The sequence below is a fragment of the Mesorhizobium sp. LNJC391B00 genome, assembly GCF_000502535.1.
GTDB lineage: Bacteria > Pseudomonadota > Alphaproteobacteria > Rhizobiales > Rhizobiaceae > Mesorhizobium.
Genome location: NZ_AYWI01000009.1, coordinates 115,344 through 307,661, shown reverse-complemented (window position 1 = coordinate 307,661; position 192,318 = coordinate 115,344). Strand labels below are relative to the sequence as shown.

Here is a 192,318-nt window from a genome sequence, read left to right as displayed (position 1 = left end):
GGCCTGGATGTCGCTCTGCGAAAGCGTGTTGTTCAGCTGCAGCGCCCGGGAAGAGGTTTCCAGTGTATAGCGGACGGTCGACACGGCATTCATGGCCCAGCCGAAGGCGAAGATTCCGAACAAAAGCATCACCAGGAAAGGCGCGATCAAGGCGAATTCCAGCCCGGCTGCGCCGGAGCAGTCACGGCGCCACCTGGATCCGATCCTTTCAGCGGACACGGATAACCTGCTGATGACTGATCGCGCGCGGGTCCGGGAAGACACCGAAGTTAAACGGGGGCACCCAGGTGCCCGTCGCCGTTATCTGGACGAAGATTTTCTTTCCGCCGCAGATGGTGGTCTCATCCACGACCGTGGCGCCGCACAAATAGGAGCGGACCAGCACGACCGCGGCGTCCTCGGGCTTGTCGTTCCAGCTCGAAAGCGCGACCGCCTGCGTCCCGGTGTCATTGGACGCGCCGGCCATCACGAGATTGGCCGCGGTTTTGACGCCCGCGCGCATCTGCAGGTAACTCGTCACGTAGGACCAGCCATCGGCGATGCCGAGGCAGACCAAGCACAGGACGGGCAGCAACATGGCAAACTCCACGGCGGCTATCCCGGATTTGTCCCGGACAATGCGCAAGGTCCGCCCACCCATCCCGCTACTCGACAAGCTGAACGGACAGTGCCGCCGGAATGTCGTCCATCCCGAGGCCTTTGCAGTTCTGCTTGATCGTCGTACTGCCTGACCACTGGATAGTGTCGGCGACGACCTGAGTGCAGCCACCGTTCCCCGAGAAGTTGCCAAGGTAGTTGACCTGCTGCCTGGGAAAATAGATGGCGCCGGTCAAAAGCGAGTCCGCTGTGCCGTTGAAGGTGCTCTGTGCCGCAGTCCCGGTCCTGTCGCCGTAGAACAGCACGCCGGAATAGGCTCCGGAGGTAGGCGCGCTCAGCGTCACCTTGGCGTTGCCGTTCATGCTGACGGTGTTGCTGCCTGCCATGAAGATGGTTACCCCGCTGCCGGCGACGACCGCGTTGGCGTTGACCTTCATACCGCCCTGCACGACGTAGACGCCGGGCTGCAGGGTGACGTTGCCGCTGAGGCTCATGCCGCTACAGTAGGTGCCAGGCTGGAGTGTTTGCGACGTCTTGTTGCCGTTGACATTCTTGCAAGGGTTGCCGGCTGTCGGCGTCGCCAAGCCGGAGAAAGGATCGGCTGCCGGCAAGGCTCGGGTGATGTTGGACTTGCAGACTGTGGTCGCTGGATTGTTCAGCACCATGCCGCCGACCGTGATCAGGCAGTCGGCCTTGAGCACCGCCGAGCCCTGCGTCTTTATGGCGTCCGAGGCAATCGAGTCCGACATGACCGAACAGCCGGTGAGGTTGACGGTGGTGTTGCCGGAAAAGAGCGCAGCCTGNAGGCAATCGAGTCCGACATGACCGAACAGCCGGTGAGGTTGACGGTGGTGTTGCCGGAAAAGAGCGCAGCCTGGGAGGCCGACGGACTGAGCGCCAGCACGCAAGCTTTGGAGGCGTCATTGATCAGCGCCACCGCCCTTGCCTGTTCGGCAACGGGCGCCTGGTTGAAAATCGCCGTGAAGTAGCGATCGAGGTTCTGCTTGACGATGACCTCCACCGCCTTCTTTGCGGTGTTCGGGCCGGACAATGGCGGCGTGTTGACCTGGATCGTGCCCGGCGTGGCGAAATTGTTCGAAGTCGCGGACTGCGTGGCGGCGGCGATGATGGTCGGGTTGTCGGAACCCGCGACTTTCTCGAGCGCACCGGCATAGGCCGCGGCATCGGCAACGGCCTGCAGCTTAAGGCTGCTGTAATACCAGAAGGATGTCTCCATACCGAGGCCGGCGCCGCCAACCACGACCGGCAAGGTGAAGGCAACGATGACGGCAACGTTACCGTTCGTGGCGCGCCTTAGGCGGCTCAAAGCAAACCAAATCCGGGTGAACGCGTTGGATGCCATATGTATTAGAAACCACGAATAGATAAACGAATGTGTAAAAAACCCATTCCGATTCGATGGAAGTCCGACCTGCCAGACGAAACAGGTGTGCTGCAAATCCTCCTCGCCTCGCATGTGCTTCATGCGGCGTCATCACTACGGCCAATGGAGGCGCATTGCCGACCGGCAGCTTTGGGTCGCAATCTGACCGTCCGTGATTGGGAGCCACATGGCTGCGCGGCTGTTCCGCTATTGAGCCTCGACAGGAGTCCTAGATCCGCACACACGCGTATCTTGGGTCGATCGCGCTTCGCTCATGCGCCAAATTGCCAAGTCGTGAGTTCGGACAGCGGAAGCATTCTCCTCATGGGTGTGGCTTGTCGAGCAGAAGATTTCACGATCACCACCGTAAGCAAGTTTCGGGATGACAGCTTCGTGTTGATCCCGCTGCTCGGCAGCGTCTGCGGTGAAGTCTCCGTTTAGCGGCTTACCCGGATATGACGGCAATGCAGGAGATCGGCAATCTCCTGTTCAAGCACATCCATGGGCCATCACCGTCGCGGCCCTGAGGTTACCCAGCCGCAGGAGGGTCCTAAAGCCGCACAACCTTGTCGAGATGTAGCCGTATCCGCTGGCCTTCAGCGAAGGACAGCGCAAACGATTCCAGGCCGAATGAGCGTGTAATTTCCTGGTCGGTCTCTATGATGCGCACGACCCATTCGCCACTGGCTCCGACCACTTCCACGCGAGGCAACGCCTTGCGGATTGGCACCACGTTGCTCATCACATCCTCCCTACGAAAAGCAATGGCAAGTCGATTTAAGACCCTGGTAGTCGGCAGTTCAATAACAAATGGATTTTCGGATCGGACGAACCACCCTGGATGGGCAGTACGAAGCCGGGCGAATCACACCTCAGTCAGGCGAACCCTCCCGGGAACCTTCCGTGAGATAGCCTCTGCTTTAGGTCGTTGGCATTCAGGATGGCCGCCAGTTCTTCGGCATACTCGATGTCGGGAAGGTCGACAGATGGGTGGCCCGCTACAATAGCCGGCAGCCCGGTGAACACGTCGAATACCGTCCACGTCCCATCCGGTTCCCGCCTTACGCCGTACCGCAGAGTTGCCATGAGAGGATGCTAATGGAAGCCGCGAATATATGGTACAAAAAATGCGAGCGGGCGATCGGGCAACAGGCACGCCTTTCCGGAACTTTTGCCGCTGCGACGGGTTCGGTCGGGCATGACCAGAATAGCCGACCTCGGACCGCCCATGCCCGGCAAGCCACATGACCTGACTGGGAAGAGCATTTCTATGCGCGCCCCATTTGCGCGCAAAAGGTAGACCGTCGCGATTCCCGCCGAGTGATGTGGCACGAGCAACCGGTCCACCAGCCGCTGGAATTCGACGCCTAAGAGCGCAGCACAACCCAACTGATCATCGCTATCGAAGCAGCGTTTGTGGGGCGGCCGCTTGTAGGCGCATGGTGGCTAGATGACCCGAATACGGGTGGGATCGGATGGCGCCACGATTTATAGCGAAACCACTGTCCTTGGCCGACCGGAATCGGCGGCTGGCTGGTCCGGGCCGGAATGAACCGGGGCAATGCTCGGCTCAAGCTACGCTCTCGATGAATTGCAACTGGTCCTGGAAGATCGCGCCGTGGAGGTCGGTTTCGGCGGCGCAGTTTTACTGCCGCAACTTCTCCGTGAGGCAGCATTCGTTTGCGGTGTTGATCGCTCGCAGGATGTCGTGAACGCTGCCTCCCACCGGTTCGCCGATGCAGTGCGCGCCGGACGAGCCGAGTTCCGAACCGGGCTAGTCGAGGACTTGCCCTTGCCGGATAGCACATTCGACAAGGCTCTCAGCGTCCACACAGTGTACTTCTGGCAAAGCCTTAGAGCTGGATCCGCAGAGCTCGCTCGCGTCCTCAAACCAGGCGGTCGCGTCGTGCTTGGCTTCCTCCCGAAGGCGCATATGGACCGGATGAACATGCCGGCCGACATTTTTACACCTCGCGAGCCGGATGAGGTGATTGCTGCCTTGCGAGATGTAGGGTTCAGCGACCCTGAGTTGCGGAGACCGAGCACGGAAACCGCCTGGCTCGTTGTGACAGGCATACGAAGATAAGTTTCGGCACCTAGACGCGGAAAAGCCCACCGCCGAAGTAAGTGAGCTTTGTTGCAGGGCCGTAGTTTGCCTAAGTTGCTCTGGGTTCAACACTGGGTGCCGATTGCGCTGTCACTGCGCTGAGACGCCCACGTTTGGCCAGTACTGGCTTGCTGTATTCTTTCTTCACGGCAGTCCCTCTCTAGCGAATTCGGCAAAGCGCCGGTCTAAATGTTGTCACTCATCGGTGCAGGTTGATGGCGTGCACACAGCCGTTACGGCCGAGAGCTTCTCGCGCTTCTTTAATTCAGGCTTCTGATAAGGCTTCTTCATGCAGGGTCCCCACGTTTGTCCCTCAACGCGAAAAATGCAGTGAGGCCGCCACGATTGTCAACCAGAAACACTGAAGTAGCGGCCGACCGACGCCAGGGGACCGGCACGCGCGGTCAGGGCGGCGTGCGCAGCGTGGATGCTGCAATTGCCTGGCCGGTTGCCATTGCCTGCTAACGAGCGCACACTGCTGCGGTCGCCTCGAAAAATCAAAAACAAACAGGCACGAGGCGCTTGGGAGCGATCATCAGGCTTTCGCCCGACTACTTGGGAGAAGGCCCATGCCCACACCGGCACAGAGCCGGCTCATGTATTTTATGGGCCAACTCGTTCACAACGAGAGCATCGTTTCCAAGCAGGATATTATCGTCGGCTTACTGGATCACGAAGGCAGTCCGACGGCCGACGCCGACGAATTGCTGGCGAACTTGCATCGATCACTGCAACAGGCCCGACAGAGCTTGCACGAGGCGCAAGAGATCTATGGAGTCAGAAATGCGGAGTAGCGAAAAAACAAAACTCGCATACACAGCCGCAGAGTTCGCCGAAAAACACGGTTTGACCGTGAAGGCAGCCGAAATCATCCTGTCCGTGAACGGCTCCTCACGTGTCGCTTGCGATGCAGCAGCACGCGCATTCAAAGAAGCGGTTGCGCACCGAGAACACAGCAATGACGGCGAATGAGGCCCGCGCCTGCTTCCGAGGCTGCGCGGGCCGACCATGACGAGTGGAGAGGACATCTTGGTCACCGGCAGGAATCGCTGAAGAACGAGCCGGGTGTGACCGAACAGCCTCAGAGCGAGGTTGTTCCCGACTGACGCAAAAAAGCCCGCCAGCGTGAGCCGGCGGGCCAAGTAATGCGTCGCTGTCCAAATGAACGCGTTAGGTGTCTTCAGATGGATTTTGGTCGAGAAGCCGCCGCGCGTCAGGCGCAACAATCGGGCGCCGATTGAACGCCCTGCGGACGCAGGAACGCCTTCGTCTCGCGGGCGCTCCGCGTAAGCAAATCTTCGCCGCCGAGAAGCTCAATCGTCTCGGCCCAACCGTCGTCTGCAAGCAATTCATGTGTCATCCCAGTTAGAATCCCACCGGATTCCGCAGGGCAATACCTATCTTATCGCCTATGCCCTTTTGCCCCTACCGTGGGCGAGATAGCCTGGAAGAAAGCTGATGCCCAATCCCATCGCCACGAGCGCCCTCACCGTTAGCAGATCATCGCAGGCGAGGCCCCCTGTCAGGTCAACACCGATCTTCCGGTCGCCCGCCAGCATCGGCAGCGGTCGCGCCCATGCCTTGCTGAGGGCGATGAGATCGTGATGTTCGAGTTGCTCCAGTGAGACGTGCCCCGGCGGTCGAGGTAGGCCTGGGAAGCAAGCAGTCCTGAAGGACCCGTCACGAAAGCGCGTGAGATCAGGCTGGAATCGCGCAACGGGCCGACGCGCACGGCGAGGTCGATGCCGTCGGCGACGAGATCGGCAACGCGGTCGGTGACGACGAGATCAAAGGCAACCGCCGGATAAGCCTTACGGAACGCTGCAATAACAGGCGGTAGAAGCGTCTGCGCGATATCCACTGACGCCGTCAGCCGAACATATCTCGTCGATGCGCATTCCCGGATTATGCAGAAAACGGGATGCTCATTCCAGTCATCTCATATTTTCCGGGCAATGCATTTGCGCGATGATTTCGCTTGTGGAAATCGCCAGCAGGGGAGCGGAGGCCATGAACGATCAATCGATCAATCCCAATGACGCCGCCAGCGTCGTCGAAAAATATGCCATCAACCCGCGCGTTCGGGTCGGTCACGTCCATCTCAACGTGGCCGACATCGAGCGATCGCTAGCCTTTTATTGCGGTGCCCTCGGGTTCGGCGTCACCATGTCGCTAAGCGAGGAGGCTGCCTTTCTCGCGGCGGGCGGATATCACCATCATCTGGCGCTCACTAACTGGAAAAGCCGCGGCGGCGCCGCGCCCCCGATTGGCACGACGGGCCTACACCATGTCGCCTTTCTCTATCCGACACGGGCGGCGTTGGCGGCTGCGCTGCGCCGCCTGCGAGCAGCAGGGGTGACGCTCACCGGCGCGAATGACCATGGCGGCTCGGAGGCGATCTATGTGCGCGATCCCCGGCAACGGGTAGAACTCTATTGGGATCGCCCGGAAGCGGAATGGCCGCGCAACCCGGACGGCGCGCTGAAACTGGTCAGCAATCCGCTCGACGTGGACAATCTCGCCCGCGAGGGGGCATCAGACTGCTAAGCCGGCCACCGCCATGGCGGGCTGCGTTCGGAGGACTGCTGCGACAGTGCTAGCCATTCACCGAGCCACGGAGCCGGTTGGCTGCGAGCGGAGGGCAACCGTTCGGCTGGCGGGCTTCGTCACCCCAGGTATCAAAGTGTACGCTTCGAGAAGACCGTCGGCAAACTCAAGCGCTTAAAATGCATCGCAATACCCTGCGGGAAGAGAAGCGAAGCTTCGCATCCGAGCTTATAGGACTTGACCGGCGGCTAGCCAGACGGCTCCCGCGCGGCTGAGACGGCCCTGTCCCGTTCCTTTGGATGAACTGCGCCTTGTGGCCGGTGATGTTCTCGATCGCCTTCAAAAGGGGTCGATGGACCTCACAGAGCTTGGCATGCTCGCTGTGGTACGCACAGCGACCCGAATATGCTCTTGTGCAGCGCTTCGGCTGCCGCCAGGAAGCGCTCGATTTCAGCCCGGGAAAGCTGTTCGGAAGGTNATGCTCTTGTGCAGCGCTTCGGCTGCCGCCAGGAAGCGCTCGATTTCAGCCCGGGAAAGCTGTTCGGAAGGTTTGGTTCTGGCCATTGGTGCTTGCGCAATTACTAATTTAGTGAAATCTTACGTTCTTCTGGGGAGTAGACGTGAGACCGGTCGGTCCAGCTATGGGGCGGCATTGAACATGATGTTTTTTCCGGGATTGCTGATTGGGATGTTTGCCACGTCGACCGTGGTAGCGACCTGGATTTACCTAGCAACCGATTCGTTCTGGAAGTCCCTTGCATGGACCTTGCTGATTTTTATCATCTTTCAGGTTGCATATTTCCTATTTTCACTCGCGCTTTTCGACAAGCTTTGGTTGAAAAGAACCGAAGAAATACCGAACCCTGCCGAGCCTACCTGTCGAGACGGCGGTGTCTCATCTGAAGGGCGCTCGATGACGCTTTGAGGGAGACCGCCAGACACGAGAGCATGCGATCATGCTAATCTTTGCGAACCATGCGAAAGAAGGAAAGCCGTGGCAGCGCCAACAATCATCGAAAAGCGCGCTGGCGCTGGATGTCGCCACGGAGATCGTCGTTAGGGTGCGGACCGACGACGCCGAAGCCGAGGAGGGCGAGCTAGGTCTAAGGAGGAAACACAGATGGCTGCCTATCTGATAGCGGATGTAGACGTAAAAGACGCTGCCTTGTTCGAGGAATATCGGCGGGACGTTCCCGCTACCGAAGAGCGGTACGGTGGGCGGTACCTGGGCCGCGGTGGCGCCACCAAGGTTTTGGAAGGTGATTGGGATCCACACCGACTGGTCATTGTCGAATTCCCCGACATGGCGTCATTGATGGGCTGGTATAATTCGCCGGAATACGCCCGGCTGATCGAGATCCGCAAACGTTCCGCTAACACCAGGATCATCGCTTTAGAAGGGATTGCAACGCCTGCGGCGTGACCCATAAGCGCGGCCAGCGGACCCGACGACAGTTGGCGTCCTCAGCGTCATTTCTTCCTCACGGCGAGATGCCGTCGGCAGGGATCAGGCAGCGTTTGGACATGAAGGCGTCGCGGAACGCGGGTGCTGTATTGATGCCCTCCATCCTCGCGTTGTCTTCGCACAGGCCGTCAAGGACGCCCTCAGCCAGAGCCATAAAGTCCCGCGCGCTTCCGTACCACGGCGAACGGCCGTCCAGGACATCTCTGGCAATTCTGCGGTGCAGACGAGCGAATTGATCAAACCGCCCGCCTCCTTATAGCCATTCATGAAATGCGCAAAGCGCGCTGACTGACGCCAACGGAAGGGACGCGGCATTTGCGAGAAGTCGCCTTCCAGGGAGCGTCGCTCCCATTCCTTCAACTCGTCAGGTGTCTCGTGACCGCCGTGTTATCCCGATCATGCGAAGACGTTCGCTCCGGTGCGGGACGACTTCAAGTCCTTTTCAAGGGTGTTGGGAGGTTGGCCCACGGCTGAAGGGCTGCACAACCAAGGGGCACGATCAGCTTCTGCACCTTCAGACACATCGTGATAACCTGTCGGCCATGAAATCGGAGGCTTGAGAGAAACGTGGGCGGGCCCCAGGAGACTAATTTCTGCCCATGGGAAGGCGATGTCCGCGCTAGCCGGAATGTCAGCTACCGAAGATCCGCCGCGTGAAGGCTGCCAGTCCGCTAACGGCCGCCCCAAAGCTGCCGGTCAAGACAAGGTCGCGTTGGAACCGATCCTTCGCATCCCCCGTTATCGAATGGAAGGGACATTACTTGCCATTAGGAGATGAAGAATGAAACGGCTTCTTTTTGCCACTGCCATGATGGCTCTTTCCAGCGGGCTTGCGTTGGCGGGGACGACAGGGACAACAGGGACGACGTCGAGTGGCTCCTCCACTACCACAACGATGCCGACGACAGATAACAACACGGATTCGACCACAACGAAGTCGATCAATTCGAACTCAGCGAAGGACTGTGCGCCGGGCCAGCAGAGTGGCAGTGCCAAGCAGGCCGCTCCTGGTCAACAGGATGACACCAGTGCCAAGTCCGCAGCCCCTGGACAGATGAAAACGACTGCCGAAGGTTGCTAATTGTGGCGGGAGGGGCCGGTTTGCACCGGCCGGAATGGATGCCTCCCGCTGCCGACCGGCGGCAACGGACCGGCCCGCGCCCTTCGATCAGCGCGGGCCCTTTTTCTGAAAGCACCTCCCTTAATCGTCCAAGGAGCCTGCAGCCTTTTCTTGGGCAAGCCGGAATGCATAGTTGGTTGCGGATGTGATTGTTGAATAGCGGCCCTTGGTGAAGGCAGATTTGAACGCGACAAACGCCTGAAGCGGCACGTCCAGGAAATCGTATTGCTTCCCCCCTCGCTCAAAACCAGACCGAGAGAACCCTGGTCCGGGTCAATAGTCGAACTCATCGAGGTCGACGGCATGGTGCGTTTCAAGAAACCAGCGTGAGCCGCGGCCAGCCGGGTATGGACCGCCCTACAGGCTGAGCTGTATTCGAAGATGTGGCCGGGCGTAGAATGACGTCGCCTTCCGCCGCTTCGCGCGCCGCCCTGATCGGAGTTTTCGCGTTGACGGTGTGGGTGGCCGTCACGGCATCGGCTGCGATCTCCTCAACACGGTATTTCGGCACTTTTGTTCCTCCGCGTCGGTAGCGACTCCGCTTGTTTAGGGTCGCCCTCAAAGAGGAGAATAAGGTGGCAAGCTCGTCGTCGCCCTGCCGCCGGGGGTGTGACCCGGCGGCTTGGACGTTCGGCTACGATCGCTCGGCTGTGACCGCCTTACGGCGTTGCCCCGGGAGTCTGCTTGGCAGCCATCTCGTCGATCTTCTCGGCAAGCACGCCGTTGGCCCATTCGGTGACCTTGGCGTCGACCGGCTTGTTGGCCATATCGGCGAGCGCGTCATCCAGCGATGGGACGGCGGCAGCAGCATCGGCCGCCGCTATATTGGCGGCATCGAGCGCCGCCTGCGCTGCATCGATCTGCTCCTGGGTCGGGACTTGGTCGGCCGGAGTATTCGGGTCGTTCAATTTGGCGTTCAACGCGTCGACTTCGGCTTGGGCGGCATCCACCGCGGCTTGGGCGCCCTTGGCGGCCGCCGACGCTGTCACATAAGCCTGAATGCCGGCGAATTTCTTGCTCTTGGAGTTCATATATGCGTTGATGTTGCGCTGCAGCGAGTTCAGCCGGCCAAGCTTGGCGTGAATGTTCTTGTCCTTAGGCGTCGCGGCGACCTCAATGTCGTCGACGGCGACCTGGTCTTCGCCCGAGGCCTTCTTTCCGGCGTGAGCCGATGCCGACTTGCCGTGCGAAGCGCTGTTGCCGGACTTGCCGCCACCGTTGCCCTGACCACCGCCATTACCGTGACCACCGCCATTGCCGTGACCACCGCCATTGCCGTGACCACCACCGTTTCCACCCGCGCCAGCGAAAGCAGGAGCGGTCACTAGCGCAAGCGCGGCAAGCGCTGCCAAAAGGGTTTTTCGGGATGTCATGGTACCTCCTCAGGCGAATAGCCACCTCGCCGATTCGTTATAGAGCGGCTTATAAAAGTTTCCTAATTCGACTGAATGAACTTTAGATAAATGCTTGTTGCAATGAGCGACTGACGACTGCGAAGCGCTTTGTAACCCTCTGAAATCTAGCAAAAAATTCGGAGTCGCAGACCGTATCGGCCTTTTGCGCGACTGAAGTCCCATACCGATCGGACCTTGGTCCGGCGATGCACAACCGCGGAATGCTTGCGGCATTTCGGAGTATGGCGTCACCGTGTGGCTGTGACTGCGCATTGGTAGACAACTCGCCGGGCGAAGACCCCAACTACCTCGAGCCCGGCGAGCCTTACACCTGATCAGAGTACGCGATCACGACCGGGGATCAGCCGGCGAAAGATGTGGGTGCAATATGGGTGCCAAACTATTCGTCCCAAATTGGGACCATGCTGCGGCCTGCAAGCTGCGCTTAGGTCTCATAAAAGGCTTAGGCGTTCGCATCGGAAATGGCGATAGCTGGTTAGATCGCTTCCTTCCTCCGTTTGTACGATTTGTTGGCATTGGCAGTCCTGCGCATATTGTTTGCCGGACGGCGCTGAGTCTCACCGGTCGAGCCCAGCGGCCCGCCAGCGGCAAAGTGTCCCCCCGCGACAAGGTCTGCTGGGCCGTCCTAGCGCCGATCTGCTCCGGCAATGGCCGCGTGAATGCCCGCTCGGCTCCAGCAACAGCTTCATCCTTGGTTGCGACGGTTCCGCGCGCGCCGCCGTCATCGAGCGTATCTTACTCGCCTAACCCGGATCGTGCCGCGTCCGCTTTCCGGGACGCACGGATCTATGCTCAATAGCTAATGTCAGGAGCGTACCTGAATTGGTCCTCGAGCCGAGATAGCGCGTTACGACACACGACATTGCGATGTCCAGAAATCGACCGTTTTCGGACAGCTTGTGGCGGCCGTAGCACAGCGGGTTGTTTCGCAGGTGCTGTGTCCGGAAACTCTGTCCGGATTTCTATTGTTCGGCATACGCGATTTGCGCCGCCACCCGGCTATGTTCCCGACTGCATATTATGAGACATTTGGCGCCGTGGCCCAATTCGCTCACCTAGGGGAAATGGACTCGACAATTCGAGTTGACTGTCGTTCCCGATCGAGCGCAAGTCCACCTCACAAGTCTGGTGAACGTCTGCCAATATAATCGAAATATCTTCGACGACGATTTCTAGGTGGCATATTGGAGAAGGTGACCTTCGAATGAGTGCCTTGTTATTTTCTGGCTTCAGTTCAACAGTTCCCGAGCCCCTGGGCCGTCGCTCGCTGATGCCAAACCAAACGCCTGCCCGAGGGCGAGTGCCAGTTTCGAATGCTTTTTCGCAGCATGCTTATGACGAGCATTGGCTACAAGATTTGCTGTTTCGGCATCCCGAGTTGATCGTGGCCGACCGCCTTGAAGGCAGCTTTGGCGATGTCGTGCCTTTATGCCGGGAACTCGCCATTCCTCGAGCGGGCGGGACAGTGTTCGCGGATATTCTGGGCGTCGCAAGGACCGGCCGACTGGTCATTATTGAGTGCAAGCTTTGGCGCAACCCACAGGCGCGACGGGAGGTGTTGGCGCAAATCCTGGAATATGCCGCGCTGCTGCGACGCTGGAGCTTCGGTGATCTGACCGCACGGATTAAACGCAAGCTGCCATCCCATGAGCCGAACCCAATCTTTGCCGCGGCGAAGCTCCGGTGGCCAGATCTTGAAGAGGCTTCATTCGTGGATGCGGTAACGCGGTCGCTAAAGCTGGGTGACTTTCAGCTCATCATTGCCGGAGATGGCATTCGCTCGGACACGCACGCGATTGCCGAACATCTTAATTCGCAAGGTGCGGGCCTAGCTCAGCTGACACTGCTTGAGATCCAATTGTGGCAGGCGGCTTCGGGTACCATTGTCGTGTTACCAATAGTGCCCTTGCGGACTAAAGTCCTTCAGCAAAGAGTTTTGGTCGACGGCGGCGGCGTGCCGCTCCAGCTGGAGACGCAGGAAATCGGCGCCTCAGAAGCCAGCGAAACGATCGAGAGCGTTGTTGATCCGGAAAGCGGCAGTCGGCGAAGCGTCAATCGTGCGTTCTGGCAACGGTTCATAGACCACGTTCAATTCGATCATTCCGACCAGTTGCCAGCGCGTCACAGTGGCGACAACTGGGTCAGGATACCGCTCTCAAAGCCCCTAGGCTGGATTACAGGTTTTCGCTCCACTGGCGCAAAGGCTGAAGTGGGTTTGTTTCTGACCTTCAGGGACGAGGATGGGTAAGTTCTTTTCAATGAGTTCGACGCCCACATTGCAGAGCTACGCAGCGAAAGCGGCCTCGATTTGGCAGCAAGGTTGAAATCCGCCGCACCGTTCTATACCGAACTCGGCGTATTCAGACCGCGGTCGACCTTCGCTGACGAGGAACAGCAACTCGACTGGCTCTGTGATGCTGCAAATCGATTTGTCTCTCTGATCCGGCCTCGGCTTAGCGTGCTGGCGGAAGCCGCCGAATGACACGGCTTCTCAAGTGGGAACGACTGGCCTTGAAGGGCGACTTCTCGGCGATGCCCGGGCCCTTCGAGTGGGATCAGTCAGGGCGCTTCGCCCATTTCCTGAACGGGTACGACGTCGCCGGAGGAATGGACCCTCTTGCCGGCCTTGCCATCGGAATGTCGGAGCAAGCTCGCAAGATTGGCAAATGGGACGGCAGCGCGCTCGACCTTTGGCTCTGTCTGTTCTTCCAGCATCGAGCGCATCGTCATATGGGCTCCGAAGATAGCGACCCGATACTCGACGAACTTTGCGAGGCGCTGCGAGTGAGGCTCAGTCGGCTGTCTCCAGCCGAGGCGAAAGCATTGGCTTCGCGTCTCAACCAGAACGCCGCTTAGGCAATGAGCTCTTGCCCTTCCGACGCTCGATTCCGCATCTGCCTGATCAATGTACTCTTGCACATCGGCGGTTCGCGGCTCGACCGTCAGTATATCGTCGCAAACGCAATCCATTCGCGGAGCGGTGTCCAAGGCGACGGGGGATCAACGAAGCCTTTGAACATTCGGCTGCCTCTATCCGTGCCGGTCAACCTGTCGCGACGGCGTCAGAAAACTCTCCTACGCTATCTAGTTGTATAGATCGAGAACCGCTATTTTTGGCGTGTGCCCCAGACAAGCCAGGGCAAACCGCCTCGCGCCTCAAGCAGAGCGCCATCAAGGCCGCTTTCCGCAGTTGTTCGCATATCGAAATAGTTGATAGCTAGTTCCGAAAGGGGGAGCAAAACAGTTTGTCGGCAATCGCTGTATCGCAAGGAGCCGACAAAATTTTTTGTTGCCCCATACTTACACAAAATCGGTGATTTGTGAATCCTAGCTCGAACGCTGCCGAAACACTCTGTGAATTCCGGGTATGGCTAATTTAGATGGTTTTTTCGAATCGTCGATTCTGCGACCTCACAGGCGCGTTACCATGCGGCGCGCACGAATTTCAGAGGATCAAATGGCCACCAAAATCACCACAGTTTCGATGGACGCACTCACCCCCTACCGCAACAATGCTCGCACCCACTCCAAGAAACAAATCCGACAAATTGCCGACTCCATCGAAAAATTCGGTTTCACCAATCCAGTCTTGGTCGACGAGAAGAACAACGTCCTTGCCGGCCATGGCCGGCTCTCAGCGGCGCGCCTGTTGGGATGGAAGGAAGTTCCAACCCTCTCAATCACCCATCTCAATCAGGCGCAGAAGCGCGCCTACATAGTTGCCGACAATCGGATCGCCGAGAAGGCCGGCTGGGACAAGCAGATCCTGGCCATCGAGTTGCAGGCGCTGGTCGACCTCGACTTCGATGTGAGCCTCACCGGCTTCGACATCCCAGAGGTCGATCTGATCATCAGCGAGTTCTCGCCGAACAATCAGGATGATGAATCGGAAGAGGATGAAACGGGCCTTCCGGAGCAATCAGCAGGACCAGCAATAACGCTGCCCGGCAATCTGTTTCTGCTCGGCGAACATCGATTGCTTTGCGGCAACGCGCTTTCGAAAGAGAGTTTCGAGACGCTGATGCAGGGGGAGAAGGCGTCCGTCTGTTTCACAGACCCGCCCTACAACGTTCCGATCGGCGGACACGTCAGCGGGCTTGGCAAGACGAGCCACCGGGAATTTGCAATGGCATCCGGCGAGATGTCCGACGACGAGTTCGTAGGGTTTCTGGAGCAGTCGTTCTCACTGATTGCCGGATCGAGCAAGCCGGGCGCTATCGCCTTCGTGTGCATGGATTGGCGTCATATCGCAGAGACCACATTGGCGGGTAAACAGACGTTCGGCGATCTGCTCAATCTGTGCGTCTGGAACAAGACTAATGCCGGCATGGGGAGCCTCTACCGCTCTCAGCACGAACTGGTGCTGGTGTTCAGGAATGGCAAGGAGCCGCATCGCAATAACGTCGAACTCGGCAAACATGGACGTCACCGCAGCAATGTCTGGACCTATCGCGGCGCCAACAGCTTTGGCACCACGCGAATGGAAGAGCTCGAAGCGCATCCGACCGTCAAACCTGTCGCTCTGGTTGCCGACGCTCTGCTCGACGTCAGCCGCCGAGGCGACGTCGTGCTGGACCCTTTTGGCGGCTCGGGCACCACACTACTCGCATCGCACAAGACCGGGCGCCACGCACGCCTTATCGAGATCGATCCTCACTATTGCGATCTGATTATCCGCCGCTTCGAAAGGCATACGGGCAAGCAGGCAACGCTCGCCACCACAGGCGAGACTTTCGAGGAACTGTTTGAGCAGCGTGGAAGCGTCAAATCTTCCGGCGCACTCGCGAAAACCGCGTCCGCAACCCCGGCTCCTGAAACTGTGGGAGGCGTGCTGTGACCACCCGGAGAAAGAAATCTGCCGACTACTCGATAGGCTACGGCAAGCCTCCGGCTGAAACCCGGTTCCAGAAAGGAATGTCAGGCAATCCGAAAGGCCGGCCGAAAGGCAAAAAGAACATGAACACGATTGTACGCGAGACGCTCTTTGGGCCGATCCAAATCCAGCAGAATGGCAGGACGACGACGGTGACGGCGCTGGAGGCCATCCTTCTCAAAATGCGCAACAACGCGCTTTCAGGCGATTTCCGGTCGGCGGCCCATGCTCTTCAGCTCGCATCCCGTTGTGCCGAACTTGAGGAAAGCCGGCAACCCGATGCGGAGGTTGACGTGTTCGATCCACAAACGATGGTCGAGATGATGCGGGATTATCTCGACCACAAGGACTCGTCAGAGAACGATACCGAGACCCCTTCCAAGACCGGCGATCAAGGAGATGAGGAATGAACGCCCCCCTCTCCCTACCGGGCCGACCATCCTCCTCGCCCGTTGCACCGACTGCCCTTCAGCTGCTGTTGGGCGCGGCCCGCGTTGACCTGGCGACCTTCGTGGCCCTGGCTTTCTCCGCTGTCGATCCAGGCGCCAAGTATTTGCCCAACTGGCACATCCGCGCCATTGCGCATCAGCTCGAGCGCGTATCCGCGGGCAATTGCAAGCGCCTGATCATTACGATGCCACCGAGATCGTTGAAGTCGGTCACCACCTCGGTCGCGTTCCCGGCATGGATTCTTGGCCGCGATCCGTCGAAGAAAATGATCTGCGTCTCTTATGCTCAACCTCTTGCGGTCAAGCACGCCAACGACTTTCGAACGGTCGTCAACACCGCCTGGTACCGGTCGATGTTCCCGACCTTCAACGTTAGCCCGCGCAAGAACACTGAAAATGAACTGCAGACCACGCTCGGCGGTGGACGCCTGGCGACCTCGACCGGTGGTCAGCTAACTGGCCGGGGTGGCGACATCATCATTATCGATGACCCCTTGAAGGCAGATGAAGCGCATTCGGAATCGGCTCGCAATAGGTGCGCCGACTGGGTTCGCACGACTTTGATGTCGCGCTTCGACAATCCGGCTGCCGGTGCCGTCGTCCTTGTCATGCAAAGATTGCATGTCGACGACCTAGCAGGCGTGCTTCTGGAGACTGGCGGCTGGGAGCATTTGAACCTGTCGGCGATTGCCGAGCAGGACGAACGCGTCCAGACAAGTGTAAATCGCTGGCACGATCGCAAGCTTGGCGACTTGCTGCACCCCGCGCGTCTGGGACACGCCGAACTGGACGGTCTAAAGCGCCTATTAGGATCGCTCAATTTTTCCGCGCAGTACCAACAATCCCCTGCCCCACCGGACGGCAACATGGTCAAGAGGGTGTGGTTTCGCGACTACGATCCGCATCAGTTCGACCGTCGTTCTATGACCATCGTTCAAAGCTGGGACACCGCCCTCAAGGGCGACCCCTCCAGCGATTACTCCGTCGGAACGACATGGGCCAAAGACGACAACCACTATTATCTCCTCGATCTCGTCCGCGTCCGGGCAGCTTACCCAGACCTCATCAAGGCGGTAAAAAACTCCCTTCTGGAGCACTCCCCCGACATCATCCTCATTGAGGATGCGGGTTCCGGCTCAAGTCTCATCGCCGACTTGGAAAGCCAGGACATCAGCACCACGCCGGTAAAAGCCAGAACCGACAAGGAAAGCCGGCTGTCACGTGTTGCCGCAATGATCGAAAACGGCAACGTCAATCTTCCGAAAGACGCGCATTGGAGAGATGACTTCCTGCTTGAGGTGCTCGCATTTCCGCACGGAAAGCACGACGACCAGGTCGACTCCATGACCCAGGCGCTGATTTGGATGAAGGACGACAAGCCGACGGGGAGGTTCTATTTCGGCAAATTTTGAAGTCCTGCTCCAAAGTCTGGGCCAAATGTCAGCTATGCGCCTCATCTCGGCCGTTGCAGCCACCTTTGATACCTTCTGAAAGCAGACGTTGACGGCGACCACGCTGGAGGTCGCGGTTGCGCACTGTGCGTCACGACTATGTAAGAGGTGGCCGGCCTAACCGCGCGGTCGAGTGGTCGAGCCGCGGACCAAGAGTTCGACCGGTATTATCACCTGGCTTGGGGCGCCGTTTGCAAACACCATCCTGGCGGCAAGTCTCCCCTTCCCGACGATGTCTTGGGCCACTGTCGTGAGCGGAGGCGTGGTGCGCGAAGACTCTGCGGTGCCATCGAAGCCGACGACCGACATGTGCTCGGGTATCTTGATATTGCGCCGACGCGCTTCGTCCAGGACGGTGATTGCCTGCCAGTCCGACATGGTCAAGATCGCCGTTGCTTGCGGAACCTGGTCGAACACGACCGCTCCTGCCGAAGGCTCACCTGGAGTCGTCTCGATGATCGGGACATTGTCGAGTGACAGACCGAGCTCAGCCAAACCCTGCGCGAAGCCGAAGAGTCTCTCGTGATCGAGTTGAAAACCGGCAGAGATAGCGCGCGGGGCATTGCCCGGCAAATGGACGATGGGTGACCCCGATGTGCGCCGAATGGACAGGATTGCAAAACGCCGATGTCCAAGCGCAGCCAGATGCCTGATGGCCGCCAGCGCCCCGCTCCTGCCGTCTATCCTGATAGAATTGACGTCCGGACCGGCATCGCTCTCGAGGATGACGAAGGGCAGCCGCCGGCGGCGTAAAGACGCGATCAACTCGATGTCCGCACTGTGGCCCAGAATGAAGCCGTCAACCAAGGCCTCTCGAATGGTGGAGGTGCGCGTTTCGTCCGTACCATTGACCAAACTCAGTGTCGCTCCAACCTCGTCACAAGCAAGCGAAACGCCAAGCACCAGCTCGCGCAGATATGGGCTCCTGATCATGTCGGCAATGGCGTATGCACCCGGGGGGATCAGGCCGATGGCGTTGAACTTGCCGTCGCGCAGCACGCGTCCTCTCGGGTCGGGGCCATCATAACCAAGCTGACGCGCCGCGGCCTCGACGCGCTGGCGCAGATCGGATCGCACCAGATCCGGATGGTTGAATACGTTGGAGACGGTGCCGCGGGAGACTCCAGCGACCCGGCCGACATCGGCGAGCGTAGGCGTTTTGGAAGCGTTCATTTCCCTCAGTTAGACAATTTTTTGGAGCGCTCCAAGTTTTTTCTTGACGGCAAGCCCCAATTGTTGGAAATTGAACTTGGAGCGCTCCAAAGATTGAAAATTGCAGAGTTTCGGCATCTGTGCCGAGCGTCGGCCAAGCGTGCCTGATTTCGAAAATCATCAAGGAGGATTAGGATGGCTACGACCAATGGTGCTCCGACCTCGCTCGTCGGAAAGACTTTTGATTGCTTGTTCGGACAGTTTGTACCGAGGTTGACGGTCCTGTCGCCGACCGAACTGCGGGTGCAGGCGACGATCGGCGCTACAAAGATCGACGAGGTGGTTCAGAGCAGTCTGACCGGCGTTCGACCCGGACTTGTCATCATGAGTTGGACCGAGCAAGGCGGCAACTTCGTCGTGCAGGTTCAAGATCACGAGAACCAGATCGTTCATAACTATGCGCGACTGGCGGACGGGCAGCAGTTCTGCGCGCAAGGCACAATTCAACCAGTGACGACGGCGTGAGGGCCGCCTGTCTATCTGAGAGGAGAATTACGCCATGACCACCAAGGTGATCGACCAGACCGACCCTACGCAGTGGGATCCAAAGCTTGACGCCGTTATCGCGGCTCCCGGAAACCATAAGGTGTTGTTTGAGAATGACCGGCTACGTGTGCTTGAGGTAATCCTCAAGCCCGACGAGGAAGAGCCGACACATCACCACCGCTGGCCTTCAGTATTCGTGTTCGATCAGGTAGAAGGCCCTATCCACGACTTCGCGCCGGATGGAACCATGATGCCGCCCAATCGAGATGTCATCCAGGCGGTTCAGGCATGGGACGGTCAAGGCTGTCTCGTGGTGCATATGGCCCCCCAACCAGCGGGTCGCGTGCTCAACGCTTCGAGCAAGACCCTGCATGGTATCCGTGTCGAGATGAAGTCATAAAGCAGACGTGATCCTGGCCACCGGAACTCGCGCACGCTGAACGTCCACTTCTGACGGATTTAAAAGCTGCCAGTTGGCTTGCGGTCCCCAAGGTTGCCCGACAGCTTTGCGCTTCATCTCAGCCGTTGCGGACAGATTTGCCACTGATTGAAAGCGGGCATCGCGGCGACCAGGCTGGGCGCGATCAAAGCCACCACGGCCGAAACAAGAGTCGCCACCGTACACCCGATTTGGATTGTGCGTCAGTGCATTGGTAGGATGTTCTGGTTAAGGCGGAACAGATTGTCCGGATCGTATTTGTGCTTGATCTTGGCGAGCTTCGCGTAGGCGTCGGCTCCCAAGGCGTCGCGCACGAGATCCGCTCCTTCACCATGGCCGGGGAAATTCAGATAGAGGCGGCCAGTCGAGTAGCGCTGCATGTCCTGCCAGAAGCTGCGAACCCAGCCGATGTTCGCATCGTCCTCGTTAGCGCCTGGCCAGATGGCGTCGAGGCTGAGCATGAAGGGCATGGAGCGGTCGCCGAAGGCAGTTGCATCGGCTGCAACGCGCTGGACGAAACCGCCGAACTTCCAGATCGAGGCGAAGGTCATTTCGGAGGGGCGCTTCGCCATCCAAGCGGTGGTCTCCTCGATGACCTCGTCGTCGAGGCGCGAGAGGTAGGTGGATTTCCAGTAGCAGCGGTCGCGGCCTTTCGGGAACAGCCCGTCATAGAGCGACTGGACGGTGCGATATGGCATGCGGCCGCTGAAATCGACGAGCGGTTCCCCAAAACTGCGCAACGGCGCCACGACCCGTTCGCCCTCGTCGGCCGGTCCGTCATAGACATGCGCGAGCGCCAGGACGCGCCGGCCCCTTGCATGCTCGGGAATCGAGGGGTCGTCGGGCAAGGTGGAGAACTCGGCCAGGCCGCTCAGGCGGTCGGGTGCGGTCTGCATGAAGTCGCGCCAGAGCGGAATGATCTCGTTGGCGCGCTCCTCGGGATAGGCCGGACCGCATAACATCAGTTCCGGTTCGATCGGGTGCAGCTTGAACTCGAAGCTCGTCACCACGCCGAAATTGCCGCCGCCCCCGCGTAGCGCCCAGAAGAGATCCGGGTTCTGCGTCGCGTCGGCATGGATGAGCCGGCCATCGGCGGTCAGCAGATTATCGACGCTGAGGCCGTGGCTGCCGCGCAGCCAGCCGATGCCACCGGAGAGCGTCAGGCCGGCAACGCCCGTCGCAGAGATGAGACCGCCCGGCGTGGCGCGGCCAAGCGGGGTGGTGGCCGCATCGACATCGGCCCAGGTCGCGCCGCCCTCGACGAGGGCACGGTCGAGGCCGGACGCGACCCGCACGCCCTTCATCAGCGACATGTCGATCATCAGGCCGCCTTCGCAGACGGCGTAGCCTGCAACATTGTGGCCACCCGAGCGGATCGCGATCGCTAACCGATGCTCGCGCCCGAAATTCACCGACGCCACTACATCGGCAGCACTCCGGCAGCGCGCGATGAGAGCGGGACGGCGGTCGATCATGCCGTTCCAAACGACCCGCGTCGCGTCATAGGACAGGTTCGACGGCTCCAGCACCTCGCCGCACAAGATGGAACGGAAGCTATCGATGCTCGATTGTGCAAGGGTAGCGGTGGCGGCCATGTGGCGGTCTCCTCGTTTCATGCACGCTAGCGCGGCGCGGGCACGGCCGCTAAAGTCGAAAATGCTGGAAGGCGGTCATTTCTGCCATGGTTGAACAGGCGAGACCATTGAATGTGGCGATCCTTGCCGCTCCGGAGGCTACCGCCTCCACGATCTACGGCATGTTCGACTTGTTTTCCTCGCCCGGCAGGGATTTCCTGTTCATCACCAGCGGAGCCGCGGGCACGCCACGCATGCGGCCCTATGTGGTTGCCGGGGACGGCAGCCCGTTTCGCGCGGCAAACGGCATCTGGGTGCGCCCAGATCACAGCCTTGCCGATTGCCCGCCACCCGACATCGTCTGTATTCCAGATTTCTTCGTCAATCCGGGCGAAAGCGTTGCCGGGCAGTATGACGCCGAAGCCGCGTGGCTGAAGCGAGCGTATGACGACGGCGCCATGCTGGCCAGCGCATGTTCGGGCGCGGTGCTGCTCGGTGAGGCCGGGCTGCTCGATAATCGCGAGGCCACCATTCACTGGGGCTATGTCGAGACTCTCACGAACAACTATCCCGGCGTGAAGGTGAAGCCGGGCCAGTCGCTCGTGCTGAGCGGCGAGGCCCAGCGCATCGTCATGGCCGGGGGCGGCTCAAGCTGGCAGGATCTCGCCCTCTATCTGATCGCGCGCTTCGTCAGCCTCAGGGAGGCGATGGAGGTCGCCAAGGTCTACATGCTGCAGTGGCACGACATGGGCCAGCAGCCCTTCGCCGCGCTGATGGGCTTTCGCCAGACCGACGACGCGGTGATCAACCGCTGCCAGAAATGGGCCGAACGCAACTACCGGACGCCCTCGCCCGTCGCCGCCATGACCAAGCTGTCAGGCCTGTCCGAGCGCTCCTTCGTGCGCCGCTTCGCCAGGGCTACGGACATGAAGGCGATCGACTACATCCACGCGCTCAGGCTCGAGCAGGCCAAGCAGATGCTGGAGACGGGCGATCTCCCGGTCGAAGCGGTGGCGAATGAAGTTGGCTACGAGGATGCGAGTTTTTTCGGGCGTCTCTTCCGCCGCAAGGTCGGGCTGACGCCGGCGCAATATCGCATTCGTTTCAGTGCTCTCCGGCGAGTTCTGAGCTGCGGTTGAATCTCGGCCGCCGCGGCGCGATACCCATATTCCGCTTCGCGCTTCAATTCGGCCATTGGGCCGAGCTCTGCCGCCGATTGAAGCGGACTCTGGTGGCTGGTGCGCGTAGGCAGGGGTGCCACGTTACAGCAAACCCACGTGTAGCGCCGGAGGGGATCGTGGCGCGCCCAGAACGAAAGCTTGTGGCGGTTTTGGCAGCAGAAATGACGGAAGCGCCGTAAGATTGCGGCAATCCTAGTGGCGGGTTCAGCCGTCTGGGGCGAACGACCAGGATTGTAGGCTCCTTCTCGCGGAAAGCCTGGCCATCCGCATCTCGGAATTCACCTATCGAACGTCGCCTTCGAAAACGGGATTCTGTAATCTGTGCTATGCCACTTAGTCGACAGGAGTGGGCAAAGTGAGCCAGACGCGGAAACTTGCGGCGATCCTGGTCGCCGACGTGGTCGGATATAGCCGGTTGGCGGGGTCGGACGAAGATCGAACGCTCGCGCGGCTACGGGCGCTCCGGAGCGATCTCATCAATCCGGCCATCGCTGTCCACAATGGGCGCGTTGTGAAGCTTATGGGTGACGGCACCCTCGTAGAGTTCCGGAGCGTTGTTGACGCCGTACGCTGTGCAATCGAAATGCAGAACGGCATGGTTGAGCGCAACGCTGGCTTACCGCCCGGGCGACGCATTGAATTTCGCGTCGGCATTCATCTCTGCGATGTTGTCGAGGAGAGCGACGGCGATCTGATGGGAGATGGTGTCAATATTGCCGCCCGTCTAGAAAGCATCGCTGAGCCGAACGGCATCTGTTTATCGGCCGCCGCTTACGAACAGGTGCGCGACAAACTGAAGGAAGAATTTGTCGATCTGGGCGAGAAAGAGCTCAAAAATATCGCACGCCCGGTGCGGACCTATTGTCTATGTATGCGCGACACAGTCCCAAAAACCGATCTGGCTGCGACTGCCGGGTCCTCCGAACAGCTGGCGCTGCCCGACAACCCTTCGATTGCTGTCCTGCCATTTCAGAACATGGGCGGCGACCCCGAACAGGAATACTTCGCCGACGGCCTTGCCGAAGACATTATTACTCGGCTGTCGCGTCTTCGTTGGCTCTTCGTGTCCGCCCGCAACTCTTTGTTTACCTACAAGGGAAAAGCGGTCGACTTAAAACAAGTCGGTCGAGAGCTTGGTGTGCGGTATGTGCTGGACGGAAGTGTAAGGCGCTCAGGTCATCGCCTCCGGATAAGCGCGCAAGTCAGTGACACATCGACCGGGGTCCAAGTGTGGGCTGAACGATACGATGTGGAATTGTCGGAATTCTTCGCGCTTCAGGATCAGATTGCCGAAAGTGTCATCGCTACGATCGAGCCGCGGCTCTACACGGCGGAACAGCAACGCTTTCAGAGCAGGTCCCCCACCAATCTTGACGCTTGGGGATTCGTCATGAAGGCGATGCCATATGTCTGGACCTGGAGTTCGGCTACGGAAATCGAGATTGCACAGGGATTTCTGAAGCAGGCTACGGACCTCGATCCTGACTATCCCCGCGCCAACAGCCTGTTGGCGTGGGCTCACGCGGCCCGCGTTTTGTCAGGATGGGCCAACGCAGCAGACATTCTGCCCACCTCTCGCGCCCTCGCGCAGCGGGCAATCCAAGGCGACCCCGAGGACCCGTGGACGCATTTAGCGGCAGGGTTTGTGCACATGATTTCGCGCGGCTTCGACTCTGCTGTGAGAGAACTAAATGAAGCGATCGAGCTAAACCCGAGCTTCGCCTTTGCGCATTCGATCCTGGGCTCAACTTACGGATATGGGGGCATGCCCGCCGAGGGGCTCGACCATCTTGAAATCGCGGGTAGGCTAAGTCCTCGCGATCACACATATGCTGCGAATTTCTCCATCCTTGGCTTATGTCATTTCATGGCTGGACGATATGCAGACGCGGTCGAATGCGAATGTCGAGCGGTTGAACTCCGGCCCCATTTTGGGTCTGCATGGCGGACGTACGCGGCGGCCGCTGGGATGGCCGGTGAAATGGACATCGCGGTTCATGCGCTTTCGCAGGCCAAGCGCCTTCAACCGTCCCTATCCCTTCAATGGGTAGACAAGTTTCATCCGATCGTTCACGACAAGCACCGGGCTCTCTATGTAGAGGGGCTGCGCATTGCCGGGCTTCGATAGTTGCGGATCGTGCCGTGCTCGTAACTCGCTATCGGACCTACTATACCGCACGAGTGTGCGCTCAGCGCCTCAACTCGGTTGTTAAAGCTTGGGTGGGTTTCTTCCAACAGCAGACGTTCCTCACGATGAAGCCGAAGAGCCGGCCGACTACTTGGAAGTATGCATCCGAATCGCTTCGGCGCGCTAGATCTCTGAAACCAAGGCGCTACTGGGATGGCCCTGAGTTCGGCTGATCGATTGCCCCGTCAAAACGGCTTCCGCTCCCGGGGCTCTCCCTTCTCACCAATTTCCCGTGCGGTTCTGCGCTGCACTCTGGAGCGCGCGAGAGGCGGACCTATCGAAGCTGTCGGCGCAGGCCGCTTCGACGTCCGCTTCGGTCAAGCCAACGTCCCGCAGAAGGAAGTTGGACAGGTGACCGAGCCCGCGCTCTATGTTGCGGCGGGTCCTCCACTCACGGACAAGGGCCAGCAGGCGTTCGAGCGGAGGGTCAAGAAAAGTGCCCGGCAAGCGCCGTGCGGTCTGGCCTATTGTCGTTTGCGTCATGTTACGCCAAGTCATGGTGAACCTCCGTTGATCGGGGATGCGAATGACGATCACGTGACGGCAGAAGGCGAGAAGGCACCAGGGCAGCTTCGGAAGCGTTCCGCTTCAGATTGTGAACTGGCCTCAGACCTCCGCAAGGCCTAACCTGCGGCAAAGGAGCGGTCAGCCATGACGCGACGGCCTTACGGACTGGTCTGCCCGATCTCGCACGCCTGCGAGTTCCTGGAGCCACGCTGGACAATCCAAATCCTGACCGAGCTCTGGAACGGCTCGACCCGCTTTAATGACATTCGCAAGGGGGTGGGCAACGTCTCGTCCGCCCTCTTGTCGAGGCGGCTCAAGGAAATGGAAGCGTTGGGCCTGGTCGAGCGCGTCGAGGACGAGGCGACGGGCACCATCAGCTATTTCCGTACCGAAAAGTCGATAAGGCTCGAGCCGGCGATGAACGCGCTGGCGGAATGGGCGCAATGCAACATCGAGGCGGAGATCGCGCTCGCCGACGTGGATGTTTCGACCCTCATGTGGGCCGTGCGGCGAAAGATTGACCTCGCTGAACTGCCGCGGCGGCGCGCCGTCATCCGCTTCCATTTCCGCGACGATCCCCCACCGAAGTGTCCCCATTACTGGTTTGTGGTCGAGCCAGGCTCAGACTTGCCCGAGCTATGCTCGCTCGACCCCCGCCGGGACGTCGATCTTTACGTTGAGACCGGCGTTGTTTCACTGGGAGCCATCCTGGAGGGCCGCTCCAGCATCGAGCGTGAGAAAGAGAGGGGCGGCCTTTTCCTCATCGGCGACCCCGGCCTCGCGCGAAGCATGGACCGTTGGCTGCGAATCTCGGTCTACGCGGCGCTTGAGGGAATCGTCCAGCTTCCTTGAAAGCCATGTTTGGAGTGCAGCCTTATGCAACCCGCCCAGGACGACAAAGCCATTTGGCTGGCCTCAAAAGCTATGGTGCAATCGTCCGTGTTGATTGCTGCTCACTGAAAGCCGCCAGTCCGCATTCGACCCAGAGTCGCCAGTCTGCAATGCGCCTCATTTCGGCCAGAAGGTCGACATTTGCCGCGTCCAAAAGCGTACATCGTGATGATCGGCGTGACGGTCTGTCTGCGCCAAGCGACCGTCAGAACGCTGCTTGAGAAGAGGTACGGAATCACATCAAATATCCGTGCCTTCAGTCCGATCTCCCGGCTCTGCTGGATCAGCAAATGCCCTGCAGATCGCTCTCCCGCGCTTTGGCTCCAGACAGGCCGCCGGAGGTAATGATCCTCGGCCCCGCGCTTTTGGCTAGTATTTGATAACGAAAAACCCGCTTCGGCGGCTTTTTTACTCAATATCGTTTTTTTAGTCCAGCGCGCTTCGGTGTACTCAGCAAATTTCACTGTTTCGTTTCGGGTGGCGTCTTAGCTGGTCTAAATGAGCGGTAAATCGCGCCGAAAATAATCCCCACTGCTATCCCAACAAAAATTATTAGCAACGCTCCACCAGTGGTGTTTGGCGCAATGATCGTCATCGCAATGAGCCCAAGCACCAATCCCACCACTCCGGACACACCGAACCCGGCTATGAAATCTAGGAAGGGCGTCACTTCACACCGACGACTGAAAAGATCAGGGACCCGTAGTGATCCGCCCACTCGCGAGCTGTTGCGATCAAGCTTCTATCGAACGTTCCCGATCTCCAAAGCTCGGGCCTGTTTTCAATTTCCACTACCCACCGGTGCATGATGTCACTTGCCATCTTGTATTCGGTCACTGTTGAAAGGTCGGCTTTAAGAACCACAGCACCAGGCTTTCCGATTTGCGTCGGCGGTGCCCACGCAATCAGAAAAGGCCCGTCGCCGTCGACAGCAACGCCGCTTGCAACTGCATCGCGGACTGCCTTTTGCGAAACAGCTAGTCCATAATCCTGAAGGGCTTCGTCGCAGGTCCTGGTTATGTTCGCCTTGGTTGCGGCCTTTGCATGCTCGGCGCTGTCCATCGGCCATACCGTTACCATTTGGGCCGCTGTAGGGACGACGAGCGACGACGACGGCAGGACGGCATTCACAAACGCCTCGCACAGCATCTTTTGCCGTTCCTGGTCGTAGGTGGTAACTTTCGATTTGAATGCCAGAATCCCATAAGCCGCGAAATTAGTGGGTGGATATTCGTTCGGTCCGGCAAAGATCCTAGAGGCGTGAATTTCGTGAGAGGTGTCTGGAGCGCCGGGCGAAAGTACTTTGTCGACCGCGTAGACCAAGCCGTTCGTCTGTTTCACGTCGCTGGCAACGAGACTGGCGATGTCGCCAAATTGGTCCGTTACAGAAATATTGCTTCCTGCCGCCCGAAAAGTGAGAGAGCATCCCCCGATTGTGTCGACCGAGTAGGCTCCGTTGTTCGCGGCTATCTCAGCGAGGATCGCGTCGGTACTCAGATCTCCGGAAATCACATGACACTTTAGGATTTTGGAGAGTTCGTTTTTAGCTTCGGGCGCAAGAAGAACCTGCACTGCACCTTGCTGCAATCTTGCAAATGCAGCGTCTGTCGGCGCGAGAACAGTGAACGGGCCTTTACCCTCCAACGTCTCAACCAGCCCGGCCGCTTTCACAGCTGCTACAAGGGTGGTGTAGTCCTTGGAAAGAGCGGCATTCTGGATGATATTGTTGTCGGAAGTCGTCTGGGCGCGTGCTACCGCCGTCTCAACCGTCTGGGCGTTTCCGACCGCCACCTGACTTATCAGGATGCACACTGCAAAAATCAGTCGACGCTTCATGCCAAACTCCGCCCAGCGAGAGCGAATTTATCATAACCATCAGTTTTGATAAGTGACCTTGGCTATTTGCCCAAGGCGCAGTTCTTTGGACGTTTGGCCTTACGATTGCGTCACCAATGAAACTGCGGGAGGCGGTGACATCACTGCTGCAATGCGCGCCAAGGAGTTTCGACGCGAGTTTAGGGGCCGCGAACGGCCCCGTCTGAGGATCATCATACCGCAAGCTGCCTGTTCGCTCTCTGCCAGACAGGACGTTCGGCACGCCGACTCTTGATCTCGGCTTCGAGGCGCATTTCAGACATTCAGTCAGGATGTCGGTTTAGGGGCCGTCAGCGGAAGGGCAGCTTTTCGCGTCCGAAGAACGATAGCGGACGTTCAGCCGGTGGGACCAAGACGTTTGGCTTAGTAAGTTTTGCGCTCGCAACCTACGCAAATTGGGCGTACCGTAGGCATATCGTCGGCTGCTAATACATGAGCCGGCGTTTCCTCGAGGAGCTCAAACGCGAGTTGAAGGCCTGAGACCTTAGCAGACGCAGCTCTCGCCTTGGCGCTGATCATAGCGCGGGCGAGCAGGATGGGCGCCCGTGTCGTTGTGCCATTTTCGCGGCAACTAACGGCGGACGTCGGCACCAACCAGCCTCCAGATATTACACCGGCCTCGCCTTCGCAAGGGCGACGGCGACCGCAGCGACTTTAGATTTGCGCCCTATGCCGCCAACAACGCCATGGCCACCTGGAGCGCAAAATCGTGCGCAGCGTTCCGTATTCCACCTCTATCGGCCTATCGATCATTTCTGCGTCCGCACCGCTGCTGCAAACTGGCAATGCCCAGGGCGAAACGGGATCGCACTCAATCCCGTCCCCACACAGCTTTCAAAGTTGCTCGGCCGTCAACTGACCTGAATACGGCGGGTCACCTGTCCGTTGCTCTCCCAATAGGTATGTTTTTTAGCAATCCATGGATCGGTCATTGCCGGCTGAATGTTGCCGCTCTTATCGATCGCGCGCGAGGTGACGGTGTGCTCCCCGGCGGACGGATTGGGCCAGTCCAAAGACCACATCTTCCAAGCGAACTCAGCCTCTTCGGTGGCGTCAAGGGTCGCCGGCATCCACGGGCCTTCGTCGATCTTCACCTCGACCCGATCGATCGGTGCACCCCAGGCAGCTCCAACGATCCGGTAATCGCTGCCGATATGGGTCACCCGGGCCGGCGCCGATTTGAGGCGCGCGCGTCCGACGGAGGTTTCCACCCACACGATCTCACCGTTATGGTCCTCCTCGCGGAGCGTGACGTAGTCGCGTCCCATGAACCGGTTCTCAAAGCGCTGGTCGCGCACCTCGATGCGTTTGAGCCATTTCGCGTTTGCGACCCCGTACCAGCCGGGCGCTATCAGCCGCACCGGGAAGCCGTTGTCGGGCGGCAGGGTGGTTCCGTTCATCTCGTAGCAAAGGATGTTTTTTGCATCCATGGCGTCTGCGAGCGACATGCTGCGCGCGAAGTTCTGTTTGAACGTGACGTCCTCGGCCTTCTTGATCTCGCCTTCGTCGGCGGCCCAGAAGACAACCTCGATGCCGCTGTCGAGAACGCCGGCCTCCTCTAGGATCGGTGCAAGCGGCGTGCCCGCCCAGCGGGCATTGCCGATCCCGCCGTTGAAAAACGGGAGGCCCGTATTGCCCGAACATTCGACCGTGAACGTGACTTCCTGGCGCGGCCGGGCCTTGATGTCGGCGAGCGTCAGGGCCAACGGCTTTTTGACTAGGCCGCCGATTTCGAGCTTCCACGTGGCTGCGTCGATGACCGGCCTGTTGAAATGCGCGATTGAAAAGAACTTGTCGTTGGGCGTCACCCATGAATCGAGGTCCTCCCAGACGATCTGATTCTTGATGACCTCCGGCACGGGGTTCGGCGGCAGCTGATCGGTCCATTTGACGACTTCCTCGCCGGGCCGTGCAGGAAAACCGTAAGCCCGCGAGGCATGGAGAGCGGCGATTGCGGCAAGAGCCGCGCTTCCTTGAATAAGTTCTCTGCGTTGAAGATGAGGCATTCTGTTTCCTCCCAGTTGATCCGGATCGGGCTGCAGCTTGCCTTGTGGGCCGTAGCCTGATCACGGACAGGCGCACAATGAATGACTGCCCCACCCGGATGTCCGGACAGGTCAGGCAATCAGCGACGCATCTCAAGCATTTGGAGCATTGGACGAAACTCTGCTTGGGTTTCGTCTTTGAAGAATGCGCCTTTGAAATTGAAGTGTCCACAACTTGGACGGGATAGTGACCTTGCGGTGTTCCTGCTGATTCCCGGTCTTGCCAAAAATCGGAGCCCCTCGGATCGCGATCGAGGGCGACGGCAACTACCAGGCCAATCGAAGGCTCAATTTCTGGTTGACCAATTCAGGCCCATGACCCCACGCCACCTTTCCACGCGATCACAATAGAGATCCCCACCGGCTGAAAAGCTGCAGTTCGTTCCGTTCGTCGTGACGAGCGCGCTGCGCCGACCGATCCCGAAGACTGGCGCAACCGTGACTCTAGCTTGGCGGTGGCGAAGCGGACCGCAGACTGAGGCGCATTACAGCTCAGTAGCCTTGGGCCGGTAGCTGACCGGCAGCTTCGGTCTGCGAATCTTCAAGGCCGGACATTCAGGGTTGGCGTGGGCGCGTCGTGAAGGGGAAGCTTAGCGCACCCGACGAAGGGTTCCAGCTTTCAAGTGGTCGGCCTAGTCAGGATCCGATCATCGCCAGAATGGCTTTGCAAGTTCAGACTCCACTTCGTCCTTCGTCAATCCAATGTCGTCGATCATGTGCGGCGCTACCCCCGATAGTCTCGCTAGGTCACGGCGGTAGAAATGCCGTTGCCGCCATCTTGAGACATAGCGAGCTATTCTGATTGCTCGAACCTCATGGAACAAGTCCTGAAAAGTCGATGCAAGAAGATTGTTGCTCACCGTCAGGCCTCCGTGCCAACCTCGCGCTTGCAGATGACAGCGTAGGCAGACAGCGTACCGGCTACAAACCAGTCTTTCTCTGGGGTAGGCTCAGAATTCCTGAGGTAGTGACAGTCGATGCGTCTCCCTTCACTCAATGCGCTTCGGGCTTTCGAAGCAGCCGCGCGCCACGAAAGCTTTGCGCGCGCGGCTGAGGAGCTATGCGTGACCGAAGGAGCGATCAGCAGGCACGTCAAGCTGTTGGAAACAGCATTGCAAGTGGAATTGTTTCGACGATTGCCTCGTCGGTTGGTCTTGACCGATGCGGGGCGCAATTTTCAACCCATCCTGGCGGCCGCGTTCGAAAGCATTGCCGCGGGAGCTCAAGACCTGCAACGCCAGCCTCGGCATCTGAAGGTTATCTGCCCGCCCACCTTCTCCATTCGGTGGCTGCTACCGCGACTTGACCGTTTCAAGCAGCAATGGCCTGCAATCGGTATTCGGGTAACGACCGCTCCTTTTGACTGGGAAATTTTCTTCGGAGGTGAGTTCGATCTCGCCTTTGACTGCGGTTATCCAAATCGGCCGAAAGATATCGAGGCGGTGTTGGTGTTGCAATCGTTCGGCACCCCAGTTTGCTCTCCAAAGCTACTGGAAAGGGGCGTGCCAATAACGTCTCCTGCCGACCTGGTTCACCATAACCTGTTGCATGAAACGCCTGATCGACACGATTGGAAAGTTTGGGCTGGGCGATTTGCGCCGAACCTTCTTGACGTGAACTCGGGTGAGGTCTTTCCCAGTGCCGATATGGCCTATCGTGCCGCCGCCATGGGTCAGGGCGTCGCGATTGGAGACCTCTCTGTGCTCTACCAAGAGATCACCAAGGGAGAATTGGTCCTGCCGTTCAAGGATATGCAGATCTCTGACGACACGGAGGCCTATCATTTGTGTTGCAGAAAAGATTGCTGGACTGACCCTCGTATCGCCGCGTTCCATAAGTGGGTTTCGGACGAGGCCACGTGGTCCTGAAGGCCGGACGGTCAGGCGCGCCCCAAACCGCCCGGCCGCTGCCGCCTCGGTGCGGTCGTTAGCCCTTCCCTCCGGCAAGGAAAGCTCCTGTCCCGAAGCTACCGCTCGAAAGGAACATCAAGGCCGCATCGGGGCCTGCGATCCTGACTACATTCAGGATGGCCAAAGCGGCTTCACCCGCTCAATCCGATATCTCTTCTCGAACTCACGGAGCACATTTCGAGCGTTGCCTCAAAAGCACTCTGATCGAACATCATCGATTTCTATGCCTCGTGAAGGTAGCGCCAGTCGGTGAAGGCATCTTGGTGTTGATACAGAATGTGACGAATGCTGTATTGCCGTCGCCTTGTCGATCATTGATGCCTTCGTGCGCCAGAGTGTGTCCCATACTCCTCTGGACGCACTCCGACTGCGGTCACCCACTCGTCAACCAGACGCGAGTACTGTTCTTGCGTAGCTGGTGTCGCGTACTGGACTGGACGACCTTCGTCGGTCATCCACATTTCGCTCAATGCGTAGGCCACGCCCAACATTCCGGTCATTAGAGCGGCGAAGAATACCCAACCTCTCAAGGCGGCTCGCACATCTTCAAAGGCTCGGCGCCTTTCTGGTCGTCGTAATCGTCCATAGTCAGATCCTGGTTCGTTGGCCTCACTTAGTGCAGGCAAGGGCTGACGGAACGCCTGTCTATCCGCCTCCACAGCCTTCGGGATAGTCGAGCTTTCAGGCGGCTGACGGACCCGGGTCGTCGAACCCGGTGTCTAAAGCCGCCATGACATGGTTTGCCACTTTGTCTTGCGTCTCATCGGAACGATGGACGATGCGCAGAACCGGCCCGTCCGGTCGCCACGAGCCCGGCGCTGCTCCCCCCGCCAGCTTCAGTCTCTCGCGCCTTGCGGCTTCTGGCTGATAGACCACTTCATGCACAGACAGCGTTTCAAGGCCACCGTCCGCTGTCGGAATGGACATGGACTGACCTTCGGCCAGACCAAGCAGCGCCAGGCCGCGCGAATTGGTGATCGGCAAAAGCATGCCAACCAGACCACGTATCTCGTCATGGGCGACGATGCGGGTTTCGGCAGGGCCGTCGTTCACCCGATAAGCCACTCGGCTACTGAGTGTCACGACAGTGGCCGGGATGTCTTCCCGAAACACTACAACTGCGCTCGATATCTTCTGTTGAAGGATAGCCGAGAAGGCATCGCCGCGGGCAAGTCGGCGCTCCTGCATCACTTCAAGAATCGTGTAGTCCTTGGTGGTCAGTTTGCAGCTATCGATAGTGGGCATGGTGCGTCTCCAACCGGCCCTGTGGAAGGGATCCGGCGTCAAGCAATTGATCGGGTGTGGAAAGCTACCCCTGTGCGGGCCAGGACAGGCCGGCGCAGGGGTCACACTCCCGCGATGAGGCTGCCCGCGTGATTGAGGAGACGGATGGAAACGCCCATGTCTAGACGCCCGCAGCAATTGTCGAAGACGCTGGGGCGCGCCGATCGGCTACACCGCCTTCCGGAGCGGGCTGGCTCACGTCAAGCACCAACAATTCGTGCCGACGCCCGTCCCGGGCGGTCCACATGATCGACTGCCCAGCCGAGAGGCCGATCAGGGCTGTGCCAATCGGCGTGAGGATCGAAACCTTGCCTTCCGAGATGTCCGCATCGCCAGGGAAAACCAGCGTCACGGTTTTCCGATCGCCGGTGTCGGGCTTGAACGTCACAATCGAGCCCATCCGGACGGTGCCGGTGGAGACCCAGCCATCGGCGACGATGCGCGCGCGCTCGAGTTCGGCGAGCAGCTCATCTGCCGCCTCCGGATTTCGTGCGGCCACTGTGCTTGCAAGGACCGATAAACGTGCATGGTCCGACTGCGAGATGCGGATGTTTGGCTTACGCCCGGTTTTCGTGTTGTTCTGCATTTGGATACTCATATTCTAGTTGGGCCAGCCGTCATCAAAGGTGGCGGGAACTGGCCAATTCGGGAAAATCTTCGTCGATGCACCAAAGCCCAGAGCCGGTGCACCCTACGGATCACATGTTGACTTAGGAGTGTTGCCCCTCGGCTCGGGGCGCATGGCAGCCGAGCCGGGGGTTATGATCCCGCGATGGGGCAAACCCGGAAAACAAAATCGCGAAGGATTTTGGCGGCGGTGCTCATAAGCTATAGTTGGTGACGTAATCCGCGAAGTCAAGGCGACCCACGCCAGCCAGAACGCTGATGCCGGCGGATCGACCACGTCCGGAGGGATCCGAAAACGTCCTGATTGGGGCAGCAGCGCTTGCGACATGAGGGAGCAGCCGCCTAGGATGGCACGCAGGATAGGCGCGAGTTCGTCAACTCAGATCACCAACTGTCCTGAAATCTGCCGGTGTCGAGACACCCGACGGCCGGTGCGTCGCGTCGAGATCGCCGGGCTCAAGGCAGTAGACTGATGTCGGCTTATGGCGGAAGATCCGCCTAAGTGCACAATGACGGGAACGTCCGGTTTCAGGCTCGGGTGACGGGATGCCTAGCGGCCGATATAGGCGCAAAGCCGCCGTTCGGCTTCCACTATGCCCAGAGCGCATGCCGTCACGTTCCGACGCTCAGTCAAAGCGAACCAGATCTAATCCTGAAGAATCAGCCGGCCGGGATTACCGGCGCAGCCGGATCGTGAGGTCCGGGAACATGGCCGGCAGGAACCACTGCCGCCGCGCCTAAAACGTGCTTCTCTTGATCATCAAAGAAAATGTGGGCCCCGAGCGCCTTCAGGATGGGTGCTTTCTCACGGCTGCCTACGAAGTGCGCCTCGTCAGCCGGTGTTCCCCACGCTCTCAGCGTCCGAATTACGCGCTCATGCGCAGGGGCATTCCGGGCAGTGACAAGTGCGATGCGGACCTTACTCACGTTGCCCTCATTAAGGAAAACTCGGCGCAATGCCGATAACTTGTGAAGAAAATTGCCAAACGGGCCGCGCGCCATCGGATTGCTCGCGTTCGCGGTCTCATGCGCAAGGAAAGCCTCCAGGCCCTTTTCTTTGTAGATTGCGTCGGACTCGGGGCCAAACACTACAGCATCGCCGTCGAACGCGACCCGGACCTCGCCCTGGGGTGTTTCGGCACGATCCTTGGGCGCCAAGCCAAGCCGAGCAGCGGCTGCTCCGCCGTCCACCGCTCCTTTTACATCCGTGTCCGCGTTTGAGAGAAATAGGTCAATGCCCCAAGCAGGAACAAAAGGAGCGAGTGACCGCCCGCTAGTAAAACTGCCTGTCTTGACGACAAGCCCATAATGATCGATCGACTTGAACGCTCGGAGAGAGAGGTCGGGCGAGTTCTGGGACAGAAGGATCACTTCAACATACGGAGCAGCCTCAGGATCGTTCAGCGCGAGTAACCGCTCGACTACCTCAAAGCCAGCACCCCTGCGGAGGATCACGTCCTCGCGTTCGAGCTGCATGGCCGCATACGACTTGACGCCGTAGTTCTCGAATACGCGATGTTCCTCCTCCAGATCAAAAAGAGCGCGCGTAGAGATTCCGATGCGGAGAGGGCTGGCCCTTAGCGTAGACCCTGGATCGCCTTTCCCCTTGTCATCTTCGGCTGTAAGAGAGGCTTCCGCGATTTCCATTTGCCCTTCCTCCGATATTAAGACAGCCTAGGCAATGCCCTTTCTATATTTGACTTATTTCCGAAGAATTGAAGATCTGCGGTTCATTGCAGATCGCTGTCATTTCATCGCGATTTCCTAACTTTTCAAATGCCGGATGGAATTGGGTGCATCGACACAGCATGGAAAAAGGCCTATGGCTGCCCGCCGCCCAAAGGGGTCAAACGTGGGTTGCTCGAACGGTCGGCCGCCTGGCATCTCCAGGCCAAGCGATTGGGTGGTTTACCTTCGACCGTCAAGAAAACACTCGGAGCAGGCAACGCGCGCCGGTCCAACGTAAAGGCTGTCCAACCGAGCAATACTGGACCGGATCGCGAGGACGGTGTTCCGTCGGTCCGAGCAGCGTCATCGGATAAGGCACTAACGTCCCCGCCACGATCCCTTCCGCCAAGAATCGGCTCCCGTCTGGTGCGGGAATGGAATGGCCGGATGCACGTTATCGAAGTGGTCTATGACGGCTTCGTGCTCGATGGCAAGACGTACGGATCGCTGTCGGCTGTCGCCCGCCGCATTACCGGCGCCCATTGGTCTGGCCCGAGGTTCTTTGGCCTATGACAGCAATCCCTCGCCTCAACTGCGCGATCTACACTCGCAAATCGACCGAAGAGGGATTGGAGCAGGAATTCAATTCGCTCGATGCCCAGCGCGAAGCGTGCGCGGCCTTCATCGCATCGCAGGTCGGTCTTGGCTGGAAGTTGATGCCAAGCCACTACGATGACGGCGGGATTTCGGGCGGCACGATGGAGCGCCCTGCCCTGCAGCGTCTCCTACAGGACATCCGGGACAAAGAGGTCGATGTGGTGGTCGTCTACAAGATCGACCGCCTCACCCGTTCGCTGATGGATTTTTCCAAGATCGTCGAGATCTTCGATGCCAGCTCCGTCTCGTTTGTCTCGGTCACGCAGCAGTTCAACACCACAACCTCAATGGGCAGGCTCACGCTCAACGTGCTCTTGTCCTTCGCCCAGTTCGAGCGAGAGGTTACAGCAGAGCGTATCCGCGACAAGATCGCGGCCTCGAAGAAGAAAGGCATGTGGATGGGTGGCGTGGTGCCCCTGGGCTATCGTGTCGAGTACCGCAAGCTGGTGATTGACGAAACCGAGGCACAAACAGTCAGATACCTGTTCGCCCGCTATCTCACCCTGAGGTCAGTGCGCGACCTTGTCGATGAGGCTGCGAGCGACGGGGTTTCCACACGATCGCGACACCTCAAAGACGGATCAGTTGCAGTTACCATGCCGTTTGGTCGCGGCAACCTCTACCACCTGCTTTCGAACCCGGTCTACGTCGGCAAGATCAGGCACAAGGATCAGGTCTACGATGGAGAGCACAAGCAGATTGTCACGTCTGCCACGTTCGACGAGGCCCAGGCACTACTTGCCTCTCAGGCGCCGCGGCGGCGAAGCGAGTCCAATGTCACGCAAGCCCATTTGCTCACCGGTCTGCTCTTTGATGAAGCGGGCGAGAAATTGCGATCGGTTCATGCCAACAAGCAAGGTGTTCGCTACCGATACTATGTCTCAAAGCAGTTCGTCGATGAGCGCAGGAAAGGTTCCGAGGGCTGGCGTCTTCCGGCACCCGCACTTGAATCAGTTGTTGAGCATCGCCTCAATCTGATTCTCAGTGATCAAGCCCAACTGTCTGATTGGATTCGGCAATGGGCAGACTCTGGCGAAATCCAGGCAGCGATGCGGCGAGTTGACGAGACGCGGTCGTGTTGGGCTTCAGGCACTACGGATGCGAAGCGATCTCTGCTCCAAAAGATCGTTCACAGGATCACCGTCAAGCTTGGGTTATTGACCATCGAACTGGATCGCCGCTTGCTATCGGAATTGCTTCTCGACCGAAAGCTGCAACCCAACGATAGCGCCCAAGTAACTTCCATCGAATGTCCAATCGGAATGAAGCGTCGCGGCGTCGAAACGCGGATCGTGCTTACCAACGGATCCAACATCAACCGGGCACCCGATGCCGCCTTGATCAACCTTCTGCGCCGCGCCCAGCTATATCTCAGCCAACTTACAGACGGAGTCGGTCGCAGCCTTACCGACGTTGCCATGCTCAACGGCACCGATACATCCGAGGTCAGCCGCCTATTGCCCTTCGCTTTCCTCGCTCCAAAAATTGCGGCCAACATCGTTGCAGGTGATCAACCTGTTGAACTAACGGCGCACCGGCTGTCCCGATGGTCGGACCTCCCCCTTGCCTGGGCCGACCAGGCTTCACTCCTCGGCTTCTAATCATCCGGCGAGCATCTCGCCGATCAGTCGCCCATCACTTTGGCAAACACTTGGCTACGGAATTCGCCCGACAGAGACGGACGACCACAAGTCAGGTGTTTCAGGCGCTCACTGCGTCGTCTCGGCCAAGTGTTGCCCACTACCGGGTGCTAACCCACGGAAAGGTCGGAGCTATTCTGAGACGGATGGAAACCCAAAAAATGAGGGGATGTGGATGGTGGGCCCGGAGGGACTCGAACCCCCAACCAAGCGGTTATGAGCCGCCGGCTCTAACCATTGAGCTACAGGCCCCACGCGCGCTGGATTAGTGTTTTTCCTTGCGCGGCACAAGGCTTTCCGGACGGGCTGGCCGAGATCGCCCAAATCAGCCCATATTCGCGCCCTAGTCGACAGGCGCGACTGGATCGCACACCGAGGAGATTTTTCATGACCAGACATATTTTGCCGCTCGCACTTGCCGCCGCGATCGCTTTTCCGGCGATGGCAAGCGCTGCCGATTCGCTGCCCCCGCCCCGCATCATCGTGTCGGGCGAAGGCCAGTCGACCGTGGCGCCTGACCTGGCGCTGCTGACGCTCAGCGTCATGCGCGAGGCCAAGACCGCACGCGCGGCACTCGACGCCAACAACGACGCCATGGCCGCCGTGATCGCGGCAATGAAATCGGCAGGGATCAAGGACCGCGACCTGCAGACCGCCGGCATCCAGATTAACCCGCGTTACAACTACACCAACAAGCCCGACGGCAGCCAGGAAGCCGAGCTTGTCGCCTACCAGGTGACCAACACACTCTCGGTGCGCATCCGTGACATCGACAAAACAGGTGAGATTCTCGACAAGGCTGTGTCGCTCGGCGTTAACCAGGGCGGCGGCATTTCGTTCTCCAACGAGGATCCGAAAGCTGCCGTCACCGAAGCCCGCAAGAAGGCGGTCGCCGATGCCATGGCCAAGGCCAAGACGCTGGCCGAAGCCGCCGGCGTCAGCATAGGCCGGGTGCTGGAAATCACCGACCAGAACGTTGCGCCGGCGCCGATGCCGATCAATGCCAAGGCCTTCGATGCGGCAGGCGCCGCGGTTCCCGTGCAGGCCGGCGAGAATGCCTACGCCGTGCAGGTAACAGTGACATTCGAGCTTAAGTAGCAGGCCGCCGGGCCGGGCGCGGTTCTGCTGAACCCGTCGGCCGGAACCGCAGATTTCCGACATGAAAAACCCCGGAGGACTGGCCTCCGGGGTTTTTTCGAGCCGCACCTTTCCGCGGAGGGAAAGGGGCTCCTGGCTGACCCTAGAAGGGTCATGCCGCTACTCCAGGCTGATCCTCGCGGAGGATCATGCCTCCGGATCGACCTTCGCAGAAGATCAGTCTGGTTCTCTTAGCGATAGATAACCGGGCAGCCGCGCTCATTGGCGAACACGACCACCACGCGATCGCCATACTGGCGGCCGGCGACCTTCACCACGCGGCGATTGACATCGACGATGCGGACGCGGTGCAGGCCCATGCGCTCGGCCTTGTCGAGAGCGCGGTCCGGCGAGCAGCGGCGCCAATTGCGGTCACGGCGAAAGCCGTCCTCATCGTCGCCGGTGTAGACGCCGACGCGGCGGTCGTGGTTGTTGCCGAAGCCGAGATAGATCGAGTCCGCCTGAGCGGGCACTGCGGCAAGGGTGCCGAGAGCTACGAGACCCGAAAGGGCTGCCGTCTTGAATGAGTTGAACATTGTCTTCTCTCCTTGTTGAGGGCTTGCGCCCGTCTTGGTCGAACTGATGGGGGGAGAATGCTCCTTGCAATCTGAACTCTTCGCGAACCGGCCGTTCATTTTCGGTTAATCTACCCGACAGGTTGAAAGCAACCGCCCCTTCCACCGCTGCAAACGATCCTGACCGTCAAAAACGTCCAATGGCGCAGAACGCCCTATGGCAACGTCCGTTTGCTCAGGGCTCGTCGTCGAGCATATAGTCGAAATAATCGTCCGGCTCGGCCAGATCGGTCTCACTGGCGCGGACGCGGCCGCGCATGGAGATGCCGGCATCATGAACGGTCTCGGCACTTCCCGACACCAGCCTGTGCCACCAGTAGAGGTCGTGCCCCTCGGCAACCAGCCGGTAGGCGCAGGTTTTCGGCAGCCAGGTGATGGTGCGCACATTCTGCGGCGTCAGCCCGACACAGTCGGGCACGCGCGCCAGCCGGTTGGCATAGTCCGAACAGCGGCAGCTTTGCCCATCGAACAGCCGGCAGCCGACTGATGTCCAGTAGATCTCGCCGGTATCCTCGTCCTCGAGTTTAGACAGGCAGCATTTGCCGCAGCCGTCGCACAGCGATTCCCACTCGGTGGGCGTCATCGCTTCCAGCGTCTTGGTCTTCCAGAACGGCGTTTCCATTACGGGCTGAGATGTGGCCTCCGCATGCGGCAAGGTCAAGCTGTTGTGTGACTTCAAATTCCGGCCGCACCATACGAAAAACATGAAGTTGCCTTCAAAACGCCGGTCAATCGTCCTTGGGTGCGGGTAATGCCTGCAAACCGGAACCAATCCGGTCAAGGACAGTTTGGGCAGGGATGGGACCCCACAAGGAGAATTTAAGATGAAACGCCAACCACGGGTACTGGCAGGTACGGCACTTGGCCTGCTTATGGCATCCGCGCCGTTGGGCGCATCCCCGTTGCACGGCAACGCCGTTTTCGGCCCCTTGCAGCACACGGCCGCGCCACTGATCCTGGTCCAGGACGACCCTGCTGCAGATGGTCAGCAGCCCGACCAGGAACTGCCGCGCAAAAAGAAACGCCAGCAGGCCGAACAGGCAGCGCCGGCCGCCGAGCAGCCTGCACCGGCTGCAGAGCAACCCGCCCCTGCCGCCGAGGAACAACAGCCGCGCAGGAAGAAGCGGGATCAGCAGCAGACCGAGCAGGCCCCGGCCGAACAGGCCGCACCTGCCGCCGAGGAACAGCAGCCGCGCAAAAAGAAGCGCAATCAACAGCAGCAGATCGAGGCGGCGCCTACGGATGAGGGCGGCGCCCAGGCAGCGCCGGCGACCGATGAGCAGCCGCTCAAGCCACGCAAGAAGAAGCGTGACCAGCAGCAGATCGAGGCAGCACCGGCTGAACAACCGGCCGAACAGGTAGCTCCAGCAAATGAAGAACAGCCGCTAAAGCCACGCAAGAAGAAGCGCGACCAACAGCAGATCGAAGCGGCGCCCGCTGAACAGCCGGCCCAGCAGCCTGCCGAGCAAGCAGCGCCCACCGAACAGGTGGCGCCGGCAAACGAAAACAAGTCGGGCAAGAAAAAGCGCAAGCAGGATCAGCAGATTGAGGCCGCGCCTGCCGACAAAGCGCCAGACGTCAAAGTTGCGCCTGCCGGAGAGCCCGCGCCGCAGGCCGAGCCGATTCAGCCCCCGGCCGATCAGCAAGCCGCTCCCGCCGAAGGTGAACAGCCGAAGGATCAGGCGAAAAAGCACGGCAAAAAAACTGTCGGCGAACAGCCAGTGACGGGTGAACAGCAGCCTGCGACCAGTGAACAACAGCCTGCGGAGCAACCGGCCAATGCCGAGCAGCCCGCGCAAGGTGAGACGCCGGCGCAGGGCGAAGCCACGGCCAACCCCGACGAAGCACCCATTCTGGACAGCCAGAAGGATGCCAGGCGCAAGCACCGCAAGGACCAGGGCGGCAACAGCCAGAATGGCGACGGCCAAAATGGGAATAGCCAAAATGCTGGCGGCCAGACGGGCGAGCAGCCCGCGCAGGGCGGCACCGAAGCGCAAGCCCCAAAGCCGGCTCCGGTCGACCAGGGACCGCCGCCCACCGACGACAAGTCGGCTCAGCAGGCAATTCAGCCAGAAAAGATCGCCCCGGTGACGGAGGAAAAAGGCAAACGCGTCGAGCGTGCACCCGATGAGAACATCCGCGACCGCCGGCGTCCGAAAGGCGTCGACGTCGTCCGGGAACTCGGCGACCGCGTCATCCTGCAGTTCAACAACCAGACGATCGTGCAAAGCAATGACGCCCCGCGCATGCACCGCGGCGCCAGGAATGTTTACTACGAGGATCTGTCGGGCAACCGCACCCGCGAAATCGTCGAGCGCGACAATGGCATCCAGATCGTCACCATCCGCAACCGCAATGGCGACGTCATCAGGCGATCGCGCATCACGCCGGATGGGCACGAATATGTGCTGAGCTATGTCGACGAGCGCAGCTATGATGACGACAATGACTGGCGCGATCCCGGTGACGACCTGCCGCCGATGCGGCTCACCATCCCGCGCCGCGAGTACATCCTCGATTCGGAAGATGTCGAAAGCCCGGACGATTATTACGAGTTCCTCGAACAACCGCCGGTGGAGAAGGTCCAGCGCCTCTATTCCATCGACGAAGTGAAGCGTTCGGCGCGCGTGCGCGACATTGCCCGTCGCGTCGACCTCGATACATTGAACTTCGAGTTCGGCTCGGCCTCGATATCCGATACCGAAGTGCAGAAACTGGAAGGCGTCGCCACGGCCATGGAGAAACTGTTGAAGAAGAACCCGGCCGAAACCTTCCTGATCGAAGGCCACACCGATGCGGTTGGCACGCCGGAAGCAAACCTTGCTCTGTCCGACCGGCGCGCTGAGTCTGTCGCCGAAGCGCTGACCAATGCCTTCGGGATCCCGCCGGAAAACCTGACCACTCAGGGCTATGGCGAGGAATACCTGAAGGTCAACACCACGGCGCCCAACCGCGAGAACCGCCGTGTCGGCATCCGTCGCATCACCTCGCTGGTGGCACCGGTGGCGAGTAACAATTGATCTGCTTTCCAATGGCTTGAGCAGCTTTCTGGAATCAGATCGACAACAAGGACCCATCCCGGCAGATCGGGATGGGTCGAGCTGCGGACAGCAATCCCGGTTCAGCAAGAATTGTACTGGTATTAGAACCGGCTCATTGAATAGAGCGGCCGCCCTCCCCAGATTCAAGCCTGGGCGTTCCCTGCCCCGTCCCGACTCCAGCGGGATGCATTGAACCCCGCCGGCCCTCCCGGCGGGGTTTTTTTGCGTCGCAATTTGCCTTGCAAACTGCGGCAAGCTGATCGAAATACCCCAGTCGACCTCAGAAAGCTGACCGGAACCGCTGCATGAAACGTCTCGAACTCGCCATCGAATCGATCATCCTCGCCTCACGCTGGCTGCTGGTGGTTTTCTACATCGGGCTGGCCCTGGCGCTCGCCGTCTATGCGCTGTCCTTCGGCAAAAAACTCTACGAGTTCGTCATGGTCGCCTTCACACTCGACGACACCGACACCATCCTGAAGATGCTCGGCCTCATCGACGCCGCACTTGTCGCCTCGCTGGTGGTGATGGTGATCATCTCCGGCTACGAGAATTTCGTCAGCCGCTTCGACGACCAGGATGGCGGTGTGCACTGGCTGGGTACGATCGATGTCGGTTCGCTGAAGGTCAAGGTCGCCTCGACCATCGTCGCTATTTCCTCGATCCACCTGTTGCAGGTGTTCCTGAATTCGTCTTCCTATACGATCGACCAGCTGATGTGGCTGACCATCATCCACCTCGCTTTCGTCGTCTCGGCGCTGATGCTGGCCTATATCGACCGGCTGATGGGACTGAGCAAAGGCAAGAAGGGCGAGGAGTGATGAGCCCCTTTCTCCCCGTTCATGGGGAGGTGAGGCTGGTCCGCACAGCGGGCGAAAAGCCAATTGCTTGGTTTTTCGAAAAACGCCGGCAGGTGGATGAGGAAGCAGCGCCGTCGGCCCGTGATTTCCGTCAGTAGATGCTTTTGACGTTCGTCGGCGAATTGGCAAATACCGCGTCCGGCACGAAAAAGTCTCCGGCCAGCGGCCCGGTCGCGCCCGGCGCATAGACCGCGAAATCGGTCACGCCCTCGGCCCGCAGCACCTCTTCATCGATGTAGAAATTGCCTGATGTCTCGCGCGATGAGCGCAGGAAGATGGCGTGTGCGGCATCGGCCATGATGTCGGGTAAGCGGCTCATCGCCGCCACCGTCGCGCCGCCGAGCAGATTGCGCACCGCAGCCGTGTCGATGGTCGAGATCGGCCACAGCGAATTGACCGCGATGCCGTCCTTGGCAAACTCGGCGCTCATCCCCAGCGTGCACATCGACATGCCGAACTTGGCCATGGTGTAGGCGACATGGTTCTTGAACCATTTGGCCTTCATGTCGAGCGGCGGCGCCAGATTCAAGATGTGAGGATTGCTTGCCAACTTCAGGTGCGGAATGCACATTTTCGACACCAGGAAGGTGCCGCGCGTGTTGATCTGGTGCATCAGATCGTAGCGCTTCATGTCCGTCTCCAGCGTGCCGGTGAGCTGGATGGCGCTGGCATTGTTGACGCAGATATCGATGCCGCCGAACTTTTCGACGGTCTTGGCAACCGCCTCAGCCACCTGCGCCTCCTCGCGGATGTCGCACAAAACAGGCAGCGCCTTGCCGCCGGCCTGCTCGATCTCCTCAGCTGCCGAGTAGATCGTGCCCGGCAGCTTCGGATGCGGCTCGGCGGTCTTGGCCGCGATCGTCACATTGGCGCCGTCGCGCGCAGCTCGCAGCGCGATCGAAAGACCGATGCCGCGCGACCCGCCGGAGATGAACAGCGTCTTTCCCTTGAGCGACATGTCTTGGCACCTCCCTTGCTACATCACTGACGCGAACCATTGCGCGGCGGCAATGCACCGCGCAAGGCCTCGGCAGCCTGCAACGGGTTACGCAACGTAGGCTCAAATGGATAAGGGGGTTAGACCAGCACTAGGCCCTGCCGCATCGCGATCGCGATGGCATCCGTGCGGTTCGCAGCACCCAGCTTGATCAGGATCGCGGCGACGTGGAACTTTGCCGTGTGCACGGAGATGTTCAGCCGCCGCGCGATCACCTTGTTGGGCGCGCCTTCGGCCAGCAGCGCCAGCACTTCGGCCTCGCGCGGCGACAGCGCCGGACGGGCGGTAGCGCCATCGTCCAACGGCTCCTCGCCGAACAGCCCGCTATGGCTTCCGCCGTTGGCGGCGCCATCGAAATCGTCGTGGCGAGCGGGCGTCGAACGCCCATCCCTGGACACCCGGTAGCCGGCCGCCGCCAGTCTGACGGCAGCCGCGATCAGATTCGCATCCGACGCCAAAGGCAGCACGGCAAGCACCCGGTTTTCCGGCCGGCCAGCGCTCGCGGATAGCAGCACCCGTGGGATTGCGCTGTTGCCACCATCGGGCCGATCGAGCCAGGCCGCACTGTTCGCAACAGCGTCATCGACGACAGCGACGTCGGCAATCCCGCTGCCGGCCACGACCGGAAGCAGATCGTCCGCCATGGCAAGCGAAGCTGACAGGCGCTCGGCACGCGCGGCATCGTGCAGCGCGATCAGCACCACGAGCTGGCGTCCGCCGCCCGCCACCTCCGGCCCACCCACCTCCGGCCCACCCGCCTCCGGCCTTGTCAGCGTGTCGCTTTCCATCGGCCCTCTCAGCTCAGCGGTTTTTCACCGACGGTCAGCGCGACGTCGCGCTGCTCGCCGCCGCGCACCACGCCGAGCGTCACCGCGGCGCCCGCGCTATCCGGCCCAAGCTTTCGGATCAGTTCGCGCGGGCCGTGCACGGCCTCGCCATTCCACGCCACGATGATGTCGCCCAGCGCAAGGCCGGCGGCCTTGGCCGGACCATTGTCGTCGAGGCTCATGACCATGGCGCCGCGCGCCGCGCCGTCACGGATCGGGTGCAGGCCGGCGCCGAGATAGCCGCGCGCGACATGGCCCTTTTCACGCAGCGTCGCCACGGCCCGCTCGATCGTCTCATAAGGCATGACCAGCGCACGACCACGTGGCCCAAACAGCAGCATGCCGATCAGCGCGCCCTTGGCGTCAAGCACCGGCCCGCCCTCGAAACGGCCGCCGGCATTGACGGCGAGATTGATGCGCCGATCGATGGTGCCGCCGCGCATCGAGCGCCAGGCGGGGCCGACCTCGCCGACCGAGCCCGAGACAGCCAGCGCCGAGCCCTGACTGCTGCCGACAGCGATGGCGACGTTGCCCGGCCGCACCCCATCCGCCTTGGCGAGCGCAGACGCCGCGGCCGCGCCGGCCGGCTTCAGAAGCGCTACGCCGGTCGACGGATCGCGACCGACCAGTTCGGCCTTCACCGCTTCGCCCGAAGCCAATGTCAATTCGATCTCCTCACCGGCCTCGACAGCTTCCTCGGCGGTGACGAAATAGCCGTCACGCCAGTGGAAGGCGCTGGCGGTGCGATGGTGATGGGTGGCGAAACTTGCGGTTGCCGGCGCAGCCTTGGCGGCGAGATCGGCGATGGCCTCGGAAAATGCATTAAGGTTGAAGTCACTCATGATGATCTCCTGGGTTTTCTCATGCCCCAGATATCGCTCGGCAGTGCGCCCGGAGGTACTCGTCTGACGGCTAGTTACTGGTTTGACTGGCCATCTGGTCAGGTCGCGGCAGTTCGAGCCGCTCCGCACATATAGTCATCATCGCGCCTGAAAACACGGAGCCCCGCCAATGGCCCTCGCCGCCCACAAATTCGAAACCGACGACACACTGCTCGACGCCTATTCGACGACAGTCGCCGACGCCGTCGACCGCATCGGCCCAGCCGTCTGCCGCATCGAGCGCGTCGGTGGCCAAGGTGGCCATGGCTCCGGCTTCGTCATCGCGCCGGACGGGCTGGTCGTTACCAATTTCCATGTCGTTGGCGATGCCAAAACGGTGCGCGTCTCTATGCCCGACGGCGCCTCCAGCGAAGGCCGCGTGCTAGGCCGCGACCCTGACACCGACATCGCGCTGGTGCGCGCCGATGGCAGCTTCACCGAAGTCGCGCCGCTCGGCGATTCCAAGCGGCTGCGGCGCGGCCAGATCGCCATTGCCATCGGCAATCCGCTCGGCTTCGAATGGACCGTAACGTCAGGCGTGGTCTCCGCACTTGGCCGTTCGATGCGCGCCTCGACCGGGCGGCTGATCGACGATGTCATCCAGACCGATGCCGCGCTCAATCCCGGCAATTCCGGCGGACCGCTGGTGTCGTCGGCAGGCGAGGTCATCGGCGTCAACACTGCCATGATCCACGGCGCGCAAGGCATCGCCTTCGCGGTCGCCTCCAACACCGCCAATTTCGTCATTTCGGAGATCATCCGCTTCGGCCGCGTGCGGCGCGCCTTCATCGGCATCTCGGCCGACACCACCAACCTGCCGCGCCGCGCAGCGCTCCTGTCGCAGGTGACTACCAGTACGGCGGTGCGGTTGCGCAGCGTCGAGAAGGATGGCCCGGCGGCGAAGGCCGGCCTCCGGGAAGGTGACATCATCGCGGCAATAGACGGTCGCCCGGTCACCGGCGTCGACGACCTCGTGCGCATGCTCGACGCCGAACGCATCGGCCGCGAGACGCTGTGCACAGTGGTGCGCCGCACCGGCGTCAGCCAGGTGACGGTGACGCCGGTAGCAAGGGCGAGCTGAGCCTTATTGAGGCTTGAGCACCCGCCCGAGCAGCGACACCAGCAGTCGAGCAAGGTCACCGGTCGGGTCGAGGTCGGGATCGTAGATCGTCATGTCCAAGCCGGTGCAGCGCTGGTCCGCTGCCAGCGCCGACAGAATGGCAACGAGTTCATCGGGATCGATGCCGGGGCTGCCGGGCGAATCCACCGCCGGCATCACCGTCTGGTCGAGCACATCGACATCGAGATGCAGCCAGTAGGGACAGCCGGCGCGCGCCAGCGTCGCTCTTGTCTTTTGCAACACTCCAGCCGCGCCGAGTTCCTGCGCGGCAAAGACGTCGATGCGCGTGACGGCGGTCGCATTGATGTCGGGCCAGGCAAAATCGGCATCGCGGCTCTCGCGTTCGCCGATCTGAACCACCGCCTCGTCGGCGACGAGCGGACCGACAACACCTGGCCATTGCGCCAGCAAAGCCTCGCCGCGTCCGGTGGCAAGTGCCAGATCCATGCCGGCAACCGAGCCGAGTGAGGCATTGACATCGTAGTTGCCGGGATGGCGGAAATCGCTGTGGCCATCGACATGGATCAGGGCGACCGCGCCCGAGCGCCGCGCGGCGACCAGTGCGCCAAGCAGGATCGAGCAGTCGCCGCCGATGATCAGCGGGAACTCGCCTTGCCCAAGCGCACCGGTGACGATCTCGGCAAGATCGAGGTTGAAGCGGCGGATCGCCGGACCATTACGCAGCCTAGTGCCCGGTTGCGGTTCGGTACTGTAGGCGGGTCTGTCGAGATCGACCACCCGCCCCGGCGCCAGCGACTCGATCAAACCAGCTTGGCTCAGCGCCTGCGGCGCACGCCAGGTGCCGGGCACATGGCCCGGCTCCAAGGGCCGAAGGCCGAGATTGGATGGCGCCCGAACAAGGCAGATGTCACGCATGCGGCAGGCCCAGCTTCAACGTCACCAACATAGACCGCATGGTGCGGGTCCGGCCACAGCGGCCGGAGCCGCTGCCGACATTTGCTGCCATCGTTCAGGCGCCCGCCGCGCCCGCCGCGAATTGCGCCTGAAATTCCGGGCCGAGCGGGATCGGCTTGATGACGTCGATCAGCACGCCATTGGGATCCCTGGTGATGAAATGGCGCTGGCCGAAGGGTTCGTCGCGCAGCGGGCACAGGATCGGCAGGCCGGCCGCAACGATCCGTTCATAGACAGCATCAGGATCCCTCACCTCGAAATTGATCAGCAGCCCCGATGTGCGGCCGCGCCCCCCCTCGGGGATCGTCTCGTGGTCGCCCTGGACGATACCGAGATTGACCCGGCGATCCTCGGCAGACTGCAGATGCACATACCAGTCGCTCGCAAACAGCGGCTTGAAGCGGAAGTGATTGATATAGAAGGCTTTCGTGCCGGCTACGTCGCCCGTCATCAGCACCGGATAATAGCTCGTCGTCTTCATCTTTCTTTCTCCCGTCAGCCAACATACAGTTTGCATGTAATTCGAAATAACATACAGGCTGCATGTATGCAACGAGAAACCCCGCGCCGCTCCAACCGCGACCGCACCGAAGCGACGCGCGCCGACCTGATCGCTGCGGCGCGCAAACTGTTCATCGAAAAGTCCTATGCCGAGACCGGCACGCCGGAGATCGTTGCGGCCGCCGGCGTCACCCGCGGCGCGCTCTATCACCACTTTGCCGACAAGCAGGCGCTGTTTGCCGCCGTGGTCGAGCAGGAGGCGGCGGCGGTGGCGCAAGAGATCGAGCGCGCCTCGCCGCCTTCTTTGTTTGCCCGCAATGCGCTGATTGCCGGCTCGGACGCCTATCTCGCCGCCATGCGCGCGCCCGGCCGCACGCGGCTTTTGCTGCTCGACGGGCCGGCCGTGCTTGGCCGCGCCGCCATGGATGCGATCGACAATCACCACGGCAACCGGTCGCTGCGCGAAGGCCTGGTTGCGGCGATGCGCGAACAGTCGATGACCAGACTGCCTGCCGATGCGCTGACCGCTTTGCTCGCCGCCGCCTTCGACCGCGCAGCACTTGCCGTCGAGGCCGGCGCCTCGGCCGAAGACTATCGCGCCGTGCTCATGGCTCTGATCGATGGGCTGTCTCCGGCTCGCCCTCAGGCAGGTCGTCCGGGTCGAACTCGTTGAAGCAGCCGAGCTGGCGTTTGAACTGGTCGATCAGCCAGGCCGCCGCCGGTTTCGGGCTGCGGTCGGCGCGGTGCATGGCGTAGAGCGATGAGCGCACCTCGCTAAAAGGTTCAAGGTCGAGTTCGACCAGCCTGCCGCTGGCCAAATCGTCCGCGATCAGCCAGCGCGGCAACCCGCCCCAGCCCAGCCCCTCGCGCATCAACGTATGCTTGATACGCACATCTGTCAGCCGCCATGTACGATAGGCAAAGACGCCGAAGTCGCGTCCCTTGGTGCGTTCCGACTGGTCGCTGACAACCAGCTGGGTGTGCTCTCGCGTATCCTCGAGCGCCACCGGTTTCGGCAGCAGTGCCAGAGGGTGGGTGGGGGCGGCAGCCAGCACGATCGACATGAAGCCGATGCGCACGAGATGCACGTCGACCTCGCCCAGCAAGCCACCGATGCCAAGATCCGACTGTCCGCTGACGACATGGTCGGGGATCAGACCGAGCGTGCCGATATGCAGTCGCATCATCACGGTCGGGAACTGCGCCTCGAACGCCTTCAGCACCCGCACCAGCACCGGCGAGGGCAGCGCCGCGTCAACCGATAGCGCAACTTCAGCCTCCAGCCCCTGATGGTGACCGTCGGCACGCGAACGGATGCGCTGCAGCACGCCGACCATGCGCCGGGCGTCCTCCAGCATCGCCCGGCCGATTTCGGTCAGCTGCGGCTCGCGCGTGCCCTCGCGCTCGAACAGTTTCAGGCCAAGCTGCGCTTCAAGATTGGCGATGCCGTAGCTGATGACGGACTGCGCGCGGTTAAGCTTGCGGCCGGCGGCTGAGAAGCTGCCGGTGTCGGCGACCGCAACCAGGATCTGCAATTGGTCGAGCGTCGGATTGGGCTGCACGGCATACCTACTTTATGGATGGATCATATAGAAAATATACCAGTTTTTTGAATGGGTCGGTAGGCCCATATCAGGCGGGAGAAATCAATTCCCACTGGAGAGAACCGCTATGTCTATCCTGCTTGTAACCTCGAGCCCGCGCGGCGCTGCCTCGCACTCGACCCGTATCGCTACCGAATTCGCTGAAAAGCTCGTCGCCGCCGACCCGTCGAATACGCTCGTCGTACGCGACCTCGTGGCCAACCCGCTGCCGCATATCGACACCGATTATGCGACCGGCATCTACACCCCCGTTGAAGCCCGCACGCCGCGCCAGGCCGAAGTCGTCGGCGTCTCCGACATCGTGCTTGACGAACTGTTCGCAGCCGACACCGTGATCCTGGCCACCGGCTTCATCAACTTCAACATCTCCTCGACCCTGAAGTCCTGGGTCGATCACATCTCCCGCTCCGGCAAGAGCTTCTCTTATGGCGAGGGTGGTCCCAAGGGCCTCGTCACCGGCAAGAAGGTCTATATCGTACTCGCCTCGGGCGGCATCTATTCCGAAGGTGCGGCCGTGCAGTTCGATCACGCCATCCCCTATCTGCGCGGCGTGCTCGGCTTTCTCGGCATGACCGATGTCGACGTCATCCGCATCGAAGGCGTCGGCATGGGCCCTGATGCCGTCACCGCCGCGCTCGCCAATGCGACGGCCAAGGTCGATGCCGTGGTGGCCAAGACCGCGAGCGCGCAAATCGCCGCGTAAGCACACCCCGTCATTCGCATTGAAAAGGCAGGCGCTTCGGCGCCTGCCTTTTTCCTTGTCAGGCGGCGCGATAGGTTGCGTGTCGAAAACGGATCTATCGCGTTACTAGATTGCCGCGCAACGCCATTGGTTATTCGGCCTGTCTGCGTTATCGGTCGCTGATGTTCCTTTCCGTCGCGACAACCCATCATCCAGCCACAGATCTCGGCTTCTTGCTGCACAAGCATCCCGAACGTCTGCACGAGACTGACCTATCCTTCGGCAAGGCCTGGCTGTTCTATCCGGAGGCGACCGATGAGCGTTGTGAGGCTGTGCTTCTGCTCGATGTCGATCCGATAGGGCTCGTTCGGGGCAAAGGCCAGGCAGAGGGCTTGCTGGATCAATATGTAAACGACCGACCTTATACGGCATCGTCATTTCTGTCTGTGGCTTTGAACAAGGTACTGCGGACAGCGATGACCGGCATCTCGAAGGAGCGCCAGCAACTGGCCGATAGCGACCTCCCGCTCGAAGCTGTGGTGACCCCGCTGCCGATGCGTGGCGGCGAGGCCCTGGTTCGAGATCTATTCGAACCGCTGGGATGGACCGTCAACCTGGCGCCGGTCGAAACTGTCGGATCTGGCGCGGGTGGACCACGATACGGTCATCTGAGGCTGACTGGCACCGGCCGCCTAAGCAGCCTGCTCAACCACCTTTATGTCCTGATCCCGGTGATGGACGACACCAAGCACTACTGGGTGGGCGAGGCCGAGATTGACAAGCTGCTGTCCAAGGGCGAGGGCTGGCTGGAAAACCACCCAGCCAAAGACCTGATCGTGCGCCGTTATCTGCGCAACCGAGGTGCGTTGGCCCGCATCGCCCTGGAGCGGCTGGCTCCGGAGACGGCCAATGAGGTCCTACCCCCCGAGGCCTGGGCTGCACCTGAGCAAGCGCTGGAGGCGCCCATCCGGCTGAACGACCTGCGCATGGACGCCGTGGTGCAAGCCATTCGGGCGACCGGAGGGACCAGTGTTGCAGATTTGGGGTGTGGCGAAGGCAAGCTGCTCTATCGGCTCGTGCGCGAAAAATGGGTCCACAAGCTGTTCGGGCTCGACCCCGCTATTCGTGAACTGGAATGGGCCGCCAAGCGTCTCAAACTGAACGAGTTCGGGGGACCGCCTGAAGACCGGGTCACGCTGCTGCACGGATCGCTGACATATCGCGACAGCCGATGGGCGGAAGCCGACGTCGCGGTGCTGGTCGAGGTCATCGAACATCTCGACGAAGACCGGCTGCCAATGATCGAGCGTATTATCTTCGGCGAGACAGCGCCAAAATTCGTGATCGTGACTACGCCGAACGCTGACTACAACCCCTTGTTCCCCAGTCTGGCCGCCGGCGCTTTTCGCCATCCGGATCACCGTTTCGAATGGGGCCGGGTTCGGTTTGAAGCCTGGGCGGCCAGGATCGGCGAGATCTATGGCTATAGCGCCGCCTTAAGTGGCATCGGAGCCGTGGACCCCGTGCTCGGCGCGCCGACGCAGATGGCGGTGTTCACCCGATGAGAGAGCCAGACAAGACCGACCTCACCATCCCTGACTTCGCCCTCGTCGTGCTGATCGGCTCGACGGGATCGGGCAAGTCGACCTTCGCCGCCAGGCACTTCCTGCCGACCGAAATCATCTCGTCGGATCGCTGCCGCGCGTTCGTCAGCGACAACGAGACTGATCAGGATGTCTCGGCCGACGCTTTTGATTTGGTGCGCGAAATCGCCGGCAAACGGCTCAAGCATCGAAAGCTGGCCGTCATCGACGCGACCAATGTGCGACCCGCTGATCGCAAGGCGTGGGTCGAGCTGGCGCGCAAATGGCACGCTTTGCCGGTCGCCGTGGTCATCGATCCGGGTGTTGATGTTTGCGTCGCCCGCAACGCGCTACGAGCCGATCGTCCCTTCGGCGCCGGCGTTGCCCAGCGCATGACGAACGAAATTCGCAAGGGCCTCGGCGGCCTGCAACGCGAAGGTTTCCGTCAGGTCTGGAAGCTCACCGGCGAGGCCAGTATCGACGCGGCCAAGGTCTCGCGTCAGCCATTATGGACCGACAAGCGCGACGATTGCGGTCCTTTCGACGTCATAGGTGATGTCCATGGTTGCGCCGACGAACTTCAGACCTTGTTCTGTCAGCTCGGTTACAGCATCGCCTGGTCCGACGGCCATGGTGATCGGACCGTCACTGTAACGCCGCCAGAAGGCCGCAAGATCGTCTTTGTCGGCGACCTCGTCGATCGTGGTCCCAACGTGCCCGACGTCTTGCGCATCGCCATGAGCATGGTCGCGGCGGGAACCGCCTACTGTGTCCAGGGCAATCACGAACGCAAACTCAGCCGCTGGCTGGAAGGCCGCAAGGTCACGATCGCCCACGGCCTGCAGCAAACCATCGACCAGTTGGACGCTCAGGATCGCGGCCTGCGAGAGGCTTTGCCGGCCTTCCTCGACAGCCTGCGCAGCCACGTCTGGCTGGACGGCGGACGCCTCGCCGTGGCACATGCCGGACTCAAGGAAGAGATGATCGGGCGCGGTTCCGGCGCGGTGCGCGAGTTCGCCCTCTATGGCGAAACCACGGGCGAAATCGACGAATTTGGCCTGCCCGTCCGTGCCGACTGGGCAGCCGCCTATCGGGGCAAAACCAGCGTAGTATACGGGCACACGCCGGTGCTGTTGGCGGAGTGGGTCAACAACACGCTTTGCATCGACACCGGCTGCGTGTTCGGCGGCAAGCTGACTGCCTTGCGCTGGCCGGAACGCGAACTGGTCGACGTGCCGGCAGTCGAGACCTGGTCCGAACCCGTGCGTCCCCTCGGTGGACCGGGCCTTGGCAAATCGGCACAGGCCGATGCCGACGGCGTGCTCGACTATCAGGATGTCTCTGGGCGACGCTGGATCGAGACCGAACTGAAAGGCAGGGTTGTCGTGGCCGAGGAGAACGCGTCGGCGGCACTTGAGGTGATGAGCCGCTTCGCGCTGTCGCCGCAGTGGCTGGTATATCTGCCGCCGACAATGTCGCCATCCGAGACCAGCAGCCAAGCCGGCTGGCTGGAACGCCCCGAGGAAGCTCTCAGTCATTTCCGCGAGCGTGGCGTCACCCAAATCCTGTGCGAAGAGAAGCACATGGGTTCGCGGGCAGTCATCGCTCTGTGCCGAAACGCGCAGACGGCGCGCGACCGGTTCGGGGTATCTGGCGACGAGACAGGCGCGATCTGGACCCGGACCGGACGCTCCTTTTTCAGCGACAGCGGCATGACGGAGCGCCTGCTCAATCGCCTGCGCGCCAGCGTCGACGCTGCGGATCTATGGCAGGAATTGAACAGCGACTGGTTGCTGCTGGACACCGAGATCATGCCATGGTCGGCCAAGGCAAGCAGCCTGATTGAAAGCCAGTACGCCCCAGTGGCAACGTCTGCGGCCGCTGGGCTCCAGGCCAGCCGCGAAGCGCTGGCCCGTGCGATGGCACGCGGCGTGGATACGGCCGCGCTCAAGGCTCGCATTGAGGACCGCGCCGCGCGTGCCGCCAGATACGCCACTGCCTGGGCGCCTTACGTGTGGCCGGTCTCGGGCGTCGACGACCTGAAGGTCGCGCCGTTCCACCTGCTGGCAAGTGAGGGATGCGTCTGGTACGACCAGAACCACGTTTGGCACATGACGCTTGCGGACCGTCTGGCTGCCGGGGGCGGCGTGGTAACGCGAACGCAATGGCGGATGGTTGACCTGGCCGATGCCGGTTCTTGTGCGGAGGCCGTCGCCTGGTGGGAGACGCTGACCGACTCAGGCGGCGAAGGGATGGTAGTGAAGCCGCACGACTTCGTCAGCCGAAACAAGAAGGGGCTCATGCAACCGGCGCTGAAAGTGCGCGGCCAGGAGTATCTTCGCATTATCTATGGCCCCGAATACGATGCGCCGGACAATCTCGTGCGCCTGCGCGAACGAGGCTTGGGTGGCAAGCGCAGCCTGGCGCTCAGAGAGTTCGCGCTCGGTCACGAGGCACTGAAGCGGTTTGTCGCCAAGGAACCGCTGCGACGTGTTCACGAGTGTGTTTTCGGCGTCCTGGCGCTGGAGAGCGAGCCAATCGATCCGAGGCTGTAGGCTACCCGAACATCCTCTCGCCTTGCTCGTCGACCAGTTGCATGCCCTTCTTGATCGAGATGTCGACGGCGTCGCCCAGTCCGGCAAAGCGATCGGCGCGGATGAATTTGTGTTCCTTCATCACGCCGTCGACTTCCTTCGAAACCACGCCGCAGGTCTGGTATTGGCCCCCCTCCGCCTTGTAGGGCGTGGCACTGATCAAAAATCCCTTGTGCTCAACCTGCTTTGCCGGTGCTGCGCTCTTGGGCTCGCCCCCCTCACCGCCACCACCGAAAAGACGCTTCAGAAAAGACATGGGGCTTCCTCCAACGGCAATCATCCTGCACCACGTCTCGCGGTGCAGGATGATTTTCAGTACCGTTCCTCAGTCGAACGGGCAAGCGTTCTCGCCAGGGGTCAACCGCGCGATAGCGCTTCCAGGGCTTCAGCGGCGGCTTCCAGGACTGCAATCGCCTCGGCCTGCTTTTCAGCCGACGCGTCGACGAGATCGCCGAGCGCGGCACGCAGCCGGTGACGCACGGCGCGGAACTCCTCGCGGGCTTCCGAGCGACCCCGTCCACCACGCCGTCCGCCTTCCTCGCCGTCGTCGTTCCAGCCGAACCAGTCCCGCGCTTTCGCCATCTTGCGGCCGAAGCGCTCGAGATGCTCCAGCACGCCGTCGATCATCTCGCGGTTCTCGGCGAGATGCGCCTGGCCCGCCTCGGTGATCGAAAACACCTTCTTGTTGCCGTCGGCGGCTGAAGCCGCATAGCCGGCCTCTTCCAGGAAGGTCAGCGTCGGATAGACGACGCCCGGGCTCGGGCTGTAGATGCCGCTGGTGCGCTCTTCCAGCGCCTTGATGATGTCGTAGCCGTGGCGAGGCGCCTCGGCCAGCAGCGACAGCGTGATCAGCTTGAGATCGCCGTCGGCCAGCATGCGCCCGGCGCGAAACATGTCGCCCGGGCCGCCGCGTCCACCGCCACGTCCGCCATGGCCGAACGGACCAAAGCCGCTGCCCCCTCTTCCACCAAATTTGCCTGCCATGTGCAGGAATGCGCGCTCGGCGCGCTCGCCAAAGGGATGATGTCTATGCATGAATTGCTCCTTGAGTTATATCTTACGATACATCTTAATTAGGCTTGCCCCGCCGACGAGTCAAGATATATCTTACGATGTATCTAAAGGCGGCGCCAGAAGGTTGATTTCGCCGCCGCCGGCAGCTAGAAAGCGCGTGAGGGCCAAAACCTCTCCGTAAGCGTCTGACGTCAAGCAACGCATCCACCCCGGTCTTTCCGGGCAGTTCCGCCGGAAACCCGGCGCAATGGATGCCAAATGCGACGGACCGGATGTTTCAGGAAAATCCAAAAATGACCACGACCCGTAAGCGCGGCAAGCTGCCGGCGCGCTATGCCGCGATCGTCAGTCCGCTGGTGCTGTCGCTGCTGATGACCTTCATCGTCTCGTTCATATCGACGCTGAAAAGCCTTGGACTGCAACCTGATTTGCCGGCTGTCTGGCTCACTGCCTGGGGCCTGTCCTGGCTGGTAGCGTTCCCAACGTTGCTCATGGTGCTGCCGGCGGTGCGCCGCATTGTCGGCTGGCTTTGCGAGCCGGCGTCCCGGTAACGCCCATGACGGTAAGGCCCGCAGATATCTTCGGGCCTTGCCTCGCTACCAGCGGCCCTTGCGCCGGTTCCAGGCATAGAGAAGATCGGCGAAACGATCATAGGCCAAGCGCGTCAGCGGCAGCGCGACCGGATTGCCGAAGAGCGTCGCCAGCCAGCCCTCGCCCGGCGTCGCCCGCCAGACGGCAACCGCGACATCGGCGCCGACCAGCAGCCTGCCTTCGGCATCGGTGGCATGCAGCCGGCGGCGTATGTCCTCCAGCGAGGCGCTGTAGCCAGAGAGCGCCGCCGGTTCGAGGTTGATGTCGCGGAATTCGATCCGCCCGGCCTTGATCGCCTCGATCAGCCGCCGTTTCTGCCGGGTGATGCCGCCATCGCAAACCGGGCAGCGTGTGTTGTACCAGACGGTCAGCGCAGGCTTGGACATGGCGCGACTATCACCCTGACGGCACGGCCCCGCAATAAGACGCCGAGCCGCACGGACCCGCGCCCAGCGCTATCCAAGCGAAGTGACGATCTCGCGATAGGCAAATTCCGGGAAAGCCTTGAGCGTTCGCGTCTTGACGCTGCCACCCGTTGCCAGCATCAGGGCGAAACGAGCAAGCACAGCATCGTCGGGCGCCTCGATAATCGCCACCATGTCATATTCGCCCATAGTCAGGTAAAACGCCTTGAACGAGCCGCCCATGTCGGCCAGTTGCTTCTTGGCGGCATCGAGCCGCTTCGGCGACTCTCGGATGTTTCTGGCGCCCTGTTCCGTCCAGTTCATCAGCAGGATGTAGGTTGTCATCACACACCTCCCTCCGGCGCCACGGAGCACGGCTGAGGACATCAGCCGGGGCGGACATCCGGTTTTTTCGCCCAGAACATGCATCCGACCAGGCAAGTATCCTCCCGACGGAGATGGGCGACAAGAGCCTTCACCCGGCAACAAAAAGGGCGCCATCGGCGCCCTTTTCGAATGCTGGTCTGTTGCCGCTATCAGCTGTCGAGGAAGCTCCTCAGCTTGCGGCTCCGGCTCGGGTGCTTGAGCTTGCGCAGCGCCTTGGCCTCGATCTGGCGGATACGTTCGCGCGTCACCGAGAACTGCTGGCCGACTTCTTCCAGCGTGTGGTCGGTGTTCATGCCGATGCCGAAGCGCATGCGCAGCACCCGCTCCTCGCGCGGCGTCAGCGAGGCGAGCACCCGCGTGGTGGTCTCGCGCAGATTGGCTTGGATCGCCGCATCGATCGGCAGGATCGCCATCTTGTCCTCGATGAAATCGCCCAGATGCGAATCCTCTTCGTCACCCACAGGGGTTTCGAGCGAGATCGGCTCCTTGGCGATCTTCAAGACCTTGCGCACTTTTTCGAGCGGCATTGCGAGCTTTTCTGCCAGTTCCTCCGGCGTCGGCTCGCGGCCGATTTCATGCAGCATCTGGCGCGACGTGCGCACGATCTTGTTGATCGTTTCGATCATGTGCACCGGGATGCGGATGGTGCGCGCCTGGTCGGCAATCGAACGCGTGATCGCCTGCCGGATCCACCATGTCGCATAGGTCGAGAACTTGTAGCCGCGGCGGTATTCGAATTTGTCGACCGCCTTCATCAAGCCGATATTGCCTTCCTGGATCAGGTCAAGGAACTGCAGGCCGCGATTGGTGTATTTCTTGGCGATGGAAATGACGAGGCGCAGGTTGGCCTCGACCATTTCCTTCTTGGCGATAGCGGCTTCGCGCTCGCCCTTCTGCACCTGGTTGACGATCTTGCGGAATTCCAGGATCGAGATCGCCGTCTCGGTGGCGAGGTTCTGGATTTCCGAACGCAGATCCTTGATCGCGTCCTTCTCGTTCTTGGTGAATTCCTTCCAGCCGCGCGAGGTCAGGTTGCCGATCGAGCGCGTCCAGTTCGGGTCGAGCTCGGAGCCCTGATATTCCTTCAGGAACTCCTCGCGGCGCACGCCATAGCTTTCGGCTAGGCGCAGCAGCTTGCCTTCGTTCTGCACCAGGCGCTTGTTGATGTCGTAAAGCTGCTCGACCAGCGCCTCGATGCGCGCCGTGTTGAGCGACAGCGACTTCACCGCCTTGATCAGCTGGTCCTTCAGCTCCTTCAGGCGGCGGTCCTGGCTGGGCGACAGCGTGCCGGTCGCGGCCAGACGGTTCTCGACCTGCTGGTCCTGCAGCTTGCGCAGCTTCTTGTAGGTGTCGGCGATGACGTCGAGCGTCTCCATCACCTGCGGGCGCAGTTCCGCTTCCATCGCGGCCAGCGACAGGCTCGCCTCGTCCTCGTCTTCCTCGTCGTCGTCGACCAGGCCGCGCGTGTCGGCGCCGACATTGGTGATGTCGTCTTCCTCGTCGCGTCCACGCCTCGGCTTGTCCTCGGCCTTGGGCGCCTCCTCGATGCGCTCGACCACCGGCGCCTGCTTGGCTTCGGGGCCGGCATAGGTGGCTTCGAGGTCGATGATCTCGCGCAGCAGGATCTTGGATTCGTTGAGCTCGTCACGCCAGATGATGATGGCCTGGAAGGTCAGCGGGCTTTCGCAGAGGCCCGCGATCATCGTCTCGCGGCCGGCCTCGATGCGCTTGGCGATCGCGATTTCGCCCTCGCGCGACAGGAGCTCGACCGAGCCCATCTCGCGCAGATACATGCGCACCGGGTCATCGGTGCGGTCGGTCGGCTCTTTCTTGGTGGTCGTGGCGGCGACGGCGGTGCCGGTCTGCTCGGCCAGTTCGTTGGCGTCTTCCTCGGCGTCGGCATTGCTGTCGGCGGCCTCGGGCTCCTCGCTCTGATCGTCGTCCTCGACCACGTTGATGCCCATGTCGGACAGCATCGCATTGATGTCTTCGATGCGATCCGGATCGGTCTCTTCCGACGGCAGCACCGCGTTCAGTTCGTCGAGAGTCACATAGCCGCGCTTCTTGGCGGCCTTGATCATCTTCTTGACAGCATCATCGGAAAGGTCGAGCAGAGGCCCATCGGTGGCGCCTTCACGTTCGGTCTCGACCTCTTCCTTTTCCTTTGTCGCCATAGTCTTTATCTTCTCCTAGCGGCCGAGCATCGAAGCCGCGTAGCTGCCGCACCGGTCAAACTACATGCGCTGGTGGCGCTTAACCGGGCCGGTAACCGAATCAACTCTTTTGTTTGTTCATATCGTGCCCCCAAAACCGGTTTTCACTTTTGGGCGATATGCATTAAGTCCAGATTAACCCTGATATCTGTGGCAGGCTGACAGCCTGTCCAGTGATCAGCACCTCGCGTCAGTGCATTTCCATCGACGCCGGCGCGGGTTAAGGTTTCGAATCGTCCTGATTCCGTCATTCTGCCAGAAGGTCAAGCGCCTCTCGCATGATTCGCATCAAAAAAGCGAATCAATTACCCGACTTAGAGGCGTCGATTCGACGCGCAGCACGTACAACATTCATTCTTGCGCAGGTTTCGACCTAGACGCGCCCACCCCTGCCCGAGGATACACCGAAGCCTTCGATCAGCGCTTCCGTTGCTTGTACATCACGGAATTGCGCCTGAATCTCGATGAGGTGCCGGTAGTTTTCGTCAGTGGGATCGCTGGCGAGCGCTGCTTCCGCCTGTTTCAGCTCCTTATGTAAGGTGCGCGCGCTGCGCTGCAAGTGCAGCGCCTGGTTGAAGGCGTCGCGGGCATCGTCAAGCGCTGCGGTTTCCAGCGCGGGCCATTGCCTGGCCCGTTGGATGAGCGCCACGGCGCGCCCCCAGATATCGCTGCAGCCGGCACGTTCGATGGTGGCGATCACCGCGCTACGGTCATTGGCCATGTCGTGCGCCATCGCATCGAGGATGGCGGCGTGCAGCCGCTGCAGATCGGTGTTGGCGAGATCGAGGAACTCGACATGGGCGAAGTTCTCGTCGATCAGCGCCGGATGGTTGACGAGGGCTACGATGATCGTCGCCTCGCGCACCGACATCATCTCGCCACCGCGTTTGACCATGGCGGAGCGGCCGAGGCTTTCGGTGATCGCGGCGCGCGCGCCTGCCCCGCTGCCTTTGGCGAACTGTCCGCCGGGTGCGGGCGTTTTGCCCTGCCCCGGTTTCCAGTCCTGGCGACCTTGCCGCACTTCGCGCTGGGCGCTGAAGAAGGTCAGCTCCCGCTCGCGCATCCACTGCTGGTAGTGGTAGCGCTGGCTCTCATCGCGGATGCGGCTGGTCAGTTCGCGCAGCGTCTTTGTCAGCCCCGCCCGCCGCTCCGGCGTGTCGAAGACGCCACCGGATGTCTCACGCATCCACAACAAATCAGCGAGAGGCCGCGCTTCCGCCAGCACGGCACGAAACGCGTCCGGCCCTTCTGCCTTGACCAGATCGTCGGGATCCTTGCCCTCCGGCAACAGCGCAAAGCGCACCGACCGCCCGGCCTGCACCGACGGCAGCGCGAGATCCGCGGCGCGCCACGCCGCCTTCAGCCCGGCCTGGTCGCCGTCGAAGCACAGCATCGGCTCAGGCGCCATGCGCCACAGAAGTTCGAGTTGGTTTTCGGTGAGCGCGGTGCCGAGCGGCGCCACGGCATTCTCGAAGCCGGCCTGCGCCAGCGCAATCACGTCCATATAGCCTTCGACGGCAATCACCGTGCCGCCTTTCGCCAGCGCTTTGCGGGCGCGGGCGAAATTGTAGAGCACGTTGCCCTTGTGGAAGAGCTCCGTGTCGGGCGAATTCATGTATTTGGCCAGCGCATCGGGCGCCAGTGCGCGGCCGCCAAAGGCGATGATCTTGCCGCGCGAATCCGGGATCGGGAACATGATGCGATCGCGGAACCAGTCATAGGAGACCGGGATGTCGTCGCCATGACGCACCAGCCCGCAGGCCTCGATGTCGGCCTTGGGCACACCCTTGGCGGCAAGATGTTCCTTCAGCGCATTGCGGCTGTCGGGCGCAAAGCCCAGCCGGAACGATTGCTGCGTCGCCGGCGTCAGCCCGCGATCCCTGAGATAGGCGCGGGCTTTTGCACCCTCCGGTCCTTGCAGCCGCTCCTGGAAGAAGGCAGTCGCCATCTCCATGACATCGGTCAGACTGGCGCGTTCCTTCTCACGCTGTTCTTCCCGCTCGTCGCGCACCGGCATCGGCACGCCGGCCATGTCGGCGATCTTCTCGACCGCTTCGGGAAAGCTTAATCCGTCGAGCTCGGTCAGGAACTTGAAATGATCGCCCGACACCGAACAGCCGAAACAGTGATAGCGGCCCTTCTTGTCCTCGCAGTGGAAGGAGGGGCTCTTTTCGCCATGGAACGGACAACAGGCCCAATAGTCGCCGCGCGAGGCGTTGGTCTTCTTCCTGTCCCATGCGACGCGCTGGCCGATGACCGATGAAATCGGCACACGGTCGCGTATCTCATCGAGAAAGGCGGGCGGAAAGCGCATTGGGGAACTCGTTTGTCCCTCATATAATCATGCTCGCGGAATCCGACGACCCTTATTGCGGACCATACCCGGTTTCCACAGCCAAAAAGCCCGGTTTCTACAGCCAAAAGAAAGGCGGCCGTTTCGGGCCGCCTCCTTTCAAGTCTCTGCATTGCGCCGGCGAGGCCGGGCTTAATGCGCGGCAATGGCGCCGAAGATGATGCCGGACAGGACGCTGACCAGCACATAGTCGTTGCCGACGCGGATCCATTCCTGGCCGCGGCCGGGGCGATGCAGGCCATAGCGGCCATAATCGCGGATCGGCTGGTGCCGCTTCCAGCTGGAATATTTCTGGCCATTGCGCCAATGGCTGCGCTTGACGACCACCGTCTTCTTCACGACGCGCTTCCTGACATCGACATGCTTGCCGGGCCTCTGCCAGTCGACCCGCGTGTAATTCGACTGCGGTGCGACCGGTGCGTTCACCGGTGCGGCCTGGCCGGTAAGCGAAGTGGCGGCCAGCATCGAGAAAGCGAGGGCGGAAAGAACAACACGTTTCATAGCGGGGCTCCTTGGTTGTCGATGCCTAGGGAATAGCGCCCGAAGGATGAACCGAAACTGAACACTAGCATTACATTTACGTAATGAAATCCGGTACTTATCCTGGATATTTGAACATCATCGCAAAGGCGATTGCCGGGAGTCCGGCAAACCGGGACGATCCGCTGCCATCACCAGGGATCCGCCATGCAACCATTTGCGCATCCGTCCATTTTCCGACACGCCCTGTCGCGCCGCGACGGCTCTTGAAATCGACAAGATTTTATTACCCGGCTAAAATATTCCGGATATTGTTCAAGACTGTCATGACCATGATTCGCAGCCCCGTTTTCCTCCCTGCACTGCGCGCCCTCCGCGTCGCGGTAGCTGTCTGCGTGCGGGTTTCGAAATGAGCGGCTCCGTCGTCCTGCTGCATCTGGCGGGCGCGGTGGCGCTGATGCTGTTTGCCACCCGCATGGTCAAGACAGGCGTCGAGCGCGCCTATGGCGACGTGCTGCGTCACCGGCTGCGCTCCACCATGCGCAATCCGATCATGGCGGTGCTGGCCGGCTGCGGCCTGTCCATCGCGCTGCAGAGCTCGACCGCCGTCACGCTTCTCGTCGGCTCCTTCGCCGGCGCCGGCATCGTCTCGGGCATGTCGGGCCAATTGGCTGTGCGCGGCGCCGAGATCGGCTCGGCGCTGGTGGTCAAGCTCTTGACCTTCGATCTGACGCTGCTGGTGCCGATCTGCCTCGTCGCCGGCACGGTCATGTTCATGGCCACCGAGCGGCGCGATTGGCGCCAGTTCGGCCGTATCCTGGTCGGCATCGGCCTTCTGGTACTGTCGCTGGAAATGATCGGCCAGGCGTCGGAGCCGCTGCGGCAGAGCACGCTGATGCCGCTCATCATCGAATATTTCTCCAGCGACTACGTCACCGCCTATCTGCTCGCCGCGCTCGTTACCTGGCTCTTCCACTCCTCGATCGCCGCCGTGCTTTTGATGGTGACGCTGGCCGGCCGCGGCTTCATCCCGCCCGAACTCGGCATCGTGCTGGTGCTCGGCGTCAATCTCGGCTCGTCGATCATCGCGCCGCTGCTCACCCGAAGTGCCGAACCTGGCGTGCGCGTCGTGCCGATCGGCAATCTGTTGATGCGCGGCATGGGCTCGCTGATGATGCTGATCCTGTTCATGACGCTGAAGCCGCCGGTCGCCTTCCTCGGCGCCACCGTGCCCGACCAGATCGTCAACGCCCACATCCTGTTCAATGTGCTGATCCTGCTCGCCGGCCTGCCGCTTGCCAGCCTGATCTATCGTGCCTCTGAGAAGATCGTCGCAATGGGCACCAAGCCAGCGCCGGCTACAGAGCTCGATGTGGTCGAACTCTCCGCCCTCAACGACGGCGCGCTCGACGTTCCGAGCCAGGCGCTGGCCAACGCCACCCGCGAGGTGGTGCGCGTCTGCGAGACGGTCGAGATCATGCTCAAGCGCATCATCGAGCTGTATGAAAGCGCCGACGGCGACAAGATCAAGGCGCTGGCCGCCCTTGACGACCGCGTCGACAGGAAGCACGCGGCGATCAAGCTCTATCTGGCCAAATTGACCAGGAACTCGCTCACAGAGGACGAGGCGCTGCGCTGCCAGGAGCTGATAGGCGCCTGCGTCAAGCTCGAGCAGGTCGGCGACATCATCGTGCGCAACATGCTGGTGCATGTGAAGAAGAAGTTCGAGCGCGGGCTGGAGTTCACGCCCGAGGGCTGGAGCGAGCTGCTCGCCTTTCACACCTCGGTGCTGGCCAATGCCAGGCTTGCTTTCAACGTGCTGGTGTCGCGCGACCCTGAGACCGCCCGCCAGCTGGTGCTGGAAAAGGACCGGCTGCGCGACCGCGAAAAGGAAACCAGCGCCAGCCATTTCGTGCGCCTGCGCGACGGCACCGCCAAGAGCGTCGAAACAAGTTCCATCCACCTCGACACCATCCGCGACCTGAAGCAGATCAACTCGCTGCTGGCGTCGATGGCCTACCCGGTGCTGGAAGAGCGCGGGTTGCTGGGTGGGTCGCGGTTGAAGGCAAGCTGATCAAGAAAACCTAAAGCGGCGTCGATAATTTCTGCATTGCCCACGAACCCCATCCATGGTTTGAGGCGACCTTATCCGAGGATCGCTTCCGCCATGCTCCCGCTCATTGCCCTGTTCATTGCCGCCTTTGCTTTCGGCACCACCGAATTCGTCATCGCCGGTGTATTGCCGCAAGTGGCCGACGGCCTTGGCGTTTCGATCCCGACTTCCGGCTATCTCGTCTCCGGCTACGCCGGCGGCATCGCCGTTGGTGGGCCATTGCTGGCGCTCGCCACCAAGGGCATTTCCCGCAAGACGCTGCTGCTTTGCCTGACCGTCGCCTTCACCATCGGCCAGGCCGCTTGCGCGCTGGCGCCCGATTTTACCTCGATGCTGCTCTTGCGCATTGCGGTCGCCGTCGCACACGGCGCCTATTTCGGCGTCGCCATGGTAGTGGCTGTCGGCCTCGTGCCCGAGGACAAGCGCGGCATGGCCGTGGCTGTGATCCTCTCCGGCCTCACCGTATCCAATGTCATCGGCGTGCCGGCCGGCACCGCAATCGGCAATCTCTGGGGCTGGCGCGCCACCTTCTGGGTGATGTGCGCGCTGGGCGTGGTAGCCTTTGCCGCCATGGCTGCGCTTTTGCCGCGCACGACAGGCGCATCAAGGCCATCCGCCAGTCTTGGCAGCGAGGTTCGCGTGCTGGCGCGCCAGCAAGTCTGGACCTCGCTGATCCTGATGCTGACGTTGATGATCGGCCAGTTCGGCCTGTTCACCTACATCACCCCGACACTGCTTGAGGTGACCCATCTCGACGAGAGCCTGATCCCCTGGGTGCTGCTGCTCAACGGCGTCGGCGCCACCGTCGGTGTGTTTCTCGGCGGCAAGCTTTCCGATTGGAAGCTGATGCCGTCGCTGATCACCATGCTTGCGCTGCAGGCGGTGATGTTGGGCGTGATCTATGCCGTCAGCCCCTACCCCGTGCCGATGGTCATCGCCATCGTTATCTGGGGTGGCCTCAACTTCGCCATAGGCACGCCGATCCAGACCCGCATCCTGGCCTGGACGGCGGACGCCTCCAACCTCGCCTCCTCGCTCATCCCCTCCGGCTTCAATGTCGGCATCGCGCTCGCCGCGTCGCTGGGCGCTGCCATGCTCAATGCCGGCTACGGCTATCGCAGCCTGCCGGTTGTGGGCGCTGCCGCCATGCTGGTGGCGGTGGTGGTGGCACTTGCCTCCTACATCTGGGAGGGGCGCAGCCGGGCAGCGCCGCCGCTGCCGGCACCGGCCGAATAGCGTCGGACTACAAATCGATCCGGAACAACAAACTCTCGGCGCCGCCATACGCGGCGTCCTTGATGAACGGACCGACCACACGGCCGCCATTGGCCAGCACCACCTTCTGCGAGGCCGGATTGTCGAGGTCGGTGGTGAGCTCGACATATGGCAAACCAACAGCCCTCGCCTCGTCCAGCATCAGCCGCAGCGCCTCGGTCGCATAGCCTCGTCCGCGCTTCCACGGCACCACGGCATAGCCGATATGGCCGAGCACATGCGACGGCAGTGCGGCCGTACCGGGCTGCCAGCGAAAGCCGATCGAGCCGGCGGCCTCGCCGTCCCAGATCCAGCGCCGGAAGCCCGGCAGCCGCGGCACTGTCGTGCCGTCCGGCAAGGTAATCGGGCCTCCTTTGGCCTCGGGATCGTCGAGGCTGGCAAGGAACGCCGCGGGATCCTCGTCGATCGCCGCAAGTTGCTCGCGCGTCGCTTCCATCAGCCGGACATTGTCCGGCGACCAGCCGCGCTCGAGCGCCGCCTTGTAGGAGGGCAGATGTTCGAGCGTGGGTTTGACGATTTCGATTATGGTGGGTCTCTCCGGCAGGTCAAGGCTTGGCTCGCTTAAGCCGGTGCGGACCGTTTCTTGCCCAGAGGTAATGCCCCTGCTCTCCTTCGCCATTGAAGTGGTGTCGGCTCCTACTGCAGCAGGCCTTTGACGATGCCGCTGGCCTTGCCGAAATCCATCTGGCCGGCATATTTCTGCTTCAGCACAGCGATCACCTTGCCCATGTCCTTTTGGCTGGCGGCACCGGTAGCAGTGATCGCCTCGCGCGCCGCAGCTGTTACGGCGGCGTCGTCCAGCTGCGTCGGCAGGAAGCCGCGGATGATCTCCATCTCGCCACGCTCCTGCGTGGCCAGATCCGGGCGCTTGCCGTCCTCGAACGCCTTGGCCGATTCCTCGCGCTGCTTCACCATCTTGGCCAGGATCTGCAGGATCTCCTCGTCGCTGGCGGGGTCCTTGGTCGAGCCGCGATTGGCGATGTCGCGGTCGTGGATGGCGGCCTGGATCAGCCTGAGCGTCGGCAGCCGGTGCTTGTCCTGCGCCTTCATCGCGCTTTTCAGGGATTCGGCGATTTTTGCGCGCATGATGCTTTCTCCTTCGAACGGCGCGGACAATAACCGCGGCCCATCCGCAAAGCAAACGCGCCAAAGCCCTGATATCGTTCGACGAAACAAATGCTCGCCGTTTTTGGCACGGGCATCATTGACCGCTCTGGCGCCTTCCCCTATGTACTCGGCCTTGCACAAGACAAAGAATTGATGCGCGCAGGCTCGAGAGATCGGCCGCGCCGTTTGCTGCGCAGATGGCCCGCCATCGAAGCGCGCAGCGTGACAGGAGCGTCGCCATGGCCGAGATGACCCCCGAACTGACCCCGCCTTGGGCAACCGAAAAGCCGACCGCCGTCCTGGTGCTGGCCGACGGCACCGTCATCGAGGGTCGCGGCCTCGGCGCCACCGGTTCCGCCGTTGCCGAAGTCTGCTTCAACACCGCGCTCACCGGCTACCAGGAAATTCTCACCGACCCGTCCTATGCCGGCCAGATCGTCACCTTCACCTTCCCGCATATCGGCAACATCGGCACCAATGACGAAGACATCGAGGACTTGAACCCGGTCGCCCGTGCCGGCGCCGTTGGCGCGGTGTTCAAGGCCGATGTCACCAACCCGTCCAACTACCGCGCCGACACCGGGCTGGACCAGTGGCTGAAGAAGCGCGGCATCGTCGCGCTGTCGGGCATCGACACCCGGGCGCTGACCGCGCTGATCCGCGAAAAGGGCATGCCCAATGCCGTCATTGCGCACGCGCCCGACGGCATCTTCGACCTCGACGATTTGAAGCGGCGGGCCGCCGCCTGGTCGGGCCTGATCGGGCTTGACCTCGCCAAGGAAGTCACCTCGGGCCAGTCCTCGGTCTGGAGTGAAACGCCCTGGGTGTGGAACGAAGGCTTTGGCGAACAGGCCGAGCCGTCGATGCACGTCGTCGCCATCGACTACGGCGTCAAGCGTAACATCCTTCGCCTGCTTTCCGGCCTCGGCGCCAAGGTCACCGTGGTTCCGGCCGGCACCGGCTCGGAAGAGATCCTGGCCATGCAGCCCGACGGCATCTTCCTCTCCAACGGGCCCGGCGACCCGGAAGCCACCGGCGACTACGCCGTGCCGGTCATCCAGAACCTGCTGAAGACCGGCATCCCGGTATTCGGCATCTGCCTCGGCCACCAGATGCTGGCCCTGGCGCTCGGCGGCAAGACCGCCAAGATGCACCAGGGCCATCACGGCGCCAACCACCCGGTCAAGGATCACACCACCGGCAAGGTCGAGATCGTCTCGATGAACCACGGCTTTGCCGTCGATGCCGACTCGCTGCCAGATGGCGTCGAGGAAACCCATGTCTCGCTGTTCGATGGCTCGAACTGCGGCATCGCGCTGACCGGCCGTCCGGTGTTCTCGGTCCAGCATCACCCCGAGGCTTCGCCCGGTCCGCAGGACTCGCATTATCTGTTCCGCCGTTTCGTCAATCTGATCCGCGAAAAGCGCGGCGAGGAACTGCTGGCCGAACGGGCCTGAGCCCTCTATGTACCAGTGATAATATCGCTTAACCTCGAGCGATAAATCTGCGATATTGCGCGAGTGAAGACGATCATCCTCTCGGTGTCGGCAGCTCGCGATCTCGACAACCTGCCGGCCGATGTCCGCGAGCAGGTCTCTGAAGGTTTGAACACTTATGCCATCAGCGGGCGTGGCGATGTAAAACGTCTTGCCGGCCGAGACGGTTACAGACTTCGGATCGGTCGCTACCGCGTTATATTTGATGAAGATCGCACGACAATCCTAGCGATCTACATCGGCAAGCGCGAAACGACGACCTACAGCCGGCCATAGGACAGCACATCATGAACGCTCCGCAAATCATAAGGACTTCAACCGGGGAAGAACTGGTCGTCATCCCGAAGGCTGACTACGAGGCATTGCTGCATGCCGCCGAAGAAGCCAGAGAAGACGCTGCGGATGTGGCGATCTACGATGAGCGGAAGGCCGAGTTCAAAACTGAAAAGCCCCTGCCCGCCGAGGTGACCATGGATATTTTGCGAGGTTCCAGCCGGCTCAAGGCGCTGCGCAACTGGCGCAAGCTGACGCAGGCCGAGTTGGCTGATGCCATCGGAGTCAGCCAGGGCTTCCTGTCGGACCTTGAATCCAATCGCCGCAAGCCATCGGCGCAAACCAGCACCATGCTGTCGAAGGCATTGGACGTGCCCAGCGAATGGATCGAAGCCTAGTATCTGACCTTACGCCACCGGCCGGCCTTCGCTGGCCTCCAGTATGGCGAACCATTGCTGGCGGTCGAGGCTGATCTCCAGCGCCTTGACCATGGCGGCCAGCCGCTCGGGCTTCATCGTGCCCAGCACCGGCGCCAGCCGCGCCGGATGACGCAGCAGCCAGGCGATGGCGACGGCGGCGAGGTCGCCGGCGCCGATCTCGGCAGCCACCGCCGCGATTGCCGCCCTGACCCGCGCCTCGCGCCCTTCCTTGCCGGTGAACAGCAAGCCGCCGCCGAGCGGTGACCAGACCATCGGCGCATAACCATGCCTATGCGCGTGATCGAGGCTGCCATCGGTCAGCGCATTGGTTTTCAGCACCGACATCTCGATCTGGTTGGTGGCCAAGGCAAACGGCAGCCGTGAAGCCAGAAGGTCGAACTGCGACGGCGTGAAGTTGGAGACCCCGACCGCCCTCACCTTGCCTGACTTGACCAGCCCGGCAAGGGCCGCCGCCGTCTCGTCGGCATCCATCAGCGGATCCGGCCGGTGCAGCAGCAACAGGTCGAGATAGTCAGTGCCGAGATTGGCGAGCGAACGGTCGACCGAGGCCGCAATATGGGCCGCACTGGTGTCGTAATGCTTCAGCCGGTTCTGAGGCCGGTTGGCCGATGCCAGAATGATGTCGCATTTCGAGATCAGCTCGATGCTGTCGCGCTTGCCCTTCCAGCGCGACAAGCCGGCGCCAAAGGCAGCTTCCACCTGGTAATGCCCGTAAATATCGGCATGGTCGAAGCTGGTAAGGCCGAGATCGACCGCAGTGCCGATCAGCCGCGCGACCTGATCGGCGTCCGGGCGCGCGGCGCTGTCGAGCAGGCGCCAGCGCCGAACACCAGCCGCGACAGCGACAAACCGTCGTTGGTCAGCTTTATGCGGCTGTCATGGCTCATATCTGGGCTCCATCTTCCGCAGCGCCGGTGGCAACGCTTTTCACCGCCGTCGGCCTCGCAACTTTCGTTACAAAGACAATGACGGCAAGCGTCAGGAAGCACGCGCCAACCAGATAGGGCGCGCCGCCGAACACCACGGGCGCATTCGGCCCGGTGAACCAGGAAAAGATCGCGGTGTACAGCAGCGGCGTGATGATCGAGGTGATCGAGAAGATCGACGTCATCGCGCCCTGCAATTCGCCTTGCGCCGATGGCGGCACCTTGGCGGCGGCGAGGCTTCTCAGCGGCGGATCGGCCAGTGCTTCCAGGCAGCCGACGACGATCACCGCATAGATCATCCAGCCTTGCGAGGCGAAGGCATAGCCGAAGGCGCTGGCCGCCGTGAAGGTCAGGCCGATCACCGCCGTCTTCCACTCGCCAAGTTTGGGGATCACGCGCGGCAGCACCGTCGCCATGACGATCGCCCCACACAGGCCGAAGGCGCCGAGCGAGAAGCCGATCTGCTGCTCGCTCCAGCCATAGCGGTAGTTGGACACGAACGACCACACCGCCGGATACATCATGTGGCCGAGCGTCATCAGGAAGAAGGCGAGCCCGATCCAGCCGATGCCCTGATATTGGCGCATCTGCAGCAGCGTGCCGACCGGGTTGGCGCGTTTCCACTCGAAGCGGCGGCGGTGCTTTTCATCGAGCGTTTCAGGCAGGAAGAACATGGCGATGAGGAAGTTCACGAAGGCAAGCCCGGCGGCAAAGTAAAACGGCACCCGCGGCCCGAACGTGCCGAGCAGCCCGCCCAGCACCGGCCCAATGACGAAGCCGACGCCGAAGGCGATGCCGAGCAGACCGAAATTCTTCGCCCGATTGTCGTCGTTCGAGATGTCGGCAATGAAGGCCGACGTCGTCGAATAGCTGGCGCCCGAAATGCCGGCCAGCACGCGGCCGATGAACAGCATCGGATAGGACCAGGCGATGGCGCAGATCAGATTGTCGATCGAGAATGTTAGCACCGAGGCAAGCAGGATCGGCCGCCGCCCGAAGCGGTCGCTCAACCCGCCCATGATCGGCGCGAAGAAGAACTGCATCGCGGCATAGACGAAGAACAGCCAGCCGCCCTCGATCGCCGCTTCGCTGATGCCGACGACAGAAAGCTCCCTGAGAAAGGCCGGCAGCACCGGCATGATCATGCCGAAGCCGATAATGTCGAGCAGCAGCGTGGTGAAGACGAGCGCAAGGCCCCGCCTGGCGGTTTTGGGGTCGATCATGATGGCGTCTGCTCCCTGGGACCGCCCTTGGGCGGGCGCCCGTTATAGGCGAGGCGTCACTTTGGAACAATAGGAGAACGCCTCAGGCGTTCTCCTCCTGACATCTGTTGCCGGTGGTGAATCGGCCCGCCGACGGATGCGCTTTGAACCGCGGTCGGCTGGAACTTGCGAGCGCCTCAAACCGGACCGGTCAGCGTGTTGCAATCCGACAGCTTGCCGCTCTTGTAGCCGCGCGCCAGCCAGGTCTGCCTTTGCTGCGACGTCCCGTGGTTGAAGCTTTCCGGAACGACATAGCCCTGCATCTTCTTCTGCAGCGTATCGTCGCCGATCTGCTTGGCGGCGTTGAGCGCCTCTTCGATGTCGCCCTGTTCCAGAATGCCCTTCTGCGCGGTGAAATGCGCCCAAACGCCGGCGAAGCAGTCGGCCTGCAGCTCGATGCGCACCGACATCTGGTTGGCTTCCGCCTCACCCATCGACTGCCGCATCTGGTTGAACTTGGGCAGGATGCCGGTGAGGTTCTGCACATGGTGACCGACTTCATGCGCGATCACATAGGCCTGGGCGAAATCGCCCGAGGCGCCGAACTGCTGGTCGAGCTGCTGGAAGAAGGTGGTGTCGAGGTAGACCTTGTGGTCGCCGGGACAATAGAACGGTCCGGCTGCCGTCGAGGCGGAGCCGCAGGCCGAGCGGATCTGGCCGCTGAACAGCACAAGCTTCGGGTCCTCGTATTTCAGGCCCTGCGACTGGAAGATGCCGGTCCAGGTCTCTTCGGTCTCGGCCAGCACGGTCGCCACGAACTGCTTCATCTCGTCGGAAGCAGGCGTGCCAGCGCCGTCGTCCTGGCCGCCGCTGTTGTCGGTGATCTGGCCACCGCCACCCGGCAGCACGCCGCCGCCCTCGCCAGTGCCCAGGATCTGCGACGGATCGAAGCCGAAATACCATCCGGCCAGCACCACGAGGACGACCAGCAGGATGCTGCCGCCGCCGCCGGTGCGGCCGCCGATCGGGATGCGGAACTGGCCAGGGCTGCCGCCGCCGAAACCACCACCGCCGCCGCTGTCGCTGCGCTCGTCCTCGACATTGTCACTCTGACGGCGGCCCTTCCAGAGCATGGCAACTCCCCGTATGCAAATTTTCGGCTGGCCTGGCCGATGTCGTGGCCCAGTCCGACCCAACAGACAATTATCGCAATGGTTGCGCCAAGTCACAGTATTTTTCGTGGCAGCGGCATCGCGTTCGCACTCTGGTCCAGGCGGCATGCGTGCTGTAGCATCCGGTTCGAACGGGGGTGTCGGGGACTTGCGGACGATCGGTCGATTTCTGCTGCTGGCGGTGGTGCTATGCCTCGGCCCGTCGCCGGCGCGCGCCGTGACGCTCGATTCCAGCGTCGCCGTAACCGATTCCGAGACATTGCAGGCGCTTGAGCGTGGCGGCCTCTCGATCAGCCGCCTGCTCGGCCCGGCGCTGGGTCTCACGCGCGAGGTCGACAATCGCGGCCTGTTTTCGGTGCGCGCGCTGACCCCTGTCCGCAACGCCGTCAAGCAGGAGATCGCCGACGAGCCTGCCAATAGCCCCGATCCTTACGTCGCGGCCATGGCCAAGTCGAAGGACACCAGCCAGAAATTCAACCCGAAATACATCGACGATGACGGCTCGACGCTCGACCTGACCGGCATCGTCAACCGCATGGACCGCGGCTATCTCGGCCACACCGAATGCGGCGAGATCAGGCTGATCTACCGCTTCCACTATTCGGTGGCGGAGAAGCCCACGAAGGGAAAGACAGCGCAACGCATCTCGTCGCGGCTGCCGCTGACCATGAGTCTGGTCTTCAACGCCAGGCCCGGCGAGGCTCGCCCCCGCGCTTCGAGAGACCGTCCAAGCGCCACCGCCATTTCCTGTGCCGAAATCGCCAAGCGCTGGCTCGCCGCCGGCCAGAAGAACCTTGCGCCCGAGCAACTGGCAGCCTGGCTGCGCTCCGACGAAGGGCCGCTCTCCAACGCCATGCTGAATTCGTCGCAGATCATGCGGCTTGAGCTGAACATGCAGGTTCTCCGGCTGTCGGCCTCGAGCCGCCGCGACTTCGGCGGCCACGCCGAATATCTCCTCAAGATTTTCAAATGGGACCCAACGACGTCCACCTTCCAGGAATCGAAGATGGAGAACCAGATCGACCGGAAAGTGGTTCTGGCCGACCGGCCGGCCTTCGCCAAATGGCTGCTGACCGACCGCAACCTCTACGACCTCGATCGCGGCCGGCTGGTCATCGACGACAAGTTCCTGGCGACAAGCGCCGTCTCGGTCGCACCCGGCGGCATGGCCAGATCGCAAAACAACATCGCCTATGGGCTGCTCGATGACAGCGATATCGACGAGGCGCTGAAGAATTATGTCGCCAGGGGCAACACGCTGCGCAGCGTGAAATCGGTGGCCGGCTTCAATCTGCGTCTCAACGAAATGACCTGCACCGGCTGCCACCAGACGCACGGCATTGCCGGCTTCCATTACACCGGCGCCGATCCGGCCAGCGAGCCGCGCCGCAACGCCGTCTTCGTCCCCGGCTCGGCGGTGTTCTTCGCCGACCTGCCGCGCCGCCGCGCGATCGTCGAGGACTTCGCCACAGGCGGCCATCCGGATTTCTCCCGCGGCTTCGCCGCCCGTCCGGACGCCAAACTCGCCGAAGCGCTGAAAGGCACCGATCTCTACAATGGCTGGGGCTCGATCTGCTACAGCGGCGAGGATGCCAGCTTCAAGGACTGGAGCTGCGGCGAAAGCCTGCGCTGCGCCGGCGTCCATGAAAGCGACATCCATCCGGGCTTCGGCACCTGCGTCAGCGAGGCGGCCACCGCAGTCGGCGACCCCGTCGAGTTCGGCGAGATCAAGATGTCGAGCTGGGGCAGCGACAAATATTGCCGCCTGTCGCCGGCCACCGCAAAAGCCTGCGCCATCGATCCGGCGCGCGACAAGAAACCGGTAATCAAGCTCGCTGGCTATGGCGCGGCGCGCCAACGCTACGACAACCCCGAGCAGAAGACCGGTGGCTTTCCCGGGGGCATGCTGCGCAAGGCAAGCTGCGACAAGCTTCCCGACGAGGCGACTTGCGGCCGCCTCGCCAAGACCGGTTTCAACGACTGCATCGCGTCGGGCAAGGACCACAAATTCTGCACCAAGGAATTCACCAAGACCGCCGGCCTGCGCGCCTGCGGCAAGGCGCATCCCTGCCGCGAGGACTATATCTGCACCGCCGGCTACGACGATTTGGCCGCAGCCAAGCCTGGCAAGGGCTCCTGCATTCCGCCCTATTTCATATTCCAGTTCCGCGTCGACGGCCATCCGCGCAGTTGGGTGCAGGACACCGAGGAATGAGCGGCAGGTTGCCGCTTGCGAACAGAACTCAGATCTTCTGCTTGGTGCCGGCGCTTTTGCCGTCCGAGCTTTTGGAGCGTTCCTCGAAACGCGCGGCGCCCTTCTTCATCGGCTGGCCGGCTTCGGCCTCGGTCTTGCGTTCGTCCTTTGCCGCTGTCTGCCTCAAACCCTCGGCCGCCTGCTTGCCCTTCGCGGTCGGTGCCTGTTCGACGCCCATGTTTTCCTCCTTGGCGCGCAGCAATCACGCGCAACGTCAGGAGCAACGAGCCTGACGTGCGGAGGTTCCAGTGGTGCGGCGCCGGCGCGACTCAGCGCGGCGCTATCATCGCCTTGCGAAAGGCTTCCAGCGTCTCGGCGCTGACATGGTGCTCGATGCCCTCGGCATCGATGCGCGCCGTCTCGGCGCTGACGCCGAGCGAACGCAAAAACGCTTCGACCGTCTGGTGGCGAATGCGGCTTTCTTCCGCAACCTTGCGGCCGGCATCGGTCAGGAAAACGCCGCGATACGGTTTTCTGGAGACCAGCCCATCGGCGCACAGCCTGGTCAGCATCTTGGCCACGGTCGGCTGGGCGACGCCGAGCCGCGCCGCGATATCCACCTGGCGCGCCTCGTTGCCGTCCTCGATCAGGTCGGCGATCAGCTCGACATAGTCCTCGACCAGCGCGCTGCGGCGCGCTTGGCGCTGCTGCCTGAAGCCTTCGGAATGGACATCGGCATCCGGAAGCGGCTCTTCGCGTCGAACCGGTTTATGCTTCAGTGCCAATACGTGTTCCCTCATACCTTTTGGCAAGAATTGGCTTTCGACAAATCAATCGCCCTTTGCCATTCATAGCACGGGCTTAACTGTTCCAGCCGTTTATTTGCATTCCATAGCAGGCGCAACCGGCGTTTGCGATCACCCCCTTTCTGGGCCCTTGGCTGCCTCATGAGAAGCACATACAATGAAATATAGCCTATTGCATAATGTTGAGCCCTGGCGTAGATAGGATGAGAGACATCAATCCATCCAATGGAAAGCCCTCCATGTCCGAAGCCGACGCAACCTTGGGATCATCCTGGCGATTTGACAGGCCGGAGGACAATCCTCCCAGCCTGCGCGAGGTGAACTCCACGATTGCGGTGCCGCAGTCCGGCGTCTGGTTCCGCCGCCTGTTCGCCTTCATGGGACCGGGCTACATGGTCTCGGTCGGCTATATGGATCCGGGCAACTGGGCCACCGACCTCGCCGGCGGCGCCCAGTTCGGCTACACGCTATTGTTCATCATCATGCTGTCCAACCTGATGGCGATCCTGCTGCAGGCGCTTGCCGCCCGGCTTGGCATCGCCACCGGCCGCGACCTCGCCCAGGCCTGCCGCGCCTATTATCCGCGTCCCGTCAGTTTCGTGCTGTGGATCGCCTGCGAACTCGCCATCATCGCCTGCGACCTCGCCGAGGTGATCGGCACGGCGATCGCGCTGCAGCTTCTGTTCGGCATTCCGCTGATCGGCGGCGCGTTGCTGACGGCGCTCGACGCCTTCATCGTGCTGCTCTTGATGAACAAGGGTTTCCGCTATCTCGAAGCCTTCGTCATCGCGCTTCTGATCATCATCTTCGGCTGTTTCGCCATCCAGATCTTTGCCGCTGCCCCTCCGGTCGGCTCGATCCTGCATTCGATGTTCGTGCCGTCGACGGAGATCGTCACCAATCCGGCGATGCTCTACATCGCCATCGGCATCATCGGCGCCACGGTGATGCCGCACAATCTCTACCTGCACTCCTCGATCGTACAGACACGCGCCTATGAACGGACCGAAAAAGGCAAGCGCGACGCCATTAAATGGGCGACGACGGACTCGACCATCGCGCTCGTCCTGGCGCTGTTCGTCAACTCCTCGATCCTGATCGTCTCGGCGGTGGCCTTCCATGGCACCGGCCATCAGGATGTCGCCGAGATCGGCCAGGCCTTCGAGCTCTTGTCGCCACTGCTCGGCCTCGGCATCGCCTCCATCCTGTTTGCGGTGGCGCTACTGGCCTCCGGCCTCAACTCGACGGTTACGGCAACGCTTGCCGGCCAGATCGTCATGGAAGGCTTTTTGCGCCTGCGCATTCCGCAATGGGCGCGCCGGCTGCTGACGCGCGGCATCGCCATCGTCCCGGTGGTGGTCGTCACCGCGCTCTATGGCGAAAAGGGCACCGGCCAGTTGCTGGTCTTCAGCCAGGTGGTACTGTCGATGCAGTTGCCCTTCGCAGTCATCCCGCTGGTGCAGTTCGTCTCCGACAAGAAGAAGATGGGCAACCTTGCCATTCCCCGCGGCGTGGCGGCCCTCGCCTGGGTGGTCGCGGCGGTCATCCTGGTGCTCAACTTCAAGCTGCTCTACGACACCGTCTTCGGCGTCGGCTGATTCTCATTCCCGACCGCGACAAACCGGCGGCTTGCGCTATCTTGCTCGCCATCATGACAAGTGTCGAAGACGCCAGGAAATTTTACGCGCAGCTGATGGCGGCCAATGCCGGCTCGGCCGACCCGCGCCTCGAAGAGGCGTTCGCCACCGTTCCGCGCGAGGCCTTTCTCGGTCCCGGACCCTGGGCGGTAGTCGCCGGCAGGGCGCTCACCACCGGCAACGGCAAGATCATGACGCCGAGCGCCGATCCTGTTCACATCTATCAGGACGTGCTGGTGGCGCTCGATGCCGACAAGGGCATCAACAATGGCGAACCCTCCCTGCACGCCATGTGGATCGGCAGGATCGCCCCCAGACCGGACGAGGCCGTCAGCCATATCGGCGCCGGCACCGGCTACTACACCGCCTTGCTGGCCCGGCTGGTTGCGCCCGGCCCGGTGACCGCCTTCGAACTGGAGGCCGATCTTGCTGCCAGAGCGACAAAGAATCTCGAGACCTACGGCAATGTAAGCGTCATCCACGGCGATGCCGTCACCGGCGATCTGCCGCCGTCCGACATCATCTATGTCAATGCCGGTGTCGTCGCACCGCCGGCTGCCTGGCTGCGGGCGCTGAAAGCGGGCGGCCGCATGATCTTTCCCTGGCGCCCGTCCCAGGGCGTCGGCCTGGCCGTAATGGTGACCCGCACCAAACAAGGTTTTGCCTGCGACCCCTTCATGCGCTCGTGGTTCATCCCCTGCGTCGGCGCCTCGGTCGCCGGTTCGGCGGCCAAAATCCCCGACCTCCAGAAGGCCGCGCGCAGCCGTTCGATCTGGCTGACATCAGACAGGGCGCCGGACCGGACCGCCACCGCCATCATCGGCGATGTCTGGTTTTCGTCGCAGGCGCTTGGCGGCGGGCGACGGCGGTAGGTACTCTTGTCGGCCGCAGCGTTTTTTTGCCAACGCCTGTCGGGCGGCCGCCGGCCTGTCCGTCCTTAGATCGAAATCCGGCCCTGACGGCGCGGATCCTGGAAAAGGAAAATCCAATGCGAAAGATCATCGCCGCTACCTTCGTCAGCCTCGACGGCGTCATGCAGGCGCCGGGCGGCCCGGAAGAAGACCCGGTTGGCGGCTTCGAGTTCGGCGGCTGGACGTTCCACTACTTCGACGAGGTGGCGGGCGTGGCCATGGAGGAATTGTTCTCTAAGCCCTTCGCCCTGCTGCTCGGCCGCAGAACCTACGACATCTTCGCCGCTTACTGGCCGTATCAGAAAGATGCCATCGGAGACGTCTTCAACCCTGCCACTAAATATGTGGCGACGCATCGGCCGGATTCGCTCACCTGGGAAAATACGCAATGGCTTGGAGAAGATATCGTCGCGGCGTTGCGCCGCCTCAAGAAGGAAGATGGGCCTGACCTGCTCATCCAGGGTTCGAGCGAGCTGATCCAGACTTTGCTCGCCAACGGGCTGATCGACGAGATCCGGTTGATGATCTTCCCGCTGCTGCTGGGCAAGGGCAAGCGGCTGTTTGGCGACGGCGCGATGCCGGCCGCCTTCAAGCTGGTGAAGTCGCAGGCTACCACCACCGGCGTCATGATGGCGACCTACGAACGCGGGGGTGAGGTCAAGGTCGGGTCGTTCGCCACGCAAGAGCCGTCAGAGGCAGAGCTCGAGCGACGCAAGAACTGGAAGTAACAGAGGCGGGCACCTTTCCTCTCCCTCCGGAGGGGGGAGAGGTGGCGCTGCGAAGCAGCGNGAACTGGAAGTAACAGAGGCGGGCACCTTTCCTCTCCCTCCGGAGGGGGGAGAGGTGGCGCTGCGAAGCAGCGACGGAGTGGGGGAACCACCTGGCAACGGTCGCCAACGGACATTGAACAGGGACAAGGCGCAAGAATCCTGCCGTACCGCGCTAAGGGTCGACCCCCACTCCGTCGAGCTTCGCTCGACACCTCTCCCCCGATCGACGGGGGAGAGGAAATCCAAGTTCTGTCAAGCCGCCACAGCCCGCCGTTCCAGCCCATCCCGGATATACCGCGCGAACTCCTGCGCGGCAGGCGCCGCGCCAAACCTCGGCAAATGCAGATTGATGGAAAAATTCGGCAGCGGCGGCAGCCCGGCATCGAAAGGCAGGATGTCGAGGTCGGCGGGCACGGTGGAGGCCAGCCAGGCGGTGACGGCAAGGTCGGAGCGCACCGTCGCGGTCGTGGCGTCGATGTTGCCGTTCTCGAACACGGTGCGCCATTCCAGCCCGTGCTCGTTCAGCGCCGACAGCACCACCGGGCGGAAGGCGCAGGTGTCGGCGACGATCGACACCGGCAGCGGCCGCTTGGCGCGGGCGACGCCGCCCTTGGCCCCCACCCAGACCAGCCGGTCAATGGCCAGGCACTCACCGGCGGACGGGCCGACCGGTTCCTCGATGACGGCAAGGTCGATAGTGCCGGCCGCAAGGGCCGCGGCAAGATCCGGCGAGGCGGCGCAGAGTAGGGATATCTCAACCTGCGGATAGGTCTCGGCATAGGCCTTCAGCACCGGCGCCAGCAAGGTGCCGACAAGGTCATAGGGAACACCGAGCCGCACCTGGCCGGCGGCCTCGGTGCCCGCCATCTCGGCCCAGATCTCGTCATTGAGGCCAAGCAACCGTTTGCCCTTGCCGAACAGCCGCTCGCCGGGCCGCGTCAGCCGCAAGCCACGCCGGTCGCGCTCGAAGAGGCTGCAGCCCAGCGCCTCCTCCAGCCTTTTGATCTGCTGGCTGACGGCGCCTTGCGTCAGATGCAGCGCGTTCGCCGCCGCCGTCATGCTGGCCTTGTCGGCGACAGTGACGAAGGTGCGGATCAGCGCTGTGTCGAGGTTGCGGATCATGGTTGGCATTATATCTGCTAATGCCAACCATCGCAAACATTGCATTTACTGAAGTATGCAGAAGTCTACCGTAGGGCCTTCGATGGAGGACGCCTCATGTTGCAGCCCATCTTTCCGCTCATCCTGTTTGCCTTCGTGGCCACCGTCACGCCCGGCATCGCCACCACCCTGTCGACCGCTTCAGGCGCGCAGTTCGGTTTTCGCCGTTCCGTTCCCCTATTGGTCGGCAGCGCCGCCGGCCTCGCCACCGTGACCGGTGTTGCCGCCGCCGGGCTCGCCGGTCTGCTGCTGGCCATGCCGTCGCTGCAACTGGCGATGAAAATCATCGGCTCGCTCTATCTCATCTGGCTGGCAATCAAGATCGGCCGCGCCGGGCCGCCTGATCTCGATGTGGCGATGGCAAAACCCAACAGCTTCTTGGGCGGCGCCGGCATTCAATGGATGAACCCGAAGGGCTGGGCGATGGGACTGGGTGCGGCGGCCTCGTTCGCAGCCCTTGCCGACGGTCCGGGACAACTCGCGCTGCTGCTCGGCTCGACCTTCGGCTTCACCGCAGCCATCTCGCTGTCGATCTGGTGCGTGGCGGGCATGGTGCTGGCACGGCTGCTCAAGACCGAATGGCAATGGCGCGCGCTCAACATCGTGCTGGCCCTGGTGCTGGCTGCGTCGATCATTCCGATGTGGCGGGGAGCGTAAACGCAGAGGTCGGCGCCAGTACCGCACCCGGACCTGCAGTCCGACCTCCCCGCAAGGGGAAGGTAAGGGAGCGCGCCTTCTACCCTCCCCCTTGTGGGGTCCGAAGGACAGGCGAGACCCGTGGCTCGCCCCGGTAAGTCGACCCGCATAGCGGGTCGGGGNCCCCCTTGTGGGGTCCGAAGGACAGGCGAGACCCGTGGCTCGCCCCGGTAAGTCGACCCGCATAGCGGGTCGGGGTGGGGGTCCTGGTTCGCGAAGCGAACCAGCTACTCTCAGGCCGCGTAGCGGGCCGCGGGCTTGTCGGCGTGCAGGCTGCCATAGAAGGCCTGCCGGGCGCCGAGGAACGTGTCGAGCTTCCCCGCATCGGCCAGTGCCGGCACGGTGACGGCTTCGCCCCTGGATAGGCCCACAAGCGCGGCATCGACCATATCGTCGGCGGTCATGATGATCTCCTTCGGCAAATTGTCGATGTCGCCACCGGCGAGCTCCCAGAAATCGGTGCGGGTCGCGCCCGGCAGCACCGCCTGCACCTTCACATTGGTGCCGGCGGCTTCGCGGTGCAGGGCCTCGGTGAAGTTGACGACATAGGCCTTGGTGCCGCTGTAGATGCCGCCGAACGAGGTATCATAGGCGAGCACAGAGGCGATGTTGACGATGGCGCCGCGGTTGCGCGCAAGAAGCCCCGGCAGAACGGCGCGGGTCAGGCGGGTCAAGGCGATGACGTTGACCTTGATCATGCGCTCGGCCTCGTCGGCGTCGGCCGTTGCCACCACCTGCTGGCCGCCCATACCGGCATTGTTGACCAGCAGCGTGACGCTATCGTCGGCTGCGATCGCTTGCTCGACGCGGCGCACATCATTGTCGTCGGCGAGGTCGGCGGCAATCACGCTGACCTTGCGCTTGTAGGCATATCGCAGCTTTTCAGCCAGTTCCTCCAGCCGGTCGGCGCGCCGCGCCACCAGCACCAGATCGTAGCCCTGCCCGGCCAGCCGGTCGGCATAGACCGCGCCGATGCCGGCCGATGCGCCGGTGACGACTGCGGTACCCTTGTTGTCCTGTCCACTCATTGTCCTGTTCCTTTTTTCTGCCCGGCGAGACAGGTCGATGAACCCTCGTCCCGCCCTGATCTCCAATTAGTGGCATATACCACTTTCCGGGAAGTAGGCATATACCACCATCTTGTCAACGGAGGCGGCAGAAACTATTTCTGCGACAGGCCGGCAGCGGTTTTGCCGGCAAGGAGTCGTGATGAGCAAGACCGCGCTGCCGGGATTCAGCCTTTGCAACAACGCCACGCTGCGGCGCGCCGCGCGCAAGCTCGGCCGCTTCTATGACGATGTAATCTCGCCTTCGGGTCTGAAGGGCACGCAGTACGGCCTGCTCTACCAGATCCATGTCAGCAACGAGCCGGCGATGGGCACGATAGCCGAAGCGATGGTCATGGATCTCTCGGCGCTCGGCCACACGCTGAAGCCGCTGATCCGCGACGGCTATGTCGACACCTTCGCTGACAAGGACGATCGCCGCGTCAAGCGGGTGCGGCTGACCGACCAAGGCCTGGCCAAGCTCGAGGAGACGACGAAATTGTGGACCATTGCCCAGCAGCGCTTCGAGGCGCTGGTCGGCCAGCAGCGAGCGGCAGATCTGCGCGCTATGCTGGATGAAGTCGCGGCGCTGGACTACGACGTGCCCGCAGCCGCCCCTTCAAGCTGAAAGAGCGGCCGCCGGTCCTTTGCAAAGATCTATTCGGCCGGCATGGCGACCGGCCGGGCCGCCCAGCGGCCGGCCAGCACCACCCCAAGCCCGATCAGCGGGAAGATGGCGGCGACCAGGCCGAGGTCGGCCGGCACGCCGTAGCGCAGCACGGCGCCGCCGACCACAGCACCCAGCGCCACGCCGAGATAGAGCGCCGAAGCGTTGAGCGACAGCACGATCGGGGCGGCGTCGGGCGCCAGCTTGATGATACGGCTGGCCTGCGCCGGCGGAAATGCCCAGCCGACCATGCCCCACGGCACCATCATGGCCATCAATGCCGGCCCGGCGAGATGCTGCGGCAGGAAGGTCGGGATGACCGAGAGCATCACCAGCATGACGGCGCTCAGCGCCAGCGACCAGCCGACGGTGCGCGTCGCACCAAAACGGTCGGCCGCCTGGCCGCCGGCTATGTTGCCGATGACGGCGCCGACACCGAAGGCGAGCAGCATGCCGGGCAGCGCAATCGGGCTGAGGCCGCCGCTCTGGATGGCCAGCGGCGCGATATAGGAAAACACCGAGAAGGCGCCGATCAGGGCAAGAGCGGTGGTCAGCAGGATCGGCATGACGCCGGGGCGCAGCGCCGCAGCCAGCCGCCGCCTGAGCGGCAGCTTGGTACCGACAATGCCGCGCGGCAGCCGGTACCACAGGATGGCGCCGACCAGCGCGCCGAGCCCGGCAATGGCAAAGAAGGTCCCGCGCCAGCCGGCTATCGTGGCAACCAGCGCGCCGAGCGGTGCACCGAGCGCAACCGCCACCGTGGTTCCGCCGACGACGACGGCAATGGCCCGCGCCCGGTGGTGGTCATCGACCAGCGCCACCGCCGTGCCTTGAGCGGTAGCGGCAAACAGGCCTGACGACAGCGCCATGATGATGCGGGCAATGAGCAGCAGCTCGAAGGACGAGCTCAGCGCCGCCACCACATTGCCGATGACGAAGAACGCCAGCGTCCACAAGATGACGCGGCGCCGGTCCCATTCGCCGGTCAGCGTTGCCAGGATCGGCGTGCCGATGGCGTAAGCCAGCGCGAAGGCGGTGATCAGCGTGCCGGCGAGCGGAATGGAAATGCGGGCGTCGGTGGCGATGTCAGGCAGCAGGCTGGAGATGACGAAGCCTTCGGTCGAGATCGTGAACGATCCGAGCGCAAGCCAAAAGAGGCGCTTGTCCATAGGGCGTGTCCTTAGTTCAAAAGTTATTGAACAATTGGACATAACAGGGCGTGATGTCAATGAAGCCAGACGAAAATAGCTGAAGCCTGCTGACAGCCCTGTGTCAGGACAGCCATTGGCCAATCGCGAAGCGGACTGTGCATGCCCGCGAAACATGGACGCGTTGAAATCGCCACCGACTGTGCTTAGTTTCGGGCCATGACTTTGCCGCACCCCAATACAGACCAGATCAGCCTGCCGGTTGTGCTCGGCGTGCTTGGCGACCCGACCCGGCTCGCCATCGTGCGCTATCTCGCCAGCAAGGAAGGCGTGCCGCTGAACTGCAGCCGGTTCCTCGACCTCGGCTCCAAGACCAATCTCAGCTATCACCTGGCCAAACTGCGCGAGGCCGGCGTCACCCGCGCCGAAGTGGCTGGCACCAACCGGATGATCACGCTGCGCCGCGCCGACCTCGACGCCCGCTTCCCCGGCCTGCTCGACAGCGTGATTGCGGCGGCCGGAGATGATCCGGCTCTGCCCATCGTCGGTGGCCACGACATCGAAATGCCGGCCTAACCGGTTTAGAAGTCAAGGTCCTAGCGCTGCCAGAAACCGATATGCGGGGCGAGGAGCTCCTCGTCCATCTCGGGGAAGGGTCCGTGGACCTCGACCGGCTTCTGCCCGGAGCCGAGGACTGTGCGCGACGAGAGGTTCATCGTCGGATTCTCGGCGTGGTTGCCAGTCAGCGCGAGAAGCTTGGTCTCCTCGAAGCCGTAGACCAGCCGGCCGATATTGGCCCAGTACAGCGTTCCCGTGCACATCGCACAGGGCTCGCCGGTTGTGACCAGCGTGCAGGACCAGAGGAATTCCGGCGGATAGGCGTCCGCGGCACGCCGGGAGAGCTCCGTTTCGGCGTGGCGCACGGTGTTGATGTTTCCTTGCCGCATCAGGATGCGATCGTCGGGGCCGACGAGCACGCAGCCGAAAGGATGGTGCCCATGCGCGGCAGTCTCACGCGCGACGTCATTGGCGGCGCGGAGGTGGGCAACCATCTGGTCGCGGGTCATCGCCTGTCCTCCCCCGGATGAACTCTGGAACGTCATGGACGCTAGCAGATGGAGTGCTTCTGCGATAGCCAGCTCCCGGCTGTCTCGAACGGCCTCAAGGGCTTGATAATGAAGGCAGCGGCTTGATAGGAAGCCGGGCCGCAAGCCTCAACGGGCTGCATCAAGGGAGCCCTCGCATGCGCATTGCCGTTCTCGCCGACATCCATGGCAATGTGCTGGCGCTGGATGCCGTGCTCGCCGATCTGGCGCGGCGCGGCGGCGCCGATCTAACCGTCAACCTGGGCGACTGCGTCTCCGGTCCGCTTTGGCCGCGCGAGACGTTCGAGCGGCTCGAAGCGCTCGACCTGCCGACTGTGCGCGGCAACCATGACCGCCGCGTCGCCGTCGATCCGGCCGACGATACGATGTGGGCTTCTGACCGGTACGCCCAGGAGCGGCTGACGGAGACGCAGCGCGAGGCGCTGTTCGCCCTGCCTTTCACGCTGGAGATTGTTCCCGGCGTGGTCGCTTTCCATGCGCGGCCCGACCATGACGAGAAATACCTGCTCGACGCGATCGTCGATGGCCAACTGGTGCGCGCGCCGCTTGCCGCTATTCAGCGGCGGTTGCAGGCGCTGGACCCGGCCTGCCGCATCGTGCTGTGCGGCCACAGCCACCGCGCGGAACTGGTCCGTATCCCCGGCGGCCCCTTGCTCTTCAATCCCGGCAGCGTCGGCGCCCCCGCCTATGAAGATGACACGCCCCCGGCGCATGTTTCGGAGCAAGGCAGCCCGCATGCGCGCTACGGCATCCTCACCTTGGATGGCGATGGTCCAGACCGTTTCGAGACCATCGCCGTCGACTACGACCACGAAGCGGCGGCGAGACAGGCCGCACAGGCGGGCCGACCGGAATGGGCGCATGCGCTGAGGACCGGCTTCATGCCGAAACCCTCTTGGCAAGGCTCCGCTTGACCGCATGGCTGCGCCCTGCTTCCGCCTCGCGGCACCAAACATCGGACGCATTTTCAGACTTACATGGCCGCGTATCGTCCCTTATAAAACCGCCTTGGCATACGGCAGGACTGCTGCCGCAAGGGTAATCGGCGCACGGCCAAATGATGAGGCGCACAATCCGAACCATTTTGCATCGACTGACTGGCGCTCCGCTCCTGCGGGCAGCCCGGTTGTTGGCGGGTCCGTTGGTGGTGGGCCCGTTGTTGGTGAGCTTGCCGGCCAATGCCGAGGACGCGCCTGCTGACATCGTTTCCATAGTGACCGAGCTCGGCCCAGGCGATCTCCTCAACATCCGCGCCACGCCGTCGCCGGTCGGCAGAACCCAGGCGCGTCTGCCGATCGGCTCGAGCGTCAGGAATTTCGGCTGCAACGAAGTGGACGGCCACCGCTGGTGCAAGGTCGAGGAGATCGACAATCCACTGGTCAAAGGCTGGGCGCCCGCGCGATATCTTATCCCCGACAATCCGACCGTGGTCGAAGTTGACGCCGCGCCGCCCCAGGTGACCGCCAGCGCTGAAGCCGGCGGCCCGGCGGTCGCGCCCGACATGCCGACGCAGCAGGCCGACGTGGCCGCAACACCCCCAGCAACTGCACCTGCCGCCTCTGCCGCTCCGCCTGTACCCACTCGGGGTGCACCCACCCCGGCTGCACCCGCGCCGGCCCCACTCGACCTGACGGAGCGCCTTGGCGGCACGGATCCAGGCGCACCGAAATCCGCCGCCGAGATCGGCAGGACCGCCATGCAGGATGCTTACGGCCTTGCCTTCGCAGCCAATGAAAGCCCGCCGATGGACGAAATCCCCGCCACAGAGGCTCCGGCAACGGAGGCCACAGGGACGCCGGAACTCGCCGCCGCCGCGTCTGCGGGAGCAGCGCCGGATACGGCGTCCGCGCCGGGGGTACCATCCCCGACGCCACGGCCAGACCAGGCCAAAGCTGCGACCGCTACGCAAACCGTTGCACGGCTGGAACCCCCGCCCGCCCTCGGCGCTACCACGGATATCCCCTGCGCCCGTTATGTCGGCCAGCCGATGACCCGCTGCGCCGTCAACATCGTCCACAAGGGCGCTGACAAGGCCGACATCATCGTGACCTGGCCCGATGGCGGCACGCGCGTCATCTCCTTCTCTGCCGGCATGCCGGCCAACTCGGATTCGCCCAGCGAGTTCCGCTTCACAAGGGAAGGCAGCCTCAACATGATCCGGATCGGCGCTGCCGAGCGGTTTGAGATTACGGATCAGCTCGCGCTGGGGGATTAGGTGTTAAGCAGTAGGGATAGGCAATAGACGGCTTAACCTCGCTCCTGCCTAATCCCTGCTGCCTGAGCCCTACTGCCTGATCCCTACTGCATAGCCTCATTTTCGGGGTTACATCTCCCAAAACTCTTCCCTATAAGGCCCTCCTAGCCTGATACCAGAATCGCAAGCACAACCGGCCGGGTCTTCCCGTCCCGGTTTTTCGTGCAAGCCGCTCGCCGAACGGAACTCACAACGATGCCAAGACGCACCGACATCAAGTCGATCCTGATCATCGGGGCCGGCCCCATCGTCATCGGCCAGGCCTGTGAGTTCGATTATTCCGGCACACAGGCCTGCAAGGCGCTGAAGGAAGAGGGCTTTCGCGTCATCCTGGTCAATTCCAACCCGGCCACCATAATGACCGACCCGGAACTGGCCGACGCCACCTATATCGAGCCGATCACGCCTGAAGTCGTCGCCAAGATCATCGCCAAGGAGCGGCCCGACGCGCTGCTGCCGACCATGGGCGGCCAGACCGCGCTCAATACCGCTCTGTCGCTGCGCCGCATGGGCGTGCTCGAGCGCTACAATGTCGAGATGATCGGCGCCGACGCCACGGCGATCGACAAGGCTGAGGACCGGGCGCTGTTTCGCGAGGCGATGAAGAAGATCGGCCTGGAAACGCCGAAGTCGATGCTGGCCAATGCCACCGACGTCAAGAACGCCGACCGCAAGACCCATGAGGCCGAGCGCGCCGCCGTCAAGGCCGAGGCGCCTGCCGACCTCGATGCCGCGCTCGACGCGCTGGAAACCCGCTGGAACCTCGGCGAAGGCGACCGCAAGCAGCGCTACATCAGCCATGGCATGGCGATTGCCGCCCAGGCGCTCGACCATGTCGGCCTGCCCGCCATCATCCGCCCGTCCTTCACCATGGGCGGCACCGGCGGCGGCATCGCCTACAACCGCGCCGAATTCTACGACATCGTCCAGTCCGGGCTCGACGCCTCGCCGACCACCGAAGTGCTGATCGAGGAAAGCGTGCTCGGCTGGAAGGAGTATGAGATGGAGGTCGTCCGCGACAAGGCGGACAATTGCATCATCGTCTGCTCGATCGAGAACATCGACCCGATGGGCGTGCATACGGGTGACAGCATCACCGTCGCCCCCGCGCTGACCTTGACCGACAAGGAATACCAGATGATGCGCAACGCCTCGCTCGCGGTGCTGCGCGAGATCGGCGTCGAGACCGGCGGCTCCAACGTGCAGTTCGCCGTCAACCCGGCCGACGGCCGGTTGGTGGTGATCGAGATGAACCCGCGCGTCTCGCGCAGTTCCGCTTTGGCTTCGAAGGCGACCGGCTTCCCGATCGCCAAGATCGCGGCCAAGCTCGCCGTCGGCTACACGCTGGACGAGCTGGAGAACGACATCACCGGCGGCGCCACGCCCGCCTCCTTCGAGCCAAGCATCGATTACGTCGTCACAAAAATCCCGCGCTTTGCCTTCGAGAAATTCCCCGGCGCGGAGCCGGTGCTGACCACCGCCATGAAGTCGGTCGGTGAAGTCATGGCCATCGGCCGCACGTTCCAGGAGTCCTTGCAAAAGGCGCTGCGTGGGCTGGAAACCGGCCTGACTGGTCTCGACGAAATCGAGATCCCCGGCCTCGGCCACGGCGCCGTAGCTGCCAACCACGCCGACGACCGCAACGCCATTCGCGCCGCACTCGGCACGCCGACACCCGACCGGCTGCGCATGGTGGCGCAGGCGATCCGCATGGGCACCTCGCTGGAAGACGTGCACGCAATGTGCAAGATCGACCCGTGGTTCCTCGAACAGATCGCCGGCATCGTATCCATGGAAGCCCGCATCCGCGAGCACGGCATCCCGCAGGACGCCGTCAATCTGCGCATGCTGAAGGCGATGGGCTTCTCCGATGCCCGCCTCGCCTCGCTGACGAAGACCGACGCCGAAGTGATTGCGAAGATTCGTGAAAAGCTCGACGTTCATCCGGTTTATAAGCGCATCGACACGTGCGCCGCCGAGTTCGCCTCGCCCACCGCCTACATGTACTCGACCTATGAAGTGCCCTTCGCCGGCGCGCTGGCCAATGAAGCGCAAGTGTCGTCGCGAAAAAAAGTCGTCATCCTCGGCGGCGGTCCCAATCGCATCGGCCAGGGCATCGAGTTCGACTATTGCTGCTGCCATGCCGCCTTCGCTCTGCAAGACGCCGGCTATGAAGCGATCATGATCAACTGCAATCCCGAGACAGTGTCGACCGACTACGACACGTCGGACCGGCTCTACTTCGAGCCGTTGACGGCCGAGGACGTGCTGGAGATCCTGCGCGCCGAACAGGCCTCGGGCGAACTGGTCGGCGTCATCGTCCAGTTCGGCGGCCAGACGCCGCTGAAGCTGGCCGACGCGCTGGAGAAGGCCGGCATCCCGATCCTCGGCACGTCGCCCGACATGATCGATCTCGCCGAAGACCGCGACCGCTTCCAGAAGCTGCTTCACAAGCTCAACCTCAGCCAGCCGAAGAACGGCATCGCCTATTCTGTCGAGCAGGCCCGCCTTGTAGCCGGCGAACTCGGCTTCCCGCTGGTGGTGCGCCCCTCCTATGTGCTCGGCGGCCGCGCCATGCAGATCATCCATGACGAGGGTATGCTGCAGAGCTACCTGCTCGACACCGTGCCCGGCCTGGTGCCGGAGGACATCAAGCAGAAATACCCCAACGACAAGACCGGCCAGATCAACACGCTGCTGGGCAAGAACCCGCTGCTGTTCGACACCTATCTCTCGGGCGCCATCGAGGTCGATGTCGACTGCCTGTGCGACGGCACGTCGACCTTCGTCTCAGGCATTCTGGAGCACATCGAGGAGGCCGGCATCCATTCGGGCGACAGTGCCTGCTCGCTCCCCGTTCACTCGCTGCCTTCCGAACTGGTCGACGAGCTGGAGCGCCAGACGGCGGCGCTTGCCCGCGCGCTCAACGTCGGCGGCCTGATGAACGTGCAGTATGCGATCAAGGACGGCACGGTCTATGTGCTGGAGGTCAACCCCCGGGCGTCACGCACCGTGCCCTTCGTTGCCAAGACCATCGGCCGTCCGATCGCCAAGATCGCCGCCCGCATCATGGCCGGCGAAAAACTGGAAGACGCCTTCGCCCATTACGGCGCCATGCCCGACCCGCGCAACCCCGGCCACATCGCGGTCAAGGAAGCCGTCTTCCCCTTCGCCCGCTTCCCCGGCGTCGACATATTGCTCGGCCCGGAAATGCGCTCGACCGGCGAGGTCATGGGCCTCGACCGCGACTTTGCGCTCGCCTTCGCCAAGAGCCAGTTAGGGGCCGGCGTCGACCTGCCACGCTCCGGCACGCTGTTCGTCTCCGTGCGCGACGAGGATAAGAAAGGCATATTGCCGGCGGTCAAGCGCCTCGCCGGCCAGGGGTTCAAGGTGCTCGCCACATCCGGCACCGCCCGCTTCCTCGCCGAGAACGGCGTCGACGCGCAGAAGATCAACAAGGTGCTCGAGGGCCGCCCCCACATCGAAGACGCCATCCGCAACCGCCAGGTCCAGATCGTCTTCAACACGACGGACGGCCAGAAGGCGGTGTCGGACTCGAAGTCGCTCCGCCGCGCCACGCTGATGCAGAAGGTGCCGTATTACACGACGCTGTCGGGGGCGGCGGCGGTGGCCGAGGCGATTGCGGCGCTGAAGGCAGGGAGCCTGGAGGTCAGGCCGCTGCAGGAGTATTTTGCCTAGTGAATTTTGTTCGCAGATTGCAGCCGTCAAAATGATAAGCTATCCTATCCTAGCCAGTACTTGTACGGGCAAGGAGGGCCGCTGGACATCGGTTTTGGACACCGAGCCAGCGGCTCCCGTGGTCTCAGCTGGGCTGAGCTAGTCTCCCATTTGGACTGGGAAACTATTCGGTCGACGCCATCGCGCGAATCACATTCGCAATCTTACTGGCTTCCGCTGCTGTCAAATCATAAGGCAATCCCTGTATCTGAACGACGAGATCGGGCCTTATTGGTATAGGCAAGACGGATACAGATGCTGGGGGAGGGCCCGAAACACTCGCCACCGGTCGGAACACAGGCGGGTCGGGCGGACCTACCTCGCCCTGACCGATGGTTTTCGGTCTCTCCGCTGCCTTGCGCCCGTTAAATTGGACCGAAGGTCGGAACGTCATTGGATTGTTCTGATAGCTCTTAAAGTCTACGATCGCCGCCTTCAAACGACCTTTGTAAACATTCAAACTCTCAGGCTTATATTTAGAGCCTTGGAGATTAGCGAATCGGACAAAAAGCTGATCGATATCAACCACAGTGACGTCGTCAGCCTCATTTTCATCCAAAATACTTAGAACATTATTAGCTGCAGCCTTGCGGGCATTAGCTGTTGCCTTGTTCATCAACCCCTTTTTTGCAAGGTAGTCGAGGAAATCAAGTAGTGATTTGCGAGACTTTTTTCCGTCCATCGGGCCATCCTCTGGATAAGCAATAACACGATTCGGACGAGATGCAACACAATTCTTGTCTGGTTAGACATTGTCTTTGTCTTAGACAAGAAAGCCACTGACGACGCTGTGGGAGCCCATGTTGGCGCGTGGATGCGCACCACCGAGGTGCGGCGTGCCGGAGACGAACACAAGCGCGTCCCTTGGTCACCAGCGAAAGGGCACGCCCAGCGCGCACGGCGGCCGACAGCGCTGGTATATCGACGATTATTTGGTGATTATGATTTCCCTTGGTTGAGGTTGGCGCAGCCCCCCTCACCCAGCCTCCGCTTCGCTCGGCTGACCTCTCCCCGAGGAGAGAGGAGGCTTGAAGCGCCGCACCAACCTCTTCGCCCCAACGGGGAGAAGGTGGACGCGTAGCGGCCGGATGAGGGGGCCAGCACCGACTCCGCGATTCTTAATACCCTGTCACCTAGCGGATGCTCGCGGATGCATCGTTCATCCCCTCCGGCTACGGCGTCCCCCCTGTGCAGTAAGCGCCATCCGAACCGGGCCCATCATGTCGATGTCAGAGCAGGTGATGACATCGTCAGGATTGCGCGAGCCACGGTAACACCCTGTCTTCGACGAGCGGTTGATCAAGTGGTGGCCGTTGCTGCGGGCAAGGCGGCGCAGTCGCCTAGCTTGGGCAGCGTCTCGCCGCCGCCTTCGACCAACTCTACAGGGAAGCTTACGCCACTGCCACACACTCGATCTCGATGTCGAACTCCATCGGCCATGACGCCACCGGCACGAAACTCCGCGCCGGCGGGTTGACGCTGAAATACCTGGCATAGACCCGGTTGATGGCGTTGTAGAAGCCGGAATTGACGGCGTAGATGCGCACCATCACCACATTGTCCAGCGAGGTGCCGGCGGCCTCCAGGCAGTGTTTCAGCGCCTTCAGCGACGCCTCGGTCTGCACCTCGATGTCGCCGCGCACCATCTCGCCGGTAACCATGTCCACCGGCGGCGTCGCCGATATGAACACGAAGCCGTTGGCCCTTACCGCCGTCGAGCAAGGCAGCCCGAGCGCCCGCACTTTGGCCGACATCACGGGCACTTCGATGACTTCTTTTTTCACGGTGATGCTCCCTTTGTTTGCCAAGCTGGCGCCAAGGCCCCCTCACCCAGCCTCCGCTTCGCTCGGCTGACCGTTCCGGGGCGAGCCACGTGTCTCGCCCGTCCTTCAGACCCCCGAGGGGAGAGGAGACTGCGAGCGCCAGCGCTTCCCTCTTCTCCCCAGCGGGGAGAAGGTGGCCGCGAAGCGGTCGGATGAGGGGGCCGGCGCCACCTTTAATCGTGAGGAACTTATCCTGTCGCCCAGCGAACACCAGCGCCGAAGCATGGTCCAGCGCTCACCCCTGCCCCGGATAGGGCATGCCGTCCTTGTGCAGGAACCTGCCATCCGAACTCGGGCTCATCATGGCGATGTCGGAGCAAGTGATGAGATCATCCGGATTGCGCGAGCCGACTTCGAGATAGCGCGCCGTTGTGGACGAGCGGTTGATCATGTGGTGGCCGTTGCCGCTGTTCTTGGCAAAGGTCGCGCAGTCGCCGGCCTTGAGCAGCGTCTCGCCGCCATCCTCGACCAGCACCAGTTCGCCTTCCAGCACATAGACGAGCTCGTCCTCATGGCTGTGCCAGTGGCGCTGGCTGGACCAGCCGCCTGATGGCAATGTCATCAGGTTGACGCCGAAATCGGTGAGGCCGCCGGCATCGCCGAGGCGGTGGCGTGTGCGCTCGGCGCAAGGGGCGTCGAAGGGCGCGGGGTAGCCGGAGCCCTTGCGGACAGGCACGGTGGACAGGTCGATCTTGGGCATGGGAGCTCCATTGAATTGGTGGCGGCAGTGTATGTCACTGCCGGCGCAGCCACAGAGCCACTTTGCCGCAATGCCTTGCCAACGGCAGGCATCGGCCGTCGCACTCTACGGCGCCCCCTCTGTCCTGCCGGAGATCTCCCCCACAAGAAGGGAGATTGGCTGTCGCCTCAGCCTTCGCCAATTTTCACCGTCGCAAGAAAAGCACGGCGCCGACGCTGCTGATCTCCCCACTCGTGGGGGAGATGTCCGGCAGGACAGAGGGGGCGCCGTAGAATGCTATTGCTGGCCAGTCACCAACCCTCAACCCTGATGCGCGGCCGCGAGTTCCTTCACGTGCTTCTCGTGCATCTGCAGCGTCGGCAGCGTCTTCTTGGCGAATTCCTTCATCGCCGGGTCGTCGCCCGAGTTGGCATAGCTGCTGAACAGGGCAACGGCCTCCTTGTGCGCGTCCGTCTGCATCTGGATGTACTTGGCGTCAAAATCCTTGCCGCTTGCGCTCTTCAACTCGTCGAGCATTGCCTGCTCCTTCGGCTGCAGGGCCGGTCCCGCGGCTTTGGTCGAACCGGTGGTCTGGCCCTGGCTCAGCGCCGCCTTGAACTCCTTGCCGGCTTTGGTGTGGTCCTTGACCATCTGCTTGGCGAATTTCTTCACGTCAGCCGCCTTGGATTTCTCCTCCGCGAGCTTGCTCGACTGGATTTCGAATTCGTTGGAGCTAGGCACGGTCTTGACGAAGGTTGGGGTATCGACCTTGCTGGCGGCCAAGGCAGGCGCGACCGCAGTCGAGTTGGCCGCAAAGGCGGCAGGGGCACCGGCGAACAAGGCGACGGCGGCAATGGTGAGAAGCGTTTTCATCTGAGGTCTCCGATTTGAAAATTTCCCTCGGCTAATCAAACGCGGCATTGGCGGCAGGGTTGCGTCCGGAGAACTATTCGTCAGCGACCATCTGCCGAAGAGCCGTCCCGAGCCCCTGGCGGACAAACCTCAGGACAGCACGCCTCGCCATATTGCAGCTGTTCGGTCCAGTTCGGCCGACCTCAGGCGTGACATCCATAAGGTTCCACAGGATCTCGCACGCGCCGATGGCGCGCGGATCCTGGTCCTGATGGACGGCGCGGCATTGGGAACCGGTTGCTTTTCCCGCATTGGGTCCGCAGGCTAGGCTTCCGGAGCTGGGGAGACACATGCAAGAGGATGAAGAGATCGATCTGCGCTGCCCGCAAGTGGTGGCCGACAATGCCGCCAAGGGGTTGAGGCTGCGCAAGCAGTTCGGCCGTGGCGGCACCGAGATCGGCGTCGCGCGGGGGACGGAACTCAAGAACCGCGAAAAGCTGGCGCCATCCACCATCCGCCGCATGGTCAGCTACTTCGCCCGCCACGAGGTCGACAAGCGCGGCAAGAATTACGGCAATGAAGACAATCCTTCGGCCGGCCATATCGCCTGGCTGTTGTGGGGCGGCGACGAGGGCCGCGCCTGGGCGATTGAGCTCAAAAAGAAGATCGGCAATGCGCCCGATATCTGAGGGCGACCGTAAAACGACTGGCGGGCCCCAAACCCCCGCCTGGGACCCGCCAAGGAGCGGCTGAACACATGCCGGTGCAGCCCCTCCACATCTGCCAGTCGTCGATCCGCCATCGGTCGAAAGGCATGGATGGTGAGGTAGCATCCGGTTGCGGCGGCCAATGTGAAGCAGTTCACAATCCGGAGGTTTTCAACAGCGCTCGAGCAATTCCAGGAAAGGTGGGAACCGGTTTTCCCGGGAAAAGCGCGTAGCGTTTTCCCCAGGGAATTGCGGCAAGAAAAAAGCCCTTACCCTTCCCAGGCGACAGGCATCATTCCCAGCCGCTCGTAGAGCCGGAGCGCGGCGGCGTTCTCGACCGTGTTGGTCTTGAGGTCGACATGGGCCGCGCCTCGATCGCGAAAGGCGTTGAAGGCCTGCCACATCAGCGCTTCGCCAATTCCTTTGCCGCGCGCTCCGGGATGGACCGCGAGGTCCTTGACGAAGGCCCTCGTCCAGCACAGCGCTGCCGCCGCCAGCCGTCCCTTGGCGTCGATGACCAGGAAACACAGCGCCGGGTCGAATTCGGCATCGCTGGATATGCGCGGCCACCATTCGTCGAACGGGCCGTCGGTGCCGTCGTCGAACACCTCGGTCAAAAGCGCGTGCAGGGGCTGCGCGTCACCATGTTCGAAGCAGCGCATGGCAAAGCCGTCCGGCCAGTGCGGCGCAACGAGCGTCTCGTCGAGGATCTTGCGCAGCCGGATGTCGTTTGGAGCCGGCGGGCGCGGTTCAGGCATCGCGCTCAGGCGTCGGGCTGCAGCCGGCGGCGCTTGCGGTCGACACCGAGGCCGGTGGCCTCGAGCAGGCCTTTGCGCTTGGCGTCGAAATAATAGCCGGTCTGGTAGAGCCAATCGGCCTTCTTGGCGTTGCCACCCGCCACCAGCCAGGCGCCACGCAGATATTTGACCGCGTATTTCAGATTGGTTTCGGCGTCGAACAAGCCCTTGGCCGGCCCGTCATAGCCCATGCCGCGCGCCGTCGCGTGCTTGATCTGCATCAGGCCCCAATGGCCGTTATTGTAAGCCTTCGGATTGTAGGTGCTTTCGCGGTTGACGACGTGGCGCACCAGATCGACCGGCACCTCGTAGAGAGCGGCGTATTTCTGGATCAGCCGGTCGACGTCGCCGCGCATGCCGGTCGCATGCTCTTCTTCCGGGAGACCGAGCGGCGCGGCGGGGAACAGGCCCAAGGAAGCCGGGTTCTGCGGCACGACATAGGCTACCTGCTGCACGCCGGGCATGGCGTTCTGGCCGCCCTTGGCGGTCGCCGGCATGACAAGGCTGGCGGTCGTATATTGCGCCGCGACCGGCTGTCCGGCGTTGGCGGGCGCAGGCGCCTGCCAAGCATTGGCGGCCATCACCGCAGGCACGGCCGGGGCCGTGGGCGTCGCGCCGGCAAAGGCCGCGGTCGCGGCAACCGGCTGCGCAGCGGCATCGAGCGCTGGCGTGGCCGGCGCCGCTTCGGCCGCCTGGACGGGTGTTATGCCCGAGGATTGCGGCAGCACCGAAACCGTATCGGGCAGCGGCACGGTAAAGCCGGCATCGCTGCCGGCAGCGGTCGCGGTTTCGGTCAGCGCAGGCGTGGCCTTCATCTGCGAGGTCGATTGGCAGCCGCTGAGGGCAGCTGCGCCGACGATCACAGAGATCGCGAAAAGGTTGAATTTTGCTGGCAAGCCGCGCGGGTCCGATTTGTCGGTTGTTAAGAAGTCCTTACACCAGCGATTCCTGGTGGGCAATCGGGACCATCTGGTGGTTTTCGGGTGGCGAGAGCCGGGATCAGATGCCATATTGTTCTGCATATGTACCGGTTGGCATCCCGGTTTTCGCCGCTTTGCGGAAAGGAGCGCATCATGGAAACGGCATCTTCGATCACAGCCGGCCACGCAGTGTTAGAAACAGTGATCGGCTTCATGGGCATCGCCTGGAGCGAAAAGGGCCTGATCCGGCTCTGCCTGCCCGAAAGGAGCCGCGAAGCGGTGGAGCGCCGGCTGATGCGGCATGCCGGTGTTGCCGCCAATACCACTGCGAACATTGGGCAGCCGCAATGGGTGGTCGAGCTGATCGCCTCGATCAAGGCGTATGCGTCAGGCGAGGACGTCGATTTCTCCGGCGTGCCGGTCGATCTCGACGGCGTCGACGACTTCCGTCTCGCCATCTACGACGCGGCGCGGAAACTGCATTACGGCGAAACCACCACGTATGGCGAACTGGCCAAGCGCGCTGGCCAAGCCGGCCTGCCGCGCGAAACCGGGGCAGCGCTGGGCGCCAACCCGGTGCCGCTGGTCATCCCCTGCCATCGGATTCTAGCCGCGGGCGGCAAGATCGGCGGCTTCTCGGCGCCCGGCGGCTCGGCCACCAAGGAAAAGATGCTGGCCATGGAAGGCGTGCGCGTCGGCCCGCCGCCGGCGGCGCAGGTCTCGTTCGGGTTCTAAGAGCTTGAATGGTATGCCGGCTGGGTATGTTGAGATTCAGGTCAGGCCGCACCGAGAACTATGGTCTTCGAGAACCGGAGCGGAGCGTACTTAATGTACGTGGGCGCCGGAAGCGCAGAAGACCATCGTTCGCAGGCCGGCCTCACCCGAATATCAATATGCCCTAATGACGGCGCAGGAAGCGGCGGTGAAAATGGTCGTTCTCGATCCGCTTGCAGAGATAGACCGGGCAGGATTCGGTATCGGCGCTCGGTACATAGGCGCGCTTCCTGACCTCGCCGACATTGCAGAATTGCTGGCTCTGCACATAGCGGTCGAAGAGCGGCAGCCCCGGCACGCGCCTGGACTGATAGCGCAGGATGACCGCGCCCTGGCGGGCGATCGTGCCTTGCACCGTGTCGCAGCTCATACGAGTGGGGTCGTAGCGCGAAATTGCCTGCGCCTCGGCGGCCGCCAGCGTCAGGCAGGCGGCAAGCAGAATGGTTTTCACAACCGTTTTCATGACAGTCTCCCAAAACCGGACTAACGCCGTCGGGCGTCCCGGTCTTCCCGATTGCTCGACGCTTTCATGCGATTGGGGCGGCCTTTGGGCGGCGCCACCGCAACGCCATTTTTCGAGCCATCTTGTTTTTGGTGCGAAACCCGCCTATATCAGCTCCATTGATATTTCGGCCGATCGATCCGGGCCTCGCGATCTTCGCGTTTGCTGACGTCTATCTCCAAAATCTCGATACAAACCGGCTGAACCTCGGTTCGGTCAAACCAAAGCAAATGCGAGGACTATTCATATGGCAACTGGTACGGTCAAGTGGTTCAATGCCACCAAGGGCTTCGGCTTCATTCAGCCTGATTCGGGCGGTGCGGACGTTTTCGTTCACATCTCCGCTGTCGAGCGCGCTGGACTGTCGACCCTGGTCGAAGGCCAGAAAATCAACTTCGAGATCGAGCAGGACCGCCGCACAGGCAAGTCGTCCGCTGGTTCTCTGAGCAAGGCAGCCTGATTTTGCGATAGCGCGCGCCGGACGAGAGTTCGGGGCGCGCGGCAAGTCACGGATGTACTGACGGTCGCGCGAGAAGCGCGCTGGAGCGGAAAGACCCGACAAGCTGGATCAGCAGATAGCTGCCGGCCCGGACTTAAAGCTCCGATCAGGCTACCGAAAATGGGAAGGCGGGATTTATCCCGCCTTTTTGTTTGTCTGGAATTGGACGATGGCCATGCTATTAGTTTCGCCCCATGACCAAGCTCGAACAGATTGAAAGATCCATCGCAGCCCTGAACACCACAGAACTAAAGGCCTTTGCCAAATGGTTCGCAGCGTATCAGGCAGAGGTGTGGGATATGCAGATCGAGGCGGACGCCAAGGCTGGCCGGCTGGATAAGTTTGCCGAGCAGGCTTTGGCTGAACTTCACGCGGGCCGAGTTCGCCCTCTTTGAATGCGCGCTACGGCCGAAGGCCGCAAGCCCAACCGGGCATCGCGCCCGTTGGCGTCCCGTCCGGAACGAGCCGCGAAGCGGCGGCAAGCGTGAGGACAAAATCAGCGCCGCAGATGCAGCGGCACCACCTTGTTGTCGGCGCCAAGCAGCGCCTCGATCGACAGCGGCTCCCGGTTGAAGATCGTGCCGGCCAGCGCCGGGCGGCCGAGATGGAACCCCTGTAGCAGGTCGACGCCGCCATCCAGCGCGACGCGCAGATGCACGGATTGCTCGATGCCTTCCACCAGCACCTTGGCGCCGCGATCGTGCAGCGACGAGACGAGCGGCCGGAAGAAGCGCTCGGCGGCAGCGTGGCGGCAGAATTCGGCGAACCAGCCGCCGTCGATCTTCACAATATCCGGTTGAAGCAGGCTCATCCGCTCCGCGGTCGAGTGGCCGGTGCCGAAATCGTCGATGGCGATGCGGATGCCGTGGCGCCGCATCTCGCGCACCAGCGGGGCCAGCACATTATCGTCGGCCGCCTGTTCGGTGATCTCGCAGACCAGCATGGCGGCATGCAGGTCGAGATCGCCGAGATGCCGCGTCATCAGCCGGATCTCGGCCAGCGCCCGCCCGAGATGATCGTTGATCATCGGGTTGTAATTGAAGAACAGGCCGAGCCCGTCGACGCCGATGTTGCGGAAGTTTTTCAGATGCAGCATCCGGCACATCGTCTCGACAAACAGGCGGTCGCCCGGCGCAACACTGTCGAAGAACATGGCGGGTGCAACCGGCATGGAAGCGCGCTGCGGTTCGATCAGCGCCTCGACTGCAACCGCGGCCAACGCGCCGCCGCGTGGCGCAAAGATCGGCTGGTAGGCGCTCTTCAGCCGGAACGTGCCGTAGACGCCGTATTCGATGCCGACCTCGTCGGCAAAGATCGCTTCGCCGATATCGCGACGCCTCTCGCGCTGCCCGGTCATGGCCCGGTCCTGCGCCCGAACACCCTGCCCGGCCGCGCCGGAGGCGCTGCAGTCGGGCCGGCAGGCGTCTTGCCAGGCTCGGCCGCCGCGACAGACGGCTGCCCATCCTTGCCGAAAGCGCGAAAGCTGGTCGGCGCCAGTTCCGGCTTCGCCAGCACGAAGCCCTGCACCATCGATGCGCCGGATTTCTCGGCCAATTCAAGCTGCCAGCCTTCCTCGATGCCTTCGAACACCGTCCGGATGCCCTGTAGTTCGAAGTTCGTCACCATGGCAGTCAGCAGGGCAAAGCCGGCGCCGGATTCCATGAGCTGCGTGATCCAGTGCGCATCGAATTTGACGATGTCGGGCTTGAGCTCCTTGATGCGGTTGATGTCGGATTCATCGGCGCCGTAATCGTCGACGGCAATGCGAAAGCCATTGGCCCGCAGCGCCTCGACAAAGCTGTAGAGCGTTTCCTGCGACGCCGACTTCTGCTCGGTCACCTCGCACACGATGCGGCGCGGATCGATCCCGGCTTCGTGCAGCACCAGCCGCATGTCGCGCAGCGCGTTATCGGCGATGGAGCGCTCGGTAAACACCGACGGATCGAAATTGACGAAGATCGAAGCTTCTTGCGGCAGGCAGGCGCCGGCGTTGAGCAAATGCAGCGTGCGCGTCAGCGCCTCGATGTGCAGGCGGTCGCCGGCCGGACAGGTGCGGAAGAAGTTCATTGGCGATTGCGGCTCGCCGTCACGAAACGGCCGGATCAGCCCCTCGAACGCTGCGATCGAGAGCTTGCTCTCCTTGAAGGCGAAGATCGGCTGAAAGGCGCTCTGCAGCGTGTAGGGACCCCAGACACCTGAAACGGTGCCGTCATCGTGACGGATGATGTGGGCAAGCCCGGTGCTGCGCGACAAGGGTCCCTCGCTCCGCGAGACAGGCGAAATGGCTGGCGATCCTGCCGTCAAAGGTTTTAGCGGCCGTTGATGAATTTAGTCTTGCTGGGGATAGGCGTCGATTGCAGAGCCCGCAACGCAGAGTGAAACCGTCATGCACGCGCTCCAAAAAGGCATCTTCACAGGTCCTTGAGCCCTGGCTCATCCGACAATGCTTGCACTTGCCGGGTCGATGCGACATGAGAAGCGCCGCAGCTGTTTGCGGTTGCGCCGACCCCTCTGGAGATATCTGGTCATGGCCTTTCTTGCCGACGCCCTTGCCCGCGTAAAGCCTTCCGCCACCATCGCGGTGACGCAGAAAGCCCGCGAGCTGAAAAATGCCGGCCGCGACATTATCGGCCTCGGCGCTGGCGAACCGGATTTCGACACGCCCGACAACATCAAGAATGCGGCGATCGAGGCGATCCGCCGCGGCGAGACCAAATACCCGCCGGTTTCGGGCATCGCGCCGCTGCGCGAGGCGATCGCGAAAAAATTCAAGCGCGAGAACAATCTCGACTACAAGCCCGAGCAGACCATTGTCGGCACCGGCGGCAAGCAGATCCTGTTCAACGCCTTCATGGCGACGCTGAACCCAGGCGACGAGGTCATCATCCCCCGCCCCTATTGGGTCAGCTATCCCGAAATGGTGGCGATCTGCGGCGGCACCTCGGTGTTCGCCGATACTTCGATCGACAATGGTTTCAAGCTCACTCCCGCCGTGCTGGAAAAGGCGATCACGCCGAAGACCAAATGGCTGTTGATGAACTCGCCGTCGAACCCGTCCGGCGCCGCATACACGGAAGCCGAGCTGCGCGCGCTGGCCGACGTGCTCTTGAAGCATCCGCATGTCTGGACACTGACCGACGACATGTACGAGCACCTGACCTATGGCGACTTCGTCTTCAGGACGATCGCCGAGGTCGAGCCGAAACTCTACGAGCGCACGCTGACCATGAACGGCGTCTCGAAAGCCTACGCCATGACCGGCTGGCGCATCGGCTATGCCGCGGGTCCCGTCCAGCTGATCAAGGCGATGGACATGATCCAGGGCCAGCAGACCTCGGGCGCCTGCACCATCGCGCAATGGGCCTCGGTCGAGGCGCTCAACGGCCCGCAGGATTTCGTCGCCAGGAACAAGGCGATCTTTCAGGGCCGTCGCGACCTCGTCGTGTCGATGCTCAACCAGGCGCGCGGCATAACCTGCCCGTCGCCGGAAGGCGCCTTCTATGTCTACCCGTCCTGTGCCCAGCTGATTGGCAAGAAGACCAAAGCCGGCAAGATAATCGACACCGACGAGACTTTCTGCTCCGAATTGCTCGAAGGCGAGGGTGTCGCAGTGGTGTTCGGCTCGGCCTTCGGCCTCGGCCCCAACTTCCGGATCTCCTACGCCACGTCGGAGACGCTGCTGGAGGAAGCCTGCACCCGCATCCAGCGGTTCACGGCATCGCTGACCTGAACTGGCGGCACCGAGACATGAAACCCGGCTTCGAGCCGGGTTTTTGTCAGGAGCAGACCTCAGCCGCCATACTGCTCGCTGGTGACCGCTTCCATCCAATCGGCATGGACGCCGTCCAGCGCTTCCTGCATGGCGACGTGGGTCATTGTCGTCTTTGGACCCGCGCCGTGCCAGTGCTTCTCGCCGGGCTCGAACGAGATCACGTCGCCCGCCTTGATCTGCTGGATCGGCCCGCCCCATGTCTGCGCAAGGCCGGCCCCCGCAGTGACATAAAGCGTCTGCCCCAGCGGATGCGTGTGCCAGTGGGTGCGCGCACCGGGCTCGAAGCTGACCAGCGTGGCTCTGAGCCGGGCCGGCGCTTCCTTCTCGATGATGGGCGTCTGCAACACGCGGCCGGTGAAATACTTCTCCGGTGCGATGATGGTCGGCACGCTGCCGCAGGCAATGATCTTCATCTCTGGTGATCCCTAAGTTTGGCAGAAGCTACCCTGCTCCGGTGCCGGCTACCACCCCAGCCGGGGCCAGAACAGGCCGGCACGTACGCGATAGTCCGCGTAGGCTCCGGCCAGCGGCGTGCGCGAAAATTTCTTCTCTTCGTCCAGTGCCGCAAACACATAGAGGATAGCGATCCCGGCGACCGGCGCCACCGCCCAGATCGACCAGGTCGCGATCCCCCAGCCGATCCAGAAGACGATGTAGGACGTATAGAAGGGGTGGCGGACATGGCCGTAGGGGCCGTGGGTCAGCAGGCTGTGCGGATCGTCGGGTGCGAAGACGAAGCGCAGCCGCACCTTGCGCGACGTCACGATCGCCCACCAGAACAGGGCAGAGCTCGCCAGTTCGACGGCAAGTCCGGTGATCTTTGCCGAACCCGGCTGCGATTGGATCCAAAGGATGGCGAGAAAGAACAGCGCCGTGGCGATGACCGCCGCCGAAATCACCATGGCGCCTGGCGACATCGCCTGCGATTGGAAATGCGCCCGCATCGACCAGACATATTGGCCAAGCATCGCGATGCTGCAGATCGAGACAAGAAGATCGAGGACTGATTCCATTGTCGGGATTCCGCGCGTGATTGCCATGGAGCCAGCGATCGTGCCGGCTATCTCTTTAGAAATCCTTTCTTAACCACATGTTTAAAGAACATATAGAGCCAGCGATGCGATGTTGGCGGTCAGGCAAATCTCAAGGTCTAATCCAGCATGAGCATCACTCACCGCACCATCCGCACGCCGCAGGCCGACTTGCGCCTCAGCCAGTCGTCTGGGTCCGGCATGCCCATCGTCATGATCCATGGCTCGGGCAGTTCGCGCGCCGTGTTTGCCCGTCAGTTCGATAGCCCGCTTGCCGACGCCCATCGGCTGATCGCCTTCGACCTTCCCGGCCACGGCGAGTCCTCCGATGCCCGCGACCCGGCGACCGCCTATACGATTACCGGCCTTGCCCAGACCACAGCCCGGCTTCTCGACGCTTTGGGCATCGGCCACGCCATCATCTTCGGCTGGTCGCTCGGCGGCCATGTGGCGGTCGAACTTGCCAGCTTCCACCATGCGGTGAACGGCCTGGTGCTGACCGGAGCGCCGCCGGTGTCGAGGGGGCCGTTCGGTATGCTGCGCGGCTTTCACGCAAACTGGGACATGCTGCTGGCCTCCAAGAAGGTCTACTCCGAACGCGACATCGAGCGCTTCGAGGCGCTTTGCTTCGGCGATACCGCCAGTCCGTCTTTCCGCGAAGCCATAAGGCGCACCGACGGCAGGCTTCGCGCCGGCGTGGCGCGCAGCATGTTTGCCGGCAAGGGCGCCGACCAGAAACAGGTGGTCGAGCACGCCCCGTTCCCGGTTGCGGTGATCAATGGCGAGCATGATCCGCTGGTGCGGCTGAGTTACTTCGAGACGGTGGCCTATGGCTCGCTGTGGGAACAATGCCATGTCATATCAGGCGCCGGCCATGCACCGTTCTGGGAACGCCCAGACCTGTTTAACCCGCTGTTGTCGCGCTACGCCGAGACGGTGGTGAAGCAAAGCGCAGCCAGGCCGGCGCGCCGCACCCAGGCCCGCTGAAATCTACCGGCGGTTCTGACCCCGGCTCTCGCTCCGTCCGTCTGGCGGCGGCGCGATTTCTATTTTCCTTGCCCTGCCGGCTAACCCGTGGGACGATGGGTTGGGCAGGTGGCTAAATGAAAACAACCCCGCCCGCGACGGTCGAACAGGCCGGCCGCCGCTCACGACAGGGTGCGATCGGCGCAAAACCGTTTCCACTTTTGCTGATCGCACTCCAAGGGCAACGCCTGAGTGGAGGTCAGCCATGGGTACTCGCGCCGGAGGACGACGCACGGGACCGAAATGCACTGCCATAGTCGGTCCCTTTGCAAGCGGTAAGACGACACTTCTCGAAGCCATCCTCGCCCGTACGGGCGCCATCCCCCGCCAAAATCCCGTTTCATCGGGAAGCACCGTTTCCGATCATTCGCCCGAAGCGCGGGCGCACGCCATGAGCGTCGAGGCGACCTTTGCCACCACCGAATTCATGGGGGAGCAGATTACCTTCGTCGACTGTCCCGGATCGATCGAATTCTCCTTCGAGGCCGAGCCGGTGCTGGCAGCCTGCGATCTCGCGGTGGTCGTCGCCGAGGCCGACGAGAAGAAGATCCCAGCCTTGCAGCTCATCATGCGCAAGCTCGACGATCTCGGCGTGCCGCGCATCCTGTTCCTCAACAAGGTCGACAAGGCAATCGCCGGCGTACGCGATACGCTGAAGATGCTGCAGCCGACGAGCGCGGCGCCGCTGTTGCTGCGCCAGATTCCGCTGCGCAAGGACAATGTGGTGATCGGTTCGATCGACCTGGCGCTGGAGCGCGCCTACATCTACCGCGAATATGCCGAAAGCCAGGTTGCCGAAATTCCAACTGACGACAAGGCGCGCGAACTGGAGGCTCGCTTCTCCATGCTGGAGACGCTTGCCGACCATGACGACCAGTTGATGGAGCAGTTGCTGGAGGAGATCGAGCCGCCGAAAGACGCGGTCTTCGACGATCTGTCCGCCGACCTGCGCGCCGGCGCCATAACGCCGGTGCTGATCGGCACCGCCGAAAAAGGCAACGGCGTGCTGCGCCTTTTGAAGGCGATCCGCCATGACGCACCGGATGTCGAGGCGACGCGCAAACGGCTCGGCGTCCCCGACGGCAATCACACCGTGGTCCAGGTGATGAAGACCATCCACACCGCGCATGGCGGCAAGCTGTCCGTGTCGCGCGTACTCTCCGGCCAGATCGCCGATGCAGCCGAACTCTATTTGTCGAATGGCGAGACGGCGAAGGTCTCCGGCATCTACAAGATGCTCGGCAAGGACCAATCCAAGCTCACCGCTGCCAAGGCCGGCGACACGGTGGCGTTGGGCAAGCTGGACGAGGTCAAGACCGGCCAGACGTTGAGCTCCACGAAGGGCGGTATCAAGCCGCTGGTCACGCTGACGCCGCCGCAGCCGGTCTTTGCCTTTGCCCTGCGGCCGAAGGAGCGCAAGGACGAGGTCAAAATGTCGGCGGCCATCCAGCGCCTGGCCGAGGAAGATCCCTCGCTCACCTTGCGCCACAACCAGGACTCGGCCGAGACCGTGCTGTCCGGCCATGGCGAGATGCATCTGCGGGTCGTGCGCGAGCGGCTGGAAGGCAAGAATCAGATTCCGGTCGAAGGCCATGCGCCTGCCGTCCCCTATCGCGAGACGATCCGAAAGACGGTCCAGCAGCGCGGCCGCCACAAGAAGCAGTCCGGCGGCCATGGCCAGTTCGGCGATGTGGTGATCGAGATCAAGCCGCTGCCGCGCGGCTCCGGCTTTCAGTTCTCGGACACCATCACCGGCGGCGTCGTGCCCAAGACCTACATCCAGTCGGTCGAAACCGGCGTGCGCGATTATCTGAAATCCGGCCCGCTCGGCTTCCCTGTCGTCGATGTCGCCGTCAACCTCTCCGACGGCTCCTACCACGCCGTCGATTCCTCCGACATGGCTTTCCAGATGGCGGCCAAGCTGGCCATGAAGGAAGGCATGGCGGCCTGCTCGCCGGTGCTGCTCGAGCCGGTCATGAAGGTCGAGATCGTCACGCCGTCCGAAGCCACTTCGAAGATCATTGCGCTGATCCCGCAACGGCGCGGTCAGATCCTTGGCTACGACGCGCGGCCTGACTGGCCGGGATGGGATGTCGTGGAGGCGACCATGCCGCAGGCCGAGATCGGCGACCTGATCGTCGAACTGCGCTCGGCGACCTCCGGCGTCGCCAGCTATCGTTGCGCCTTCGATCACATGGCCGAGCTGACCGGACGGTTGGCCGACGAGGCGATGAACGCCAACGGCAAGGCTGCCTGACAGGCCGAAGGATGATCCGCACAAAAAACGGCGCCCGGATGATCCGGACGCCGCTCTTATTGCGGACCGTCTTCTTGGGAGGAAAACGGCAGGTCCGCCGCACGTATCCGCCGCGCCATACGGCACTGGCAGACGAATAGGTTCGGACGCGGTAGCCGCCTGAGCCCGGATCTTCCGAGTGATGCCCCCATCTCCCGGTCGAACCACACCGCGTCCTATGATCTGCTTAAACGATGAATCGCGCCTGCGGCATGTTACCTGAGGTTACATGTCACTGTTACGCGGCGATTTTGCTCGATTTTTCGCTGGCTACGGCAGGCCCGGAAACAAAAAAGCCGGATCAATGAAGATCCGGCTGAGTTTGATTGGAAGTGCCTGTTAAGGCTAACCTCCAGAGGGGAACACTCGAGGGCGCTAATGGGAGGAGAACGCGCCCAGGAGATGATCTATATATGTGCTGTTCATGCCCAAGAAACAAGCATCTATTTTGCAACACACGCATGCAAAAAGGTACAGGCTGTGGTCTAACCCGTGTCTAGGGGCCATAGGACCACGAAAAGTTGCCAAATGAATAGCGCGACCGTGCTGTTGCCTTCGCAGAACCGCAAGTCGGGCTGATTCTCGCGCTCGCGGGCAAAAAGCCGAATGACGTTGAATCGGGCAGCAGGCGTTTATTTTTGCGGCAGCGGGATGGGAAGGGTCGGCCGGAAGAAGGGAGACCTGACATGCGGACACCTCAGGCGATCGCCGGCAGCGCGGTCTTCTTCATCGCCGCACCTTGTGTCGTCGCCCGGCTGGTGCCCTGGCTGCTGACGGACCGCTACCGTCTGCCGCTGTCGACGGTGCCCGGCTTCTTGCCGGCTGGCTCCCTCCTGATCGTCGCGGCCATCGCCCTGCTCGTCCATTCCTTTGCCCGCTTCGCGCTCGAAGGCCTGGGCACGCCGGCGCCTGTAGCACCCACCGAGAGACTGGTGATCGGCGGCGTCTACCGCCATGTCCGCAACCCGATGTACGTCGCCGTGCTGTCGATCATCCTCGGCCAGGCGTTGCTGTTTTCAAGCTGGAGCGTCGCTGCCTATGCCGCCATCGGCGCGATCGTCATGGGCTCTTTCGTCAGGTTCTATGAGGAGCCGACTCTCGCCCGCCGCTACGGTGGCGAATACGAGACCTACCGCCGCAATGTTCCCGGCTGGCTGCCACGGCTGACGCCTTGGCGGAGGTGACCAGCACCTCCCAAGGCCATGTTTAAAATGACCAGCTGCGCGCTTTGGCGATGATGAAGTCGCGGAAGACGTGCAGCTTGGCCTGGTTCTTCATTGCATCGGGATAGGCGAAATAGGTGTCGAAGGACGGCACCTCGGTCTCCGGCAAAAGCTGCACCAGATCCGATTCCTTGGAGATCACGTAGTCGGGCAGCATGGCGATGCCGGCGCCGCCCTGCACGGCGCGCTTGATCGACAAGATGTCGTTGATCTGCAGCGTCGGCACCCTTTGCCCACCGTCGAAATCGCCGATCGTTTCCAGCCAGTTCAGCTCCGACAGATGCGACGGCACCGGCACACCGAAAGTGACAATGCGATGGTTCTTCAGATCGGCGACCGAGGTCGGCTTGCCGTGCTTGCCGACATAGGACGGCGAGGCATAGAGGTGGAAATGCACGGTGAACAGGCGGCGCTGGATAAGGTCGGGCTGCTGCGGCTGGCGCAGCCGTATCGCGCAGTCGGCCTGACGCATGGTGAGGTCGAGTTCCTCATTGGCCAGGATCAGCTGCAGGCTGATTTCCGGATAGAGCTCGATGAATTCCTGCACCCGCTCGGTCAGCCAGCCGGCGCCGAGCCCGACGGTGGTCGTTACCCTCAGCACGCCGGAGGGCCGGTCCTTTGCCTCGGTCAGCTTCGACTTGATGGTCTCCAGCTTCATCAGCACGTCATGCGCCGTGCGGAACAGCATTTCGCCCTGCTCGGTCAGCACCAGGCCGCGGGCATGGCGATTGAAAAGCGGCACCCCGACGTCATGCTCGAGCGCGCTGACCTGGCGTGAAATCGCCGATTGCGACAGGTGCAAAGTCTCGGCGGCATGGGTAAACGACCCAGCCTCCGCCGCTGCGTGAAACACGCGAAGCTTGTCCCAGTCCAACGCCATTGAATTCCCCTCGTTCTGTTCTTGGCGTCTGAATGAAAAATCAGGCTTTTGAACGGCTTGCGACGCCGTCTTGATAGATATTATTCCGCCGCTTCGCGGTGCACCTCGATGCCGGCCAGGTATTTTTCCGCCTCGAGCGCGGCCATGCAGCCGAGCCCGGCGGCGGTCACCGCCTGACGGTAGATATCGTCGGTCACGTCACCGGCGGCGAACACGCCGGGAACGTCCGTGCGGGTCGAATTCGGCGCCGTCCACAGATAGCCGTTCGGCTTCTGCTTCAGCTTGCCGACAAACAATTCCACCGCCGGCGCATGGCCGATCGCCACGAAGACGCCGTCCACCTGGAGGTGGGTGACCTCACCGGTCACCGCATTTCTGAGCTTCAGCCCTTCGACCGAAGGCGGCAGCGGCGTCTTGCCGGGCCGGCCGGTGATCTCGTCGACGATCGTGTCCCAGATGACTCGGACATTGTCCTTTTTCAACAGCCGCTCACGCAGGATGCGCTCGGCGCGGAAATCGTTGCGCCGGTGGATGACGGTCACGCTCTTCGCCAGATTGGAGAGATAGAGCGCCTCCTCCACCGCCGAATTGCCGCCGCCGATGACAGCGACATCCTTGCCGCGATAGAAAAAACCATCGCAGGTGGCGCAGGCCGACACGCCGAAGCCCATGAAGGTCTGTTCGGTGGGGATGCCCAGCCATTTCGCCTGCGCGCCGGTGGCAATGATCAGCGCGTCGGCCGTGTAGGTGGTGCCGGAATCGCCCGTGGCGCGGAACGGCCGCACATTGAGGTCAACCTCGGTGATGATGTCGTTGATGATATCGGTGCCGACATGCTCGGCCTGCTTCAGCATCTGCTCCATCAGCCACGGGCCCTGGATCGGATCGGCGAAGCCCGGATAGTTTTCGACATCGGTGGTGATCATCAGCTGCCCGCCCTGCTGCAAGCCTGCTACGAGCATCGGCTTGAGCATGGCGCGCGCGGCGTATACTGCGGCGGTATAGCCGGCCGGGCCGGAACCGATGATAAGGACAGGCGCGTGCTTGGTGGTCATCTAAAGCCTCTGCGGGGCAGACAATCGAGTGTGCCTTGGAAAACGACGTGAAATGTTGCTGGTAATGTAAGGGTTGCCAACCACACCAGCAAGACGATCAGGCAGTCGTCCCCGGAAAGCTTCGGCCTACAGGCATATTCGCGCAATGGCCGCTTTCGTTACGGTTGCGAAATCGCCCGACCAAAGGGCTGGCATCGACACAAAAGTCGTTTAAGGACGAGAGCGCGAAAGATTCTTGCGCTAAGCCGAGACCGCCATGCCCCTGAAAGCCGACCTCGACGCCATCGACTGGAAGATTCTGCGCGAGCTTCAGGCCGACGGGCGCATGACCAATGTCGAACTGTCGAGCCGTGTCGGCATTTCCGCCCCGCCCTGCCTGCGCCGTGTCCGGCGGCTGGAGGAAAGCGGCATCATCAGAGGCTATCGCGCCTTGCTCAACGCGCCGGCGCTCGGCATGGATGTCGTCGCCTTCTGCCTGATCGGCCTGCATCACCAGGCCGACGCGGAACTCAAAACCTTCGCCGAGCGCACTCGCGGCTGGCCGATCGTGCGCGACGCCTGGATGGTCTCGGGCGAATCCGACTTCCTGCTGCATTGCGTGGCGAGTGATCTCGGCACCTTCCAGACCTTCGTCATCGAAGAACTGGCTTCGGCGCCGAATGTCGACACGGTGCGCACCGCGCTGACCATCCGCCGCGTCAAGGACGAAGGGCTGGTGGCGTTCAGCGCCCCATGATCGTCCTAGATTCGGGCGAGCGACTCGATAGCCCCCAAAAGCCATACCAGATCATCGGGGTTGCGCAGCGGCAGAACCTCGAAGCCCGGCTCATTACTTCCCTCGCCATCCACCAGCCAGCCGCGCGGCAGGCCGGCACGTTGTCCGGCCTGCATATCCGCGGGATTGTCGCCGACGATCAGCGAGCGTTTGAGATCGAGGCCGAGGCGCTGCCGGGCCTGTAGCAGCATGCCCGGATTGGGCTTGCGCATTGGATGGTCGGCGACCGCCAGTGGCCCGCTGCCCGCCTCGTGGTAGGCGCAGGCCAGAACCATGTCGACGAAGGCATCGCCGGCGGCAAGCAGCTTGAGAACCCGGCCGTTGACCGCGGCAAATTCCTTCCAGCCGAAATAGCCGCGCGCGATGCCGGACTGGTTGGTGACGATGACCACCGGGATGTTGCCCCGGTTGGCCGCCGCGATGACCGGCACGATGCCGTCGCGCAGCGCCATTTTGGCGGGATCGTCGGGATAACCCGTATCGACATTGATGGTGCCGTCGCGGTCGAGGAACAGCGCCGGCGCGTTGGCTGGAAACACCCGCGAACCGACTCGCTCGACCCACAGGCCGGGCGCAGCCAGCGGGTATGGACCGTAGGCCCCGGTGTCAGCCATTCGACAGACGGTCTTCCACCACCTCGCAGAGATAGTGGTAGAGGCAGAGATGTCCCTGCTGGATGATCGGCGTCGAGGTCGAGGGCACGTTGAGCAGTATGTCGGTGAGCGGCTTGAGTTTGCCACCGCTGTCGCCGGTGAGGCTGACCACCGTCATGCCCATCATCCGAGCCTGTTCGGCGGCAGCCAGAATGCTCGGCGAATTGCCGCTGGTCGAGATGGCAAGCAGCACGCCGCCGGGCGCGCCATGCGCCTCGACCTGGCGCGAAAACACCGTGTCGAAGCCGTAGTCGTTGCCCCAGGCGGTCAGCATCCCGGCGTTGGCCGGCAGCGCAATGACATTGTAGGCCTTGCGCTCCTTAAGAAAGCGGCCGACCAGTTCGGTGGCGATATGGATGGCGTCGCTGGCCGAGCCGCCATTGCCGCAGACCAGCAGCGCCTTGCCCGACGAGAGCGCCGATACCACAGCGCTCACGGCGCGTTCCATCTCGCTGGTCAGGTCGCGCTCAACCGTGGCGGTGATGGCGGCCGCCGAGCGGACAAGGTAATCGTTCAGTCCCGACATGAATTCCTCAGTTTGTAGTACCGGCGCGCAATTTGCCGATCGTGCCGGTGGTGCTCTTGCCGGCGACAAGGTCGACCAGGACGACGCGCCCGCCCGCCTTCTGCACCACATCGGCGCCGACAACGGTTTCGACCGTGTAGTCGGCGCCCTTGACCAGAATGTCGGGCAGAAGCGCCTCGATCAGCGCCAGCGGCGTATCCTCTTCGAACACCACGACCGCATCGACCGAGGCCAGGGCGGCGAGCACGCAGGCACGATCATGCTGATCGTTGACCGGGCGCCCGGCGCCTTTCAGCCGACGCACCGAGGCATCGCTGTTGAGGCCGAGCACCAGCCGGTCGCACTGGCTGCGCGCCGCGTGGAGAAGACTGACATGGCCGGCATGCAATATATCGAAGCAGCCATTGGTGAAGCCGACGCTCAGGCCCTCGTCCTTCCAAGCCGCCACCATGCGCGCGGCCGATGCGGCATCGAGGATGGCGTCCTTGTGGGCGGTGGGGCCGTGCGAGCGGAACAGCGCGCCGGTGAGTTCCTCCACGGTCAGCCGCGCGGTGCCGCGTTTGCCCACCACCACACCGCCGGCGGCATTGGCGATGGAGGCGGCCATGATGCGATCGGCGCCCGCGGCCAGAGCCAGCGCGAAGCTCGCGATGACCGTATCGCCGGCGCCCGAAACGTCGAACACTTCGCGCGCCTGGGTGGCGATGTGGCGCGCCTCATCCGCGCCGACGACGCTCATGCCCTTTTCGCTGCGGGTGGCGACGACGAAGTCGAAGCCATGTGCCGAAATCAGCTGGCGTGCCGCCGCGACGATCTCGTCGTCGGCGAAAACCGGGCGACCGACAGCTTCGCCAAGCTCCTTGCGGTTGGGCGTGATGGCGGTCGCGCCGGCATAGCGCGCATAGTCGCGGCCCTTGGGATCGACCAGCACCGGTTTTCCCGCCTCGCGGCAGATGGCGATCAGGTCGGCGGCGACGCCGTCGAGCAAGATGCCCTTGCCATAGTCGGACAAAATGACGATGTCGGCGCGCGTGAGTGCGGCGCGAAAATGCCGGACCAGGTCCGCCCGTTCCTTGTCGTCGAGCGGCTTGATCTCTTCCTCATCGAAGCGCAGCACCTGCTGATTGAGCGCGCTGAAGCGGCTCTTCGACGACGTCATGCGACCGCGCTCCTGCGCCATATCAGCCGTATCGGCGCCGAGTTCGCGCAGCATGCGCACCAGATTGTCGCCGGCCACATCGGTGCCGATCACCGATATGGGAATAGCGCTGGCACCCAGCGAGACGATGTTGGCGACAACGTTGCCTGCGCCGCCCATCGTCGAGGTCTCGCCGCGCCCGTGCAGCACCGGGATCGGCGCTTCCGGCGAGATGCGCTCGATGACGCCGTTGACGAAACGGTCGAGGATGAAGTCGCCGACCACCAGCACGGCAACGTCGCCAAAGCGGGCAATGGCGCGGTGCAAAGGTTCGGGCGAAGGCGGATTGTGCTTGATCATGTCACTGGCAATGCGAGGGAAAGGCCGACCTCAATCACGCTGAAAATTGTCAATTTACGGGCCGGATCGTTCATGGCGAAGCCGATATACCGCAAATCCGCGCAGCGCAACGTCAGGGCGGCCGTCAGCTCTTCTGCAACGCGACGTGGACGCCCAGTCCGACCAGCACCGCCCCGCCCGCCCTCTGCATGATGCGCTGCGCACGGCTGGAGCGCTTCAGCCGGGCGATCACCATGCCTGCCAGCAACACGCAGACAATATCTGCCGAAGAGAACATTAAATTGACGATGGTGCCCAGCACGACGAATTGCAGCCACACCGGGAAACCCGCCGAGGCATCGATGAACTGTGGCAGGAACGCCATGAAGAAGATCGCCGTCTTCGGATTGAGCACTTCGACGGTGATGCTCTCGAAAAATGCCCGGCGCGCCGATTTGCGCTCGATCGCCGGCAGCGCCGTGTCACCGTCCCCGCGCTTGCGGAACAAGGACACGCCAAGCCAGATCAGATAGAGCGCGCCGATGAGCTTGACCGCCATGTAGAGCGGCGGCACCGCATGGAAGAGCACCGACAGCCCGGCGGCAGCCGCAAAGACATGGAAATAACCGCCAAGATGGATGCCAAGTGCCGCCGTCAGCCCCGACCAGCGCCCGCGCGCCATGGTCTGCGCGGCGGCATAGAGCATCGCCGGTCCTGGAATATAGGCAAAGATCGCCGTGGTGGCGAAAAACGCAATGAGCAGTTCGGTCGACGGCATTTTTTGTCCCCTAGCTTGCGGGCCTCGAATAAAGCGGGCCGCTTCGCGGTCTCGCTGTGGCGTCGTGGTGCTTCATCGACAGTACGCTTGGCCTCCCTTATAAGGACCGGAATCGCAAGCAACCAGAGGCCTTCATGATCATCGTCACGGGCGGGGCCGGCATGATCGGCTCCAACATCGTCGCCGCACTCAATGCCGAAGGCCATGATGACATCCTCGTCGTCGACGACCTCACCGACGGCCACAAGATCGCCAACCTGGCCGATTTGCAGATAGCCGACTATCGCGACAAGGACGAATTCTTGGCCACCTTGGAAGCCGGCGACCTAGGCCGCGTCGAGGCCGTCTTCCACCAGGGCGCCTGCTCGACCACCACGGAATGGAACGGCAAGTTCATGATGGACGTGAACTACGCCTTCTCAAAGCGCTTGCTGCATGGCTGTCTTTCGCTGCGCATACCGTTCCTCTATGCCTCCTCGGCTTCCGTCTACGGCGGCGGTTCGGAGTTTCGCGAGGATCCCGCACTTGAGCGGCCGCTCAACGTCTACGCCTATTCGAAGAAACTATTCGACGACTATGTCAGGCGCACCGTGTTCGACACCGATCATTCGCAGGTCGCGGGCCTGCGCTACTTCAACGTCTATGGCCCGCGCGAGGCGCACAAGGGCGCCATGGCCTCGGTCGCCTTCCATCTGTTCAATCAGGTCGGGCGCGGCGAAAACCCAAAGCTGTTCGGCGCCCATGACGGCTTCGGCCCCGGCGAACAAAGCCGCGACTTCATTCACGTCGGCGATGTCGCCGACGTCAATCTGTGGCTGTGGAAGCGCGGCTCGAGCGGCATCTTCAACTGCGGCACCGGCCGCGCCCAGCCGTTCCGCGCCATTGCCGAGACCGTGATCGATACGCTGGGCCAGGGCGAGATCGAGTTCATCGAATTCCCCGATCACCTCAAGGGCAGCTACCAGAGTTTTACCCAGGCTGATATGTCCCGCTTGCGCGCAGCCGGCTATAATGGGCAATTCCGCAGCGTGGAAACCGGCGTCAGAGACTATGTCGAATGGCTGAAAGCCCAACGATCCTCGTGATCGGCCCACGCTGGGTGGGCGATATGGTCATGGCGCAGTGCCTGTTTTCAGCGCTGAAGGACGTCCATCCCAACGCCGCCATCGACGTGCTGGCCCCGGCCTGGGCGGCCCCGCTGGTCAAGCGCATGCCCGAGATTCGCCAGCAGATCGATTTCCCGCTGCAACCGGGCGCGCTCGAATTCACCATTCGCCGCCGCTTCGGCCGCCTGCTGCGCGGCCGCTACGACATGGCCTACGTCCTGCCGGGCAGCTGGAAATCGGCGCTGATCCCGTTCTTTGCCCGCATCCCCCGCCGCTTCGGCAATCTCCGGGAAATGCGCTACGGCCTGCTGACCGACATCGTGCCGCTGCCCGATGCCGTCAAACGGCGCACCGCGCAGGCCTATTTTGGCCTCGCCCAAGGCGGACATTTCCGGCCGCCGCGGCTCACCGTCGACGCCGGCAATCAGAAAGATCTGCTCGCTCGCTTCGCAGTGCAGCCGGGAAAATTCGTCGCCATGATGCCCGGCGCCGAATTCGGTCCGGCCAAACGCTGGCCTAGCGAAAGCTATGCCGGCCTCGCCGGAGAGATGATGGCGAAAGGATTCAAGGTCGCGTTGTTCGGCTCGAAGAACGATCGCGACGTCACCGCCGAGATCGCAGCACTCGCGCCCGGTGTCGTCGATCTGGCAGGAAAGACACGGCTGGAGGACGCCATCGACCTGATCGCCGCGGCCAGGCTGGCGGTGTCCAACGACAGCGGGCTGATGCATGTCGCGGCCGCCGTCGGCACGCCGGTCGTTGCCGTCTACGGTTCGACCTCGCCGGAAAACACGCCGCCGTTGGCTGAACAGCGCGAACTGATCTGGTTGCATCTGTCCTGTTCGCCCTGCCACCGGAAGGTCTGTCCGCTCGGCCACCTCAACTGCCTGAAGACGCTGGACGTTGCCCGAGTGGCAGCGGCGGCGGACAGGTTGCTGGAACTCCCGGCCGCCGCATGAAGGTGTTGATCGTCAAGACCTCCTCGATGGGCGACGTCATCCACACCTTCCCCGCCGTCGAAGATGCACGCCGCAAGCGCCCCGATATCGCCTTCGACTGGTGCGTCGAAGAGGCCTTTGCCGGCATCGTCGCGCTGCATCCGGCGATAGCAAAGATCCATACCGTCGCCATCCGGCGCTGGCGCAAGCATCTGTTCAACGCCGGCACATGGCGGGAGGCGACAAGCTTGCGCCGCGCTCTGCAAGCAGGCGAGTACGACCTCGTCATCGATGCGCAGGGGCTGCTGAAATCGGCCCTGGTTGCGAAACAGGCAGCGGCACCAATCGCAGGTTTCGACCGCGCAAGCGCGCGGGAGCCCTCGGCAACGTTGTTTTACCAGCGCAAATACGCCGTGCCGCGCAACCTGCACGCCATCGAACGCACGCGCCGGCTGTTCGGGCTGGCGCTCGGCTACGAGCCCGATCTTTCGGCGCTCGCATCCGGGATTGTGCCGCCTCCCGGCGGCCTGGCCGGCATTGACGGCAAGACGGCCTTCCTGCTGCACGGCACCAGCCGCGAGGACAAGAAATGGCCCGCCGAAGACTGGATCGAAACGGCTCGCCTGCTGGTTGGTAGCGGAATGACGCCGGTCACCACCTGGTCGAACGAGCGTGAGAAGGCGGTGGCCAAGGCGATCTCGAAAGCCGTGCCGTCAACGATCGTGGTGCCGAGATCGCCGCTGGCAGACATTGCCGCGATCCTTGGCCGCTCGACGCTGGTTATCGGCGCCGACACCGGTCTGACCCACCTCGCCAGCGCCTTCGGCCTGCCGACGGTCGCGGTGTTCCTGGCGACCGAGCCGGGTTTGACCGGCCCGCGCGGGCAATATGCCTCAACGTTGCTGGCCGCAGCGGGGGAGCGCCTCATGCCGGCACAGGTGGTGCCGGAAGCAGAAAAGCTATTAGCCCTTAAGCTCCAAGCTTCGGCATAGGACCTTCCAGCAATTCTGAGGTGCTAGATAAATTGCACCTGGACGATCTCATAACCCCTGGCGCCGCCGGGGGCGTTGACCTCGATGGCGTCGCCGACTTCCTTGCCGATCAGCGCGCGCGCGATCGGCGAGGAGATCGAAATACGGCCCGATTTCACATCCGCTTCCTGGTCGCCGACAATCTGGTAGGTCTTCTTTTCCTCGGTGTCCTCGTCGACCAGCACCACCGTGGCGCCGAACTTGACCTTGTCGCCGCTAAGCTTGGTGACGTCGATCACCTCGGCCCGAGCAATATAGTCTTCCAGTTCGTTGACACGGCCCTCATTGAGGCTCTGCGCCTCTTTGGCGGCATGATATTCGGCATTTTCGGACAGGTCGCCATGCGAGCGCGCTTCGGAGATCGCCTCGATGATACGCGGCCGCTCTTGCTGCTGGCGCCAGCGCAGTTCTTCCTTCAATGACGCGAACCCCTCGCCTGTCATCGGGACCTTGTTCATGATGCCTGACCTTTCCTGCCGCCACCCCCGCATTTCGGGGAAAGCCTTGTCGATGGGTATAAAAAGAAAACGGGTCCGGCAGCCTCGGGCTAACGGAACCGTTTCACCGCAATTTTCCCCAATATAGCGATCCTCGCGCGTTTTTCACGCTGAAAAAGCAGGCTTTTTGAAAAATCATGAGCCGACTTGCGCAATTGCCGTCACGGCATGTGCAGCGTGTTGCAGTTGCGACAACAAAAACCGGCTGCGATTGCTCGCAGCCGGCCCAGAGAAGCCGTTGGGGTGGGGTCAGCTTCTCATGAAATGGTAGATCTGTTCGGCCAGCATGCCGTATTCGCGCGAATCTTTGCCCGTCCGCTTCTCGATCTCGGCCAGCTGCGCCTGGGCGCCGACCAGATCGCCGATCTGCAGATGGGCCTCGCCGAGATATTCGCGCACCAGCGTGTAATCCGGGTTGATGCGGAGCGCTTCCTCGTAATAGCCGAGGCCGACGGTGACACGGCCGGAATGGCGATGCGAATAGCCGAGATAGTTGAGGATGCGCGGATCCTGCTTGTTGGCGGCAAGGCTGAGTACGGCGATTGCCTCATCATAACGCCCGGCCATGGCCAGGTCGTGACCAGCATCGTAGATGTTGTCGTCGTCCAGCATGCCGTACTTCGGCGCGACGCATTTCTGCTTTTTCTTGTCCCAGACCTGCCCCTTCTTGCACTGGGTGGTGGTCTCGGTACCACCGCCACCGCCGCCGGCCGCAAACACCGGAACCGCAAAGAACTGCAGCGCGACAACCGCCGCAGCCGCCTGGATCAACACTCTTTTATGCATCGAAGCCTCCTTGAGGGATAATGACGATCTTGAGGGAAAATGACGATAATGAAAAGCTAACGCCGGGATGCAGACTTTTCATCCCGGAAACCCGCAGCCGCCGAAACTATTTGTGCGGCCGTGCCTAACCTGAATTCCGTCAAGGCGGGAGCCAGGGATCAGAACATGACGTGACGCGCGCTGCAAATCAGCTATCATTCGGGAAGATCAGCGGGGGTACCCCGAGAGTGCAACAGCGCCGTGAGCGGGAATGGGAGCTATCTATCGGCCCGGACACCGTGCGCCTGTTCATTCTCAAGGCAAAGGGACTGAGTGCTGCCGTCAACGAAGACTATGCCGACGGTGCCGAGCATGAGGTCGAGCTCGATGGTGAATCACATGCCAATCACCACCATGACGGTCTGGCGGAGGAAAGCGCGGAAGACCTCACCGAGGAAGAGCTGCGCGAGCTGATCAACGACCTCAACGTCGACGAAGCGGCCGAGTTGATCGCGCTGGCCTGGGTCGGCCGCGGCGACTATGACGCAGCGGAATGGTCCGATGCGGTTGCCGCCGCGCGCGACCGCGCCAACAAGCGCACGGCGAAATACCTGCTCGGCATGCCGCTTTTGGCCGACTGGCTGGAAGAAGGGCTGGAAGCGATTGGCGCGTAACGACGTCGTTACCGTTCGTGATGGGCCGCAGGCAACCTCCGGGCGTTCGCGCCGTTGAGGACGATGGGGTCTGTTGTACTTTCCCGAACATGCAGGGTTGCACTAGTCATGGTCGTCACGGCTCTGCTGCTGACGCAAGCCGACGCCAAACAGCGCAAGAAGCATTACACGCCGCTGTCACAGCGGTTGGAGCAGTTGTTTTCACCGCGGGTCGACTCGCATCCTAAGCCGCGCAGCAAACACCGCCAGAAGCCCAGGCCACAGCGGCACATCACGCCAAAGCAGGTGGAACAAAAGACCCCGGATAAAGAGCCCTCGCCCGCCGATGTTCCGGTGCAGCCCTCGCGCGTTGTCCCGCTGCCCGAGGCGCGTCCTTCAGAGGCGCCGAAGACCGGCGCGGCACCGATCGAAAAGCAAAAGGCCGAAGGTCCGAACCCCCTTGGCGCGCCCAACCGGTCCAATGACGATCGATTCAACGAAGAAAAGTCCCGTTTTAAAAAGCAGGCGCGGCCCGGACCGTCAGCCCCGAAGCCGTCGACCGATAAGCAAAGCGAGCCCGAGCCGCCGGCCGCGGTGCCGATTCCGACACAAAAGCCAGACACTTCGGAACCTGAAGCTCAGCCGCTGGCCGTTGCTCCGCAACCACCTGAAAAACCCGATGCCGGCGACAAGAAGATGCTGCCCGATGCGCGCTCGGCCGATGTGCCCGATGCAAAAATGCCGGCGGCGGAAGTCGCCTGTCGCGAGCGGCTGACGGCCCTTGGTGTCGAATTCGAGGAGCATAAGGCGGAAAGCAATCCCGACATCGGCTGCTCGATCCCCTATCCCCTGGTGCTGAAGTCGCTCGGAAAATCCATCGCCATCGGCCCCGCGACCGAACTCAACTGCCCGATGGCCGAGGCGGCAGCCCGCTTTGCCGCCGAAATCATCCAGCCTGCGGCGAAAGCCGAATTCGGCGCCGACCTGAAATCGATCAACCAGGCATCGGCCTTTGTCTGCCGGCCGCGCAACGGCACGCGCCATCTGTCGGAACATGCCTTCGGCAACGCGCTCGATATTGCCAGCTTCACGTTGTCGGATGGCAGAAAGGTCGAAGTCGGTCCAACGCCGCCCGAGAAGGACGGCAAATTCCTCAATGCGGTGCGCAAGGCCGCCTGCGGACCGTTCAAGACCGTGCTTGGACCGGGCGCGGACCCGGACCATTCCCTGCATTTCCATCTCGATCTCGAACCGCGCCGGAATGGTGGCACTTTCTGCCAGTGATGGCCCTCCAGTGATCGTCATGCCGGTGATGGTCTGGCTGCCGCATTTCGGCCGCAGGCATGAACGCGGACGCTGAGTTTTCCTTTACCCTTGATCGTTAAAATCCCACCGATCAAGGACAGGATTCCGCCCATGGCCGCAATATTTCGCGCCGCCGCGAAGGCAAAAAGCGCAGCGATACTGGCCGCCGGTCTTGCGCTGGCCGCCGTTTCAGCTTGCAACACGGGCAGCGTGCTGTCGCTGCAGCCGGCCGTCGATGTTGGCTCGCAGACCGCGGCCGTGCCGCAATATGAAGGCATGCAGAAGCTCGTCCCGTCCAATCCCTATATGACTGCCGCCTATCCGCGCATCGACGAGCCGATGTCGGAGTCGGAGCCGCAGCAGATGCCGGCCAGCGAAACCGATTGCCGTGGCGAGCTGAAGCGCCTTCGCGTCGTCTACACCGATGTCCAGCCGATCCACGAGGGACAGTGCGGCATAGACTGGCCGGTCAAGGTCTCCGCCATCGGCGGCATCCAGATGAAGCCCGCCGCAACATTGACCTGCGACATGGCCGCAAGTTTCGCCGCCTGGACCAGCAACGAACTGGTTCCCTCCGCCCGCTGGCGCTATTTCTCGGGCGTCAAGACCATCCACCAGGGCTCGAGCTATTCCTGCCGCAACATCGCCGGCGAAGGTGTCCTGTCCGAGCACGGCAAGGGCAACGCCCTCGACGTCATGAGCATCGAGCTCAACAACGGCGACGACATCGACGTGCGCAAGCCCGGCCTGTTTGCCTTCCGCACCCGCAGCTTCCTCAACAATGTGCGTGCCGACGGCTGCCAGTATTTCACCACCGTGCTCGGTCCCGGCTACAATTACGATCACCGCAACCATTTCCATTTCGACATCAAGAACCGCAAAAGCGGCTACCGCGCCTGCCGCTAAAGCGTTTCACCGTTCAGAAATCAGTCGGGATTGGCGTTCCTGGTGGAAGCGATGATTTGCTGGGCCACCAGATCCTGGATGCGCCAAAGGTTCCTGTCGCGGATACCGCTCTCTTCCAACTTGCTGACGGTTCGGAACAGGTATTGAGCCGACGAGCCCCAATGCCCGGCAGCCCGCGCCAGCGTGTCGGCAACCTGCTCCAATGGCAGCCGGCCGGCATAGGCCCTGCCGTCTGGCGCGGCGACGAAAGCCAAGGCCCGCAACGGCCCATCCTTGGTCTTGACCTTGATCCAGCATGGCACGTTAGTCGGCGGGTTGGCATCGATCTCGCGGCGCATCAACTGGCCAAGTTGCCCGACATGGTCTTCCGCGGGCAGCCGATAGACGATGCCGTTGCAGCTGCCGCCTCGATCGAGCGCCAGCATCAGCGCCGGCAAATCACGGGTTCCGCGCCAACGGGTCAGCGTCAGGCAAAACGAGCGGTGCCATCCTGGCGCCGTGGCCGGGCGCTGCTCGACATGGGCAAATTCGGGGTTCCAGATCAGCGACCCGTAGGCAAAGACCCATAGCGCTTCAGGCCGATGCTCCGACAGAAGTTGCTCGACAAGACTATCGAACTCCGCGTCTGTATGCTCGGTTGTTCCGGGCTCGGGACCCGGATCCGGTTCGACACGCTCGACCCTTGCGACAAGGTCCGCGGTCAATGCCATCGAGCTGCGACCCACCGGCTTCTTATCCATTGCTGCTCACCCCCCGCAAAAACGATGGCCGACGATAGAACGGCTGCTCGCCGCTGGCCATTGATTTCCAGGGTCCGTCAGGCACAGATACCGCACGGATCGAGCCGCTTTCATGAGCCGACGAAGCCTGCAACGACGCGCATTGACCTGGCTCGCCGCTCTTCTGGCGGTCTGGCTGGCCCTCGCCTATGTCGCTGCGCCGGAATTCTGGACGGTTCGCGACCGCGGCTTTCGCACGCAGACTTTCGAGATGGTGACACACACGCCGCAAGGCATTCCGGGCGACCCGATCAATATCGGCCTTGTCGGTACCGAAAAAGAGATGATCCATGCCTTCGCCATGGCCGGATGGGATACGGCCGATGGCGTGACGCTAAAGACCGCGATCGAAATCGGTGAGAGCGTGCTGTTCGATCATCCCTATCCTGACGCCCCGGTCAGCCGGCTGCTGTTCGAAGGCCGCGCCCAGGATCTCGCCTTCGAAAAGCCGGTCGGCGGCAGCGCCGACCGGCGCCATCATGTCCGCTTCTGGCGCAGCGATGCGACCGGCGACGACGGCCGAACGCTCTGGATGGGCTCGGCCAGCTTCGACCGCGGCGTTGGTCTCAGCCACGATACCGGCGCCATCACCCACCATATCGCCCCTGACATCGACGCCGAGCGCGATCTCGTGATCCACGACCTGTCGGCGGCCGGCATGGTGATCTCNTGATCTCGGTGAGCGACATCCCGGGCATCGGCGCCACCAGGACCGGACGCAACGGCGGCGGCGATCCCTATTTCACCGACGGCAAGGCTGTTGTCGGGGTGCTCAGGCAATTCCCCTGAACCACTGTCATTTTCCAAAAATCATCGCGGACTATTTTCCTGCGGCCCGCCGCAATGCTATTGAGCCCTGATGCTATACGTCGAAATCGCCACCGTGGTCGTCCTCATCTGTGTGAACGGCCTTCTGTCGATGTCCGAGCTCGCCATCGTGTCGTCGCGCCCGGCGCGGCTCAAGGCGATGATCGACCGCGGCGTCAATGGCGCCGGGCGTGCGCTGACGCTCGGCTCCAATCCCGGCAAATTCCTGTCGTCGGTGCAGATCGGCATCACTCTGGTCGGCGTGCTGTCGGGCGCCTTCTCCGGCGCCACGCTGGGCGACAGGCTTTCGGTGTACCTGGCCTCGACCGGCATGCGCGAAAACATCGCCGACCCGCTCGGCGTCGGGATCGTCGTCGCCATCATCACCTATTTCTCGCTGATCGTCGGCGAGCTGGTGCCCAAGCAGATCGCGCTGCGCGATCCCGAGCGCGTTGCCGCCCGCGCGGCGCCTGCGATGACCATCCTAGCCACCGTCTCCGCGCCGCTGGTGTTCCTGCTCGACATTTCCGGCCGCGCCATATTGTGGCTGCTTGGCCAGCGCGGCGAGAGCGAGGAGAAGGTCACCGACGAAGAGATCAAGATGCTGGTCGCCGAGGCCGAGCATCACGGCACCATCGAATCCGACGAGCGGCGCATGATCGCCGGCGTCATGCGGCTCGGCGATCGCGCCGTGCGCGCCGTGATGACGCCGCGCACCGAGGTCGACTGGATCAATTTGCAGTCCGATGAGGGCGCCATCCGCAAGCTCTTGATGGAGACCCAGCATTCGCGCCTCCCGGCCGGCGATGGCGGCGTCGACGTCATGGTTGGCGTTGTTCAGACGCGCGACGTGCTGGCCGCCCTGCTCGCCGGCCGCGCACTCGATCCGCGCAAGCATGTGCGCGCCGCCCCCATCGTCTACGACCAGGCCGACGCGCTGGATGTGCTGCAGAAGCTGAAGGAATCCGACGTGCCGATGGCGCTGGTGCATGACGAATACGGCCATTTCGAAGGGATCGTCACGCCTGCCGACATTCTCGAGGCCATCACCGGCGTCTTCCGCGCCGACCTTGATGCCGGCGACGAGGAAAACGCCGTCAAGCGCGAGGACGGCTCATGGCTGCTCGCGGGATACATGCAAGCCGACGAGATGGCTGACGTTCTCGGTATCGACCTGCCGGAAAATCGCGATTACGAGACCGTCGCCGGTTATGTGCTGTCGCACATGCACCATCTGCCGGCGACCGGCGAATGCGTCGACGCGCAAGGCTGGCGTTTCGAGGTCGTCGACCTCGACGGCCGCCGCATCGACAAGCTGATCGCCACCCGGCTGCCCAGCGGCCATCGCGAAGTGGTGCGTTGACGCTCTGCCGTCAAAGCGAATAGCGCGCTCAGACCGCGGCTTCGATCGGTTCGGCAAGCTTCGGATTGGAGCGCGAGGCGATCAGGCAACTGGCCACGATCAGGGCCGCTCCAGCCAGCGTGGTCCAGGTCGCCGCCTCGTCGAAGAACAGCCAGCCAAACACGATCGCCCAGAGGAAGGCAGAATACTCCGTCGGGATCAGATATTGCGCTTCGGCCCGCGCGTAGGACCAGCTCATCAGGAACTGGCCGGAGAGCGACAGCGCCGTTACCCCGGCCAGCGGAAGCCAGAGATTGCCCGGCAGGGCAACCGCGAGCCAGGGAGCGGCGGGGAGAAGGACGGCGGCAACGCACAGGTTCTGGAACAGCATGATCTCGACTGGCTTGGCCACCAGCGCCTGCCGCCGCGAGAGGATCAGATTGTAGGCGTAGAACACCGTCGATGCGAGCACCGCCACCGTGCCAAGCAGGGCATCCCCGGTATAATTCCCTTGCCCGAACTGTCCGGCCATGATGATGACGACGCCGGCGATGCCCGCCAGCGACGCCCAGATCGCCTGGCGCTGTATGCGTTCGCCCAAAAGCAGCGCCGCCAGCAGGAGAGCGAACAGCGGCGCGACGAAACTAAGCCCGATCCCATCCGCTAGCGGCAATCTGGCAAGGCCCCAGAAGAACGACAGCAGAACGATGCCCACGATCACGGCGCGCAGCGCGTGTAGCCGCAGCACGGAAGGCGTGGGAAGGGAACGCGGCCCCGCCGCCCAGGCCGTGCCCGCGACCACGCTCGCAAGCATGCTTCGCCACAGCACCGTGTTGTAGACACCGACGGCGATGACCAGGATTTTCATCGCCGCATCCATGGCGGACAGAAGGAAGATCGCAAGTGCACAGACCAGCACCGGGGTCATGGGGGAAACGACGCCTGACAGGCTGGGTGACTTCACGGGGCATGCTCATGTGATGGATCGCAGCCGGATATATCAGGGGAGGACGGCCAGGCCAGATGGCAGGGCCGTGCATATGGCGGTCCAACCGATCTTCGCAGCCCCTCGATTTGAATTCGGTGCGTCGGCAGCGCCTTTCGCTATCGGCCCCAGCCTGCCCTCACCCATGATTGATCCGCTGGAAGAATGGCAAAAGCAGCCAAAGCCTCTATATCGATTGTCATGGATGCATCGAACGAACACGCGCTAAACGACGAGCTTCTCCAAGATATCCAGCGCCTGTCCTTCGAGTATTTTCTCAACGAGGCCAACCCTGCCAACGGCCTGGTCGCCGACCGCAACACGCAGGCGTCGCCTGCCAGCATAGCCGCCGTCGGGCTCGCTTTGTCGTCCTATCCCGTCGGTGTCGAGCGCGGTTTCATGACGCGCGATGCCGCAATCGAGCGGACGCTCGCCACGCTTCGCTTCTTCTGGAACTCCCCGCACGGGCCGGAGCCCGATGCCACCGGCTACAGGGGTTTCTACTATCATTTCCTCGACATGAAGACCGGCCGCCGCGTCTGGAATTGCGAACTGTCCACGATCGATACCGCCCTTTTGCTTGCCGGTGTTCTGGCCGCCGGCGCTTATTTCGACGAGGACGATGAGCTCGAACTGGAAATCCGCCAGCTTGCCGATGCGCTCTACCGCCGTGCCGACTGGCGATGGGCGCAGAACGGCGGCGCCACCGTCACCCATGGCTGGCGGCCTGGAAAAGGCTTTCTCCGCTACCGCTGGGAAGGATTTGACGAGGCGCTGATCCTGTACGTTCTGGGTCTCGGTTCGCCGACCCATTCGCTGCCGCCCGAGAGCTACGCAGCCTGGCTGTCCACCTACAAGTGGAAGACAATCTACGGCCGCGAGATGGTCTATGCCGGCCCGCTTTTCATCCACCAATTCTCGCATATCTGGATCGATTTTCGCGCCATCCGCGATACCTTCATGCAGGGTCACGACATCGACTATTTCGAAAACAGCCGCCAGGCGACGTATCTGCAGCGCGATTACGCAATCCGCAATCCGAGAGGATTCGCGGGCTATGGCGAGAATTGCTGGGGCGTCACCGCCAGCGACGGCCCAGGTCCGATCGCGCGGCGAGCCGATGGACGCCGCTTCTTCGGTTATCTCGCCCGCGGCGCACCGTTTGGCCCCGATGACGGCACGCTGTCACCCTGGGCGGCAATCGCCTCCTTGCCCTTTGCGCCGGAAATCGTGCTGCCGGCGCTGCGCCATTTCCACGAGATGGACCTGCGCGACGGCAACCCTTACGGCTTCACCGCGAGCTTCAACCCGACGATCGCTGCCGACGACGGCCGCGCCTGCGGTTGGGTATCGCCGGACCATGTCGGCATCAACCAGGGGCCGATCGCCCTGATGATCGAGAACTACCGGTCCGACTTCCTGTGGCGATTGATGCGCCGCGTGCCGGCCATCACCACAGGACTGCGCCGGGCCGGGTTTTCCGGCGGTTGGCTGTGACAGGCGGCGATCCTTCGCGCGGGATCGTCAAGGCATCAGCGCGACCTTGCCGGTCCGACTCCACCATCCGGCCAAGGGAGCCGAGAGCGCCTCTTCACGTGAATGAAAAAGGGCGGCGCAAACGCCGCCCTTTGGAAAAATCATCGGTCCTTGGGAGGATAAGGCTCAGGCCGCCTGGGCTTCGCCGGCAATCGCGTCGGCCTGACGCGCTGCCTTGAGCACGCGGGCCCACCAGGCAACGTCGTTGACCAGCGCCGTGGCAGCCTGGTTCAGATGCTCGATCTCCTCGAGCTTCTTCTCGCCCTGGCGCACCGCCAGGAAATCGCTCCAGGCAATGTGAACGGCGGATTTGACCGGCGCCATCTGCAATTCGACCGCGGCAAGACGCAAATGTTCGACAGCGCGCGAGCCGCCGACGCTGCCATAGCCGACGAAACCGGCCGGCTTCTTGTTCCATTCATTGGCGGCGTAATCGATGGCGTTCTTCAGCACGGCCGTCGGGCCATGATTGTATTCGGCGGCGGTGAAGATGAAGCCGTCGAATTCGGCGACCTTCTTTTGCCAGCGCTGGGCAACTTCGTTCTGCGACGGCGCCCAGGCGGACGAGGCGACCTCGTCGAAGAAGGGCAGCGGCCAGTCGCGCAGGTCGACGGTCTCGACGTCGATGTCGGCATGAGATTTCGCGATCTTGGCGATCCACTGGGCGGGCACATCGGCGAAACGCGCGGCGCGTGTCGAACCGACGACGATGGCGATTTTGGGCTTGGACATGGGGCTCTCCATATATGCAAAAGCTGGTATCGTTTGGATACCGGCGCTATATGAGATACTGACAAATGGCAGCGCAAGGAGGCACCGTTATGTTACTGAGGCACCCGCACAACACCGAAGACTGCCGCGCCGTCTCGGAAATCCTGCAGCGCGTCGGCGACAAATGGACCGTTCTGGTCGTCGGCAAGCTGGGCGGCGGACCGCTGCGTTTCAATGAGTTGCGCGCCGCTGTCGGCGGCATTTCGCAGAAGATGCTGACCACCACCTTGCGCGGTCTTGAGCGCGACGGCTTCGTCACCCGAACCGTGTTCCCGACCATCCCGCCACGCGTCGACTATGAGCTGACGGAGCTCGGCCATGAGCTGCTGGTGCCGGTCGGCGCGCTCGGCGAATGGGCGCGGAAGAACACCTCGCGGGTCCAGGCGGCGCGTGAAAGATTCGATGGCGTGCACGCCTGAAAACCGTTGCCCAGCAATAGTTTACGGATTTTGCCGTCGACGACGCGTACCCGGGTTTAACTGGATCCGCCCTGGCATCGTTGGTCGCGCCATCGCGACATAGCTGCAGCGTTTCGTTCGCCGGCGCATCATCATTTTGAGGCTGACGAGGTCTTCCGCTGACGGGCCCTCAGGCCTTTGACGCAGGGTTGCTGCAACACACTGCGCCGCACGTCTCTACCCTTGCAGACCGCTGGGCAGTCCGCTCGTTGCCAACGGTCCGGTCGTGCGTGCAGGCAACGCTTGGAAGCTCTTTCCTGATCTCGGTATAAGCGGTCGTGCCAAGCAGGCAGATCACCGCGACGAGGGCCGCCACGAGCCAGCCGTTCAGCATGTGTTGACGCATTGTCTTCCCTCCGCCGCCCGCAGAATCGGATGTGAAGGCAACCATTGGATGTCGCGCAGCGCATCGCCCGCGCGGGGGATGTTACATAAGCGCAAGCTTGGCAGAATCGACGATGTCAACTTTCGGTTGGAATCGGCTTCGGCTTGCCGTCGCTATCCAGCGCCACCATGACGAAATCGGCGTGGGTGACCTTCTCCATCAGGTCGGAGAGGTAGCGTTGCGCCCAGGCCTCGACCTTGAGCGTCATGGAGGTGCGGCCGACGCGCTCGACATGGGTGTAGATGCACAGCGTGTCGCCGATCTTCATCGCCTTGGCGAAGGACATTTCCTTGACCGCCGCCGTCACCACGCGGCCCTTGGCCCGCTCGGCCGCACGGATGCCGCAGGCAAGATCCATCTGCGCCATCACCCAGCCGCCAAAGATGTCGCCGGCCGCATTTGCATCGGCCGGCATGGCGAGCGTACGCAAGGTCAGATCGCCGATCGGCCGTCCGTCCGCGTAATGCACCATCCGAGATTCCCCTAAAGCGATAGCCCTTGATCCCGTAGCGTCACGGGCCCAAGAGGTCAACGCGACGGGCGAGGCTCCCGGCGCAATGTCGGTTCCATGGTGGCTTTTCCGACCAGGCGTCTCACGGTCGCTTTTTTCACAAGCCATGCCGGAAGCCGCAGGGGCGCGGCCAAGCCGTCGCGGATAGGCTGCGCTCAGTTTTGCGGAGCCGCCAACACCAATCATGCAGACTTATGACTTCATCATCGTCGGCTCCGGCTCGGCCGGCTCGGTTCTGGCCGACAGGCTGTCGATTTCGGGCCGCTTCTCCGTGCTGGTGCTGGAGGCCGGCGGCAGCGACCGCCGCTTTTATGTCCAGATGCCGCTCGGCTACGGCAAGACCTTCTTCGATCCGGCGGTCAACTGGAACTACAAGCCCGAGCCGGACCCCGGCCTTGCCGGCAATGTCGACCATTGGCCGCGCGGCAAGCTGCTTGGCGGCTCCAGCTCGATCAACGCCATGGTCTGGATCCGTGGCGCGCGCGAGGACTTTGACGACTGGCGCGATGCCGGAAATCCCGGCTGGGGCTATGACGATCTGTTGCCGGGCTTCAAGGCGCTCGAGGACAATGAGGCCGGTGCCGATAGATGGCGCGGCACGGGCGGGCCGCTGCATATCACCGACACGACGAACGCCGTCCATCCGCTGACCAGGCGCTACCTCGCAGCCGGCCAGCAAGCCGGGCTGCCGCTCAACCCCGACTTCAACGGTGCCGCCCAGGAAGGCGTCGGCACCTACCAGATCTCCACCAAAAACGGCCGCCGCATGTCGGCCGTGCGCGCCTTCCTGCGCCCCGCGATGAAGCGCAAAAACGTCCGCGTCGAGACGAATGCGCTGGCGAGCAGGATCCTGTTCGAGGGCAAGCAAGCCGTCGGCATCGAATATTTGCAGAACGGCGAGACCAAGACGGCGCGGGCCGGCCGCGAAGTCATCCTGTCCGCCGGCTCGATCAACTCGCCGCAGCTCTTGCAACTGTCCGGCGTCGGCCCCTCGGCACTGCTCAAGGGGCTTGGCATCCCGGTCGTCCACGCCAACGAAAATGTCGGCGCGCATCTGCAGGACCATGTCGGCATCAACTATACCTTCAAGGGAAACGTGCCGACGCTCAACCAAATCCTGCGGCCCTGGTGGGGCAAGCTGCTGGTCGGCATGCAGTACATCCTCACCCGCTCCGGCCCGCTGTCGCTGTCGATGAACCATGGCGGCGGCTTCTTCCGAACCGACCCGGCGTTTTCGCGCCCCAACATGCAGCTTTATTTCCAGGCTTTCTCGACCGTCATTCCGAAGAGCGGCGAGCGGCCGATCCTGACGCCGGATCCGTGGCCGGGCTTTTCCATCGGCCTCTCCAACTGCCGCCCGTCCAGCCGCGGCGAGATCATGATCCGCTCCAGCAATCCGCTGGACTATCCCAGGATCGTCGCCAACGCCTATTCCACCAACGCCGATGTCGACGAGATGCTGGCGGCGGTGAAATTCGTGCGCAAGATAGCCTCGATGCCCGCCATGGCCGAGATCATCACTGAGGAGGTTTTGCCGGGCCCATCGATCCAGTCGGATGCTGACCTGATCCAGGATTTCAGGAAGCGCTCAGGCACCGTCTATCACCCGGTCTCGACCTGCCGCATGGGGCCGGACGCCGGGGCCGCCGTCGTCGACCCGCGCCTGAAAGTGCACGGGCTCGAAGGTCTGCGCGTCATAGACGCCTCGATATTTCCCGCCAACATCACCGGCAACACCAACGCCGCCTCGGTCATGACCGGATGGAAGGGCGCCGAACTGGTTCTGGAGGACCAAAAATGAAGATCACCGACGTCAAGACCTGGGTAGTCGGCAATCCGCCGCCGGGCATCGGCGGCAAGTATTTCATCTTCGTCAAGCTGACCACCGATGGCGGCGTCGTCGGTTACGGCGAGGCCTACAACGCCACCTTCTCGGCTCACATAACAGCGAAGCTGGTCGAGGACATGGCCGAGCGTTACCTGATCGGCCACGATCCGCATGACATCGAGACCTTCTTCCGCCGCGCCTATTCCTCAGGATTTACCCAGCGCCCCGACGTTACCGGCATGGGCTGTTTCTCGGCGCTGGAAATGGCCTGCTGGGACATTGTCGGCAAGGAAGCCGACAAGCCGGTCTACAAACTGCTCGGCGGCCAGGTGCACGAGACGCTGCGCTCCTACACCTATCTCTATCCGCACACCGGCAGCGTCCATTCGGAGGACGCGCCGGACGGCCGGAACGTCTACAATGACCCCGAATTGGCGGCCGCCTGCGCGCTCGAATATGTCGAGCAGGGGTTCAACGCCGTCAAGCTCGACCCGGCAGGCCCCTACACCGCCTTCGACGGCCACCAGCCGCGCCTGATCGACATCGATGTCTCCACCCGCATGGTCAAGGCGATCCGCGAAGCCGTCGGCACCCGCGCCGATATTCTGTTCGGCACGCATGGCCAGTTCACCGCGTCGGGTGCGCTGCGCATGGCACGCACCATCGAGCCCTACGATCCCTTGTGGTTCGAAGAGCCGGTGCCGCCGGACATGCCCGAAGTGATGGCTCAGGTGGCGCGAGGCACGTCGATCCCGATCGCCACCGGCGAGCGGTTGACGACCAAGTTCGAATTCGCCCGAATCATCGAGAACCGCGCCGCCACCATCCTGCAACCGGACCTTGGCCGTTCCGGCGGCATTCTCGAAACCAAGAAGATCGCCGCCATGGCCGAGGCATACCACATCCAGATCGCGCCGCACTGCTATTGTGGGCCGATCGTTGGCGCCGCCAACATCCAGCTGGCGGTGACGCTGCCCAATTTCCTCATCCTGGAATCGCTGAAGCAGTGGGACGGCTTCCACGCGACACTGCTCAAGAAGAAGATCGAATGGCAGGACGGCAATGTCATTCCATCGAAGGAGCCGGGCCTCGGCGTCGAGCTGGACGAAGCGGTCTGCGACGCGCATCCCTACACCGGCAAGGACCTGCATTTGCAGATGATGCAAACGCCGCTGATGCCGTGAGCGAACGCTACGCCTTCATCGGCCTTGGCCATCTCGGCGGCAACCTTGCCGCCAGCCTGTTGCGCAACGGTTTTGTCGTCATCGTCTTCGACCGCGACCCCGCCGCCGTCGAGCGCCTCGTGGCGCTCGGCGCCACGGCCGCGACCAGCCCGGCCGAAGCGGCGGCACAGGCCGGCAATGCCATTACTTGCCTGCCCTCGCCCAAGGTCAGCGAAGCGGTGCTGGCGAATGCCGGCGGCCTGCTCGAGGGTCTGCCCAGGGGCGGCTCCTGGATCGAGATGTCGACCAACGGCCGCGACGAGATCCTGCGCCTCGCCGCCCTCGCCGCGGCCAAAGGCATCGAGACGCTGGAGTGCCCGGTCACCGGCGGCGTGCATCTGGCCGCGGTCGGAAAGATCACCGCGCTTGTCGGCGGCGATGCTGCGCTTTACGAGCGCCATCGTCCGGCCATCGAAGCGATGTGCGCAAAGTCGTTCCTGATGGGTCCGGTCGGCTCGGCGGCGGTGATCAAGGTGATCACCAACATGCTGGCCTTCATCCATCTCGTCGCCGCCGGCGAGGCGCTGATGTTGGCCAAGCAAGGCGGCCTCGACCTCGCGCAATCCTACCACGCCATCGTCGCCTCCTCCGGCAACAGCTTCGTCCATGAGACCGAAAGCCAGCTCATCCTCAACGGCTCCTACGACATTGGCTTCACCATGGACCTGGCACTGAAGGACCTCGGCTTTGCGCTTGCGATGGGCAGGGAGTTCAGACTGCCACTCCAACTGGCGCCGCTTGTGAGTGAGATTTTCCTGATGGGCAAACAGGAATATGGCGGCGGCGCCTGGTCGACCCAGATCGTCAAACTGCTCGAGGATGCCGTCGACATGGATCTGCGCGCGCCCGGTTTCCCAGCCAAGCTGGAAAGCTAAGCCGGGTAAATATGTCCTGCGATTTCAGGCCCCTGGCCGGTTGGCCGGAATCGCCGCTCAAACCACCTGAATCAATCCCTCAACGCCTTGATTCAATATCTCAGCGTCAGCGCTCCGGGCAGGATCTCAAACGTCGCGGGTATACGCCCCGGCGACTCGCCATCTATGTCGACCAGCGCGCCGTTCTTCTCGACATCGCCGATAGGTTCGACCACCACTTTCCGGCCACGCAATATGGTGATGGCCGGATGGTTGCGGTGCCGGCCGCCATAGAGCAGCCGAATATCCCAGATCAGCTTCAGCTTGCCGGCCGCGCGCAGGATGACGATGTCGAACTGGCCGTCGGCGAGTTCGGCGTCCGGGGCGATCATCATGCCGCCGCCGAAGAACTTTCCGTTGGCGACCGCCACCAGCGCCATGCGCGCCTCGACCGGGGTGCCATCGTCGACGGTGATCCTGACGTCCTGGAAGCGGTAGCGGATGAACTCGACCACGGTGCGCCAGAAAAACAGCGCCTTGGCCGACATCCTGCCCTTGCGCTTGTCGGCATTGACCGCACGGTCCGTGGCGCCGGACAGGCCGAGGCTGGCGATATTGATGAAGTGCCGGCTGGCCAGCGCGCCATGGTCGTCGATGTAGCAGATGCGCCCGGCATCGACCTTGCGCGCCTTGGCTTCGGCGATCCGCTTCAACGCCGCATCCACCTCTTTCGGCAGGCCAAGTCCGCGCGCGAAATCGATGCCGGTGCCGCAAGGCAGCAAGGCAAGTTCGGTTGTCCGGCCGCTCTCATCGAATGCCTGCAGCAATCCGTCGGCCACCTCGCTGGCGGTGCCGTCGCCGCCGGCCGCGATCACCAGCCCGAAGCCGCTTGCCGCGAGGTCGAGCGCCAGCCTTTCGGCGTCGCCCTCGGCCTGCGTCTCGCGCAGCTCGAATTCGCCGAAATGCTTTTTCAGCGATGCGGCGACCTCCGGCCAATGCCGTTTCAGCCGGCCGCCGCCGGCAATCGGATTGAGCACCACCCCGACTTTCAATGCGCACCCTCCCCGCACCGAGCCGATAGGCTCGATGCTTGCCGGCATTGAAGCCCGCGCCAGCCGGCGGAGCAAGGGGCACAGCCGATCAGGCGCCAAAAAGCGGGCGGGCTGTCTAATGCAGCTGGAGTCGAAATTCCGAGCTTTGTGGCAAACGATCCCCGATAATCCCGTTATCCACAGGCTCACGCCCATTCCCCAAAACCCTTACCCGGCGTAAGTTTAACCATCTCAGGCGGCTACCGATCGCCACGCCGAAAGGCAAAGCGAAAAGGCGGATTTCCTGAGGCCCGTACGGCCCGAAGCGAGAGCAGGCTTGCTTGTTCGAGGGACGGATGCCGAGACCTACGGGGCCGCGGAAAGCGTGCGAACGCCAACGGCGGACCGATGCTGCCATGAAGGACGGCGAAAACCTTCGATGGCGCGCCGAACGAAGCTCGCAAGGGTGGAGAACGGCGTGGTCTGGAACGGGCACTGCCCTCGGGCGGTGACTGGCAGGACCGTCAAAATCAAGGCCGGCATGGCGCGACGACTTTGCGGAAGTTGCTGCCGCGACCGTGTCCTGATCTGACAGGGAGGCGCTGGGAGAAATCCCGGCGCCGACTGTCTTTTGGGCCAAGGTCCGGTCGGCGAAGCGACGCGTGAAGAAGCCGATACTTTGCTGGAACGCGATTTCGGCGCTGACGGAACCATCTTCATCACCATGCGCGATCAGCAATTCACCGACATGATCCCGCGCCTGATCGACAGAGGCGTGTCCTTCGTCGAGATCGGTGGCAATGACGCGATCATGCTCACCGTGCTTTCGGCGGCAGACTTCGCTCCGCCCGAAGGCGCCCGGGCGCTGTTCAGCCAACCGTTCCGATCGATCCGGCCACCCGTCGCACCGGGCTGATCGTCGCCGTGCGCAAGCTGCACATCGTGCTGCCGGCGCTGTTCGAAGCAGGCGCGAGGCTGGAACACCTCTACGACTGAAGACGCGCCCTGCACCGCGGCCTGCCCGGCGGGCCAAGCTACTTCTTCGGGCCGATGCCCGGGATCAAATTGAGGCCAGCGTTTATATATTCCGGCCGTATGGCGCCGCTGATGAGCGTGAAGGTGGCGAGCATGATGCTGGCCAGCGCACCGTCATGCCATGGCCTGAGGGCCAGCGCGTTGACGGCATAGGCCCAGAATGGGAAGGCGAGCATCGACATGACGATGTTGGCTCCCGGAGCCTCCGCATTGTCGGCTGAATCGCTGACCGATTTCAGATACACCGGCGTCATCGCCAGCGCGACGATCAACATGATCCATGAAATGGTCCAGACGCTGATACCGGCCATTTCAATCTTATAGATGGCTGCCTGCACCTTACCCGGAATGTCCCTCGGATTGCCTTTGGTCTCTTCCGCCACCGCATCGGTCAACGCCTTGGCAACCGGCTGCTCAGTGGCATTGACCAGGATGGAGTTGACGAAGATGAAAAATGCCACGACTTCGGCAGGCACGTACTTCGCAACCCGGTCGAGATAGCCGTCGCCGCCTTTCGATCCTTGATCTTCTTGCTTGTCATCGTCGACGCCGAGCGGAGCATCGCCTGGAATGCCCTCGAGCGTTGAATCCCTTTTCGGCACAGGCTCAGCGGACCGGACAATTCTTCCCATGACAAACCCCTCCTATATTGTTGTATCGCCCCATGAGTATCGTAGTAGAAAACCGGGCCAAGAAACAGTTGTCGCGGCCATAGCCGACAAGATTTATTCAGGCTTCTTCCTGCAAATGCATCACGCTCCCGCCCTATCTGCTACCGGGTGTCTCGAAATCAACCTATAGTGAGCCGTACCCGAAAAACGCATCCCCCGGCTCATCGCGTGATCGCGGCCAAAATCCCGCCTTGTTCGCGCGCGATGGAAGGACTGGCTGCCGGGGGGCAATCCGAAGGACAAGACCGTGATCAAGACCGCCCTTGTCGCCATGACCATTGTCGGCTGCGACTGCGACGCCAAGCTTTGCGAATATATCGGCGAGACGCCGGCGAAGTGGGCGACTATCGCCGACTGCGAAGCGGCGATGAAAAGCCAGATGCTGCACCAGAAGAACTTCGACTATCCGCTGGTCTCTGGCATCTGCCGCAGCAAGGGGTCGGCGTCTTCTTCGCAACTGGCGGCGGCCGCATCCCGCCCGGAACTGAAGCCGGCCAGCCGGAATGTCCAAACCCCGTTGCCGCCGGAACTGAGCCATCGGCCGAGCGTTCCCGTCGGCTCCCCGACGACGGCCATGGAGGCAGCAGCGGTACGGCCCGTCGCCTACGAGCAAGTGGTCGATGGCGGAACAGGCGTGCTCTACCGCACCAGGAACGGCTACGCCGTGGTCAAGACAGATCTCGGCCGCGTCGCGTCGGCAACGGTCGGCATTGCCAAGCGGTCCGCGAACTGGCTGGCAGGGCTGGTGCCGAGCGGGTTGTGAGCGGCCTGCCGTTCGGACCATACCACGCTGTCGCACTGCCGTTGAAAACTCCAGATAGATGCATGATGGTGTCAGGCATCGACACGCAGGAGCGCCATTTCATGAAGCATGCAGTTCGAACCGTGCTGTCCCTGGTGCTGGCGTTGGCGCCGGTTCCGGCCGGTGCGCAGGATTCCGGCCAGGGCGGCGACAAGGTTGTAGGCGTCGCCAGGGACGATCCGGACATGGCGGCGGCCATTGCGCAGGCGCGCGCCAGCCTCGATGAATTCCTGTCCTTGTCGGATGCGCCGCCAGCCGGGACAACCAGCTACAAGTTGAAAGTCGAGGTCAGGGACGGAGACGCCTCGGAGCATTTCTGGATCATCCCCTTCCACAAGACCGCGACCGGATTTGCAGGAACATTGGCCAATGAGCCGCAAGCGGTGCACAATGTCGTGGCCGGCCAGGAACTCGAATTCAAGCGGGACGATATTTCCGACTGGGGCTACACCAGAAACGGTCGCCAGGTCGGGAGCTTCACCGTCTGCGTGATGTTCAAGACGATGGCGCAAGAAGACGTCGAATATTACCGCCAGAACTACGGCTTCGCCTGCTGACGCGCGGCAGCCTGGCTAATGCATGCGCCTAAACAGGACCTCCGTTTTGGGGCAACGATATGCATCAAAACAAGACCTGAAGCGCGTCGCATGAATTCGTTTCGACGCGCGGCGCTTTAGGCCTCGCCATCCGTCGCGCCGGTCTTGCGCACCAGCGCCGCCGTCGCCAAGATCGCGCCCATATCGGCGATCATCGGCGCGATGTGCTTGGTGTAATCGAGTGGCACGGAAATGGCGGGCAGTTCGAAGAAATTCTTCGGCTGCGGCAAGAGCAGGAAACCATCGCTGCCATTAAGCGCCACCCGCGCCGGATCATCGCGCCATGTCTCGTGCAGCCATTTCAGCGCCTGCGCCAGCCGGCCGCTCACCAACGGCTGGGCGGCGGCGACATTGTCGGTGCGAAATTCGTAGTCGCCGTCGAGCAGCGGATCGCCGCTGGACAGTTCCTCCATCTTGCCGGCGAAGATGCCGCGGAAGAAACCGACCACCGCGTTGCTGCGGCGTGTCGCGACCAATATGCCGGGGAACGGCGCAATGGTCTCGAAGGCGACGACGACGCCCTTGAAGACCGTCGACGAGCCTTTGCCCGACCCTTGGCGCAACTCCGCCTCGTAAAGCTCGAAGGGAAAATCCTCGTAGCGGCCTGACACGATGTCGTCGAAGCTCTGCCGGTTGAAGGCGCCGACCACGGCGCGCGGCAGCCGGTCGAAGGAATTCGGCGTCACGCTGTGCTGATAGCGCACATCCCTGATGAAGCCGAAGATGATCGGCAGCAGCGTGTCACGGAACGATTGCTGCAGCCGCGTCGCCGGCCTGATCGCCAGGAAGTACAGCAGCAGCGCCGCGAAGAAACCGCCGACATAGAGGAACACATGCGGCGTCGAGAACCATTGCTCGTTCAAGTCGGCGACCTTGTTGAACAGCCAGGCCACCAGCACGACAAAAACCAGCAGCAGCCCCAGAAACACCGGCACCCGCCAGCGCACCTGGCGGCAGGCCGAAGCCCGTCCAGCCTCATAGATCTCGATATTCTTCCTGATGCCGGCGACCACCGCTTCATCAGGCATGAACTCAGCTGCTTCCATCGCCCCCTCGCAAAGTCCTATTATACCTATGATAACGGGAAAGTTGTCAGTCGCCAAAGATCGCCTTCAGCCTGGCCTGGACCTTGCCCTTCACCCGGCCAGTCAGCGCCTCGACCGGAACCAGCCGCTCATGCCCGCCTGCGCGCAGCCGCATGAAGGGATGCATCCGGTACCCGGCGATCGCACCGCGCATGCCGAGATCGGCGCTGACATCGACGACGAAAATGCCGGCGATGCGGCCGGGCCAGGGCTGCCGCGCCAGCGCCGTGCCGAGGAAGTCGCCAAGCCCGTAAGCCACGAGCGTCTTGCCGACCCATTGCACCGGCTGCACGACATGGGCGTGGTGCCCGGCAATCAGCCCGACGCCGTGACCGGCCAGCACCCTCGCCAGCGTTTGCGTTTGCGGCTGCGGAAAATGCCGGAACTCCCAGTCCCAGTGCGGCACCGCACAGGTGAGGTCGATGTTCTTGTCGGCCGCGCCGCTCGGCCATGCCGCCGGATCGCTTTGCATCGACACACGCTCATTGAAAACTGCGGCGTCGGCATTGCGCCACAGTGTGAAAGCGGCAAAGCCGATCGTCAGTGGCCCGGCCTTGACCTGTTCGACCGGCCCTTTTTTCGCGGTGCCGATGGGGCGGATGCCAAGCCGCTTCAGCGCCGCAACCGTCTCGTCGAAACCGGCGACGCCCTGGTCGAGCACATGGTTGTTGGCCAGCGACAGCACGAGCCTTTCGCGCGCGATGCCTACGGCGGCAAGCGCCGCGGCAAGAAACCGCTCGCTCATCGCATGGTGAGTGCCAAGCCGCGTGCCAAACGCCACGCTCGGCCGCTCGACGACCGGACTTTCGCAATTGCCGATCACCAGATCGGCTGAGCCCAAGAGCTTTGCGATCTCCGGATCGCACTCCGGCGCACTATGGTTGGCCACCGCCGAAATATCGCCGACAAAGGCCAGCCGCACCTTGCGCCCTGGCGGTGGATCGATGAGTGTCGTTGCCGCGATCGGCGCAAAATCCCTGACATCGCCGCCGAGAGACGGTTTCAGGAAGCGCGGCAGCCATGACAGTTTGTAGGAAAGCGGATAATTCGACACGCAACGCCCAATCGTTTGCCCAATCGGTTAGCTTGTGTAGACGGTCTGCCCGGGAAGTGTCGACCGTCAGTCCTTGAAACACTGCCGCCGGCAGACACGGCGCCAAATGCGTGTAATGTCTGCGCATCGCATAGTGGAGGGATGAGATGACACGTTTTGCAGGCCTGCTGGCGTCCGCCCTCCTCCTGTTGCTGCCTTTATCTTCGGCCCGCGCCGCCGCGCCCGAAGCGGCAACCGCTTTGTTCGAGGCCAAAACGGTGACCGAGCGCAACGCCGCGCTTACCACGCTCGAGGCTGCAGCCCAGGGCGATCCGGCGTCAGCCTATGCCGCCGGCGCCGGCGAATTCTTCACCGCGCTGGAAATCCTCGCCGGCGGTCTGCACCGCCACGGGTTCGAAAGCCCGCAATCCTTCATGCTGCCGCTGATGCGGCTGCCGATTCCGGACAATCCCAATCCCGAACCGCTGACCTATGAGCAGTTCCGCGCCATTCTGGTCGCCTTCCGCGACCGGCTGGAGACATCCGCGGCCACTCTGGGCTCGGTACCCGCCGATGCCGATATCGGCATGGTCGTCGACCTCACCCATGCCGGCATCGATCTCAACGAAGACCGTGCCATCGCGCCGGATGAAAGCATAGCCGCGATCATGGCCTCGCTGTCGCGCGGCGGTATCTCGTCGGACGGCGCCGCTCCCTCGCTCACATTCCGCTTCGACCGGGCCGACGGTTTCTGGCTGCAGGGCTATGCCGAATTCCTGATGGCGCAGGCCGATTTCTGGCTGGCGCATGATTTCAGGACCATGTTCGACGGCTCGTTCCACATGCTGTTCCCGCACGCCAAACTGCCGCTGCAGGACGTTCTGGTGCCTCCCGCCGGGGACATGGGCAGCAGCATCTTCTCATCGGAATGGCGCATCGCGGATTTCATCTCCATGGTTCACCTCGTCAACTGGCCGGTGGTCGAGCCCGAGCGACGTCAAGCGGCGCGCCGCCATCTGCTCGAAATGATCCGGCTGTCGCGCCAGGACTGGAAGGCGATCCGCGCCGAGACCGACAATGACCGCGAATGGCTGCCGGGACCGCAGCAGAAGGGCGAGAACCCGCTCACGGGACTCGAAGTCGGCGAGGAGCAGGTCGAGGCCTGGCTCGCCACTCTGACCATGGCCGAAGACCTTTTGGAAGGCCGCAAGCTGCTGCCGCATTTCCGCATCACGGCCAGCACCGGCCAGGGCATCAACATGAAGCGTTTCTTCGAAGAACCGAAGCCTTTCGACCTGGTGCTGTCGATTACCGGCCCGGCCATCGCGCCCTACCTCGAGAGTGGTGAGATCGTGACCAGCGGCGAGTTCGACCAGATCCAGCGTCAGTTCGGTGGCGGTGGGTTTTTGACCTTCGCGCTGTGGTTCAATTGAGCAGGTGGCCCGGCTTTGCGTGACACAGCTCCTGACACCCTTGTGTCAGGAGCTTCGACCCGCTTAGTGTCCCTTGCCACTGCACTCTTTCCATTTTGGCGGACTCTGCCCATATTTGGGGCATGGCCAAACTTCCCGAGAAAAAGACACCGTCTCCGGCGGGTGACAACAGCGCTTCGCCGCCCAAGCGGCGCAGCCCGTTGACCGATTTCCTCGATGCTTCGGAGCCCTTGCACAAGGGTGGCTTCGCCGAGGCGCCGCAGGCTGACTTCACCGGCACGCCGCTGAGCGGCTCCATTGCCGACTGGGCAGAGCAGATAGAGCAGGAGGCCGAGAAGGAAGGCCGTCTCACCGGTAAGGGCGATGGCAAATCACCAAGGTCCGCGAAGAAGATCCCGGAGCGGTCCGCTGCGCCCGGCCGCAGTTCGCGCGGGACCTCGATGGGTGGCGCGGCAACGGCGCGCGAGCGCACCGCCGCCGGCCTCAACCCGGTCGCCGGTCTCGACATCTCGCTGGAAGACGCCGAGACGATGGCCTCGGGCAGCGTCACCGCGACGGTCGCGGCGCTGTCGGCGCTGATCGAATCCGGCAACCCGCTGCACAAGGACGGCGTGCTGTGGACGCCGCACCGCCCTGCCCGCCCGGAAAAATCCGAAGGCGGCATCGCTATCAAGATGGTGTCGGATTTCGAGCCGGCCGGCGACCAGCCGACCGCCATCAAGGATCTTGTCGAGGGCGTCGATAACAATGACCGCACCCAGGTACTGCTCGGCGTCACCGGCTCCGGCAAAACCTTCACCATGGCCAAGGTGATCGAGCAGACGCAGCGCCCTGCCTTGATCCTGGCGCCCAACAAAACGCTGGCCGCGCAGCTCTATTCCGAGTTCAAGAAATTCTTCCCAGACAATGCGGTGGAGTATTTCGTCTCCTATTACGACTACTACCAACCGGAAGCCTACGTTCCGCGCACCGACACTTTCATCGAGAAGGAATCCTCGATCAACGAGCAGATCGACCGCATGCGCCATTCGGCGACGCGTTCGCTGCTCGAGCGCGACGACGTCATCATCGTCGCCTCGGTGTCCTGCATCTACGGTATCGGCTCGGTCGAGACCTACACGGCGATGACCTTCCAGATGCAGATCGGCGATCGGCTCGACCAGCGGGCGCTGCTCGCCGACCTCGTCGCCCAGCAGTACAAGCGCCAGGACATCAATTTCGTGCGCGGCTCGTTCCGCGTGCGCGGCGACACGATCGAAATCTTCCCGGCGCACCTTGAGGACCGCGCCTGGCGCATCTCGATGTTCGGCGACGAGATCGAGGCGATCACCGAATTCGATCCGCTCACCGGCCAGAAGACCGGCGAGCTGAAGAGCGTCAAGATCTACGCCAACTCGCACTATGTGACGCCGCGTCCAACGCTCAACCAGGCGATCAAGTCGATCAAGGAGGAGCTCAAGCACCGGCTGGTCGAGCTCGAGCGCGCCGGCCGCCTGCTGGAGGCACAGCGGCTCGAACAGCGCTGCCGCTTCGATCTGGAGATGCTGGAAGCCACCGGCTCCTGCGCCGGCATCGAGAACTATTCGCGCTATCTCACGGGACGCCAGCCGGGCGATCCGCCGCCGACTTTGTTCGAATATATCCCTGACAATGCGCTGGTCTTCATCGACGAAAGCCACGTCACCGTGCCGCAGATCGGCGGCATGTATCGTGGCGACTTTCGCCGCAAGGCGACGCTGGCGGAGTATGGTTTTCGCCTGCCCTCCTGCATGGATAACCGTCCGCTGCGCTTCGAGGAGTGGGATGCGATGCGTCCGCTCTCCGTCGCGGTTTCTGCGACACCCGGCGCTTGGGAGATGGAACAGGCCGGCGGCGTGTTCGCCGAGCAGGTCATCCGCCCGACCGGCCTGATCGATCCACCGGTCGAAGTCCGCCCGGCGAAAAGCCAGGTCGACGATGTCGTCGGCGAAATCCGCGACACCACGGCCGCCGGCTACCGCACGCTGGTCACCGTTTTGACCAAGCGCATGGCCGAAGACCTGACCGAATATTTGCATGAGCAAGGCGTGCGCGTTCGCTACATGCACTCCGACATCGACACGCTGGAGCGCATCGAGATTCTGCGCGATCTCCGCCTCGGCGCTTTCGACGTGCTGGTCGGCATCAACCTGCTGCGCGAAGGCCTCGACATTCCTGAATGCGGTTTCGTCGCCATCCTCGACGCCGACAAGGAGGGCTTCCTGCGCTCCGAGACGTCGCTGATCCAGACCATCGGTCGCGCCGCCCGCAACGTCGACGGCAAGGTCATCCTCTATGCCGACCAGGTCACCGGCTCGATGGAGCGGGCGATGGCCGAGACCAACCGCCGCCGCGAAAAGCAGATGGAATGGAACGCGGCCAACGGCATCACCCCGGAATCGGTGAAGTCGCGCATCTCCGACATTCTGGACTCGGTCTACGAGAAGGACCATGTCCGCGCCGATATCTCGCAGTTCACCGACGGCGCCGGTGCGATGATGGGCAACAATCTCAAGGCTCATCTCGACGCCATGGAAAAGCAGATGCGCGACGCCGCCGCCAATCTCGACTTCGAGAAGGCCGCCCGCATCCGTGACGAGATCAAGCGGCTGCGCGAGATGGAACTGTCCATCTCGGAAGACCCGCTGGCCAAATACGCCGACATGGAAAGCCCGGTCTCCGGCCGCGAGAAGGGCAAGCACAACAAGGGCGTGGCCAAGCACCGTACGGCTGAGGAACAGGAGCGTTTCCGCAAGTTCGACGACGCACGCGCGGCTGAAGAGGCGGCCAGGGCTGCCCGGTCCAACCTCTTCCGCAAGCCGGCGCTCGACGAAATGGGTGCCGAGGGCGCCGTGCCGGTGAAGAAGCCGCTATTTGCCAAGCCGTCGATCGACGATATGGGGCCTGGTACCGACATGCCGACGCCGTCAGGCGCGGTGTCGCGCTCGCTGTTCAAGAAACAGTCGGCGCAGGAAGCGCACGGCTCCGACTTCGGCATTCCGGGCGGCGCCACCAAGCCACTGTTCAAGAAGAATTCGCTCGACGAGATGACCGTGCGGCGCACGGAAAAGCCGGTCGAAGGGAAAGTGCCGGCCAAGCCCCAGCCAATCTCCCCCCGAGTGGGGGAGATGCCCGGCAGGGCAGAGGGGGGCGCGAAGGAACGCGACGATTCCCCAAAACCATTCGTTCGCCAGCGCGCCGGCATCGGCTCCTACGAAGACCCAGGCGACGCCCGCCGCGAAAAGCGCCGGCCGGGAAAGACGGGACGGCCGGGGAAGTAGCACCTCTTTCCTTCTCCACTTGTGGGAGAAGGAAAGAGCGCTCCACCACCGCCGCATCCGTCGCCCACTTGCCTCCACCCCCGCCTTTGGTGTAATCGCTCCACACACTCAAAGTTTTGTCTTGAAAGGAGGGCTGCGTGTCTATCGATCACCATCATCAGCGTGGCCCGATTTCTGCCTTGCGAGTTCGCTTGCAGGGTTGACCAGGGACATTACGGGTTTTTTCCCGTTTCGATTTTTTGGTCTGCCTTTCGTGGTGCGCAAAGCTGAGCCTGATGGCCGGCAAGCACACCGTCAAAGTGCATCCGGAGTTGTCTCCGGCGAGACCAGAGAAATCACAATGGCCCTGATCAGCCTCAAATCCCTCGGTGTCACCATGAGTGCGCCGCTGTTTTCCAACCTCGATCTCACCATCGGCACCGGCGACCGGCTCGGCATCATTGCCGCCAATGGCCGCGGCAAGTCGACCTTGCTCAAATGCCTGACCGGCGCGCTGGAGCCGACCTCGGGCGACATTTCTCGCACGCGCGGCCTGCGTGTCGGCCATGTCGGGCAGTCGGTTCCGCCTGCCCTTCTTAGCCGCACCTTCCATCAGGTGGTGGCCGATGCCTTGCCGGCCGAGCAGGCCGACAGCGAGATGTGGCGCGTCGATGTGGTGCTGGATTCGCTCGACGTGCCCGAGCCGATGCGCGAACGGCCGATGCAGGCGCTGAGCGGCGGATGGCAGCGGCTGGCGCTGATCGCCCGCGTCTGGGTCACCGATCCGGATGTGCTTTTGCTCGATGAGCCGACCAATCATCTCGACCTCGCCAAGATCAGCCAGCTGGAAAGCTGGCTGATCGCGCTGCCCCGCGAGGTGCCGGTGGTCATCGCCAGTCACGACCGCGCCTTTCTCGACGCCGTCACCAACCGCACGCTGTTCTTGCGCCCGGAGGACTCGCCGGTGTTTGCACTGCCCTATTCCAAGGCCAGGCAAGCGCTCGACGACCTGGACGCTTCGACGGCGCGCCGGTTCGAGCGCGACATGAAGGTGGCGCAGCAGTTGCGCAAGCAGGCCGCCAAGCTCAACAACATCGGCATCAATTCCGGAAGCGACCTTTTGACGGTGAAGACCAAGCAACTCAGGGAACGGGCGGAGAAGCTGGAAGACGCCGCGGTATCGGCGCATCGCGAGAAATCGGCCGGCGCGATCCGACTGGCCAACCGCGGCACCCATGCCAAGGTGCTGATTACGCTGGACGACGCCGCGGTGGAAACGCCGGACGGCATGCTGCTGTTCAAGACCGGCAAGCGCCACATTTGCCAGGGCGATCGCATTGTGCTGCTCGGCCGCAACGGCGTCGGCAAGTCGCGTTTCGTCGATCTGATCCGCAACGCCATCGCCGAGCCGGACACGGTGCCGAACGTCAATGTGACGCCATCGACGGTGCTCGGTTACAGCGACCAGGCGCTGGCCGGCATCAGTGGCGACGAGACCCCGCTGGCCCTGGTCTCGCGCCGCTACGATGTCGGCGAGCAACGCGCCCGCTCGCTGCTTGCCGGCGCTGGCGTGGTCATTGAGATGCAGGAGAAAAAGATCGGTGTGCTGTCCGGCGGTCAGAAGGCGCGGCTGATGATGCTGGCGCTCAGGCTCACCCACCCCAACTTCTACCTGCTGGACGAGCCGACCAACCATCTCGACATCGACGGCCAGGAAGCGCTGGAGGAGGAACTGCTCAAGCACCAGGCGAGCTGTGTGCTCGCCTCGCATGACCGCTCCTTCATCCGCGCCATCGGCAACCGCTTCTGGCTGATCGACAAGCGGAAGCTGACCGAAGTCGAAGACCCCGAGGACTTCTTCCGTTCGGTCGCTGAAACGGCGGGCTGAGGAACTACCACCATGGGCCGCACCGTGTTGCGGCCCATGCTTTCGCATCTCCCGCAAATATTTTCAGCGTTCTGTCGGATCGGCTGAACCTGCTGCGTCCTTGGGATGCCGACACGATGATGCCGGCTTCATCTGAGGAGAACGCATCATGTCCATTTTGTCATCCATAGGCCGCGTCGCCGCCCGTTACGCACAGAACCGCGCCCGCTATCGCAGCGAGCGCGAGCTTCTGGCCCTGCCGATCGAACTGCGCAAGGATATCGGCTGGCCGGAAATCCTCATCGACGCGCAAAACGGCCCGCGGATCTGCAGGGCGCCCTGACCATGCGGTCGGGAAAGATCGATGCAGGCCGCCGCGGGGCGACCGTTGCTCAGTCATGCGTATCGCCCGACAGCGGCGTCGCCTGCATCGATCGACGCTTTTCGAACGCCTCGAACCAGCGCGTCAGCCGCGCCCGCGCGCGAAAGGACGGCAGCTGGCGGAACGCCATCCAGGACAGCGTGGTGGCAAGCGCTATATGGCCGACATGGAGCGGTGTCTCGTCGTCCAGCGCGCTGTCGATCCAGTCATAGCTGGCCTCGATTTTTTCCCGGTAGCCTTCGGCAAGCGCCGCATAGCGCAACTGTTCGGGCCGCCTTTCCGTCTCCCAGCGCAAGCCTATGCCCGTCTGCGCCAGGCCTTGGGCGACCGCCTGCAGCCGCAACGCCTGCCAGCGCGCCTCGCCATCTGGCGGCAGCAATTTGCGGCCGTCATGCAGCGTATCGAGATAGGCGCAGATGACATCGGAATCGAAGAGCGGCGGCGCATCCGGCCGCAGCAGCACCGGCACCTTGCCGAGCGGGTTTTCGGCGTAGACACGGGCATTGCGCAAGGTCGGGCTGGTCTCGTGATGAATGACCTCGAGCCGGTCGGCAAGCCCGACCTCATGGGCGAAGACGAGCGCTTTGCGCGCAAAGGGCGAATGGGTCTGGTAATAGAGGATCATTGTCGTCTCAGCGGGGTTGAAGGAGCAGTCCCCTTTTCTAGCCTGCTCATACCGAGGATTGCGCTCTGATTGGGCGCCGCCGACGCAAGTTCATTTCACCCCAAAATGCATCGGCCCAGAAAATCGCATCAGACATGTAGGATCGCCGCCGGCTCGTTCGTCCTAGGGTTCGCAAGGCCAAACCAAATGCCCAGACCAAACCCAAAGAGGAACAAGACATGACCGACCAGACCCCCATTCAGCCGGCCGCGAAAGTTCTCGGTGGATTGACCCCCTATCTGCAGCTGGACGGCGCCTTCAAGGCCGCCGAATTCTACAAGAAGGCTTTCGGCGCCGAACAGGTGTTCTTCTATCCGCCCGATGAGCAGGGCCGCACGATGCACATTCATCTCCACATCAACGGCTCGACGCTGATGATTTCCGATTTCTACCCCGAAAACGGCATGCCTGCCGTCAAGCCGCAGGGCTATACCATGCAGCTCCATCTCGGCGCCGACGAGATCGATGGCTGGTGGAAGCGCGCGGTCGATGCCGGCTGCGAAGTCGCAGTGCCGCTGCAGCTGATGTTCTGGGGCGACCAGTGGGGCAACATGCGCGACCCCTTCGGGGTCGAATGGGCGATGAACGCGCCGGCGAAGAAAGACTGACCACCGCTGACAAAGCTCCTCACCGGCTGACGCCGGTAAGGAGCTTTGTGAGATACTCCAAGGAAAACCTCATGTCCTATGTCGATGGTTTCGTGCTCGCCGTGCCGAAGGCAAATATCGATGACTACAAGAAGCTGGCCAACCTCGCAGGCCCGATATGGAAGGAACACGGAGCGCTCGCCTACGTCGAATGTACCGCCGACGACGTGCCCTATGGCGAGTTGACCTCGTTTCCGCGTGCCGTTCAGGCAAAAGACGACGAGATCGTCGTCTTCGCCTGGGCCGTCTATTCGTCCAGGCAAAGCCGCGACGCGGTAATGGCCAATGTTATGGCCGATCCGCGTTTGACGCCCGATTCGGGGCCCATGCCCTTCGATATGAAGCGCATGATCTTCGGCGGCTTCCAGCCCTTCATCGAGCTTTAGCCGCTGCTCAGGCCAGCTTGTCCAGCAGCGGCTTCAACCTGTCGCCATAGCGCTTCCAGAGATCGACCGAGCCCTGATACATCGGCTGGCGCACCTGCGCGGCCGAGGCCGTGCGCACCGGGCGGTCGGTCTCGTGGAACGACAGCGCCTTGTCATCCCAGGACAGGCCGAGATGCGCGATCAGCGCCCGCGTCTGTCCCTCTTGGTCGGCCACGAAATCCTCGTAACGCACGTCATGGACGACGCCCGGCAGAACATCGTGCCAATGCGCCATGATGTCGGTGTAGATATTGTGGAAATCGGCGAGCTCGCCCAGATCATAGCCGTAGCGGTGGTTGTCGCCGCGGAAATGCACCTTGTAGATCGAAAGGCAGGTCGCCGCCGCATCGCGCGCGCAATGGATGATCTTGGCTTTCGGCAGCATCATATGGATGAAGCCGATGAGCAGGAAGTTGCCGGGCATCTTGTCGGTGACATGCCTGAAGTTGGGATGGCGCTCCTGCAGCATGTCGAGATAGGCTTGGCCCGCTTCGGCAAACTCCGCGTCGGATACATCGACCAGTCCCCAGGGGAAACCTCCGGGCATGGTCAGCGGAAATTGCTTGCCGACCGCGGTTTTCAACATGCTGAGCTCGCCTGCGCCATAGACTTGTGGATGGCTGGCGATAATCTGTTCGACCAGCGTGGTGCCGGAGCGCGGCATGCCGACGACGAAAATCGGCGTGTCGTCGGAGATTGCACTTGGCTTGTGCTTTTCGAAAAAGCCGGCGTTGAACACCGTCTTCATCGCCTCGAATTCGGCCCGCGTCCTGACCGGATCATAATCGATGCCCTTGCGGCGGATCGCATTGCCTTCAGCGAAATAGTCGAAGGCCCTGTTGTAGTCCTTCAAATCGTCATTGGCCTTGCCGAGACCGAAGGACAGCTGCATGCGTGCCAGGCTGTCGGCCGGCGCCTTGGCATGCTGGGCCTCCATGCCGGCGAGTTCGGCGTCGCGCTCCTTCTGGCGCTTGACCTGCGTCAGCATCAGCCAGGCCTTTGCCATGCCTGGCGTGATCGCCAACGCCTGCCGGAACAGGTCTGCCGCTTCATCGAGCTTGCCTTTTTCCATCAGCCCGACGCCGAGCCCATGCAACAGGTCGGCATCCTTGGGCCGGATCGTCAGCGCCTCGCGAAAGGTCGCCAGCGCCTCGTCCAGACGACCGGCTTCCTGCAACGTTTCGGCAAGCCCGATGCGGGCGCGGACATGGAAGGGATTGCGCCCGATTGTGCCGCGATAGATGTCCTCCGCAGCCTCGAACTGGCCGAGCTGTTTCAACGCCGAACCCAGATTGTCGCGTGCCGCGAGCTGGTCGGGCTTGAGATCGACCGCGCCGCGGAAGAAATCGGCGGACGCGGCAACGCGGCCGAGATCGCGCATCACCGTGCCGAGATTGTTGAGGAAATCGGGATTCTTCGGCTGCAGACGCACAGACTGCTCGATCAGCTCCAGCCCTTCGGGGCTGCGCCCGGTCTGGTGCAGCAACAGGCCCAGGAAATGCGCCGCTGCCGGGTGATTGGCCTTGCGCGCCAGCACCTGCCGGTACAGCGTCTCGGCCTCCTGCCGGCGCCCGGCCTGATGCAGCTGCAGCGCCTGCTGCACATATTGGTCGAGGCCCAGCGGCGCCTGTCCGCCAGCTCCAGCACCCGCCGCTCTTCTCTGATCTCTGTTGATGGGAAACCTGCCGTGTTTTGTCCGCTTGCCGCGATCTAGGCCATCGGCGCTGCAGGTTCAAGGGAAGAGTGGGCTCGCCAAGGGCGCGGACCTCTTCGAAACTCTAGAGGAATTCCAGGAAAATGTAGCGTTCAAATCAGCCGGTTGCTCTCGGCGAGCCGGCGCTCCCGCCGTTGCGTGCCGTCGGTGTCGGCAATCTTGCGCCGTGCCGCTTCGTCGCTTCTTATCGTCAGGCGCACTGACATTGCCTTGGGGAAGAGGACGATTGGCTCGATTGTTGCGGTCGGACGATCCGGCGTTTTCATGATTCTCATATATTTTGCCCTTTCGTAAAAAATAATCTTAGGCACTGGAATAATTATTCCGATGCTCTCTAAATAAGAAACTGGCTGATATTGTTCCAGGATAGCAGATTTATTAGAGGTTTATACGAGAAATTTTTATATCGGCCGAGCCGTGGCGGAAATCAGCTTGAATAATCAGCAATTTCGGATTATTGGTCTGAGATCGTTTTTTGGGCCAAGCTTGGCATATAGCGGCGTCGGAGATACTCGACCCGCCAAACTCATTCCAATCGCCGATGGTTGAGTTCCCTGTTGATGCCGGAAAGCATCGACGAACCAGAGCCAAGCCAATGCCGGATCGCACCACCCATTCCATCGCCCATTTCGCGGCACCCTTCGTGCTTGGCGGGCTGGAAGGGCAACTGCCAGCCGGCGACTATGACATCGATCACGACGAAGAGCTGATCGAGGGCATGTCGCGGCTTGCCTGGCGTCGCGTCGCCACCTTCATCCATTTGCCGGCAAGGGCGGTGAAGAACCCGGCCACCAGCCAGCTTGTCGCCATCGACTACCTCGAACTCGAAACAGCGCTGAGGCGCGACCAGGAGAACGCAGCATGATCCGCTTCCAGCAGAATGCGCGTCCGCGCACCGACACGCCCTCGCACCTCTTCGCCGTCGGCCAGACCGTGCGCATGAAGAGCCGCAGCGGGCTCGCCCAGAAGACCGCCGAGCTGTTTCAGATCAAGAGCAGATTGCCGGTCAAGGATGGCTCGCCGCAATATCGCATCCGCAGCGAGCAGGAGACCTATGAGCGGGTCACCACGGAAGACAACCTCGAAGTGGCGGACGCCCCGGCTGTCCCCGACAGCCCGGCCGTCTGACACCGCACCCACCCAGCACGTACGAAGGAGCAGACAGATGGCCAAGGGTCAGCAGCGCAGCAATCGCGAAACGCGCAAGCCCAGGAAAGACAAGGTGGTGGCCAAGGCCGCCTCCCCGTTCGGTTCCTCGGTCAAGCAAGCCGAGAGCGGCCTGAAGCCGAAGTCGAAGGGCTGACCAGCCAGGGGCGCGCCTGGCGCACCTGCCGGCAATGGACTGACGATCTCGGACTGACGATCTCGCGCAAAACTCTGCAACGGAGGCTTGCTTGACGTTCTTCGTCGAGCCGCTCGCGCGACGTCGACGAAGCCACGCTCGACAAGGTATCGCTGGACGCGCCGAACCTGCGCGCCGCCCTGCAGGGCGCCACCGCGCTGTTCCACAGCCTCGCCATGCCGCAGATCCCCGACCGTCTGCGCATTTGCGACGAGGACGGCGCAGAGCTTTATGCCGGCCCGGCCGACGGGGCGTATTCGGCGTAGGCAACCACTCCGATCCGCGACCTTGCCTTCTCCCTTGGGGGTGAGAAGCGGTCCGCGCAGCAGACGAAAAGCCAATTGTTGGCTTTTTTCGAGTTTCGAACGCCCTGAGCCTGCGAAGGACCAAGGGTGGTCCGGTCCACCCGCCCGGTCCCCGCTGCTTCGCAGGGTCCCGGCATTCGCCGCCTTTTATCGTGCCAGTGGGACGGTGAATTCGCCTCCGGCGGACTCACCCGACAGGGGAGAAGGAAAAATCAGCAGGGGCCGTCCTCGACGACGCGGTAGTCGGCGGCACGGGCCTCGCAGGCGTTGGGGAAGGTGCGCAGTTCGCCATGGCGGCGGGCGCAGACCGGGGCGTATTCGCGCGTGCAGAATGTCGGCTCTTCGCCGCCACCACCGCCACCACCGCCGCCGTCGCGGCAAGGGCCGTCGCGAACGATGCGGTAGCCTTCCCGTTCGGCAAGGCAGGCATTGGCGAAGGTCTGGCGGTCACCGCCGCGCCGCGCGCAGACCGGCTCGTATTGCCTGGTGCAGAATTCCGGTTCCGGCCGTGGCGGGCGCGGACGTGGTCCCGGCCCGTCATCGACGACGACGGTGCAGGCCGCAAGAAGACCCGACAGGAAGAGAATAATAAAACCCTGGCGCGAGAAGATCGTCGCAAGAAATCTCATGAATATGCCTCCCTCGAGCCGGCGCAAAACGCGCCTGTCGATCCTCGCCATTCCCTTTCCAAATGCAACCCCCGTTTGCCGCGCGGGAGCCATGCGATGCCTCGCCCCCGCATTGGTCTGGCCCTGGACCAGACCGCTGGACCATGCGTGGCCGGGCTCTGGCTGGTGAACTCTCAAGAGGCCGGGTTTATCGAAGCGCCTGCGTCGGGACGCGTCGATGGACGCGGCCCGCGGCGCTATCTTGCAACGATCACGTTTCCGTGCGATAAATTTTGTGTTCGGGCATTTGCGACCCGGAGAGCGGAACGTTTTGGACGACCTTTCCCCGATACTGTGAATCTCTGACGGCCCCGTTTTCGGCGGGGGGTTTTACCATGCGCAAATGCAGGACTGCCGAAGCAACCACCGGGACTTGCCCACGATGCCAGGCGGCGGGCAAACCACAAGACTGACACGGGTGAAGGAGTTTCCCCAATGGCCCAGACCGGCACCGTTAAATTCTTCAACGCGACCAAAGGCTTCGGCTTCATCACGCCCGACGGCGGCGCCAAGGATGTGTTCGTCCACATTTCCGCGATCGAGGCCTCGGGTCTGCGTACCCTCGTCGACGGCCAGAAGGTCACCTTCGACGTTGAACCCGACCGCATGGGCAAGGGTCCGAAGGCGGTCAACCTCCGCGCGGCCTGAACCGGCGGTGCCCGCGCGCCCGTCAGGGCGCTCGAAAAAGCACCTCAAGCGTGTTTGAACCGGCGTTGTCAGCCGTCCAGAGTTTCGAAGGCGCGACGTTTCCCGTTGCGCCTTTTTCATGTCCGCCGTCGCCGGAGGCAAAGGACGCTTTTGCCGGTCAATGCCGTGGCTGATCGCCGGAGCAATCGTCTGGCGCGAATTGCCTTCGGTGCCACGATCTATTTGAGCAGCCTTCAGCGTTGCCGCCGTCGCCAAAACTTTCTCTTGCCGATAGCGCTAAAATAAAGGACAAATTTCCCTTCGGGCATTTGCCGGCCCGAAACTGGACTTGTGGGATCAAAGGGAGCTTCCCATGCCGCAGACCGGCACCGTCAAATTCTTCAATCACGCCAAAGGCTTCGGCTTCATTACGCCCGACGACGGGCAGAAGGATGTCTTCGTTCATATTTCGGCCGTGCAGGCTTCGGGTCTTTCCGGTCTGGAGGATGGACAGAAAGTGACATTCGACACCGAGCCGGACAAGCGCGGCAAGGGTCCGAAGGCCGTCAACCTGTCGGTCGGCTAAGCCGGCTCAAGACAGTCCGGACGGAGATTGACGAGGCGGAGCGCCTTGCGTACGCGCTTGGTTTTGCCGCAAGAACTGGATCGTATCAGCCAATTCCGTTCAGCCCCCGTTCAGCCACGGTCTTCTATTAATCGTCCCCCAGGCTGGACCGCATCCCCCGAAAACTATCCGGGCCGGCACGAAGGAGACCAAAATGAATCGCATTTTCAAGACCGCCATCCTGGGCGCCGCTCTCGCCGCGACCACCCTCGCCACCTTGCCTGCCGCCAATGCCAAGGACTGGAACCGCTGGCATCATGGCCATGGTCGTCATCATAATGGCGACGCGCTTGCGGCCGGTGTCGTCGGCCTTGCGGCCGGCGCTCTGATCGCCGGTGCGCTGAGCAACCCGCAGCCGCGCTACAGCAGCTATGACGACGATTACGACTACCGCGAAGTGCGGCCGGCGCCGGTGCGCCGTTACTATGCCGAACCGCGGGTCGTCTATGCCGACCGCTATGCCGAGCCGTGGACCCGCGACTGGTACGAATACTGCTCGGACCGCTACCGGAGCTTCAATGCCCGCAGCGGCACGTTCACCGGCAATGACGGTGAGCAGCATTTCTGCGTCGCGAATTGAGCTTCCCTGTCCCACAAAAAGCGCTGACCGCAAGGCCAGCGCTTTTTTTCTTGGCAGAAAGACATCGCTAAGTCAGGAAGGGATTGGTCCGCCTTTCCTCGCCAAAGCGGCCACCCAGGCCGTGGCCGCAGATGAAGCCGATCTCGTCACCGAGCGGCAAAAGCTTGTTCTTAATCGAGGCGATCAGCGCCGCATGGTCGCCGCCCGGCAGGTCGGTGCGCCCGACCGAGCCGCGAAACAGCACGTCGCCGACATGAGCGAACTTCGCCGCTCGATTGTAGTATACGACATGGCCGGGCGCATGGCCGGGGCAGTGCAGCACCTCGAACATATGTGAGCCGAACGAAACCGTCTCGCCCTCTGCGAGAAACCGGTCGGGCACGCAGTTGCGCGCCCCGGCAATGCCGTAGCGCTGGCCCTGGTTCTCGAGATTGTCGAGCAATAGCTTGTCGGCTTCGTGCGGGCCGATGATCTCGATGCCGAGTGCTTCCTTCAGCTCCATGGCGCCGCCGGCGTGATCGATGTGGCCATGGGTGATCCAGATCGCAGCGGCGGTGATCGCATTGTCCTTCAGCACCGCCAGCACCTTGTCGATGTCGCCGCCCGGATCGACGACGACGCCATGCTTGTCATCCATGTCGAACAGGATGGTGCAGTTCTGCTGGAAAGGCGTGACCGGCACGATGCCGGCATTGAGCTGACCCATGATTGTCCTTTCGCTGGTCCAGAGTGATGTAGAGGCGTGGGCGAAGGCCGTCCACTGCTGAAAGGCAAACAGTCCGTCCCAAAACAGAAATGGGCGGCCCAACGGCCGCCCATTTGACGAAGCCTGAGTCTCGGGCAATTCCAGGAAAAGTGTAAAGCGGTTTTCCGTCCGGAATTGCGTAAAACAACAAACTAGATCATTCGCCGTGAAACGGTGAATGATCTAGAGGCTTACTTCTTCATCGCGCCCATGACCGCACCGATGATGCCGGTCAGGATGGCGCCGCCGCCGGCGCCGCCGAGCAGGTTTTTGAGGTTCAGCGTATCACCCAATCCGCCCGCTGCCGTGGCAGCCGCTGCCGGGTCGGCCGTGCCGCCGAGCAGGCTGCCGAGGATCGCCGCGCCGCCGACGCCGCCAACGGCGCCACCGATGATTTTGGTCAGCTGGCCCATCGCCGCATTCTTCAGCGCAACGCCGACCGCCTGACCACCGACAACACCTGCAATTACCTGTACAACGAGCGCAATGAGCGTATTCGTATCCATGTACCTAGTCCCTCCATAGCTGCCAGCCTCCCGGGCCGACACCATCATGAGACGCTGAATTATACGAAAGTCAAATGCACAGATGCTGAAATAAAGGGGCCGGCCTCAAAACCGCCCCTGCTTGCGAAAAAAGCTGTGACTTTCGTTATTCTGCGGCTATCGCATGCTTAGGTTGCACCGCAGCAGAATAGTCGTTCATCAAAGTCTTGGCGATCTCGCCGACCTCGAATCGGTACGGACCGATCTCGGAGACCGGCGTCACTTCCGCTGCCGTTCCGGTGAGGAAGCACTGTTCGAAGCCTTCGAGTTCCTCAGGCATGATGGCGCGCTCGACGACTTCAAGGCCGCGGTCCTTGGCGAGGCCGATGACGGTGCGGCGGGTGATGCCGTCGAGGAAGCAATCGGGCTTCGGCGTCTGGATCTTGCCATCCTTGACGAAGAAGATGTTGGCGCCCGTTGCTTCGGCGACCTGGCCGCGCCAGTCGAGCATCATGGCATCGGCATAGCCCTTGGCCTCGGCGGCATGCTTGGACATGGTGCAGATCATGTAGAGGCCGGCGGCCTTCGACTTCGACGGCGCGGTGCGCGGATCGGGCCGGCGCCATTCCGCCAGATCGAGACGGATGCCCTTGAGCTTCTGCGCCGGGTCGAAATAGCTCGGCCATTGCCAGATGGCGATGGCGCAGTTGATGCGGCTGTTCTGCGCCGACACCCCCATCTGTTCGCTGCCGCGCCAGGCGATCGGCCTGACATAGGCGTCCTGGAGACCCTGCTTCTTCAGAAGCGTGGTCGAGGCGTCATTGAGCTCGGCCACGGAATAGGGAATATTGAAGCCGAGCAGGCGCGCCGATTCATGCAGACGCTCGGTGTGCTCGTTGAGCTTGAAGATGGCGCCGCCATAGGCGCGCTCGCCCTCGAAGACGGCGCTGGCATAGTGCAGGCCGTGGGTCAGCACGTGGATCTTGGCATCGGCCCATTTGACGAACTCGCCGTTGATCCAGATGAAGCCGTCCAGTTGGTCGAAGGGAACGGATGCCATGGAAACCTCCCGCGGGCGGCGGCCCGCACATCACTAGTGTTGTTTTTTTGCGCGACAGCCGCATCGGGCGGCCCCTCGAAGCGTAAGCGGAGAATTGAACTCTGGCAAACTTAGGAAGTTCCGGAAAAACCGCACCCCCTTGCCTTTTCGTTCGCAATCCGCCCAAAAGCTTGCCAAAAATTACCATTGCAGGGGAATTACGTCAATAGTACTGACATAATTCCCTCTATGGACGGAGAAATGATGACGGATCGAAGCCCAGCTGCCGGAAAACCGATCAAGACGCCGATCACCGACGAGGACGGCATCGACTTCGCCATCATCGAACTGTTCTTCTTTGCGTATCGCGATTTCACTTCCGATCCGGACCAGATCCTGGCCGATTACGGCTTTGGCCGCGCCCATCACCGGGTGCTGCATTTCGTCAACCGCCGGCCGGGACTGACGGTCGCTGAACTGCTCGACGTGCTCAAGATCACCAAGCAGAGCCTGGCGCGGGTGCTCAAGCAGTTGATCGACACCGACCATATCGTGCAATTGCAGGGTCCGCGCGACCGCCGCCAGCGGGAGCTCTATCCGACAGCCAAGGGGCGCGCCCTGGCGCTGGCCCTGGCGCGGCCACAGTCACGCCGCATCCGTGCTGCATTGGAAGATTCCGGAGCCAGCGAGCGTCCCTTGATCGAACGATTCCTGGAAGCCATGGTCAATCCGGAACTAAGGGCGCAGATCGACATTGTGCCTGCAAACATGTCAGGGAAAAGCCATGGAGACCATTGAGAGGGTGGACCAGCCGACGGCGCCGGACGATGACGCGCCGCATCTGCTTGTGGTCGACGACGACACCCGCATTCGCAATTTGCTCAAGCAGTATCTGACCGAAAATGGTTTTCGCGTCACAGTCGCCGGAAATGCCGGCGAGGCCAGGCGAAAGCTTGCAGGACTCGACTTCGACCTCCTTGTCCTCGACGTCATGATGCCCGGAGAGACCGGCGTCGACCTCACCAAGGCGCTGCGGGCAGAGAAGAACGTACCGATCCTGATGCTCACCGCGCTATCGGAAACCGACAGCCGCATCACTGGGCTCGAGGCCGGCGCCGACGACTATCTGCCCAAGCCCTTCGACCCGCGCGAACTGATCCTGCGCATCAATAACATTCTGCGCCGCGGCGGCCCGGCGACGACGCCCAAGGTCGAGCAGCTGGTCTTCGGCCCCTACACCTTCCAGATCGCCAGGCGCGAGCTGAAGCGGGGCGGCGAGGCGCTGAAGCTGACCGACCGCGAGCAGGAGATCTTGGCGATCTTTGCCGCGCGGGCCGGCGAAACGATCCCGCGTCACGAGCTTGTCGGCGACGATTCGGAAGTCGGCGAGCGCACCATCGACGTCCAGATCAACCGCCTGCGCCGCAAGATCGAGCGCGATCCGTCCAATCCGGTCTGGCTGCAGACGGTGCGCGGTATTGGGTATCGGCTCAGCGTGGAATAGAATGCCGCTGACGGCCGCCCTTGGCCATAGATGTGTGGCCATCGACCAGCGGCCATTGACCCAGCGGAAGGATAAATGGCGACCACGCAACTGGAACGGCCGGAACAAGGCGGCTTTGGCGCGCGCGTATCACGCGCGCTGAAAGCAATGCCGCGTGCCTGGAAGCGGTTCTGGCGGCTGGTTGCGTTCTATATGCCCAAGCGGCTTTATGCCCGCTCGCTGATCATCGTCATCGCGCCGATGATCCTTCTGCAGTCGGTCGTCGCCTTCGACTTCATGGAACGCCACTGGGCAACCGTGACGCAGCGCCTGTCGCAGGCCACCGTGCGCGACATCGCCGCGATCATCGACATGATCGAGACCTATCCGCATGATGGCGACTACGCCAACATCATCCGCATCGCCCAAGACCGCATGCAGTTGAAGGTCGACCTCTTGCCGCCCGACCCGTTGCCGGCGCCTGGACCCAAGCCCTTCTTCTCGATCCTTGACGACGTCCTTTCCACCGAGATCACCCGCCAGATCAACCGCCCGTTCTGGATCGACACGGTCGGCAATTCCAACATCGTCGAGGTCCGCATCCAGCTCGAGGGCAAGGTGCTGCGCGTCTTCGTGCGCCGCAGCCAGGCCTATGCCTCCAACACCCACATCTTCCTGATCTGGATGGTCGGGACGTCACTGGTGCTGCTGACGATTGCCATCCCCTTCCTTCGCAACCAGATCCGGCCGATCCTGTCTCTGGCCGAGGCCGCCGAAAGCTTCGGCAAGGGCCGGCCGATGCCGCGCGATTTCCGCCCACGCGGCGCCGAGGAGGTTCGACGGGCCGGCTTTGCCTTCATCCAGATGCGCGAGCGCATCGAACGCCAGCTGGAACAGCGCACCGCCATGCTGACCGGCGTCAGCCACGATCTCAGAACCATCCTCACCCGCTTCAAGCTGCAGCTGGCGCTGGCTGGCGGCAAGCCCGAGACCAAGGCCGCGCTCAACCAGGACATCGACGACATGCAGTCGATGCTGGAAGGCTATATCGCCTTTGCCCGCGGCGAAGCGTCGGAAGATGCCGGCCATTTCGATCTCGAGGCCTATTTCCAAAAGCTCGGCGAGGAGGCGTCGCTGCACAAGCGCAAGCTATCGACCGTGCTTGCCGGTGATCCGGACGTGCATGTGCGCCCGCACGCTTTCGCCCGGCTGTTGTCCAATGTCGCCGGCAATGCCTTGCGCTATGCCAAGACGGTGGAGATCAGCGCCGATCACGGCCGCGGCTCACTCGTCGTCACCATCGACGATGACGGTCCGGGCATCCCGCCGGAAAAGCGCGAGGACGTGTTCAAACCATTCGTGCGGCTCGACGAGGCGCGCAACCTCGACGCCAGCGGCACCGGCCTTGGTCTCTCTATCGCCCGCGATATTGCCCGCAGCCATGGCGGCGACATCATGCTGGAAGACAGCCCGCTCGGCGGCCTGCGGGCGGTGATCAAGGTGCCCGCCTGACCAAAGCATGATCTGGAAGGCGGGCTCGGCCAAAAACCACCTTCATCCGCCCGTCATGAAACCATGGTCAAGAGCGCGCATGAAGCGCGCGACCTCAGTTGATTCGGCTCAGCCGCCTTACTTCGACCTCGTGCCTGCCCGGGTGCGCTGGAGCGAAGCGAGGGCAGCCGGGCCGTACCGCTATCGCATCAACGCAACCGTCGACCCGAGCAAAGGACCGCCATGCGCATCCTGATGGTCACCGACGCCTGGCGGCCGCAAGTCAACGGCGTCGTCCACACGCTGGAGCGGCTCACCGAAACGCTGAAAACCTTCGACGTTGCGGTCGACTTCCTGACCCCGAACATCTTTCGCACCTTGCCGTTGCCGACCTACCCCGACATCAGGCTGGCGCTGACCACGCCCGGCCATGTCGCGCGGCTGATCGAGGCTCGCAAGGCCGACCATATCCATATCGTCACCGAAGGCCCGCTCGGCATCATGGCGCGGCGCTATTGCCGCAATGCCGGCCGTCCCTTCACCACCAGCTATCACACCCGCTTTCCCGAATATCTCAGCGCCCGCCTGCCGGTGCCGGAGAGCTGGGCCTATCGCTGGCTGCGTGATTTCCACAATTCCGGACAAGGCACGCTGGTCGCCACCCAGTCGCTGGCGGAGGACCTTGCGTCGCGAGGCTTCACCAAGCTCAGGCCGTGGACGCGGGGCGTCGACACCGATCACTTCCGCCCCGACAAGAAGAAGGACCTCGGCTTCCCTGGCCCGGTATTCCTGTGCGTCGGCCGCGTCGCCATCGAGAAGAACCTGAGCGCCTTCCTCGATCTCGACTTGCCCGGCAGCAAGGTGATCGTCGGCGAAGGACCGGAACTGGCCAGGCTCAGGGCGAAGTACCCGCAGGCGCATTTCCTCGGCCATCGCCCGAACGATGAGCTGGCCGAGATCTACGCCTCGGCTGATGTTTTCGTCTTCCCCAGCCGCACCGACACGTTCGGCAACGTCATCATCGAGGCGCTGGCCAGCGGCACGCCGGTGGCCGCCTATCCGGTCACCGGACCGATCGACATTGTCGGCGACGGCATCGGCGGCGCGGTGTCGACCGATCTGCGCGAGGCCTCGCTCGCCGCGCTCAATGTCGACCGCGCCGAGGCGCGCGAACGCGCCATGCGCTACAGTTGGAAAGCCTGCGCCGAAATGTTCATGGACACGGTCGAAGAGGCGCTGAGCACAAGGCGCAAGCTGGCCGCCTGACGCAATCTTCCTAAAACAACCTGCCGCCGTCCGGCACCTTGCGCTCGATGGCGCCAAGGACCACGGCGCCTTCCTCATCAGGGAAGCCGAGCGTGAGCACTTCCGACATGAACGGACCGATCTGGCGCGGCGGGAAATTCACCACCGCAAACACCTGCCGTCCCACCAGCGTTTCCGGCGCATAGTATTTCGTGATCTGTGCCGAGGATTTCTTCACGCCGATCTCAGGGCCGAAATCGATCTTCAGCTTGAAGGCGGGTTTGCGCGCCTCGGGGAAAGGCTCGGCCTCGACGATCGTGCCGGCACGGATGTCAACACGATCAAAATCGGCAAAGCTGATCTCGGGCTTGCGCGCGCTGCTCGAACTCATGGAAGCTCAAGCGTTGCCATAGGTCTCGAACAGGACGCCGGCCAGCGCATCCTTGGCCGAGGTTCCCGACCAGACAACGAACTGGAAGGCCTGGAAATAGCACTCGCAGGCTTCAAGCGCCGACGACAAAAGCACCTCGACCTGCTGGCTCGACGGTTCGACCCCGCCGGCGAGCAGCAGCGACTGGCGAAACATGATCGCGCCCTCCTGCTCCCAGAGATCGAAATGGCCAAACAGCATCTGCTCGTTGATCAGCGACAACAGCCGCATCACTTCCAGCGCGCGGGCTTCCGGCACCTTGATGTCGAAAGCACAGGCCAGATGCAGCGCCTCGAAATCCTCCATCCATGAGAAGGAGACGTGATAGTCGGTCCAGCTGCCGGCAACCGAGATCGAGATTTCGTCATCGCCGGCCCTTTCGAAGGACCAGTCATTGTTATGGGCGACCTGCTCGATGACATCCACCGGATGGATTTCGCGGGAGAATTCGAGTTCGAGAAGTTCCATGGAATGCTTCCTGTGTTCAGGGGAGCGCCACACGCTCCGCGGGGCACACACGACGAACAATCTTGTCTTGAACTCGGACGGCCAGGACTTCACGACACAAAGACCCCGGACCGGACCCCACCGCCCGGCCGCATGACCCTGCTCCGAATCATGCAACAAATTCAGTCTATTGATCGGGAGTCGCGTGAACAGCCTAATTTTTCGCACTGCGTCATCAGCATGTGGAAAGGCGCTGTCACAAAGATTCATGCATTGCCGGTAAACGATTCACGGCAAAGCATTTTTTCGGATTGTGCTTTGTGGAAAAGTTCAAATTTTATTTTTTTGCTTTGGGCTTTGCCGCAGCCACAGGTGCGGCCTGTCCGGTCAATTCGGCAAGCCTGGCCTCGAGCGCATCGATGCGGGCGGCCAGCCTGGTGTTTTCTTCGCGGGCCTTGGCAGCCATGTCGCGGGCAGCCTCGAACTCCTCGCGCTGCACCACATCCATGGTGTTGAGGATGCGCTCGGCCTGCCCCTTGAAGGCAGTCTCCACCTCGCGGCGCACGCCTTGTGCGGCACCCGCGGCATCGGTCATCAGCTTGGCGAATTCATCGAGAATGCGGTTCGGTCCGGTCGACATGGCAAATCCTCGCTTGCTGGAATTGACGTAGTGGCACTGCCTGCGGAATGCAAGAACGTTGAAGCTGGTGCGGCTTCATGTCGGACGCGATTTGGCTCACGGTCCGGCCGACAGATTGCTATTATCGCAAATGGATTCTTGGAACGACGGTTGCCGTGACGGACAGTGCGGACTTGGAGAAGCGCTTTGCAGCACTCGATGCAGCACTCGCAAAGGGCATTTCGGATGCCAGTGCGGGCCGGGTCTAGCCTGGCGACGAGGTGCTGGACAGGCTTGAAGCCAAATACAGGGCAATGGCAGAGAGAACCAAGTGAAGTTACTGGTCTTCACAGACCAGCGGCCTAGTTTTCCTCACGACTTGCTCCAGGCAAGAGTCACTCTCATTCAGGATCAACCAATGGCAACGCCCCCGCGCCGACCGACCAATCCGATGGAAGCCGCTGAAGCGGCCTTCAAGCCGGTCAAGAAACCCGCGCCTCCCATTCGCGAACCCTCCGCCGCACCAAACGTTCGCGAGCTTGTCTCGATCAGGATCGATCGCGCCGTGCTCGACCATTTCCAGGAAGATGGCCCCGGCTGGCAAGACAGGATCAACGATGCGCTCAGGCAATTGGTCGCCGGCAAGCCGCAGGGTTGAGCCCATTATCTCTGACGATCAGGCTGTCGTCACCTTGCCTTGACCCCGCCAAAACCCTGCCGCATGGTCCGCGCCCTAACGCGAGCCCTCCCAGGAGATCCTGTTGAACGACTATTTCCCGCTGCCGATGGCGTCGCTGTCCTTCCCCAACATCGACCCGATCCTGGTTCAGATCGGCCCGCTGGCTGTGCACTGGTACGGCATCGGCTATATCGTCGGCATCCTGTTCGCCTGGTGGTACGCCAAGCGGCTCGTCACCAACACAAGGCTGTGGCCTGATGGCGTCTTGCCGATGAAGCCGATCGACCTCGACGATTTCATCGTCTGGGCCGCCGTCGGCGTCGTGCTCGGCGGACGCACCGGCTATGTGCTTTTCTACGATTTAAAGCGCTATATCGACCACCCGCTCGACATCTTCGCCGTCTGGCAGGGCGGCATGTCGTTCCATGGCGGCCTGCTTGGCGTCATCCTCGCCATGACGCTGTTTTCCCTCAAGCGCGGCATCCGCACCTGGACGCTGTTCGACGTGGTGGCAGCCGGCGTGCCGGTCGGGCTCGGCCTCGTCCGCATCGCGAACTTCGTCAATGCCGAACTCTGGGGTCGCGTGACCGACGTGTCGTGGGGCGTCGTCTTCTGCAACGAGCGTCTCCAGCAGACCGTGGCGGGTTGTGTCGCGGGCCTGGAGCCTCGCCATCCGAGCCAGCTCTACGAAGCGCTGCTCGAGGGCGCGGTGCTGTTCCTGGTCCTGCGCTTCCTCACCCATTCGCGGCTGAAGCTGAAGACGCCGCGCTTTGTCGGCGGCGCCTTCATTTGCGGCTACGGCCTGTCACGCATCTTCGTAGAGTTCTTCCGCGAGCCCGACCAGCAGCTCGGCTACCTCCTCGGCGGCTGGCTCACCATGGGCATGGTGCTGTCGCTGCCGATGGTGCTGGCCGGCATCTGGGCGATGGCCACAGCCAAACCGGCGCCGCAACCACAGCCGGCATGACACGGCTGAAGACCCGCATCGTCGACCTGATCGGCGCGCTCGGCCCCCTCCCCGTCAACGAGTACATGGCGCTCTGCCTGTTCGATCCCAGCGACGGCTACTACACCACGCGCGAGCCGTTCGGCGCCGCCGGCGACTTCGTCACCGCACCCGAGATCAGCCAGATGTTCGGCGAACTCGTCGCCGTCTGGCTCTATCAGGCCTGGCTGGCGATCGGCCGACCCCTGCCGGTCACCATCGCGGAGATCGGGCCTGGCCGCGGCACGCTGATGAAGGACATGCTTCGCACCCTGACGCGGCTCGATCCGGCTATCGCCGCCCGAGCCTCCTTCGCTCTGGTCGAGACCAGTCCGCGGCTGACCGAAATCCAGAAGCAGACGCTTGCCGAAACTTCGGTTGAGCTCGGCTGGCACGAAACCATCGCCACACTACCGCAGGCGCCGTTGCTGATTGTCGGCAACGAATTGTTCGACGCTGTGCCGATCCGCCAGTTCATCCGCGCCGGCGCCGGCTGGCGCGAACGGGTGATCGGCCTCGATGTCTCAGACGAGTTGAGCTTCTTCGCCGGCGCCGGCTCGGTCGAGGCGATGCTGCTGCCGGAAGACGCCGCCGAGGCGCCACAAGGCTCTATTTTCGAAATAGCACCGGCCCGCGCGGCACTGATGGCGACCATTGCCGAACGCATGGCCGACCACGGCGGCGCCGGGCTGTTCCCTGATTACGGCCATTTCCAGCCCGGTTTCGGCGACACATTGCAGGCCGTGCGCAGGCACGCCCCAGAAGATGTGCTGGCCAATCCCGGCGAAGCCGATCTCACCGCCCATGTCGACTTCGCGGCACTGGCCGCCGTCGTGCGGGCGCATGGCCTCGATGTGGAATTGGCGACGCAGGGCGACTTTCTGCTTGGCATGGGATTGCTTGAGCGAGCTGGCCAGTTGGGCAGCCAGGCAAGCCAAGAGGCACGACAAACCATTGCCGATGCCGTCGAGCGCCTGGCCGGACCCGACGGCATGGGCACGCTGTTCAAAATCCTGAAAATCCTGCCGCATCAGCCAGTCTGACCCTCAGAGATCGTTACAAGCCGTCCCGCCATGTCGCTTGTGGTCGCATGCCTGCTTTTGGCCAATGCAAAGTCGACGCAGCAGCACTGTCGCAATCACTCGGCCGAACTTCGCCTTGACGAAAACGCCGGCGCGGACAACAAACCCATCCATGCTGAATCAGACCAAACCGGATCCTGTTCGCTCGCCGCTGCTGGAAGCGGCCAAGCCGCGAGGTATCCGCCATGGCTATTTCACCCGTATCGGCGGCGTCTCCGGCGGCATCTATCAGGGACTTAACATCGGCACCGGGTCGGATGACGATCAGATGCTGGTCGCCGAGAACCGCCGCCGCGTCGCTGCCTGGATGGGTGTGCCGGCCAGCCATCTCCTGACCGCGCATCAGGTCCACTCGCCCGATGTCGTTATTGCCAGGGAACCCTTTCCCGGCCCGCGGCCCAAGGCCGACGCCATCGTCACCGACCGGCCGGGCATCGCCATCGGCGCCTCGACGGCCGATTGCGGCCCGGTGCTGTTCGCCGATGCGCAAGCGCGCATCATTGGCGCTGCACACGCCGGCTGGAAGGGCGCTTTCACCGGTGTGCTTGAAAACACCATTGCCGCGATGGAAAGCCTCGGCGCCCGCCGTGAGCGCATCATTGCGGTTCTCGGTCCTTCGATCGGCCCCGACAATTACGAGGTCGGGCCGGAATTCGTCGCCCGTTTCGTCGAAGCCGATGCCGAAAACATCGGCTATTTCGCGCCTTCGGCCAATCCGGCGCATGCAATGTTCGATCTCAACCTCTATACGGTCGACCGGCTGAAGAAGGCTGGCGTGACCGCGCAGGGGCTTGGCCGCTGCACCTATGCCGAGGAGGATCTCTTCTTTTCCTACCGGCGCGCGACGCATCGCAAGGAACCGGACTACGGTCGGCAGGTTTCGGCAATTGTTTTGGAGAACGGATAATGGCGCTGCATTTCGAACGGTCGGAATTTGACGCCCGGCGTGACCGGTTGATGATCGAGATGACGGAAAAGAAGCTCGATGCTGTACTGCTTTTCGCCCAGGAGAGCATGTACTGGCTAACCGGCTACGACACGTTCGGCTTCTGTTTCTTCCAGTGCCTGGTTGTGAAGGCTGACGGCTCGATGGTGCTGCTCACCCGCTCGGCCGATTTGCGCCAGGCGCGCCACACATCGATCATCGACAACATCGTGCTGTGGACCGACCGCGACGGCGCCAACCCGGCGGTCGACCTGCGCAACCTGCTCAACGACCTCAATCTCCTCGGCGCCCGCATCGGCGTCGAATACGACACCCATGGCCTGACCGCCTTCAATGGCCGCCGCGTCGACGAGCAGCTGCAGACCTTCGGCCAGATCGCCGACGCCTCCGGTATTGTCGGCCGTCTGCGCCTGTTCAAGAGCCCGGCTGAAATCGCCAAGGCCGAAAAGGCCGCCAACCTTTCCGACGACGCGCTCGAAGCGGCCCTGCCGCTGATCAAGCAGGGCGGCGACGAAGCGCTGATCCTTGCCGCCATGCAGGGCGCGGTGTTTGCCGGCGGCGGCGACTATCCGGCCAATGAATTCATCATCGGCTCGGGCATCGACGCGCTGCTCTGCCGCTACAAGGCCGGGCGCCGCAAGCTGACCAAGAACGATCAGCTGACGCTCGAATGGGCCGGCGTGTTCCATCACTATCACGCGCCGATGATGCGCACCGTGCTGACCGGCAAGGCGTCGAAGCGCCATCAGGAGCTGTTCGACGCCGCCCGCGCGGCTCTTCTGGCGGTCGAGAAGGCGATGACGCCCGGCAACACCTTCGGCGACGTCTTCGACGCGCATGCCCGCACGCTGGAGGCGCACAGCCTGACCAAGCATCGGTTGAACGCCTGCGGCTATTCCGTCGGCGCCCGCTTCACCCCGTCCTGGATGGACATGCCGATGTTCTACCAGGGCAATCCCGAGCCGATCGCGCCCAACATGACATTGTTCGCGCACATGATCATCATGGACTCCGAAACCGAGACGGCGATGACGCTTGGCCGCACCTACCTGACCACCGAATCCCAGCCGAAGCCGCTTTCACGCCATGATCTCGACTTGATCGTACAGTGAATCCATAATGGTTGGTCCACGCGGGGGCGTTCGCGACTAAGGAGTTTTCGGGCAGATGAGACGATCGCATGTGACGACCGTGTCATTGCTCGCAGCGCTTGTGCTGGCCGCTTGCACCAATGCCAAGGACGTCCTTGAGCCGTCCGCCATCACGCCGCCGGCAGCCTCGGCCCAACCGGCTCAGCCCTTGGCTGCCCCGGGCATCGCGCCCGCCGCCACACCAGCGCCGGCCGTCGGCGCCACGACACCCGCCAACCCCGCGCAGAGCGCCGCCGCTTTGTCGAAGACCCGGCTGCAGATCGCGCCGATCGTCGGCGCCTCCGTGGAAGCGGCAACGCCGCTGACGGCCGAACTGCAGACACGCGCCAAGCAGCGCGGCATCACCCTTGCCGGCAGCGCCGACCAGGCCGCCACCCATGTGCTGAAGGGCTACTTCTCGACCATGACGGAAGGCAAGGATACCACCGTTATCTATGTCTGGGACGTCTATGACCCCGCTGGCAACCGGCTACACCGCATCAATGGCCAGCAGAAGGCGCCCTCGGTCAATGCCGCCGAAGGCTGGCCCGCGGTTGCACCCGCTACCATGCAGGCGATCGCCGACCAGACGATCGACCAGTTCGCGGCCTGGCTCGGCGGCAGCGCCGGCTGATCCGCCTGTTACCGGCTTCCGTTCACTGTTGACGTTTTTGAGATTAGCCGGCGGATTCCCGTCAACGAGGCTTGCAATACCGGCACGGCTCGCTACAAGCCCGATTAAGAGGACCTCCCCATCCTTCGCCAGGAACGGTGCATGAAGCTTTTCGCGGGCAATTCCAACCGGGTGCTGGCCGAAGCGGTCGCCCGCTATCTCAATGTCCCGCTGGGCAAGGCCAGCGTCAGACGCTTCGCCGATCAGGAAATCTTCGTCGAAATCCAGGAAAACGTGCGCGGCGAGGATGTCTTCATCCTGCAGTCGACCTCGTTCCCGACCAACGATCATCTGATGGAACTGCTCATCATGATCGATGCCTTCATGCGCTCCTCGGCCAAGCGCATCACCGCGGTCATCCCCTATTTCGGTTACGCCAGGCAGGATCGCCGGGCCTCGGGCCGCACACCGATCTCGGCCAAGCTGGTCGCCAACATGATCACCCGCGCTGGCGTCGACCGCGTCTTGACGCTCGACCTCCATGCCGGCCAGATCCAGGGTTTTTTCGACATTCCGACCGACAATCTGTTCTCGGTGCCGGTGATGGCCCGCGACGTGAAGGCAAAATACAAACAGCTTGCCAATGTCGTCGTCGTCTCGCCCGATATTGGCGGCGTGGTGCGCGCCCGCGCGCTCGCCAAACGCTTCGACGCACAACTGGCCATCGTCGACAAGCGCCGCGAACGTCCCGGTGAATCCGAAGTGATGAACATCATCGGCGCGGTCGCCGGCAAGGATTGCCTGCTGATCGACGACATCGTCGATTCCGGCGGCACGCTGTGCAACGCCGCCGATGCGCTGCTCGCCAACGGCGCTACCAGCGTCACCGCCTATATCACCCACGGCGTGCTGTCGGGCGGTGCGGTCGCCCGGATCAGCGGCTCGAAGCTGCAGGAACTGGTGATCACCGATTCCATCCAGCCGACGCAAGGCGTGCTCGACGCCCCGAATATCCGCGTCATCTCCATCGCCGACCTGATGGGCGAGGCGATTTCGCGCACGGCGACCGAAGAGTCCGTGTCGAGCCTGTTCGATTAATCCATGTTGCCCAAAAGCGTGCCCACGGGCCTGGCTCGGGGGTAATCTCCTTTTTGGAATCTGCCCCAAACCGTCGTGAAAGGAGCCAGCTGATGCGCAATCGAATCAAGGCTGCAGGCATCGCAGGAATGCTTCTCGCAATCGGCATCGCCAGCGCGGCCTATGCGCCGACAATCGCTCCGGTTTCGACCGCGCAGGCGCAAACGGAATATCTTCCCACCGAAAAGGATTTCATCGGCAAATGGAGCATCGCAGGGTCCGCAATCCGGCCACCGCGTGATCTGAAAGAGCCGGCGAAGCCCGACCAGGAAGCGTCTGCGACCGAATTTCAGCAGACTGTGACCGCCTTTTATGGCGCCTTCGACTATCTGGAGATCACGGCGGACGGCCGCTACAATTTTCACCAACCGGGTGACCCGGCATCGGGGCCTTGCGTCTGGTGCGGGACATGGTCGTTCAAGAACGATTCCGTGTGGCTCGAACTGGACACGGCACCCAGGCTCGACATCTACACCGAGGGCGGCGACATGCAGATGACCTACACGGCCGAGCCTGAAGAGACGTCACGATACAAATGGCTTGTTTTCAGCTGGACCAAGGCTGATTGAACTGAGGGGTGAGGCGTTCTCGCGCACGCCAACCGAAGCATCGGTGTCAAGCCCGATCTCCTGAGGCGGGCAGTCAGTCCATGGTTGCATTGTGCGAGGAGTTCACCATGGCCATACTGCCCCTCCAATCAACGGAGGAGTAGCAGATGCGGCGTAGGACTTTGCTCGGGCTCGCGGTTTCCATTGCAGCCACCCTTTCAGTACCGGCGGCCTGGGCCGCCGATTTTCCGGACCGGACCATCACCATGGTTGTCCCCTTTTCCGCCGGTGGCTCGACGGATCTGGTCGCGCGCCTAGTCGCCAACAAGATGTCCGAAAAGCTGGGCCAGCAGATTGTCGTCGAAAATGTCGGCGGCGCCGGGGGCAGCATCGGCGCTGCCCAGGTCGCCCGAGCCGAACCGGACGGCTACACGATCCTGATGGGCACGGTCGCAACCCACGCGCTCAACCCGCTGATCCTGAAGACAAAGCCCTACGATGCGGAGAAGGATTTTGCGCCGATATCGTTGCTCGTGCTGGTGCCAAACGTCCTGGTCGTGAACCCTGAATTCCCTGCCAAGGACGTCAAGGAACTGATCGAGATGCTGAAGAAGGACCCGGACAAATATGCCTACGCCTCATCAGGCAATGGCACCCCGCTCCATCTCTCCGGCGAGCTTTTCAAGACGATGGCCGGCGTCAGCATGCAGCACATTCCCTACAAGGGCGCCGGACCGGCCTTGAACGACGTTATCGGCAATCAGGTGCCGATGATGTTCGACAACCTCCCCTCTTCATCGGGCCATATCAAGAGCGGGACGCTGAGAGCGCTTGGCGTCACCACCAAGGAGCGCGTTCCCTCCTTCCCCGACATACCGGCCATTGCCGAAACCATTCCCGGCTATGAAACCTACAGCTGGAACGCTCTGTTCGCGCCCGCAGGCACGCCGCCCGAGGCCGTCGCCGTTCTTCAGAAGGCGGCAGTTGAAGCCCTGAAAGACCCTGATGTGATCGCCCGCATGGCCCAGTTCAGCGCCTCGATCGTGGCCTCCACCCCGGAAGAGCTTGGAGTGCATGTGAAGGCCGAACTCGCCAAATGGGAACCGATCGTCAAGGCCAGCGGCGTTCAGCTGGACTAGGGCCTACGGCAAAGTACTGCGGGCTTTTCCTGGCGCTACGGCGCCGGGGCCTCAAGTCGAGGCTGAGCCCGCCGCATGCCTTCGTCGCGGGCGCCGCGCATATAGCCGCGCGGCGAGGCGCCGAGCATGCGCTTGAACATGGTTATGAATGCCGGCACGCTGTCATAACCGAGGTCGAGCGCCACCCTGGTGATCGGCTCGCCATCGGCGAGCCTGGGCAGGGCCGCAAACAGGCAGGCCTGCTGGCGCCAAGTCGACAAGGACAGTCCGGTCTGGCGCTGGAAGGCGCGGGTGAACGAACGGCGGCTCATGCCTGCGGCATCCGCCCACTCGTCGATCGTGGCGTGCGGCGAAGGTGCCGCGACAAAGCGTCGGCAGAGCGCCGCCAGCTTCGGGTCGGACGGGAACGGCAGCCCGAGCGGCCGTTCCGGCAAGGTCGGGATCTCGTGCAGCAACAGGTTCATGATCAGCCCGCCGCGGCCTTCCAGTTCGCCGCCTTGCGGCAGCTTTTCCGATTCGACGATCAGGCTGTGCATCAGCTCGGTGATGCCGACGACGCGCAAACCTTCCGGCAGGCCGGGGATAGCGCCCGGCATGACATAGACCGAGCGCATCGAGACATCGCCCAGCATTTCGACAGAATGCTCGGTGCCGGCCGGTATCCACATTGCGTGGTCGGGCGGCACCATCCAGCGCCCGTACCTGGTCGTCACCAGCACGACACCGACCAGCGCATGCAGCAGCTGGCTGCGGCTGTGGCGGTGTTGCGGCACGAGGTAACCGTCGGGATATTCGGTCGGCAAAGCCACCGCCGGCCCGGAAACCTCCTCCAGCCACTGCCAGCGGCTTTCGTGCAATCGGCCGAGATCGGCATTGCCGGCGCGGAAGATGTCCCTGCCATGTGGCATCGGCTATGGCCCACTTGCGAAACTATTGGACCAAACCACGAAAGAAGTCGCCTCGCAAGCGGCTTATAAGGCAGCCATCCCCAAGGCGCTCCGCAGGGGCGTCGCCCAAGCGCTTCAGACGAGCGTCCTTAAGGCGGTCCGCGGGAGCGGCCGCCAAGCCTGCCCGCGGGCAAACACCCGCCAAAAAGACCTCGGAGCCTGCCTTGACCGATACGACAGCCACCAGCATTGCACCGCAGCCAAGCGCCAGCCTCCCTTCAGCCCAGGCGACCGCCTTCACCGTCATTCTGGCGGTGAGCTTTTGCCACGGCATCAACGACATCATGCAATCGCTGCTGCCGGCGATCTATCCGCTGCTGAAAGAGAATTACGGTCTCGATTTCTGGCAGATCGGTCTTCTGACCTTCACCTTCCAGGTCACGGCGTCGCTGCTGCAGCCGGTCATCGGCATGATCACCGACAAGCGGCCAATGCCCTATTCGCTGCCCTACGGCATGGCGTCCTCGCTGATTGGCCTGATCGTTCTGGCCTATGCCGGCCACTATGCGCTGCTTCTGGTCGGCGCCTCGCTGATCGGCATCGGCTCGGCGATCTTCCATCCGGAATCCTCGCGCATTGCCCGCTTTGCCTCCGGCGGCCGCTTTGGCCTGGCGCAATCTTTGTTCCAGGTCGGCGGCAATTTCGGCCAGTCGATGGGGCCGCTGCTCGCTGCCTTCATCGTTGTGCCCTTCGGCCAGACCAGCATTTCATGGTTCGCTGTCGGGTCTCTGATCGGCATCATCGTTTTGTCGCGGGTCGGCGGCTGGTACAGCCGGATGCGCGCCGCGCAGGGCAATCGCAAGGCGGCAAGCTTCGTCTCCCCCTTCCCGCGCAAGAAAGTGATGGGTGCGCTCATCGTCCTGACGTTGCTGGTGCTGACCAAGAATGCCTACATCGCCTCGCTCTCCAGCTACTACACCTTCTATTCCATCCATAAGTTCGGCGTGTCGGTGCAGATGAGCCAGGTCATGCTGTTCCTGTTCCTCGGCGCCTCGGCGCTGGGCATCCTGCTCGGCGGACCGTTCGGCGACCGCTACGGCCAGAAGGCGATGATCTGGTTCTCGATCGTCGGCGTGCTGCCGTTCACGCTGGCGCTGCCCTACGCCAATTTCGAATGGACGATGGTGCTGACGGTGCTGATCGGCCTGATCCTGTCCTCGGCCTTCTCCAACATCGTCGTGTTTGCGCAGGAGTTGGTGCCGGGACGTGTCGGCACCATCGCCGGGATCTTCTTCGGCTTCGCCTTCGGCATGGGCGGCATTGCAGCCGCCGTGCTCGGCGTCGTCGCCGACATGAAGGGCATCGATTTCGTCTTCCAGATCTGCTCGTATCTGCCGCTGCTCGGCCTGCTGACGGTGTTCCTGCCCAACATGAAGGAAGCCAGGAAGGCGCAAGCGGCGGCCAGATAAAACCGGTCGATTTTGCGGATTTGACGCAGGGCGCGGCATTGCTGCGCCCTCTGTGATTCTTTCACCATGCGCTGGTTGAAAAGCCTGCTAGAGATAGTCATCAACGAAGGCTTGGGGCCTTCGACGTCTCTGGGGGATGACATGCGCAAGATCGTATTGGCCGTATTGGGTGTGCTTCTTGTTACCTTGCCGGCGACGGCACGCATCGTTCCCTTTCCGCCGGGTTTCAAGACGCAGTCCGTCGAAACCAACGGCACCAAACTCTATGTGCGCGTTGGCGGCAAGGGTCCCGCCGTCGTGCTGCTGCACGGCTTTGCCGATACCGGAGACATGTGGGGCGCCGCGGCCATCGCCCTCGCAAAGGACCACACCGTCATCGTGCCGGACCTGCGCGGCATGGGTCTGTCGGCCCACCCGGAAGCGGGCTACGCCAAGAAGAACCAGGCCGTCGACATCGCCGGCGTGTTGGATGCCCTGAAGATCGACAAGGCAGATCTCGTCACCCACGACATCGGCAACATGGTCGGCTATGCGCTCGCCGCTCAGTATCCCAAGCGCATCACCAAATGGGTTATCATCGACGCGCCGCTGCCCGGCATAGGCGACTGGGAAAAGATCAAGCAAAGCCCGCTGCTTTGGCACTTCAACTTCCGCGGCCCTGATATGGAGCGGCTGGTCGCGGGGCGCGAGCGCATCTATCTCGACCGCTTCTACAACGAGTTGTCGGCTGACCCCAAGAAGATCGACGAGGCGACGCGCAGGCACTACGCCAAACTCTATGCCCGCCCGCATGCGATGCATGACGCCTTCGAGCAGTTCAAGGCGTTTGACCAGGACGCGATCGACAACCAGGCGATGCTTGCCGCCGGCGGCAAACTGACCATGCCGGTACTGGCTGTCGGCGGTGAAAAATCCGCCGGCACTACGCAGGCCGATCTCCTGCGGCTTGTTGCGACCGATGTAACGAGCGGCATCGTGCCCGACTCCGGTCACTGGATCATGGAGGAAAATCCCGACGCGACCGTCAAGCTGATCACTGGTTTTCTCGATAAATAAGGCACCGCCTCGCTGACATTTCGATGAAAGCAAAGGCACCCGCCCGGCGGCGGGTGCCTTGCTTATCCGACTGGACGATGTCTATTCAACTGAACGGTTCTACGCCTTGAAGAACGCCAGCAGGTCGGCGTTGATCACATCGGCGTGGGTGGTCGCCATGCCGTGCGGAAAACCCTTGTAGACCTTGAGCTCGCCCTTCTTGAGGAGCTTGACAGCCAGCAGCGCGGAGTCGGCGATCGGAACGATCTGGTCGTCGTCGCCATGCATGACCAGCACCGGCACGTCGATGGCCTTCAGATCGTCGGTGAAGTCGGTTTCCGAGAACGCCTTGATGCAATCATAATGCGCCTTGGTGCCGCCCATCATGCCCTGGCGCCACCAATTCTCGACGACAGCCTGCGATACCTGGGAGCCGGGGCGGTTGAAGCCGTAGAACGGGCCGGCCGCAATATCGTGGAAAAACTGGGCGCGGTTGGCTGCCTGGGCGGAGCGGAAACCATCGAACACCTCGATCGGCAGGCCACCCGGATTGGCCGCCGTCTTCAGCATGACCGGCGGCACCGCGCCGAGCAGTGCGGCCTTGGCGACACGGCCACCGGAACCGTACTTCGCGACATAGCGGGCCACTTCGCCGCCACCGGTGGAATGGCCGACATGGATCGCGTCCTTGAGGTCGAGATGCGCCGCAAGCTCCGCGACATCAGCGGCGTAGGTGTCCATCTCGTTGCCGGTATCGGTCTGGGTGGAGCGGCCATGGCCGCGCCGGTCATGGGCAATGACGCGATAGCCCTTGGACAGGAAGAACAGCATCTGGGCGTCCCAGTCGTCGCTGCTCAGCGGCCAGCCGTGATGGAAGACGATGGGTTGTCCCGTTCCCCAATCCTTGTAGAAAATTTCGGTGCCGTCCTTGGTGGTGATCGTGCTGCTGCCGGGCTTGGTCATCTCGCTCTCCATTGATTGCTTCCGCGATAATCAATATCGCGATAACCATACGACTAGCGCAGGTCCAAATCCTTGTCTACAGAAAATATGTATCGCGATATCATTTTTCGTGGTACATATTGATGTGCTCAGTCGGCAAAGGAATGCCTCGTGCCTCTCCCGTTGGACAACCAGCTCTGCTTCACGCTTTACGCCACCAGCATGGCAATCAATCGCACCTACAAGCCCATGCTGGACGAGATGGGCATCACCTATCCGCAATATCTCGTGCTGAACGCACTTGCCGAAGCCGGCGGGATGTCGGTCGGCTCGATTGCGCACAGGCTCGCTTTGGAATCGAGCACCATCACGCCGCTGGTGAAGCGCATGGAACAGGCCGGTCTCGTCACCCGCCAGCGCAGCCAGACGGACGAGCGCCAAGTGCAGGTCGACCTGACGCCTGCCGGCCGCGCGCTGCTCGTCCAGTGCAACTGCCTCAACGAAACCCTGATCGAACGCTCGGGCATGACGATGGCTGATCTCGATGCCTTGAATCGGCGGATCCAGGCGCTGCGCGAAGCGTTGAGCAGCAAGCCGGACTAGCTGCCCTACAAACACGCCAGGCTTAATCCTTGCCGGCCAGCCAGCGCATGATGTTGGCCATCAATATGCCGTAGAGCGGCCATCCCAAAAAATCCTGCGACAGCCAGTGCGGGCCGATGTCTGTCGCCCACGCGACGGTGCGGCCACGGCCATGCTCACGAACCGCCAGCAGCGGCCAGTCGGTGCCGCGATACTGGCAGGTCGCCAGAAGCTGGGACGAGCCGTCGCGCCTGAAATCGAGTTTGTTCATGCCGAGGATCGGCGGCAACGGACCCGCGACACCGGCAAGGATCGGATGCGACGCCTGAAGGATCGACGGCTGCAGGCCTTGCGGCACTTCCAGCCCGTCCGAGAATGGCAGGCAGCGCACGGGCAGGATGTCCTCGACCGGGGTGTCGTGGAAACGCGCCGTGCCGAACATACCCTGGAATCCCATATAGCCTCCGGCCAGCATCAGCCCGCCGCCGCCTTCGACATAGGCCTTGAGGACCTCGAGGCGGTTGACGCCAATGCGCCCGGCGCGGGCCTCCGGCGTGACCAGCAAGGTCAGCGCGCCGACATCGGAGATCACCACCGCCTGGTATTCGGCCAGCGCGTCGAGGTCATACGGAAATTCGGCCGCGCAGCGATCGCCACCGATCTGCGTCACCGCTATGCGCTCTGCGGCAAGGGCGGCATTGAAGGCCGTCGCGCCATTCACCCATGTCGCACTTGTCAGAACGTCGCCGCCGGCAGCGACCGACGTCGTCGCCGCGAAGGTCTCGCCTGCCAGCAAGAGTTTCATCGTCGCCCTCACGCTTTTCGACTGACAATTGAACGAGCGGGCGCCGGCTTGAACCGGCGCCCGCCGGGCCTTGGGAGGCTTAGAACTTAAACTCGGCCAGGTTTTCCGGCGTCACGATCTTGGCCGGGCCAAGGATCAGTTCGCCGCTGGCCCCGATCGTGTATTCGCCGAGCCTGCCCGCCGTGAACTTCTCACCTTCCTTGCCGGTGATCTTGCACTGCGCCAGCGCCTGGGCCGCCTGATAGGTCAGGTAGCCGAGATCGGTGACATTCCACCAGATATCCTGGGCAGAGCCATCCTTGATGTATTTCGAAATCAAAGTGGCCGGCGCAAGGCCGGTCAGCTTGACCTTGCCGATCATGCCGGCTTCCTCGAGTGCGCGCGCGGCCGCCGGAAGGCCAATGCCTGCCGGCACGATGATCACCTTGAGATCCGGAAACGCCTGCACCAGCGCCAAGGCCTGCTGCTGGTTGACCTGCTCGCTCTCCTCGCCATAGGCGACCTGCACCAGTTTCATCTTGGCGTATTTCGGCTCTGCCGCCATCTTCGCCTTCATGAAGTCGATCCAGGCGTTCTGGTTGGTCGCCGTCGGCGTCGACGACAGGATGGCGAACTCGCCTTCGCCGCCGCTGAGGTTGAATGCGCTTTCCAGCATCATTTCGGCCAGACTGTCGCCCTTCACCTGGTTCACGAACACCGCGCGCGCATCGGCCGCGACGTCGGAATCGTACGAGATCACCCGGACGCCTTGCTGAACGGCGCGCTTCAGCGCAGGCGCAACCGCATTGGCGTCGTTGCCGGCGATAGCGATGACCCCGACCTTCTGCGACACAAGGCTGTTGATGAATTCGATCTGTGCCTCGGCCGTCGCTTGCGAAGGGGCAACCTGGGTGGCGGTGCCGCCAATTTCCTTCGCCGCCTCTTCGGCGCCGCCGAAAGCCACCTTGAAGTAGGGATCGGTGTCGAGCTTGGGCAGGAAGCCGACGGTCACCGGTTCCTTGGCGCATTCCTGGCTGTAGGCCAGCGAGGCCGGCGCAAGCAGAACCGCGGATGCGAGCAGGGCTATTCTAAACGCTTTCATTGTGTCTCCTCCGTCAGAATTCGGGCTTGAAGAAAGGGGCCCGAGATCACCCCTTGGTTTCGCGCAGGACGCGCGATCTTGACAGCCGCTCCTCCAGGGAGCGCCAGTAATTGCCGACCAGCAGCGAGCCGATCAGGAGCAGGCCGATGATCATGCCTTGGGCGTCGCCGCCGATCTGGTTGAGCGCCAGCACATTGCGGATGATGGCGATCAACAGCAGCGCCAGCATGACCCCCGTGAGCCGCCCCTTACCACCGAAGACGCTGACGCCGCCGAGCAGCACGATGGTGATGACGTCGAGTTCCATGCCGAGCGCATTGTTGGCGCGGGCGTTGGAAAGGCGCGCGGTGTAGACGATGCCGGCGATGGCCGCGACGAGGCCCGAAACGACGAAAAGCTTCAGCACCATTTGGCGCGTGCCGATGCCGGAATAGCGCGCCACTTCGGGGCTGCCGCCAAGCGCATAGATGCGCTTGCCGGTCGGCGTCTTCTGCAGCACCACCGCGAAGATCGGCGCCAGCAGCAGGAACGGCACGATGGTCCACGGGATTTGTGTGCCCGGCAGATTGCTGATGCCGAAATCGACAACCGCCGGCGGCAATATGTTGACCGAACCGGTGCCGAGCAGGATGTAGCCAATGCCCCGATACAGCGCCATGGTGCCGAGCGTCACCACCAGCGACTGCAACCCGAGGCCCGACACCAGATAGCCGTTGAAGGCGCCGAGCAGGCCGCCGAAGACGAGCGTCAGCGGAATGGCGGCCAGCGTCGGCACGCCGCCCTGGACGAGCAGGCCAAAAATCACGGATGTCAACGCCAGCACCGAGGCGATCGACAGGTCGATCTCGCGGGTGATGATGAGCAGCGTCATCGGCAGGATCAGCAACGCCTTTTCCGAGGCGCTCGCCCCCAGCTGAGAAAGGTTAAAGCCGGAAACGAAATTCGGCACGAAGGCCGCCGCATAGATAAAGACGGCGAGGCAGGCGGTCGCCAGCAGCAGATCCCAGAAGTCGATCGAGCGGATAAACTTTCTCATCTCGCCCTCGCCTGTCTTGCCTGTTCGGCACGCCGCGCGATGAAGGTGTCGATGCCGATGGCAACCAGGATCACCAGGCCATAGACGCCCTGCAGCCAGAGCGGGTCGACACGCACCAGCGTCAGCCCGTTCTTGATGACCAAGAGAGTGAGCGCGCCAAGGATGATGCCGAGCAGCGTGCCCGAGCCGCCGCGGATGGCGACGCCGCCGACCACTGCAGAGGCGATCACCGTGAGTTCGAAGCCGAGCGCGACGCGGGCATCGATGGTGGCATAGCGCGATGCCCACAGCGCCCCGCACAGACCGCCGAGCAGGCCGGCCATGCCGAAGGCCAGCAGGATGCGCCGGTCGACCGGGATGCCGATCAGCCTTGCGCCGTCGGGATTGGAGCCGGTGGCAAACAGCTCGCGTCCGGTTGCGGTGCGATAGAGCAGCACATAGCCGGCGCACAGGATGACAATAGCGATGATGACGATCAGCGGCACGCCTGCGATCTTCAGCCCGGTCATGTCGAGCCAGGCTTGCGTGACTTCGTCGGCGCTGACCTGGTCGCCCGCCGCCCAGATCGAGTTGAAACCGCGGAAGATCGACATCGAAGCCAGCGTAACGACGATGGCCGGGATCTTTCCCCTGGTAACGACAAGGCCGTTGAGCAGTCCGGCAAAGCCGCCGACCGCGCAGGCGGTGATCAGGCCGATGCCGATGTCCAATCCGGGATAGGCCTGAACCATGCTGGCCGCCATATAGGCGGAGAGGCCGATCACAGCTGCGATCGACAGGTCGATGTTGCGGGTGATCAGCACCAGCATCTGCGCCAGTGCGGCGACAATCAGCAAGGCCGCGTCCATCGACACAGCGGTGAGGTTCGCCGCGCTCACCATGCGCGGGTTGATGATGGTGACCGGAATGGCGACGGCGAGCATCGCCGCAAGCAGGCCGAATTCCCGCCGCCTCAGAAAATCGAACGGTCCTTTTGCCTTTTCCTCCTCGGCGGCGCGTTCTATCTGCGCTGCCTGGCCGGCACGTTCATCGGTCCTGGTCGCCGCTTCCAGTACCTTTTCCTGCGTGGCTTGCCCGCGCGAAAACTCAGCAGTCTGGCGGCCTTCGCGCAGCACGACAATGCGGTCGCACATGCCGATCAGCTCGGGCATCTCTGACGAGATCAAAAGGATCGCCATGCCTTGCGCGGCAAGGTCCGCGATCATTGCATGCACTTCCGCCTTGGTGCCGACATCGATGCCTTGCGTCGGCTCGTCGAGGATGAGCACGCGCGGCTCGGTGCGCAGCCACTTGGCCAGCACCACCTTCTGCTGGTTGCCGCCGGATAACTCTTTCACCGGCTGCCCGTAGCCGGAAAAGCGCAGCTTCATGCGCTTCAGCCAGTCCGCCACCAGACCGATGGCGCGGTCGGTGCCGTAGAGACCGCGTTGTGCGGCCTTGTCGAGAACAGGTAGCACCGCATTGTCGAGGATGGAGAAATCCATCACCAGGCTCTGGCCCATGCGATCTTCCGACACATAGGCGATGCGCGCATCCATGGCGTCGCGCGCCGAGGCGAACTGCACGGGCTTGCCGTCGATCAGGATTTCGCCGGCGTCGGGCCGGTCGATACCGAACAGCACGCGCGCAATCTCGGTGCGTCCGCTGCCGACCAGGCCGCCAAGCCCCAGCACCTCGCCGGCGTGAAGCTTGAGGTCGATACCGGTAAAGCCGCCGGCGCGCGAAAGTCCCTTCCCCTCCAGCACCAGCGCGCCTGAGGCATGGCGCCGTTCGGGATAGAGGTCGGTGACTTCACGCCCGACCATCATGCTGATGGCGGCAGCACGGCCAAGCTCGGCCTTCGGCTTGACGCCGATCAGGCGCCCGTCGCGCAGCACCGCGATGCGGTCGGCGATGCGGAAGATCTCGTCCATACGGTGGCCGACGAACATCATCGCCACGCCGTGCAGCCTGAGATCGGCAACGACGGAAAACAGCCGCTCGACCTCGCGCTGTGACAGCGCCGCCGTGGGCTCGTCCATGATCAGCACGCGGGCATCCAGCGACAGCGCGCGGGCGATCTCGACCAGTTGTTGTTCAGAGGTACGCAGTGTTCCCAGCCGCGTTGCCGCCGGCACGTCGAGCCCGACGGTAGCCAGCACCTTGCGGGCGCCGGCCAGCATGGCGGCATTGTCGATGCCGCCAAAGCGGTCGCGCGGCATGTGGCCGAGATAGATGTTCTCCGCCACCGACAGATCGGGAAACAGGCCAGGATGCTGGTGCATGACCGCAATGCCGGCCGCCTGCGCGTCATGCGGCGAATGGAAGACGGCTGATTTGCCGTCAACCTCGACATGACCGCTGGTGGGAGAATGCACACCGGCGAGAAGCTTCACGCAGGTGCTCTTGCCGGCGCCGTTTTCGCCAAGCAGCGCCAGCACCTCGCCGGAGCGCAATTCGAAGGAGGCGTCCTTGAGCGCAATCGTGCCGCCGAAAGCCTTCGTCGCCTGAACCAGGGCAACAGGAACAGCCCGCACCACCGCAGCGTCGGCTTCGCTTTGTGTGCCCGAGTGCAGCACGTCTCCTCCCTGACCGTTATTTTTTCAATTTGCTATATTAAATAGTGCAAAGGCGCAACGGCAAAATTGACTTCCATGGTTCCGACGCGCACTGTCGCCGCCAACATAGGCACCGCAGGGTGCGCTCGGCCGCAGGTGGTTTGCGGGCTTCGCGCCGGGAACGGGACATTTGGGGAGTGCGGGTTTTGTCAGGGAAAGGCAGCAATTCTGTCAAAGTTCGGCACTATAATGAGCGTTTCGTGCTCGACGCCATCCGTCGCCTCAAGGAAGCCTCCAAGTCCGATCTGGCGCGCGCGGCAAGCCTGACGCCGGCGGCCGTCGCTGCCATCGTCGACGGCCTGGAATCTTCCGGATTCGTAAAGCAAGTGGGAAAAAGGTTCGGGCAGCGCGGTTCGCCCTCCACGCTGTACCGGCTGACGCCGGAGCGCATCTACAGCGTCGGCATCAAGATCGGCCGGCGTGCGCTTGAAGCCGTTCTGGTCGACTTCGCCGGTGAAATCCGCGCAAGAGAGTCGCACGAATACCGCTTCCCCGATCCTGATTTGGTGCTGAAGGCCGGCAACATGGCGCTGGCCACCTTCGAAAAGCTGGTGGATGGGCTTGGCGATGCCAGCATCGTCGGCGTCGGCATTGCCTCACCCTATTTCCTCGGCGGCTGGAGCGAGGAACTCGGCTTTCCCGACGATCTCGGCAGCCGCTGGGAGGCGATCGACCTGACGACATGCTTTGCCACGCCGGCGAAGACGCCGGTGTTCGTGGAAAACGACGCCACGTCGGCGGCGCTGGCCGAACTTGTTCAGGGCGCTGGCGCCCGCTTTCGCGATTTCATGCACATCTCGATCGACACTTTTGTCGGCGGCGGCCTTGTGCAAGGCGGCAGGGTCCATACCGGGCCGCATGGCAACAGCGCTGCCCTCGGACCCTTGCCGGTCTCGCCCTCAAGCCTCGATTCGGTGGCGGCGAAGCCTGCGCGCTACCAGAGCCTGCTGCATCGCGCCTCGATCTATGTGCTGGTCAATCACCTGAGGTCGCGCGGCGTGGTGATCAATCGTGTGCGGGAACTCGATCCGTTGCCACCCGAAGCGCGCGTGCCGCTGTTCGAATGGATCGACGATTGTGCGAGCGCGCTGGTCGAGGCGATCATCGCCATCACCTCCATCATCGACATCGAGGCCATCGTTCTCGACTCGATCCTGCCCAGGCCGATCCATCTCGAACTGCTGGCAAGGGTGCAGACCCAGTTCAACCAGGCCAGCGCAATCGGCATCGTGGCGCCGGAGATCGTGTCGGGGCAATTCGGCCCTGAGGCCTCCTCGATCGGCGCTGCCATGCTTCCGTTCTCGGCGCTGCTGGCGCCCGACAGCGGCGTGCTGATGATCGGCAAGGACCGGACGAAACTGCTGAGCGCGCTGTCCACGCTGGGTGGCGCCAAGGGAAACGGATCAAATCCGCCCGCCGACCTGCCGGCCTGAGCGCAATGCGGCGCCCAACGCAGGATCGGCCGCCCTTGCCCGCCATGGCTTGCACCCTTTCCCGCCTTCCGCTATAGAGCCGCCACCCGCGTAGACACCCTTGGAGGCAACGCGGCGGAAGGCTGCCTTCCCTTGTGATCCCGAACAAAGCTCCGCGTATGCGGTTTCTGGCATTCGGACATCCAGGCCTGGCGGCTTTCGACGTTTACGGTCCAGGCACACTGCCACCGCAAACGCTCCATAAAACGCGAAAGGAAATGCCATGAGCCACGATACTTACGAGCTCAAGGCCGAAGCGCGCGAACAGGTCGGTAAGGGGTCCGCCCGTGCAGTTCGCCGCAACGGTAAAGTGCCTGCAGTTATCTACGGCGACAGACAGCCTCCCCTGGCGATTGCGCTGAACTACAAGGACGTCTTCTACAAAATCCATGGCGGCGGGTTTTTGACCACGATCGCCACGATCGACGTCGACGGCAAGAAAATCCAGGTTCTGCCCAAGGATTTCCAGCTCGACCCGGTCAAGGATTTCCCGGTCCATGTCGACTTCCTGCGCATCGGCAAGGACACCGAGGTCAACGTCGACGTGCCCGTCCACTTCATCAATGAAGACAAGTCGCCCGGCATCAAGCGCGGCGGCGTGCTCAACATCGTGCGTCACGAAGTCGAGTTCCACTGCCCGGCCAATGCGATCCCGGAATTCATCACCGTCGATCTCACCGGCGCCGACATTGGCGATTCGATCCACATCTCGGCGGTTACCTTGCCGGCCGGCGTCAAGCCGGTGATCTCCGATCGCGACTTCACCATCGCGACAATTGCCGGCTCCTCGGCGATGAAGCCGGAGACGGAAGAGACGGCGGAAGCGGCAGCCCCCGAAGCGGCGGCTCCTGCTGCCGAAGAGAAGTAATTTTCGGGCCCGGAGTTCACGATGCTTGTCTTTGCAGGCCTCGGCAATCCGGGCGCGAAATACGCTGATAACCGGCACAATGTCGGCTTCATGGCGGCGGACGCAATTGCCCGCCGCCATTCGTTTTCGCCCTGGTCGAAGAAGTTCCAGGGCCTGATCGCCGAAGGCACGATTGCCGGCGAAAAGATTCTCCTGATCAAACCGCAGACCTTCATGAACCTGTCGGGACAGCCGATCGGCGAAGCCTTGCGCTTCTACAAGCTCGGCCCCGAGGCGCTGACCGTCTTCTACGACGAGATCGACCTGCCGGCCGGCAAATTGCGGGTCAAGGTCGGCGGCGGCGCCGGCGGCCACAACGGCATCCGCTCGCTCGACCAGCATGTCGGCAAGAATTTTCGCCGCGTGCGCATCGGCGTCGGACACCCCGGCGTCCGGGAAATGGTGCATGGCCATGTTCTCGGCGACTTCGCCAAGGCCGATCGCGAATGGCTGGACGTGCTGCTCGACACCATCGCCGACGATGCCGGGCTGCTGGCCAAGGGCGACGACAGTTCCTTCATGAACCGCATTACTCTGGCCTGGCGTGACAAGCTGGTGCCGACCAGCGACGACGACCGGCCGCCGCCCAAGGCGCCGAAGGCTGAAGGTCCAAAGGCTCAAAGTCACATCCGCCAGGCACGGCCACAGCAGGCGGCGGCCAAGCTGCCGGAAAGCGGCCCTATGGCCGCCATGCTGAAGAAACTGTTCGGCAAGAAGGACTGAGCGTCGATAGGATCGGGACCGCGGGGCTTGACGTTGCTCACCCCTATCGCCCATAGCCCTCATCAAATTTCTAGTTTCCCGATAGGACCGGACACATGGGTTTCAAATGCGGCATCGTTGGCTTGCCCAACGTCGGCAAGTCGACGCTTTTCAACGCGTTGACCAGGACGGCGGCGGCGCAGGCCGCCAACTATCCGTTCTGCACCATCGAACCGAACACCGGCGAGGTGGCGGTGCCCGATCCGCGGCTGCAGAAGATCGCCGCGATCGCCAAGTCGAAAGAGATCATCCCGACCCGCATCTCCTTCGTCGACATTGCCGGCCTGGTGCGCGGCGCCTCCAAGGGCGAAGGGCTGGGCAACCAGTTCCTCGCCAACATCCGTGAGGTCGACGCCATCGTGCATGTGCTGCGCTGTTTCGAGGATGACGACATCACCCATGTCGAGGGCAAGATCGACCCTGTCGCCGACGCCGATACGGTCGAGACCGAGCTGATGCTCGCCGACCTCGACAGCCTCGAGCGCCGCATCGTGCAGATCCGCAAGCGCGCCGGCAGCAAGGACAAGGAAGCAACCACCGTGCTGCCGATGATGGAGGCAGCACTCGAGCTCCTCCAGGCCGGCAAGCCGACCCGCATCCTGCTCAAGGGCATTTCAGCGGAAGACCTGCGCATCCTGCAGGGACTGAACCTCTTGACCTCGCACCCCGTGCTCTATGTATGCAACGTCGCCGAAGCCGACGCCGCCACCGGCAACGAGCACACCAGGGCCGTGGAAAAGATGGCGACCGCGCAGGGCGCCGGCACCGTGGTGATCTCAGCCGCGATCGAGGCCGAAGTCGCCCAGCTCTCCGACGAGGAAGAGATGGAGTTCCTGTCCTCGCTCGGCCTCGACGAACCTGGCCTCAACAAGGTCATCCGCGCCGGCTACGATCTGTTGCATCTCATCACCTATTTCACCGCCGGGCCGAAGGAAACGCGCGCCTGGACGATCCACAAGGGCGACAAGGCCCCGCAGGCGGCCGGCGTCATCCACACCGATTTCGAGCGCGGCTTCATCCGCGCCCAGACCATCGCCTATAACGACTACGTCACACTGGGCGGCGAAGTGGCGGCCAAGGAAGCCGGCAAGGCGCGCGACGAAGGCAAGGAGTATGTCGTCCAGGACGGCGATGTTCTGCTGTTCAAGTTCAACACCTGATTTCTTGTAGCACGCCACCCATGGCGGCGCGGCCATGTAGAAGGCTGGCGCCTAAATCTCGCAGCAGGTACGAGATTGCAGGGTGTGGCGGCCTCGATACTGTAGAGCGCAGCGCTGTGGCGGCCGACAACTGGGTAGACGAAATCACTCAGCCTCGATTGCGCAATAAAATATCGCTATGACATAGTTCCTCCTAGACACTCCACTCATTGTGCGTATCGATGTACCAGGGTGGAGGATGACGACGATGGTAACACACGTCTTTGGGGGGCCAGACACCCCTAAGAAGCTTCGTTGCTTACAGGAATATCTCCGAGCCTTTGCTATCGCTCTGCGCGACCAGGAATTCGCTTGCATTTATATCGACGCTTTTGCCGGCTCCGGGACTCGTACGGAAGTCCGCCCCGGTCTTCCTCTCTTCGGTTCAGAAATGGCAGAACCAGAAGAGGTAACCACTCAGGGGTCGGCTAGGATTGCAATCGAAGTCGACCCGCCGATGCATTCTATCGTGCTGATCGAACGGGATAATTCCCGTTTTGCGCAACTCGGTGAACTGATCTCTGAGTATCCCAATCGCAAGATAATTGTTCGAAACGGGGACGCCAACGATCTTGTCCAACGCCTTTGCAAGCGCACAAATTGGCGCGGAGCGGAGACCGTCGGCCGTGGGATTCGTGGCGTTGTCTTCCTCGATCCCTATGGCATGGAAGTTTCATGGGAGACGGTAAAAGCCATCGCAGCAACGGAAGCCTTGGACTGTTGGTATTTCTTTCCGTTGTCAGGTCTGTACCGAAACGCTCCCCATGATCCGGCAAAGCTCGATCCGAGCAAGCAGGCAAGTCTGGATCGCGTTCTAGGGGCAACTGACTGGCGGGAGCGTTGGTATGGTCACGAAAGTGCGCGCCAAGACCTATTCGAAACGAAGGGGCAAGCAGTTCGGCGGGCGGATGTGAACGCTATCGAATCCTACGTGAAGGAGCGCCTGCGCACAGTGTTCAAAGGGGCTGTTTTGGAGCCAGTTCGCCTTCATCATAAAGGGGGCGCGCCACTGGCTTCACTCTTTTTCGCCGTGTCAAACACGAGTCCGGCCGCAGTCGCACTAGCGACAAAGATGGCCTCTCATATTCTCAAATCGGGAAGATCGTCCCAAAGCCGATCACGATAGGTGCGACCTGTTATCTTCTTGTTCTTGCCGCCCCACTGTTTGAAGAAGAACGCCGTGTCGGCATCGGTGCATTGGTCGAAAATCTCGTCCACCCATCGGGTATCTAGCGGCCTAGCCTGCGGTCCGCTTTCGCCTCCGACGATTGCCCAGTGAATGCTTTTGAGATTGGCGCCGGCAACAGACCCGATCAGGGGTTCGAATGAAACAAATCTCACGGCCGCAGGAACCGCCCGGAGTTCATCCAGCCTGTACAGCACCCGACTATCTTCAACACTGGTGCCGAGCCAGACGTTTGGAAGCACATTGAACTCGGGGGAGGAAAGTACTTCCGACATCCTATCTGGCCGCTTTGTCAGAATTTGATAGGTGTGGCGAGGCGTTGCTGCCATGACCTGCCATATCTCAGCGATGAAGGCAGTTGGCACTTCCGCGTGGAAGAGATCAGACATTGAGTTTACGAAGACACGCTTAGGCTTCTTCCATTCTTGCGGAACGGAAATCGATGCGCGGTCGAGCTTAATCTTGCCTGTCCATTTCGCTTTGCCACCGCTTTTGCGTGTCACTCCCACATATTTGTCGACTCCCATGGCTTCCAGCCGAGCAGCCATCCTCATCGCGTAACAATTTGTGCATCCGGCAGTAAGAATTGTGCAGCCGGCGACAGGGTTCCAGGTCGCATCTGTCCATTCGATTGATGTTTCGGCCATCACTTTACCTTCCGTGTTGATGGAAGAGTGGCATAGACATTGTAAACGTCGTTCTAAACATTTGCTAGGAATTTGTTCACAACCGGCTGGCTGTACCACGACGAGCTTGGTGGAGATAGACCAAGTCTAACAGCGGCACTTTCGACGAATTTTCTAACCGGCCGGAGGCCATCTCTCAGTTCGGTCGCCTGTCTTGATTTTGTCACCTCATAAGTTTAAGCGGCAGGCGCACGGTCGGAGCACGCGACGAAGAACCGTGCAGTCCTACACGACGCGTCAATCTGAACGCACCCTTTAATCCGGCAAGGGAGATTCGGCGATGATCAAGGCCTTCGTCGTCGACAATGATCGCCTGCGCCTCGCCGACGATCTCGTGGCCAATGGCGATCAGGTCGTCTGGGCCGACCTTCTCAACCCGACCAAGGAAGAAGAAACAGCGATCGAGACCTGGCTCGGCGTTGCCATCCCGACGCGCGAGGAGATGGAGGAGATCGAGATTTCGAGCCGCCTCTACATCGAGGACGGCGCCTACTTCATGACCGCCACCTTGCCGGCGCAGACCGAAATCGATGATCCCTTGATGTCACCGGTTACCTTTGTGCTTGCCGGCCCGAGACTGGTCACCATCCGCTATCATGAGCCGAAGGCGTTCAAGACCTTTCCCCTGCGCGCCGAGAAGGTGGCGACAGGCTGCACCACCGGCAACACCATCCTGATCGGCCTGCTGGAGGCGATCGTCGATCGCCTAGCCGATATTCTCGAACGCGCCGGCCGTGACATCGAGACGATCTCGCGCGACATCTTCGAGGCGCGGTCGACCAAGGTGAACAAGCGCAATCGCGACTTCCAGGAACTGCTCAAGGCCATCGGCCGCAAGGAGGACATCGCCTCCTCGATCCGTGACAGCCTGATCTCGTTGCAGCGCCTCACCGGCTTCCTTGCCCACGTCGCGACCCAGATCAAGATGAGCAAGGACGTCCGCGCCCGCATCAAGACCGTATCGCGCGACGTGCTGTCGCTCGCCGACCATGCCACCTTCCTGTCGCAGAAGATCTCGTTCCTGCTCGACGCGACGCTCGGCATGATCTCGATCGAGCAGAACGCCATCATCAAGATCTTCTCGGTCGCCGCCGTCATCTTCCTGCCGCCGACGCTGGTGGCTTCGATCTACGGCATGAATTTCGACGTCATCCCGGAGCTGAAATGGGAGCTCGGCTATCCCTTCGCCATCGGCCTGATGATCCTGTCGGCGATCCTGCCGTTCTGGTATTTCCGCCGCCGCGGCTGGTTGTAGGCCCAATAGAATTCGCTTGACCAAACGCCGCCCGGACGGCATCCGGATGCCCGGTAATCGTACAACCGGATTGGGATCATGACCGCAAAAAGCTGGGCCTACGAGGATTTCACCGAGGGCGCATCGATCGACCTCGGCGCCAAGCAGGTGAGTGCGGCCGAAATCATCGAATTCGCCACCGAATTCGACCCGCAGCCGATGCATCTCGACGAAGCCGCCGGCAAGGTCAGCATCCTTGGCGGCTTGGCCGCCTCCGGCTGGCACACCTGCGCGATCTTCATGCGCATGCTGTGCGACGCCTTCCTGCTCGACTCGACCGCGCAAGGCGCGCCCGGCATCGACCAGGTCAAATGGAAGAAGCCGGTGCTGGCCGGCGACACACTGGCCGGCAGCACCAGCGTGCTTGCCAGGCGCCTGTCGAAATCCAGGCCTCAGCTCGGCCTCGTCACCTTGCGCAGCGAACTGTTCAACCAGCGCGGTGAAAGCGTCTTCGAACTTGAGAACACTGTCATGTTCTTGACCCGCGAGGCCGGCGCATGAGCCTCGACGCGTTCTTCCGCATCGGCGATACCATCAACCTCGGTTCGCACACATTCGAAACCGAGGCGATCAAGGCGTTCGCCTGCAAATACGATCCACAGGTCTTTCATGTCGACGAGGAGGCGGCGAAGAAAAGCGTGTTCGGCCGCCTCTGCGCCTCAGGCTGGCACACCGCGGCCACCTGGATGAAGCTCAATCTCAAAAATCCTATGGACGCTTCTCAATGGACCGGACCCGGCCCGGTACCAGAATTCGGCCCCTCCCCCGGCTTCAGGAACCTGAAATGGCCAAAGCCGGTCTATGCCGGCGAAACCGTCACCTTCACCCGCACGGCCGTCTCCCACCGCCCGCTGGCCAATCGCCCCGGCTGGCGGCTGCTCGCGCTGCGCTCGGAAGGATTCGATTCGACGGGCGACAAGGTGCTGGAGTTCGACAGCGCGGTGCTGGTGAAGGCTGGGTAGGGCTAGGGTTTAGGCAGTAGGGATTAGGCAGCAGTGGGTGCTGCGCCTTGCACGGAATGCGGAGCTTCCTCCCAACTCCCTACTCCCTACTCCCTACTCCCTACTCCCTACTCCCTAATGCCCCTCAAACCCGATCAACGTCCGCACCGGCACGCCCAGCGCTTCGAGCTTCGCCCGTCCGCCGAGATCCGGCAGGTCGATGACGAAGCACGCGGCAAGAATATCGGCGCCGATCTGCCTCAGCAGCTTGACCGCCGCCTCCGCCGTGCCGCCGGTCGCGATCAGGTCGTCAACCAGGATCACCTTCTCGCCCGGCGCAACGCCGTCCTTGTGCATCTCCATCTCGTCCAGCCCGTATTCCAGGCTGTAGGCGACGCGTACCGTCTCGTAAGGCAGCTTGCCCTTCTTGCGGATCGGCACGAAACCGGCCGAAAGCTGGTGCGCGACCGCACCGCCGAGGATGAAGCCGCGTGCCTCGATGCCGGCGATCTTGTCGATCTTCTGCCCGGCATAGGGATGCACCAGCTCGTCGATGGCGCGGCGGAAGGCGCGCGCATTGCCGAGCAAAGTGGTGATGTCGCGAAACAGGATGCCGGGCTTGGGGTAGTCCGGAATGGTGCGGATCGCGGCGAGCAGCGTGTCTTCGAGCGAGGATTTCATGGGTCGAGATTACCTGAAACGGAGGTTGTTGCGCGACAATTGTTCGATCGAACTGCAGCCCATCAGCTTCATGCCGCGCTCGATCTCGATCCGCATCTGCTCCAGCGCCCGCTCGACGCCCGGCTGTCCGGCCGCCGCTAGCGGGAACAGGTAATAGCGGCCGACGCCAACAGCCTTGGCGCCGAGCGACAGCGCCTTCAGCACATGGGTGCCGCGCTGCACGCCGCCATCCATGATGACGTCTATTCTGTCGCCGACGGCATCGACGATCTCGGCCAACTGGTCGAACGCCGCCCGCGAGCCGTCCAGCTGCCGGCCGCCATGGTTGGACAGCACAATGCCGCTGCAGCCGATCTCGACGGCGCGCTTGGCATCCTCCACCGACATGACGCCCTTGAGACAGAACGGACCTCCCCACAGTCTGACCATCTCGGCAACATCGTCCCAGGTCATCGACGGATCGAGCATCTCGGTGAAGTAGCGGCTGATCGACATCGTGCCGCCGCCCATGTCGACATGCTCGTCGAGCTGCGGCAGCTTGAACCCCTCATGGGTGAAATAGTTGATCGCCCAGCCCGGCTTCAGCGCGAACTGCAGCATGCCGGCAAGGTTGAGCTTGAAGGGGATGGCAAAGCCGGTGCGCTTGTCGCGCTCGCGGTTGCCTCCGGTGATGCTGTCGACGGTCAGCATCATCACTTCGACTCCAACCGCTTTCGCCCGCTGCATCATCGCCCGGTTGAGGCCGCGATCCCGGTGGAAATAGAACTGGTAGACCTGCGGGCTGCTGCTGATCTTGCGCGCTTCCTCAAGACTGACAGTGCCGAGCGAGGACACGCCGAACATCGTGCCGAATTTGGCCGAAGCCTTGGCCACCGCGCGCTCGCCTTGATGATGGAACAGCCGCTGCAAGGCGGTCGGCGAGCAATAGACGGGCATGGCCAGCTTCTGGCCCATCACCGTCACCGACATGTCGATCTCGCTTACCCCGCGCAGCACGTTGGGAACGAGGTCGCAGCGCTCGAAGCTCTCGGTGTTGCGGCGATAGGTGACCTCGTCGTCGGCCGCGCCATCGATGTAGTTGAAGATTGGCCCAGGCAACCGCTGCTGGGCCATGCGCCGGAAATCGGAAAAGTTGTGACAGTCGCGTAGCCGCATCATCGATCCCAAATGCCCCTTTAGCCCGCGATCCGCCGGGCGCGCGTGCAATACCAATCGCATGGCGCCGTGCCAACGGACTTCTTACTGGACGGCTGCTGCGCCAAGATGCGAACCATGCCCGGTTTGGCAAGCAAAAAGGGCGTCCGAAGACGCCCTTTCCATTTCCGAGGAATAAGATGCGGCTTAGTGCGCCACGCCTTCCCACACCTTGCGCTTGGTCAGATACATCAGCGCCCCGAACAGAAGCAGAAACACCAGCACGCGGAAGCCGGTCTTCTTGCGGTCTTCCATATGCGGCTCGGCCGCCCACATCAGGAACGCCGAGACGTCGCGCGAATACTGGTCGATCGTCTGCGGCGAACCGTCATCGTAGGTCACCTGGCCGTCGGAGAGCGGCTTGGGCATCTTCAGCGACACGCCGGACATGAAGTATGGATTGTAGTGGGTGCCTTCGGGGATCACCATGCCGGCAGGTGGCGTCTCGTCGTAGCCGGTCAGCAGCGAATGGATGTAGTCCGGGCCGCCCTGCGCATATTGCGTGAAGATATCGAAGACGAAGCGCGGGAAGCCGCGCTCGACGCCGCGCGCCTTGGCCAGCAGCGACATATCCGGTGGGGCAGCGCCGCCGTTGGAAGCGGCAGCCGCCTCCTCATTGGCGAACGGCGCCGGGAAATGGTCGGACGGCTTGCCCGGGCGGTCGAACATGTCCCCGGCATCGTTGGGTCCATCATGGATGGTGTACTCGGCCGACAGGGACTTGATCTGCGCTTCCGAATAGCCGAGGTCCTCCAGCGTGCGGAACGCCACCAAATTCATCGAGTGGCAGGCCGAGCAGACTTCCTTGTAGACCTTCAAGCCACGCTGCAGCTGCGCCTTGTCGTAGGTGCCGAACGGACCGGCAAAAGTCCAGTCCATCTCCTTCGGCTCGTGGATCGGGAAATGCGTCGGTGCCGCCGCGTTGTGCGCCTCTTCAGCGGCGATCGCCACACTGCCGACGGCTCCGATGCCAGCGGCAAACACGCCTAGCAGGGCGAGCGAGGTGAGAATCTTTTTCATGCCAAATCCCCTTAGATTCTCACTCAGCCTTTGGTTTCCGGCGCGGCGGTCGCACCGGCCGGATGTCCCCCTCCGGCACCCTTGTTCTTCTCCAGCACCGCCTCGGTGATCGAATTCGGCAGTCTGCGTGGCGTCTCGATCAGGCCAAGCACCGGCAGGATGACGAGGAAGAAGGCGAAGTAGAACAGTGTCGCCGCTTGAGCGTAGCCAACGTAGTTGCCCGAGACCTCACCTATCAGGAGGGTCAACAGACCGCCGCCTTCCGCCGGCTGCGAGCCAAGCCAGCCAAGCAGGACAGCGTCGGCGACGAACAGCCAGAAGAACAGCTTGTACCAGGGCCGGTAGACCGCCGAGCGCACCTTGGAGGTGTCGAGCCACGGCACCAGGAACAGCATGACGATGGCGCCGAACATGCACAGCACGCCACCGAGCTTGGAGTTGATCGGCCCGATGTTGAAGGTGATCGCGCGCAGGATCGCGTAGAACGGCAGGAAGTACCATTCCGGCACGATGTGGGCCGGCGTCTTCAGCGGGTTGGCGATCGTGTAATTGTCCGGATGGCCGAGAAAGTTCGGCAGGTAGAAGACGAAATAGGCGAAGAAGAACAGGAACACGATCATGCCGAATGCATCCTTGATGGTCGCATAGGGCGTAAAGGCAACGGTGTCGGTCTTCGATTTCACCTCGATGCCGGTCGGGTTCGACTGGCCGACCACGTGCAGCGCCCAGACGTGCAGCACGACGACGCCGGCGATCATGAACGGCAGCAAATAGTGCAGCGCAAAGAAGCGGTTGAGCGTCGGGTTGTCGACGGCGAAACCGCCGAGCAGCAGTTCCTGGATCCAGTTGCCGACCAGCGGAATGGCGCTGAAGAAGCCGGTGATGACGGTGGCGCCCCAGAAGCTCATCTGACCCCAAGGCAGCACATAGCCCATGAAGCCGGTCGCCATCATCAGCAGATAGATGATGCAGCCGAGGATCCACAGCAGCTCGCGCGGCGCCTTGTAGGAGCCGTAATAAAGCCCGCGGAAGATGTGGATGTAGACGGCGACGAAGAAGAACGAGGCGCCGTTGGAATGCATGTAGCGCAACAGCCAGCCCGAATTGACGTCGCGCATGATCTTCTCGACCGAATTGAAGGCGAGGTTGGTGTCGGCGGTATAGTGCATGGCCAGCACGATACCGGTCAGGATCTGCGCCACCAGCATGATCGTGAGGATGCCGCCGAAGGTCCACGCATAGTTAAGGTTGCGCGGCACCGGATAGGCGATGAAG

General features: G+C 62.4%; 196 protein-coding genes, 1 tRNA gene and 2 pseudogenes (1 of these 199 cut by a window edge). 106 read left to right on the top strand and 93 right to left on the bottom strand.

Features of this window, described 5'->3' with window-relative positions; genetic code table 11:
• The 5 genes from X750_RS1000000167425 to X750_RS0133420 all read right to left on the bottom strand — a co-directional run.
• Positions 1-219: TadE/TadG family type IV pilus assembly protein (locus X750_RS1000000167425; RefSeq protein ID WP_032904753.1), on the bottom strand; the 219-nt coding region annotated here is incomplete at its 3' end.
• Positions 209-640, bottom strand: a complete 432-nt coding sequence (locus X750_RS142755) for a TadE/TadG family type IV pilus assembly protein (protein WP_023690708.1) — start codon at positions 638-640, stop codon at positions 209-211. The genes X750_RS142755 and X750_RS1000000167425, both read right to left, overlap by 11 nt.
• Positions 641-644: 4 nt before the next feature.
• A complete protein-coding gene (locus X750_RS1000000167110; protein ID WP_245271895.1) occupies positions 645-1,346 on the bottom strand; it encodes a hypothetical protein in 702 nt (233 codons plus the stop codon).
• Positions 1,316-2,074: a pilus assembly protein TadG-related protein gene (locus X750_RS1000000167105; protein ID WP_245271894.1), complete on the bottom strand. Its 759-nt coding sequence runs from the start codon at positions 2,072-2,074 to the stop codon at positions 1,316-1,318. Before X750_RS1000000167105 ends, X750_RS1000000167110 begins: the two co-directional genes overlap by 31 nt.
• A 457-nt stretch (positions 2,075-2,531) precedes the next feature.
• Positions 2,532-2,723 carry a hypothetical protein gene (locus tag X750_RS0133420; protein ID WP_023740327.1) on the bottom strand — a complete coding sequence of 64 codons (192 nt, stop codon included), beginning with the start codon at positions 2,721-2,723 and terminating at the stop codon, positions 2,532-2,534.
• An 819-nt stretch (positions 2,724-3,542) separates the two neighbouring features.
• Here X750_RS0133420 and X750_RS0133415 point away from each other — a divergent pair.
• The 3 genes from X750_RS0133415 to X750_RS0133410 all read left to right on the top strand — a co-directional run bounded on the left by X750_RS0133415 (position 3,543) and on the right by X750_RS0133410 (position 5,060).
• Complete coding sequence (locus X750_RS0133415; RefSeq protein ID WP_023748228.1) at positions 3,543-4,067, top strand: class I SAM-dependent methyltransferase; 525 nt, start codon at positions 3,543-3,545, stop codon at positions 4,065-4,067.
• 590 nt (positions 4,068-4,657) lie between these two features.
• On the top strand, positions 4,658-4,882 hold the full coding sequence (locus X750_RS142765) for a hypothetical protein (RefSeq protein WP_023670653.1): 225 nt from the start codon (positions 4,658-4,660) through the stop codon (positions 4,880-4,882).
• The gene (locus X750_RS0133410; protein WP_031243249.1) at positions 4,872-5,060 is read left to right on the top strand and encodes a hypothetical protein; all 189 of its coding nucleotides are present in this window, start codon (positions 4,872-4,874) and stop codon (positions 5,058-5,060) included. Before X750_RS142765 ends, X750_RS0133410 begins: the two co-directional genes overlap by 11 nt.
• 550 nt (positions 5,061-5,610) lie before the next feature.
• Here the strand turns inward: X750_RS0133410 and X750_RS142770 are convergent.
• Entirely contained in the window at positions 5,611-5,961 is a 351-nt protein-coding gene (locus tag X750_RS142770; RefSeq protein ID WP_280805596.1) for a LysR substrate-binding domain-containing protein, read from the bottom strand.
• Positions 5,962-6,098: 137 nt separating this feature from the next.
• Here X750_RS142770 and X750_RS142775 point away from each other — a divergent pair, with 137 nt between their 5' ends.
• From X750_RS142775 to X750_RS142790, 3 genes are all read left to right on the top strand, one after another.
• Positions 6,099-6,635, top strand: coding sequence for a VOC family protein (locus X750_RS142775; RefSeq protein WP_050588805.1), 537 nt, complete (start codon positions 6,099-6,101; stop codon positions 6,633-6,635).
• A 484-nt stretch (positions 6,636-7,119) separates the two neighbouring features.
• Entirely contained in the window at positions 7,120-7,560 is a 441-nt protein-coding gene (locus tag X750_RS1000000167100) for a hypothetical protein (protein WP_245271893.1), read from the top strand.
• 195 nt (positions 7,561-7,755) lie between these two features.
• On the top strand, positions 7,756-8,058 hold the full coding sequence (locus X750_RS142790; RefSeq protein ID WP_023670645.1) for a DUF1330 domain-containing protein: 303 nt from the start codon (positions 7,756-7,758) through the stop codon (positions 8,056-8,058).
• A 58-nt stretch (positions 8,059-8,116) separates the two neighbouring features.
• Here the strand turns inward: X750_RS142790 and X750_RS1000000167625 are convergent, their stop codons facing one another.
• Positions 8,117-8,203 carry a hypothetical protein gene (locus X750_RS1000000167625; RefSeq protein WP_348524486.1) on the bottom strand — a complete coding sequence of 29 codons (87 nt, stop codon included), beginning with the start codon at positions 8,201-8,203 and terminating at the stop codon, positions 8,117-8,119.
• 678 nt (positions 8,204-8,881) lie between these two features.
• Between X750_RS1000000167625 and X750_RS1000000165960 the strand changes: the two genes are divergently transcribed.
• The gene (locus X750_RS1000000165960; protein ID WP_156932429.1) at positions 8,882-9,181 is read left to right on the top strand and encodes a hypothetical protein; all 300 of its coding nucleotides are present in this window, start codon (positions 8,882-8,884) and stop codon (positions 9,179-9,181) included.
• Positions 9,182-9,879: 698 nt separating this feature from the next.
• Here X750_RS1000000165960 and X750_RS142795 read toward each other — a convergent pair.
• Complete coding sequence (locus X750_RS142795; RefSeq protein WP_023748225.1) at positions 9,880-10,593, bottom strand: hypothetical protein; 714 nt, start codon at positions 10,591-10,593, stop codon at positions 9,880-9,882.
• 1,246 nt (positions 10,594-11,839) lie between these two features.
• On the opposite strand from X750_RS142795, the gene X750_RS01000000163230 reads away from it, so the two are divergent.
• The 5 genes from X750_RS01000000163230 to terL all read left to right on the top strand — a co-directional run bounded on the left by X750_RS01000000163230 (position 11,840) and on the right by terL (position 17,369).
• The gene (locus X750_RS01000000163230; RefSeq protein ID WP_156932428.1) at positions 11,840-12,883 is read left to right on the top strand and encodes a hypothetical protein; all 1,044 of its coding nucleotides are present in this window, start codon (positions 11,840-11,842) and stop codon (positions 12,881-12,883) included.
• A gap of 230 nt (positions 12,884-13,113) precedes the next feature.
• Positions 13,114-13,491, top strand: a complete 378-nt coding sequence (locus tag X750_RS142800) for a hypothetical protein (RefSeq protein WP_023740378.1) — start codon at positions 13,114-13,116, stop codon at positions 13,489-13,491.
• Between the two features lie 601 nt (positions 13,492-14,092).
• The gene (locus X750_RS142805; RefSeq protein ID WP_023748223.1) at positions 14,093-15,472 is read left to right on the top strand and encodes a DNA methyltransferase; all 1,380 of its coding nucleotides are present in this window, start codon (positions 14,093-14,095) and stop codon (positions 15,470-15,472) included.
• Positions 15,469-15,918, top strand: coding sequence for a DUF5681 domain-containing protein (locus tag X750_RS1000000163830; RefSeq protein ID WP_023748222.1), 450 nt, complete (start codon positions 15,469-15,471; stop codon positions 15,916-15,918). The genes X750_RS142805 and X750_RS1000000163830 overlap by 4 nt, the downstream gene beginning before the upstream one ends.
• A complete protein-coding gene (gene terL / locus X750_RS142810) occupies positions 15,915-17,369 on the top strand; it encodes a phage terminase large subunit (protein ID WP_084567181.1) in 1,455 nt (484 codons plus the stop codon). Before X750_RS1000000163830 ends, terL begins: the two co-directional genes overlap by 4 nt.
• 156 nt (positions 17,370-17,525) lie before the next feature.
• On the opposite strand, the gene X750_RS142815 is transcribed toward terL, so the two are convergent.
• Positions 17,526-18,407: a substrate-binding domain-containing protein gene (locus X750_RS142815; protein WP_245271892.1), complete on the bottom strand. Its 882-nt coding sequence runs from the start codon at positions 18,405-18,407 to the stop codon at positions 17,526-17,528.
• Positions 18,408-18,494: 87 nt separating this feature from the next.
• Here X750_RS142815 and X750_RS1000000166515 point away from each other — a divergent pair, with 87 nt between their 5' ends.
• The 3 genes from X750_RS1000000166515 to X750_RS142825 are packed head-to-tail and all read left to right on the top strand — an operon-like array spanning position 18,495 to position 19,506.
• Complete coding sequence (locus tag X750_RS1000000166515; protein ID WP_198021003.1) at positions 18,495-18,728, top strand: hypothetical protein; 234 nt, start codon at positions 18,495-18,497, stop codon at positions 18,726-18,728.
• 27 nt (positions 18,729-18,755) lie between these two features.
• Positions 18,756-19,085 carry a hypothetical protein gene (locus X750_RS142820; RefSeq protein WP_023682056.1) on the top strand — a complete coding sequence of 110 codons (330 nt, stop codon included), beginning with the start codon at positions 18,756-18,758 and terminating at the stop codon, positions 19,083-19,085.
• A 34-nt stretch (positions 19,086-19,119) separates the two neighbouring features.
• Positions 19,120-19,506, top strand: a complete 387-nt coding sequence (locus tag X750_RS142825) for a hypothetical protein (RefSeq protein WP_023748218.1) — start codon at positions 19,120-19,122, stop codon at positions 19,504-19,506.
• Positions 19,507-19,748: 242 nt separating this feature from the next.
• Here the strand turns inward: X750_RS142825 and X750_RS142830 are convergent, their stop codons facing one another.
• A complete protein-coding gene (locus X750_RS142830; protein WP_023748217.1) occupies positions 19,749-21,140 on the bottom strand; it encodes an FAD-binding oxidoreductase in 1,392 nt (463 codons plus the stop codon).
• Positions 21,141-21,253: 113 nt separating this feature from the next.
• On the opposite strand from X750_RS142830, the gene X750_RS142835 reads away from it, so the two are divergent.
• The 3 genes from X750_RS142835 to X750_RS142850 all read left to right on the top strand — a co-directional run bounded on the left by X750_RS142835 (position 21,254) and on the right by X750_RS142850 (position 25,847).
• Positions 21,254-22,258, top strand: coding sequence for a helix-turn-helix domain-containing protein (locus tag X750_RS142835; RefSeq protein ID WP_245271899.1), 1,005 nt, complete (start codon positions 21,254-21,256; stop codon positions 22,256-22,258).
• A gap of 397 nt (positions 22,259-22,655) precedes the next feature.
• Positions 22,656-24,428: an adenylate/guanylate cyclase domain-containing protein gene (locus tag X750_RS142840; RefSeq protein ID WP_023748215.1), complete on the top strand. Its 1,773-nt coding sequence runs from the start codon at positions 22,656-22,658 to the stop codon at positions 24,426-24,428.
• A gap of 711 nt (positions 24,429-25,139) precedes the next feature.
• Positions 25,140-25,847, top strand: coding sequence for a helix-turn-helix domain-containing protein (locus X750_RS142850; RefSeq protein ID WP_023748213.1), 708 nt, complete (start codon positions 25,140-25,142; stop codon positions 25,845-25,847).
• Positions 25,848-25,948: 101 nt separating this feature from the next.
• Here the strand turns inward: X750_RS142850 and X750_RS1000000165955 are convergent, their stop codons facing one another.
• The 3 genes from X750_RS1000000165955 to X750_RS142855 form a co-directional block, all read right to left on the bottom strand.
• Positions 25,949-26,350: a hypothetical protein gene (locus X750_RS1000000165955; RefSeq protein WP_156932427.1), complete on the bottom strand. Its 402-nt coding sequence runs from the start codon at positions 26,348-26,350 to the stop codon at positions 25,949-25,951.
• A gap of 202 nt (positions 26,351-26,552) precedes the next feature.
• Complete coding sequence (locus tag X750_RS1000000163825) at positions 26,553-27,722, bottom strand: fasciclin domain-containing protein (RefSeq protein ID WP_023748212.1); 1,170 nt, start codon at positions 27,720-27,722, stop codon at positions 26,553-26,555.
• An 890-nt stretch (positions 27,723-28,612) separates the two neighbouring features.
• On the bottom strand, positions 28,613-29,767 hold the full coding sequence (locus X750_RS142855; RefSeq protein WP_023748211.1) for a sulfite oxidase: 1,155 nt from the start codon (positions 29,765-29,767) through the stop codon (positions 28,613-28,615).
• A gap of 1,016 nt (positions 29,768-30,783) precedes the next feature.
• Here X750_RS142855 and X750_RS142860 point away from each other — a divergent pair.
• Positions 30,784-31,674 (top strand): LysR substrate-binding domain-containing protein, encoded by an 891-nt coding sequence (locus X750_RS142860; RefSeq protein WP_023748210.1) that lies wholly within the window; start codon positions 30,784-30,786, stop codon positions 31,672-31,674.
• A 723-nt stretch (positions 31,675-32,397) separates the two neighbouring features.
• Here the strand turns inward: X750_RS142860 and X750_RS142865 are convergent.
• From X750_RS142865 to X750_RS142875, 3 genes are all read right to left on the bottom strand, one after another.
• Entirely contained in the window at positions 32,398-32,961 is a 564-nt protein-coding gene (locus X750_RS142865; protein ID WP_023748209.1) for a hypothetical protein, read from the bottom strand.
• A 160-nt stretch (positions 32,962-33,121) separates the two neighbouring features.
• Positions 33,122-33,586: a nucleoside diphosphate kinase regulator gene (rnk, locus tag X750_RS142870; RefSeq protein ID WP_023748208.1), complete on the bottom strand. Its 465-nt coding sequence runs from the start codon at positions 33,584-33,586 to the stop codon at positions 33,122-33,124.
• A gap of 701 nt (positions 33,587-34,287) precedes the next feature.
• Entirely contained in the window at positions 34,288-35,274 is a 987-nt protein-coding gene (locus X750_RS142875) for a 5'-nucleotidase (protein WP_084567180.1), read from the bottom strand.
• 129 nt (positions 35,275-35,403) lie between these two features.
• On the opposite strand from X750_RS142875, the gene X750_RS1000000164920 reads away from it, so the two are divergent.
• Both X750_RS1000000164920 and X750_RS142880 read left to right on the top strand, forming a co-directional pair.
• Positions 35,404-35,868: a DUF2924 domain-containing protein gene (locus tag X750_RS1000000164920; protein WP_031243234.1), complete on the top strand. Its 465-nt coding sequence runs from the start codon at positions 35,404-35,406 to the stop codon at positions 35,866-35,868.
• Complete coding sequence (locus X750_RS142880; RefSeq protein WP_031243232.1) at positions 35,865-37,553, top strand: recombinase family protein; 1,689 nt, start codon at positions 35,865-35,867, stop codon at positions 37,551-37,553. Before X750_RS1000000164920 ends, X750_RS142880 begins: the two co-directional genes overlap by 4 nt.
• A gap of 215 nt (positions 37,554-37,768) precedes the next feature.
• On the opposite strand, the gene X750_RS142885 is transcribed toward X750_RS142880, so the two are convergent.
• Positions 37,769-37,844, bottom strand: a tRNA-Ile gene (locus X750_RS142885).
• A gap of 135 nt (positions 37,845-37,979) precedes the next feature.
• On the opposite strand from X750_RS142885, the gene X750_RS142890 reads away from it, so the two are divergent.
• Positions 37,980-38,690 carry an SIMPL domain-containing protein gene (locus X750_RS142890; protein ID WP_023672467.1) on the top strand — a complete coding sequence of 237 codons (711 nt, stop codon included), beginning with the start codon at positions 37,980-37,982 and terminating at the stop codon, positions 38,688-38,690.
• A gap of 230 nt (positions 38,691-38,920) precedes the next feature.
• Here the strand turns inward: X750_RS142890 and X750_RS01000000163225 are convergent, their stop codons facing one another.
• The 4 genes from X750_RS01000000163225 to X750_RS1000000167620 all read right to left on the bottom strand — a co-directional run bounded on the left by X750_RS01000000163225 (position 38,921) and on the right by X750_RS1000000167620 (position 41,301).
• Positions 38,921-39,265: a hypothetical protein gene (locus X750_RS01000000163225; protein WP_023672466.1), complete on the bottom strand. Its 345-nt coding sequence runs from the start codon at positions 39,263-39,265 to the stop codon at positions 38,921-38,923.
• A gap of 214 nt (positions 39,266-39,479) precedes the next feature.
• Positions 39,480-39,926, bottom strand: coding sequence for a YcgN family cysteine cluster protein (locus tag X750_RS142895; RefSeq protein WP_023672465.1), 447 nt, complete (start codon positions 39,924-39,926; stop codon positions 39,480-39,482).
• A 106-nt stretch (positions 39,927-40,032) separates the two neighbouring features.
• The gene (locus X750_RS1000000167095) at positions 40,033-40,650 is read right to left on the bottom strand and encodes a hypothetical protein (protein WP_245271900.1); all 618 of its coding nucleotides are present in this window, start codon (positions 40,648-40,650) and stop codon (positions 40,033-40,035) included.
• Between the two features lie 39 nt (positions 40,651-40,689).
• Positions 40,690-41,301, bottom strand: a complete 612-nt coding sequence (locus X750_RS1000000167620; protein ID WP_348524485.1) for a hypothetical protein — start codon at positions 41,299-41,301, stop codon at positions 40,690-40,692.
• A 90-nt stretch (positions 41,302-41,391) separates the two neighbouring features.
• Between X750_RS1000000167620 and X750_RS1000000167615 the strand changes: the two genes are divergently transcribed.
• Both X750_RS1000000167615 and X750_RS142905 read left to right on the top strand, forming a co-directional pair.
• On the top strand, positions 41,392-42,324 hold the full coding sequence (locus X750_RS1000000167615; RefSeq protein WP_348524484.1) for an OmpA family protein: 933 nt from the start codon (positions 41,392-41,394) through the stop codon (positions 42,322-42,324).
• A gap of 326 nt (positions 42,325-42,650) precedes the next feature.
• Positions 42,651-43,166: a TIGR00645 family protein gene (locus X750_RS142905; RefSeq protein WP_023672463.1), complete on the top strand. Its 516-nt coding sequence runs from the start codon at positions 42,651-42,653 to the stop codon at positions 43,164-43,166.
• Between the two features lie 130 nt (positions 43,167-43,296).
• On the opposite strand, the gene X750_RS142910 is transcribed toward X750_RS142905, so the two are convergent.
• From X750_RS142910 to X750_RS142915, 3 genes are all read right to left on the bottom strand, one after another.
• Positions 43,297-44,163 carry an NAD(P)-dependent oxidoreductase gene (locus tag X750_RS142910; protein WP_023741127.1) on the bottom strand — a complete coding sequence of 289 codons (867 nt, stop codon included), beginning with the start codon at positions 44,161-44,163 and terminating at the stop codon, positions 43,297-43,299.
• Between the two features lie 119 nt (positions 44,164-44,282).
• Positions 44,283-44,990 carry a helix-turn-helix transcriptional regulator gene (locus X750_RS1000000165950; RefSeq protein WP_156932426.1) on the bottom strand — a complete coding sequence of 236 codons (708 nt, stop codon included), beginning with the start codon at positions 44,988-44,990 and terminating at the stop codon, positions 44,283-44,285.
• Positions 44,991-44,998: 8 nt separating this feature from the next.
• A complete protein-coding gene (locus tag X750_RS142915; protein ID WP_023748203.1) occupies positions 44,999-45,871 on the bottom strand; it encodes a S1C family serine protease in 873 nt (290 codons plus the stop codon).
• A gap of 169 nt (positions 45,872-46,040) precedes the next feature.
• Here X750_RS142915 and X750_RS142920 point away from each other — a divergent pair, with 169 nt between their 5' ends.
• Positions 46,041-46,991 carry a trypsin-like peptidase domain-containing protein gene (locus X750_RS142920; protein WP_023748202.1) on the top strand — a complete coding sequence of 317 codons (951 nt, stop codon included), beginning with the start codon at positions 46,041-46,043 and terminating at the stop codon, positions 46,989-46,991.
• A gap of 3 nt (positions 46,992-46,994) precedes the next feature.
• On the opposite strand, the gene X750_RS142925 is transcribed toward X750_RS142920, so the two are convergent.
• Positions 46,995-47,906 (bottom strand): arginase family protein, encoded by a 912-nt coding sequence (locus X750_RS142925; RefSeq protein ID WP_023748201.1) that lies wholly within the window; start codon positions 47,904-47,906, stop codon positions 46,995-46,997.
• Positions 47,907-48,000: 94 nt separating this feature from the next.
• Positions 48,001-48,426 (bottom strand): VOC family protein, encoded by a 426-nt coding sequence (locus X750_RS142930; protein WP_023748200.1) that lies wholly within the window; start codon positions 48,424-48,426, stop codon positions 48,001-48,003.
• Positions 48,427-48,492: 66 nt separating this feature from the next.
• Here X750_RS142930 and X750_RS142935 point away from each other — a divergent pair, with 66 nt between their 5' ends.
• Complete coding sequence (locus X750_RS142935) at positions 48,493-49,119, top strand: TetR/AcrR family transcriptional regulator (protein ID WP_023748199.1); 627 nt, start codon at positions 48,493-48,495, stop codon at positions 49,117-49,119.
• Here the strand turns inward: X750_RS142935 and X750_RS142940 are convergent.
• Complete coding sequence (locus X750_RS142940) at positions 49,052-50,008, bottom strand: LysR family transcriptional regulator (protein ID WP_023748198.1); 957 nt, start codon at positions 50,006-50,008, stop codon at positions 49,052-49,054. The two genes, X750_RS142935 and X750_RS142940, sit on opposite strands and share 68 nt — an antisense overlap.
• Before the next feature lie 109 nt (positions 50,009-50,117).
• On the opposite strand from X750_RS142940, the gene X750_RS142945 reads away from it, so the two are divergent.
• The 3 genes from X750_RS142945 (at position 50,118) to X750_RS142955 (ending at position 54,870) form a co-directional block, all read left to right on the top strand.
• Entirely contained in the window at positions 50,118-50,753 is a 636-nt protein-coding gene (locus X750_RS142945; protein ID WP_023672454.1) for an FMN-dependent NADH-azoreductase, read from the top strand.
• Between the two features lie 110 nt (positions 50,754-50,863).
• Positions 50,864-52,297 (top strand): 3' terminal RNA ribose 2'-O-methyltransferase Hen1, encoded by a 1,434-nt coding sequence (locus X750_RS142950; protein WP_245260775.1) that lies wholly within the window; start codon positions 50,864-50,866, stop codon positions 52,295-52,297.
• A complete protein-coding gene (locus X750_RS142955; RefSeq protein WP_023733291.1) occupies positions 52,294-54,870 on the top strand; it encodes a polynucleotide kinase-phosphatase in 2,577 nt (858 codons plus the stop codon). Before X750_RS142950 ends, X750_RS142955 begins: the two co-directional genes overlap by 4 nt.
• A 1-nt stretch (position 54,871) precedes the next feature.
• On the opposite strand, the gene X750_RS142960 is transcribed toward X750_RS142955, so the two are convergent.
• Together X750_RS142960 and X750_RS142965 are read right to left on the bottom strand one after the other, a co-directional pair.
• Positions 54,872-55,165, bottom strand: a complete 294-nt coding sequence (locus X750_RS142960; RefSeq protein WP_023701148.1) for an HlyU family transcriptional regulator — start codon at positions 55,163-55,165, stop codon at positions 54,872-54,874.
• A 101-nt stretch (positions 55,166-55,266) separates the two neighbouring features.
• Complete coding sequence (locus tag X750_RS142965; RefSeq protein WP_023733292.1) at positions 55,267-55,944, bottom strand: PadR family transcriptional regulator; 678 nt, start codon at positions 55,942-55,944, stop codon at positions 55,267-55,269.
• Positions 55,945-56,216: 272 nt separating this feature from the next.
• Between X750_RS142965 and X750_RS142970 the strand changes: the two genes are divergently transcribed.
• Complete coding sequence (locus X750_RS142970; RefSeq protein ID WP_023672449.1) at positions 56,217-56,474, top strand: DUF2798 domain-containing protein; 258 nt, start codon at positions 56,217-56,219, stop codon at positions 56,472-56,474.
• Positions 56,475-56,519: 45 nt separating this feature from the next.
• Here X750_RS142970 and X750_RS142975 read toward each other — a convergent pair whose 3' ends face one another.
• From X750_RS142975 to X750_RS142995, 5 genes are all read right to left on the bottom strand, one after another.
• Positions 56,520-56,900: a DCC1-like thiol-disulfide oxidoreductase family protein gene (locus X750_RS142975; RefSeq protein ID WP_023697082.1), complete on the bottom strand. Its 381-nt coding sequence runs from the start codon at positions 56,898-56,900 to the stop codon at positions 56,520-56,522.
• A 69-nt stretch (positions 56,901-56,969) separates the two neighbouring features.
• Complete coding sequence (locus X750_RS142980; RefSeq protein ID WP_023672447.1) at positions 56,970-57,263, bottom strand: GYD domain-containing protein; 294 nt, start codon at positions 57,261-57,263, stop codon at positions 56,970-56,972.
• Positions 57,264-57,454: 191 nt separating this feature from the next.
• Positions 57,455-59,479 carry an RNA polymerase sigma factor RpoD gene (rpoD, locus tag X750_RS142985; RefSeq protein WP_023672446.1) on the bottom strand — a complete coding sequence of 675 codons (2,025 nt, stop codon included), beginning with the start codon at positions 59,477-59,479 and terminating at the stop codon, positions 57,455-57,457.
• 412 nt (positions 59,480-59,891) lie between these two features.
• On the bottom strand, positions 59,892-61,832 hold the full coding sequence (dnaG, locus tag X750_RS142990; protein ID WP_023683795.1) for a DNA primase: 1,941 nt from the start codon (positions 61,830-61,832) through the stop codon (positions 59,892-59,894).
• A gap of 171 nt (positions 61,833-62,003) precedes the next feature.
• The gene (locus tag X750_RS142995) at positions 62,004-62,372 is read right to left on the bottom strand and encodes an RcnB family protein (RefSeq protein ID WP_023672444.1); all 369 of its coding nucleotides are present in this window, start codon (positions 62,370-62,372) and stop codon (positions 62,004-62,006) included.
• 388 nt (positions 62,373-62,760) lie between these two features.
• Between X750_RS142995 and X750_RS143000 the strand changes: the two genes are divergently transcribed.
• Together X750_RS143000 and X750_RS143005 are read left to right on the top strand one after the other, a co-directional pair.
• The gene (locus tag X750_RS143000) at positions 62,761-64,425 is read left to right on the top strand and encodes a Na/Pi cotransporter family protein (RefSeq protein WP_023691517.1); all 1,665 of its coding nucleotides are present in this window, start codon (positions 62,761-62,763) and stop codon (positions 64,423-64,425) included.
• Positions 64,426-64,518: 93 nt separating this feature from the next.
• Positions 64,519-65,700 (top strand): MFS transporter, encoded by a 1,182-nt coding sequence (locus X750_RS143005; RefSeq protein WP_023672442.1) that lies wholly within the window; start codon positions 64,519-64,521, stop codon positions 65,698-65,700.
• A 7-nt stretch (positions 65,701-65,707) separates the two neighbouring features.
• On the opposite strand, the gene X750_RS143010 is transcribed toward X750_RS143005, so the two are convergent.
• A complete protein-coding gene (locus X750_RS143010) occupies positions 65,708-66,265 on the bottom strand; it encodes a GNAT family N-acetyltransferase (protein WP_023672441.1) in 558 nt (185 codons plus the stop codon).
• 110 nt (positions 66,266-66,375) lie between these two features.
• On the bottom strand, positions 66,376-66,825 hold the full coding sequence (locus X750_RS143015; RefSeq protein ID WP_031193012.1) for a GatB/YqeY domain-containing protein: 450 nt from the start codon (positions 66,823-66,825) through the stop codon (positions 66,376-66,378).
• Positions 66,826-67,085: 260 nt separating this feature from the next.
• Here X750_RS143015 and carA point away from each other — a divergent pair, with 260 nt between their 5' ends.
• From carA to X750_RS143030, 3 genes are all read left to right on the top strand, one after another.
• Complete coding sequence (carA, locus tag X750_RS143020; protein ID WP_084567179.1) at positions 67,086-68,303, top strand: glutamine-hydrolyzing carbamoyl-phosphate synthase small subunit; 1,218 nt, start codon at positions 67,086-67,088, stop codon at positions 68,301-68,303.
• 63 nt (positions 68,304-68,366) lie between these two features.
• On the top strand, positions 68,367-68,618 hold the full coding sequence (locus X750_RS143025; RefSeq protein ID WP_023748196.1) for a type II toxin-antitoxin system RelE/ParE family toxin: 252 nt from the start codon (positions 68,367-68,369) through the stop codon (positions 68,616-68,618).
• Between the two features lie 11 nt (positions 68,619-68,629).
• Positions 68,630-69,013 carry a helix-turn-helix transcriptional regulator gene (locus X750_RS143030; RefSeq protein WP_023748195.1) on the top strand — a complete coding sequence of 128 codons (384 nt, stop codon included), beginning with the start codon at positions 68,630-68,632 and terminating at the stop codon, positions 69,011-69,013.
• Between the two features lie 9 nt (positions 69,014-69,022).
• Here X750_RS143030 and X750_RS01000000163220 read toward each other — a convergent pair.
• From X750_RS01000000163220 to X750_RS143040, 3 genes and pseudogenes are all read right to left on the bottom strand, one after another.
• Positions 69,023-69,942 (bottom strand): annotated as a pseudogene (locus tag X750_RS01000000163220) (aldo/keto reductase).
• A complete protein-coding gene (locus tag X750_RS143035) occupies positions 69,939-71,204 on the bottom strand; it encodes a tetracycline resistance MFS efflux pump (protein ID WP_023748194.1) in 1,266 nt (421 codons plus the stop codon). Before X750_RS143035 ends, X750_RS01000000163220 begins: the two are co-directional and overlap by 4 nt.
• Before the next feature lie 176 nt (positions 71,205-71,380).
• Positions 71,381-72,316, bottom strand: a complete 936-nt coding sequence (locus X750_RS143040; protein WP_023705842.1) for a neutral zinc metallopeptidase — start codon at positions 72,314-72,316, stop codon at positions 71,381-71,383.
• A 187-nt stretch (positions 72,317-72,503) separates the two neighbouring features.
• On the opposite strand from X750_RS143040, the gene X750_RS143045 reads away from it, so the two are divergent.
• On the top strand, positions 72,504-74,570 hold the full coding sequence (locus tag X750_RS143045; RefSeq protein ID WP_031193009.1) for a hypothetical protein: 2,067 nt from the start codon (positions 72,504-72,506) through the stop codon (positions 74,568-74,570).
• A gap of 28 nt (positions 74,571-74,598) precedes the next feature.
• On the opposite strand, the gene X750_RS143050 is transcribed toward X750_RS143045, so the two are convergent.
• Positions 74,599-74,787: a hypothetical protein gene (locus X750_RS143050; protein ID WP_023705844.1), complete on the bottom strand. Its 189-nt coding sequence runs from the start codon at positions 74,785-74,787 to the stop codon at positions 74,599-74,601.
• Between the two features lie 91 nt (positions 74,788-74,878).
• Complete coding sequence (mntR, locus tag X750_RS143055; RefSeq protein WP_023705845.1) at positions 74,879-75,334, bottom strand: manganese-binding transcriptional regulator MntR; 456 nt, start codon at positions 75,332-75,334, stop codon at positions 74,879-74,881.
• 260 nt (positions 75,335-75,594) lie between these two features.
• On the opposite strand from mntR, the gene X750_RS143060 reads away from it, so the two are divergent.
• From X750_RS143060 to X750_RS143070, 3 genes are all read left to right on the top strand, one after another.
• Positions 75,595-76,953, top strand: a complete 1,359-nt coding sequence (locus X750_RS143060) for an Nramp family divalent metal transporter (protein WP_023705846.1) — start codon at positions 75,595-75,597, stop codon at positions 76,951-76,953.
• A 53-nt stretch (positions 76,954-77,006) separates the two neighbouring features.
• Positions 77,007-77,864, top strand: coding sequence for a protein-L-isoaspartate O-methyltransferase (locus tag X750_RS143065; RefSeq protein WP_023705847.1), 858 nt, complete (start codon positions 77,007-77,009; stop codon positions 77,862-77,864).
• A 116-nt stretch (positions 77,865-77,980) separates the two neighbouring features.
• Positions 77,981-78,631 carry a dihydrofolate reductase family protein gene (locus X750_RS143070; protein ID WP_023705848.1) on the top strand — a complete coding sequence of 217 codons (651 nt, stop codon included), beginning with the start codon at positions 77,981-77,983 and terminating at the stop codon, positions 78,629-78,631.
• Between the two features lie 294 nt (positions 78,632-78,925).
• On the opposite strand, the gene X750_RS143075 is transcribed toward X750_RS143070, so the two are convergent.
• A complete protein-coding gene (locus X750_RS143075) occupies positions 78,926-79,795 on the bottom strand; it encodes a LysR substrate-binding domain-containing protein (RefSeq protein WP_023705849.1) in 870 nt (289 codons plus the stop codon).
• Between the two features lie 96 nt (positions 79,796-79,891).
• Here X750_RS143075 and X750_RS143080 point away from each other — a divergent pair, with 96 nt between their 5' ends.
• Complete coding sequence (locus X750_RS143080) at positions 79,892-80,491, top strand: LysE family translocator (protein ID WP_023705850.1); 600 nt, start codon at positions 79,892-79,894, stop codon at positions 80,489-80,491.
• A 272-nt stretch (positions 80,492-80,763) separates the two neighbouring features.
• Here X750_RS143080 and X750_RS143085 read toward each other — a convergent pair whose 3' ends face one another.
• Entirely contained in the window at positions 80,764-81,558 is a 795-nt protein-coding gene (locus X750_RS143085; RefSeq protein ID WP_023705851.1) for an SDR family oxidoreductase, read from the bottom strand.
• 181 nt (positions 81,559-81,739) lie between these two features.
• On the opposite strand from X750_RS143085, the gene X750_RS143090 reads away from it, so the two are divergent.
• Positions 81,740-82,204, top strand: coding sequence for a MarR family winged helix-turn-helix transcriptional regulator (locus X750_RS143090; protein ID WP_023705852.1), 465 nt, complete (start codon positions 81,740-81,742; stop codon positions 82,202-82,204).
• Between the two features lie 29 nt (positions 82,205-82,233).
• Here X750_RS143090 and X750_RS143095 read toward each other — a convergent pair whose 3' ends face one another.
• Positions 82,234-83,412 carry an MFS transporter gene (locus tag X750_RS143095; RefSeq protein ID WP_023683782.1) on the bottom strand — a complete coding sequence of 393 codons (1,179 nt, stop codon included), beginning with the start codon at positions 83,410-83,412 and terminating at the stop codon, positions 82,234-82,236.
• Positions 83,413-83,610: 198 nt separating this feature from the next.
• On the opposite strand from X750_RS143095, the gene X750_RS143100 reads away from it, so the two are divergent.
• A complete protein-coding gene (locus tag X750_RS143100) occupies positions 83,611-83,967 on the top strand; it encodes a helix-turn-helix transcriptional regulator (RefSeq protein WP_023683780.1) in 357 nt (118 codons plus the stop codon).
• A 20-nt stretch (positions 83,968-83,987) separates the two neighbouring features.
• On the opposite strand, the gene X750_RS143105 is transcribed toward X750_RS143100, so the two are convergent.
• A complete protein-coding gene (locus tag X750_RS143105; RefSeq protein WP_023691527.1) occupies positions 83,988-84,458 on the bottom strand; it encodes a nucleoside deaminase in 471 nt (156 codons plus the stop codon).
• A gap of 176 nt (positions 84,459-84,634) precedes the next feature.
• Here X750_RS143105 and X750_RS143110 point away from each other — a divergent pair, with 176 nt between their 5' ends.
• From X750_RS143110 to carB, 3 genes are all read left to right on the top strand, one after another.
• The gene (locus tag X750_RS143110) at positions 84,635-85,411 is read left to right on the top strand and encodes a metallophosphoesterase family protein (RefSeq protein WP_023705854.1); all 777 of its coding nucleotides are present in this window, start codon (positions 84,635-84,637) and stop codon (positions 85,409-85,411) included.
• 248 nt (positions 85,412-85,659) lie between these two features.
• Positions 85,660-86,712: an SH3 domain-containing protein gene (locus X750_RS143115; RefSeq protein ID WP_348524483.1), complete on the top strand. Its 1,053-nt coding sequence runs from the start codon at positions 85,660-85,662 to the stop codon at positions 86,710-86,712.
• 234 nt (positions 86,713-86,946) lie between these two features.
• Positions 86,947-90,450 carry a carbamoyl-phosphate synthase large subunit gene (carB, locus tag X750_RS143120; protein ID WP_023748193.1) on the top strand — a complete coding sequence of 1,168 codons (3,504 nt, stop codon included), beginning with the start codon at positions 86,947-86,949 and terminating at the stop codon, positions 90,448-90,450.
• A gap of 163 nt (positions 90,451-90,613) precedes the next feature.
• On the opposite strand, the gene X750_RS143125 is transcribed toward carB, so the two are convergent.
• The 4 genes from X750_RS143125 to X750_RS143140 form a co-directional block, all read right to left on the bottom strand.
• Positions 90,614-91,171, bottom strand: coding sequence for a hypothetical protein (locus tag X750_RS143125; RefSeq protein ID WP_023744334.1), 558 nt, complete (start codon positions 91,169-91,171; stop codon positions 90,614-90,616).
• A gap of 709 nt (positions 91,172-91,880) precedes the next feature.
• Positions 91,881-92,273, bottom strand: coding sequence for a RidA family protein (locus X750_RS143130; protein WP_023744333.1), 393 nt, complete (start codon positions 92,271-92,273; stop codon positions 91,881-91,883).
• 274 nt (positions 92,274-92,547) lie between these two features.
• On the bottom strand, positions 92,548-93,012 hold the full coding sequence (locus tag X750_RS143135; protein ID WP_023748192.1) for a cupin domain-containing protein: 465 nt from the start codon (positions 93,010-93,012) through the stop codon (positions 92,548-92,550).
• Positions 93,013-93,312: 300 nt separating this feature from the next.
• On the bottom strand, positions 93,313-93,864 hold the full coding sequence (locus tag X750_RS143140) for a DUF4142 domain-containing protein (protein WP_023744332.1): 552 nt from the start codon (positions 93,862-93,864) through the stop codon (positions 93,313-93,315).
• A gap of 329 nt (positions 93,865-94,193) precedes the next feature.
• Here X750_RS143140 and X750_RS143145 point away from each other — a divergent pair, with 329 nt between their 5' ends.
• Positions 94,194-94,532, top strand: coding sequence for a hypothetical protein (locus tag X750_RS143145; RefSeq protein WP_023744331.1), 339 nt, complete (start codon positions 94,194-94,196; stop codon positions 94,530-94,532).
• Between the two features lie 287 nt (positions 94,533-94,819).
• Here the strand turns inward: X750_RS143145 and X750_RS143150 are convergent, their stop codons facing one another.
• A complete protein-coding gene (locus X750_RS143150; protein ID WP_023705860.1) occupies positions 94,820-95,308 on the bottom strand; it encodes a GNAT family N-acetyltransferase in 489 nt (162 codons plus the stop codon).
• 5 nt (positions 95,309-95,313) lie between these two features.
• Positions 95,314-96,243: a lytic transglycosylase domain-containing protein gene (locus tag X750_RS143155; protein ID WP_023748191.1), complete on the bottom strand. Its 930-nt coding sequence runs from the start codon at positions 96,241-96,243 to the stop codon at positions 95,314-95,316.
• Positions 96,244-96,420: 177 nt separating this feature from the next.
• Here X750_RS143155 and X750_RS143160 point away from each other — a divergent pair, with 177 nt between their 5' ends.
• On the top strand, positions 96,421-97,002 hold the full coding sequence (locus X750_RS143160; RefSeq protein WP_023671959.1) for a methylated-DNA--[protein]-cysteine S-methyltransferase: 582 nt from the start codon (positions 96,421-96,423) through the stop codon (positions 97,000-97,002).
• A gap of 163 nt (positions 97,003-97,165) precedes the next feature.
• Here X750_RS143160 and X750_RS143165 read toward each other — a convergent pair whose 3' ends face one another.
• A complete protein-coding gene (locus X750_RS143165) occupies positions 97,166-97,492 on the bottom strand; it encodes a hypothetical protein (protein ID WP_023748190.1) in 327 nt (108 codons plus the stop codon).
• A gap of 298 nt (positions 97,493-97,790) precedes the next feature.
• On the opposite strand from X750_RS143165, the gene X750_RS143170 reads away from it, so the two are divergent.
• Positions 97,791-98,003 carry a cold-shock protein gene (locus X750_RS143170; protein WP_015316174.1) on the top strand — a complete coding sequence of 71 codons (213 nt, stop codon included), beginning with the start codon at positions 97,791-97,793 and terminating at the stop codon, positions 98,001-98,003.
• A gap of 233 nt (positions 98,004-98,236) precedes the next feature.
• Positions 98,237-98,437 (top strand): hypothetical protein, encoded by a 201-nt coding sequence (locus X750_RS143175; protein ID WP_023748189.1) that lies wholly within the window; start codon positions 98,237-98,239, stop codon positions 98,435-98,437.
• 101 nt (positions 98,438-98,538) lie between these two features.
• Here X750_RS143175 and X750_RS143180 read toward each other — a convergent pair whose 3' ends face one another.
• Together X750_RS143180 and X750_RS143185 are read right to left on the bottom strand one after the other, a co-directional pair.
• On the bottom strand, positions 98,539-99,399 hold the full coding sequence (locus X750_RS143180; protein ID WP_023671962.1) for an EAL domain-containing protein: 861 nt from the start codon (positions 99,397-99,399) through the stop codon (positions 98,539-98,541).
• Positions 99,396-100,295 carry an EAL domain-containing protein gene (locus tag X750_RS143185; RefSeq protein ID WP_023671963.1) on the bottom strand — a complete coding sequence of 300 codons (900 nt, stop codon included), beginning with the start codon at positions 100,293-100,295 and terminating at the stop codon, positions 99,396-99,398. Before X750_RS143185 ends, X750_RS143180 begins: the two co-directional genes overlap by 4 nt.
• Before the next feature lie 274 nt (positions 100,296-100,569).
• Here X750_RS143185 and X750_RS143190 point away from each other — a divergent pair, with 274 nt between their 5' ends.
• The gene (locus tag X750_RS143190; protein ID WP_023683765.1) at positions 100,570-101,772 is read left to right on the top strand and encodes a pyridoxal phosphate-dependent aminotransferase; all 1,203 of its coding nucleotides are present in this window, start codon (positions 100,570-100,572) and stop codon (positions 101,770-101,772) included.
• Positions 101,773-101,831: 59 nt separating this feature from the next.
• Here X750_RS143190 and X750_RS143195 read toward each other — a convergent pair whose 3' ends face one another.
• Together X750_RS143195 and X750_RS143200 are read right to left on the bottom strand one after the other, a co-directional pair.
• The gene (locus tag X750_RS143195) at positions 101,832-102,227 is read right to left on the bottom strand and encodes a cupin domain-containing protein (protein WP_023748188.1); all 396 of its coding nucleotides are present in this window, start codon (positions 102,225-102,227) and stop codon (positions 101,832-101,834) included.
• Between the two features lie 48 nt (positions 102,228-102,275).
• Complete coding sequence (locus tag X750_RS143200) at positions 102,276-102,827, bottom strand: isoprenylcysteine carboxylmethyltransferase family protein (RefSeq protein WP_023748187.1); 552 nt, start codon at positions 102,825-102,827, stop codon at positions 102,276-102,278.
• Positions 102,828-102,974: 147 nt separating this feature from the next.
• Between X750_RS143200 and X750_RS143205 the strand changes: the two genes are divergently transcribed.
• The 3 genes from X750_RS143205 (at position 102,975) to X750_RS143215 (ending at position 107,351) form a co-directional block, all read left to right on the top strand.
• Complete coding sequence (locus tag X750_RS143205; protein WP_023748186.1) at positions 102,975-103,832, top strand: alpha/beta fold hydrolase; 858 nt, start codon at positions 102,975-102,977, stop codon at positions 103,830-103,832.
• A gap of 244 nt (positions 103,833-104,076) precedes the next feature.
• Positions 104,077-106,128, top strand: coding sequence for an elongation factor G (locus tag X750_RS143210; RefSeq protein WP_023748185.1), 2,052 nt, complete (start codon positions 104,077-104,079; stop codon positions 106,126-106,128).
• Between the two features lie 725 nt (positions 106,129-106,853).
• The gene (locus X750_RS143215) at positions 106,854-107,351 is read left to right on the top strand and encodes an isoprenylcysteine carboxylmethyltransferase family protein (protein ID WP_023705867.1); all 498 of its coding nucleotides are present in this window, start codon (positions 106,854-106,856) and stop codon (positions 107,349-107,351) included.
• A 22-nt stretch (positions 107,352-107,373) separates the two neighbouring features.
• Here X750_RS143215 and X750_RS143220 read toward each other — a convergent pair whose 3' ends face one another.
• Together X750_RS143220 and trxB are read right to left on the bottom strand one after the other, a co-directional pair.
• Positions 107,374-108,270: a LysR family transcriptional regulator gene (locus tag X750_RS143220; RefSeq protein ID WP_023671970.1), complete on the bottom strand. Its 897-nt coding sequence runs from the start codon at positions 108,268-108,270 to the stop codon at positions 107,374-107,376.
• A gap of 80 nt (positions 108,271-108,350) precedes the next feature.
• On the bottom strand, positions 108,351-109,325 hold the full coding sequence (gene trxB / locus X750_RS143225) for a thioredoxin-disulfide reductase (protein WP_023705868.1): 975 nt from the start codon (positions 109,323-109,325) through the stop codon (positions 108,351-108,353).
• A gap of 256 nt (positions 109,326-109,581) precedes the next feature.
• Here trxB and X750_RS143230 point away from each other — a divergent pair, with 256 nt between their 5' ends.
• Entirely contained in the window at positions 109,582-110,061 is a 480-nt protein-coding gene (locus tag X750_RS143230; protein ID WP_023705869.1) for an Lrp/AsnC family transcriptional regulator, read from the top strand.
• A 5-nt stretch (positions 110,062-110,066) separates the two neighbouring features.
• Here the strand turns inward: X750_RS143230 and X750_RS143235 are convergent, their stop codons facing one another.
• The 4 genes from X750_RS143235 to X750_RS143250 all read right to left on the bottom strand — a co-directional run bounded on the left by X750_RS143235 (position 110,067) and on the right by X750_RS143250 (position 113,534).
• Complete coding sequence (locus tag X750_RS143235) at positions 110,067-110,714, bottom strand: HAD family hydrolase (protein WP_023748184.1); 648 nt, start codon at positions 110,712-110,714, stop codon at positions 110,067-110,069.
• Entirely contained in the window at positions 110,707-111,279 is a 573-nt protein-coding gene (locus X750_RS143240; RefSeq protein ID WP_023748183.1) for an SIS domain-containing protein, read from the bottom strand. The genes X750_RS143235 and X750_RS143240 overlap by 8 nt, the downstream gene beginning before the upstream one ends.
• Positions 111,280-111,286: 7 nt before the next feature.
• A complete protein-coding gene (rfaE1, locus tag X750_RS143245) occupies positions 111,287-112,777 on the bottom strand; it encodes a D-glycero-beta-D-manno-heptose-7-phosphate kinase (RefSeq protein ID WP_023748182.1) in 1,491 nt (496 codons plus the stop codon).
• A 124-nt stretch (positions 112,778-112,901) separates the two neighbouring features.
• Entirely contained in the window at positions 112,902-113,534 is a 633-nt protein-coding gene (locus X750_RS143250) for a LysE family translocator (protein ID WP_023671977.1), read from the bottom strand.
• Positions 113,535-113,668: 134 nt separating this feature from the next.
• Here X750_RS143250 and rfaD point away from each other — a divergent pair, with 134 nt between their 5' ends.
• The 3 genes from rfaD to waaC are packed head-to-tail and all read left to right on the top strand — an operon-like array spanning position 113,669 to position 116,570.
• Positions 113,669-114,619, top strand: a complete 951-nt coding sequence (gene rfaD, locus X750_RS143255) for an ADP-glyceromanno-heptose 6-epimerase (protein ID WP_023748181.1) — start codon at positions 113,669-113,671, stop codon at positions 114,617-114,619.
• Complete coding sequence (waaF, locus tag X750_RS143260; protein ID WP_023695762.1) at positions 114,592-115,599, top strand: lipopolysaccharide heptosyltransferase II; 1,008 nt, start codon at positions 114,592-114,594, stop codon at positions 115,597-115,599. Before rfaD ends, waaF begins: the two co-directional genes overlap by 28 nt.
• Complete coding sequence (gene waaC / locus X750_RS143265; protein WP_023683754.1) at positions 115,596-116,570, top strand: lipopolysaccharide heptosyltransferase I; 975 nt, start codon at positions 115,596-115,598, stop codon at positions 116,568-116,570. Before waaF ends, waaC begins: the two co-directional genes overlap by 4 nt.
• 23 nt (positions 116,571-116,593) lie before the next feature.
• On the opposite strand, the gene greA is transcribed toward waaC, so the two are convergent.
• Positions 116,594-117,067: a transcription elongation factor GreA gene (gene greA, locus X750_RS143270; RefSeq protein ID WP_023683753.1), complete on the bottom strand. Its 474-nt coding sequence runs from the start codon at positions 117,065-117,067 to the stop codon at positions 116,594-116,596.
• A gap of 288 nt (positions 117,068-117,355) precedes the next feature.
• Positions 117,356-117,892: a tetratricopeptide repeat protein gene (locus X750_RS143275; protein ID WP_023748180.1), complete on the bottom strand. Its 537-nt coding sequence runs from the start codon at positions 117,890-117,892 to the stop codon at positions 117,356-117,358.
• Between the two features lie 227 nt (positions 117,893-118,119).
• Here X750_RS143275 and X750_RS143280 point away from each other — a divergent pair, with 227 nt between their 5' ends.
• From X750_RS143280 to X750_RS143290, 3 genes are all read left to right on the top strand, one after another.
• Positions 118,120-118,545 carry a DUF3775 domain-containing protein gene (locus tag X750_RS143280; protein WP_023683751.1) on the top strand — a complete coding sequence of 142 codons (426 nt, stop codon included), beginning with the start codon at positions 118,120-118,122 and terminating at the stop codon, positions 118,543-118,545.
• A 186-nt stretch (positions 118,546-118,731) separates the two neighbouring features.
• Positions 118,732-119,808, top strand: coding sequence for an extensin family protein (locus X750_RS143285; RefSeq protein ID WP_023748179.1), 1,077 nt, complete (start codon positions 118,732-118,734; stop codon positions 119,806-119,808).
• Between the two features lie 132 nt (positions 119,809-119,940).
• Positions 119,941-120,735 (top strand): extensin family protein, encoded by a 795-nt coding sequence (locus X750_RS143290; protein WP_023748178.1) that lies wholly within the window; start codon positions 119,941-119,943, stop codon positions 120,733-120,735.
• A gap of 20 nt (positions 120,736-120,755) precedes the next feature.
• On the opposite strand, the gene X750_RS143295 is transcribed toward X750_RS143290, so the two are convergent.
• Positions 120,756-121,445 carry a gamma-glutamylcyclotransferase gene (locus X750_RS143295; RefSeq protein WP_245260032.1) on the bottom strand — a complete coding sequence of 230 codons (690 nt, stop codon included), beginning with the start codon at positions 121,443-121,445 and terminating at the stop codon, positions 120,756-120,758.
• A gap of 142 nt (positions 121,446-121,587) precedes the next feature.
• Between X750_RS143295 and X750_RS01000000163215 the strand changes: the two are divergent.
• Together X750_RS01000000163215 and X750_RS143300 are read left to right on the top strand one after the other, a co-directional pair.
• A pseudogene (locus X750_RS01000000163215) lies at positions 121,588-122,303 on the top strand (LssY C-terminal domain-containing protein).
• 70 nt (positions 122,304-122,373) lie between these two features.
• On the top strand, positions 122,374-123,684 hold the full coding sequence (locus X750_RS143300) for a hemolysin family protein (RefSeq protein WP_023705877.1): 1,311 nt from the start codon (positions 122,374-122,376) through the stop codon (positions 123,682-123,684).
• A 28-nt stretch (positions 123,685-123,712) separates the two neighbouring features.
• On the opposite strand, the gene X750_RS143305 is transcribed toward X750_RS143300, so the two are convergent.
• The gene (locus X750_RS143305; protein WP_050588800.1) at positions 123,713-124,591 is read right to left on the bottom strand and encodes a DMT family transporter; all 879 of its coding nucleotides are present in this window, start codon (positions 124,589-124,591) and stop codon (positions 123,713-123,715) included.
• Positions 124,592-124,849: 258 nt separating this feature from the next.
• Here X750_RS143305 and X750_RS143310 point away from each other — a divergent pair, with 258 nt between their 5' ends.
• Positions 124,850-126,145 (top strand): glucoamylase family protein, encoded by a 1,296-nt coding sequence (locus tag X750_RS143310; RefSeq protein WP_023748176.1) that lies wholly within the window; start codon positions 124,850-124,852, stop codon positions 126,143-126,145.
• A gap of 165 nt (positions 126,146-126,310) precedes the next feature.
• Here X750_RS143310 and X750_RS143315 read toward each other — a convergent pair whose 3' ends face one another.
• On the bottom strand, positions 126,311-126,916 hold the full coding sequence (locus tag X750_RS143315; protein WP_023671992.1) for an NADPH-dependent FMN reductase: 606 nt from the start codon (positions 126,914-126,916) through the stop codon (positions 126,311-126,313).
• Positions 126,917-127,005: 89 nt separating this feature from the next.
• Between X750_RS143315 and X750_RS143320 the strand changes: the two genes are divergently transcribed.
• The gene (locus X750_RS143320) at positions 127,006-127,374 is read left to right on the top strand and encodes a helix-turn-helix domain-containing protein (protein ID WP_023683744.1); all 369 of its coding nucleotides are present in this window, start codon (positions 127,006-127,008) and stop codon (positions 127,372-127,374) included.
• Between the two features lie 500 nt (positions 127,375-127,874).
• Here the strand turns inward: X750_RS143320 and X750_RS143330 are convergent, their stop codons facing one another.
• Positions 127,875-128,270, bottom strand: a complete 396-nt coding sequence (locus X750_RS143330; protein WP_023671995.1) for an acyl-CoA thioesterase — start codon at positions 128,268-128,270, stop codon at positions 127,875-127,877.
• A gap of 223 nt (positions 128,271-128,493) precedes the next feature.
• Between X750_RS143330 and X750_RS143335 the strand changes: the two genes are divergently transcribed.
• From X750_RS143335 to X750_RS143345, 3 genes are read left to right on the top strand one after another with little or no spacing between them, the layout of a single operon-like run.
• Complete coding sequence (locus X750_RS143335; protein ID WP_023748175.1) at positions 128,494-130,110, top strand: GMC family oxidoreductase N-terminal domain-containing protein; 1,617 nt, start codon at positions 128,494-128,496, stop codon at positions 130,108-130,110.
• Positions 130,107-131,321: a mandelate racemase/muconate lactonizing enzyme family protein gene (locus tag X750_RS143340; protein ID WP_023748174.1), complete on the top strand. Its 1,215-nt coding sequence runs from the start codon at positions 130,107-130,109 to the stop codon at positions 131,319-131,321. Before X750_RS143335 ends, X750_RS143340 begins: the two co-directional genes overlap by 4 nt.
• Positions 131,318-132,235 carry an NAD(P)-dependent oxidoreductase gene (locus tag X750_RS143345; protein WP_023683741.1) on the top strand — a complete coding sequence of 306 codons (918 nt, stop codon included), beginning with the start codon at positions 131,318-131,320 and terminating at the stop codon, positions 132,233-132,235. Before X750_RS143340 ends, X750_RS143345 begins: the two co-directional genes overlap by 4 nt.
• A gap of 92 nt (positions 132,236-132,327) precedes the next feature.
• On the opposite strand, the gene X750_RS143350 is transcribed toward X750_RS143345, so the two are convergent.
• A complete protein-coding gene (locus tag X750_RS143350) occupies positions 132,328-133,266 on the bottom strand; it encodes a diacylglycerol kinase family protein (RefSeq protein ID WP_023733332.1) in 939 nt (312 codons plus the stop codon).
• 658 nt (positions 133,267-133,924) lie between these two features.
• On the opposite strand from X750_RS143350, the gene X750_RS143355 reads away from it, so the two are divergent.
• A complete protein-coding gene (locus X750_RS143355) occupies positions 133,925-134,161 on the top strand; it encodes a hypothetical protein (protein ID WP_245271891.1) in 237 nt (78 codons plus the stop codon).
• A 118-nt stretch (positions 134,162-134,279) separates the two neighbouring features.
• On the opposite strand, the gene X750_RS143360 is transcribed toward X750_RS143355, so the two are convergent.
• Positions 134,280-134,912 carry a hypothetical protein gene (locus tag X750_RS143360; RefSeq protein ID WP_155924143.1) on the bottom strand — a complete coding sequence of 211 codons (633 nt, stop codon included), beginning with the start codon at positions 134,910-134,912 and terminating at the stop codon, positions 134,280-134,282.
• Positions 134,913-135,198: 286 nt separating this feature from the next.
• On the opposite strand from X750_RS143360, the gene X750_RS143365 reads away from it, so the two are divergent.
• The gene (locus tag X750_RS143365) at positions 135,199-135,714 is read left to right on the top strand and encodes a hypothetical protein (RefSeq protein ID WP_023672002.1); all 516 of its coding nucleotides are present in this window, start codon (positions 135,199-135,201) and stop codon (positions 135,712-135,714) included.
• A gap of 101 nt (positions 135,715-135,815) precedes the next feature.
• Entirely contained in the window at positions 135,816-136,310 is a 495-nt protein-coding gene (locus tag X750_RS143370; protein WP_023748171.1) for a DUF2314 domain-containing protein, read from the top strand.
• Between the two features lie 116 nt (positions 136,311-136,426).
• Here the strand turns inward: X750_RS143370 and X750_RS143375 are convergent, their stop codons facing one another.
• Positions 136,427-137,395: a DUF3137 domain-containing protein gene (locus tag X750_RS143375; protein ID WP_023748170.1), complete on the bottom strand. Its 969-nt coding sequence runs from the start codon at positions 137,393-137,395 to the stop codon at positions 136,427-136,429.
• Positions 137,396-137,441: 46 nt separating this feature from the next.
• Entirely contained in the window at positions 137,442-138,488 is a 1,047-nt protein-coding gene (locus tag X750_RS143380; RefSeq protein WP_023748169.1) for a CapA family protein, read from the bottom strand.
• A gap of 146 nt (positions 138,489-138,634) precedes the next feature.
• Between X750_RS143380 and X750_RS143385 the strand changes: the two genes are divergently transcribed.
• The 4 genes from X750_RS143385 to X750_RS1000000166510 all read left to right on the top strand — a co-directional run bounded on the left by X750_RS143385 (position 138,635) and on the right by X750_RS1000000166510 (position 145,388).
• Positions 138,635-139,900: a hypothetical protein gene (locus X750_RS143385; protein ID WP_023748168.1), complete on the top strand. Its 1,266-nt coding sequence runs from the start codon at positions 138,635-138,637 to the stop codon at positions 139,898-139,900.
• 122 nt (positions 139,901-140,022) lie between these two features.
• Complete coding sequence (gene uvrB, locus X750_RS143390; RefSeq protein ID WP_023748167.1) at positions 140,023-143,199, top strand: excinuclease ABC subunit UvrB; 3,177 nt, start codon at positions 140,023-140,025, stop codon at positions 143,197-143,199.
• 340 nt (positions 143,200-143,539) lie between these two features.
• The gene (locus tag X750_RS143395) at positions 143,540-145,066 is read left to right on the top strand and encodes an ABC-F family ATP-binding cassette domain-containing protein (protein WP_023748166.1); all 1,527 of its coding nucleotides are present in this window, start codon (positions 143,540-143,542) and stop codon (positions 145,064-145,066) included.
• A 148-nt stretch (positions 145,067-145,214) separates the two neighbouring features.
• The gene (locus X750_RS1000000166510; RefSeq protein WP_023672009.1) at positions 145,215-145,388 is read left to right on the top strand and encodes a hypothetical protein; all 174 of its coding nucleotides are present in this window, start codon (positions 145,215-145,217) and stop codon (positions 145,386-145,388) included.
• 49 nt (positions 145,389-145,437) lie between these two features.
• Here the strand turns inward: X750_RS1000000166510 and X750_RS143400 are convergent, their stop codons facing one another.
• Positions 145,438-146,052 carry a glutathione S-transferase gene (locus tag X750_RS143400; RefSeq protein WP_023748165.1) on the bottom strand — a complete coding sequence of 205 codons (615 nt, stop codon included), beginning with the start codon at positions 146,050-146,052 and terminating at the stop codon, positions 145,438-145,440.
• 218 nt (positions 146,053-146,270) lie between these two features.
• Here X750_RS143400 and X750_RS143405 point away from each other — a divergent pair, with 218 nt between their 5' ends.
• Both X750_RS143405 and X750_RS143410 read left to right on the top strand, forming a co-directional pair.
• Positions 146,271-146,699, top strand: coding sequence for a glyoxalase/bleomycin resistance/extradiol dioxygenase family protein (locus tag X750_RS143405; RefSeq protein WP_023705894.1), 429 nt, complete (start codon positions 146,271-146,273; stop codon positions 146,697-146,699).
• A gap of 71 nt (positions 146,700-146,770) precedes the next feature.
• Positions 146,771-147,124: a DUF1428 domain-containing protein gene (locus tag X750_RS143410; protein WP_023748164.1), complete on the top strand. Its 354-nt coding sequence runs from the start codon at positions 146,771-146,773 to the stop codon at positions 147,122-147,124.
• A gap of 7 nt (positions 147,125-147,131) precedes the next feature.
• Here the strand turns inward: X750_RS143410 and X750_RS143415 are convergent, their stop codons facing one another.
• A complete protein-coding gene (locus tag X750_RS143415; RefSeq protein WP_023748163.1) occupies positions 147,132-148,766 on the bottom strand; it encodes a sulfotransferase in 1,635 nt (544 codons plus the stop codon).
• Positions 148,767-148,969: 203 nt separating this feature from the next.
• Positions 148,970-149,152 carry a hypothetical protein gene (locus tag X750_RS143420; RefSeq protein ID WP_023695784.1) on the bottom strand — a complete coding sequence of 61 codons (183 nt, stop codon included), beginning with the start codon at positions 149,150-149,152 and terminating at the stop codon, positions 148,970-148,972.
• A gap of 320 nt (positions 149,153-149,472) precedes the next feature.
• Between X750_RS143420 and X750_RS143425 the strand changes: the two genes are divergently transcribed.
• Genes X750_RS143425 through X750_RS1000000166505 form a run of 3 tightly spaced genes read left to right on the top strand, consistent with a single transcriptional unit; the run spans position 149,473 to position 150,180 of the window.
• Positions 149,473-149,742, top strand: coding sequence for a hypothetical protein (locus X750_RS143425; protein WP_023748162.1), 270 nt, complete (start codon positions 149,473-149,475; stop codon positions 149,740-149,742).
• Positions 149,739-150,005, top strand: a complete 267-nt coding sequence (locus X750_RS143430) for a hypothetical protein (RefSeq protein ID WP_023683726.1) — start codon at positions 149,739-149,741, stop codon at positions 150,003-150,005. Before X750_RS143425 ends, X750_RS143430 begins: the two co-directional genes overlap by 4 nt.
• 37 nt (positions 150,006-150,042) lie before the next feature.
• Entirely contained in the window at positions 150,043-150,180 is a 138-nt protein-coding gene (locus X750_RS1000000166505; protein ID WP_023689689.1) for a hypothetical protein, read from the top strand.
• A 556-nt stretch (positions 150,181-150,736) separates the two neighbouring features.
• On the opposite strand, the gene X750_RS143435 is transcribed toward X750_RS1000000166505, so the two are convergent.
• Positions 150,737-151,153, bottom strand: a complete 417-nt coding sequence (locus X750_RS143435) for a Kazal-type serine protease inhibitor domain-containing protein (RefSeq protein WP_023748161.1) — start codon at positions 151,151-151,153, stop codon at positions 150,737-150,739.
• Between the two features lie 474 nt (positions 151,154-151,627).
• Between X750_RS143435 and X750_RS143440 the strand changes: the two genes are divergently transcribed.
• The 3 genes from X750_RS143440 to X750_RS143450 all read left to right on the top strand — a co-directional run bounded on the left by X750_RS143440 (position 151,628) and on the right by X750_RS143450 (position 153,024).
• Positions 151,628-151,840 carry a cold-shock protein gene (locus tag X750_RS143440; RefSeq protein ID WP_006202520.1) on the top strand — a complete coding sequence of 71 codons (213 nt, stop codon included), beginning with the start codon at positions 151,628-151,630 and terminating at the stop codon, positions 151,838-151,840.
• A gap of 352 nt (positions 151,841-152,192) precedes the next feature.
• Positions 152,193-152,405 carry a cold-shock protein gene (locus X750_RS143445; RefSeq protein ID WP_023672019.1) on the top strand — a complete coding sequence of 71 codons (213 nt, stop codon included), beginning with the start codon at positions 152,193-152,195 and terminating at the stop codon, positions 152,403-152,405.
• A gap of 193 nt (positions 152,406-152,598) precedes the next feature.
• Complete coding sequence (locus tag X750_RS143450) at positions 152,599-153,024, top strand: BA14K family protein (RefSeq protein ID WP_023672020.1); 426 nt, start codon at positions 152,599-152,601, stop codon at positions 153,022-153,024.
• Positions 153,025-153,091: 67 nt separating this feature from the next.
• Here X750_RS143450 and X750_RS143455 read toward each other — a convergent pair whose 3' ends face one another.
• The 3 genes from X750_RS143455 to X750_RS143465 all read right to left on the bottom strand — a co-directional run bounded on the left by X750_RS143455 (position 153,092) and on the right by X750_RS143465 (position 155,314).
• Positions 153,092-153,730, bottom strand: a complete 639-nt coding sequence (locus X750_RS143455; protein WP_023748160.1) for an MBL fold metallo-hydrolase — start codon at positions 153,728-153,730, stop codon at positions 153,092-153,094.
• Positions 153,731-153,960: 230 nt separating this feature from the next.
• Positions 153,961-154,275: a hypothetical protein gene (locus tag X750_RS143460; protein WP_023686110.1), complete on the bottom strand. Its 315-nt coding sequence runs from the start codon at positions 154,273-154,275 to the stop codon at positions 153,961-153,963.
• A gap of 145 nt (positions 154,276-154,420) precedes the next feature.
• Positions 154,421-155,314, bottom strand: coding sequence for a branched-chain amino acid aminotransferase (locus tag X750_RS143465; RefSeq protein WP_023748159.1), 894 nt, complete (start codon positions 155,312-155,314; stop codon positions 154,421-154,423).
• 243 nt (positions 155,315-155,557) lie between these two features.
• On the opposite strand from X750_RS143465, the gene X750_RS143470 reads away from it, so the two are divergent.
• The 4 genes from X750_RS143470 to X750_RS143485 all read left to right on the top strand — a co-directional run bounded on the left by X750_RS143470 (position 155,558) and on the right by X750_RS143485 (position 159,533).
• Positions 155,558-156,091, top strand: a complete 534-nt coding sequence (locus X750_RS143470) for a MarR family transcriptional regulator (protein WP_023683723.1) — start codon at positions 155,558-155,560, stop codon at positions 156,089-156,091.
• Positions 156,078-156,797, top strand: coding sequence for a response regulator transcription factor (locus X750_RS143475; RefSeq protein ID WP_023672025.1), 720 nt, complete (start codon positions 156,078-156,080; stop codon positions 156,795-156,797). The genes X750_RS143470 and X750_RS143475 overlap by 14 nt, the downstream gene beginning before the upstream one ends.
• A gap of 75 nt (positions 156,798-156,872) precedes the next feature.
• On the top strand, positions 156,873-158,288 hold the full coding sequence (locus X750_RS143480; RefSeq protein WP_023672026.1) for an ATP-binding protein: 1,416 nt from the start codon (positions 156,873-156,875) through the stop codon (positions 158,286-158,288).
• Positions 158,289-158,510: 222 nt separating this feature from the next.
• The gene (locus X750_RS143485; RefSeq protein ID WP_023683722.1) at positions 158,511-159,533 is read left to right on the top strand and encodes a glycosyltransferase family 1 protein; all 1,023 of its coding nucleotides are present in this window, start codon (positions 158,511-158,513) and stop codon (positions 159,531-159,533) included.
• A 10-nt stretch (positions 159,534-159,543) separates the two neighbouring features.
• On the opposite strand, the gene X750_RS143490 is transcribed toward X750_RS143485, so the two are convergent.
• From X750_RS143490 to X750_RS143500, 3 genes are all read right to left on the bottom strand, one after another.
• Positions 159,544-159,903: a tRNA-binding protein gene (locus X750_RS143490; RefSeq protein ID WP_023672028.1), complete on the bottom strand. Its 360-nt coding sequence runs from the start codon at positions 159,901-159,903 to the stop codon at positions 159,544-159,546.
• A 6-nt stretch (positions 159,904-159,909) separates the two neighbouring features.
• Positions 159,910-160,410, bottom strand: a complete 501-nt coding sequence (locus tag X750_RS143495) for a YbjN domain-containing protein (RefSeq protein WP_006202532.1) — start codon at positions 160,408-160,410, stop codon at positions 159,910-159,912.
• A 316-nt stretch (positions 160,411-160,726) separates the two neighbouring features.
• Positions 160,727-161,029 (bottom strand): accessory factor UbiK family protein, encoded by a 303-nt coding sequence (locus X750_RS143500; RefSeq protein ID WP_023672029.1) that lies wholly within the window; start codon positions 161,027-161,029, stop codon positions 160,727-160,729.
• A gap of 397 nt (positions 161,030-161,426) precedes the next feature.
• Here X750_RS143500 and X750_RS143505 point away from each other — a divergent pair, with 397 nt between their 5' ends.
• The 9 genes from X750_RS143505 to X750_RS143540 all read left to right on the top strand — a co-directional run bounded on the left by X750_RS143505 (position 161,427) and on the right by X750_RS143540 (position 169,267).
• Positions 161,427-161,666 (top strand): BrnA antitoxin family protein, encoded by a 240-nt coding sequence (locus X750_RS143505; RefSeq protein WP_023683720.1) that lies wholly within the window; start codon positions 161,427-161,429, stop codon positions 161,664-161,666.
• Positions 161,667-161,769: 103 nt separating this feature from the next.
• Positions 161,770-162,654 carry a prolipoprotein diacylglyceryl transferase gene (lgt, locus tag X750_RS143510; protein ID WP_023672032.1) on the top strand — a complete coding sequence of 295 codons (885 nt, stop codon included), beginning with the start codon at positions 161,770-161,772 and terminating at the stop codon, positions 162,652-162,654.
• A complete protein-coding gene (locus X750_RS0133360; RefSeq protein WP_031243214.1) occupies positions 162,651-163,715 on the top strand; it encodes a class I SAM-dependent methyltransferase in 1,065 nt (354 codons plus the stop codon). Before lgt ends, X750_RS0133360 begins: the two co-directional genes overlap by 4 nt.
• Before the next feature lie 151 nt (positions 163,716-163,866).
• Positions 163,867-164,661, top strand: coding sequence for a peptidoglycan editing factor PgeF (gene pgeF / locus X750_RS143515; protein WP_023695793.1), 795 nt, complete (start codon positions 163,867-163,869; stop codon positions 164,659-164,661).
• The gene (locus tag X750_RS143520; RefSeq protein ID WP_023733348.1) at positions 164,661-165,812 is read left to right on the top strand and encodes a Xaa-Pro peptidase family protein; all 1,152 of its coding nucleotides are present in this window, start codon (positions 164,661-164,663) and stop codon (positions 165,810-165,812) included. The genes pgeF and X750_RS143520 overlap by 1 nt, the downstream gene beginning before the upstream one ends.
• Before the next feature lie 55 nt (positions 165,813-165,867).
• On the top strand, positions 165,868-166,464 hold the full coding sequence (locus X750_RS143525; RefSeq protein WP_023686118.1) for a hypothetical protein: 597 nt from the start codon (positions 165,868-165,870) through the stop codon (positions 166,462-166,464).
• A 141-nt stretch (positions 166,465-166,605) separates the two neighbouring features.
• Entirely contained in the window at positions 166,606-167,541 is a 936-nt protein-coding gene (locus X750_RS143530; RefSeq protein ID WP_023686119.1) for a ribose-phosphate pyrophosphokinase, read from the top strand.
• Positions 167,542-167,633: 92 nt separating this feature from the next.
• Positions 167,634-168,149: a hypothetical protein gene (locus X750_RS143535; RefSeq protein ID WP_023733349.1), complete on the top strand. Its 516-nt coding sequence runs from the start codon at positions 167,634-167,636 to the stop codon at positions 168,147-168,149.
• 146 nt (positions 168,150-168,295) lie between these two features.
• Positions 168,296-169,267, top strand: coding sequence for a tripartite tricarboxylate transporter substrate binding protein (locus X750_RS143540; protein WP_023695796.1), 972 nt, complete (start codon positions 168,296-168,298; stop codon positions 169,265-169,267).
• A gap of 35 nt (positions 169,268-169,302) precedes the next feature.
• Here the strand turns inward: X750_RS143540 and X750_RS143545 are convergent, their stop codons facing one another.
• The gene (locus X750_RS143545; protein ID WP_023733350.1) at positions 169,303-170,175 is read right to left on the bottom strand and encodes a helix-turn-helix transcriptional regulator; all 873 of its coding nucleotides are present in this window, start codon (positions 170,173-170,175) and stop codon (positions 169,303-169,305) included.
• A 203-nt stretch (positions 170,176-170,378) separates the two neighbouring features.
• On the opposite strand from X750_RS143545, the gene X750_RS143550 reads away from it, so the two are divergent.
• Together X750_RS143550 and X750_RS143555 are read left to right on the top strand one after the other, a co-directional pair.
• Positions 170,379-171,623, top strand: coding sequence for an MFS transporter (locus X750_RS143550; protein WP_023733351.1), 1,245 nt, complete (start codon positions 170,379-170,381; stop codon positions 171,621-171,623).
• Between the two features lie 141 nt (positions 171,624-171,764).
• The gene (locus X750_RS143555; RefSeq protein WP_023691576.1) at positions 171,765-172,679 is read left to right on the top strand and encodes an alpha/beta hydrolase; all 915 of its coding nucleotides are present in this window, start codon (positions 171,765-171,767) and stop codon (positions 172,677-172,679) included.
• 99 nt (positions 172,680-172,778) lie between these two features.
• Here the strand turns inward: X750_RS143555 and X750_RS143560 are convergent, their stop codons facing one another.
• Positions 172,779-173,621: an alpha/beta hydrolase gene (locus X750_RS143560; protein WP_156932425.1), complete on the bottom strand. Its 843-nt coding sequence runs from the start codon at positions 173,619-173,621 to the stop codon at positions 172,779-172,781.
• 150 nt (positions 173,622-173,771) lie between these two features.
• Here X750_RS143560 and X750_RS143565 point away from each other — a divergent pair, with 150 nt between their 5' ends.
• Positions 173,772-174,203, top strand: coding sequence for a MarR family transcriptional regulator (locus X750_RS143565; RefSeq protein WP_023670043.1), 432 nt, complete (start codon positions 173,772-173,774; stop codon positions 174,201-174,203).
• Between the two features lie 22 nt (positions 174,204-174,225).
• Here X750_RS143565 and X750_RS143570 read toward each other — a convergent pair whose 3' ends face one another.
• The 4 genes from X750_RS143570 to X750_RS1000000164895 all read right to left on the bottom strand — a co-directional run bounded on the left by X750_RS143570 (position 174,226) and on the right by X750_RS1000000164895 (position 179,662).
• Positions 174,226-174,987: a glutamine amidotransferase gene (locus tag X750_RS143570; RefSeq protein ID WP_023733353.1), complete on the bottom strand. Its 762-nt coding sequence runs from the start codon at positions 174,985-174,987 to the stop codon at positions 174,226-174,228.
• A 79-nt stretch (positions 174,988-175,066) separates the two neighbouring features.
• On the bottom strand, positions 175,067-176,068 hold the full coding sequence (locus X750_RS143575; RefSeq protein WP_031203833.1) for a rhamnose ABC transporter substrate-binding protein: 1,002 nt from the start codon (positions 176,066-176,068) through the stop codon (positions 175,067-175,069).
• Between the two features lie 46 nt (positions 176,069-176,114).
• The gene (locus X750_RS143580; RefSeq protein WP_023733354.1) at positions 176,115-177,104 is read right to left on the bottom strand and encodes an ABC transporter permease; all 990 of its coding nucleotides are present in this window, start codon (positions 177,102-177,104) and stop codon (positions 176,115-176,117) included.
• On the bottom strand, positions 177,101-179,662 hold the full coding sequence (locus tag X750_RS1000000164895) for an ATP-binding cassette domain-containing protein (protein ID WP_023748158.1): 2,562 nt from the start codon (positions 179,660-179,662) through the stop codon (positions 177,101-177,103). The genes X750_RS143580 and X750_RS1000000164895 overlap by 4 nt, the downstream gene beginning before the upstream one ends.
• A 239-nt stretch (positions 179,663-179,901) precedes the next feature.
• Between X750_RS1000000164895 and X750_RS143585 the strand changes: the two genes are divergently transcribed.
• The 5 genes from X750_RS143585 (at position 179,902) to X750_RS1000000164890 (ending at position 185,167) form a co-directional block, all read left to right on the top strand.
• Positions 179,902-181,134 (top strand): ROK family transcriptional regulator, encoded by a 1,233-nt coding sequence (locus tag X750_RS143585; RefSeq protein ID WP_245260953.1) that lies wholly within the window; start codon positions 179,902-179,904, stop codon positions 181,132-181,134.
• Positions 181,135-181,396: 262 nt separating this feature from the next.
• Positions 181,397-182,041, top strand: coding sequence for a 50S ribosomal protein L25/general stress protein Ctc (locus X750_RS143590; protein ID WP_023686131.1), 645 nt, complete (start codon positions 181,397-181,399; stop codon positions 182,039-182,041).
• Between the two features lie 21 nt (positions 182,042-182,062).
• Positions 182,063-182,803, top strand: a complete 741-nt coding sequence (gene pth / locus X750_RS143595; RefSeq protein WP_023705908.1) for an aminoacyl-tRNA hydrolase — start codon at positions 182,063-182,065, stop codon at positions 182,801-182,803.
• Between the two features lie 95 nt (positions 182,804-182,898).
• Complete coding sequence (ychF, locus tag X750_RS143600) at positions 182,899-184,002, top strand: redox-regulated ATPase YchF (RefSeq protein ID WP_023683702.1); 1,104 nt, start codon at positions 182,899-182,901, stop codon at positions 184,000-184,002.
• 247 nt (positions 184,003-184,249) lie between these two features.
• Complete coding sequence (locus X750_RS1000000164890) at positions 184,250-185,167, top strand: three-Cys-motif partner protein TcmP (RefSeq protein ID WP_245260951.1); 918 nt, start codon at positions 184,250-184,252, stop codon at positions 185,165-185,167.
• On the opposite strand, the gene X750_RS143610 is transcribed toward X750_RS1000000164890, so the two are convergent.
• Entirely contained in the window at positions 185,122-185,874 is a 753-nt protein-coding gene (locus X750_RS143610) for a DUF5131 family protein (protein WP_023705910.1), read from the bottom strand. The two genes, X750_RS1000000164890 and X750_RS143610, sit on opposite strands and share 46 nt — an antisense overlap.
• Positions 185,875-186,193: 319 nt before the next feature.
• Here X750_RS143610 and corA point away from each other — a divergent pair, with 319 nt between their 5' ends.
• The 3 genes from corA to X750_RS143625 all read left to right on the top strand — a co-directional run bounded on the left by corA (position 186,194) and on the right by X750_RS143625 (position 188,169).
• Entirely contained in the window at positions 186,194-187,168 is a 975-nt protein-coding gene (corA, locus tag X750_RS143615) for a magnesium/cobalt transporter CorA (RefSeq protein WP_023670034.1), read from the top strand.
• Positions 187,169-187,246: 78 nt separating this feature from the next.
• Complete coding sequence (locus tag X750_RS143620) at positions 187,247-187,708, top strand: MaoC family dehydratase (RefSeq protein ID WP_023748157.1); 462 nt, start codon at positions 187,247-187,249, stop codon at positions 187,706-187,708.
• On the top strand, positions 187,705-188,169 hold the full coding sequence (locus X750_RS143625; RefSeq protein ID WP_023748156.1) for a MaoC family dehydratase: 465 nt from the start codon (positions 187,705-187,707) through the stop codon (positions 188,167-188,169). The genes X750_RS143620 and X750_RS143625 overlap by 4 nt, the downstream gene beginning before the upstream one ends.
• A 114-nt stretch (positions 188,170-188,283) precedes the next feature.
• Here the strand turns inward: X750_RS143625 and X750_RS143630 are convergent, their stop codons facing one another.
• The 4 genes from X750_RS143630 to X750_RS143645 form a co-directional block, all read right to left on the bottom strand.
• Positions 188,284-188,829, bottom strand: a complete 546-nt coding sequence (locus X750_RS143630) for an adenine phosphoribosyltransferase (RefSeq protein WP_013529989.1) — start codon at positions 188,827-188,829, stop codon at positions 188,284-188,286.
• Between the two features lie 9 nt (positions 188,830-188,838).
• Positions 188,839-189,984: an alpha-hydroxy acid oxidase gene (locus X750_RS143635; RefSeq protein WP_023670030.1), complete on the bottom strand. Its 1,146-nt coding sequence runs from the start codon at positions 189,982-189,984 to the stop codon at positions 188,839-188,841.
• A 186-nt stretch (positions 189,985-190,170) separates the two neighbouring features.
• Positions 190,171-191,043, bottom strand: a complete 873-nt coding sequence (locus X750_RS143640; protein WP_023670029.1) for a cytochrome c1 — start codon at positions 191,041-191,043, stop codon at positions 190,171-190,173.
• A gap of 23 nt (positions 191,044-191,066) precedes the next feature.
• Positions 191,067-192,318: the 3' portion of a cytochrome b N-terminal domain-containing protein gene (locus tag X750_RS143645; RefSeq protein WP_023670028.1), read on the bottom strand. 92 nt of this gene lie beyond the right edge of the window; only the last 1,252 of its 1,344 coding nucleotides appear in the window; its start codon lies beyond the right edge, outside the window — the gene reads right to left on this strand; it ends in the stop codon at positions 191,067-191,069.

Bases quoted from the DNA above. Each gene is read 5' to 3' on its own strand.
- X750_RS143195 (WP_023748188.1), bottom strand. From the start codon at position 102,227: ATGAAGATCATTGCCTGCGGCAGCGTGCCGACCATCATCGCACCGGAG.
- X750_RS143305 (WP_050588800.1), bottom strand. From the start codon at position 124,591: ATGACCCCGGTGCTGGTCTGTGCACTTGCGATCTTCCTTCTGTCCGCC.
- X750_RS142795 (WP_023748225.1), bottom strand. From the start codon at position 10,593: ATGACATCCCGAAAAACCCTTTTGGCAGCGCTTGCCGCGCTTGCGCTA.
- rfaE1 (WP_023748182.1), bottom strand. From the start codon at position 112,777: ATGATCAAGCACAATCCGCCTTCGCCCGAACCTTTGCACCGCGCCATT.
- X750_RS143005 (WP_023672442.1), top strand. From the start codon at position 64,519: ATGCTCCCGCTCATTGCCCTGTTCATTGCCGCCTTTGCTTTCGGCACC.
- X750_RS142955 (WP_023733291.1), top strand. From the start codon at position 52,294: ATGAGAGAGCCAGACAAGACCGACCTCACCATCCCTGACTTCGCCCTC.
- X750_RS142890 (WP_023672467.1), top strand. From the start codon at position 37,980: ATGACCAGACATATTTTGCCGCTCGCACTTGCCGCCGCGATCGCTTTT.
- X750_RS1000000167110 (WP_245271895.1), bottom strand. From the start codon at position 1,346: ATGTCGGACTCGATTGCCTCGGACGCCATAAAGACGCAGGGCTCGGCG.
- X750_RS142755 (WP_023690708.1), bottom strand. From the start codon at position 640: ATGGGTGGGCGGACCTTGCGCATTGTCCGGGACAAATCCGGGATAGCC.
- X750_RS143205 (WP_023748186.1), top strand. From the start codon at position 102,975: ATGAGCATCACTCACCGCACCATCCGCACGCCGCAGGCCGACTTGCGC.
- X750_RS0133410 (WP_031243249.1), top strand. From the start codon at position 4,872: ATGCGGAGTAGCGAAAAAACAAAACTCGCATACACAGCCGCAGAGTTC.
- rnk (WP_023748208.1), bottom strand. From the start codon at position 33,586: ATGCAGAACAACACGAAAACCGGGCGTAAGCCAAACATCCGCATCTCG.
- X750_RS143040 (WP_023705842.1), bottom strand. From the start codon at position 72,316: ATGCTCTGGAAGGGCCGCCGTCAGAGTGACAATGTCGAGGACGAGCGC.
- X750_RS143395 (WP_023748166.1), top strand. From the start codon at position 143,540: ATGGCCCTGATCAGCCTCAAATCCCTCGGTGTCACCATGAGTGCGCCG.
- X750_RS143060 (WP_023705846.1), top strand. From the start codon at position 75,595: ATGTCCGAAGCCGACGCAACCTTGGGATCATCCTGGCGATTTGACAGG.
- X750_RS142960 (WP_023701148.1), bottom strand. From the start codon at position 55,165: ATGTCTTTTCTGAAGCGTCTTTTCGGTGGTGGCGGTGAGGGGGGCGAG.
- X750_RS142980 (WP_023672447.1), bottom strand. From the start codon at position 57,263: ATGACAACCTACATCCTGCTGATGAACTGGACGGAACAGGGCGCCAGA.
- X750_RS143240 (WP_023748183.1), bottom strand. From the start codon at position 111,279: ATGTCGGGACTGAACGATTACCTTGTCCGCTCGGCGGCCGCCATCACC.
- X750_RS1000000166515 (WP_198021003.1), top strand. From the start codon at position 18,495: ATGGTTGAATACGTTGGAGACGGTGCCGCGGGAGACTCCAGCGACCCG.
- terL (WP_084567181.1), top strand. From the start codon at position 15,915: ATGAACGCCCCCCTCTCCCTACCGGGCCGACCATCCTCCTCGCCCGTT.
- X750_RS143090 (WP_023705852.1), top strand. From the start codon at position 81,740: ATGAGCAAGACCGCGCTGCCGGGATTCAGCCTTTGCAACAACGCCACG.
- X750_RS143230 (WP_023705869.1), top strand. From the start codon at position 109,582: ATGCCCCTGAAAGCCGACCTCGACGCCATCGACTGGAAGATTCTGCGC.
- X750_RS143160 (WP_023671959.1), top strand. From the start codon at position 96,421: ATGGAAACGGCATCTTCGATCACAGCCGGCCACGCAGTGTTAGAAACA.
- X750_RS143430 (WP_023683726.1), top strand. From the start codon at position 149,739: ATGATCCGCTTCCAGCAGAATGCGCGTCCGCGCACCGACACGCCCTCG.
- X750_RS143220 (WP_023671970.1), bottom strand. From the start codon at position 108,270: ATGGCGTTGGACTGGGACAAGCTTCGCGTGTTTCACGCAGCGGCGGAG.
- X750_RS142860 (WP_023748210.1), top strand. From the start codon at position 30,784: ATGCGTCTCCCTTCACTCAATGCGCTTCGGGCTTTCGAAGCAGCCGCG.
- X750_RS143215 (WP_023705867.1), top strand. From the start codon at position 106,854: ATGCGGACACCTCAGGCGATCGCCGGCAGCGCGGTCTTCTTCATCGCC.
- X750_RS143465 (WP_023748159.1), bottom strand. From the start codon at position 155,314: ATGGCATCCGTTCCCTTCGACCAACTGGACGGCTTCATCTGGATCAAC.
- X750_RS143630 (WP_013529989.1), bottom strand. From the start codon at position 188,829: ATGAAATCCTCGCTCGAAGACACGCTGCTCGCCGCGATCCGCACCATT.
- X750_RS142905 (WP_023672463.1), top strand. From the start codon at position 42,651: ATGAAACGTCTCGAACTCGCCATCGAATCGATCATCCTCGCCTCACGC.
- X750_RS143070 (WP_023705848.1), top strand. From the start codon at position 77,981: ATGCGAAAGATCATCGCCGCTACCTTCGTCAGCCTCGACGGCGTCATG.
- X750_RS143500 (WP_023672029.1), bottom strand. From the start codon at position 161,029: ATGTCGACCGGACCGAACCGCATTCTCGATGAATTCGCCAAGCTGATG.
- X750_RS143125 (WP_023744334.1), bottom strand. From the start codon at position 91,171: ATGGACGGAAAAAAGTCTCGCAAATCACTACTTGATTTCCTCGACTAC.
- X750_RS143385 (WP_023748168.1), top strand. From the start codon at position 138,635: ATGACACGTTTTGCAGGCCTGCTGGCGTCCGCCCTCCTCCTGTTGCTG.
- X750_RS142915 (WP_023748203.1), bottom strand. From the start codon at position 45,871: ATGAGTGACTTCAACCTTAATGCATTTTCCGAGGCCATCGCCGATCTC.
- X750_RS142965 (WP_023733292.1), bottom strand. From the start codon at position 55,944: ATGCATAGACATCATCCCTTTGGCGAGCGCGCCGAGCGCGCATTCCTG.
- pth (WP_023705908.1), top strand. From the start codon at position 182,063: ATGCTTGTCTTTGCAGGCCTCGGCAATCCGGGCGCGAAATACGCTGAT.
- X750_RS143560 (WP_156932425.1), bottom strand. From the start codon at position 173,621: ATGACCAAGCCCGGCAGCAGCACGATCACCACCAAGGACGGCACCGAA.
- carB (WP_023748193.1), top strand. From the start codon at position 86,947: ATGCCAAGACGCACCGACATCAAGTCGATCCTGATCATCGGGGCCGGC.
- X750_RS143445 (WP_023672019.1), top strand. From the start codon at position 152,193: ATGCCGCAGACCGGCACCGTCAAATTCTTCAATCACGCCAAAGGCTTC.
- X750_RS01000000163225 (WP_023672466.1), bottom strand. From the start codon at position 39,265: ATGTTCAACTCATTCAAGACGGCAGCCCTTTCGGGTCTCGTAGCTCTC.
- X750_RS143400 (WP_023748165.1), bottom strand. From the start codon at position 146,052: ATGATCCTCTATTACCAGACCCATTCGCCCTTTGCGCGCAAAGCGCTC.
- X750_RS143570 (WP_023733353.1), bottom strand. From the start codon at position 174,987: ATGAAACTCTTGCTGGCAGGCGAGACCTTCGCGGCGACGACGTCGGTC.
- X750_RS143250 (WP_023671977.1), bottom strand. From the start codon at position 113,534: ATGCCGTCGACCGAACTGCTCATTGCGTTTTTCGCCACCACGGCGATC.
- X750_RS1000000165950 (WP_156932426.1), bottom strand. From the start codon at position 44,990: ATGGAAAGCGACACGCTGACAAGGCCGGAGGCGGGTGGGCCGGAGGTG.
- X750_RS143405 (WP_023705894.1), top strand. From the start codon at position 146,271: ATGACCGACCAGACCCCCATTCAGCCGGCCGCGAAAGTTCTCGGTGGA.
- rpoD (WP_023672446.1), bottom strand. From the start codon at position 59,479: ATGGCGACAAAGGAAAAGGAAGAGGTCGAGACCGAACGTGAAGGCGCC.
- X750_RS1000000164920 (WP_031243234.1), top strand. From the start codon at position 35,404: ATGCCGGATGGAATTGGGTGCATCGACACAGCATGGAAAAAGGCCTAT.
- X750_RS143295 (WP_245260032.1), bottom strand. From the start codon at position 121,445: ATGGCATTGACCGCGGACCTTGTCGCAAGGGTCGAGCGTGTCGAACCG.
- X750_RS143175 (WP_023748189.1), top strand. From the start codon at position 98,237: ATGACCAAGCTCGAACAGATTGAAAGATCCATCGCAGCCCTGAACACC.
- X750_RS143140 (WP_023744332.1), bottom strand. From the start codon at position 93,864: ATGAAAACGCTTCTCACCATTGCCGCCGTCGCCTTGTTCGCCGGTGCC.
- X750_RS1000000166505 (WP_023689689.1), top strand. From the start codon at position 150,043: ATGGCCAAGGGTCAGCAGCGCAGCAATCGCGAAACGCGCAAGCCCAGG.
- X750_RS143440 (WP_006202520.1), top strand. From the start codon at position 151,628: ATGGCCCAGACCGGCACCGTTAAATTCTTCAACGCGACCAAAGGCTTC.
- X750_RS143545 (WP_023733350.1), bottom strand. From the start codon at position 170,175: ATGCCACATGGCAGGGACATCTTCCGCGCCGGCAATGCCGATCTCGGC.
- X750_RS143035 (WP_023748194.1), bottom strand. From the start codon at position 71,204: ATGATCGACCCCAAAACCGCCAGGCGGGGCCTTGCGCTCGTCTTCACC.
- X750_RS143075 (WP_023705849.1), bottom strand. From the start codon at position 79,795: ATGATCCGCAACCTCGACACAGCGCTGATCCGCACCTTCGTCACTGTC.
- X750_RS142875 (WP_084567180.1), bottom strand. From the start codon at position 35,274: ATGGAAATCGCGGAAGCCTCTCTTACAGCCGAAGATGACAAGGGGAAA.
- X750_RS142790 (WP_023670645.1), top strand. From the start codon at position 7,756: ATGGCTGCCTATCTGATAGCGGATGTAGACGTAAAAGACGCTGCCTTG.
- X750_RS143580 (WP_023733354.1), bottom strand. From the start codon at position 177,104: ATGAGAAAGTTTATCCGCTCGATCGACTTCTGGGATCTGCTGCTGGCG.
- X750_RS142880 (WP_031243232.1), top strand. From the start codon at position 35,865: ATGACAGCAATCCCTCGCCTCAACTGCGCGATCTACACTCGCAAATCG.
- X750_RS143080 (WP_023705850.1), top strand. From the start codon at position 79,892: ATGTTGCAGCCCATCTTTCCGCTCATCCTGTTTGCCTTCGTGGCCACC.
- X750_RS1000000164890 (WP_245260951.1), top strand. From the start codon at position 184,250: ATGGTAACACACGTCTTTGGGGGGCCAGACACCCCTAAGAAGCTTCGT.
- rfaD (WP_023748181.1), top strand. From the start codon at position 113,669: ATGATCATCGTCACGGGCGGGGCCGGCATGATCGGCTCCAACATCGTC.
- X750_RS143145 (WP_023744331.1), top strand. From the start codon at position 94,194: ATGCAAGAGGATGAAGAGATCGATCTGCGCTGCCCGCAAGTGGTGGCC.
- X750_RS01000000163230 (WP_156932428.1), top strand. From the start codon at position 11,840: ATGAGTGCCTTGTTATTTTCTGGCTTCAGTTCAACAGTTCCCGAGCCC.
- X750_RS143475 (WP_023672025.1), top strand. From the start codon at position 156,078: ATGGAGACCATTGAGAGGGTGGACCAGCCGACGGCGCCGGACGATGAC.
- X750_RS143000 (WP_023691517.1), top strand. From the start codon at position 62,761: ATGAGCGGCTCCGTCGTCCTGCTGCATCTGGCGGGCGCGGTGGCGCTG.
- X750_RS143505 (WP_023683720.1), top strand. From the start codon at position 161,427: ATGGCAACGCCCCCGCGCCGACCGACCAATCCGATGGAAGCCGCTGAA.
- X750_RS143540 (WP_023695796.1), top strand. From the start codon at position 168,296: ATGCGGCGTAGGACTTTGCTCGGGCTCGCGGTTTCCATTGCAGCCACC.
- X750_RS142850 (WP_023748213.1), top strand. From the start codon at position 25,140: ATGACGCGACGGCCTTACGGACTGGTCTGCCCGATCTCGCACGCCTGC.
- X750_RS1000000163825 (WP_023748212.1), bottom strand. From the start codon at position 27,722: ATGAAGCGTCGACTGATTTTTGCAGTGTGCATCCTGATAAGTCAGGTG.
- X750_RS142920 (WP_023748202.1), top strand. From the start codon at position 46,041: ATGGCCCTCGCCGCCCACAAATTCGAAACCGACGACACACTGCTCGAC.
- X750_RS143640 (WP_023670029.1), bottom strand. From the start codon at position 191,043: ATGAAAAAGATTCTCACCTCGCTCGCCCTGCTAGGCGTGTTTGCCGCT.
- X750_RS143490 (WP_023672028.1), bottom strand. From the start codon at position 159,903: ATGAGTTCGAGCAGCGCGCGCAAGCCCGAGATCAGCTTTGCCGATTTT.
- X750_RS142930 (WP_023748200.1), bottom strand. From the start codon at position 48,426: ATGAAGACGACGAGCTATTATCCGGTGCTGATGACGGGCGACGTAGCC.
- X750_RS143310 (WP_023748176.1), top strand. From the start codon at position 124,850: ATGGATGCATCGAACGAACACGCGCTAAACGACGAGCTTCTCCAAGAT.
- X750_RS142805 (WP_023748223.1), top strand. From the start codon at position 14,093: ATGGCCACCAAAATCACCACAGTTTCGATGGACGCACTCACCCCCTAC.
- X750_RS143170 (WP_015316174.1), top strand. From the start codon at position 97,791: ATGGCAACTGGTACGGTCAAGTGGTTCAATGCCACCAAGGGCTTCGGC.
- X750_RS143410 (WP_023748164.1), top strand. From the start codon at position 146,771: ATGTCCTATGTCGATGGTTTCGTGCTCGCCGTGCCGAAGGCAAATATC.
- X750_RS142865 (WP_023748209.1), bottom strand. From the start codon at position 32,961: ATGCCCACTATCGATAGCTGCAAACTGACCACCAAGGACTACACGATT.
- waaF (WP_023695762.1), top strand. From the start codon at position 114,592: ATGGCTGAAAGCCCAACGATCCTCGTGATCGGCCCACGCTGGGTGGGC.
- X750_RS142855 (WP_023748211.1), bottom strand. From the start codon at position 29,767: ATGCCTCATCTTCAACGCAGAGAACTTATTCAAGGAAGCGCGGCTCTT.
- X750_RS142825 (WP_023748218.1), top strand. From the start codon at position 19,120: ATGACCACCAAGGTGATCGACCAGACCGACCCTACGCAGTGGGATCCA.
- X750_RS143460 (WP_023686110.1), bottom strand. From the start codon at position 154,275: ATGGATACGAATACGCTCATTGCGCTCGTTGTACAGGTAATTGCAGGT.
- X750_RS143100 (WP_023683780.1), top strand. From the start codon at position 83,611: ATGACTTTGCCGCACCCCAATACAGACCAGATCAGCCTGCCGGTTGTG.
- X750_RS143065 (WP_023705847.1), top strand. From the start codon at position 77,007: ATGACAAGTGTCGAAGACGCCAGGAAATTTTACGCGCAGCTGATGGCG.
- X750_RS143525 (WP_023686118.1), top strand. From the start codon at position 165,868: ATGAGACGATCGCATGTGACGACCGTGTCATTGCTCGCAGCGCTTGTG.
- X750_RS142775 (WP_050588805.1), top strand. From the start codon at position 6,099: ATGAACGATCAATCGATCAATCCCAATGACGCCGCCAGCGTCGTCGAA.
- X750_RS143435 (WP_023748161.1), bottom strand. From the start codon at position 151,153: ATGAGATTTCTTGCGACGATCTTCTCGCGCCAGGGTTTTATTATTCTC.
- X750_RS143420 (WP_023695784.1), bottom strand. From the start codon at position 149,152: ATGAGAATCATGAAAACGCCGGATCGTCCGACCGCAACAATCGAGCCA.
- X750_RS142970 (WP_023672449.1), top strand. From the start codon at position 56,217: ATGACCACGACCCGTAAGCGCGGCAAGCTGCCGGCGCGCTATGCCGCG.
- X750_RS143275 (WP_023748180.1), bottom strand. From the start codon at position 117,892: ATGCATAAAAGAGTGTTGATCCAGGCGGCTGCGGCGGTTGTCGCGCTG.
- X750_RS143450 (WP_023672020.1), top strand. From the start codon at position 152,599: ATGAATCGCATTTTCAAGACCGCCATCCTGGGCGCCGCTCTCGCCGCG.
- X750_RS143200 (WP_023748187.1), bottom strand. From the start codon at position 102,827: ATGGAATCAGTCCTCGATCTTCTTGTCTCGATCTGCAGCATCGCGATG.
- X750_RS0133360 (WP_031243214.1), top strand. From the start codon at position 162,651: ATGACACGGCTGAAGACCCGCATCGTCGACCTGATCGGCGCGCTCGGC.
- ychF (WP_023683702.1), top strand. From the start codon at position 182,899: ATGGGTTTCAAATGCGGCATCGTTGGCTTGCCCAACGTCGGCAAGTCG.
- X750_RS143050 (WP_023705844.1), bottom strand. From the start codon at position 74,787: ATGGGCGTCGAACAGGCACCGACCGCGAAGGGCAAGCAGGCGGCCGAG.
- uvrB (WP_023748167.1), top strand. From the start codon at position 140,023: ATGGCCAAACTTCCCGAGAAAAAGACACCGTCTCCGGCGGGTGACAAC.
- X750_RS143360 (WP_155924143.1), bottom strand. From the start codon at position 134,912: ATGGGAAGAATTGTCCGGTCCGCTGAGCCTGTGCCGAAAAGGGATTCA.
- X750_RS142895 (WP_023672465.1), bottom strand. From the start codon at position 39,926: ATGGAAACGCCGTTCTGGAAGACCAAGACGCTGGAAGCGATGACGCCC.
- X750_RS142935 (WP_023748199.1), top strand. From the start codon at position 48,493: ATGCAACGAGAAACCCCGCGCCGCTCCAACCGCGACCGCACCGAAGCG.
- X750_RS143485 (WP_023683722.1), top strand. From the start codon at position 158,511: ATGCGCATCCTGATGGTCACCGACGCCTGGCGGCCGCAAGTCAACGGC.
- X750_RS142910 (WP_023741127.1), bottom strand. From the start codon at position 44,163: ATGTCGCTCAAGGGAAAGACGCTGTTCATCTCCGGCGGGTCGCGCGGC.
- X750_RS143300 (WP_023705877.1), top strand. From the start codon at position 122,374: ATGCTATACGTCGAAATCGCCACCGTGGTCGTCCTCATCTGTGTGAAC.
- X750_RS142975 (WP_023697082.1), bottom strand. From the start codon at position 56,900: ATGTCCAAGCCTGCGCTGACCGTCTGGTACAACACACGCTGCCCGGTT.
- corA (WP_023670034.1), top strand. From the start codon at position 186,194: ATGATCAAGGCCTTCGTCGTCGACAATGATCGCCTGCGCCTCGCCGAC.
- X750_RS143180 (WP_023671962.1), bottom strand. From the start codon at position 99,399: ATGACCGGGCAGCGCGAGAGGCGTCGCGATATCGGCGAAGCGATCTTT.
- X750_RS1000000167625 (WP_348524486.1), bottom strand. From the start codon at position 8,203: ATGGAGGGCATCAATACAGCACCCGCGTTCCGCGACGCCTTCATGTCC.
- X750_RS143425 (WP_023748162.1), top strand. From the start codon at position 149,473: ATGCCGGATCGCACCACCCATTCCATCGCCCATTTCGCGGCACCCTTC.
- X750_RS143105 (WP_023691527.1), bottom strand. From the start codon at position 84,458: ATGACCCGCGACCAGATGGTTGCCCACCTCCGCGCCGCCAATGACGTC.
- X750_RS143320 (WP_023683744.1), top strand. From the start codon at position 127,006: ATGTTACTGAGGCACCCGCACAACACCGAAGACTGCCGCGCCGTCTCG.
- greA (WP_023683753.1), bottom strand. From the start codon at position 117,067: ATGAACAAGGTCCCGATGACAGGCGAGGGGTTCGCGTCATTGAAGGAA.
- X750_RS142925 (WP_023748201.1), bottom strand. From the start codon at position 47,906: ATGCGTGACATCTGCCTTGTTCGGGCGCCATCCAATCTCGGCCTTCGG.
- X750_RS143290 (WP_023748178.1), top strand. From the start codon at position 119,941: ATGGCCGCAATATTTCGCGCCGCCGCGAAGGCAAAAAGCGCAGCGATA.
- X750_RS143150 (WP_023705860.1), bottom strand. From the start codon at position 95,308: ATGCCTGAACCGCGCCCGCCGGCTCCAAACGACATCCGGCTGCGCAAG.
- X750_RS143315 (WP_023671992.1), bottom strand. From the start codon at position 126,916: ATGTCCAAGCCCAAAATCGCCATCGTCGTCGGTTCGACACGCGCCGCG.
- trxB (WP_023705868.1), bottom strand. From the start codon at position 109,325: ATGACCACCAAGCACGCGCCTGTCCTTATCATCGGTTCCGGCCCGGCC.
- X750_RS143480 (WP_023672026.1), top strand. From the start codon at position 156,873: ATGGCGACCACGCAACTGGAACGGCCGGAACAAGGCGGCTTTGGCGCG.
- X750_RS142800 (WP_023740378.1), top strand. From the start codon at position 13,114: ATGACACGGCTTCTCAAGTGGGAACGACTGGCCTTGAAGGGCGACTTC.
- X750_RS143520 (WP_023733348.1), top strand. From the start codon at position 164,661: ATGGCGCTGCATTTCGAACGGTCGGAATTTGACGCCCGGCGTGACCGG.
- X750_RS143370 (WP_023748171.1), top strand. From the start codon at position 135,816: ATGAAGCATGCAGTTCGAACCGTGCTGTCCCTGGTGCTGGCGTTGGCG.
- X750_RS142820 (WP_023682056.1), top strand. From the start codon at position 18,756: ATGGCTACGACCAATGGTGCTCCGACCTCGCTCGTCGGAAAGACTTTT.
- X750_RS143530 (WP_023686119.1), top strand. From the start codon at position 166,606: ATGAAGCTTTTCGCGGGCAATTCCAACCGGGTGCTGGCCGAAGCGGTC.
- pgeF (WP_023695793.1), top strand. From the start codon at position 163,867: ATGCTGAATCAGACCAAACCGGATCCTGTTCGCTCGCCGCTGCTGGAA.
- X750_RS142765 (WP_023670653.1), top strand. From the start codon at position 4,658: ATGCCCACACCGGCACAGAGCCGGCTCATGTATTTTATGGGCCAACTC.
- X750_RS143555 (WP_023691576.1), top strand. From the start codon at position 171,765: ATGCGCAAGATCGTATTGGCCGTATTGGGTGTGCTTCTTGTTACCTTG.
- X750_RS143190 (WP_023683765.1), top strand. From the start codon at position 100,570: ATGGCCTTTCTTGCCGACGCCCTTGCCCGCGTAAAGCCTTCCGCCACC.
- X750_RS143210 (WP_023748185.1), top strand. From the start codon at position 104,077: ATGGGTACTCGCGCCGGAGGACGACGCACGGGACCGAAATGCACTGCC.
- X750_RS143030 (WP_023748195.1), top strand. From the start codon at position 68,630: ATGAACGCTCCGCAAATCATAAGGACTTCAACCGGGGAAGAACTGGTC.
- X750_RS143535 (WP_023733349.1), top strand. From the start codon at position 167,634: ATGCGCAATCGAATCAAGGCTGCAGGCATCGCAGGAATGCTTCTCGCA.
- X750_RS143610 (WP_023705910.1), bottom strand. From the start codon at position 185,874: ATGGCCGAAACATCAATCGAATGGACAGATGCGACCTGGAACCCTGTC.
- X750_RS143095 (WP_023683782.1), bottom strand. From the start codon at position 83,412: ATGGACAAGCGCCTCTTTTGGCTTGCGCTCGGATCGTTCACGATCTCG.
- X750_RS143590 (WP_023686131.1), top strand. From the start codon at position 181,397: ATGAGCCACGATACTTACGAGCTCAAGGCCGAAGCGCGCGAACAGGTC.
- X750_RS143575 (WP_031203833.1), bottom strand. From the start codon at position 176,068: ATGAAAGCGTTTAGAATAGCCCTGCTCGCATCCGCGGTTCTGCTTGCG.
- X750_RS143495 (WP_006202532.1), bottom strand. From the start codon at position 160,410: ATGGAACTTCTCGAACTCGAATTCTCCCGCGAAATCCATCCGGTGGAT.
- X750_RS143620 (WP_023748157.1), top strand. From the start codon at position 187,247: ATGACCGCAAAAAGCTGGGCCTACGAGGATTTCACCGAGGGCGCATCG.
- X750_RS143110 (WP_023705854.1), top strand. From the start codon at position 84,635: ATGCGCATTGCCGTTCTCGCCGACATCCATGGCAATGTGCTGGCGCTG.
- X750_RS142830 (WP_023748217.1), bottom strand. From the start codon at position 21,140: ATGGCCGCCACCGCTACCCTTGCACAATCGAGCATCGATAGCTTCCGT.
- X750_RS143015 (WP_031193012.1), bottom strand. From the start codon at position 66,825: ATGCGCGCAAAAATCGCCGAATCCCTGAAAAGCGCGATGAAGGCGCAG.
- X750_RS143625 (WP_023748156.1), top strand. From the start codon at position 187,705: ATGAGCCTCGACGCGTTCTTCCGCATCGGCGATACCATCAACCTCGGT.
- X750_RS143085 (WP_023705851.1), bottom strand. From the start codon at position 81,558: ATGAGTGGACAGGACAACAAGGGTACCGCAGTCGTCACCGGCGCATCG.
- X750_RS143235 (WP_023748184.1), bottom strand. From the start codon at position 110,714: ATGGCTGACACCGGGGCCTACGGTCCATACCCGCTGGCTGCGCCCGGC.
- X750_RS143470 (WP_023683723.1), top strand. From the start codon at position 155,558: ATGACGGATCGAAGCCCAGCTGCCGGAAAACCGATCAAGACGCCGATC.
- carA (WP_084567179.1), top strand. From the start codon at position 67,086: ATGGCCGAGATGACCCCCGAACTGACCCCGCCTTGGGCAACCGAAAAG.
- X750_RS143455 (WP_023748160.1), bottom strand. From the start codon at position 153,730: ATGGGTCAGCTCAATGCCGGCATCGTGCCGGTCACGCCTTTCCAGCAG.
- X750_RS1000000165960 (WP_156932429.1), top strand. From the start codon at position 8,882: ATGAAACGGCTTCTTTTTGCCACTGCCATGATGGCTCTTTCCAGCGGG.
- X750_RS143135 (WP_023748192.1), bottom strand. From the start codon at position 93,012: ATGCCCAAGATCGACCTGTCCACCGTGCCTGTCCGCAAGGGCTCCGGC.
- dnaG (WP_023683795.1), bottom strand. From the start codon at position 61,832: ATGCGCTTTCCGCCCGCCTTTCTCGATGAGATACGCGACCGTGTGCCG.
- X750_RS0133415 (WP_023748228.1), top strand. From the start codon at position 3,543: ATGCTCGGCTCAAGCTACGCTCTCGATGAATTGCAACTGGTCCTGGAA.
- X750_RS143375 (WP_023748170.1), bottom strand. From the start codon at position 137,395: ATGGAAGCAGCTGAGTTCATGCCTGATGAAGCGGTGGTCGCCGGCATC.
- X750_RS143335 (WP_023748175.1), top strand. From the start codon at position 128,494: ATGCAGACTTATGACTTCATCATCGTCGGCTCCGGCTCGGCCGGCTCG.
- X750_RS142945 (WP_023672454.1), top strand. From the start codon at position 50,118: ATGTCTATCCTGCTTGTAACCTCGAGCCCGCGCGGCGCTGCCTCGCAC.
- X750_RS142995 (WP_023672444.1), bottom strand. From the start codon at position 62,372: ATGAAACGTGTTGTTCTTTCCGCCCTCGCTTTCTCGATGCTGGCCGCC.
- waaC (WP_023683754.1), top strand. From the start codon at position 115,596: ATGAAGGTGTTGATCGTCAAGACCTCCTCGATGGGCGACGTCATCCAC.
- X750_RS143330 (WP_023671995.1), bottom strand. From the start codon at position 128,270: ATGGTGCATTACGCGGACGGACGGCCGATCGGCGATCTGACCTTGCGT.
- X750_RS143340 (WP_023748174.1), top strand. From the start codon at position 130,107: ATGAAGATCACCGACGTCAAGACCTGGGTAGTCGGCAATCCGCCGCCG.
- X750_RS1000000166510 (WP_023672009.1), top strand. From the start codon at position 145,215: ATGTCCATTTTGTCATCCATAGGCCGCGTCGCCGCCCGTTACGCACAG.
- X750_RS0133420 (WP_023740327.1), bottom strand. From the start codon at position 2,723: ATGAGCAACGTGGTGCCAATCCGCAAGGCGTTGCCTCGCGTGGAAGTG.
- X750_RS143635 (WP_023670030.1), bottom strand. From the start codon at position 189,984: ATGCGGCTACGCGACTGTCACAACTTTTCCGATTTCCGGCGCATGGCC.